The organism is Paenibacillus sp. JT31N17, assembly GCF_056269255.1.
This window is the reverse complement of sequence record NZ_JBWDNP010000002.1, coordinates 230686-461371: the sequence shown is the minus strand read 5'-3', so window position 1 is coordinate 461371 and position 230686 is coordinate 230686. Positions and strand designations below refer to the sequence as shown.

At 52.8% G+C, this 230686-nt stretch carries 204 protein-coding genes, 1 pseudogene and 1 riboswitch (1 of these 206 cut by a window edge); of the genes and pseudogenes, 59 read left to right on the top strand and 146 right to left on the bottom strand.

All coding sequences use genetic code 11. From position 1 onward, the window contains the following. Positions 1 to 552, top strand: partial view of an SDR family oxidoreductase gene (locus AC0YOB_RS09600; RefSeq protein ID WP_475792649.1) — the 3' portion only. 204 nt of this gene lie to the left of the window's left edge; 552 of the gene's 756 nt are visible here — the last part of the coding sequence; its start codon lies off the left edge, out of view; it ends in the stop codon at positions 550 to 552. Positions 553 to 1127: 575 nt separating this feature from the next. Here the strand turns inward: AC0YOB_RS09600 and AC0YOB_RS09595 are convergent. The 5 genes from AC0YOB_RS09595 to AC0YOB_RS09575 form a co-directional block, all read right to left on the bottom strand. Beyond that, a complete protein-coding gene (locus AC0YOB_RS09595) occupies positions 1128 to 2108 on the bottom strand; it encodes an aldo/keto reductase (RefSeq protein WP_475792648.1) in 981 nt (326 codons plus the stop codon). A gap of 156 nt (positions 2109 to 2264) precedes the next feature. Continuing rightward, complete coding sequence (locus AC0YOB_RS09590) at positions 2265 to 2540, bottom strand: hypothetical protein (protein ID WP_475789798.1); 276 nt, start codon at positions 2538 to 2540, stop codon at positions 2265 to 2267. A gap of 112 nt (positions 2541 to 2652) precedes the next feature. Beyond that, complete coding sequence (locus tag AC0YOB_RS09585; protein WP_475792647.1) at positions 2653 to 3654, bottom strand: aldo/keto reductase; 1002 nt, start codon at positions 3652 to 3654, stop codon at positions 2653 to 2655. 31 nt (positions 3655 to 3685) lie between these two features. Further along, positions 3686 to 4009 carry a carboxymuconolactone decarboxylase family protein gene (locus AC0YOB_RS09580; protein WP_475792646.1) on the bottom strand — a complete coding sequence of 108 codons (324 nt, stop codon included), beginning with the start codon at positions 4007 to 4009 and terminating at the stop codon, positions 3686 to 3688. A 93-nt stretch (positions 4010 to 4102) separates the two neighbouring features. After that, positions 4103 to 4954: an aldo/keto reductase gene (locus AC0YOB_RS09575; protein ID WP_475792645.1), complete on the bottom strand. Its 852-nt coding sequence runs from the start codon at positions 4952 to 4954 to the stop codon at positions 4103 to 4105. Between the two features lie 343 nt (positions 4955 to 5297). On the opposite strand from AC0YOB_RS09575, the gene AC0YOB_RS09570 reads away from it, so the two are divergent. Then, positions 5298 to 6215 (top strand): AraC family transcriptional regulator, encoded by a 918-nt coding sequence (locus AC0YOB_RS09570; protein ID WP_475792644.1) that lies wholly within the window; start codon positions 5298 to 5300, stop codon positions 6213 to 6215. A gap of 595 nt (positions 6216 to 6810) precedes the next feature. On the opposite strand, the gene AC0YOB_RS09565 is transcribed toward AC0YOB_RS09570, so the two are convergent. The 5 genes from AC0YOB_RS09565 to AC0YOB_RS09545 all read right to left on the bottom strand — a co-directional run bounded on the left by AC0YOB_RS09565 (position 6811) and on the right by AC0YOB_RS09545 (position 14903). Beyond that, on the bottom strand, positions 6811 to 9726 hold the full coding sequence (locus AC0YOB_RS09565) for a glycoside hydrolase family 3 protein (RefSeq protein WP_475792643.1): 2916 nt from the start codon (positions 9724 to 9726) through the stop codon (positions 6811 to 6813). A 57-nt stretch (positions 9727 to 9783) separates the two neighbouring features. Next, positions 9784 to 11298: a glycoside hydrolase family 43 protein gene (locus tag AC0YOB_RS09560; RefSeq protein WP_475792642.1), complete on the bottom strand. Its 1515-nt coding sequence runs from the start codon at positions 11296 to 11298 to the stop codon at positions 9784 to 9786. A 77-nt stretch (positions 11299 to 11375) separates the two neighbouring features. Continuing rightward, positions 11376 to 13070, bottom strand: a complete 1695-nt coding sequence (locus tag AC0YOB_RS09555) for an ABC transporter substrate-binding protein (protein ID WP_475792641.1) — start codon at positions 13068 to 13070, stop codon at positions 11376 to 11378. Between the two features lie 80 nt (positions 13071 to 13150). Next, positions 13151 to 14026, bottom strand: coding sequence for a carbohydrate ABC transporter permease (locus AC0YOB_RS09550; protein ID WP_475792992.1), 876 nt, complete (start codon positions 14024 to 14026; stop codon positions 13151 to 13153). Positions 14027 to 14069: 43 nt separating this feature from the next. Next, complete coding sequence (locus AC0YOB_RS09545; protein ID WP_475792640.1) at positions 14070 to 14903, bottom strand: ABC transporter permease; 834 nt, start codon at positions 14901 to 14903, stop codon at positions 14070 to 14072. On the opposite strand from AC0YOB_RS09545, the pseudogene AC0YOB_RS09540 reads away from it, so the two are divergent. Then, positions 14784 to 15551: pseudogene (locus AC0YOB_RS09540) on the top strand (helix-turn-helix domain-containing protein); the annotation flags it as partial. The gene AC0YOB_RS09545 and the pseudogene AC0YOB_RS09540 overlap by 120 nt on opposite strands. A 304-nt stretch (positions 15552 to 15855) precedes the next feature. Here the strand turns inward: AC0YOB_RS09540 and AC0YOB_RS09535 are convergent. The 4 genes from AC0YOB_RS09535 to AC0YOB_RS09520 form a co-directional block, all read right to left on the bottom strand. Continuing rightward, positions 15856 to 16428, bottom strand: coding sequence for a YjgB family protein (locus tag AC0YOB_RS09535; RefSeq protein WP_475792639.1), 573 nt, complete (start codon positions 16426 to 16428; stop codon positions 15856 to 15858). 126 nt (positions 16429 to 16554) lie between these two features. Beyond that, positions 16555 to 17133 (bottom strand): NADPH-dependent FMN reductase, encoded by a 579-nt coding sequence (locus AC0YOB_RS09530; protein ID WP_475792638.1) that lies wholly within the window; start codon positions 17131 to 17133, stop codon positions 16555 to 16557. A 242-nt stretch (positions 17134 to 17375) separates the two neighbouring features. Continuing rightward, positions 17376 to 17987, bottom strand: a complete 612-nt coding sequence (locus tag AC0YOB_RS09525; RefSeq protein ID WP_475792637.1) for a flavin reductase family protein — start codon at positions 17985 to 17987, stop codon at positions 17376 to 17378. A 101-nt stretch (positions 17988 to 18088) separates the two neighbouring features. Then, positions 18089 to 19039: a ring-cleaving dioxygenase gene (locus tag AC0YOB_RS09520; protein ID WP_475792991.1), complete on the bottom strand. Its 951-nt coding sequence runs from the start codon at positions 19037 to 19039 to the stop codon at positions 18089 to 18091. 908 nt (positions 19040 to 19947) lie between these two features. On the opposite strand from AC0YOB_RS09520, the gene AC0YOB_RS09515 reads away from it, so the two are divergent. From AC0YOB_RS09515 to AC0YOB_RS09500, 4 genes are all read left to right on the top strand, one after another. Further along, positions 19948 to 21303 carry a cytochrome ubiquinol oxidase subunit I gene (locus AC0YOB_RS09515; RefSeq protein ID WP_475792636.1) on the top strand — a complete coding sequence of 452 codons (1356 nt, stop codon included), beginning with the start codon at positions 19948 to 19950 and terminating at the stop codon, positions 21301 to 21303. After that, positions 21300 to 22325: a cytochrome d ubiquinol oxidase subunit II gene (locus AC0YOB_RS09510; RefSeq protein ID WP_475792635.1), complete on the top strand. Its 1026-nt coding sequence runs from the start codon at positions 21300 to 21302 to the stop codon at positions 22323 to 22325. Before AC0YOB_RS09515 ends, AC0YOB_RS09510 begins: the two co-directional genes overlap by 4 nt. Before the next feature lie 69 nt (positions 22326 to 22394). Further along, complete coding sequence (cydS, locus tag AC0YOB_RS09505; RefSeq protein WP_475769225.1) at positions 22395 to 22499, top strand: cytochrome bd oxidase small subunit CydS family protein; 105 nt, start codon at positions 22395 to 22397, stop codon at positions 22497 to 22499. Positions 22500 to 22643: 144 nt separating this feature from the next. Further along, positions 22644 to 22946: a hypothetical protein gene (locus tag AC0YOB_RS09500; protein WP_475792634.1), complete on the top strand. Its 303-nt coding sequence runs from the start codon at positions 22644 to 22646 to the stop codon at positions 22944 to 22946. A 215-nt stretch (positions 22947 to 23161) separates the two neighbouring features. Here AC0YOB_RS09500 and AC0YOB_RS09495 read toward each other — a convergent pair whose 3' ends face one another. After that, a complete protein-coding gene (locus AC0YOB_RS09495) occupies positions 23162 to 24241 on the bottom strand; it encodes a Gfo/Idh/MocA family protein (RefSeq protein ID WP_475792633.1) in 1080 nt (359 codons plus the stop codon). Between the two features lie 162 nt (positions 24242 to 24403). On the opposite strand from AC0YOB_RS09495, the gene AC0YOB_RS09490 reads away from it, so the two are divergent. Continuing rightward, a complete protein-coding gene (locus AC0YOB_RS09490) occupies positions 24404 to 25273 on the top strand; it encodes an AraC family transcriptional regulator (protein WP_475792632.1) in 870 nt (289 codons plus the stop codon). Positions 25274 to 25386: 113 nt separating this feature from the next. Here the strand turns inward: AC0YOB_RS09490 and AC0YOB_RS09485 are convergent, their stop codons facing one another. The 3 genes from AC0YOB_RS09485 to AC0YOB_RS09475 form a co-directional block, all read right to left on the bottom strand. Next, complete coding sequence (locus AC0YOB_RS09485; protein WP_210037282.1) at positions 25387 to 26106, bottom strand: response regulator transcription factor; 720 nt, start codon at positions 26104 to 26106, stop codon at positions 25387 to 25389. Positions 26107 to 26212: 106 nt separating this feature from the next. Beyond that, positions 26213 to 28012: a two-component system histidine kinase PnpS gene (pnpS, locus tag AC0YOB_RS09480; RefSeq protein WP_475792631.1), complete on the bottom strand. Its 1800-nt coding sequence runs from the start codon at positions 28010 to 28012 to the stop codon at positions 26213 to 26215. 193 nt (positions 28013 to 28205) lie between these two features. Further along, entirely contained in the window at positions 28206 to 29750 is a 1545-nt protein-coding gene (locus AC0YOB_RS09475) for a fumarate hydratase (protein WP_475792630.1), read from the bottom strand. Positions 29751 to 29854: 104 nt separating this feature from the next. On the opposite strand from AC0YOB_RS09475, the gene yfbR reads away from it, so the two are divergent. Together yfbR and AC0YOB_RS09465 are read left to right on the top strand one after the other, a co-directional pair. Continuing rightward, positions 29855 to 30532 (top strand): 5'-deoxynucleotidase, encoded by a 678-nt coding sequence (yfbR, locus tag AC0YOB_RS09470; protein WP_475792629.1) that lies wholly within the window; start codon positions 29855 to 29857, stop codon positions 30530 to 30532. An 87-nt stretch (positions 30533 to 30619) separates the two neighbouring features. After that, complete coding sequence (locus tag AC0YOB_RS09465) at positions 30620 to 31627, top strand: SDR family oxidoreductase (protein ID WP_475792628.1); 1008 nt, start codon at positions 30620 to 30622, stop codon at positions 31625 to 31627. Between the two features lie 12 nt (positions 31628 to 31639). On the opposite strand, the gene AC0YOB_RS09460 is transcribed toward AC0YOB_RS09465, so the two are convergent. The 15 genes from AC0YOB_RS09460 to AC0YOB_RS09390 all read right to left on the bottom strand — a co-directional run bounded on the left by AC0YOB_RS09460 (position 31640) and on the right by AC0YOB_RS09390 (position 49835). Next, positions 31640 to 32290 carry a D-sedoheptulose-7-phosphate isomerase gene (locus AC0YOB_RS09460; RefSeq protein ID WP_475792627.1) on the bottom strand — a complete coding sequence of 217 codons (651 nt, stop codon included), beginning with the start codon at positions 32288 to 32290 and terminating at the stop codon, positions 31640 to 31642. Positions 32291 to 32295: 5 nt separating this feature from the next. Then, on the bottom strand, positions 32296 to 33306 hold the full coding sequence (locus tag AC0YOB_RS09455) for an ROK family protein (protein WP_475792626.1): 1011 nt from the start codon (positions 33304 to 33306) through the stop codon (positions 32296 to 32298). A 28-nt stretch (positions 33307 to 33334) separates the two neighbouring features. After that, the gene (locus tag AC0YOB_RS09450) at positions 33335 to 34495 is read right to left on the bottom strand and encodes an ROK family transcriptional regulator (RefSeq protein WP_475789776.1); all 1161 of its coding nucleotides are present in this window, start codon (positions 34493 to 34495) and stop codon (positions 33335 to 33337) included. A 165-nt stretch (positions 34496 to 34660) separates the two neighbouring features. Next, positions 34661 to 34885 carry a hypothetical protein gene (locus AC0YOB_RS09445; RefSeq protein WP_475769216.1) on the bottom strand — a complete coding sequence of 75 codons (225 nt, stop codon included), beginning with the start codon at positions 34883 to 34885 and terminating at the stop codon, positions 34661 to 34663. A gap of 51 nt (positions 34886 to 34936) precedes the next feature. Then, a complete protein-coding gene (rpoD, locus tag AC0YOB_RS09440; protein ID WP_210037273.1) occupies positions 34937 to 36055 on the bottom strand; it encodes an RNA polymerase sigma factor RpoD in 1119 nt (372 codons plus the stop codon). 254 nt (positions 36056 to 36309) lie between these two features. Further along, on the bottom strand, positions 36310 to 37089 hold the full coding sequence (locus AC0YOB_RS09435) for a response regulator transcription factor (protein WP_475792625.1): 780 nt from the start codon (positions 37087 to 37089) through the stop codon (positions 36310 to 36312). Beyond that, positions 37086 to 38894, bottom strand: a complete 1809-nt coding sequence (locus AC0YOB_RS09430; protein ID WP_475792624.1) for a sensor histidine kinase — start codon at positions 38892 to 38894, stop codon at positions 37086 to 37088. The genes AC0YOB_RS09435 and AC0YOB_RS09430 overlap by 4 nt, the downstream gene beginning before the upstream one ends. A 79-nt stretch (positions 38895 to 38973) precedes the next feature. Then, positions 38974 to 40299, bottom strand: coding sequence for an ABC transporter substrate-binding protein (locus AC0YOB_RS09425; protein WP_475792623.1), 1326 nt, complete (start codon positions 40297 to 40299; stop codon positions 38974 to 38976). A gap of 253 nt (positions 40300 to 40552) precedes the next feature. Then, positions 40553 to 41530, bottom strand: coding sequence for an aldo/keto reductase (locus tag AC0YOB_RS09420; protein WP_210037269.1), 978 nt, complete (start codon positions 41528 to 41530; stop codon positions 40553 to 40555). A 242-nt stretch (positions 41531 to 41772) separates the two neighbouring features. Then, complete coding sequence (locus AC0YOB_RS09415; protein WP_475792622.1) at positions 41773 to 42039, bottom strand: hypothetical protein; 267 nt, start codon at positions 42037 to 42039, stop codon at positions 41773 to 41775. A gap of 27 nt (positions 42040 to 42066) precedes the next feature. Then, a complete protein-coding gene (locus tag AC0YOB_RS09410; RefSeq protein WP_475792621.1) occupies positions 42067 to 45105 on the bottom strand; it encodes a DEAD/DEAH box helicase in 3039 nt (1012 codons plus the stop codon). Continuing rightward, the gene (locus tag AC0YOB_RS09405) at positions 45102 to 46676 is read right to left on the bottom strand and encodes an SWIM zinc finger family protein (protein WP_475792620.1); all 1575 of its coding nucleotides are present in this window, start codon (positions 46674 to 46676) and stop codon (positions 45102 to 45104) included. The genes AC0YOB_RS09410 and AC0YOB_RS09405 overlap by 4 nt, the downstream gene beginning before the upstream one ends. Before the next feature lie 200 nt (positions 46677 to 46876). After that, positions 46877 to 47350 (bottom strand): GNAT family N-acetyltransferase, encoded by a 474-nt coding sequence (locus AC0YOB_RS09400; RefSeq protein ID WP_475792619.1) that lies wholly within the window; start codon positions 47348 to 47350, stop codon positions 46877 to 46879. A 38-nt stretch (positions 47351 to 47388) separates the two neighbouring features. Then, positions 47389 to 49134 (bottom strand): sensor histidine kinase, encoded by a 1746-nt coding sequence (locus tag AC0YOB_RS09395; protein WP_475792618.1) that lies wholly within the window; start codon positions 49132 to 49134, stop codon positions 47389 to 47391. Between the two features lie 29 nt (positions 49135 to 49163). Continuing rightward, positions 49164 to 49835, bottom strand: coding sequence for a tetratricopeptide repeat protein (locus tag AC0YOB_RS09390; protein WP_475792617.1), 672 nt, complete (start codon positions 49833 to 49835; stop codon positions 49164 to 49166). A gap of 168 nt (positions 49836 to 50003) precedes the next feature. On the opposite strand from AC0YOB_RS09390, the gene glsA reads away from it, so the two are divergent. Further along, positions 50004 to 50939 carry a glutaminase A gene (gene glsA / locus AC0YOB_RS09385; RefSeq protein ID WP_475792616.1) on the top strand — a complete coding sequence of 312 codons (936 nt, stop codon included), beginning with the start codon at positions 50004 to 50006 and terminating at the stop codon, positions 50937 to 50939. A gap of 124 nt (positions 50940 to 51063) precedes the next feature. Here the strand turns inward: glsA and AC0YOB_RS09380 are convergent, their stop codons facing one another. From AC0YOB_RS09380 to AC0YOB_RS09355, 6 genes are all read right to left on the bottom strand, one after another. Beyond that, complete coding sequence (locus AC0YOB_RS09380) at positions 51064 to 51417, bottom strand: DUF3243 family protein (RefSeq protein WP_475792615.1); 354 nt, start codon at positions 51415 to 51417, stop codon at positions 51064 to 51066. Between the two features lie 94 nt (positions 51418 to 51511). Then, positions 51512 to 51748 (bottom strand): hypothetical protein, encoded by a 237-nt coding sequence (locus AC0YOB_RS09375; protein ID WP_475792614.1) that lies wholly within the window; start codon positions 51746 to 51748, stop codon positions 51512 to 51514. 23 nt (positions 51749 to 51771) lie between these two features. Next, complete coding sequence (locus AC0YOB_RS09370; RefSeq protein ID WP_475792613.1) at positions 51772 to 52434, bottom strand: glycoside hydrolase family 76 protein; 663 nt, start codon at positions 52432 to 52434, stop codon at positions 51772 to 51774. A 71-nt stretch (positions 52435 to 52505) separates the two neighbouring features. After that, a complete protein-coding gene (gene glpX / locus AC0YOB_RS09365; protein WP_475792612.1) occupies positions 52506 to 53480 on the bottom strand; it encodes a class II fructose-bisphosphatase in 975 nt (324 codons plus the stop codon). A gap of 38 nt (positions 53481 to 53518) precedes the next feature. After that, on the bottom strand, positions 53519 to 54415 hold the full coding sequence (locus tag AC0YOB_RS09360; RefSeq protein WP_475792611.1) for a pyruvate, water dikinase regulatory protein: 897 nt from the start codon (positions 54413 to 54415) through the stop codon (positions 53519 to 53521). After that, the gene (locus AC0YOB_RS09355) at positions 54373 to 54954 is read right to left on the bottom strand and encodes a CBS domain-containing protein (RefSeq protein ID WP_475792610.1); all 582 of its coding nucleotides are present in this window, start codon (positions 54952 to 54954) and stop codon (positions 54373 to 54375) included. The genes AC0YOB_RS09360 and AC0YOB_RS09355 overlap by 43 nt, the downstream gene beginning before the upstream one ends. Before the next feature lie 256 nt (positions 54955 to 55210). On the opposite strand from AC0YOB_RS09355, the gene AC0YOB_RS09350 reads away from it, so the two are divergent. The 3 genes from AC0YOB_RS09350 (at position 55211) to AC0YOB_RS09340 (ending at position 57542) form a co-directional block, all read left to right on the top strand. Beyond that, positions 55211 to 56803 carry a catalase gene (locus AC0YOB_RS09350; RefSeq protein WP_475792609.1) on the top strand — a complete coding sequence of 531 codons (1593 nt, stop codon included), beginning with the start codon at positions 55211 to 55213 and terminating at the stop codon, positions 56801 to 56803. Positions 56804 to 56964: 161 nt separating this feature from the next. After that, positions 56965 to 57303, top strand: coding sequence for a L,D-transpeptidase (locus tag AC0YOB_RS09345; protein ID WP_475792608.1), 339 nt, complete (start codon positions 56965 to 56967; stop codon positions 57301 to 57303). Between the two features lie 86 nt (positions 57304 to 57389). Next, positions 57390 to 57542 carry a hypothetical protein gene (locus AC0YOB_RS09340; RefSeq protein ID WP_475792607.1) on the top strand — a complete coding sequence of 51 codons (153 nt, stop codon included), beginning with the start codon at positions 57390 to 57392 and terminating at the stop codon, positions 57540 to 57542. Between the two features lie 76 nt (positions 57543 to 57618). On the opposite strand, the gene AC0YOB_RS09335 is transcribed toward AC0YOB_RS09340, so the two are convergent. From AC0YOB_RS09335 to AC0YOB_RS09325, 3 genes are all read right to left on the bottom strand, one after another. Next, positions 57619 to 58206: a restriction endonuclease gene (locus AC0YOB_RS09335; protein WP_475792606.1), complete on the bottom strand. Its 588-nt coding sequence runs from the start codon at positions 58204 to 58206 to the stop codon at positions 57619 to 57621. Between the two features lie 170 nt (positions 58207 to 58376). Further along, positions 58377 to 58601: a helix-turn-helix domain-containing protein gene (locus tag AC0YOB_RS09330; protein ID WP_210037248.1), complete on the bottom strand. Its 225-nt coding sequence runs from the start codon at positions 58599 to 58601 to the stop codon at positions 58377 to 58379. Positions 58602 to 58795: 194 nt separating this feature from the next. Beyond that, positions 58796 to 59710, bottom strand: coding sequence for a phytanoyl-CoA dioxygenase family protein (locus tag AC0YOB_RS09325; protein WP_475792605.1), 915 nt, complete (start codon positions 59708 to 59710; stop codon positions 58796 to 58798). Between the two features lie 170 nt (positions 59711 to 59880). Here AC0YOB_RS09325 and AC0YOB_RS09320 point away from each other — a divergent pair, with 170 nt between their 5' ends. Beyond that, a complete protein-coding gene (locus AC0YOB_RS09320) occupies positions 59881 to 60738 on the top strand; it encodes a helix-turn-helix transcriptional regulator (protein WP_475792604.1) in 858 nt (285 codons plus the stop codon). Positions 60739 to 60905: 167 nt separating this feature from the next. Here AC0YOB_RS09320 and AC0YOB_RS09315 read toward each other — a convergent pair whose 3' ends face one another. Then, positions 60906 to 61583, bottom strand: coding sequence for a YhcN/YlaJ family sporulation lipoprotein (locus tag AC0YOB_RS09315; RefSeq protein WP_475792603.1), 678 nt, complete (start codon positions 61581 to 61583; stop codon positions 60906 to 60908). An 87-nt stretch (positions 61584 to 61670) separates the two neighbouring features. Next, the gene (locus tag AC0YOB_RS09310; RefSeq protein ID WP_475792602.1) at positions 61671 to 63539 is read right to left on the bottom strand and encodes a DUF5939 domain-containing protein; all 1869 of its coding nucleotides are present in this window, start codon (positions 63537 to 63539) and stop codon (positions 61671 to 61673) included. 145 nt (positions 63540 to 63684) lie between these two features. Between AC0YOB_RS09310 and AC0YOB_RS09305 the strand changes: the two genes are divergently transcribed. The 3 genes from AC0YOB_RS09305 (at position 63685) to AC0YOB_RS09295 (ending at position 66782) form a co-directional block, all read left to right on the top strand. After that, on the top strand, positions 63685 to 64677 hold the full coding sequence (locus tag AC0YOB_RS09305) for a beta-ketoacyl-ACP synthase 3 (RefSeq protein ID WP_475792601.1): 993 nt from the start codon (positions 63685 to 63687) through the stop codon (positions 64675 to 64677). Positions 64678 to 64835: 158 nt separating this feature from the next. Continuing rightward, complete coding sequence (locus AC0YOB_RS09300) at positions 64836 to 65924, top strand: glycosyltransferase family 4 protein (RefSeq protein ID WP_475792600.1); 1089 nt, start codon at positions 64836 to 64838, stop codon at positions 65922 to 65924. A 141-nt stretch (positions 65925 to 66065) separates the two neighbouring features. Continuing rightward, positions 66066 to 66782, top strand: a complete 717-nt coding sequence (locus AC0YOB_RS09295; RefSeq protein ID WP_475792599.1) for a glycosyltransferase family 2 protein — start codon at positions 66066 to 66068, stop codon at positions 66780 to 66782. A 137-nt stretch (positions 66783 to 66919) separates the two neighbouring features. Here AC0YOB_RS09295 and AC0YOB_RS09290 read toward each other — a convergent pair whose 3' ends face one another. The 13 genes from AC0YOB_RS09290 to AC0YOB_RS09230 form a co-directional block, all read right to left on the bottom strand. Next, positions 66920 to 68125 carry a trans-sulfuration enzyme family protein gene (locus AC0YOB_RS09290; RefSeq protein WP_475769181.1) on the bottom strand — a complete coding sequence of 402 codons (1206 nt, stop codon included), beginning with the start codon at positions 68123 to 68125 and terminating at the stop codon, positions 66920 to 66922. Beyond that, positions 68122 to 68949, bottom strand: a complete 828-nt coding sequence (locus tag AC0YOB_RS09285) for a carbohydrate ABC transporter permease (RefSeq protein ID WP_210037241.1) — start codon at positions 68947 to 68949, stop codon at positions 68122 to 68124. Before AC0YOB_RS09285 ends, AC0YOB_RS09290 begins: the two co-directional genes overlap by 4 nt. Further along, positions 68949 to 69839, bottom strand: a complete 891-nt coding sequence (locus AC0YOB_RS09280; protein WP_475792990.1) for a carbohydrate ABC transporter permease — start codon at positions 69837 to 69839, stop codon at positions 68949 to 68951. Before AC0YOB_RS09280 ends, AC0YOB_RS09285 begins: the two co-directional genes overlap by 1 nt. Positions 69840 to 69925: 86 nt before the next feature. After that, positions 69926 to 71254: an ABC transporter substrate-binding protein gene (locus tag AC0YOB_RS09275; RefSeq protein ID WP_475792598.1), complete on the bottom strand. Its 1329-nt coding sequence runs from the start codon at positions 71252 to 71254 to the stop codon at positions 69926 to 69928. A gap of 159 nt (positions 71255 to 71413) precedes the next feature. Beyond that, positions 71414 to 72112 (bottom strand): FadR/GntR family transcriptional regulator, encoded by a 699-nt coding sequence (locus tag AC0YOB_RS09270; RefSeq protein WP_475792597.1) that lies wholly within the window; start codon positions 72110 to 72112, stop codon positions 71414 to 71416. 110 nt (positions 72113 to 72222) lie between these two features. Further along, a complete protein-coding gene (locus AC0YOB_RS09265; protein ID WP_475792596.1) occupies positions 72223 to 73005 on the bottom strand; it encodes a glycosyltransferase family 2 protein in 783 nt (260 codons plus the stop codon). Positions 73006 to 73125: 120 nt separating this feature from the next. Continuing rightward, entirely contained in the window at positions 73126 to 74088 is a 963-nt protein-coding gene (locus AC0YOB_RS09260; RefSeq protein ID WP_475792595.1) for an NAD-dependent epimerase/dehydratase family protein, read from the bottom strand. Further along, a complete protein-coding gene (locus tag AC0YOB_RS09255) occupies positions 74070 to 74903 on the bottom strand; it encodes a dTDP-4-dehydrorhamnose reductase family protein (protein ID WP_475769176.1) in 834 nt (277 codons plus the stop codon). The genes AC0YOB_RS09260 and AC0YOB_RS09255 overlap by 19 nt, the downstream gene beginning before the upstream one ends. Further along, positions 74900 to 75883 (bottom strand): polysaccharide biosynthesis protein, encoded by a 984-nt coding sequence (locus AC0YOB_RS09250; protein WP_475792594.1) that lies wholly within the window; start codon positions 75881 to 75883, stop codon positions 74900 to 74902. The genes AC0YOB_RS09255 and AC0YOB_RS09250 overlap by 4 nt, the downstream gene beginning before the upstream one ends. Then, positions 75873 to 76970, bottom strand: a complete 1098-nt coding sequence (gene wecB, locus AC0YOB_RS09245; RefSeq protein WP_475792989.1) for a non-hydrolyzing UDP-N-acetylglucosamine 2-epimerase — start codon at positions 76968 to 76970, stop codon at positions 75873 to 75875. Before wecB ends, AC0YOB_RS09250 begins: the two co-directional genes overlap by 11 nt. A 36-nt stretch (positions 76971 to 77006) precedes the next feature. Further along, complete coding sequence (locus AC0YOB_RS09240) at positions 77007 to 78572, bottom strand: glycosyltransferase family 4 protein (protein WP_475792593.1); 1566 nt, start codon at positions 78570 to 78572, stop codon at positions 77007 to 77009. Positions 78573 to 78768: 196 nt separating this feature from the next. Beyond that, positions 78769 to 79980: a CgeB family protein gene (locus AC0YOB_RS09235; RefSeq protein ID WP_475792592.1), complete on the bottom strand. Its 1212-nt coding sequence runs from the start codon at positions 79978 to 79980 to the stop codon at positions 78769 to 78771. A gap of 40 nt (positions 79981 to 80020) precedes the next feature. After that, positions 80021 to 81112 (bottom strand): CgeB family protein, encoded by a 1092-nt coding sequence (locus tag AC0YOB_RS09230; RefSeq protein WP_475792591.1) that lies wholly within the window; start codon positions 81110 to 81112, stop codon positions 80021 to 80023. A 238-nt stretch (positions 81113 to 81350) separates the two neighbouring features. On the opposite strand from AC0YOB_RS09230, the gene AC0YOB_RS09225 reads away from it, so the two are divergent. Continuing rightward, positions 81351 to 81584 carry a cold-shock protein gene (locus tag AC0YOB_RS09225; RefSeq protein ID WP_379219636.1) on the top strand — a complete coding sequence of 78 codons (234 nt, stop codon included), beginning with the start codon at positions 81351 to 81353 and terminating at the stop codon, positions 81582 to 81584. Positions 81585 to 81593: 9 nt separating this feature from the next. On the opposite strand, the gene AC0YOB_RS09220 is transcribed toward AC0YOB_RS09225, so the two are convergent. Beyond that, positions 81594 to 82496 carry a LysR family transcriptional regulator gene (locus tag AC0YOB_RS09220; protein ID WP_475792590.1) on the bottom strand — a complete coding sequence of 301 codons (903 nt, stop codon included), beginning with the start codon at positions 82494 to 82496 and terminating at the stop codon, positions 81594 to 81596. Between the two features lie 107 nt (positions 82497 to 82603). On the opposite strand from AC0YOB_RS09220, the gene AC0YOB_RS09215 reads away from it, so the two are divergent. Beyond that, positions 82604 to 83881 carry an adenylosuccinate synthase gene (locus AC0YOB_RS09215; protein WP_475792589.1) on the top strand — a complete coding sequence of 426 codons (1278 nt, stop codon included), beginning with the start codon at positions 82604 to 82606 and terminating at the stop codon, positions 83879 to 83881. 40 nt (positions 83882 to 83921) lie between these two features. On the opposite strand, the gene AC0YOB_RS09210 is transcribed toward AC0YOB_RS09215, so the two are convergent. From AC0YOB_RS09210 to AC0YOB_RS09115, 20 genes are all read right to left on the bottom strand, one after another. Then, positions 83922 to 84674 (bottom strand): hypothetical protein, encoded by a 753-nt coding sequence (locus AC0YOB_RS09210; RefSeq protein WP_475792588.1) that lies wholly within the window; start codon positions 84672 to 84674, stop codon positions 83922 to 83924. Positions 84675 to 84845: 171 nt separating this feature from the next. Further along, on the bottom strand, positions 84846 to 85169 hold the full coding sequence (locus AC0YOB_RS09205) for a hypothetical protein (protein WP_475792587.1): 324 nt from the start codon (positions 85167 to 85169) through the stop codon (positions 84846 to 84848). Between the two features lie 27 nt (positions 85170 to 85196). Next, positions 85197 to 85490 (bottom strand): hypothetical protein, encoded by a 294-nt coding sequence (locus AC0YOB_RS09200; RefSeq protein ID WP_475792586.1) that lies wholly within the window; start codon positions 85488 to 85490, stop codon positions 85197 to 85199. Beyond that, the gene (locus tag AC0YOB_RS09195; RefSeq protein ID WP_475792585.1) at positions 85490 to 85825 is read right to left on the bottom strand and encodes an alpha-helical endospore appendage domain-containing protein; all 336 of its coding nucleotides are present in this window, start codon (positions 85823 to 85825) and stop codon (positions 85490 to 85492) included. Before AC0YOB_RS09195 ends, AC0YOB_RS09200 begins: the two co-directional genes overlap by 1 nt. Before the next feature lie 27 nt (positions 85826 to 85852). Beyond that, complete coding sequence (locus AC0YOB_RS09190; protein WP_475792584.1) at positions 85853 to 86140, bottom strand: nucleoside-diphosphate sugar epimerase; 288 nt, start codon at positions 86138 to 86140, stop codon at positions 85853 to 85855. An 86-nt stretch (positions 86141 to 86226) separates the two neighbouring features. Then, a complete protein-coding gene (locus tag AC0YOB_RS09185) occupies positions 86227 to 87603 on the bottom strand; it encodes a glycosyltransferase family 2 protein (protein WP_475792583.1) in 1377 nt (458 codons plus the stop codon). 22 nt (positions 87604 to 87625) lie between these two features. Then, positions 87626 to 88774 carry a GT-D fold domain-containing protein gene (locus AC0YOB_RS09180; protein ID WP_475792582.1) on the bottom strand — a complete coding sequence of 383 codons (1149 nt, stop codon included), beginning with the start codon at positions 88772 to 88774 and terminating at the stop codon, positions 87626 to 87628. After that, positions 88771 to 89493: a sugar phosphate nucleotidyltransferase gene (locus AC0YOB_RS09175; RefSeq protein WP_210037222.1), complete on the bottom strand. Its 723-nt coding sequence runs from the start codon at positions 89491 to 89493 to the stop codon at positions 88771 to 88773. Before AC0YOB_RS09175 ends, AC0YOB_RS09180 begins: the two co-directional genes overlap by 4 nt. Before the next feature lie 97 nt (positions 89494 to 89590). Continuing rightward, positions 89591 to 90337 carry a glycosyltransferase family 2 protein gene (locus tag AC0YOB_RS09170; RefSeq protein WP_475792581.1) on the bottom strand — a complete coding sequence of 249 codons (747 nt, stop codon included), beginning with the start codon at positions 90335 to 90337 and terminating at the stop codon, positions 89591 to 89593. After that, complete coding sequence (locus AC0YOB_RS09165; protein ID WP_475792580.1) at positions 90337 to 91437, bottom strand: hypothetical protein; 1101 nt, start codon at positions 91435 to 91437, stop codon at positions 90337 to 90339. Before AC0YOB_RS09165 ends, AC0YOB_RS09170 begins: the two co-directional genes overlap by 1 nt. 4 nt (positions 91438 to 91441) lie before the next feature. Further along, complete coding sequence (locus AC0YOB_RS09160) at positions 91442 to 92596, bottom strand: glycosyltransferase family 2 protein (RefSeq protein WP_475792579.1); 1155 nt, start codon at positions 92594 to 92596, stop codon at positions 91442 to 91444. A 417-nt stretch (positions 92597 to 93013) separates the two neighbouring features. Continuing rightward, a complete protein-coding gene (locus AC0YOB_RS09155) occupies positions 93014 to 98656 on the bottom strand; it encodes a WIAG-tail domain (protein ID WP_475792578.1) in 5643 nt (1880 codons plus the stop codon). A gap of 243 nt (positions 98657 to 98899) precedes the next feature. Further along, the gene (locus tag AC0YOB_RS09150; protein WP_475792577.1) at positions 98900 to 99703 is read right to left on the bottom strand and encodes a hypothetical protein; all 804 of its coding nucleotides are present in this window, start codon (positions 99701 to 99703) and stop codon (positions 98900 to 98902) included. 151 nt (positions 99704 to 99854) lie between these two features. Then, the gene (locus tag AC0YOB_RS09145) at positions 99855 to 102041 is read right to left on the bottom strand and encodes an ATP-dependent helicase (protein WP_475792576.1); all 2187 of its coding nucleotides are present in this window, start codon (positions 102039 to 102041) and stop codon (positions 99855 to 99857) included. 24 nt (positions 102042 to 102065) lie between these two features. Beyond that, positions 102066 to 102863, bottom strand: a complete 798-nt coding sequence (locus AC0YOB_RS09140) for a VOC family protein (protein ID WP_475792575.1) — start codon at positions 102861 to 102863, stop codon at positions 102066 to 102068. A gap of 469 nt (positions 102864 to 103332) precedes the next feature. Next, a complete protein-coding gene (gene thiC / locus AC0YOB_RS09135; RefSeq protein WP_475792574.1) occupies positions 103333 to 105060 on the bottom strand; it encodes a phosphomethylpyrimidine synthase ThiC in 1728 nt (575 codons plus the stop codon). A 426-nt stretch (positions 105061 to 105486) separates the two neighbouring features. After that, positions 105487 to 105594, bottom strand: a riboswitch (TPP riboswitch). Between the two features lie 48 nt (positions 105595 to 105642). Beyond that, entirely contained in the window at positions 105643 to 110982 is a 5340-nt protein-coding gene (locus tag AC0YOB_RS09130) for a hypothetical protein (protein WP_475792573.1), read from the bottom strand. Between the two features lie 1287 nt (positions 110983 to 112269). Continuing rightward, on the bottom strand, positions 112270 to 113211 hold the full coding sequence (locus AC0YOB_RS09125; RefSeq protein ID WP_475792572.1) for a copper amine oxidase N-terminal domain-containing protein: 942 nt from the start codon (positions 113209 to 113211) through the stop codon (positions 112270 to 112272). A 281-nt stretch (positions 113212 to 113492) separates the two neighbouring features. Then, positions 113493 to 114650: a glycosyltransferase family 4 protein gene (locus AC0YOB_RS09120; protein WP_475792571.1), complete on the bottom strand. Its 1158-nt coding sequence runs from the start codon at positions 114648 to 114650 to the stop codon at positions 113493 to 113495. A 123-nt stretch (positions 114651 to 114773) separates the two neighbouring features. Then, a complete protein-coding gene (locus tag AC0YOB_RS09115) occupies positions 114774 to 115058 on the bottom strand; it encodes a hypothetical protein (RefSeq protein ID WP_475792570.1) in 285 nt (94 codons plus the stop codon). A gap of 203 nt (positions 115059 to 115261) precedes the next feature. Here AC0YOB_RS09115 and asd point away from each other — a divergent pair, with 203 nt between their 5' ends. Further along, positions 115262 to 116050 (top strand): archaetidylserine decarboxylase, encoded by a 789-nt coding sequence (asd, locus tag AC0YOB_RS09110; RefSeq protein ID WP_475792569.1) that lies wholly within the window; start codon positions 115262 to 115264, stop codon positions 116048 to 116050. A 194-nt stretch (positions 116051 to 116244) separates the two neighbouring features. Here the strand turns inward: asd and pdxR are convergent, their stop codons facing one another. After that, positions 116245 to 117819: a MocR-like pyridoxine biosynthesis transcription factor PdxR gene (gene pdxR, locus AC0YOB_RS09105; RefSeq protein WP_475792568.1), complete on the bottom strand. Its 1575-nt coding sequence runs from the start codon at positions 117817 to 117819 to the stop codon at positions 116245 to 116247. A 159-nt stretch (positions 117820 to 117978) separates the two neighbouring features. On the opposite strand from pdxR, the gene AC0YOB_RS09100 reads away from it, so the two are divergent. Beyond that, complete coding sequence (locus AC0YOB_RS09100) at positions 117979 to 118608, top strand: pyridoxamine 5'-phosphate oxidase family protein (protein WP_475792567.1); 630 nt, start codon at positions 117979 to 117981, stop codon at positions 118606 to 118608. 110 nt (positions 118609 to 118718) lie between these two features. On the opposite strand, the gene AC0YOB_RS09095 is transcribed toward AC0YOB_RS09100, so the two are convergent. Further along, positions 118719 to 119504 carry a helix-turn-helix domain-containing protein gene (locus tag AC0YOB_RS09095; RefSeq protein ID WP_475792566.1) on the bottom strand — a complete coding sequence of 262 codons (786 nt, stop codon included), beginning with the start codon at positions 119502 to 119504 and terminating at the stop codon, positions 118719 to 118721. A gap of 208 nt (positions 119505 to 119712) precedes the next feature. Here AC0YOB_RS09095 and AC0YOB_RS09090 point away from each other — a divergent pair, with 208 nt between their 5' ends. After that, entirely contained in the window at positions 119713 to 121017 is a 1305-nt protein-coding gene (locus AC0YOB_RS09090) for an aminotransferase class I/II-fold pyridoxal phosphate-dependent enzyme (RefSeq protein WP_475792565.1), read from the top strand. Positions 121018 to 121083: 66 nt separating this feature from the next. On the opposite strand, the gene AC0YOB_RS09085 is transcribed toward AC0YOB_RS09090, so the two are convergent. From AC0YOB_RS09085 to AC0YOB_RS09070, 4 genes are all read right to left on the bottom strand, one after another. Continuing rightward, a complete protein-coding gene (locus AC0YOB_RS09085) occupies positions 121084 to 122325 on the bottom strand; it encodes an ABC transporter permease (protein WP_475792564.1) in 1242 nt (413 codons plus the stop codon). Further along, entirely contained in the window at positions 122309 to 123073 is a 765-nt protein-coding gene (locus AC0YOB_RS09080) for an ABC transporter ATP-binding protein (RefSeq protein ID WP_475792563.1), read from the bottom strand. Before AC0YOB_RS09080 ends, AC0YOB_RS09085 begins: the two co-directional genes overlap by 17 nt. A gap of 120 nt (positions 123074 to 123193) precedes the next feature. Further along, positions 123194 to 123880, bottom strand: coding sequence for a GOLPH3/VPS74 family protein (locus tag AC0YOB_RS09075; RefSeq protein ID WP_475792562.1), 687 nt, complete (start codon positions 123878 to 123880; stop codon positions 123194 to 123196). Between the two features lie 273 nt (positions 123881 to 124153). Continuing rightward, complete coding sequence (locus tag AC0YOB_RS09070) at positions 124154 to 125914, bottom strand: glycoside hydrolase family 2 protein (RefSeq protein WP_475792561.1); 1761 nt, start codon at positions 125912 to 125914, stop codon at positions 124154 to 124156. 302 nt (positions 125915 to 126216) lie between these two features. On the opposite strand from AC0YOB_RS09070, the gene AC0YOB_RS09065 reads away from it, so the two are divergent. Both AC0YOB_RS09065 and AC0YOB_RS09060 read left to right on the top strand, forming a co-directional pair. After that, entirely contained in the window at positions 126217 to 126642 is a 426-nt protein-coding gene (locus AC0YOB_RS09065) for a hypothetical protein (protein WP_475792560.1), read from the top strand. Continuing rightward, complete coding sequence (locus tag AC0YOB_RS09060) at positions 126639 to 127712, top strand: phosphodiester glycosidase family protein (protein ID WP_475792559.1); 1074 nt, start codon at positions 126639 to 126641, stop codon at positions 127710 to 127712. Before AC0YOB_RS09065 ends, AC0YOB_RS09060 begins: the two co-directional genes overlap by 4 nt. A gap of 79 nt (positions 127713 to 127791) precedes the next feature. On the opposite strand, the gene AC0YOB_RS09055 is transcribed toward AC0YOB_RS09060, so the two are convergent. From AC0YOB_RS09055 to AC0YOB_RS09045, 3 genes are all read right to left on the bottom strand, one after another. Then, positions 127792 to 128526 carry an MBL fold metallo-hydrolase gene (locus AC0YOB_RS09055; RefSeq protein WP_475792558.1) on the bottom strand — a complete coding sequence of 245 codons (735 nt, stop codon included), beginning with the start codon at positions 128524 to 128526 and terminating at the stop codon, positions 127792 to 127794. Next, positions 128523 to 129020 carry a pantetheine-phosphate adenylyltransferase gene (coaD, locus tag AC0YOB_RS09050; RefSeq protein WP_210037198.1) on the bottom strand — a complete coding sequence of 166 codons (498 nt, stop codon included), beginning with the start codon at positions 129018 to 129020 and terminating at the stop codon, positions 128523 to 128525. Before coaD ends, AC0YOB_RS09055 begins: the two co-directional genes overlap by 4 nt. Before the next feature lie 153 nt (positions 129021 to 129173). Further along, positions 129174 to 131906, bottom strand: coding sequence for an alpha-mannosidase (locus AC0YOB_RS09045; protein WP_475792557.1), 2733 nt, complete (start codon positions 131904 to 131906; stop codon positions 129174 to 129176). A 199-nt stretch (positions 131907 to 132105) separates the two neighbouring features. On the opposite strand from AC0YOB_RS09045, the gene AC0YOB_RS09040 reads away from it, so the two are divergent. After that, a complete protein-coding gene (locus tag AC0YOB_RS09040) occupies positions 132106 to 133230 on the top strand; it encodes a GntR family transcriptional regulator (protein WP_475792556.1) in 1125 nt (374 codons plus the stop codon). A 238-nt stretch (positions 133231 to 133468) separates the two neighbouring features. Then, on the top strand, positions 133469 to 134056 hold the full coding sequence (locus AC0YOB_RS09035) for an HAD family hydrolase (RefSeq protein WP_475792555.1): 588 nt from the start codon (positions 133469 to 133471) through the stop codon (positions 134054 to 134056). Between the two features lie 329 nt (positions 134057 to 134385). On the opposite strand, the gene AC0YOB_RS09030 is transcribed toward AC0YOB_RS09035, so the two are convergent. Continuing rightward, positions 134386 to 135309, bottom strand: a complete 924-nt coding sequence (locus AC0YOB_RS09030) for an aldo/keto reductase (RefSeq protein WP_475792554.1) — start codon at positions 135307 to 135309, stop codon at positions 134386 to 134388. Positions 135310 to 135785: 476 nt separating this feature from the next. Here AC0YOB_RS09030 and AC0YOB_RS09025 point away from each other — a divergent pair, with 476 nt between their 5' ends. From AC0YOB_RS09025 to dhaL, 3 genes are all read left to right on the top strand, one after another. Continuing rightward, complete coding sequence (locus tag AC0YOB_RS09025) at positions 135786 to 136835, top strand: LacI family DNA-binding transcriptional regulator (protein ID WP_475792553.1); 1050 nt, start codon at positions 135786 to 135788, stop codon at positions 136833 to 136835. A gap of 95 nt (positions 136836 to 136930) precedes the next feature. Next, on the top strand, positions 136931 to 137932 hold the full coding sequence (locus AC0YOB_RS09020; protein WP_475792988.1) for a dihydroxyacetone kinase subunit DhaK: 1002 nt from the start codon (positions 136931 to 136933) through the stop codon (positions 137930 to 137932). Between the two features lie 41 nt (positions 137933 to 137973). Continuing rightward, positions 137974 to 138618, top strand: coding sequence for a dihydroxyacetone kinase subunit DhaL (dhaL, locus tag AC0YOB_RS09015; protein WP_475792552.1), 645 nt, complete (start codon positions 137974 to 137976; stop codon positions 138616 to 138618). Positions 138619 to 139225: 607 nt separating this feature from the next. On the opposite strand, the gene AC0YOB_RS09010 is transcribed toward dhaL, so the two are convergent. Then, positions 139226 to 140245, bottom strand: a complete 1020-nt coding sequence (locus tag AC0YOB_RS09010; RefSeq protein WP_210037191.1) for a Gfo/Idh/MocA family protein — start codon at positions 140243 to 140245, stop codon at positions 139226 to 139228. A 47-nt stretch (positions 140246 to 140292) separates the two neighbouring features. Beyond that, entirely contained in the window at positions 140293 to 141066 is a 774-nt protein-coding gene (locus AC0YOB_RS09005) for a sugar phosphate isomerase/epimerase family protein (protein WP_210037190.1), read from the bottom strand. 114 nt (positions 141067 to 141180) lie between these two features. Between AC0YOB_RS09005 and AC0YOB_RS09000 the strand changes: the two genes are divergently transcribed. Then, complete coding sequence (locus tag AC0YOB_RS09000) at positions 141181 to 141984, top strand: AraC family transcriptional regulator (protein WP_475792551.1); 804 nt, start codon at positions 141181 to 141183, stop codon at positions 141982 to 141984. A gap of 89 nt (positions 141985 to 142073) precedes the next feature. Here the strand turns inward: AC0YOB_RS09000 and AC0YOB_RS08995 are convergent, their stop codons facing one another. The 4 genes from AC0YOB_RS08995 to AC0YOB_RS08980 all read right to left on the bottom strand — a co-directional run bounded on the left by AC0YOB_RS08995 (position 142074) and on the right by AC0YOB_RS08980 (position 145947). Next, positions 142074 to 142607 (bottom strand): DJ-1/PfpI/YhbO family deglycase/protease, encoded by a 534-nt coding sequence (locus tag AC0YOB_RS08995; protein WP_475792550.1) that lies wholly within the window; start codon positions 142605 to 142607, stop codon positions 142074 to 142076. Between the two features lie 226 nt (positions 142608 to 142833). Beyond that, positions 142834 to 144561 (bottom strand): DEAD/DEAH box helicase, encoded by a 1728-nt coding sequence (locus tag AC0YOB_RS08990; protein WP_475792549.1) that lies wholly within the window; start codon positions 144559 to 144561, stop codon positions 142834 to 142836. Between the two features lie 29 nt (positions 144562 to 144590). Beyond that, positions 144591 to 145364, bottom strand: coding sequence for an SDR family NAD(P)-dependent oxidoreductase (locus tag AC0YOB_RS08985; RefSeq protein WP_475792548.1), 774 nt, complete (start codon positions 145362 to 145364; stop codon positions 144591 to 144593). A gap of 121 nt (positions 145365 to 145485) precedes the next feature. Then, positions 145486 to 145947, bottom strand: a complete 462-nt coding sequence (locus AC0YOB_RS08980; RefSeq protein ID WP_210037186.1) for a chemotaxis protein CheX — start codon at positions 145945 to 145947, stop codon at positions 145486 to 145488. A 149-nt stretch (positions 145948 to 146096) separates the two neighbouring features. On the opposite strand from AC0YOB_RS08980, the gene AC0YOB_RS08975 reads away from it, so the two are divergent. Next, a complete protein-coding gene (locus AC0YOB_RS08975) occupies positions 146097 to 147110 on the top strand; it encodes a zinc dependent phospholipase C family protein (protein WP_475792547.1) in 1014 nt (337 codons plus the stop codon). A gap of 52 nt (positions 147111 to 147162) precedes the next feature. Here the strand turns inward: AC0YOB_RS08975 and AC0YOB_RS08970 are convergent, their stop codons facing one another. Continuing rightward, positions 147163 to 148161 (bottom strand): HRDC domain-containing protein, encoded by a 999-nt coding sequence (locus AC0YOB_RS08970; protein ID WP_475792546.1) that lies wholly within the window; start codon positions 148159 to 148161, stop codon positions 147163 to 147165. A gap of 316 nt (positions 148162 to 148477) precedes the next feature. Here AC0YOB_RS08970 and AC0YOB_RS08965 point away from each other — a divergent pair, with 316 nt between their 5' ends. Beyond that, positions 148478 to 148774 (top strand): DUF3055 domain-containing protein, encoded by a 297-nt coding sequence (locus AC0YOB_RS08965; RefSeq protein WP_475792545.1) that lies wholly within the window; start codon positions 148478 to 148480, stop codon positions 148772 to 148774. Between the two features lie 53 nt (positions 148775 to 148827). After that, positions 148828 to 149109 (top strand): hypothetical protein, encoded by a 282-nt coding sequence (locus AC0YOB_RS08960; RefSeq protein ID WP_475769362.1) that lies wholly within the window; start codon positions 148828 to 148830, stop codon positions 149107 to 149109. A gap of 87 nt (positions 149110 to 149196) precedes the next feature. Here AC0YOB_RS08960 and AC0YOB_RS08955 read toward each other — a convergent pair whose 3' ends face one another. The 14 genes from AC0YOB_RS08955 to AC0YOB_RS08890 all read right to left on the bottom strand — a co-directional run bounded on the left by AC0YOB_RS08955 (position 149197) and on the right by AC0YOB_RS08890 (position 160530). Further along, positions 149197 to 150630, bottom strand: a complete 1434-nt coding sequence (locus AC0YOB_RS08955) for a phosphodiester glycosidase family protein (RefSeq protein ID WP_475792544.1) — start codon at positions 150628 to 150630, stop codon at positions 149197 to 149199. Between the two features lie 190 nt (positions 150631 to 150820). Next, the gene (locus AC0YOB_RS08950) at positions 150821 to 151729 is read right to left on the bottom strand and encodes a 5'-3' exonuclease (protein WP_475792987.1); all 909 of its coding nucleotides are present in this window, start codon (positions 151727 to 151729) and stop codon (positions 150821 to 150823) included. A gap of 56 nt (positions 151730 to 151785) precedes the next feature. Beyond that, positions 151786 to 152952: an aminotransferase class I/II-fold pyridoxal phosphate-dependent enzyme gene (locus tag AC0YOB_RS08945; RefSeq protein WP_475792986.1), complete on the bottom strand. Its 1167-nt coding sequence runs from the start codon at positions 152950 to 152952 to the stop codon at positions 151786 to 151788. A 55-nt stretch (positions 152953 to 153007) separates the two neighbouring features. Beyond that, a complete protein-coding gene (locus AC0YOB_RS08940; protein WP_475792543.1) occupies positions 153008 to 153370 on the bottom strand; it encodes an arsenate reductase family protein in 363 nt (120 codons plus the stop codon). Positions 153371 to 153401: 31 nt separating this feature from the next. Next, a complete protein-coding gene (locus AC0YOB_RS08935; protein ID WP_475792542.1) occupies positions 153402 to 154307 on the bottom strand; it encodes an RluA family pseudouridine synthase in 906 nt (301 codons plus the stop codon). A gap of 56 nt (positions 154308 to 154363) precedes the next feature. Next, on the bottom strand, positions 154364 to 154936 hold the full coding sequence (locus AC0YOB_RS08930) for a cob(I)yrinic acid a,c-diamide adenosyltransferase (protein ID WP_475792541.1): 573 nt from the start codon (positions 154934 to 154936) through the stop codon (positions 154364 to 154366). Then, complete coding sequence (locus tag AC0YOB_RS08925; RefSeq protein WP_475790377.1) at positions 154933 to 155487, bottom strand: hypothetical protein; 555 nt, start codon at positions 155485 to 155487, stop codon at positions 154933 to 154935. The genes AC0YOB_RS08930 and AC0YOB_RS08925 overlap by 4 nt, the downstream gene beginning before the upstream one ends. A gap of 103 nt (positions 155488 to 155590) precedes the next feature. Next, positions 155591 to 155833 carry a Spo0E family sporulation regulatory protein-aspartic acid phosphatase gene (locus tag AC0YOB_RS08920; RefSeq protein ID WP_475769126.1) on the bottom strand — a complete coding sequence of 81 codons (243 nt, stop codon included), beginning with the start codon at positions 155831 to 155833 and terminating at the stop codon, positions 155591 to 155593. 193 nt (positions 155834 to 156026) lie between these two features. After that, the gene (locus AC0YOB_RS08915; protein WP_475792540.1) at positions 156027 to 157244 is read right to left on the bottom strand and encodes an aminotransferase class I/II-fold pyridoxal phosphate-dependent enzyme; all 1218 of its coding nucleotides are present in this window, start codon (positions 157242 to 157244) and stop codon (positions 156027 to 156029) included. A 13-nt stretch (positions 157245 to 157257) separates the two neighbouring features. After that, positions 157258 to 157749, bottom strand: coding sequence for an Lrp/AsnC family transcriptional regulator (locus tag AC0YOB_RS08910; protein ID WP_210037170.1), 492 nt, complete (start codon positions 157747 to 157749; stop codon positions 157258 to 157260). 220 nt (positions 157750 to 157969) lie between these two features. Next, positions 157970 to 158398 carry a spore coat protein gene (locus AC0YOB_RS08905; RefSeq protein ID WP_475792539.1) on the bottom strand — a complete coding sequence of 143 codons (429 nt, stop codon included), beginning with the start codon at positions 158396 to 158398 and terminating at the stop codon, positions 157970 to 157972. Positions 158399 to 158418: 20 nt separating this feature from the next. Then, positions 158419 to 158643, bottom strand: coding sequence for a hypothetical protein (locus tag AC0YOB_RS08900; RefSeq protein WP_210037168.1), 225 nt, complete (start codon positions 158641 to 158643; stop codon positions 158419 to 158421). Between the two features lie 113 nt (positions 158644 to 158756). Then, entirely contained in the window at positions 158757 to 159293 is a 537-nt protein-coding gene (locus AC0YOB_RS08895) for a DUF2642 domain-containing protein (RefSeq protein WP_475790374.1), read from the bottom strand. Between the two features lie 343 nt (positions 159294 to 159636). Further along, on the bottom strand, positions 159637 to 160530 hold the full coding sequence (locus tag AC0YOB_RS08890; protein ID WP_475792538.1) for a hypothetical protein: 894 nt from the start codon (positions 160528 to 160530) through the stop codon (positions 159637 to 159639). Positions 160531 to 161031: 501 nt separating this feature from the next. Here AC0YOB_RS08890 and AC0YOB_RS08885 point away from each other — a divergent pair. Together AC0YOB_RS08885 and AC0YOB_RS08880 are read left to right on the top strand one after the other, a co-directional pair. Further along, positions 161032 to 161523 carry a hypothetical protein gene (locus AC0YOB_RS08885; RefSeq protein WP_475792537.1) on the top strand — a complete coding sequence of 164 codons (492 nt, stop codon included), beginning with the start codon at positions 161032 to 161034 and terminating at the stop codon, positions 161521 to 161523. A 148-nt stretch (positions 161524 to 161671) separates the two neighbouring features. Continuing rightward, positions 161672 to 162745, top strand: coding sequence for a CotH kinase family protein (locus AC0YOB_RS08880; RefSeq protein WP_475792536.1), 1074 nt, complete (start codon positions 161672 to 161674; stop codon positions 162743 to 162745). A gap of 27 nt (positions 162746 to 162772) precedes the next feature. On the opposite strand, the gene cysK is transcribed toward AC0YOB_RS08880, so the two are convergent. From cysK to AC0YOB_RS08860, 4 genes are all read right to left on the bottom strand, one after another. Continuing rightward, positions 162773 to 163690, bottom strand: a complete 918-nt coding sequence (cysK, locus tag AC0YOB_RS08875) for a cysteine synthase A (protein WP_475792535.1) — start codon at positions 163688 to 163690, stop codon at positions 162773 to 162775. 16 nt (positions 163691 to 163706) lie between these two features. Further along, positions 163707 to 163946, bottom strand: a complete 240-nt coding sequence (locus AC0YOB_RS08870; RefSeq protein WP_475792985.1) for an ADP-ribosylglycohydrolase family protein — start codon at positions 163944 to 163946, stop codon at positions 163707 to 163709. 200 nt (positions 163947 to 164146) lie between these two features. After that, positions 164147 to 164902, bottom strand: a complete 756-nt coding sequence (tatC, locus tag AC0YOB_RS08865) for a twin-arginine translocase subunit TatC (protein ID WP_475769117.1) — start codon at positions 164900 to 164902, stop codon at positions 164147 to 164149. A 26-nt stretch (positions 164903 to 164928) separates the two neighbouring features. Beyond that, on the bottom strand, positions 164929 to 165174 hold the full coding sequence (locus AC0YOB_RS08860) for a MerR family transcriptional regulator (protein ID WP_210045587.1): 246 nt from the start codon (positions 165172 to 165174) through the stop codon (positions 164929 to 164931). Positions 165175 to 165454: 280 nt separating this feature from the next. Here AC0YOB_RS08860 and AC0YOB_RS08855 point away from each other — a divergent pair, with 280 nt between their 5' ends. From AC0YOB_RS08855 to AC0YOB_RS08845, 3 genes are read left to right on the top strand one after another with little or no spacing between them, the layout of a single operon-like run. After that, on the top strand, positions 165455 to 167059 hold the full coding sequence (locus AC0YOB_RS08855) for a flavin monoamine oxidase family protein (protein WP_475792534.1): 1605 nt from the start codon (positions 165455 to 165457) through the stop codon (positions 167057 to 167059). 22 nt (positions 167060 to 167081) lie between these two features. Beyond that, a complete protein-coding gene (locus tag AC0YOB_RS08850) occupies positions 167082 to 167648 on the top strand; it encodes a RidA family protein (protein WP_475792533.1) in 567 nt (188 codons plus the stop codon). Positions 167649 to 167667: 19 nt separating this feature from the next. Next, positions 167668 to 167844: a twin-arginine translocase TatA/TatE family subunit gene (locus tag AC0YOB_RS08845; RefSeq protein WP_210045585.1), complete on the top strand. Its 177-nt coding sequence runs from the start codon at positions 167668 to 167670 to the stop codon at positions 167842 to 167844. Between the two features lie 134 nt (positions 167845 to 167978). Here AC0YOB_RS08845 and AC0YOB_RS08840 read toward each other — a convergent pair whose 3' ends face one another. The 4 genes from AC0YOB_RS08840 to AC0YOB_RS08825 all read right to left on the bottom strand — a co-directional run bounded on the left by AC0YOB_RS08840 (position 167979) and on the right by AC0YOB_RS08825 (position 172956). After that, a complete protein-coding gene (locus tag AC0YOB_RS08840) occupies positions 167979 to 169298 on the bottom strand; it encodes an MFS transporter (protein ID WP_475792532.1) in 1320 nt (439 codons plus the stop codon). A 93-nt stretch (positions 169299 to 169391) separates the two neighbouring features. After that, positions 169392 to 169955 (bottom strand): hypothetical protein, encoded by a 564-nt coding sequence (locus tag AC0YOB_RS08835; protein ID WP_475792531.1) that lies wholly within the window; start codon positions 169953 to 169955, stop codon positions 169392 to 169394. A gap of 152 nt (positions 169956 to 170107) precedes the next feature. Beyond that, on the bottom strand, positions 170108 to 170527 hold the full coding sequence (locus AC0YOB_RS08830) for a DUF350 domain-containing protein (RefSeq protein WP_475769113.1): 420 nt from the start codon (positions 170525 to 170527) through the stop codon (positions 170108 to 170110). Positions 170528 to 170589: 62 nt separating this feature from the next. Then, entirely contained in the window at positions 170590 to 172956 is a 2367-nt protein-coding gene (locus AC0YOB_RS08825; protein WP_475792530.1) for an endonuclease MutS2, read from the bottom strand. 194 nt (positions 172957 to 173150) lie between these two features. Between AC0YOB_RS08825 and AC0YOB_RS08820 the strand changes: the two genes are divergently transcribed. Both AC0YOB_RS08820 and AC0YOB_RS08815 read left to right on the top strand, forming a co-directional pair. Continuing rightward, positions 173151 to 173519: a phage holin family protein gene (locus AC0YOB_RS08820; RefSeq protein WP_475790364.1), complete on the top strand. Its 369-nt coding sequence runs from the start codon at positions 173151 to 173153 to the stop codon at positions 173517 to 173519. Between the two features lie 243 nt (positions 173520 to 173762). Then, the gene (locus AC0YOB_RS08815; RefSeq protein WP_475792529.1) at positions 173763 to 174149 is read left to right on the top strand and encodes a cupredoxin domain-containing protein; all 387 of its coding nucleotides are present in this window, start codon (positions 173763 to 173765) and stop codon (positions 174147 to 174149) included. A 144-nt stretch (positions 174150 to 174293) separates the two neighbouring features. On the opposite strand, the gene AC0YOB_RS08810 is transcribed toward AC0YOB_RS08815, so the two are convergent. The 7 genes from AC0YOB_RS08810 to AC0YOB_RS08780 form a co-directional block, all read right to left on the bottom strand. Continuing rightward, positions 174294 to 178124, bottom strand: coding sequence for a hypothetical protein (locus AC0YOB_RS08810; RefSeq protein ID WP_475792528.1), 3831 nt, complete (start codon positions 178122 to 178124; stop codon positions 174294 to 174296). Positions 178125 to 178369: 245 nt separating this feature from the next. Beyond that, positions 178370 to 180814 (bottom strand): phenylalanine--tRNA ligase subunit beta, encoded by a 2445-nt coding sequence (gene pheT, locus AC0YOB_RS08805; RefSeq protein WP_475792527.1) that lies wholly within the window; start codon positions 180812 to 180814, stop codon positions 178370 to 178372. 15 nt (positions 180815 to 180829) lie between these two features. After that, on the bottom strand, positions 180830 to 181864 hold the full coding sequence (gene pheS / locus AC0YOB_RS08800) for a phenylalanine--tRNA ligase subunit alpha (RefSeq protein ID WP_475792526.1): 1035 nt from the start codon (positions 181862 to 181864) through the stop codon (positions 180830 to 180832). Positions 181865 to 182311: 447 nt separating this feature from the next. Continuing rightward, positions 182312 to 182956 (bottom strand): YcnI family copper-binding membrane protein, encoded by a 645-nt coding sequence (locus tag AC0YOB_RS08795; protein WP_475792525.1) that lies wholly within the window; start codon positions 182954 to 182956, stop codon positions 182312 to 182314. 135 nt (positions 182957 to 183091) lie between these two features. Next, complete coding sequence (locus AC0YOB_RS08790; protein ID WP_475792524.1) at positions 183092 to 183898, bottom strand: response regulator; 807 nt, start codon at positions 183896 to 183898, stop codon at positions 183092 to 183094. A gap of 26 nt (positions 183899 to 183924) precedes the next feature. Then, positions 183925 to 184875, bottom strand: coding sequence for a sensor histidine kinase (locus tag AC0YOB_RS08785; RefSeq protein WP_475792523.1), 951 nt, complete (start codon positions 184873 to 184875; stop codon positions 183925 to 183927). Between the two features lie 51 nt (positions 184876 to 184926). Beyond that, complete coding sequence (locus AC0YOB_RS08780) at positions 184927 to 186585, bottom strand: copper resistance CopC/CopD family protein (protein ID WP_475792522.1); 1659 nt, start codon at positions 186583 to 186585, stop codon at positions 184927 to 184929. A 356-nt stretch (positions 186586 to 186941) separates the two neighbouring features. Between AC0YOB_RS08780 and AC0YOB_RS08775 the strand changes: the two genes are divergently transcribed. The 4 genes from AC0YOB_RS08775 to AC0YOB_RS08760 all read left to right on the top strand — a co-directional run bounded on the left by AC0YOB_RS08775 (position 186942) and on the right by AC0YOB_RS08760 (position 191577). Beyond that, entirely contained in the window at positions 186942 to 189167 is a 2226-nt protein-coding gene (locus AC0YOB_RS08775; protein WP_475790356.1) for a ribonucleoside-diphosphate reductase subunit alpha, read from the top strand. 117 nt (positions 189168 to 189284) lie between these two features. Then, positions 189285 to 190322: a ribonucleotide-diphosphate reductase subunit beta gene (locus tag AC0YOB_RS08770; protein ID WP_210045571.1), complete on the top strand. Its 1038-nt coding sequence runs from the start codon at positions 189285 to 189287 to the stop codon at positions 190320 to 190322. Between the two features lie 105 nt (positions 190323 to 190427). Beyond that, the gene (locus tag AC0YOB_RS08765) at positions 190428 to 190583 is read left to right on the top strand and encodes a hypothetical protein (protein ID WP_475792521.1); all 156 of its coding nucleotides are present in this window, start codon (positions 190428 to 190430) and stop codon (positions 190581 to 190583) included. Between the two features lie 157 nt (positions 190584 to 190740). Further along, positions 190741 to 191577 carry a hypothetical protein gene (locus tag AC0YOB_RS08760; protein WP_475792520.1) on the top strand — a complete coding sequence of 279 codons (837 nt, stop codon included), beginning with the start codon at positions 190741 to 190743 and terminating at the stop codon, positions 191575 to 191577. Positions 191578 to 191776: 199 nt separating this feature from the next. Here AC0YOB_RS08760 and AC0YOB_RS08755 read toward each other — a convergent pair whose 3' ends face one another. Continuing rightward, the gene (locus AC0YOB_RS08755; RefSeq protein WP_475792519.1) at positions 191777 to 193897 is read right to left on the bottom strand and encodes a putative bifunctional diguanylate cyclase/phosphodiesterase; all 2121 of its coding nucleotides are present in this window, start codon (positions 193895 to 193897) and stop codon (positions 191777 to 191779) included. 362 nt (positions 193898 to 194259) lie between these two features. Between AC0YOB_RS08755 and AC0YOB_RS08750 the strand changes: the two genes are divergently transcribed. The 5 genes from AC0YOB_RS08750 to AC0YOB_RS08730 are packed head-to-tail and all read left to right on the top strand — an operon-like array spanning position 194260 to position 199699. Continuing rightward, entirely contained in the window at positions 194260 to 195135 is an 876-nt protein-coding gene (locus AC0YOB_RS08750) for an ATP-binding cassette domain-containing protein (protein ID WP_475792518.1), read from the top strand. Then, a complete protein-coding gene (locus AC0YOB_RS08745) occupies positions 195132 to 197366 on the top strand; it encodes a hypothetical protein (protein ID WP_475792517.1) in 2235 nt (744 codons plus the stop codon). The genes AC0YOB_RS08750 and AC0YOB_RS08745 overlap by 4 nt, the downstream gene beginning before the upstream one ends. Positions 197367 to 197373: 7 nt before the next feature. Continuing rightward, entirely contained in the window at positions 197374 to 197967 is a 594-nt protein-coding gene (locus tag AC0YOB_RS08740; protein ID WP_475790352.1) for an RNA polymerase sigma factor, read from the top strand. Further along, a complete protein-coding gene (locus tag AC0YOB_RS08735; protein WP_475792516.1) occupies positions 197948 to 198769 on the top strand; it encodes a hypothetical protein in 822 nt (273 codons plus the stop codon). Before AC0YOB_RS08740 ends, AC0YOB_RS08735 begins: the two co-directional genes overlap by 20 nt. A gap of 57 nt (positions 198770 to 198826) precedes the next feature. Beyond that, positions 198827 to 199699 (top strand): ATP-binding cassette domain-containing protein, encoded by an 873-nt coding sequence (locus AC0YOB_RS08730; RefSeq protein ID WP_475792515.1) that lies wholly within the window; start codon positions 198827 to 198829, stop codon positions 199697 to 199699. On the opposite strand, the gene AC0YOB_RS08725 is transcribed toward AC0YOB_RS08730, so the two are convergent. Further along, a complete protein-coding gene (locus AC0YOB_RS08725; RefSeq protein ID WP_475792514.1) occupies positions 199656 to 201023 on the bottom strand; it encodes a VWA domain-containing protein in 1368 nt (455 codons plus the stop codon). The genes AC0YOB_RS08730 and AC0YOB_RS08725 overlap by 44 nt on opposite strands. A 306-nt stretch (positions 201024 to 201329) precedes the next feature. Between AC0YOB_RS08725 and AC0YOB_RS08720 the strand changes: the two genes are divergently transcribed. After that, entirely contained in the window at positions 201330 to 201632 is a 303-nt protein-coding gene (locus AC0YOB_RS08720) for a hypothetical protein (protein ID WP_475769096.1), read from the top strand. An 84-nt stretch (positions 201633 to 201716) separates the two neighbouring features. Further along, complete coding sequence (locus AC0YOB_RS08715; RefSeq protein WP_475792513.1) at positions 201717 to 202697, top strand: ribose-phosphate diphosphokinase; 981 nt, start codon at positions 201717 to 201719, stop codon at positions 202695 to 202697. A 100-nt stretch (positions 202698 to 202797) separates the two neighbouring features. Here AC0YOB_RS08715 and AC0YOB_RS08710 read toward each other — a convergent pair whose 3' ends face one another. Further along, a complete protein-coding gene (locus tag AC0YOB_RS08710; RefSeq protein WP_475792512.1) occupies positions 202798 to 203376 on the bottom strand; it encodes a TetR/AcrR family transcriptional regulator in 579 nt (192 codons plus the stop codon). Between the two features lie 297 nt (positions 203377 to 203673). On the opposite strand from AC0YOB_RS08710, the gene AC0YOB_RS08705 reads away from it, so the two are divergent. Next, a complete protein-coding gene (locus tag AC0YOB_RS08705; protein ID WP_475792511.1) occupies positions 203674 to 206586 on the top strand; it encodes an MMPL family transporter in 2913 nt (970 codons plus the stop codon). A gap of 273 nt (positions 206587 to 206859) precedes the next feature. Here AC0YOB_RS08705 and AC0YOB_RS08700 read toward each other — a convergent pair whose 3' ends face one another. The 8 genes from AC0YOB_RS08700 to fumC form a co-directional block, all read right to left on the bottom strand. Further along, positions 206860 to 207459 carry a hypothetical protein gene (locus AC0YOB_RS08700; protein ID WP_475792510.1) on the bottom strand — a complete coding sequence of 200 codons (600 nt, stop codon included), beginning with the start codon at positions 207457 to 207459 and terminating at the stop codon, positions 206860 to 206862. 16 nt (positions 207460 to 207475) lie between these two features. Beyond that, entirely contained in the window at positions 207476 to 208255 is a 780-nt protein-coding gene (locus AC0YOB_RS08695; protein ID WP_475792509.1) for a LutC/YkgG family protein, read from the bottom strand. Beyond that, on the bottom strand, positions 208242 to 209873 hold the full coding sequence (locus AC0YOB_RS08690) for a LutB/LldF family L-lactate oxidation iron-sulfur protein (protein ID WP_475792508.1): 1632 nt from the start codon (positions 209871 to 209873) through the stop codon (positions 208242 to 208244). The genes AC0YOB_RS08695 and AC0YOB_RS08690 overlap by 14 nt, the downstream gene beginning before the upstream one ends. Next, entirely contained in the window at positions 209873 to 210601 is a 729-nt protein-coding gene (locus tag AC0YOB_RS08685) for a (Fe-S)-binding protein (RefSeq protein WP_210045556.1), read from the bottom strand. The genes AC0YOB_RS08690 and AC0YOB_RS08685 overlap by 1 nt, the downstream gene beginning before the upstream one ends. 123 nt (positions 210602 to 210724) lie before the next feature. Then, positions 210725 to 211459, bottom strand: coding sequence for a FadR/GntR family transcriptional regulator (locus AC0YOB_RS08680; RefSeq protein ID WP_475792507.1), 735 nt, complete (start codon positions 211457 to 211459; stop codon positions 210725 to 210727). 140 nt (positions 211460 to 211599) lie between these two features. Beyond that, complete coding sequence (locus AC0YOB_RS08675) at positions 211600 to 212562, bottom strand: aldolase catalytic domain-containing protein (protein WP_475792506.1); 963 nt, start codon at positions 212560 to 212562, stop codon at positions 211600 to 211602. Between the two features lie 36 nt (positions 212563 to 212598). Then, positions 212599 to 213693, bottom strand: coding sequence for a VanZ family protein (locus AC0YOB_RS08670; protein WP_475792505.1), 1095 nt, complete (start codon positions 213691 to 213693; stop codon positions 212599 to 212601). A 424-nt stretch (positions 213694 to 214117) separates the two neighbouring features. Then, the gene (gene fumC / locus AC0YOB_RS08665) at positions 214118 to 215500 is read right to left on the bottom strand and encodes a class II fumarate hydratase (RefSeq protein ID WP_475792504.1); all 1383 of its coding nucleotides are present in this window, start codon (positions 215498 to 215500) and stop codon (positions 214118 to 214120) included. A 149-nt stretch (positions 215501 to 215649) separates the two neighbouring features. On the opposite strand from fumC, the gene AC0YOB_RS08660 reads away from it, so the two are divergent. Then, positions 215650 to 215844, top strand: coding sequence for a DUF2188 domain-containing protein (locus tag AC0YOB_RS08660; protein WP_210045552.1), 195 nt, complete (start codon positions 215650 to 215652; stop codon positions 215842 to 215844). Positions 215845 to 216026: 182 nt separating this feature from the next. On the opposite strand, the gene kduD is transcribed toward AC0YOB_RS08660, so the two are convergent. From kduD to AC0YOB_RS08640, 4 genes are all read right to left on the bottom strand, one after another. After that, complete coding sequence (gene kduD, locus AC0YOB_RS08655; RefSeq protein ID WP_475792503.1) at positions 216027 to 216785, bottom strand: 2-dehydro-3-deoxy-D-gluconate 5-dehydrogenase KduD; 759 nt, start codon at positions 216783 to 216785, stop codon at positions 216027 to 216029. Next, entirely contained in the window at positions 216782 to 217555 is a 774-nt protein-coding gene (locus tag AC0YOB_RS08650; RefSeq protein WP_475792502.1) for a DeoR/GlpR family DNA-binding transcription regulator, read from the bottom strand. Before AC0YOB_RS08650 ends, kduD begins: the two co-directional genes overlap by 4 nt. A gap of 27 nt (positions 217556 to 217582) precedes the next feature. Next, positions 217583 to 218413: a 5-dehydro-4-deoxy-D-glucuronate isomerase gene (gene kduI, locus AC0YOB_RS08645; RefSeq protein ID WP_475792984.1), complete on the bottom strand. Its 831-nt coding sequence runs from the start codon at positions 218411 to 218413 to the stop codon at positions 217583 to 217585. 269 nt (positions 218414 to 218682) lie between these two features. Then, the gene (locus AC0YOB_RS08640) at positions 218683 to 219078 is read right to left on the bottom strand and encodes an acyl-CoA thioesterase (RefSeq protein ID WP_475792983.1); all 396 of its coding nucleotides are present in this window, start codon (positions 219076 to 219078) and stop codon (positions 218683 to 218685) included. A 173-nt stretch (positions 219079 to 219251) separates the two neighbouring features. Here AC0YOB_RS08640 and AC0YOB_RS08635 point away from each other — a divergent pair, with 173 nt between their 5' ends. Then, positions 219252 to 219881, top strand: a complete 630-nt coding sequence (locus AC0YOB_RS08635) for a hypothetical protein (RefSeq protein WP_475792501.1) — start codon at positions 219252 to 219254, stop codon at positions 219879 to 219881. 39 nt (positions 219882 to 219920) lie between these two features. On the opposite strand, the gene AC0YOB_RS08630 is transcribed toward AC0YOB_RS08635, so the two are convergent. The 5 genes from AC0YOB_RS08630 to AC0YOB_RS08610 form a co-directional block, all read right to left on the bottom strand. Next, positions 219921 to 220619 (bottom strand): response regulator transcription factor, encoded by a 699-nt coding sequence (locus AC0YOB_RS08630; protein WP_475792982.1) that lies wholly within the window; start codon positions 220617 to 220619, stop codon positions 219921 to 219923. Positions 220620 to 220639: 20 nt separating this feature from the next. Next, a complete protein-coding gene (locus AC0YOB_RS08625; RefSeq protein ID WP_475792500.1) occupies positions 220640 to 222127 on the bottom strand; it encodes a sensor histidine kinase in 1488 nt (495 codons plus the stop codon). Positions 222128 to 222141: 14 nt separating this feature from the next. Further along, positions 222142 to 222894, bottom strand: coding sequence for an ABC transporter permease (locus tag AC0YOB_RS08620; protein WP_475792499.1), 753 nt, complete (start codon positions 222892 to 222894; stop codon positions 222142 to 222144). Next, entirely contained in the window at positions 222887 to 223639 is a 753-nt protein-coding gene (locus AC0YOB_RS08615) for an ABC transporter ATP-binding protein (protein ID WP_475792498.1), read from the bottom strand. The genes AC0YOB_RS08620 and AC0YOB_RS08615 overlap by 8 nt, the downstream gene beginning before the upstream one ends. A gap of 95 nt (positions 223640 to 223734) precedes the next feature. Continuing rightward, positions 223735 to 224676: a hypothetical protein gene (locus AC0YOB_RS08610; protein WP_475792497.1), complete on the bottom strand. Its 942-nt coding sequence runs from the start codon at positions 224674 to 224676 to the stop codon at positions 223735 to 223737. 358 nt (positions 224677 to 225034) lie between these two features. Here AC0YOB_RS08610 and AC0YOB_RS08605 point away from each other — a divergent pair, with 358 nt between their 5' ends. Beyond that, the gene (locus tag AC0YOB_RS08605) at positions 225035 to 226030 is read left to right on the top strand and encodes a YihY/virulence factor BrkB family protein (protein WP_475792496.1); all 996 of its coding nucleotides are present in this window, start codon (positions 225035 to 225037) and stop codon (positions 226028 to 226030) included. Between the two features lie 228 nt (positions 226031 to 226258). After that, on the top strand, positions 226259 to 227071 hold the full coding sequence (locus tag AC0YOB_RS08600; protein WP_475792495.1) for a peptidylprolyl isomerase: 813 nt from the start codon (positions 226259 to 226261) through the stop codon (positions 227069 to 227071). A gap of 140 nt (positions 227072 to 227211) precedes the next feature. Here AC0YOB_RS08600 and AC0YOB_RS08595 read toward each other — a convergent pair whose 3' ends face one another. Further along, the gene (locus AC0YOB_RS08595) at positions 227212 to 228696 is read right to left on the bottom strand and encodes a PAS domain S-box protein (protein WP_475792494.1); all 1485 of its coding nucleotides are present in this window, start codon (positions 228694 to 228696) and stop codon (positions 227212 to 227214) included. Positions 228697 to 228921: 225 nt separating this feature from the next. Continuing rightward, complete coding sequence (locus AC0YOB_RS08590; RefSeq protein ID WP_475792493.1) at positions 228922 to 229275, bottom strand: winged helix-turn-helix transcriptional regulator; 354 nt, start codon at positions 229273 to 229275, stop codon at positions 228922 to 228924. 186 nt (positions 229276 to 229461) lie between these two features. Between AC0YOB_RS08590 and hxlA the strand changes: the two genes are divergently transcribed. Together hxlA and hxlB are read left to right on the top strand one after the other, a co-directional pair. After that, the gene (hxlA, locus tag AC0YOB_RS08585; RefSeq protein WP_475792492.1) at positions 229462 to 230094 is read left to right on the top strand and encodes a 3-hexulose-6-phosphate synthase; all 633 of its coding nucleotides are present in this window, start codon (positions 229462 to 229464) and stop codon (positions 230092 to 230094) included. A gap of 4 nt (positions 230095 to 230098) precedes the next feature. Then, entirely contained in the window at positions 230099 to 230656 is a 558-nt protein-coding gene (gene hxlB, locus AC0YOB_RS08580; RefSeq protein WP_475792491.1) for a 6-phospho-3-hexuloisomerase, read from the top strand. Positions 230657 to 230686 lie beyond the last annotated feature (30 nt).

Genomic DNA, 230686 nt, shown 5'->3' with positions numbered 1-230686 from the left:
ATGGAGTTCTTCGAGACGTCAGGCCGAAACCTCTTTGCCGCTGAAGCGGCCGCCGGAGTGAGACATCACGTTGCGCTCTCGGTCGTCGGCACCGACCGACTTCTCCAGAGCGGTTATTTCCGCGCGAAGATGGCCCAGGAAGATTTGATCAAGGCTTCAAATATTCCCTATACAATCGTTCGTGCGACACAGTTCTTCGAGTTCGTCAACAGCATCGCCTATACAGCCACCGAAGGGCAAAGCGTTCGCTTGCCGTCTGTATTTGTGCAGCCCATCGGTTCGGATGACGTTGCTGTCGCGCTGGTCGACTTTACACTCGGGGCGCCAGTGAACGGCGTTGTTGAGGTCGCTGGTCCAGAACGGATGCGTCTCGACGAACTCGTCCGTCAATTCCTGAGCGCGACGCAGGACACACGTCAGGTGATCGCAGACGACAACGCGCGATACTTCGGTGCAGCGTTGAACGATCAATCTCTAGTCCCGGGCGAAAACCCGCGCATCACCCCGACGCGTTTCGAGGATTGGCTCAGCCGGTCCACGTCTCAAAGATAGCTCGGCACGGCGGAGTCGACGCCCGGAACCGAAAGACCTTTGTTTGCAACCTATGTAGTTCCGTAATACCGAAACGCTAACTGGAATCGGCATCGGATACGAAACTTTGTACTCCAATACGCATCGCCACAAAGAACCCTGGGAAGGGCTCTTTGTGGCGATGCGTATATCGTTTAAAAAACCTCGATTTTACCAATCCGTTCGAGCCGATAAGCTTGGTATCTCTAATCTGAACGGATAAGCCCCAAAATAGGCTGTTCCAAAGACATTTATCATGTAGTCTGTTCTCTGCTTTCGGCAGTTGAACCGTCTCGCGCAGTTCCCTTATTCCATTATCCGTTGGGTTAATATTAATTGATTTGCGTTTCAGGAGGACAAGGCATATGGGTCTAATCAGACCGGGCTGCAGGTGCATATGCCACGCATGAAGCATCCGGATCCATTACTCTCTTATGAAAGATGCTATAAAAGTGTATCGCGCGAAAGTCCAAACCTCTCACTGCCTTCTGCAATGGATCATCACCATGCCAGGTTCAACTCGTTGCCTTCCCAGTGCGCTTACCCGGTGAAAATTATTAAAGCGCACCTACTACGGCATGGGGTACATACGGCTCCTCCAGTGACGCAATCTCTTCCGGGGTTAGCTTGACCTTTAGCGCAGAGACCGCGCTCTCGAGATGTGATTCTTTCGTGGCACCGATGATAGGTGCGGTAACTGGTGCCTTTTGCAGCAGCCAGGCAAGCGCTACTTGCACCCGGGAGACGCCGCGCTGCTCCGCAATCGCCGCAACCTGCTCCACGATCGCACGATCCGCGTCTGCAAATGCATCGTATTTCGACTTCTGCACCTTATCGGTTTCAGAACGGTGCGTTGTCTCCGCCAAATCGCGCGTCAAGCGGCCGGATGCAAGCGGGCTATATGGAATAACGCCGACTCCTTCCGCCTTGCAGAGCTGCATCATTTCGCGTTCCTCCTCCCGATAGATGAGGTTATAATGATTTTGCATCGACACGAACCGGGTCCATCCGTGGCTCTCAGCAACATGCAGTGCTTTCTGGAACTGCCACGCGAACATGGCGGAAGCGCCGATATATCTGGCCTTTCCCGCTCTCACGACATCATGAAGCGCTTCCATCGTTTCTTCGATTGGGGTACTATAGTCCCAGCGGTGAATTTGATACAAATCCACATAGTCGGTCCCCAGTCGCTTCAAGCTCTTATCAATCTCGCTCATAATAGCCTTACGGGAAAGCCCTGCTCCATTCGGACCTTCGTGCATGCGGAAATGCACCTTTGTCGCGATGACAATTTCATCCCGATTCGCGCAATCCTTCAGAGTGCGTCCAACATATTCCTCGCTTGTCCCAGCCGAATATACGTTTGCCGTATCGAAAAAATTGATGCCAAGATCGAGTGCCTTCTTAATAACCTGACGACTTTGCTCCTCATTTTGTACCCACGGGTGAGTCCAGCGCGCTGCATCGCCAAAGCCCATACACCCAAGACAAAGCCGCGATACGTCCAATCCGGTATTTCCGAGTTTTACATAATCCATCAAGCACTACACTCCTCTGGTTATTAATATGTTACATGAAAAGTTTACTGCTTGGAGTTAACTCTAAGCTAACAGCAAGCAAATAAAATAAAGTGAAAAACGAGATGTGTAAATCTGTTTTCTGCCCTACTGCAGGATGGAGAGGTCCCTCTTTAATTAATCATCATTCCATTCATTCTTCTTAACCCAATAAAGATCATCGCATAATTCGTTATATTCATCCAGAGTGTCATATAAGCAAAAACTGCTTGTGGGATGGTTTCTGGACGAATACTCATAGACCAGGATTGAACCATTCTCTAACCGCCAAGCTGTATGAATACGAATCAACTTTTCTCCATCGACTACCACCTCTTCGACAACGCTTCTGATGGAGTGACTCGAAAATAATGCCTCATCCTCAGTACAGCCGATTCCGCTAAGCATCTTCATAATGACCTCCTGGCTGCTTCATTCGGTTGTTCAATATAGCAAAAGATATAGCAAGAGAAATGCTTACTCTTCCTATCGTTGTTTTTATATTTCCCAGGAACCGGAGCCGATCTTAACTAAACTCACGACGACGAGGCAATGAAAACCAAAGCCCATCGAGCCACGCCAATTCCTCTTCCTTTAATGCATCCATATCTGCAGCACGCAGACTCATGTCCAATTGCTCTGGACGACTCGCACCCATGATAGCGGATGTTATTCCCTGCTGTTGTATAACCCAGCGCACAGCCGCCGTAACTGGATCAAAGTTGTGCTCTTGGCACCAAGATTGGTACAAATCAACAGCGCCGAACGTTGCCTCTTGCCAGTAGCGCTGCTGATAAAACGAACCTGCGCTGTTCCCGAGTCCGAAACGGGTTCCCCCTTCGATCTTAGAGCTTCTATTATAGCGTCCCGTTAACATACCGCCCGCTAGCGGGTTGTAGCATATGATGCCAATTCCTTCGTCGAGTGCCATCGGAATCAAGTCATCCTCAATCATTCGAAATAATAAATTGTAGCGCGGCTGAACACTTACTATACGGGTGTAATTTTTTCTGTCGGCAATTCCATTTGCCTTCGCCACTTGCCAAGCGCGCCAGTTGGATACGCCGATGTATCGGACTTTTCCTTTTTCAACGAGATCGTCAAACGCACGCAGCGTTTCATCTATTGGTGTGTTCGGGTCAAATTGGTGTGCTTGATAAAGGTCGATATAGTCCGTTTTCAGACGACGAAGACTGTCCTCGACGGCAGTCATGATGTGCTTCCTACTCAATCCCTGATTATTAGGACCAGTGCCCATCAAACCGAAACACTTGGTTGCGAGAACCATTTTGTCTCGTTTTCCTTGCAACCATTCCCCGATAATTAACTCGGTTGTACCAGCTAATTCAACCGATTGCCTCCCGATGGGGTACACATCTGCAGTGTCGATGAAATTCACACCGGCAGTAAATGCCTTATCGAGTATCTCATAGGAGGTTCGTTTGTCCGCTTGTTGTCCGAATGTCATCGTGCCGACACCTAGATTCGTTACTTTTAATCCCGTTTGTCCCAACGAACGTATTTCCATTTGATTGACTCCTCTCCAAACACTCGATCAATCATGTGTTGAAAAGTTCTTTTGCAACCATGATCGCAGACATCGCTTTTGGCCAACCGGCGTAAAACGCCAAATGAGTCATCGCTTCAACCAGTTCTTCTTCTGAAAGTCCGTTTTGCTTGGCTAAATCCAAATGGGATTTTAGCTGTACCGTGTTTCCCGACGTGAGTAGACATGCAACCGTGATCAGGCTTCGATCACGCGGTGAAAGTTCTGTGCGGGCCCACACGTCACCGAACAAAACGTCATCAGTAAGCTGCACCATTTTCGGTGCAAAATCGCCGAGCCGTTTTTGTGCAGGCGTCAATTCCTGTGAATTTAACATTTGATAATCCCTTCTCTCACTGATCTTAATGTGCAGGCCAATCACAACGTTATCGGATGTAAATTTTTCTGAGTTTATTCGCCCCTTAGAAAATTAGATATCAAGTTTACGAGTACCGAGCCATTTCACCATTTCAGGGTCGCGATGTGAAAAGAACAAGCTTTGTTTCGTATCTAACGCAGCAATGGACTCCATATCCTCTTGGCTTAATTCAAAATCAAAAATATTGAAGTTCTCGATCATTCTTTCCTTACGAACAGACTTTGGAATCACAACGATTTCTCTTTGTGTCAACCAACGCAAGACCACCTGGGCAACGGATTTATTAACCTTCTCAGCTATGGATACCAACATCTCATTCTGGAACAAGTTATTTTTCCCTTCAGCAAAAGGCGCCCAGGATTCGATCTGAACTTTATTCTCTTTCATGAAATTTGCATTTTCAATTTGTTGGTTAAAAGGGTGTGTTTCAACCTGGTTTACGGCAGGAACAACTTCATTATGGATAATCAGATCGATCAGCCGGTCCTCATGAAAATTACTTACGCCAATTGCACGGACCTTCCCTTCACGATATAACTCCTCCATAGCGCGCCAAGAACCAAACAGATCTCCATATGGCTGATGGATTAAATACAAATCCAAATAATCCAACTGCAATCTTTTTAGGGATTTTTCAAATGCATTTTTGGTGCGCTCATAACCAGTATCCTGGACCCAAAGCTTTGTTGTGATGAATAGTTCCTCTCTTGATACGCCACTGCGTTTGATCGCTCTGCCAACCGCTTCTTCATTCAGATAAGAGGCGGCTGTATCAATCAGTCGATAGCCCGCCATAATAGCTTCATAAACGCTCTGGTCACACTCATTTTGATCCGAAATCTGAAAAACACCAAAACCGAGTACAGGCATCTCAACACCATTGTTCAAAATGACTTTTTGCATATAAAATCCTCCGATTTTTTATTGTGATTTGTATATTGATTTAATCTAATCTATGAACATCTGTATGCGATAGGAATGACCGTGCTTTGAGGCACCCGTAATCACAAGCATATTTCTTGAACACATTTGATTAGACATTTTGAAAACATTTGAACATTCCTCTCTCATTGTTCTGTTTTTTTTAATGTTGCGCTTTTGATACCCTTTTTATTATGCGGCAATTGAACAGGAAACCGTTATCCCTTTTGTTGCAAATCATTGCCTTATTCTCTCGCTGCTACTTACGCATGAACGAAGGTTGCCTTATAATTAAACGAAAATAGAACCGAGGTGGAGGAATCTGATGTCTAATCCAACTGAACGACAGCGGAATGAGGTCGCCAACTTAATCGAAAAGCATTCCGGTCAGGACGGGGTTTTTGAAACCGCGATCCCTTCTTTATTTATTATTCGCCGTTCTAACGTGACCGAGCCGATCCACAGCATTTACAAACCCTCCTTCTGTTTCATTGCCCAAGGTTCGAAAGAGATCTTTCTGGCGCAAGAGCGATTCGAATACGGTCCTTCCGACTATTTAATTTCATCCATGAAATTGCCGGCAGTCGGCCAGATCATCCAAGCTTCTTCCGATGCCCCATACTTGAGTTTGAGAATGGAAATGACGCAGAATCAACTTTTAGAGGTATTGCAGGACGCCGACATTCAATTCGCCCAGAAAGAAAATGCTGCCCGGGCAATGTTCGTCGGCCAGATCGAATCCTCGATCTTGGATGCGTTACTGCGATTGTTCCGGCTGGTGGAACAGCCTCACGACATTCCGTACCTGGCTCCCATCTACACCAAGGAAATCCTGTACAAGCTGCTGCAAGGGCAGTATGGCGCGGCGTTGGCCCAAATCGCGATAGAAGGAAGCAGTACCTATCGAATTAGGGACGCAATCGAATTCATTATCGCCAACTTCGATAAATCATTGCGAATTGAAGAGCTTGCAGAGACTGCAGGCATGGGTATCTCTACGTTTCACCGGCACTTCAAAGAGGTGACCGCTATGAGCCCCATCCAGTTTCAAAAACGGCTGCGCTTGCAGGAAGCGCGGCATCTCTTATTATCCGAGTCAGCGGATGCAGCCGACGTGGCTTTCCGGCTCGGCTATGAAAGCGCATCGCAGTTTAGCCGCGAATATGTCCGCATGTTCGGGTATCCGCCTAGAGAAGACACCAACCGCTTGCGGGCAAAATTCGATCAAAGCGTTCGGGCATAACACGCAGAAACCCCTTCGCATCGAACCGGTATCGAAAAATAAGAAAAAAGAGCCGCAGCCATTCGGCTTTTTCTCGCGATCTGACGCTTCAAGAAATATCCACTTCTGGATTGATATCCAACGCTCTGAGGACAGCAAGCGCTGCTCTGCTCTCGTTGCACCACTATTGGGATCGAAATTTCTATCTCAAATTATGCTTGGAGCGCCGTCCATTGCCGGTATTTAAGTTAGCTTCGGTAGTAGCTTGCAGCCCGGCAAAACGTGTTTGGAAATCTTCGGAGAAGCAGGATTTGACCCGGACATGATCGGGAGAGGCAGAGAACGTTTTTTCTATAAAAAGCGCAAAGCACTCGAGAGGACCGGCAGAATCACCGGCAGCCCCCGAGCGCTTTGAACTGATACATTTTATGATTCGTAAATACGAACTCGAAACCATGACGCAGTACCTTCGCAAAGAGAGAGGCATTCTACCACAAAAAGAAGCCCGGGCTGTCTCCGTGCATGCCTTCACCTTAACGAGCCCGCTTTGTTAAAGGTACTCGTTATGTAGGTGTGAACCAATCCTCACGATAGAAATGGACCAAAAACTAAGTCGTCAATCGGCCAGCATTCGGAACCAACCAAGTGACGCCGGCCCATCCAGGACGAGGTACACATCGCGCCGGCCGGTGGCTCCCGTCAGCCCGCAGGAGACGCTCCGCCAGTCCTGCCCGCCGCCCGCCGGAATCTCGCACTTGCCGGCGAGCAGTCCGTCCGGTCCGTCCAACCGAACCTCGACAATCGCTTTCTCCGTGGCGGTTACCCGCATCTCGATCGCTGAGAGACCTGCACCGAGCTCAACGTCGTGAAACGCGAGCCAGCCCGCCTTGCCGCTTACGACGGCGGCGCTGCCGCTCTCGACGCATTCCCCGAGATGGATCCCTTGATACGCATCGTAGTTCACGGCCCGGGTCACTTGCTTGAGATCGCGCGGCGGGATCGTCTCCCCAGCGACTGCCAGACGGCCTTCCAGCCGCAGATCGCCGGAGGAAGAGCCAAGCAGGACCGTGTACTCCCCGCTCTCGATGCAGAATCGCTCGCGCGTCACATCCCAGATTGCCATCGATTCAAGCGGCAGACGGAACATCACCTCCGCCGTCTCGCCCGGGGCCAGTACGATCCGTTTGAAGTCCGCCAGCTGAAGACTCGGGCGCTTGACCCGGGAAGCCCCTGCCCGTATATAAAGCTGCACGACCTCTTCACCCGCGCGTCCGCTTGCGTTCGTCACGCGGCAGGCAACCCCGATGTCCGTGTTCGTTCCTGCCTCGACCCGGTTCACAGACAGCTGCAGGGCTTCATAATGGAACTCGCTGTACGAGAGACCGTGTCCGAACGGATACAGCGGCTCTCCTTCGAAATATTGGTATGTGCGTCCGCCCTGGATGATGTCGTAGTCCATGAAAGGCGGCAGCTGGTCTATGGACTTGTACCATGTCATGTTTACCCGGCCCGCCGGATTGACGTCGCCGAACAGCACGTCCGCTACGGCATGGCCGAGTTCCTGGCCGGCATGCGACGTATACAGGATCGCCGGTACCCTCTCCTGCAAAGCGTTCAGGGCAAACGGATAACTGCCGACGACCACTACAATCGTGTTCGGGTTCGCCGCAAGCACCGCAAGGGCCAGCTTTTCCTGCGAATCTGCCAGCGTAATGTCGGGCCGGTCCATCGTCTCCTTGCCATTGATCAAGGGATGATTGCCGACTACCACGATCGCCGCATCGGCGCCGCGAGCCGCTTCAACAGCCGCATCCACACCGTTTGATACGTATTCGAGCTCGAACATGTCGGCCCGCATGTCAGTGTCCGATCCGCCGACATCCGCCGTGCCGCCGACGTTGATGGCATTTGCAGTCTCTGCCGCACGGCCGTCACCGACGAGAAGCGCGCCCGTCTCCTCGTCAACCGTTACGGGCATCCCGTTCCAGGTCGAAATGGTCGTGATCGCACCATGACGGTCAGTCATCCGAAACTGGAACACTTCCTTCGTAAACCACTCCCAAATCCGGTTAGCCGACGCCTGTACGGTTTTGTCGTCCGTCGTCAGATAGCAGCCAGTCCGCTCCGCAATCAACGTATGGCTGCCCCAGCCCCAATCCGTTATCCCGAACACGTCGCCTTCTTCCGCGCGCAGCGCGTCCGCTGCGAGCCCGGCCTTCTCATCGTTGCCAAGCCGGACATACCTTCCCGTACGAACCGCCTTCAGGCGCACGCGATGAGTGCCGCTCGCGTGTGCGGTTTCGGCTCTGGCCCCGGAAGATGCCAGCCGCTCGCGTATTCCCTCCAGCGGCGTAACCGCATAAGGCAGCGTGCCGCTGTACCAGTCGGGGTACACGACATCGGCAAGCGGGCCGATGACGGCAATCTTGCTCAGCTTGTCTGCCTGCAGCGGCAGCGTCCGGCTGTCGTTCTTGAGCAGCACGACGGCCTTCTGCGCAGCCTCCCTTGCCAGCTCCGCATGCGCCGGACGGAGGATCGCCGACTCGTCGATTGCAGCATAGGGATTTCGTTCCGCCGGGTCGAATTCCCCTAGCCTGAACCGGACGCGGAACGTGTTCCGAAGGGCGGTATCCAGGTCGTTTTCCGTTAGAAGACTGTCCGCGAGAGCCTCGCGAATCGCTTCCGTGACCACGGCAGCTTCGTCCGTAATACTGTCGATGCCGCCATCCCGGATGGAGCGGGCCACCGCCTCCTTCAGCGTCTCCACGTAATGGTGATCCCGCACGGTGCCCGTCACATCGAACGCGTCGCTGACGACAAAGCCGTTCATCCCCCACTCGTGCTTGACGATGTCGATCACATCCCGGCTGAGATTCGCCGGTACGCCGTTGATCGCATTGTAGGCCGTCATCATCGACTGGGCGCCGCCTTCCTTGAACGGGATTTCAAACGCCTTCAAATAATACTCGCGCAGATTGCGCGGATCGAGGCTGACGGATGCGTCGCCTCTTCCCGCCTCGTTATTGTTGCCGATAAAGTGCTTAAGCGTGGCAACGGCCTTCAAGTAAAACGGATGGTCGCCCTGGATGCCTTGCGTGAGCGCAGCGGTCAGTTTGCCGGCCAGCACCGGATCCTCGCCGTACGCTTCCTCCGTCCGCCCCCACCTCGGGTCTCGCTCCATGTCGACCGTTGGCGCCCACAGCGTCAGGCCATTATGAGACGGATTCTTCCTGTAGAAGCCGCGGGCCTCGTCGCCGATCGCACCCCCGATTCGCTTAAGCAATTCCTTGTCCCATGTACAGGCGAGGCCGATCGGCTGTGGATAGCTCGTTGCCTCTCCCAGCCAAGCCATGCCGTGAGCCGCTTCCGTGCCGTGTTTGTACGCCTGCACGCCCAGCCGGTTAACCGCAATCTGGTACTGCGGCATGAGCCCGATCTTCTCCTCCAGCGTCAGTCGTCCGATCAGGTCGTTCACGCGGTCCTCAACCGGCAGGTCGGGATTCCAATACGGGCAGCTCTTATCGGTTGTCATCGTATCACGCTCCTCGGATCCATCATACAGAAAATTACGTCTGCCATCATCTACGATCTACTCGGAGACTTGATACTCGAACCAGTCAAAATGCGCGGGCGAGGCGGAGCGAGTGCCGTTGCCCGTCGCGTACATGGCGATAAATACACCTGTAAAGCCGCCTGCCACTTCCGTGCCCAGCAGCCCGCATTCCCCGAGACCAATCTGAGCCGGCTCTTCCCCGCTGCCGGAATAACCGAACTTGTAGTGCATTTTGTCCGCTTGAACGGTCAGTACGACCGAATCTGCCGACCATGGCACTTCGTTCTCGACCTTCCACAGCGTCCCCAGCCTTCTGCGGAATATAAGCTTGCGCTCGCCCGCGATCCGCGTTAACGCAATCTCGTAATGGAAACGTTCATTCATAAACACGGTGATACCCGCTTCTTCATCGTCGCGCTGCGGCACAAACGTCAGGTGCGCGTCTGTACGGCATGCAAAATGCTGCTGCCTTCTGCCGACAAAGGCCACTGTCCCAATTTCATTCAGCGTGACCGGGGATCCGTACAGCGTCAAGCTGCCGCTATGCGCCGAGAGCGACCAATTCTCCGGGTCCGGCGAACGCAGGAAATTCCAGCATGGAGCAAGAGCAGCACCATCGAATTCGTCTCTCGCCGCGGGAACGTGAACCGGTTGCAGCGGAAGCCCGCCCGCCGGCATGGTTTCGGAGACCGTTCCGTTGTCCCCGATGATCGGCCAGCCATCCTCCGTCCAAGTGACCGGTGCAAGGAACGTTTCCCGACCGAGATTATGCTGCATAGGATACCCGATCGGCCGCACTCCAAGGAATAGCGCCCACCAGCTGCCGTCCGGCGTTTGAACCAAGTCGGCATGCCCCGTCGCATGAATCGGTTTCAGCAGGCTTCGATGGGATAAGATCGGATTATACGGACAGCTCTCGAACGGACCGTCCGGTCTCCTGCCTCTCGCCACCGTGACCATGTGGCCGTATTCCGTGCCTCCCTCCGAAATCATGAGATAATACCACTCGCCGACGCGATAGATATGCGGAGCTTCCGGATATTGGCCGCCCGTCCCGTTCCACACGCAGGTAATATCGGACAACCGCGCCCCCGTCCTCGGATCGATTCGGCTTTGGTAAGCGCCCTGCCCGGCAGCATCATGGGAAGTCGTGTAGTAGACCGAGCCGTCCTCGTCAAAGAACATATCCGGGTCGATCCCCTGTTGATCCACATGGATGGGATCGGACCAGGAGCCACGCGGATCGTCCGTGAATACAAAAAAGTTGCCGCCTTCCGAAACATTCGTGGTGGTCACGTAGAAAACCCCATTGTGATATCGGATCGTCGGCGCGTAAATCCCGCCCGAACTCCAGGCCTTTCGCAGATCCAATTGTTCCGGCCGTGTCAGGACATGGCCAATCTGCTCCCAGTTCACCAAATCCTTACTGTGAAACAACGGGACGCCCGGAAAATATTCGAACGAGCTGGTTACCAAATAATAGTCCTCGCCGACTCTGCAGACACTGGGGTCTGGATGAAAGCCGCTGATGACGGGATTGCGATAATTCATACTAGGCTCTCCTTAGCTTTACGTATTAATGCTACTCGCTGATCGTATATTACATGGCCGAAGGTATGCCAGGTCCGCTACTCGTTCCAAAGCTTAACGCGATCCTGAACGAATTTCGTAAAGCCCTTTTCCATTTTCTCGACGCCGGCATCGATCAGCTCCTGCTGATACGCATCCCAAATTTTATCGAAGTCCTCCGGCTTCGCCATAACGGCTTGCGGGATTCTTTTCCACGTGATGTCCTGCATCTTGCTCGCCAGAATCGTAACGTCATCATCGCCGGGTACGGCTATATTCCACGCTGCGCCCCACGCTTTTACCGGGAAGTCCTTCTCGTTCGGAAACATGTCCATCCAGGTCGTCGCGCCGTATGCTTTGAGCGTTTCCTTGTCGGCGGCCGTATAAGCGTCGACGATTTGTTCCGGGAAATTCTTCGTGTAATAGTTGCCGGTCGAATCCTTCACGCCGTCGCCGTAATGAGCGCCCAGATTGGTATAGAAGCCGATTCCGGTTTCCTTGCTGAAAGCCGTATTATCGTTCGTAATACGCTGTTGAACGTCCTGCGGCACGACACGCTTGCCGCCTTGCATAGTGTATTCCTTGCCTTCGATGCCCCAGTTGTTGAGAACCTGCCCTTGCTCGGAGGCGAGGAAGTCCAGAAATTTGATGGCGCGGATCGGATCTTTGCAATTCGTGGAGATCCCTACGCCCCATCCGGCCATGAAGCCTGTCGATTGGAACCGGTTGTCCTTATAGCTATCGTTCAGCATGACCGAGTAATGCCCATAGGTTTGATCAAGCTTGCCCGCGGTCTTAAGCGCCTTCTCGCCGTCCGCATAGTCCCAATCCACGTCGATAAGTCCGACCACCCGTCCCGAAGCAATCTTGGACAAATATTGATCGTACTTCTGGACAAAGCTTTCCTTATCGAGCAGACCGATGTTAAACATATGGTTCAGCCATTTGAAATAATCCTTTTCCCCTTCGGTGCGGTAGTGATACGTCGCTTCGTTGGTTTTCGGATCGATGTAATATTCGCCGTCTCCCGATTTACCGGTCGTTTCGGCAGCCGGATTCGTCACTGAGATGGACGTCCGCCAATCATCCGCGCTGAGGGCCAGGCCGATATTCTTGTTCCCGTCTTTATCGGTCGGATGCTTGTCGATATAGGATTGAATGACGTTCTCGTAATCCTGCAGCGTCTTGACCTGCGGGTAGCCCGCTTCCTTCACGGCGCCGTGCTGAAGCTCGAATCCGCTTCCCGCAACGAAGGTAACCCCGTCGATGGCCGAATAGGTGGGGATGACGTAGATCGACTCATCGTCGTTGCTGTAGCGCAAGCGTTTCATTTGGTCGCCGAACAGCTTTTTGAGGTTCGGGGCATACTTGTCGATCAGATCAGTAAGATCGAGCATGGCTCCCGCGTCGACCAGTTTGTTCAGATCTCCCTTGGGACTGATCAGATCGGGGTAATCGCCGCTGGTTGCGATCAGCGCCACCTTCTGTGACGGATCGCCGACCGCGAACTCGGCATCCAGCGTTACGCCCGTCGCCTTCGTGATTTCTTTACTGACCTCATCCTGCATGTCCTGCCAGTTCGGGTTCGGATCGCTGCTGAAGAACGAGAAGGTGACCGGAGACGTATCGTTTGCTCCGTCGGCGCCGGCCGCGCTGCTTCCGCTGCTGCCGTTATTCCCTCCGCATCCTGCCAGCAGGCCAAGCGAGAGCGTCAGCGCCATGCCTAACCCTGCAATTTGTTTCAAATTTCCCATTGTAATACCCCCTATTTAAGCTTCTGGATATGCATATCTGATCAGGCTGCCCTGCCGCTGTCAGTCGTTGGTGCGTCCGGCTAGCTTTTAACAGCGCCAAGGGTCATGCCGGTGACGAAATATCTCTGCACGAACGGATAGACGGCCAGTATCGGCAACGTGACGATGATCGTAATGGCCATCTTGACAGATTCGGGCGAGATTTGGTTCATGACCTGGTTCATGTTCATTCCGTTCACATTGCCGTTGCTGCCAACCTGCGTGCTCTGCAGAACCTTCATCAGCTCGTACTGCAGCGTAGTCAGATGCTCCTTCGAGCCGTTGTACAAATACGTGTCGAACCAGGAATTCCATTGGCCGACCGCCAGAAACAGCGCGATCGTGGCGAGCGCCGGGGTCGTCAGCGGCAGTACGACGCGCCAATAGATCGTGAAATCGTTGGCCCCGTCCATTTTCGCCGATTCCTGCAGCGCATAGGGAAGCCCGTCAATGAACGAGCGGATGACAAATACGTTGAATGCGCCTACAAGTCCCGGCAGCACGTAAACCGCGAAAGTGCCCAGAAGATGCATATCCCTCATCAGAATGTAGAAAGGAATGAGGCCTCCCGAAATGTACATCGTAAGCGCAAGGAAAACCGATATGAATTTGCGTCCCTGAAAATCCGCACGGCTGAGCACGTAGGCCAGCATAGACGAACTGATGAGACCCATCACGGTTCCGACCACTGTCCGCAGAACCGATATTTTAAAGCCGGTAAGAAGCCCGTCAAACGAGAAGATCAGCGAATAGTTCTCAAGCGTGATATGACGGGGGATAACCGTGATGCCTCCCCTCACCGTGTCGGTTGAATCGTTCAGCGAAATGGCCAGCACGTTCAGGAACGGGTAGAGCGTACAAACGGCTACTAAAATGACGACAAGATAGACGACGACATCGAAGACGCGATCCGGCATCGAAGCATGTATTCTTGTATGTTTTTCCAATCCGAAACCCTCCTTACATTATGCTTTCTTTGGTGACCTTTTTGAAAATGCCGTTGGCCACAAAGAGCAGAATCAAGCTGACGACGGAGTTGAAAATGTTGATCGCCGTACCGAACGAATAACGTCCCATGCCGAGGCCGTAATTAAGGGCATACAGATCGAGCACTTCCGACTTCTCCTTCACAAGGTTGTTGCCAAGGAGGAACTGCTTCTCGAATCCGATGCTAAATAGGTGACCGATGGACATGATAAGCAAAATGATGATTGTGGAACGGATCCCCGGCAGCGTGATATGCCAAATCTGCCGTACCCGGCTTGCTCCGTCAACCCGTGCCGCTTCGTACAGCTCGGGACCGATACCGGCAATCGCCGCCAGGTAGATGATCGCGTTCCAGCCGGTTTCTTTCCACATGTCCGCGCTGGTGACCAGGTACCAGAACAGATTCTCCTTCGCCGTGAACTGGATGGGCTCATGGATGAAGTGCAAGCCGACCAGAATCTGATTGACGACGCCATTGTCCGTTGAAAGCATTTTCGTAACAATACCTGCCACGACCACCCAAGAAACAAAGTGCGGCAGATACGAGACGGTTTGTACGAATCGCTTTAAAAAAGAGAGCCTCACTTCATTCAAGAGAACGGCGAAAACAATCGGAACCGTAAAGCCCGCAACCAGCCCCATGAAGCTCATCGCAAGCGTATTGCGCAGCGCATTGAAGAACTGATCTATGCCGATTTCTCTGAACTCGTCATTGTTTTGCACGGAAACGCCACGCATATCGTAAATACGGAAGAATCTTTTATCAAAAAAGGGGATGTTTTTGTCATTGACGGTCTGGCCTCCCATGCGTACAAGAATCCGCATGATTTTCGGATTTGTAACATTATGTACCGTCCGGAGTTTTTAAGGTCGGCTGGTCCTGACCTGAGAACATCCAATGGTTATCAGGCACTTTTCGTTTTGGAACCGTTTTACCGCAATATTCAGCATTTCAATAGCAAACTGAGCCTGCCGCTTTCGAATCTGGAATATGTTACGTCCCTCGTTGCCGTCATGATCGAGGAATTCGAGAACAGGCTGCAGGGCTATCAGACGATGCTGCGCGCCAGGTTTATGGAACTCGTCGTCTATTTGTCGAGGCAGTACGAGAACCAGGAGCGGCAAGGGATTCAGAGCAACCTGATGCATTTGGCAAATGCCATTTCCTTTATAGAGGATCACTATCTGGAACAACTCTCACGCGAACAAATCGCAGCCGAATCCAATATCTCGGTCAGACATTTGAACCGGATTTTCCAATTCTATTACCAAACGACGCCCTTCGCCTATCTTCACCAGCTTCGTCTAGAACACGCCTGTACATTGCTTAAGAAGACCAATCTTCCCATTTCGGAAATCTCGTATAATAGCGGATTCAACGACAGCAACTATTTTACCCGCCAGTTTACCAAAGCTTACGGCATGTCTCCGAAGGCGTACCGGAAAAATCATTAGGCGCGCTTTGGATAGCGATATATATTTTTGTCCTGCGCTTCAGACTAGAATATATGCCGTTAAAACAAAAAGCCGCGATTTACGCGGCTCCGTTAAGATATATGTTCTTTGATGTTCTTTGTCCCTTGACAGTGGTTTTTTGCTTCAGACTTATCAGCAATGTGTCCGGTGATTAGTTGTCCTCTGTTCGTTGACAACGCTGCAGCATTCAAACCGGTTAATACAGCCTTTTTTGCCCGTTTTTTCAGGTACAGACTCGTCTTTTCAAACGACGAGTCTGTATGGTGTGACGTCAGATCCCCGTTCAGCGCTTGAGCAGGTTGATATGATCGAGATTCGTACTGGTGTTGAAAATAAACGCGAGTTTGTATTTGCCTCGGTAATAGGTGATTTTCTGCTGCACCAAGGATCCGTTCCGGATGATGACCGAGTTGGAAGGCGCGCCCCACTGCCTGAAAAGCAATCGCTTCGTTATGCCTCCAATATTCGTCTGCCGTTCAATATTGGTCCCGAAGTAGCGCATTTCGCGAATCCTGTTCAGCTTGTAGGCGATGGCGTAACCAGGGTGCCCCATCTCCGCATGATACATGTCGAACGCATCCGCGTTCGTTCTCGGCTTGTCCGGCTGGCCGATCTTGCCAATGACGGTCCGACGGGTGCTTACTCCTATTTTCAGCCCGTTCACCGAGCCGGGGAACCGGCCATTCAGCGCCGGCTTATAGAAGCTGTTTAGCGTCCTCAGCGCCCTTACCGCATCTTCCGCGCTCGCTTGCCGCATCGTCTCTGACGCTTCTTGGGCGTCAGCATGAGCGGCTAACCCGGATGTGAGTACAAGACTGGAGAGTATTACGGCTAGTGCGGCTTTACGAAGGTTCATAGTTGAAGGTCCTCCTGCGTTTGATTTGTTGAGCAGTATCTGCTCATCTCTGGTAATTTACCCTGTTGCCCGATCGGTTACTCGCCGGAATAATATCGCATTGCATCGTCCACTTGTCCTTCTCCCTTAATCCAAAGAAGGAACTTGATCGATCCAAAGGATGAATTGCTGTACGTAGCGCTTCAGATACTTGCGGGTAGCTTCGTCGGTCAATAGGCGCCGTTCCAGATCCACCTTATCCATTACTTGCGAAATGTACATCTTTTGAAAAGGAAGCACAAATGCTTGAGTCGCCTCCAGCGTCTGTCTGATCTGCTGCTGCGACAGGATCGTACCTTTGACCCCTGGAGTTGCGCCTACCAGCCCGACCGGCTTTCTGCGCAGAGCGGCGGTTTTGGTCGGAGTCGAAGCCCAGTCCAGAGCGTTTTTCAAGACACCGGGAATACCCGAATTGTACTCAGGGCTAACAATAATGATACCGTCGACCCGCTTAATCGCTTCGCGGAAGCGTTGGACGGGCTCAGGGCCGTCTCCATGATCTGTATCTTCGTTGTACAAGGGGAGATCCGCTATGGATATCGACTCGTAGACGATCGAGTCATCCAACTCGGGTATAGCAGCAGCAATCATGCGGTTGAACGAGTTTTCTCTTAAACTGCCTACTATCAATCCGACCTTCTTCATTCTCCTATCAAGTGCCATCATTGTTTCTCCTCCAATAACCCTTTGAATTTAAACATCCGCTATCAGCCGGTCAGAAGATATGGCCATTTCTGCGCCAGCTGAGCGGATGTCTTGGTACTCACAACTTAATTAGCAAGCTTGTCCTCCGAACCAGAGTCCTTCCGTAGTATCGACGACTTGTTGCATCGACCCTGGCATATTGCCGAAGCGAGTTTGTAACACTGAATAACGGGCATTTGACCCACATAAGCGTTTCGTGCCAGTTATCCCGGGCGCTCAAGGGTAAATATTCTGCCCAAGGCCGCATAGAAATTTCCTGCCATACGGCTGACGGGCGCCAGCTTCGCCGCATCTATTCTCCCGTCTTGCAGAATATCTTCCGAGATCCGAAAACGGACCACGCGCGCGATCAGCAGGTCACAACCCGGTGTTTCTTCCGTCCCTCCAAGTTCAATAGCATGTTCAAGAACACATTCCATCCGAAACTTTGACTCTGCAATCCCCGGAACCTTAACCGCTTCACTATCGCTCGGCGTTAGCCCTGCAAGCACCACTTCACTTTCGTCAGGAGGCAAAGTTGCTGCGGTCTGATTAATATATTCGACATTGGCCTCGTCAACGATGTGAACAACAAGCTCGCCCGTTGTAATGGCGTTTCGTGCCGTATCCTTCATCTCGCCATTCCTGCGCTGCACCGATAAGGATAAAAGCGGAGGACTGCTGGAAACGATTGAAAAGTAGCTGAATGGCGCGCCATTCAATATCCCTTGCTGCGACAGCGTGGTAACGAATGCAATCGGGCGCGGAACGACGCTGCCGATGAGGAGCTTATAATTATCCCTGTCGCTTTGCACTTCCGGATCTATAGAAATCATATCGTTCCTCCCGATAAACATAATATACGGATATGCTGCCCTGGTTCAGAAAAAACGTAAAGCTGTTTTTTTCGGAAAATAAGATTCTCCTCTCATTCCCTTCATTGCCTGCCCTCCTCCAGTTCACGGACTTGGATCGGATGCAGCTTCGCTTCGAGCTGCGCGCGGCGGGGTTCGAACCAGGATGGCAGCATCAATTTCTCTCCCAGAAATTCTGCATCCTCATCTCTGGAAAATCCCGGTGGATCCGTAGCGATCTCGAACAGGATCCCTCCGGCTTCCCGGAAATAAATCGCATTGAAATACTGACGGTCTTTAATTTCAGTCGGTTGGTAACCGGATTGAAGCACATGGTTTTGCCATTGTACATGCTCGTCAAAATCCTTGGCCCGCCAAGCAATATGGTGTACTGTACCGGCGCCGCCGGCTCCCGACTCCATATTGGTTACCGCCACGTCGATGAGGTTTCCAATATCAGCTGATGTTTGAAAACGCGCATAACCTTGATCCTCACCGACTTTCTTCATGCCAAGAATATGCTCCAGGGCGTCCATTGTTTTTGCCGGGTCGATACTAAAGAGGACGGCTCCGCCAAATCCTTTGATCGCTTTATCGGTGGGAACCCCGCCGAATGACCATTCGCTATTCGCTCCTTCCGCCCGTTCCACGATTTCCAGCCGAAGTCCTTCCTTATCCGCGAACTGAAGATACTGCTCGGAGAATCTGGAAGCCTTCGTCACCGAGATGCCAAAGCGCTCAAGCCGATCTTCCCAGAAGCTGAGTGCGCCTACCGGAACAACAAAAGTGGTAATCCCTACTTGTCCGCCGCCAACCCGTCCCTTCCGGGAAGTGGGCCACGGGAAGAAGGTGATGATTGTGCCAGGGCTGCCGGCCTTGTTGCCGAAGTATAAATGATACACCTCCGGCGCGTCGAAGTTAATGGTTTTCTTCACAAGCCGAAGACCAAGAATGCCTGCGTAAAAATCGACGTTCTCCTGTGGATTTCTTGCAAAAGCCGTAATATGGTGAATTCCTGTTGTTTGTAACGACATCATTAATCACTCCTATATGATTCGAATTATTGGTTGCGGATTAAAATCATTTATTTTTATGTTCATTATCTTATTTTTAAGATATATGGCGAAAATTGACTCTGCTGCCCGCTTTGGGCCCATTTACCCAATCTCTTCAGCGTATCAATAGTTTCGTGCTTTTCATCTAAGATTAAAGTCTTCATTCGTGTCATACCTGGATGCACGAATAGCTTAAGTGATGTTTCGAGTTCTATATCCAATTGTGTTGGCCCCGATATCCGCCTCCTTTAATCTTTAATTTAAATATCTTTAATTTAAGATAATATATTTTCCGTATGATGTCAACCGTTTTTCAGCGTATAGCCAGCATAACGTGAGATTTGCCGGATCTCCTAAACAAGTCAGTTGAAATTATAAACTTTTATTCCGAAAGACTGTATCGAACCCGTTACTGTCTTCATGACTAGGATGACCCTCAATCTCTATAATATTTGGTTCATGGTTTATGCAGTCGATTTTCGACGGTCGAATCCGGACTGACACGGTAACTCTTAGCGAGTTCTTTCCCTACAACCGCTAGGCGGAAGCAGACGCTTATGACACCACACACAACCTTCATTCAACACTTTGACAACAATTAGTCAACCGCTGGTCACAATTCATTGTGAAAATAATCACAAATCAGCTTATACTATAAATATAAGTCAATTGGATCACTAAGGAAGAAGGGATACCCATGGTTGACAAGGATCAGAATAAACCGGGCGAACGAATAGCAAAGCAGGAGAAACGCTTAATCATACTATGCATCGCTGTGGCGTTCATTATGCTGCTCGCTTTATCCCGGCGGATATTTTAAACCGAAATTGAATATAGGGCTGCAATATTATTCATTTTATTTCATTATCAACAGGAGGGATTCAACCATGCTGCTTAGCGGATACGATCCGGTCATGTACAGCCGAATACTAACATCATTCACCCTCGCTTTTCACATTATTTATGCGACGATCGGCGTCGGGGTGCCGCTTATGATCGCACTCGCGGAGTGGATCGGTATCAGACGCAATGACGCTCACTACCTGCTCCTGGCCAGACGTTGGGCACGCGGATTCGTCATCACCGTGGCAGTCGGCGTTGTGACGGGAACAGCTATCGGACTGCAGCTCAGCCTGCTTTGGCCCAGCTTCATGCGCGTGGCCGGCCAATCCATCGCACTGCCGCTGTTTATGGAGACCTTCGCTTTCTTCTTCGAAGCGATTTTTCTTGGAATCTACCTGTACACCTGGGACCGCTTCAAGAATAAAATGGTTCACTTCTGGCTGCTCGTGCCTGTTGTGATCGGATCATCCGCATCGGCGTTCTTCATTACGGTCGTCAATGCGTTCATGAATGCGCCAGCCGGCGTAACGGTCGTAGATGGCGCGATTACCGATATTTCGCCGTTCGGGGCAATGTTGAGCCCGGCTATGCCGACCAAAGTCTCGCATGTCCTGATCACTGCTTACACGACATACGCCTTCGCCCTTGCCGCCATTGCCGCTTTTTCGCTGCTGAAGGGCCGCAACCACGTCTATCACAAAAAAGCGCTGAAGATGACGATGGTATCCGCCTTTGTTTTCCTTATCGGCAGCGCAGTCATTGGCGATTTATCCGGTAAATACCTGGCGAACTACCAGCCGGAGAAGCTGGCCGCCATGGAATGGCATTTTGAAACCTCTTCGCAGGCCCCCCTTGTGCTAGGCGGTATCCTGGATGCAAATAATAACATTAAATACGGGCTGAAAATCCCCTATGCCCTCAGTATATTGGCTCATGGACTGCCTAACGCGGAAGTTACGGGACTTAACGATATTCCCGATGATGAGGAGCCGCCGCTGTGGATCCATTATCTGTTTGATATCAAAATGGGCTTTGTCGCCTTGATGGTTCTGATCTCGGTTGTATTCATGCTGGTGCTGTGGCGCAAACGCCATCTTGCTTACACGAACAAATGGCTGCTGCGCGCCATCGTGCTTGCCGCCCCGGTCTCGATGCTGACGATCGAGCATGGCTGGATATTCGCAGAGGTCGGACGCCAGCCATGGATCCTGCATGGCATCATGAAGACCTCCGAAGGCGCCACAACCTCGGATCATGTGGATACGATGCTGATCGTGTTCACCGCCTTGTACGCCGTGCTCGGCTTCACCTCCGTGCGCGTGCTGATCAAGATGTTCAAAAGCAATCATGTGGAAGATGAAATGAAAGCCAGAGGGATTGAGGAGGGGGATGGACAATGAGCTATGAAGTGCTTGGCATATCCGTACTCTGGGTCTTTCTGTTCGGCTATCTCATTGTGGCCTCCATCGACTTCGGCGCCGGATTCTTCAGCTATTACAGCACGATTACGGGTAAACGCCATCTGATCCAAAATATCATTGAACGGTACTTGTCGCCGGTGTGGGAAGTAACCAACGTCTTTCTCGTCTTCTTCTTCGTCGGCATCGTCGGCTTCTTCCCGGACACCGCTTATTATTACGGAACCGCCTTGCTGGTTCCCGGGAGCGTTGCGATTGTTCTGCTGGCTGTCCGCGGCGCTTACTATGCCTTCAGCGCTTACGGCTCCAAGAAGAATAACCGCTTCTATGTCATGCTTTACGGAGCAAGCGGCCTGCTTATACCGGCGGCATTATCTACCGTCATGACCATTTCCGAGGGCGGCTACATCGCAGTCGATGCCAATGGCAAGGTCAGCTTCCTGTTCAGCAGGCTGCTCACCAGCAGCTACTCCTGGACTGTCGTTCTGCTGGCTCTGGTAAGCGTGCTGTACATCTCGGCGATGTTCCTCAGCTACTATGCCAATCGTGCGAATGACCGCAATGCTTTTGAAGTGGTGCGCAAGTATGCGCTCGCCTGGAGCGGACCGACCATATTAAGCAGCCTGCTTGTATTCTTCGCAATCCGTAATCACAACCCAGAGCATTTCCGGCAGATGCAGTCCTATGCCTGGATGTTTGTCCTGTCTTTCGCCTGTTTTCTGATCGCCGTCTACCTGTTATATACACGCAAAAGATTGGGACTTTCCTTTATCTTCGTCATGCTGCAGTTTGGGTTCGCATTCTTCGGCTACGGAGCAGCGCATTTACCTTATATATTGTATCCTTACTTAACCATCTATGATAATTTCACAAGCGAGCCCATGGCCCTTGCTCTGATAGCCGTATTTATTCTTGGTCTGCTGCTGCTGATTCCATCCCTCTACCTGCTCATGCGGCTGTTCCTGTTCGATGCCAAGTACGTTCAGGGCAAACGGGGAAAATAAAAAAAGTGTGAAACTTAGCCTATGCTGTCGATGCAGTTTTTACTCCGTAAAACTTTAGGAGGGAATCATATGGAGGATTTTTTGATATTCGTCGCCCCTTTTCTTGTTGTAGCCTTCGCGATCGTATTTATCTTCTGGCTGTTCGGGAGAAAGCCGAAACAACCAGATCAGTGATTTTCGCATAGCAGCCATACAGGACTCTTTACCAGCTCATGGCAGCGGATAGAGTCCTGTTTCTATGGAAGGTCAAAAGCAATTGTGGATTGGCCGCTGCTTTCGTTATAATGGGATCATCTGTTTCACTAGGAGAGTGTGCTCATGAACAGCAAAGAAATAGAAGAATGGGTTGCAGCGAACTATCAGCGGGATGAACAGATGATGGTGGACGCCTTCGCCCAATGGTGCATCAATCATGATCTTGATCCTGTGGAATTATACATACGCGCCTATCCGAGTCAAGCGGCTAACGAGGCTTTGAACCAGGCCGTCTCCTTGTCCCTCCCGAAGGAAGAGGCCCCTGTGGTCGATGATGATGCCCTGCTTCATATTTTAATGGTGTTTGATAATGAAGAGCTTGGTTTTGTCGTAAGCGGGGAAATTGCCAAGCGCAAGAAACGCTGACTTTGCCCATAACGAGGAATGCAGCCCTTTATCACTGATCAAATCAGTCCAGGAAGAAGCTCCTTCAAGCAATGTGCAGCATATGAAAAAAGAGCTGAGCCGTTAAGAAATAACGGTTCAGCTCTTTTTGATTTACTTCACAAATCCGGAAAATCCGGCTGGTTCACAGCCATGCTTGCCTAACCTGTGATTCCTGGCATGCTGCTGCAATAAACTTAGTCGAAATAAACGGCTTTGCCGGTGCGTGCCGACTCGTAGATGGCTTCAAGAACTTCGGAAACGACCAATGCCTGTTCCGGTTTAACCAGTACATCTTTATCGTTCAGGATAGCATCTACCCATGTGTGCATTTCCAGCACGGAAGGCTCTTCGCTTGCGCCATCGTAGAAAGCGACGCCGCCGCTGTTCAGTTCGATATCGTTGACATACAGACGGCTGTTTTTCTCGCCGTTGATGCGCAGACCGTTCTTCATGTCCGCACCTGCTTTGGTACCGGAAAGCGAAACTTTCGCTTCATCGATATCAAGCGTGTTAAGCGCCCAGCTGGCTTCGATCACGATTGATGCGCCGTTCTCCATTGTGATCATGGCAAATGCCGAATCTTCAACGGTGAATTTTGCAGGATCCCAAGGGCCCCAAGCGTTAGCCGCATTCTCGGTTTGGGACAGCTTGTGATAAGTACGGCCAAGAACAGCCTTAGGCTTGTAGTTGTCCATCATCCACAGCACCAGATCAAGAGCATGCGTACCGATATCGATCAGCGGACCGCCGCCTTGCTTCTCTTCGTCGAGGAACACGCCCCATGTTGGAACGGCGCGACGACGAATGGCATGCGCACGCGCATAATAAATTTCGCCAAGCTCGCCATCCGCACACAGCTGTTTCAGGTAGCGGCTGTCGGTACGGAAACGGTTGTTGTAGCCAATGCTCAGCTTCTTGCCTGTACGCTGCGAGGTTTCCAGCATGAGACGGGCGTCTGAAGCTTTCTTCGCCATTGGCTTCTCGCACAATACGTGCTTGCCGGCTTCCATAGCGGCGATCGAAATTTCCGCATGGGAATCATTCGGCGTACACACATGAACGGCATCGATCGAGGAATCGCTGAGCAATTCATGATAGTTGCTGTATACTTTTGACTCAGAGCTGCCGTATTTCTCTTTGGCGTTTTCTGCACGATCAACTACGATATCGCAGAATGCGACAATTTCTGCATCCTGTACCTTTGCAAGACTTGGCAAATGCTTACCGTTTGCGATACCTCCGCAGCCGATGATGCCAATACGTAACTTCGACATTGATTCTACCTCCATAATGTGAACTTCATATATTTTTTATTGCATGCTGCTTGTTTCATGACACAACAAACACTAGAATAAGTATAGACGATTCCGACTACAAAAAACCAGCTTCGGAATGGCGCTGCTTTTATGTGATTTTGTCGTCGAAGGGATGGTAGCGTGGAAGTTTATAACGAAAAAGTAGACTATGAAAACCCTCTTTTGTCGATTCGGGTGTATCAGTCCCAGCGAAATCATGATTTCACCATAAACTGGCATTATCATCGGGAGATTGAACTGCTTCTTGTCAACGAGGGTGTTCTGGATGTTTATATAGATGATGAATTGGTACGCCTCGAAGCGGGCGATGTGGCCATTATCGGCTCCAGCCAGCTGCACCGCGACCGCAGCCTGGGAGTCCCGCTGAATTATAATGTGCTCCAATTCGACATTGAGCAATTTTTTGATCACAGCACAATGCCCTATATGCGTTTTTTCTCCGAGACGAAGAATCCGCTCAGCCGGGCGAATTACATTTTCCAGGAGAACGAGCAGGCCAACAGGGAGGCGGCGGACTGCATCCGGGCGATCCTTAAGGAAGTGACGTTCAAGCAGACCGGCTACGAACTGGCCGTCAGCATGATTATCAAAAAACTGCTGCTGCTGCTCATCCGCAGCGACACGAAAAAAATGCTCGCCGAACGCGAGGATTTTGACCGGGCGCGCCTTCGCAACGTGCTGGATTTTGTTGAGGATCACCTCACGGACCGCATCCAGGTGGAAGAAGTCAGCAAGATGGCCAATATGAGCTACTACTATTTCGTGAAGTTCTTTAAGAAGGCCATTGGCCTGTCCTTTACCGAGTATGTCAATTACCGCAAGATCAAATGGGCCGAGCGGATACTGCTGACCAAGGATCTGAGCATTTCCGAGGTAGGCGACCATATTGGGATGCCCAATATGGCCCATTTCTATAAAATGTTCAAGAAATACAACGACTGCTCGCCCAAGCAGTTTCAGAAGCGGATGCTCGCCTGGAACCGGGGATAAACGCCAAGAAGAGAAGAAGTGCCATTCGCCATGCTCTGGCGGCAAAGTTGATTTCTTCCAAGGGACATTATTCACTATAAGGCTATAAGGCAGAAAAAAGCCCGGATCACCGATTATTTCGATGATCCGAGCTTTTTTGGCATTACAAGCTTGTAGCCGACGCCGCGGATGGATTCAATCTGAACCGACTGCTGCCCAAGCTCCAGCTTCTTGCGCAGGGAGCTGACATGCACATCCACCGTGCGCTGGCCGCCGATATAATCAAAGCCCCACACGACGTTCATCAGATCATCGCGCGTGATGACCATACCCGGCCGCTGCACCAGATACAGCAGCACTTCGAACTCCTTCGGACGCAGCGGGATGGAATCCCCGCCCAGCACAACCTCGTACCGCTCCGGATAGATGGACAAATCGCCCGCCGTAATGACCTTGCCTGTCGTCTCGCTTGGCTTGCCTTCTTCCTGACTGGTCCGGCGAAGCACGGCCGAGACCCGCGCCAGAAGCTCCGCAACGCCAAACGGCTTGGTCATATAATCATCAGCGCCATGCTTGAGCCCCTGAACAACCTCTTCCTCGGCGTTGCGTGCCGTCAGCACAATAACAGGTGTCCGGTTGCCGCTTTGACGCAGCCTCGTTAAGATCTCAAATCCATTCATCCCCGGTAACATAATATCCAGAATAATCAGTTCAAACGAACGCTGCAGCGCGACTTGCAAACCCTCTGCACCATGATCGATAACTGTCGTGTCATACCCTTCCTGCGTTAAATTGTAGGAGAGCAATCTCGCCAGTGTCGGTTCGTCTTCAATGACCAGCACTCTTTGCGACATGTAGACCCCCAGCCTCCGCGCATGACTCCACGCGCGATTCCACTTTCTTATATATCTTAATCATATCATTCATGGAGAAGAATCGTCCAGCCTTGTTAACTGGAGGTCACTGCAGCACCGGCAGGACGATCGTGAAGGTCGAGCCGACACCAACGGTACTTTCTACGGTTATGGAGCCTTTATGCAGCTCCACCAGATGCTTGACGATCGACAAGCCAAGACCTGTTCCGCCCGACCCGCGTGATCTTGCCTTATCCACACGGTAGAAGCGCTCGAAGATGCGCGGCAGATCCTTCTTGGGAATACCGATGCCCGAATCCGAAATAGAAATGCGGATATGATCGTAGTCTTCCCCGTCGGATACATATCTGGTACCCGCTACCGGTCTGACGACAATCGTCACATGCCCGCCTTCCGGCGTATAACTGATTCCATTGGCCAGCAAATTCATGATGATTTGTCGCAGCCTGTCCTCGTCAGCCTCCGCGTAGATTCCAGGCTCCGCTTTCAGAGAAACGACAATATGCTTGCGGGCGGCCTCAGCGGACATCAGCTTGATGGATTTGTCGATAAAGGACGAGAGCTCCACAGGCGAGAACTGCAGCGGAATACGGCGCGACTCAATCTTCGAGAGCTCCAGAATATCGCCGATCAAACGGTTCAGGCGGTCGCTCTCGTCAAAAATAATTTGCAGAAAGGAGCGAGCCGTCTCCGGATCGTCCACCGCTCCGCCAAGAAGCGTCTCGGCGAACCCTTTCACCGCCGTAATCGGCGTCTTCAGCTCATGCGAAACATTGGCGACAAACTCGCTGCGCATCCGCTCCAGCCGCCGGATGGCCGACACATCCTGAAGCACCAGCAGCACGCCGCCGAACTCTTCATCCTGAAAGATCGGAACGAGATTGAGATCAAGCAAACGCTCTTCGGGAAAATAAAATGTAATTTCCTCGCGCAGATGCTCTTTGCGTTCAAGTCCGTCCTGGATAATTTGCAGCAGCTCATACTGCTGCTTCGCCTCCAGATAATGCCGCCCGACCAGCTCCTTCGAGGAGATGCCCAGCATCTCCTCGGCGCAGCGGTTCATCAGCACAATGCTCCCATCCCGGTCGATCATCATAACGCCGTCAATCATATTGTCAAGCACGCTTGCCAGTTGGCTTTCGTTCTGATGAATACGTTCCATCTGTACCTGCAGGCCATCAGCCATGGCATTGATAGCCATTCCAAGCTCCCCGATTTCGTCATTGCCCTTCACGGATACTCTTGCCCGGTAATCCAGGTTTTTGATCCGCTTGGAGACGCGGGTAATCTGCTCCAGCGGCCTTGTAAGCCCTCTGGCCACACGGAAGCTGATAAATACCGCCACTACGAACAGAATAAGCAGACCAACGAGCAGTGTGGTCCAGATCCGCGTGATGCTCTCATCGACCTCCTTGAGGCTGAGCGACAGACGGATTATACCCGCATCCGGCCGTTTCGGATCGACAAGCATGGCCACGTACAGCAGATTTTGATCAATCGTATCGCTGCGGCGTATCGATCTGCCGACGCCGGACTTCTCCGCTTCCTGTACTTCGGCCCGCTGCAGATGGTTGTCCATGGTCTCGGGATCATGATCGGAATCGCCCAGCACCACGCCGCTGCCGTTGATGAAGGTAACCCGCGAATCCGTGATCTTCTTCAGCCGCTGGGCTTCCTGCGTATAGTAGTCATACAGCTCCTCCGGCGTCCCGTCGCGCCACTCCATTTGATCCAAAATAATTCTCATCTCTCGCACCATATTATCCTGCAGCGCATCCAGATGGTTATTCTTAAAGGTTTTGCCCATAAAGAGACCGGCAGCCAATACCGAAAGGCCGATCAGTGTAATCATTATTATGGTCAGCCTTGTGCGAAAGCTATTCATCCCGTTATACCCCCAAGCTTTTCTTCCAAGCTTCATCGTACCTGTACGGAAGCTCCCATGCCAAGTGTTCTATTGTTAAGCTTTTGTAAATAACACAAAGCCCTGTGCTTGGGGAAAAAGAAATCCCTCGGATCTGCATCCAGGGATCAGGTAAATATCCGGTTTAAACATGAGAATTATGATTGCTTATATTTTATACAAAAACCGGTTCTTTAAACTGTGCCAGCTTGGCAAAGGAATCCTGTTCGACATCCGCGTGCAGGCTGTTGCCGTGCGCATCCATCGTGACGATTGCGGCGAAGCCCTCTGTTTTCAAATGCCACATCGCTTCCGGTATGCCGAATTCCATATGATCAACGCCGTTCACCTGCTTGAAGCATTCCGCGTAATATTGAGCCGCTCCGCCGATGGCATTCAAGTAAACTGCTCCATGCTCCTGCAAAGCGGCGAGCGTCCTGGGACCCATTCCGCCCTTGCCGATGACCGCGCGGATGCCGAATTTCTTGATAATTTCACCTTGATACGGCTCCTCGCGGATGCTCGTTGTCGGTCCGGCAGCTTTCACATGCCAGCCTTCCTCATCCTTTAGCATAACCGGACCGCAGTGATAAATAACCGCACCGTTCAAATCAATCGGCGCGTCGTGATCCATCAGATATTTATGCATCGCATCACGGCCTGTGTGCATTTCGCCATTGATGATGACGATGTCGCCGACCTTCAGACTGCGCATCTGTTCTTCCGTAAAAGGCGTATTCAGGACGACCTCGCGGCGCTCCTCCTGCCCCGTTACCGCCTCGGCAGCGGCATCTGCCGCCTGCGATACCATCGGGGTATCCGAACCGCTTGGATAGATCCATTCCTTGATTTCGCCGGAATCTGCGCTCAGCAGCACGCCCTGGCGTCGGTACGCCCAGCAGTTGTAGGCCACGGAGACAAAGAAGCTGGCTGGAAGCCGGTTCATGACGCCCGCTTTGCAGCCGAGCAATGTTACTTGGCCGCCGAAGCCCATTGTGCCGATCCCCAGCTTGTTGGCATTCTCCATCACATAATGCTCCAGCTTGCGGAGCTCCGGATCGGGGTTCATATCGTCAACGTGGCGGAACAGCTGCTGCTTGGCCAGCTCGTAGCCCGTTGTGCGGTCGCCGCCGATCCCGACGCCGATGAAACCGGCGCTGCAGCCTTGGCCCTGTGCCTGATACACCGCATGCATGACGCATTTGCGGATGCCGTCCAGATCGCGTCCCGCCTTGCCCAGTCCTTCGAGCTCAGCGGGCAGACTGTATTGAATGTTTTTGTTTTCGCAGCCGCCGCCCTTGAGAATCAGACGGACATCGATATCGTCCTTCTCCCACTGCTCGAAATGGATAACGGGCGTACCCGGACCGAGATTATCTCCCGTATTCGCGCCGGTCAGGGAATCGACGGAATTCGTCCGCAGCTTGCCGTCCTTGGTGGCGCGGGCAATAGCGTTTTTGATCTGCTGCTTCATGATGATTTGATTGGCTCCGACAGGCGTATGAACGATAAAGGTCGGCATGCCGGTATCCTGGCAGATAGGCGAAACATTGGCTTCGGCCATCTCGATATTGGTTGCGATGGTGGAAAGGGATAAGCCGGCCCGTGTAGCGCGGTCCTCGGCCTCCTGGGCCGCCTGAATGACCTTGCGCACATCTCCGGGAAGATTGGTTGAGGTTTCCACAACAAGTTTATAGACGCTTTCTTCGAACTGATGCATAAATGAGTGCTGTCTCCTCTCACTGGTCGCGTATGTTTTTTAGCTATATAATAACATATACAACCTATGGCAGCATATCGTTTCTCAAGGAGTGTAACCAAGCTATGGACAGTCATTTCATCGCCTATATGTACCGTCTGCAATATATCGAGCGCTGGAGCCTCATGCGCAATACGACGCGTGAAAATGTAGCCGAGCATTCGTACCATGTCGCCCTGCTCGCCCACATGCTGTGCGAGATCGGCAACCGCATATTCGGGCGCAAGCTGAATGCGGACAGAGCGGCGTCGATGGCGCTTTTCCACGACGCCACTGAAGTGTTCACCGGCGATATCCCTACGCCGGTCAAGCATCACAACCCGAGGATGCTCGCGAATTTCCGCGAGCTTGAGGCCATGGCTGCCGAGAGGCTGCTCGGCATGGTTCCCCAGGCGCTGCAGCCGGCCTATGCGCCGCTCGTCAGTGGCAAAGCGGCGCATGTGACTTCGATGGCGGCAGACGCCGGAGAAGCAGGCGCAGAGCCCGACAGCACTGACGGCTTGCCCCAGCCGGGCGCCGGGCAGGAGCGCGAGCTGCTGAAGATTCTCAAGGCGGCCGATTTGCTCGACGCCTATATCAAATGTTTGTCCGAGCTGTCCTCCGGCAACCGGGAGTTTGCCGTTGCCAAGGGCCAGATCGAGCAGTCTCTGGCCCTCCTGAGAATGCCGGAGATCGACTGGTTCCTGACCCATATGGCGCCAAGCTTCAGCAAGACGCTGGACGAGCTCTCGGCCGATGAATGAAAACGGAAGCAAAAGTTGATCGGAAAAGAAGGGTTTGGGAGCAGAAACGGGGAATACCTTCTGGATAACAGAGAGGAGAATGTGAAGATGAAGGTATTGTTTATCGGTGGAACGGGCATTATCAGCGAGGCGGTCTCCAGACTGGCTATTGAACGGGGTCATGACCTGTATTTGTTCAACCGCGGCAAGCGCGATGAGCTGGTGCCCGAAGGAGCTAAGGTCATCCAGGGCGACATCCGCGATCCGGATGCGGCGGCATCGCTGCTTGCGGAGCATCAGTTCGACAGCGTTGTCGACTGGATTTCCTACACCCCGGACCAGGTTCAGACCAGCATCAAGCTTTTCAAGGGGAGAACCGCCCAGTATGTCTATATCAGCTCGGCATCCGCTTACCAGAAGCCGCCCGAGCACTATATCATCACGGAAGAAACTCCGCTCTCCAACCCGTATTGGCAGTATTCCCGGGATAAAATCGCCTGCGAGGAATTGCTGGCTGCGGAACATGAGGAAAGCGGCTTCCCTTATACGATTGTCAGGCCTTCCTTTACGTATGGCAATACGATGATTCCCGCTTCTATAAGCAGCTGGCAGCATCCATGGTCCCTGGTGGACCGTATGCGGCAAGGCAAAAAAATCATCATTCACGGAGACGGAACCTCGCTCTGGACCATGACGCATAACACGGACTTCGCCGTAGGCTTCCTGGGACTGCTGGGGCATCCCGAAGCCATTGGCGAAGCCTTCCATATTACATCGGATGAGGTCATCAGCTGGAATCAGCTGTATGCATCCATCGCCGCGGCTGCCGGAGCGGAGCTGTCTGCCGTCCATATCTCGTCCGATTTTCTGTGCACCTACTCCCCCGACCTGATCGGCGGCCTGCTGGGCGACAAAGCTGTCAGCAGCGTCTTCGACAACAGCAAAATCAAGCGCCTTGTGCCGGAGTTTAACGCCAAGCTGTCGTTTGCCGAAGGCATCCGCCGCTCGGTCGAATGGTTTGAGGCGCGTCCGGAGAAGTGCACCATCGATGCAGAGTGGAATAATTGGTCCGATACCGTTATCGCCGCTTATGAGAAGGGCTTCAACAGAAGCTGACGCCCCTTTTGCTCATTCTGAGTACAGGCTGAAAAACCGATCCTCCAGTGCGATGCATAAGGCGTGGTAGATGGGCAGATGCCGCTCCTGAATATCGGGGGTGCTGTCCCATGGCACACAAATGACCGCATCGCACAGCTCTTTCATTCTTCCGCCTGTTCTCCCCGTCAGACCGATCGTCTTCATCCCTTTGGCTTTGGCAACTTGAAGAGCGCGGATCACGTTGCGGGAATTGCCGGAGGTGCTCAGACCGATCAGAGCGTCACCGGGTCTGCCATAGCCGTAAACCTGCTGGGCAAACACCATATCCGCCGAAACATCATTCATGAAGGCAGTCATCAGCGCCGTATGGCTGACCAGCGAAATTGCGGGGAGAGCGCCCTGCAGATTATCGCAAATCTCTGCTTCCTCGCCCGGGAATAAAGCCCCGACCTCCTCACGAAAAGCCGCCGGAACCGGCCGCTTCTGCATAAACCCCTTCATCAGCTCCCCGACTATATGCTCACTGTCGGAAGCACTCCCGCCATTGCCGCACACAAGCACCTGGCCGCCCATGCTGTAGCTGCCTTCCAGCAGCTCATAAGCCTTCCCTATATCGGACAGGCAGCTGTCAAGCTCGGGATATTTTGACGTTAAAGCAGAAAATACAGGTTTGATTACCATTAGGTTTACCCCTCTCTTAGTTGTTCCAGTTGATAAGCGGCTACGGACAAGCTGGCATAATCTCCGATCTGCTCGCCAAGCGCAGCCGGAACGATGCGGCATACATCCAGGGAATACGGCAGCGTCTCTGCCTTCAGCACCTCGAAGAGCGTCTCATCCAGCAGCACCTGCTGGCGCGCATAGATGCTGCCTATGACAATCAGCTGCGGATTCAAAACATCAATCAGCAGGGACAGGCCTTTTCCAAGCTTGCTGCCCACCAGGCGGAACACCTCGACCGCAAGCGGATCGCCCTGCCGCGCCGACAGGCCGACACGCTCCGCTGTTACCCCGGCCAGATCCGACGCTTGCGGACAATATGCCGGACGCTCTCCCCTTGCATGGGCTTCGACGGCTTTCGCCTGAGCAAGCCGGGCAATGCCGCCTCCGCTGCAGAAGCCCTCGAACGAGCCTGTTTTTCCGTAACCGACCGGCCCCTCGTCTTCAATCCGCATATGCCCGACTTCACCGGCCATGTCATTGGTTCCCGAGTACAGACGGCCGTTCAGGATCAGACCTGAGCCCATCCCCGTCCCGAAGGTCAGAAAAATAACATTCTCGAGCCCCCTGCCCGCACCCCATTTCCATTCCGCAACGGCGCAAGCATTGGCATCGTTTTGCAATCCTGCAGGAACCTGAAACCGTCTGGAAAAATAGTCCACGACCTCAATGCCATCCCATCCAGGCAAATTAGGGGGAGACAATATGATCCCCCGCCTGCTGTCCAGCGGCCCGCCGCAGCTGATTCCGATACCTGCAAGAGCCTGCCTATTATTATGGCCTTCTTCTTCATAGGTGCCCGCCATTTCCGCCAGCAGCTGCCTCAACGCTTCTTCGATGCGCGCAAGAGCAAGCTCAGGACTTGGAGGGGTTGCAAAACGCTTCTTGGCGATGATATCAATTCCGCCCATGCGCTCCTGTCCCAGACTGACCGCACATTTGGTTCCTCCGATGTCGATTCCGGCAAGAAGACTCATCTTTTATCATCCTCTCTTTTTTCGTTGGCTAAAGCAGCAGCTCGTGGAACACTAGCGAAGCTGCTCCAATCGCTCCGGCCTCCTGCTTCAGGGCAGAAACACCGATGCGCACTTGAGCAACTCTGGCGCGAAGCGGCTGCGCCTCCACCCTCTCCCTCAAGACCGGCAGAAAAATCTCCTCTGCCAGGTGAAAATGATCCCCGCCCAGCACGATTAAATCCACATCAAGCAGATTGACCGCTGTGACCATGGCCTGTGCCATATATCCGGCAGCGCGGCTTACGATTTCCATGAACACGGTGCCCGGCTTTGCCGCTTGGACTAGCTGGCGTATATCCGGAAAATCACCGTAGGCCGAAGCCTCACGCAGCAGAGCAGGTATCGAAGCATAGGCCTCCAGACAGCCATATCCGCCGCATAGGCATGGCCGCCCATTGCTCTCTACGATAATATGGCCCAGCTCAACGGCATTCCCGCTCTGCCCCCGATATATTTCATCGCCGGCAACCAGACCGCCGCCAATCCCCATCCCCCAATACGCATACAAAAAAGAATCCGTCCCCCATCTCCCCGCCCAATGCTCGCCGATGGCCGCTACCGTGGAGCTGTTGTCGATCACGACCGGACAGCCAAGCTCCCCGTGCAGATGGTCCCGGATCGGAATACGGGACCAGGCTTCATAATCAGGAGGTGATACCACTTCTCCGTGGACGTAGTCGATCGGACCGGGCGTGCCGATTCCAACCCCGACTATTTTGTCGCGGATGGAAGCATATTCGGCCCCTTTCAGGATGGACGACGCATAAGCGGTCATACGGTCCATCGTTTGCATTGGAGATTCCTGCGCAGGAATCGGCTCGCATTCATAATGGATCACATGACCCCGGAGATCGACCAGCGCCTTGGACAAGCTGTCACGCTCCATGCAAAACCCGATGGCATAAGCTCCTTCGGCGCGAAGCTCCAGCTGCACCCGGTTTCGCCCGCGCCCTCCGGTCCCTGCCGTACCTGTCTCCTTCAGCAGCCCCTCCTCCATAAAGCGGCGGACAACATTGGTAAGTGTCTGTGGGCTTAGGCCGGTATAGTCCACAAGCGCAGCCCTGGAAATGGGGGCCTGCTGCCTTATGGCGTGTAGGACAATGGATTCATTGATCCGCTTTAGCTGCCTCTGTGAAGATGGGATCGCCATATCCGCTTATAGCCCCCTGCCATAATTTTAATTAATCCAACACTTTGATTATATCATAACGGAAGACACTGCCCCCGTCCATCAACAAAAATAAAAAAGTTGTCCCCAGCCATTAAAATGGCCTGGGAACAACTTTTTAGTTCGCAAAACTATAAAATACCCTTCTTACTTCGAGTTATCCCGCCACTCCACCAGGAACTCGCCTTCAAAGGATTCACCTTCATATTTGCTGTGCTCTTCAATAGCATTGCCGCATTCGCAGGAGATCTGGTCAGCGCCGTAATTATCGGTGCCAAACACGATCCGCTCGTTCCGGAATGCACGCTTGCCGGGAGTCACTTTATATTCCTCGCCGCAATTCAGACAACGTATGACAAAACCTGCTTCCATACGATTCCCTCCCTCAGGCTAATGATAAACCAGAAAGCACGCTCCCGTAAGCTAATCCAGAAATTCCTTCAGCCGTTTGCTCCGGCTCGGATGCCTGAGCTTGCGCAGCGCCTTCGCTTCAATCTGACGAATACGCTCGCGGGTCACGCCGAACACTTTGCCTACCTCTTCAAGGGTCCGCGTACGCCCGTCATCGATCCCGAACCGCAGGCGAAGCACGTTTTCCTCGCGCTCCGAGAGCGTGTCGAGCACATCCTTCAGCTGATCCTTCAGCAGTTCAAAGGCAGCGGCATCCGCTGGGGCGGGCGCATCCTGATCCTCAATAAAGTCGCCCAGATTGGAATCATTTTCTTCGCCAATAGGAGTTTCAAGCGATACCGGCTCCTGCGATATTTTCATGATATCGCGGACCTTCTCCGGTGTCAGCTCCATTTCCTTGGCAATTTCCTCGGGGAAAGGCTCACGTCCGAGCTCCTGAAGCAGCTGTCTGGAGATGCGTACATATTTGTTGATCGTCTCCACCATATGAACAGGAATCCGAATCGTTCTGGCCTGATCCGCAATGGAGCGGGTAATGGCCTGTCTAATCCACCAGGTGGCATAAGTGCTGAACTTGAAGCCTTTTGTATAATCGAACTTGTCCACTGCCTTGATCAGACCCATATTGCCTTCCTGGATCAAATCAAGGAACAGCATGCCACGCCCTACATATCTTCGCGCTATACTGACAACAAGACGCAAATTCGCTTCCGCCAGTCTGCGCTTTGCTTCTTCATCTCCAAGGTTGATTCTTTTCGCCAGGTCCACCTCATCAAGCGCCGAGAGCAGCGGAACACGACCGATTTCCTTTAAATACATGCGGACGGAATCATTGATCTTGATGCCGGGAGGCAGTGTCAGGTCATCGCCGTAATTCAGCTCGTCCAGATCCCGGTCGCCCGGCTCCTTCGGCGCATCGTCGATGGCTTCATGCTCCACTTCAATCCCCAGCTCGGACAGCTGTTCAAAAAAATCATCGATATCCTGCGTGTCCTGGTCAAAAGGAGCGAGCTTCTCAATAATCGTCTTGTCGCTGAGCGAAGAGCCCTTCTTGCCTTGCTCGATCAATAGTTCCTTCGTCTGTTCAAGCGTAAGATCCGTATCTGATTGCTTTAGATAATCGTTCTCCATAATCCAGCTCCCTCTCTATGGAAACCATTTTGCGGCCGCTCCGAGCACTTTTTCGCGCTTGACAGAGAATTGATAAAGTGCTATCATAAATCTACATGAGTTTATTATGATACCATAACCGATATTGTATCACAAACGCCTTTTTCAATCAATAATATCCACCAAATTCCTAACAATAAATTTCAAGCCTGACTATCAGCCGACTTCCCTGTGAAGCCGGCTTTTTATTTTATTATGATCCTTCGTCCGTCCCCCTAGCCTCCGGGATGATTCAGGCGGAATTCCGTCGGATTCTCCCCGGTGTATCTCATAAATACCTTCGTAAAATAACGCCGCTCGGCATAACCCACTTCCTTGGCGATTTGGGCAACGCTTTTGGGGGAATGCACAAGCATCGACTTGGCTTTCTCCATACGCTGGCGCGTCACGTATTCAATAAAGGTTTCGCCATAAGTCTGCTTGAACAGCAGGCTGAAATGCGAGCAGGAAAGTCCTGCATGGGTAGCCGCCTCTTCGACACTCAGGTCACGGAACAAATGCAGGTCCATATAGGCGCGGGCCTCAATCATCAATCGCTGCGTCTGCTTCCGCTTATCGGAAGACCCCGCCGCTTCGGAGCCCAGCCCCTGTTCTTCTTCCTTCACCTGCAGCCGTTTGCCGCGCTGTCCGGCCATGACGCGGGCAATAACTTCCGTCAGCTCGTCGTAGGGGATCGGCTTCAGCACATAATCCTTGACCCCGAACTGCATGGCGGTACGGGTATACGCAAAATCCTGATAACCCGACAGCATAATAATATCGCAGTTCATCCCCTGTTCCCTGATATGGCGGATCAGCTCAAGCCCGTCCATAACAGGCATGCGGATATCGCACAGGACGAGATCGACAGGCTCCGCCTGCAGCTGTTTAAGCGCTTCTACTCCGTTCCTCGCCGTGCCGGCAATCTTCAGGCCCAGCGTTTCCCAAGGGATAACCTTCTCCAGATTGCGGGTAATATGGCGCTCGTCATCCACCAGAAGAACTTTTCCGTTCACATCTCATCACCTCTGCTTCGCGGTATCCGGATACGGATAACTGTGCCGTACCCTTCCTGACTGCATATGCGCAGCCCGTATGCCGGGCCGTAATGGATTCGCAGACGGTCGGCTACATTCCGCAGCCCAAGTCCGCGCCGCTCGCCGAGCTCGGCAGCATCGGCCAGACCTGGGTTCTCCTGTTCCTCGCCGCCCAAGCGTCTGAGCGCCGCTTCATTCATGCCGATTCCGTTATCCTTAATCTCGAACTCCACGGCGCCTTCCCTGAGCCTTGCGGCAATCGCAATTAAACCGACCCCTTCAAGTCCTTCAAAACCATGCTGAATGCAGTTTTCCACCAGCGGCTGCAGAGTCAGCTTGAGCACCTCGTAATCCAGCACTTCCTCCTCAACATCCAGGTTATAGGTGAATAACTCCTCGAATCTGTATGTCTGAATTTCCAGATAGCTTCGCACATGCTCAACCTCCTGCCGGACGGCAATAACCTCCGATTGATGCATGCTTGTACGAAGCAGATTGCTGAGTCTGCGGACCATCTGCATAATCTTGGCTCCTTCATTCTGAGCGGCCATTGCGTTGATCGATTCCAGGGTGTTGAACAGAAAATGCGGCTTGATCTGTGCCTGCATCAGCATCATCTCCGCCCGCTGTTTCCTCTCCTGCTCAGTCCGCACCTCACGCAGCAAACGGCTGATCGTCTCCACCATGCTGTTGAAGCTGCGTGCCAGCAGTACCGTTTCATCGCGGCCGGCGGCCGGTACTCGGATATCGAGCATACCCTGCTCCACCAGCCGCATCTTGCGGACAACCCGAATAATTGCCTTGGCTACCCGGCTGACGAAGAAAATATTGAACAGCACCGCCGAGACCAGGCACAGCAGGGTAATGCCGCCGATCCACTGCACGAATCTGATATTCTCGCTGGTCAGGGACTGCCATGATTTCACGGATACCAATACCCAACCATTGCGATCCAGATTGTAAGCCGAGACCAGAGAATCCTCATCGCCAAAGGATGACCGCTGGCTGGCATAACGCTCTGTTCCCTGCAGCTTGAGAGTCGTCTGCGAATCCGCCTGCTTGCCTTCCAGAGCATGAAGGCTGTCCAGCATGACCAGGCCGTCCCGGTTCACAATCAGGTAACGCGTCTTGGTCTGCTCCTCGCTTGGCAGCGCGAAATCCTGAAGCATGCTGTCAATTTCATTGGTTTTGACCTGTGTGATCATAATCCCCCGGTCATTCAAGGTTTCGTAGTCTTTGACCAGCCGCATCTGAGTGAACAAAGAAAGATCACTGCCCGTCAGCTCCTGCTGCTCATATGGACCGATCCAGACAGGAAGGCCGTTCTTCTTCATCACATCCTTGTAGATGGGGTGGCTCTGCAGCAGCTCATAGGAAATCGGGCGGAAATTTGTCGGATCATTGCGCGAGGATTTGAAAATCGAGCCGTCCTTGCCATACAGCAAGATCATGCTGAGTGCCGGATTCTGAAACAAAATCCGCCCAAGCGACTTTTCATATTGCCCGATTGCAATAAGACTGCTGGCATCTCCCCTTGGATCAAGCGAGCTGCGGAGCGCATCCTGCACATAGGAGCTGGTGACGCTTGAATCCGTCAGTTGGTCAAGCTCCTTGAAAAAATATCGGATATTGCCCCCGACTGCCTTCAATGTAATTTCCGTTTGCTCGCTGTATTTCTTCTCCAGGAGACGCTCCGAATTGACGAAGGAGGCAATTCCCAGAGCGACCAGCGGAACAACAATCAATCCGATAAAAGCAAGCAGCAGCTTGGGCCGCAAATTCATCGCAGGCAGGCTCCTTTAATTCCGATTCTATCTGGCGCTTCCATGATTTCCCGGGTAATATTTGACACTTTTCGATAAATCAGGGGTGATTGGCTTTGTCCTGCGCGGTCTGGAGCTGCTGGGCCACGTCTTCCGGACTTTTCACTTGACCGATCAGCTCCTGCAGGCCTACCCCGATATCCGCGCTGACGCCGGGTTGTAAAATCGCGTCGAAGGCTCTCCAGGATGAGCTGGCATTCACCATGGCCTTCAGCACCTCCGAGATCAGCGGGTCTACACCGGACAAATCCGAAAGCTTCATGGAGGGCAGCAGCTTATCTTCGAGCAACGTGCGCTTCTGTACCTCTTCGGTGTAGAAATTTTTGATAAACGCCTTCACCATCTCCTTCTGGCCGCTGCTCAGATTCGCCGAGAACCCGAAGCCGTTGGAGTAGCTGGCATTAATAGAGGTTTGATCCCCCTTGCCGCCTTCGACCGCCGGAAAAGCAAAATAGCCGATGCTGCCGTCCAAATCGCCCGCTTCCGCTCCGGTGAAACGGTTCACATCCCACGTGCCCGTAAATATCATAGCCGCTTCCCCTTTGAGGAATCTGGAGCTTTGCTCTGCGTAGGGAAGCCCCAGCGAGCCGTCGGTGAAATAATCGTTGTTGACAAGCTGCGCATAATCCTCAAAGCCCCGGACAAAATCGGGATCGGTCCACCTGGCTTCACCGGTGAGCAGCTTTTCGAATCCATCAATCCCGACGTTCCGCTCCATGATCGTGTTCCACATCATCCCGGCCGCCCAGGGATCCTTCGCAGCCAGTGCGAACGGGGTCAAGCCTTTTGCTTTTAATGTATCGGCTGTTGCAATCAAATCATTCCATGTCGTTGGGATCGACAAGCCCAGTTCGGCAAAGATTTTCTTGTTATAAAAAATGCCTTCGCTGTAGCCTCCGAAGGGCAGGCCGTAGACCCGGCCATCGACCGTGAATTCATCCAGGCTGGAGAACTTGGAGGCTATACCCAGCTCCATGAGGATCGGAGTCAGATCCAGCATACGGTTGGCTTTTACATAGAGATGAAGATCAGCACCCCCGAACACCTCGAATATGTCCGGTGGATTGCCGACAGCCATTTCCCCCTTCAGCTTCTGATCCCGGTTCACGACCTCGTCGATGCCCTCCAGCTCAAAATGAAGCCCGGGATTCTCCCGTTCGGTCTTGGCGACCACATCCTGAAAGATCCTCAGCCGCACCTTGCTTGTCTCCTTGATTTGCGTATGCCGTAGCGAAAGCTTGATTGTCTGAACCGAGGGATTGGCTTCAACCTGGGCGTTCGATGCTTCCTTGCCAGTGCCGCAGCCTGACAGAACAAGAACGATCAACAAGGCAGCGCCCGCATAAACCGCAAAACCCTTTTTCATTCCGGCACCTCCTCCCCCAGATATGTAATATGGCTGTCGCTCAAGGATCCAGTGGAAATAACAAGAGTCCGTCTGATCCGGAGGTTAAGCACATGTCTTTCCCGGCATATTTTAGCTGAGCAATTTTGAAATCATTGTACAATATATCATGCGGCATAGGTACTCATCTATAAAGTTAACCTTTTGCTTCTCAACACATAAAACGGCCCGCAGGAGGCAACCTCCTGCGGGCCGGGCTCGATTAACTATTCAATTACCAGGCGTAGGCCTTCGGCGCATCGCCGCCAGGTCCCGGGAATATCTCATCGATCCGCTTCAATGCCGATTCATCCAGCTCAAGCTCGACTGCGCGGAGCGTCCGTTCGAACTGCTCCAGCGTGCGCACGCCCGTGATCGGTGCGGCAACTGCCGGATTTGCCAGCAGCCAGGCCAGGGAAACGACATCCTCGCGCTCGCCAAGCTCATCGCAGAAGCCTTTGTAGGCTTCCAGCTGGGGACGGAACTTCTCGAAGCGCTCCATATTGCCGCTTCGGTTTCCACCACCGCCGCGCAACGCGTTGCCCGCCAGCAAGCCGCCATCCAGCGGACTCCATGGAATCACGCCAAGTCCAAGGCTTTTCGATGCCGGAAGCACTTCAAGCTCCGGCAGACGGCACAGCAGATTGTATTTATGCTGCTCGGAGACCAGACCGAGAATCCCTCTCGCCTTGGCTTCGCCTTGAGCAACGGCTATATCCCAACCGGCAAAGTTGCTTGAGCCGACATAGCCGATTTTCCCTTGCGAAACGGCTGTTTCAAAAGCGCCCCACAGCTCTTCCCAGCTGACATTGCGGTCAACATGGTGCATTTGATATAACTCAACATGGTCGGTTTGCAGACGGCGCAGCGAGCCCTCCAGGTGACGGCGGATTTTGTAAGCCGATAATCCCCGTTCATCATTAGGTCCGTCGCTTTTATCGCCCATATTGCCATATACTTTCGTAGCGAGAACGGTATGCTCGCGGCGGCCTCCGCCCTGGCTGAACCATTTCCCGATAATTTCCTCGGTACGGCCCTGATGTCCGCTTCCGCCATACCCGTTGGCAGTGTCAAAAAAATTAATTCCAGCGTCCAGCGCTGCGTCCATTATGCGAAACGATTCCTTCTCGTCTGTCTCCACGCCAAAGTTCATCGTTCCAAGGCAAAGCCGGCTGACCTTTAATCCCGATCGTCCTAAATACGTGTACTTCATAACGAATATCATCTCTCCCTCGCAAATAGATTCATTCTAAATGATAGATGATAACGCTTTAAATAGAAAGTACGCACTTTAAGTTCAGTTGGTTCCCTCGGGTATAGTCGGCGGACTGTTAACGGAAATCACGAGCAGCCTTGTCATTTCGCCGCTGGAAGCGTCCGGAATTAAGAGGCTGCTCGCATTATGATTTGATTTCCAATAACCAAGACAGCCCTTCATACAATAGGCCGAGCCCTCTATGGCTTCGGCCGCATGTCTGCCACGGCCCTGCTGACTGACCGGTAGAAGGATTTCCAGTGCGGCGATGCTTCAGCCGGCCCAATCTGCTCCTCCGTCTCATCCGCTGATTGCGGAGGCTCTTCGCCAGGCTCATCGCCGGCATGGAGCGATCCAGGCGTGCGGCTCCGCCGCTTTTTGGCTTCATCTTCCAGCGATCTCTCCATAGCTGCAGCTTGTTCGTCTCCAGGAAGCTCTTGCTTCCCATTGTCTGGCTGTTCTGCCATGCCTTCCGCGCACCCCGCTTTCAGTGACTAGCCCTTCAATTTATGCTTCCTTAAGGAAAACAGATCGCGCAGCTCGTCGGTGGACAGCTCCGTAATCCAGTTCTCGGATTGCCCCACGACCTGGTCGTTGAGCACCTGCTTGCGCGTAATCATATCGTCTATCCGCTCTTCCAGCGTGCCGAGCGTGACAAATTTATGCACCTGCACATTGCGCGTCTGGCCTATGCGGAATGCGCGGTCGGTCGCCTGATTCTCAACCGCAGGATTCCACCAGCGGTCGAAATGGAAGACATGATTGGCAGCGGTCAGATTAAGTCCGATCCCTCCCGCCTTCAGCGACAATACGAATGCGCAGCCCGGGGTCTTCTCATCCTGGAAGTCGGCGATCATCGCATCGCGTCCGGCCTTGGGCACGCCCCCATAAAGATAAGGAGTCGGCACACCCAGCCGCTCTTCAAGCAGCCGCTTCAGCATAGCCCCCATCTCCACATACTGCGTGAATATGAGGCAGCGCTCCCCTTCGGCGGCGATTTCCTCCGTCATTTCAAGCAGCCGTAGCACCTTGTTGGACCGTTCCGGATCCCACGCCGCGGGGGACAATGCCCCGTCCTCCTTGATGAGCAGATTGGGATGATCGCAAACCTGCTTCAGACGGGTCAGCGTTGAGAGAATAAGCCCGCGCCGCTGCATGGCGCCAAGGGATTCCAGCTTGCCGAGCAGCTCGGATACGATATTCTCATACAATGCGCCCTGCTCCACAGTCAGCTGCAGATAGGTTTGCATCTCGTTCTTCTCAGGCAGCGCCAGCTGTATGGCGGGGTCCTTCTTGACCCGGCGGAGCATGAAAGGATTGACCCAGCGCTGCAGCTCGGCGATAAGCGCAGGATCCCGCTCCCGTTCAATGGGCAGCACGACGGCCCTGCGGAATTCTCCCAGACTGCCCAGATAACCGGGATTGGTAAAATCATAGATCGACCAGAGCTCCGTCAGCCTGTTTTCCATCGGCGTGCCTGTCAGCGCAATGCGGTGGTTCGCACGCAGCCCCCGGATCGCGGTGGATTGCTTGGTGTAATAATTTTTAATATTTTGCGCCTCGTCCAGACAGATTACATCCCAATTGACCGCACCCAGATCATCTTCGTCTATGGGCGCCAGCGCATAGGAGCTGATAACCAGATCGGAATCGGCCGCAGCAGCAGCGAATTCTTCGCCTCTTAACCGTCTTGGCCCGTAATGAACATGCAGGCGAAGCGAGGGAGCGAACCGTTCCAGCTCCTTCTCCCAGTTGCCGATAACGGAGGTCGGACAGATCAGAAGCGAGGGGCCAAGCCCCTCATGCTCCATTACATGCTGCAGATATGCGGTGAACTGAATCGTTTTGCCAAGTCCCATATCATCCGCCAGACAGCCGCCGATTCCGAATTTCCGCAGGAAAGCTAGCCAGGAAACCCCCTGAAGCTGGTAATGCCGCAGCTCGCCATGGAAAGCGGCAGGCTTCTCCACCAGGGGAAGCTCTGACGATTCGCTCAGCTTGCCGATCCATGCCGCCAAATGCTCATTCAGCTCAACCTCTGCCTCCAGCGCATCCTCATCCTCACGCTGCGGCTCAAGCTCCGTCCCGCCGCGCAAATGCATTTCCAGCACATCGCGCATTGTGAAATCGGTTCTGCCCCCGCTTTTGCGCAGCCATTTGCGCAGCCGCTCCACGTCATCCGGATCCAGATGGACCCATTCCCCGCCAATGCGCATCAACCGCCTGTTATCCTGGGCAAGCTGCATGAATTCCGCTTCGCTCATATCGACATTGCCGACCGCAAGCTTCCAGTCAAAATCAACAATCTGCTGCAGTCCGAACATCGACTGCTCCGAAGAACCGACCGAGGATTTCACCTTCGCCTTCAGCCGCAGCTTGCGGCTGCGCACTGCTTCCCACCAGCCGGGAAGCAGCACGGAGCAGCCTATTGCCAGCAGCTTGACGCTGGCCTGTTCCAGAAACAGCCAGGCTTCATTGTCGCTAAGCTCCGTCTTGATGAACCCTTCGACAGTGTCCTCATCCCGGGCAGAAGCCGTTTCGGCAACCTTACCGGGAGAAACAGCCTCACCTTCTCCAGCCGGAGAAGCAGATTCCAGCCATTCCGGCAGCGCTGCCGCCCACTTCGCCTCTTCCTTGCGCAGCCGCTGCTCCATGTACATCCGCCACTCTGACGGGGCTTCGTCCGGAAGGGCAAACCGCAGGGGCTGCCGGTCGAAGCTGCCCGAGCCCTCCGCAGCCTGCGCCTCATGACTGCTTCCCTGCTGCTGCTCTTCCGGCATGATTCGCTCCAGCGTCATCCAGCTGCTGCCTTCAGAGCGGCCCTGTACGGCAGGACGAAGCCTCCAGCCCGCCGTGTCATCCGGCTCAAGCAGCTGAAGCGCCGTTCGAAACGGCATATTGTCCTGCTTCAATCCGATGGAGACAAGCCAATCTTCCTCATCGGCCGCTTTCATGACGAGCGCGCTTTCCCCGGCTTCTGCAGCGGTCTCCTTCCAGCTGGAAGCCACATCCGCATGGCTTCCGATCAGCTCTTCCACAATCTGGCTCAGCCAGCGCCGGTCAGTGCCATAATCCCCTTGTGCCTCCAGCTGCTGACGGAGCTCTGCCAGCCGTCCAGCTGCCGCTTCCGCTGAAGCCGGCAGCTCCAGCCTCCACGCTCTGAGCTCAGTCGTCCAGCGCGACCAGTCCGGTCCGTACCAGCCTTCCAACAGTGCCTGGCGCAGAAGCCCGGCAAGGTCCATCAGCGTCCTGGCTCTTGATGTCCACTCCACCCGCAGCAGCCTTACAGGCTCAGGCGAGGACAGATAATCCATCGCAATCAGCGGCGTGAGCGGCAGCTGCGTCTGTTTTGAACGTTCGTCGATGCGCTCATCAATATCCGCGCCGTACCAGGATGCTTCATGCCAGGCAAAAAGCAGATGGCGCAGCCGCAATGTTATTCCCGCAGCATGGCCCGCAGCAAGCGTTATTCCTTCGCCGTCCTTCCAAAACCCGTCCACTTTAATCGTTTCCGCGCCCGTGTAGCCTCTCATGTGATGATTTTTCCCCTCCAGAGCTCTTCCTGCAGTGCACGGAGCCGTTGATGCTTGTGAACAATTCCGTTGACATACCGGCTCCACATTTCCTGCTTCTTCTCGGATTTGTAGAGCCGCTCGAGCTTCTTCATCATTTTGACAGCCTGTTTATAGCCCTGCCTGTTGCGGGCACGTATGGAAGTATCGATAGACTGATGGTATAGAGGAATAAGCGCGCCGGGCGCCGCCTTGGCAATCTCGCGCATGACCTGCACATCAATCTCATCCGGCTCAATGCCCAGAAGAAGCTGCAAATCCGCCCAATCCGTAAACTGCTGCTTCTCCAGCCAATGGTCTGTCAGTGCAGAATAGGAATAAGGCAGAAATGCGATCAGATACTGCTGCCAGACCGGATTGCCCGGCTCATTGATGTCAGCCACGCGGCACATGGTCAGAAAGGGGCCAAAGGCTCTGGATTTGCGCTCGATCTGCAGCCCTTTGTTCAAATAACCCAGCCACGCCTCAAGCTTCAGCCAATCATGGTCTTCCAGACGCTGCAGCGCGCAGTCGCATGCGAGCAGCGCCGTCCGGTTGAATGCGGTATCTTCCAGCAGCGAGATAGCCTGCTCGTCACGGTCCTCTGCAAAAGCCAGAAAAGCCAGCGCCATGGGATAAAAGGTGCCCTGGCGTCCATCGCCGCCGGCCCGTCCGCCGTCAAGCCACTGCTGTTCCCTGCTTCTCCATTCGGGAAAAGCCACCAGCTTCGCCCATAAGGAAAAATAAAGCATTTCCCACCGGTGCAGCTGCTGCTCGCGGTCCATGTCACGCTTGTGAAAGATACCGAGCAGGCTCTGCAGGGCAGCCTGCTCCTCTTCCGTCATAGCTCCGGGCTCAAGCTCCCCCGCCAGTTCGTGATAGTGATTCACCCAAGGCTCGGTCATACGGGCGAATGCCATCTCATAGTAATAGCGGTTATAGCTGTCCGTTGCCGAGTAAGCTTTCTCCGCCAGTTCAATGACAAATACGATCGCATGCATCCAGTGAAGACGGCGAAGCCCTTCCTCCCATGTCTTGGACAATCCCTTCAGGGAGGACAGCACAGCCTGCAGCGGATGAAGCGAATGCCGGCACTGCCGCCATACATCCCCGTGCAGGCGCTCCATCTGCCCTAACCATTCCTCCGGCCGTACAGCAGTTGCATCTGCCGGTTTTTGAGTATTTTCTGTCTTGGAAGGATCAACAGACACCAGTTCTCCTCCGTATAGCAGCCGGTTATGAGCCCCTTCGGCGCTCTCTCCGGCAAATTCGCAATAAGCGTAATAAACGGCAGCCATATGTTGACAGTACCCCTTGTAGGAACAGGTACAGGTACTAAAGCTAATGTCGTCGGCGTCCAGGGTAACGGCATAAATATCCGTGTCGCGCACAGCTCCATATATCGCCGAGCCGTCCATGACCTGAACGTTGAGCACCTTTTCACGGCGGTAGAAATCCCAGCCCTTCTCCAGATTGGGAACAGGCATGACGTCGGCAAGCTTTGATTCAAACGCATGCAGCCTTTGCTCGTCAAGCTGAAAAAATCCGCTCATTCCGCGTCCCTCCGTTCGCTTTTTACGCATCCACTCATTATACCACATCCAAACAAGAAACGACTGACGCCAACCTCTTGCGGCCAAGCATGTTTTCTGCACGAATGCTCGTCCGTTTGACAAAAAAGCCCTTTACACGAACGGAACCGTCCGGGTAAAGAGCCAATAATGCTTATGAGTTCCGTTCTATCCAGCGGGTATTAACTTCTGAGCATGCCTTTATAAATTCCCGGCACCGAGCCTTCGATGACGGTTGCGCCAACTACTTTCGCATAGAACTCGACCGGACCCGCTCCTCCGATAACGCCGTATCCGTAGCCCGCTTCGCGCATGCCCCGCAGCGTTTCGAGAAACAGCTGCTTGCCGATGCCAAGACCGCGCATCTGCTCATCCACGCCGGTAGGACCAAAAAAACCCTTGCAGGTGGCATCATAACAAGCGAAGCCTAGCAACTGCCCGTCCTTGACGGCAATATAGCAGCTCACCGGCGCCTGTGATATCGCCACCATGCACTCACTTCTCCATGACTTGCTGAAATGCTTCTCGACCCATTCCGCGATGGTCAGCAGCTCTGGCGCAAGCGCCCTCCTTATGGTAACGCCCGTACGCTCCGTATACTCGGCGGGTGATTCCCCTTCAGGCAATTCATACAGCTTAACCAGCATATCCGGCATTTTTGCTGCCTCCTTAAGTTTTATATAAATTGTGTAAATCAATAGGGAATTCTGATGATGAACGTTACGATGTCCGGCTCATCGAAGGAAATGCGGACATGACCGCTGTATTGCTCTGCAATCGACTTCACAATTGCCAGACCAAGACCGGAATGGCCCGCGCCTTTATTGCTGTAGCCGGGCTGGAACAAGGGTTTAGCCTGCAGGCTTCCGGCATCGCGGCACGGGTTGCTGACGGCAAACTCCATACAGCCTTCCTTCTCATACATCATGATCCTGACGAGCCGCTGATCCTCGGGGTAACGGCCTGCCTCATCAAAGGCGTTGTCGATTAAATTACCAAGCATTCTTGTCAAATCCAGCGATTTTAAGCCGAGCGGAAGCTTGCTGATGTCGCTGAAACCGGTCTCCAGACGAATTTTGAGCGGCTCCGCCTGCGATATTTTGGATCGGATCAGCGCGGCTATGGCCGGATTGCCGATATTTAGAATATCATTCATTTCATGTATTTCGCCAGTCAAATCAGCCGCATAGCTTCTGAGATCATCAATCCGGTTCAACTGGGCCAGCGATTGGATCATTTGAACATGATTCATAAAATCATGCCGCTGCGCCCGGATTGAATGAAACAGCTGATTAATATCCTCCACGTACGTTTCCTGGGTTTGGCGGACGAGCCTGTCCTGCGATTTGCGGTATCCGGATACCGTCAGATAGACAATGATCAGGCTAAGCAGCGTCACCGTTAACACTATTAGCCCAATATTGAAAAATTGCTTGTCCAGCGAATCCTGAATGGGCTGATAATCGGCAACAAGCGCCAGCACATAACGGTTGATCGGCAGGCCGTTCTCATCCAGCATGCTGGCCACCTTATCAATATCGACCGGAATGAACGCTTTAATAACATGTTTGTCATTAATGATGCCATTGACCCATACCGTTTGGCTGGATTCATTGGCCTGATTGACATTAAGCTGGTCCCCGCTGTGCCGGAAGGCATACGAACCGTTAATAATGGGATTCTGCGTCATATGCTTGAGCGTATCCCCGTTATTGGTCACCGTTGTAACTTCCCCGGATGAGAAGGTCTGCGGGTTGATAACCGCTATTTCAAGCAGGGAGCCGCTCCCCCTGAGCGTGCGGGCGATAAGCTGATTGACTCCCGTAGCTTCATCATAAGCACGCTGCCTGCTCTCGTAGCTGATAAAGGGATCAATGATATAGTTGGTCCCCCCGTCGTAGTAATAGCCCCATTTATTAATATTGCTCGTGTCGGTCGTGGAAAACTCAAAAGGGCCTGTCCAGAAATTTGTCAGGGATTGCCCCCACGGCACGGTAACCTGCTTGTAATCAAATAATTGATTGAACGCCTCATACCATGGCTTCCAGGTATTCGTTTTGTAGCCGATCTGATTGGGATTGGAGGACCTGGACAGCACGATGTTGTCCCGGGTACGCTCAAGCAGTGTAATATCAGCCATATCCAGCCTTTTTTTGAGCTCGACGAGCTGGGCATTGGTTACTTTGTCAATATCCGGATTCAAAGCAAACTGGGTGGCGATTGAGGCAGCGCGGAGCTCGCGCCCGATCTGCTCCTGGTACTTCTCCGCTCCCGTGCGCGAGAGCTCGATGGACAGTTGAATCTGCCGGGCAACTTCGTTCAGCTCATGGCGCAGGCGATCTTCCAGGGTGTTTTTGCTGGTAAAATAATAAATCGTGTTGTTGATGCCAAGAAGAACAGCAATTAGGAGGATCGCCAATAACCAGATGTTTCGACGCATTTATCTGACTCCCCGATTTTCCAGTACGGTTATTTGATTTTCTTGAAGGAGGCACGCAGCACCCATTTGCGCTCCTGACGCTTCTTGTAGCGCGGCAGCATGCGATAGATCGTCTTGCATTCCTGCAGCGCTTTGGCTGCCTCTTCCTTGCGGCCCAGATCGTCGTAAAGCAGCGCCAAACGATAATACGCTTCGCAGGAGGAGGATTGGATCGCGCGGAACGACTCCAGATGACGGATCGCCGCTTCCGGATTGGCTCTGGCATGCAGAGCGGCAAGCGTCAGGTAAGGCGTACCGTACTTCACCCTCGGATTGATCGACAAGGCATTGCCGATCGCCGCCTCCGCTGCCTCCGGTTCGGAAAGATGGGCCAGACATGTACCCAGATCGTCCCAGAACTCCGCTGAATTCTCCAACGCATCCTGCAGCGGCATCAGCCACTCCTTGGCTTCCTTATACTGTTTCCTTTCAATTAACAGCCTGGCCAGCTCATGCTTGGCAGGCACATCATTGGGATTCATATTTACCTGCTGACGCAGCCGCCTGATGGCTCCGCGCCGCTTCAGCGGTTTCACAAAGCTGGGAAAAAGGCCGACATACCGGCGGTCCAGGGCATATAGGATAATGAGCAGCACAAGAAGAGCGAGAAACGGGTTGCCGAGCAGCCGCCACAGAAATATAAAGCCTAATATTTTGAACATAGCTCCTCCTGCTAAAAATAGGTTCGAAATTCTTCCATCATTGTACACTAATGTTTATGCAGGAGGTAGCACAAATTTCCCGTTTCTTCAAGCTCTTGGCTTGCTTCTTGCTCGCCGCGGGACTTAAACTGGAGTGGAAAACGATAAGCAGAGGGGAAAGTGAAGGCAATGATGGAACAGCTGCGTCTACAGCTTCCGGACTGGATTGAAGCAAGCCGCATCTATGCGGAAAAGGGACAAGTAGCCCATTATATTCCCGAGCTGGCGAAGGCTCCGGGGGACGCGCTCGGCATTGTTGCCATGGGGCCTGATGGGGAAACGGCGACGGCTGGCGACGCGGACCTTCCCTTTACCATGCAGAGCATCTCGAAGGTATTTACTCTTCTTCTCGCTTTCATGGACAATGGCGAGGAAGGCGTGTTTGCCAAGGTTGGCATGGAGCCGACCGGCGATGACTTCAACTCTATGCTGAAGCTTGAGCTGGTAGAACCGGGAAAGCCCTTCAACCCCTTGATCAATGCAGGCGCTATCGCCGTGACCTCGCTTATCCATGGGGCTACGCCGGAAGCCAGGACAGGGCGTATCATGCAGTTTCTGCGCGAGGCGGCCGGAGGCGCCGAGCTTGCATATAATGAGGCAGTGTACCGTTCGGAGTCCGCCTCGGCACACCGCAACCGTTCGCTGGCCTACTTCCTGAAGGATAACGAGGTGCTCGACGCGGCGACCGATGTCGAGGAGGTGCTTGATGTTTACTTCAAGCACTGCGCTGTTGAAATCACGTGCGCCCAGCTTGCGCGGATGGCGCTTCTGCTCGCCTGCGGAGGAACAGATCCGCTGACAGGCATCCAGCTGGTCCCCCGCCGTTACGTGCAAGTTGCCAAGACATTCATGATTACCTGCGGGATGTACAACGCCTCCGGCGAATTCGCCATCCGTGCGGGAATTCCCGCCAAAAGCGGCGTGTCCGGGGGCATCCTCGCCCTTGTCCCCGGCAAGCTCGGCATCGGGATTATTGGACCTGCCCTGGGCGGAAAGGGGAACAGCACAGGCGGCGTTCATTTGCTGGAGACGATGTCGGAGACCTTCGATTGGTCGATATTTTAAGCGCAAACACCCGGATTCCTGAAATGCTCAGGCGGTCCGGGTGTTCTTTGTTTCTTTTGCTTAAGCGTCCAGACAGAGGCGGCCGGTTATCTGCTTGCGCGATAAACTGGTGACGGACCTGCCTCTATTGCAAATGCCCGTCTGAATGAGCCAGGCGGACAAGCATATGAGCCAGCATATGCCGCTCGTCCTCACGCCCGACTTTCCACAGCTCCTGCAGCAGCTGCTCCTCCGCATTATGCGGATGCTCGTGTCCGGCCAGATAGTCTGCAATCTTCTGCGCCGCCACTGCGATTTGTTCTTCATTCAATCCCATCACTTCCGCCATATGAATGCGGCTCGCCAGATAGGAACGGAATTCATCGAAATCCTGAAGGATTTTCTCCTTTTCATTCTTGTCGATCCGGTTCAGTACGTCAGGGATCATCTCGGCACGTACTTCACCGTCTTTAAAAGCGGCATGATTGTGTTCGGACATTAGAACTCGCCTCCTTGAATGGCTTCGCGTTATTTGAACATACTCACGGCTTAGCGTCTCATACCCTGAACGATGGCTGCCCCCTCCAGAAGCATTATGCCGCTGAGCTGGAGCTCAGCTGAACAGGCACCTGCGGCTTCTTCTCCCACGACGGCCCGCACAGATCGAGCTCCTTGTCCAGTCCTTCATCCCATAACCGCCTGGCATTGACCAGAATTACCTCTTGAATCCGTGCGTTCTCCGGGAATTGCTGGTGCAGCTGCACCAAATACCGGATCAGAATGCCTTTGAACAGACCGCTATCGTCAATGCCTTCATCCGGAAGCATCATCGTGTCCGGGTCGCATAAGCGGTTCAAGCAGGCTTGGGCTGTCCGCTTCGCGTCAATTGCATAGGCCCGTCACCCGTGCTGCGGTAAAGCTCCAGTCCGGCTCCCAGGAATATCCCTTGGCAGTAAGTGAATTCCCAATCATAGTCGATTTGACCGTCGCCCCGTCTGTTCATTCCATCCCATACAAAGCCTGTGGCAGGATCAACCAGATTTTCTTTATTCCAATCGTGAATGCGTTTTGCCCATTCTAAATATTCCTCTTCATGGAGCATTCCATACAGGCGGGCGGCAAGAATCGCGGCAGGCGCATTGACAGGGGTGTTTTTATAATCGGTCTGGTCTTTCTTCCAAGCCATCCCGCCCCCGCAATGACTGTTCCAAGCTGTCTTGATATCTGTCCACAGCTCCATCACGCTGCTCATATATTCCTCACTTCCGGTAATCTTGTATGCGCGCAGCAGCGCAAGGGCCATCCACTCCATATCATCATAATAATGATGAAGGAAGGAACCGCCGTTATAGGCGCGAAGGCTTCTGCTGAGGTCCTGGATCCGCCGGGCGTAAACTGCATCGCGCGTTCGTTCGTAACCGTCTGCCAGCACATGGATAACGTGGGCCTGCCACCAGTAATAGAAATTGTCGTCCGCCCTACTATAGTTGTCGATATCTCCATGCAAAAGACCCAAGCGCCGAAGGAGTACCTTCCTTGCGCTTGGGTTAAGTGCTTCAATAGCGGGCTTTCTCCAATTTAGTTGATTTAATGCTTTAAATTTGCCAAAAGCGGCTTATTAGGCAGGTAATGCAGAGATTTGATATAACGGATCGTCCGCGTCTTGGCGCGCATGACGATGGAATGGGTTTCCGCCCGCTGATCGGGCAGCATCCGCACGCCGCTTAAAAATTCGCCGGGCGTAACGCCCGTCGCGGCAAAAATAACATCGCCCGTGCCGATCATATCATCCATCCGCAGCAGCTTGCGGGGATCGGATAAGCCCATCTCGATACAGCGCCGGGCCTGCTCCTCATTCTCGGGCATCAATCTCCCTTGAATTTCCCCGCCCAGACATTTGAGCGCGGCAGCGGCAAGCACACCCTCCGGAGCGCCTCCAGAGCCCACGTACAGGTCAATACCGGTCTCGGCAAAAGCAGGAGCAATGGCTCCAACAACATCGCCATCAGACAATAATTTGATCCGGACGCCTACTTGCCTCAATGTTTGGATTAATGATCCATGACGCTCACGGTCGAGCAGAATAACCGTCAAATCCGAAACCTGCTTATTCAGTGCAAGGGCAGCTTTCTCTACGGTCGTGCGGATCGGATCGTCGATGCTCAGCTTCCCGGCCAGCGAGGGACCGACCGCGAGCTTCTCCATATACATATCCGGGGCATGCAGCAGATGTCCCTTCGGCGCCACCGCGATAACCGCGAGCGCGTTATTCAGCCCTTTGGCGACAAGCTCCGTTCCTTCCAATGGATCGACAGCCACATCAACCTCTGGCCCCTGCAGGCTGCCGACCGACTCACCGATATACAGCATCGGCGCCTCGTCCATCTCGCCCTCGCCAATCACCACGGTACCCCGGATCGAAACGGAATCCAGCATGCCGCGCATGGCATTGGTGGCCGCCTCATCGGCATGATGCTTGTCTCCCCGGCCCATCCAAGGGGCTGCCGCCAATGCGGCAAGCTCCGTAACCCTGACAATCTCCAGCGCTAATTCGCGTTCCATGCTTCTATCCCCTCTCCCCAAGCTCGCTTTCTAATTTGTCAGACCATTTCCTGCAGCCAGCCGATGATCGTTCCCGCCGTTTCCTCAATGGCCTTCTCCGTCACGTCAATGACCGGGCAGCGAAGCGACTGCATAATCATATCCGCATATCGCAGCTCTGCATGAATGCGCTCCAAGGAAGCATACTGCGCCGAGAAAGGAAGGCCCATCGCCTTGAGCCGTTCCGTTCGAATGCCGCTCAGCTGATCCGGACTCATAGTCAGCCCGACTATCAGCTTATTCCCTTCCTTCAGCTCAGGCGGCACCTTGACTTCCGGAAGCAGCGGCAAATTCGCAACCCGGACGCCTTTATGGGCCAAATAGATGCTCAACGGCGTCTTCGATGTGCGGGAAACCCCGATCAATACAACCTGAGCGAGCAGCAGACCCCGCATGTCTTTGCCGTCATCGTACTTGACCGCGAACTCAATGGCTTCAATTCTGCGGAAATAATCGTCATCAAGCGTATGCAGAAGGCCGGGCTTGCGCTTGGGCGAATCATTGAACGTATCTATGAAGGCCTGCATCATAGGCCCCAGAACATCGATAGCCCGGACACTTCTGCGCAGCGCCTCTTCCTTCATGGCTTCGCGCAGCTCCGGCTGGACAAGCGTATAGGCGATGAAGCCTTGGCCGATCGATGCTTCTTCCACGATCCCGGCGATTTCATCCTCCGTCTTGATATGGCTGAACCGCTTTAATTTGACCTGCTCGCTGGCAAATTGCCTCATAGTCGCATTGACGACCGCTTCAGCGGTCTCGCCTACCGCATCCGAACATATGTAAATGCGATGGGGCTTGTTCTCCAGATTATCCAACTGCTGCGTCCCCCAATCCTGGCTGCAAGTGCATGTTATTCCGTCATCCAACGAAGGATGTTGGTTTTGCTGATCCATCCGGTTACCTCTCCGCGGCGGGAATAGCTGTCCTCCCCGGTCACAACAGGAAGACCGTCAAGCTCATGGATAAGCATTTTGTTCACGGCCTCAAGCAGCGGCTGATCCGGTTTCAATGCGGCAATGGCAGGCAGCCTGTTCATAGCCATACTGACCGGAATTGCAGCCGGATTGCTGTTTCCCAGTGTAATCTTGAGCAAATCCCGCGCCGTGACCACACCGACAAAACGCTGCTGGTCATCGACCACGGTCAGCGCTTCCGCATTGCCCATAAACAGGCTGATCACCGCATCATGCACGGAAGCCGTCTCCGCAACATTAACCGGCATCCCCTGAACATCCTTGACCAGCACGCCTTCCCATCGTTTAAGAGCCTGCTCCCTGCCTGCCCCCGCATCGCCAAGGAAATACCCCACCTTCGGCTTCGCCTCCAGCAGCCGCAGCATGACGAGGAGGGAGAGATCGGCACGCAGCGTGGGCTTGCCTGTCCCCATCATTTCCGCCAGTTGATCGCCCGTGATCGGGGCATGCAGTTTCACTAATTTGACAATCTCCATTTGTCGTTCAGACAATGTAATGAAAATCACTCCCTATCGAATAAGACATCTTATTCAATCATTAATGTATCATATATCTTTTTTAATACACAATATTAATTTTAAAAAACAGCAAAAACAAAGCCCGCACCCGCTTTGCAGCGCCTGCAAGGTTCTCTGCCTGCAGGCTTCATTTCTGTAAGAATGCTCCTTCCTGTTTAGGGAATAATAGGCATGCTTTTAAAGACAGAAAGGTGGTTTGGATGTGGATAAGAACAGCAACAATCATGACGAATCAGCGTCTCCTCCGACACTGACGACCCGGCAAGGTCATCCCGTGACGGATAATCAGAATATAAGAACGGTGGGAAACCGGGGACCAAGCACGCTTGAGAATTATCATTTTCTCGAAAAAACGACGCATTTTGACCGGGAACGCATACCTGAACGCGTCGTACATGCGCGCGGCGCAGGAGCCCATGGCGTTTTTGAGGCTTATGGCAAAGCGGGCGATGAGCCAGTCTCCACTTATACGAGGGCGAAGCTGTTTCAGGAAGCAGGGAAACAAACCCCGGTCTTCGTGCGTTTTTCTACGGTTATTCACGGCACCCACTCGCCGGAAACATTGCGCGACCCGCGCGGATTTGCCGTAAAATTTTATACCGAGGACGGCAACTGGGATTTGGTTGGCAACAATCTGAAGATTTTCTTTATCCGCGATCCGCTTAAATTTCCCGACATGGTACATGCCTTCAAGCCTGATCCCGTTACGAATGTGCAGGATATGGAGCGTTTCTTCGATTTTGTCTCGCTCAGCCCGGAAGCCACGCATATGATTACCTTCCTCTTCTCGCCCTGGGGAATTCCGGCTAATTACCGGCAAATGCAGGGCTCTGGCGTCAATACATACAAATGGGTCAACCAGAACGGAGATGCTGTGCTTGTCAAATATCACTGGGAACCCCTGAAGCAGGGAATCAAAAACCTGCTGCAGCAGGAGGCCAACGCCATCCAGGCGCTTAATTTCAACCATGCCACGCTGGATCTCTATGAAGCGATTGAACGCGGTGACTATCCCGAATGGGAGCTGTGCGTGCAAATTATGAGCGACGGCGAGCATCCCGAGCTCGATTTTGATCCTCTGGACCCGACCAAGCTGTGGCCAACCGATCAATTTCCATTTCTCCCGGTAGGAAAAATGACGCTCAACCGCAATCCCAAGGATTATTTCATGGAGGTGGAGCAGGCTGCCTTCGGCACGGGGGTATTGGTTGACGGCCTTGACTTCTCGGACGACAAGCTGCTTCAAGGCAGGACGTTCTCCTATTCCGATACCCAGCGCCACCGGGTGGGAACCAACTATTTGCAGCTGCCGGTCAACGCGCCAAAAGCACAGGTAGCCACCAATCAATCCGGAGGCCAGATGCAAATTTATATGGACCGGGCTCCGGGGCAAAATCCGCATGTCAACTATGAGCCTTCCGGTATGGGCGGGCTGCAGGAAGCAGCGAAACCCGGGCGGGATCATGAGCCGCGCTATGAGGCCAGCCTGGTGCGCCAGCCGATTGAACGCACGAACAATTTCAGCCAGGCCGGCGAAACCTTTCGTTCCTTCGAAGCCTGGGAGCAGGACGAGCTGATTGCCAATCTGGTCGATGCGTTCTTGAAATGCAACAGCGATATCCGGGACCGGATGATCGGTAATTTGACAGAAGCGGATACCGAATACGGCCGCCGTGTCTCCGAAGGCTTGAAACAGGCCGGAGACCGCAAAATTGCCAGCGGACAAACCGATCCGGATCAGGCCGTCAAGCTGTCGCAGCAGGAGGGGCGCGAGGCCGGGCCTTACTGAGCGCTTCTGCAGCAGCTTGCCAATAAGCACCGTTTTCTTATCTGCGGGAGCACCAATATTGCGCTTAAGGCCCGGTGCCGCCGAGATGGCGGAGCTTGGGCCTTTGTCTTGTGCCGTCAGCCGGAGAAGCACATAAGATGGTGGCAAAGGAGGAAATACAAATGCCTCTGTACCGCATCATTGTCGATCTGTCGGACAGGAAGCTGTATCTGCTTGACGGCAATATCGTAGTGAACGAATATCCTGTAGGCATCGGCAAAATGCTGACGAAAACGCCAACTGGAGAGTATACGATCATCAATAAACAACCCGATCCCGGCGGCCCGTTCGGCGCTTTCTGGATGGGGTTGTCGAAGCCTCATTATGGCATTCACGGGAATAATGATCCTTCCTCCATCGGACGCGAGGTTTCCCGAGGCTGTATCCGGATGTACAACGAGGACGTCGTTTCCCTGGCGCAAATCGTGCCGCTGCGAACGCGAGTGACCATCCGGCCCTGAGGGGAAAGCCTTGGAGGCCGCAGTTATTTAATGTGGCCATTCGGACATACTAGAGGGAAGATTGAATATTTGGGAGGAAGAAGTAAATGGATTACAAAACAGCGCAGCTTACGCCGGAGGCAGTAAAGAAGCTGCAGCAATATGAAAGCGAGCTTTCCAGCAGCACAGGCGAAGACATCATCCTTATCGCTTACGAACAAGAGGGGCCGGCCCCCGCAAACGGCCTTGATCAGGAATAAACATGGGCAGCAGCCCCTTGCCAAGCGCGGGGGTTGTTTTATTTTATATCAGCAGCCGCAGCAGGGACTATGCCGCTTATTTTGAAGGAATCCCTGCCTCCGGATTCAGCTCAAGGATCATCTCCATCAGCTGCTCGCGCGGTATAAGCCTGACTGCATTTGATTTGGCCAATGTATCGGCCGCTTCCGTGAAGCCGCTATCCGTAACTACCCATGCCTCCGCAACTCCATAATGAGCAATGGCCGCCTGCGCCTCCTGAATCGTTTTAATCCCGATATTACTGGTGTGACGTTTAGCCTGTACAACGATTTTCCTGCCTCCCTTGGCGATAATCAGAACCGTGCCCTCATCGCTTGGAGCTTGAATAACCTCGACGCTGTAGCCTTGGGCTTTGAACAAATAGCCAAGATACTGCTCAAACTGAGTGCCCTCCATAATGCTAATATCCGCAATATCCATACCGGCAGCGTTCTCTTCCTTCCGCCTGCGCATAAACATATGTACGATGATAAAACAAACCACTATGAATCCAGCCGCGACCGCAGCATAAACAATTGATTTCGTGGTGCTGTACGTCAGCAAAAAGGCTACCGCTACCAATAACCCCATAAGCCCTCTTGACGTAATCTCCTGCACTATCATCCAGCTTTTACGACGAGCCATTATTTTCTCCCCTTTTTTTCCGTCTTAATCCATATATCGGAAAAACAGGTAGCTATTTTTACTCCATTTATAAATAAAGAAGCCATGTTCCCGTCAAAAAACCTTCACGCATTAGCTTCCAATTAGGAAAGCTAAGACGAGAAGGCTTTGCAAGGTTAGCGAGGAAAAGGTCAAATAATTAATTCCCCAAGCTTGATTAGCTCGACAACCGCTTGCGAACGACCTTTAACGTTCAATTTTTGCATAACGTTAGAAATATGATTCCGCACAGTCTTCTCACTTATAAATAATTGCTGCGCGATATCTCTGGTCGTTTTGTCCTGAACCAATAATTCAAAAACCTCTCGTTCACGATGAGTTAGGAGAAACTTGCTTTTCTGGTCGCTGCCCTTCAATTTTTGTCACCCCTCCTTGCTCGGGTTTTTATGGTTTAACAAGGTTAAGGGATACAGTCAACTTATAATATGAAGAGGCGCATGCAGTGGTGCGGTCGTTCCCAAAATTGGGCGGTATGCAAAAGGAAAAGGCTGCGAACGTTGCTCGCAGCCTTTTTTTTCTACTCATTATCGTTCACTCAAGCCCATCCTGCCTAGCGCCGCCAGTACGTTTCGTGGGGGTAGCGGTACTGCAGCGGCGTGGTTTTTTTCCTGATTGCAAAGCCGCCGGTCGGCTTGTAGTCAAACGGTTTCTCCCCGGAGGCATAAGCGGTATGCTTGCGGCGCTCGATGCAGTCATACAGCACATTCTGCTTGAGCGCCAGGTATTCCAGCGTGTGCGGACCGAAGCCCGCTTCAATTTCGCCTGGACGGAATTCATAATAAACCGTGCGCCGGAGCGGATTGCCGTCCCCATCCGGAGAGCCATGCAAAACAAGAATATTATGAAAAATCACATCGCCAGGCTGCATCGGCACGGGGATGGCATCCTCGGTGGAAAAGCCCGGACGTCTGCAGCGTTCATCCGAAGCTTCCGGAGACCAGCTGCTGCTGCCGGGAATCACCCAGAGACAGGTCTGCAAATCGGCTTCGTCCAAATAAAAATCCACATTAAAAATCGGCCGCTTGTCCTCGCATCCATCCGGAACAGCCGCATCCCGGTGCCAGGGAACAATGACACCCTCATCCGGCGCCTTCAGCACCATCGAATCCCAGGTGGGAATGAAATTGGGCCCCTGCAGCTTCTCTACGGAACGGAGAATAAAAGGATGACCCAGCAGCGCCTTCATGGGATCGCTCTTGTCAATCACATATTCAACACGTTTGAGAATCGGTTGGCCTGATTTCACTCCCGTACCATACATATAGTCGGGATCCCCGCTGACACCGGCCACCCCTTTGTCATACAGCTTGGCCATCTCGGATTGGACGATCCGAAGCTCTTCATCCACCAGAACATGACGAATAACAAGGAAGCCGTTATCCAGGAAAAACTTCGCCTGTTCCTCATTAATGCTGTCCTGAAGCTGTGCATCCGCGATCGGCATTTCCATATTTGACGTGTTCATGCTCGCTCTCTCCTTTTGTGGCATCAGGTAATGGTTTACCTGTAGTATAAGAGATGCGGCAGGTGATGTATTTAGCTTAAAGTAACAATAAGGTTGCCGATATCACACAAAAGCTTTTATAATGACAATCAGGTTGACAGCGCTGCCATTATTCTGATGGAGGGATTATGATGTCTGATGCACCGGCTCCCGTTTTCGTTCATTCCCTGCCCGAGCATGCGGCCGGGATGTATTTTTTCCCGCCCTATATTACACTTGCCCATCTGTTTCATTCTCCGGCTGATTGGGGGATTCCGCCGCGGAGGCTCAGCAATTATCAGTTTCAATACGTCGTGGACGGAATGGCGGAATATGAGATTGAAGGCCATACGATTATAACGCGGCGCGGCGATTTGATTTATCATTCCCCCTATCAGCTGCATGAGCTGAGGAAGCTTCCCGGGGAGCCTTATATTTGCCTTTCCATCCTGTTTCATTTTGGCGATACGGAGTACCCCCTCGAACAGCTCCTCGGGGAGAATCGGCTGCTCGGCAATTTCCACGGTCAAGCGATCGAGAAGAAGCTGACGCAGCTTATCACCCACTATCATCAGCCTGGACTTACGCATCATTCGCAGTGTCAGGGTCTTCTTATGGAGCTTCTCTCGGACTTGTCCAATTGGAAAGAAGACCGGGAAACGAGGACGGAAGGCCAGCAGAAAATCAAAACCAAAATGGTGTTGATCCGCAATTTTATTGCTGCCCATTATAACCGCGAGATTACGCATCATGAGCTGGAAGAGCTGTCCGGTCTAAGCCGCAATTACATCATTCTCAAGTTTCGCTCCGCATTTGGTGTGACGCCGTTCGAATATTTAAGCCGTGTCCGGATTGAGCGCGCCAAGGAGCTTGCGCTGCAAACCAAGATGTCGATCAGCGAGATTGCCTGCGCCGTCGGTTATGCCGATGTTCATACTTTTGGACGCATGTTCAAAAACAAAATGGGAACCAGCCTCAGCCAGTTTTGTTCCTCATTGGTAACGGATTAACAGCATCGATGCACAAGAGAATTAAAAATTGTTGGATTCACGGATTCACAGAATGCTGTTCCAATCATCAGGGAATAACATGAATATCCTTCGACCGGTAAAACAAAAACAACAACCCATGCGGCAGGCTGCCGACAGAGATTGTTGTCAGTTACAATCGGAGAAATTTATGGTTTGGGCCGGACAGGAAACACGCGGTCAACCATGGCGTTGAATTCGGTAATAAAGGCCTGAATGGGATGGCCGGATTTCACATCTTCCGAATAGGAGCTCATGCGGTGAACGAAATCCGGTGAGGCCGACACATATACATGCTCGATTTGAGGCGCTATCTGTTTTACTTTATGGGCTACCTTCTGCTTCAAGCCATTCGCCAATTCCTTGCCGTGATGTTCCGGTCTGGTATGCGCCAGAGGCCGCATATAGCTTTGGGCGGTTCTGCCCTTGGGCAGATTTTTTTCCATGACGGTGCCGTGCTGCGTATGAGTTGAGGAATCCTTCAAGGTTACGGCAACATAAGCGTTGTTATCCGTCAGCATCACAAACGATTTGTCCACCTCTTCCATGGCAGCGATCCGGGCCGCGATGTCGCTGCTCATTTCCAGGCGGTAATTTTTATGGGCGCCAATGATATTATTGCTGTTGAGCCTTCGGCCGTCCATACGATTCATTTCATTCATCTGATCGTTGGCGAAGCGCTTATTCATGATACGGTTGCCATTCATGTCGTAGGTAATACTGTTTTGCCGGATGTTCTTGTTTCCAAGCTCTCCGTGCTTGTCCGAACAGCCGGCGAGCATTGTTGTTGCAGCCACTGCCATGAGCATGATCCATTTGCGCTGCATATGCCATCCTCCGTTTCGTAACTTATGTTGCGGCCCGCTTATAGCGTTCGCCGAACGGGGAGGCACTATGCTGGTAACTTTTTAAGATCAACCGGATATACTCCTGTGGTGAGGCTGGACGCGAACCAGCTGAACCGGCTCCTTCATTCCCTTCAGTGCGGCAATAAAGGAATGTGAGCTGTAGGAATCCGCAGCAATCTCAATCCGCCGGAAAAGCTGGTTGTGCAAATTGGCTTCAAGCAGGATTTCCCCAGGATTGCCCAAGGCCTGAATCCGGGCCGCCATATTGACTGTCCGCCCAAAATAATCATTTCGCCCGTTCATGCCGACCGCCACCGCCGGACCGTGATGGAGCCCTATGCGAAGGTCCAATCCATCTTCTGACTGCCAGGACCGCTGGATATCCAGAGCAGCTGACATGCCGTCCTCCGTCCGGTCAAATACAGCCATAACGGCGTCCCCGATGGTTTTGACAACCGCCCCTCCATGAAGCTCGACCGTCTCCGACAAGAAGTCGAACATTTGCCTGACATATCCATACGCGCTGGCGTCGCCAACCCGTTCATAATAAGCCGTGGAGCCGCAAAGATCGGTAAACAGGACAGTAAGGCTGGAAATTCCCGCTTGCTGTCCGGGCGCAAGCACATCCGAAGAGAACAGGCTGCGAAATTCGGGCAGCAGGGTCACATAAGAAGCTGTCGCCACGAGATCATCCCAGCCTTCGCGTTCAATAACGACAATCACCTCATGATCGCGTTCATTTGCGATCCGGATGCCGCCGCCACAATAACCGGCGGCATTCTCCTGTGCCCAGCCCTGTTCATTTATAGTGACCTCCGTTACTGGGTGGCTATCCTTGTCATGCTGTTCTTGCGTAGCGGAATCAAGCTTCAAATGAATCCATTCATTGCTGCGCAGAATGCGTATTCTCCAGTCAATGGCTTGTTCAGGCAGCTCCAAGTCCGTATGTTCTCCGGAACCTATCAGACGCTGCGTGAAGATATGGGGCGAGAAAGCCGGAGCCCCTATGCAATAGACAGCCCGCGCGGAACGCCGGATTTCCGGATGTACGGAGAAGCAGAGCTCAACATAACGGTCGAACATAGCCTCGTAATCGATTCCGCACCATTCGCAGTGATACCGTTCATGAATTGCGGAAAGCCGGTCAGCCCCTGTTTCAGCAACGCGGCAATTGGGGCAAATGAGCCGCCACTCCATATTGAACATGCCCTGCGTAGTCGCATGGAGCAGGAGCTTCAGCACATCATTGCGTTCTGCTTTCCACTTGGCGGCCAGAACAAAGGGCCGGATATCCGCTGTATCGTCCTCATGTCCGTTCAGGACAAGCATTTCAAGCTCCTGCAGCAGAGTCTGCTTAAGACCCAGGGTACCAAGCCGCTCCATCAGCTCGGATAGTCGTTGCGCATTCACGCCTGGCGCATGCGGCGCTTTGCCTATAGCAGGAAGGCTGGGGACTCGTGTGTAAGAATCAGCCGTAATTGCTCCTTCAATATATTGAAAGGTCTTCTTCATCGATTGGCTGGCGAGCAGCCTCACAGGCGGGTACATGGCCCAATTAGCGGTAGTAACTGTAGAGTACAGCTTCACATTAGTAAGCGGCTCTCCATCCCCGCCGTTATCCGCTTCACTGAGCTGAATGCCGGAACGGAATGTTTTCATTGGCCCCCGCAAATAATGACGGTAGACCTCATACCAATGGCGTTCCTTCCATTCAAATGGATATTCCTGCCATTCCATAGGCAGCAAACGCAGCGCGGTTGATTTCATTGCCCGGCTTATGGAACGGCGATCGCGCAGCTCTCCGCGGATGACCGGATCGAGCCCGATTGCCCGGTTTATACGATTCGTATTAGAGAGAATTTCCCATATGCGGGATTTGGAAAGCGCAAATTGTTTCTCCATGACCAAATGAACCTCCGGTTTTCCATTGCCCACCCACCTTCCTCCGTTCTCATGCCGTAAATTGACGAATTTTGTCGTATAAATAGTGTACCTTACCTTCATTGACAGCACCATTGCTTTTAAGTTAAAGTATAAATTAGAACCTGGTACTAATACCTGATATCAAGGAGTCGATAAAATGACGCTTTCCTCCCTTAAATCACAGACCAAGCTTACCGCTTTTGGCGTTTATGTACCCGATCGGATACTCACGAACAACGATATGGAGAAGCTCGTGGATACAAGCGACGAGTGGATTGTCCAACGCACCGGCATCAGGGAGCGGCGCATATCGGCCGAGGATGAATACTGCAGCGACTTGTGCTACGCTGCTGTCGCCAATATGCAAGCCCGTTATGCGGTGAACCTGGAGGATGTGGATTACATCATCGTGGCAACTTCCACCCCGGATACGTTCTTCCCCAGCATGGCTGCCAGAGTTCAGGCCAAATTCGGCATCCGTTCATGCGGTGCGCTGGATATTCAGGCCGCATGCGCCGGCTTCGTCGCCGCGCTTCAGCTGGCCAACGGACTGCTGCTGACAGGCGTTCACCGTAAAATACTCATTATCGGAGCGGATGCCTTATCCAAAGCTACCGATTACACCGACCGTTCCACCTGCATCCTGTTTGGCGACGGGGCCGGCGCTGCGCTGCTGGAATGGACCGAGGATGGCACGCTGCTTGGCTCCTATACCGCTACCAGCGGAGCAAGCGGTCATCATTTATATCGCTCAAGCCTCTCTGCCGATATTGATGGGCATCCTATTCAGACCTCTGGCAAAATTGTTCAGGATGGCCGCGAGGTGTATAAATGGGCAGTAACCCAGGTGCCCAAAGGAATAACCGCTTTGCTGGAGAACAACGGCCGGACAACGAAAGAGATTGACTGGTTCGTTCCCCACAGCGCCAACATGCGCATCGTGGAATCCGTCTGCGAGCGAACGGGCATACCGCTTGAGAAAACCTTGGCAAGCATGGAGCTGTTCGGCAACACCTCCGCCGCATCCATACCGCTTGCGCTTGATTTGGCCATCCGCGACGGTCGTATAAATAAAGGAGATCTCTGTCTGCTTTATGGTTTTGGCGGCGGGTTGACCGAAGCGGCCGTCCTTCTTGAATGGAGCCTGTAATTCTTGCCTGCCCGTAAGCGGCTGTTTCCCCACCCGATCGTTATTCATGTCCTGTCAATTGCCATGACAGGACAAGGAACCATACCAGAGGCGCTGTTTCAGACATACTATGGAACATATAGATGCTGCGGGATGGAATAACGAAGGAGGAATGATAGATGAAGCTGCTGTTTACCTATTATGTGCCAAGCGGAGGAATTGAGACTCTTAACCGGCTTCGCTGCAGAGCTTTGCGGATGGTTGGAATAGAGGCTCATGCCCTCTATTTGTGGGATGGCGCCGGACGGCAAAACATGGCAGAGGTCTCACATTTCATTACAAATGACGACAATGAAATCCGCAACGTTCTTGCAGCAGGGAATTACAACGCAATCGTTGTTACCTGCGATCATTTGATGCTGCAGAGGATCAGAGGGCTTGGCTATACGGGAGCGCTGCTGTATGAAGCGCAGGGCCTTGGCACCCGCGAGCAAGCAAGCGGTACGCTTGCTTTTGCTTCCCTTTTCATCCGATTGTACGCACAGGCCGCTATCAGCCCCCCCACTTCACACCTTATGGAGCTTTTTCAAGCCCATCTGTCCGACATTCCAAGATTCTATGTGCAAAATATGATAGATACCGATCGCTTTACGTACCAGCATGCGCCGTGGCTGAACCCTTCCGGGGCGCCTGTCGTGGGCTGGATTGGCCGGCTTGAAGCCAACAAGAACTGGCGGCTCTTCCTCTCTATCGCCGCAGCTCTCAAGATGAAAAACCCTCTCCTCCAAATATGGATGTTCGAGGATGCTTTTATTTTCGAACCGGGAGAGCGGGATGCTTTCAACAATCTGGTACATGAGCTTCATCTGGCGCCTAACCTTGTTGTGCGGTCCAATGTTCCCCATGATCATATGCCTCTTTATTTATCCGCTATCGGAGATTCCGGAGGGATGGTGATTTCCACCTCCTTCATTGAGGGCTTCGGATATGCCGTTGCGGAAGCCATGAGCTGCCGCTGCCCCGTGCTGTCCACTGATTCTGATGGCGTCCGGACTTTTATTGAGCACAACCGCACAGGAAAATTTTTCATGTCGCGAACGGTTGAGGACGGCGTAAGGGAAGCCGGACTGATGATGAAAAACCGCGCCCATACCGAGCATATGCGCGAGCAGGCCCAGCAGCATATCCGCAGCCATTTCTCATTGGCCCGTTACGCCGCAGATATGGTGAATATATTGGTTGCACTTGGGCTTCGCGCATACAACTGAGGCTGCCCCGATGTCCGGGCCGCTCCAGACCGTATGCATGCATAAGACGCAATATGGTCGAATGCATGCCGCCAATTGCCGTGCCTGCATATACCCTGTCCTCATATACTGGGAAGAAAAAAGGATGTGAGGTGAGAGATAATGACTCCGAAAGTATCTATCATTATACCTTTCTATAATGATCCTTATATTGACCAGGCCGTGATGAGCGCCTTGTACCAGACCTATCCCAACATCGAAATTATCGTCGTGGATGACGGATCAACCCTGCATCAGCACCTGCTTGCCCCTTTCCAATCCCGCATACATTATTTGGGCAAAGCAAATGGCGGGACTGCGAGCGCGCTCAATTACGGCATGAGAATGGCAAGCGGCAAGTATGTGGCCTGGCTCAGCTCGGATGACCGTTTCAGCCCTGACAAGATAGCCAGGCAGGTCCATTACATGGAGCGGACAAACGCGCAGATCAGCCATACGGACTACGATCTGATGAACGAGAATGGGGTTATCACGGCGATGGCGGCATCGGCCAAATACGCCTCTGCCAAGGCCTTTATCTCTGAGCTTCGCCATGGCTGCCCCGTCAACGGCTGTACGATCATGATGACCAGGGATCTGATTCAATCCATCGGCTGGTTTAATGAATCGCTTCCCTACACCCATGATTACGATTTGTGGATCAGAATCATATTATCGGGGATAGACTTTCATTTCATCAACGAAAGATTAACAATCTACCGGCAGCATCCGCAAATGGGCACTGTGAAGCACTTTGACACCATAGTCAAGGAAGCAACCCATGTCAGCCAGCTTTACGCTGGCAGGATGAATGCCCTGGTTGCGTCGCTTCCGGGATAGGATAATCAGAAGGTTGCGGCAGCACGGAGCGATAGTCCTGGAAAAAAGCAAAACACCCCGCAGCTCGATGCTCGATGCGGGGTGTTTTGCTTTGCTCTGTTCAGCAAGCTTCATAACATTTGATCCCGATGACCGGGTTATGGCAATTCAAGCGCCTCGACCTGCTTCCAGGCCGATTCGATATCCGCCATCAAGTCCTCCGGCTCCTCCAGTCCGATATAAATCCGGACAACGACACGCGGACTGTCCGCCGGAGCAGAATTCAGCTTGTTCACCGTTACAAGACTTTCGAATCCGCCCCAGCTTACCGCGATTTTGAAATATTTCAAGCGGTTCGCCCATTCCTTGATCCGGCTGAGCTCCATTGTGGATTCAAAAGAAAAGAGACTTGTGCTTCCGGACATCTGGGTCATAGCCAGCTGATGCTGGGGATGGGATTCCAGCCCCGGATGATTCACTTTGACCACAAAGGGCAAGGTTTGCATAAAAGCGGCTACCTTCAGCGCGCTGGCTTCATGCCTTCTCAGACGCAGCGGCAGGGTCCGCAGCCCTTTGGATACAAGCGCTGCCGTTTGCGGCGTCATGATGCCGCCGAACAGCATGTATTCTTTATTAAACAAGGCCTTGATTATAGCCGCCGATCCGATCACCACGCCGCCGATACAGTCGCTGTGCCCGCCGATATATTTCGATATCGAATGCACCGAGAGGTCCACGCCGAGCTGAAGCGGCTTTTGGAACACCGGCGTAGCCCATGTATTGTCAATGATTGTCAAGGCACCGATACTCTTGGCCAGTGTCGTGCATGCCCGGATGTCCTGGAGCTGAAACAGCTGCGTCGTCGGACTTTCCAGATAAAACATTCTCGTATTGGGACGTACCGCTTCTTCCCACGCCTCGATACGGCTTCCGTCCACGAAGGTTGTCTCAATGCCGAACTTCTGCAGATACCCGCCCAGAAATTCGCGCGTCGGACCGTACACCTGATTCACGCATATAATATGATCACCTTGACTGACAGTGGACAAAATCGCCGCCGTTATGGCTGCCATCCCCGACGAGAAGCACTTGGCCTCTTCCGCTTCTTCCAGATCGGCAATTTTATGCTCCAGATACCGCACAGTCGGATTATGACCGCGGGAGTAGACGGGAATGGCCTGCAGATCCTGGAAGGCCTGGTCGAACTGATCGTAATTTTCAAAGGCAAACAGGCTGTTCTGGTAGATCGGGGTGTGGATGGCGCCATAATGTCTGGTGTCAATCGGATCATAAACAACCCGGGTATACTCGCTCACCTTTTTTGTTTCGGTGTCTGCAGTTGATTCTCCCATTGAATGACTCACCCTTTTTCCGCTCCTTGTGTCAAGCCTTCTACAATAAACCGCTGAGCTACAGCGAACAGCAGGATTGTCGGGATAACCGACAGAACGGTACCCGCGGACATGGAGCCCCAATCCACATCATATTTCAAAACAAAGGAATTCATCGCCACAGGAAGCGTCTTGAGCGCATCGGTGTCAATAAACATCACCGCCATAAACAGCTCATTCCAGTTCTGTACGAAAGCGAAAATAAACGTTGAAGCGATTCCCGGCAGCATGACAGGAATAATAATGCGGAATAAGGCTGAGAGCCTTGAACAGCCGTCGATCATGGCCGCTTCCTCCAGGCTGGATGGAATCCGCTGGAAAAACCCGCGCAGCAGAATGGTGGAGAACGGGATCAAGGATACCGTGTACATGAGCACGAGCGAAATGCGGTTGTTGATCAGATCCAGCCGGCTCATCAGGAGATACAACGGCGCCAGAGCGACAAAGCCCGGCAGCATTTGCGTCAGGAAGAAGCCAAGCATGATCTGCTTGTGTCCGCGAAAGCGAAAGCGGGCCATAACATAAGCGCTGAGAATCGCGATAATCAGGACAACGACTGCGGCGGACACTGCAATCAGCAGGCTGTTGCCCATGTAAATGTGAAATTTGGAGATTTTGAAAATATTCGCATAGTTGCTAAAGGTCAGTTCCTTGGGCCAATACCGCAGCGGGAACGAGAAAATATCCTTTTGCGGCTTCAGAGAGGTAATGACGATCCAGTACAGCGGAAATACCATGACGAGAAAGTTAAGCGCCAGGAACAGGATTTTGGATATCAGAAGCACACGAGATTTCATCAAAAATCCCCCACTTTCTCAGACCTCGTCACGGAAAGATAAAATATCGTATACATGAGCAGGAGCACAATCATGATGACGCCGACAGCCGATGCCGCCCCGTAATCTCCGCCGTAAATGATTTTGTCCAGCATGAACGAGGATAAAATATGCGTCGAGCCCGCAGGTCCGCCGTTCGTCATTCCATAAATAATGGCCGGATCATTGAAAATCCAGATTGCTCTGAGCAGCGTCGTGGTAATGATCGTCGGGAAAATATAAGGCAGCGTCACGTTGAAAAATTTGCGCGAGGCATTGGCCCCGTCCATATCCGCCGCTTCATACAGCTCCGATGGCACCGATTGCAAAGCAGCCAGCAGCATAATGGCAAAGAAGGCGATACCATACCAGATATTGACGACAATTACCGAGAACAGCGCCCAATTCGGATCCGACAGAAACCCGATGCGAACATCAATGATGCCAAGACGGAGCAGGATATCATTGATAACGCCAAGCTGCGAGTTGAACATCCATTTCCAGATCAGCCCGATAAGAAATCCCGAAAGCGCCCATGAGTAGAAGACGAATCCCTGATATACTCCCCGTCCGCGAAACGGCTTGCGCAGCACCATCGCCAGCAGCAATCCGAACAGAAACTGGAATACCAGCGAGAATCCGACCCAATAAGCGCTGTTGGATAAAGCGGTCAGAAATTTAGGGTCTTTAAAAGCTGCGGTAAAATTGTCGAACCCGACGAATTTGATGTTTCGAAGGTCGAAGAGTTTATAATCCTGGAAGGCCATAATAATCCCTTTGATAAAAGGGTAATACGTAAATACCAGGACCAGCACCAGCGCTGGCAGAAGACTGAGTCCGATGAACATTTTCTGATTTTTCAACAGGCGCACCACCTTGGATAAAAGCGTAATGGACGGCTTATGCGTGCGGCCGCCCATTACCTTTTGTATAGTATTTATTTACCTGTTAAGCGTCTTTATTTCAACTTGGATTTCTGGTCAACCCAGAAGTCGTTCCACTTCTTAAGCGTATCTTCAACGTTAGCTTGGCCAAGCAGCAGCGATTGCTGGCTTTCCATGCTGACCTGTGACCATTGGCCGGTTCCCGGATATTGGAACGCCGGCTTGTAGTTCACGAACGTTTCTGGCATGTTGCTGGCGTCGATCAGCGTTTTGTATGGTCCTGTTTTGAAGAACTCGTCTTCCGTTGCGCTAGTGTGAATCGGAATCAAGCCGTAGTCCTTGGAGAAAGCGGTGTTTTGCTCCGGACTCGACAGGAAGGCAATCAGCTTCCAGGCTTCTTCCTTATGCTCGGAGAAGGATGCAATCCCCCAGCCCGCTCCGCCTGCTGCGATCAACGCTTTGCCGGAAGGGCCGGTTGGCATTGGGGCAGTTGCCCAGGTGCCTTCCTCCATTTTTTCCTGCAGGGACTGGATAACGTCCGGATCTTGAAGAAGGATAGCGGTTACACCGGAAGTAAAGGATTGAACCTGCTCCTGGAAGCCCCAGTTGATGGAATCCGGAGGAGAAGCTTCTTTATACAGCTTCACATACAAGTCCATCGCGTCTTTGGCTGCAGGCGAGGAGAAGATGGATGAACCGTCTTTCAGGAACATCGAATCCTCCAGATTCACGTTGTCCGCATTGTAAGTAAGGACCATGGCGTCGCTGTTTCCGTTGGAACCAGGGCCTCCACGGAAGGAGAAGCCGTAGCGGTTCTTGGAAGCATCCGTAAGCTTCTTGCTGGTTTCATACAGCTCCTGCCAGGTTTTTGGAGCCTCCAGTCCAGCTTCTTTAAACCAGTCTGCACGGTAGTACATCTGTCTTTCATACAAGCCGTTCGGTACGAAGTACAGCTTGTCTCCCAATGAGCCAAGCGATTTTGGAACGGCGCCGACTGTTGCATAATCCGACCACGCGTCCGCATATTCGTTCAATGGAGCGATATAATCATTATTCACATACTCGGCAATATTGAGATCCCGCACTTCAAGGATATCGATATCTTCTTTGGCTGCAAGCATCGTTCTGATCTTGTTGTCAGCCTGGTCAAGCGGTGGAGAGATCAATTCAACAGAAATGTTAGGATTAGCATCCTCGAACTTGCCGATCATGGCGTTAAGTAATTCGGTACGTTTAGGACTTGTCAAGCTTTCGATCATGCGCAATTTGACTTTTTCTCCGCCATTAGCGGCACCTGCGTTTCCATTCCCGCTGTTCTCGTTCTTGCTTCCGCAAGCGCTTAACACGCCGGCTACAAGAATGAAAGCAATCAGCAATGCAAAGCCTTTTCTGGTCTTCTTCATTCTACACGACCCCTCCCCAACACATGTATCATACAGTCATCCTGTCTGATAGGTTGATTATAAATGGGATTGTTTTGAATTGTCAATCAAATTTATACAATTTGTAAAAATGAATCGAATGCTGTCGAATCAAAAAATGAATAGTGCTGAATGCCTGCTTTATGCTTCCGTGCTTTTAAACTGTTTTATAATAATTTCGATGGCGTTCATAAGTTTGTTGAATTCTTCCATAGCAGTTTCCGTATCATGGGAGGCAATCGCATCAAACATCGTAAAATGAAATTCGTACGTGGCGTCGAACAGCTGCTTGTCGCCCAGCGGATCATTGAAAAATTTCTCATACAGCTCGGAAACGGAATTCAGCACGGTCTCCAGAATCGGATTATTGGCTGCCTTGATAATGTGCCGGTGAAAGGTCAGATCCACCTTCGACGTGTCCTCCCCACTCTCCTTGAGCCTGCGGTATTCCTCGAGACATCTTCGTACTTCCTTCACCCTGCCCGCAGTAATCCGCTGCGAAGCAAGCTCGACAGCTTTGCCCTCCAGTGCTTTCCGCACTTCAAGAATGGCGAGCAGCGACTGCTTCTCCCGCTCGACCTTCACCTTGCCCGAGAACCGGAATGTATCCACTTCCAGTACGAATATTCCCTTGCCGTTCTCGACGCGGATAATTTCCATCGCCTCCAGGTAACGGAGCGCTTCGCGCATGGAAGATCTGCCTACGCCGAACATTTGGGTCATTTCCGTGACGGAAGGCAGTTTATCTCCCTCCTTGAGCTTCTCGTCGTGAATATAGTTTTGAATCTCCTGCGATACCTGTTCGTGCACGAGAATCTTTTGAATTTTATGAACAGCCATGTGTTTCACTTACCCTTCTACCTATCAGATAGGTCAATAATAGGGGATACTCACATACCATGTCAATATTGATCTTTTGAGCATATTCAGGTTTTCTCATCGGAGCCTCATTATCTGCTGATTCTGCGGGAACGCTTACTCTCAGAGCGCGCATCGGTATTGGACGTTATATAGCCAAGCTGTGTCAGATACAGTTCCCAGCGTTTCCCGTATTTCTCATAGGCAGCTTCCACTTCCCTTGCGATAGCCGCGCTATGACGCACCGTGCCCATGGCCTCATGCATACGGTAATCCAACAGCGCTTCAGGGGTCAAATGCAGCGGAATACCCGTCAGCAGCACCCGGAACCAGTAATCCAGATCATGGGTATACGGAAGCGATTCGTCGAACTTCCCTATCAGGCGGAATAACGATTGATGCATCATGACGGTAGAGCCGTTAACGGGGTTGCTTTTTCGCAAAGCGCGGTACAATTCTCCCGACTCGTATCCCGGCGGAATGATTGAAGTCCTCGTCAAGCTGCCTGCAGCGTCCATCTGGTTGAAGCCCGTATGGCCAATCAAGGCACCGCTCCTGATCATCGCATCCAGCTGTTTCTCCACTTTGCCGGAATGAAACCGGTCATCCGAGCTGAGCCAGGCGATATATTCACCGGTTGCATAATGAAAGCCGTGATTAAGCGCGCTGGCGGTTCCTCCGTTTGCTTTTCCCAGATAGTAGATTCGGTTCAGATAGGGGGCTACCTTATCCTGGTGCAGCGTGGAGCCGTCATCGACCACGATAATTTCCAGATTGGCATAGCTCTGAGCCAGAGCGCTGTCGATGGCTTCCCCCACATACGGATCGTTATAAAAAGGAATCACGATGGTTACTTTCGGCCGTTTGATTTCCAAATTCAACCCCTCCGTTTTTCTTGAAGTCTGGTTATCCGGTCTGTCCTTTTAATATTTATTTCATAGATAGTCAAGAAGAAACGACGGGTTATTTGACCGCCGCTCAGGATTGCTTGCTTATTAGCCTGCTGCCCGCCGTGCGTCTTCAAGAGCATCCTCCAGCGATTGCACAAGCGGAATTACAGGCGACCAGCCAAGCGACCGGATCGCGCTGCAGTCTGCAGGCGGAGGCGACTGCGCCGCCGAATCGCCGACGGCAAATTCCAGCGGATATGACGCGAGCGATGTGAAGATGTCCGCAAGCTCCCCCAGCGTCCGCATGACTCCGGAGGCGACAGGATAGATGCCGCCTTTGCCGCCATGGCGAAGCAGCAGCTCGTAAGCGCTCATGGCATCGCGGACATCCAGCAGGTCGCGGGTTTCGCTGCGGGATGACAGTCTCATCGGCTGGGGCCTTGCGCTGCTGCCGGCAGCAGCCTGTTCGACCGCCGCGGTGTAGCGGGCAAGCAGCGAGCACAAGCCGGCGGACCTGCCCGGTCCGATCAGATTCGACGGCTCCGCGACAACGATATCCATTCCGTATAATGCCGACCAGCTCCGCGCCGTCAATACCTGCAGCGTCTTGCTCAAGCTGTACGGGTGGGGTGGCTCAGGTGCTTCCCCCCCGGCTGGCAGCGGGAAGCGAAGCATCGATCCCACCACAAGAACGCGGCAGTTCAGGCTGCCCCTGTCGATCCGCCTGAGCGCTTCCAGCAGATTGACGGTTCCCATCACATTGTTCGCAAGCGTATCGCAGGGATCGCTCCAGGAAGGCCCTACAGCATTCTTGCCAGCCATATGCAGGACATATTGAGGCTGCGCCGCGGCCATGGCAGCGTTCGCCTCCTCGGGCAGCGACAGATCGCCTGACAGAACCTTATCAACATCATCAAGCCAGCGGGGGCCGCCGCCCAGAGGAAGCTGGCGGACAAGCGCTGTCACCTCCCAGCCGGTGGAAGCAAAATAGCGGCAGGCGTGCTCCCCGCAGAATCCGCCCGCGCCCGTTATAAGTAAACGCGGGCGGCTCAATTCTCTGCCATCCATTCTGCCAGCTCCGCAATCATCACGGCAAAACGCGGCGCTTCGTACCGCCAATCCTCTCTTGTGCTTACAAGCGTCCTGTCGATCGTAATCTCGTCATCAGGCAGGATCGTCAGACGCTCCCGGTTGAAGTATTCGCGAAACAGCTTCAGCAGGGTCAGCTTGCTTACCGTCTCGCCAGCCGTCAAATGGATGAGACCGCCGATAGACGGCCGGGCAATCGCGTAGCTGATTGCCTTGGCCAGCTCCAGGGTGGTAACCCCGTTCCACATTACGCGGGCATAGCCGCTGACGGTTCCTTCCTGCTGCAAAAACCACTGCAGCAGGCCGATTCCATTTGCTCTGATCTCCGGTCCGATAATAGAAGTACGGATCGTCAGATGCCGCGAGTGCTCTAATTCGCCAAGCGCTTTGCTCCGGGCGTACACGCTCGTGCCGTCCGTTATGTCCGATTCCCGGTATCCGCCGCTTCTGCCGCTGAATACACAATCCGAGCTGATATGAATCAGCCGGGCATCCGTTTCATCCGCCAGATGTCCCAGCCAGTGCGGCAGCAGGCCGTTCACGGTATAAGCCGTAAGGGGATGGTCTTCCGCATCCTGGTTGAGAATGCCGACGGCGTTGATAATGACATCCGGACGCTGCTTGCGGATGACGGCAGCAACGGCTTCGCCATCTTGAGCATCAAGGAAAATGCCTTCATCTCCATGGATTGGAGATCGGGCCGTATAGACGACCTCGAACCCGCGCTCCATACGGAAGTATCGGACCAGCATATGCCCGGCCATTCCATGCCCGCCGACAATCAGCAGCTTCATGGCAGAAAACCTCCACGCACCAGCATGGTACGGATTTCATCCAGGCTCATCAACGATTGGCTGGAGCTGAAGCTGTTGAATTTGACCGGCACATATTTGCTGTAATGCTCCCTGAGTCCCGGAATATCTATAGTGGGGAGTATGACCAAATAGGCGGTGTCATAGGTAACCGTCGTCGTGCTTTCGTGCTCTGTCAGCAGAATTTCGTGAATTTTCTCGCCCGGGCGAATGCCGGTTTCAATGATATCAGCCTGGATCCCGATCGCATCCATCAGCACTGCCGCCAAATCGACGATCCGGCATGTCGGCATGGTCATCACGAATATTTCGCCTCCCAAACTTTCCCTGGAAGCTTTGAACAACAGCTTGATGGCATCCTCCAGAGTAAGAAAGAAACGGGTCATCCTCTTGTCGGTAATCCGGACCTGATGGCCGGTCTTGATTTGATTCATAAACAGATGCACCACGCTGCCGTTCGTGCCGAGCACATTGCCGCCGCGCACGCAGACGAATGTCGTATCCGAGCGGAGCAGATTGGCATACACGATCAGCTTCTCGCCGATTGCCTTGGTCATTCCGTAGAAATTGGAAGGATTGGCGGCTTTATCGGTTGAAATATAAATGACGCGCTTGACCTTGCTTGCGATCGCCGCTTCAATGACATTTTGCGTGCCGATCACGTTGGTTTTGAGCGCTTCATAGGGCTGATCCTCGCAAACGGGCACATGCTTGAGCGCGGCCAGATGATAAACATAATCCACCTCTTCACACGCGCGGGATAAGGCTTCTTTATCCCGGATATCACCGATGCAGAAGCTTAATCTGGAATCGTCGAAGGCGCGGCTCATCGCCACCTGACTTGATTCGTTGCGGGAAAAAATGATAATTTGCTTTGGCTCTTGCAGAAGAAGCTGACGGATCAGCTCGTATCCCCACGACCCGGTCCCCCCGGTTACCAGGATCCGCTGATTAGTGAACATCCCATTTCCCTCCAAGTACAAATTTGACCACTTTATCGGACACGTCATCCGCCAGATAGCCATCCGGACACTGCCATTTTGGCGGCAGGGCGGTCATAACCACCACCGCTTCTTCCATCCGCGCAGCTTTCAGGCCGCAGACCACATTGCTGCCGCAATCTACGGTTTCGGGCCGCTCGGTCGTCTGACGGATGGTGACCGTCGGCACATGGAACAGACAGCATTCCTCCTGCACGGTCCCGCTGTCCGTTATCGCACAGGCCGCATGCCGTTCCAGCTGAACAAAATCGAAGAATCCGAAAGGCTCAAAGAATTCGACACGCTCATCCATCGCCATTCGTTCATCTCCCTCATCAATACGCGAGCGCGTCCGCGGATGAACGCTGCATATCAGCCGCTTGTCGAACCGCCTGGCGATACGGTTCAAGCCGTCCAGAATGCCCGCTAGCCGCTCCGGGGAATCCACGTTCTCGGCACGATGCGCCGTTACCAGCATATAGCCGCCCGGCGCAAGACCAAGCCGCTCCAATACATCGCTGGCCCCGATCTGCGGCATATAATGGCTGATCACCTCGTGAATCGGATTGCCTGTCAGCACGATCCGCCCGGCAGGGAACCCTTCGCGCAGCAAATTGCCTTTGCTGTATGAGGTGTAAGGCATATTGATCGTGGACACGGCGTCGATAATCTTCCGGTTCTTCTCTTCCGGTACCGACAAGTCATAACAGCGGTTGCCCGCTTCCATGTGTACAACAGGTATTCCCATCCGCTCGGCCATGACGGCGCATAATGCGCTGTTCGTATCGCCAAGCAGCAGCACCACATCAGGCCGGTGCGCATTCAGAATGCCTTCGATCTCCCCGAACATGACGGCTAGCTGCCTGCCCAAGGAGAGCATGCTTTGACTCAGCCTGTAATCCGGCTGCCTGAGTCCAAGCTCTTTGAAGAAAATATCGCTGAGCGAGGGAGAGAAGTTCTGTCCCGTATGCACGAGCACATGCTCCTCAGCCAGCGCGTCCAGCTTTTGAATAATAAGGCTTAGACGTATAATTTCCGGGCGCGTGCCCAAAACCGTTACAACGCGCATTCTGTGATTCACCTTCCCTTTCCCCTGTCCAACGCTTCAGTGCCGCCTGCGCGACCTTGTTATGCCCGCAGCGGATTTTCGGCGGCGCTGCGGACCCACGGTGCGCGTTCTGCGGGCGGCATGCCTGCGCCTTTTTGCAGCAGAGCTTCTTCTTCCCGGGAGCAGCTTTCTTCGCCGCCCTCTCCTGCGCCTTCCGGTTTTCCTTTTGCGGGTGACAGTCGATGCCTTTTTGCTGCTGCGGCCGATGGACATTCCATGCGGAAGTGCCGCAAGCATGGCATCCGGCACCTTTTTCACCTCTTCAAACCGGTAACCCTCCTGAAGGAAGGCCTCTTCCGAAGCAAAGGGCCGCAGGATGCCGTCCTCAAGCAAATAAACCGTTCCCGCCGTTCCCATTACAACCTGTTTCTTCACCGGTGAAAACCCGGCGAGCAAGTCAATAAGCTTACGGATCCGCTCCCTGTACGCGGCTATGCCAAAAGCCGATACCGCCATTCTGGCGTTGCGCTCCCCGACGACCGCACGCTCCATTTCGTCGCCGAGCAGGCCGCTGACCTTCTGGAACAATCCATCCACATTGCCGGTCTCGACAATATAGCGGCTATTGCCTGTGGCATTGGCGATTTCAGCCAATCCGCCGGAGCCGTACACCACAACCGGCTTGCCGAACACCATTCCTTCCAAAGCTGTCATTCCGAAGCCTTCCGGAGTCATGCTTGGCACAACAAGCACATCCATTGCGGGATAAATCGTTTCGATCTGCTCCTCGAAACGGATCCATCTGAATCGGTCTATCACATTTTGTTCCCGGGCAAGGTTCAGACATTGTTCGAAATAATCGGTGTCCACCGGATTGCCGACAATCAGAAATACCGCCTTTCCGAAACGCTGCGCCACCGCCACCGCCATAAGCACAAAGTGCTCAAGTCCTTTGGCCGAGAAGATGGAAGACGAGATATAACCGACCAGCCTTTGATCATCTGCAATGCCAAGCTGCCTGCGGCGGCTCATGCGATGTCCGCGCCAGGTATCCTCGGCAAGCTCGGAATGCTGCCAGGAAGGCGGGATGAGTTTTGATTTTGGCAGCATCTCGGCCGTCCGCAGCGGAGCGAGCGCGGTCTCGGATATACCGACGATGCAATCGGAATATTGCCCGATTACGGCTGCGGCCGCAGGAGTATCCGGCGTCTGCCGCATCGCCTCCATAATCGTCCAGACCACAGGAATTCCCAGGAATTTGGCGGCCATTGCAGGAAGGGCGTGAACACATGTATTGGTCAGAACGATATCAGGCCGCTCGCGGTTGATAAGGCTGAACAGCTCCTGCCATGCTCCTCCCTGCTGTTCCATCCGGATATCCCCCTGAAAATGAGGAAGGGCCAAATAGAGCGAAACGACCAGCGGAACATCCTGGACTACCACCGGTATGCCAAGCGATCTGGCCTGCTGCGCAATGACCCCGTCTACCGGTACAACCAGCGTGCACGCGTAGCTCGGAAGCAGTTCGCGTATCATGAATATGAGGAGCTTCTCTGCTCCGGTCACATATTGCTGGCTGCAAATATGCGAGAAGATCAGCATTTTTGGTTTTGTATGTTTCACGCGCGATTGCCGTACCCGTTCCGCGGAACGAATACGTGTTCACCTCCTTCAACCCATCGAACCTTGGTTCTACAATATATTTAGGGGGCCTTTCAATCGGCACGACACTTAGACCCATTCCATACGCACAAATATGACCGTTTCCCCATCCGAATTTGTCCTTAATGAGCAAGCGCCCATCCGTTACTTGCGAAGCTTACAATGTTGTCAGGTCGCCGACAAATCCTTCATTTGCCGGGGGAGGATCCGGGAACAGGATCCCCAGCATCATATCGAGGCGATGCACGTACGTATGCTCAGTCATTGTCCGATACATCCCGCGTATGGCGATTTCCCGGCGTTCATCCTCGTGGTGCAAATAATATTCAATCTTGTCCACCATCTCCTGCGGGGAAGAATAGGTCACAATGTCGACCCCTGGCGTATAGAAGGAACCCAGATCGCTCCGGATATCGGTAAGCTGCAGTGCAGCGCAGGCCGATATTTCGAAGGTCCGCGGATTGGGTGAAACGGCTGTCACTGCAGCGCTGTTGTTATTGAATGTCTCGTCATCATGCGCGCGGTGCATATTAATAACGATCTTCGCTCCGTTATAGGTGTCCGCTGTTTCGCCGGGACCCATCCAGCGTCCAAGCTCGATATGTTTGGACATGAGTTTAAAATCCTTCAATCTTTCCCACCAAATGCCGGAGATCAGGGTATCCTTGGTGGCCAAATACCGGGTAATCTGATCAAAAAAGGCTAGCCGGTTCACATAAGCCGAACCTACGAAGCAAATCTCATGACGTTGAGTGAGCTTCGGATTGCGCGGTCTGAATTCCGCCGGGTAAGCCCCAAGCGGCAAATAATACACGCGTGGGCAGCCGAGATTGCGGTACATCTCCACGCAGTTCAGCTCCAATGTAAATACTTCATCGAAATGGAGGGACAAGGGTCCGGTAATGTCGGTGTAATAAGGATCATCCGTGAACCAGATTGCCGTCCGGATGCCGGCACGGCGCATCTCATCCGCATGGTATACATTGAACTGCAGCCCATCCAGCACAATAACGAGATCAGGTCTCAGCTGCTTGGCGATATCGGATACCGGTTCTGTGGAATTGGTAACGGATAATTGGCCGACCATGGATCTTAAAGTATTCGCGATCGCTTCATCCAGCGGCGAGTACGGAAAGCCTTTACCCGTTGCAACGAACAGGACATGAATAGGCCTTACCCCGATTACGCGTTCCGTCCGCTTTAATACCGACTCGCATTGTCCGAACCAATAGCCATGATCAAAGCCTTGCCTGAAGGCCCTCTCCCTGCGGGCTTTATCTTGTATCAGCAGGTTTTTCCCCCTGCGGACTTTATCTTGAATCAGCAAGCTTTTCCGGTCGTTTCTCCTTTTGCGAAAAGAAGCCGCCACCTGCTTCACTCCTCTCTCCACGCATATGCGCTTGTTGTATTTACCATTGCAGCGTCGCCGCAAGCTGCTGAATGCGCGAAACAAATGTGTGCTCCACAAGAGTCCTGCGCAGCCCCCGCAGCGCAACTTCACGCCGCTGGTCTTCATGGGTTAAATAATAAGCCAGCTTAGTATGCAGCTCTTCCGGATTTGCAAATGTCTCAATTTCGCTGCCGGGGTTATAGTAGCGCGGCAGATCCTCGCGCAAATCTGTCAGCTGCAGCGTCCCGCAAGCAGAAATTTCATAGGTGCGGGGGTTAATGGACCGTCCTGGCAGATTAAGCGAGTTTTTGTTGTCGGAGCCTGAAACGGTCGTACGATGAAGGTTGATGACGATCTTGGCGCCGTTGTAGTAACGGATCGACTCCTCTACCGGCAGCCAGCCCATGCGAATAACATGCTTCAAGCGGTCATAGTTCTTCAGCCGGGACCACAGGCCGCCCGCAATGAACACGCGCTGTTTGCTCAAAAAAGGCGCGATGGCGTCGAAGGTCTCCACCCGGTTCCAGAAGGCCTGCCCGATAAAACAGATGTCGCTGCGGTATTTATCCTCTACCTGCTGCGGCTTGAACCACCCCGCATACACTGCCAGCGGCATATAATGAACGCTGGGACATCCCAGCTGCCGGTAAATTTCGACGGTACTGAGCTCATGGGTCAGCACAACATCATAACGGGGAGCGATCAGAATCGTGTCCGCCGTCATGTAAGGATCGTCCGCGAACCAGATCAAGGTTCGCACCCCAAGCTCCCTGACGGCAGCGACCTGCTCCAGATGATCATCCGGAAACACGTGCATGCCATTTAACACAAACATCCAATCCGGCCTCAGCAGAGCGGCCTGTTCCGCCATTCGCCCCGGTTCTGATACATGCAGCTCGCGGACGGTTAAGCTGAGCGCTTCGATAATTCCCTGGTCGATGGATTCGAAGCCTTGCGGTATATAGAGGACTCGCACATCATGCTTAATCGGGGAAGGCGGCTGAATATGGCTTGCAAGCGACTCACAGGCGCCATCCCTCAATCCCTGCCTGTAGCCGTCGGCGTAACCCTTATGGGCATGCCGGGACTTGACTTGTTTCTTCGTATACATGACGCACGCTCCTGCCTTGTTTCTGTGGGAACTACCATCATATATATGCGGCTGACCCGCAAGGCTCATGGTCACTTGTCCTCCGCCGCTGTAAAATTGGCGTATGACCTGCCAGACGTTAGCGGATAGATGTTTACTCCAAGCAGAAAAAGGCGTTATGACGGCGGCAAGTACCGTTCATAACACCTGATTGCAAACATAGTATAATTATGGAAGGCGAAACACATATTATAAGGGAATTTTCAATCTAGAGGAGGGTACGATTATTCATTTCTCTAAGAAGATAGTGGAGCCTATTCCCGAGGAACAAACGTCGATATGGACATGCACAAACGAAGAATGCTCCTGTTGGATGAGAGATAATTTCTCGTTCGGCGAAGAGCCGGCATGCCCCATCTGCAATTCCACCATGACCAGTGAAATCAGGCTGCTTCCCGTCCTCTCCAATGGGGCCAAAAAAGGATTTCAGTAATGGCGACTGTCAGGCTCCCTCAACCGGCTGAGCCATTTGAATGCGCTGGATGAAAGTCACGGCAGCAGCGGTGAGCGGCACATCCTTCAAGGTCGCAAGGCCGATTCCTCTTGGAGGAATCGGTTTTTTCAGCTGGATCTCATGAAGCTGGCCTGTGTGCAGCTCGCCGGTGATGAACGTTTTGACAACATATGCGATTCCAAGTCCCCTTCTGGCAAACTCCACTAACAAATCGACGCTCCCAAGCTCAATCTCCGGTATGACCTGCCTCCCCTGCCGCTCCGCAAAGTGATCCAGATAGCTCCTGGTTGCGCTCCCCTTCTCCAGCAGCATGAGCGGGTACTCCATCAACTCCTCCCAGGCCATCGGTCTCGCCGCTAAATGCCTGAACGCCTCTCCTGCTATAAAGCAGTCCTCAATCCGCATCAATTCCCGGACTTCCACCGCCTTGTCCGACGCCGGCATATTCACAATGCCCAGATCGATTTCCCCCTGCTTCAACAGTGTCATCGTCTCAGCCGTCGTCCGGTTGGTGACCTGAATTTTAATGGATGGGTACGCTTCATGGAAAGCCGCCAGATGCGGCAGCAGAACATGCTTGCACAGCGTATCTCCGGCCCCGATTTTGATTTCGCCTTCCGCAAGCTGATGCATACCGGCAATTCTCCGTTCGCCGTTCTGGATGAAATTGTAGGCCTGGGCGATATATTGGTACAATGCCTCTCCCTCAGCCGTAAGTTTAACGCCCCTCGAGGTCCGAAAGAAGAGCTGGCCGCCCAGCTGCGCTTCCAGCTGTTTGATCGTCTGGGTAACCGCCGGCTGGGTGATGAACAATTCTGCCGCCGCCTTGGACAAGCTGCCTGTCTTTGCCGTGAAATAAAACACGCGATACCATTCCAGATTTTGTATCATCCCATTATCCATCCTTATATCAGATATTATTAATATTAATTTTATTAATAGTATAACTCAACTTACAATAGGGATAGAAAGCAAATCTCTTAGAAGGATGTGGGTATATGAGTGTTACGGCGGTGGTCGGTGCCAATTGGGGCGACGAAGGCAAGGGGAAAATGACCGATGCGCTTGCGGCAGAAGCGCGCTATGTGGTCCGCTATCAGGGGGGCAGCAATGCAGGACATACCATTATTAACAAATACGGCAAATTCGCGCTGCGCATGCTCCCCTCCGGCGTGTTTTATGACACGGTCACCAATGTCATTGGTCCGGGGGTGGCGCTCAATATCTCCGATCTGTTCCGGGAGCTGGAAGCTTTGACAGCAAGAGGCGTTCCGGAGCCCAACCTGCGTATTTCCGACCGTGCGCAGATTGTGCTTCCCTACCATAAACAACTCGACGAATTGGAAGAGCAGCGGCTGGGCGACCGTAAATTCGGGTCCACCCGGTCCGGAATTGCGCCGTTCTATGCGGATAAAGCGGCAAAGCTGGGCATCCAGACGGCGGATTTATTTCATCGCGGCAGGCTGATGGGCAGACTGGAAGCTGCGCTCACACCCAAAAATGTTCTTCTGGAGCATCTGTATCGGGAACCGCAGCTGAGAGCGGCGGATATGCTGGAGGATTTAATCAGGCTCGGGGAAAAGCTCCGGCCATATGTATGCGACACGACAGAGCTGCTTCATCGCGCAGTTTCCCAAGGAGAGACGATTGTCGCAGAGGGCCAGCTCGGGGCTCTTCGCGATCCGGATCACGGCATCTATCCATATTCCACATCATCCTCTACGTTAGCCGGCTATGCTTCAGTAGGCGCCGGTTTGCCGCCGCATGCGATAACGCGGATCGCAGCCGTCACGAAAGCTTATTCCAGCTCCGTAGGCGAAGGACCTTTCACAGCGGAAATTGACGGGCAGATTGCCCATGAGCTGCGGCAGCGGGGCGGCGACGCGGGAGAGTACGGAGTCAACACCGGACGGCCCAGACGAATGGGATGGTTCGACGCGGTAGCGACCCGTTACGGCTGCATGCTGCAAGGGGCAACGGAAGCCGCGCTCACCAATCTGGATGTGCTCGGTTTCCTCGATGACATTCCGGTATGCGCCGCATACGAAATAGAGGGCACGCAGACAACCCGTTTCCCTGTGTCGGCAAGGCTTGAACAGGCAAAGCCTGTTCTTGAAACGCTGCCTGGCTGGAAATCGGATATATCCTCCATTCGCGAGTTTGACCGGCTTCCCCTGCAGGCGCAGAATTACGTCCTCTACCTGGAGCACTTGATTGGCGTACCGGTCCGCTATATATCCGTCGGCCCCCGCAGAGAACAGCTGATTGAACGCTAATCCTTGAGGATGGAGTCAATCGATGTTGTTCCATATGTCTCTACCGCGCTGCGAAGTATCTGGAAATAATGTCGAGCACGCCGTCGCGGGCCTGCCGGAATTGTTGATACCGATGGCCATTCGCCCCAGAAGGGTGTGGAAATCCCCACAGGCATTGCCCTTCCCCAATCAGCCCGCTGTTTACGACAGAGCGGAACAGTTCTTCGACTGTCCGTCCCAAAGGAATAAACAGGGGCCGCTGCCGATTGAGCTGCAGGATTTCCTCCCCGATGAATTGGAGCGCATACGGCCGCAGGTATGCTGACGTCATGAGCGGAGGCTGATGGCCGGTATAGTTCCTGCCCTGTACGAACACAGGATACCGTAGCACCGAGGTGGTATGGAGGAGCTGACATCCCGGAGCAAACAGCGATTCCACATCGGGAAGTCCCGCATAATGGTGAAGTCCAAGGTCTCTCAGCATTTGAAGCAGGTTCCTGCGCATGGAGCCCGCGAATCTGGCGGCCGCCTTCGCATGACTGAACGCCTCTTCCTCCGTAAATCCCTGCCCGAACGCCTGCTTCAATGTCCGGTAGGCAATCTCCATCTGCCGCCAGCCGGGAGTAATCCCTGCAATAACAATGCCTGCCGATGGATTTATGAGTTCATTATGGGGCGCATAATAGATCTCGATATCCCCATGCCGGTCGAACAATAAGCCCTCGATGAGCAAATCCTCGCGGCTGTAGCTGTTTTTCGGGGGAAGATCTTGTATGGCCTTCTTAAAGCGCTTATAATCCTCTGATTCTATCAAGGCTTCTATCCCTTTTCCTGAGTTCTTTATCTGATTATAGCAAAATTCAGCCTGTTAATCCCTTCAACAGCCTGTTTCCCGGCACCCCGACACGCAAATTGCCCTGCCCTTGTTCAACAAGGTGCAGGGCAATTCTTCTTCAACCGCGAATCGGAAGCCATATGCGTTAGTCTATGGCTGCTGCTCGTAGGCAAGCTGATGTCCATCCTCGAATCCTTTGGCAAATCCGGCGCTATAGCCTTCGTTATAGGACTGGTCGTAAGATGCGTTGAACGCGTTCTTACCTGCAGGAGCAGTCCGTCTGCGCGTCCTTCTGCGGTTAATTCCTTTTCCCGTCTGCCTGAGAGACTTTTTCTTCGGTTTGATAGCTGTTCCGCTTCGGGCAACAGACCGTTTCTTGAGCTTGCCGGCCATCCCCTTACGCGGAGCCCGCTGCTTTCCGGGCCTGCCTGCCGCAGCCTGCCTCAGCTTATTCTTACGTGCTGGTATGCTCACATCTTTCTCCTCCCGTTTCATGTCAGCCTAGCTTTGATCCGGATTGCCGGCTGCTCCTGGCAGCAGACCTTCCCGCAGCCAAGGCCTGCCAGGTTTCCCCTGCTTCGGCCGCCGCAGCCGGACAAGACCCACAGTCTCGGCAATGGACAGCTGCATGGCGGTAAGTGATCGCATATTTTCGGAAATGGACTTCGCCATTCCGGGAGAATACTCGGAAATACCCGCAACACTATCCAATATACGGGCAATTGCCTGTTGACTGTTCGCAATGGAACGGATCAGCTCAAGCCGGGCCTCCCATTCTTTTTGAAGGAGACTCATCAGTCCCTGTCTCCAATATCGAAGCCCCCGCCAAATCCGCCGCCAAATCCGCCGCCGCTATCCTGATCGTGACGCAGCGCGGCCTTCAAGACATTCGCCATGCCTTGATTCAGCTTCGTCAGACCGTCAATCACTTCGATAAGCTGCTCATGTACAAGCAAGGTTTCCTTCAACTGCTCTTCCTGCTCCGTAAATGCATCGGGCGTGACGTGATTGCACAGCCAGCTTCGCACCTTCTCCGCTTCGACCGCTTTTGCTTCAAGAATCATCGCCACATTCCACTGCATCTTGGCGGAGGCATCGAGCATTCGCGCATACGCCGTTTCACGACTCAAAGCCCGCACTCTCCTTTGGCTCCGCCCTTATTCCTCATCCTCGCCGCCCAGTTCCTTCATAACGGTTGTCAAGGTTGCAGCCATCGTTTCCTGAAGTTCGGCAATACTGTTCAAATAAGCAACAATGCTCTTGCTCACTGATTGGGATTGCTCCATCAGCTCGCTCACCCCGCCGAAATTCGGATGCTGATCCGGCAGCGCATGCACGATCTGCGCCATCCGCACCACCACATGCCGCTCTGCCTCCATGACGCGCGCCATCTGATCGTGGGAACGGGACATATGCTCAATCATTTCCGTTACAATATGCTGCATATTTCGCTGTCCCTCCACTCCCTACAGCATATGCTCATAATTCGAGCATGATACTGCCATGAATATCGCTCTTCCCATGTAAAACGTTACAGATGCGGAGCTACCCGCGCCGGGGCAATGACAGGCAAGCCCTTCGTCAGCTGCTCAAGCTCATGGGCAGCCGGCAGCTGCTGCTGCGGCTTCAATGCCAGCCCCCATGCTTCCGCCGCTGCCATACTGACCACCCTGCGCAAGGATCCCTCTTCCACCACATAAATCCATCCGTCCGCTGCCTTGAATGTCAGGCCGTCCGGGAACGGCTCCTCTGCGTCGAAATAACCATGCCAGCGGGCTTCCACCTCTTGCGCGGATATTCCCTCGCCTATGGGCCAGCGCAGGAGATCCACCTGGGACAGACGGGTAATCGGCAAAGCAAGTTCGCCCGCGACCGGTCTACGCACTCCCCGTTCGATCCAGTACAGCGTTTCACTGACTCCGCGGGCAACGACCTGCTGCGGGAAAAAGGCTTTTTCACCCACTGGCTGCTGTACCGCCAATCCTGTACGTTCCCGATGAAGGGGCAGCATTTCTCTCACTTGATGAACAAGATCATGGGGATTTCCCCACTTCTCCATATAGAACTGCATATTGTGATTATTGATTTTGGCCAAATTCTCCCCAAGGCCCTTCATGCTGACACTGCCGTAATGATGAATGAAGGTATCGCGTGCGATTACAAGCGAATATCCCTGCAGACGAACGCGGATATTGTAGTCGTCGTCCTCGAAGTTTCCGATCTCAAATCCTTCGTCCAGAAACCCGGTCCGCTCCCACAGCTCGCGGCGAAACAGCAGGCAGAATCCGGTCAAGCGGTCTGTGAACTGCCATTTTCCAGGATCGGAAACGTTATAATGCTGTGCGAAACGGGGCATGTCGCTAACATGCAAATAAGGCACCTCAATACGCTGGTCACCGCTTATATAATTGGTTACCGGACCGACCATCCCGATTTTCGGATCGCTGTCGAGACACTTGAGCATGTTGCTCAACCAGCGCTCGGTAACAATCGTATCGTTGTTAAGGAGCAGCATCGTTGTCCCCTTCGCCATCATCATGCCGATATTAACGGCGCCGGCGAACCCCCGGTTCGACTCCAGAACCCGGTAACGGACCGCGCTGTCCGTTTTCCGCAGAAATTCCGCTGTTCCGTCCTCCGATGCATTGTCAACCACAATGATTTCAAAAGGCAGATCGGTGTGCTCGCCAATACTCTCGATGCACTTCTTCAAATACTCCACTTGATTGTAGCTGGGAATTATAATGCTTGTTCCCTCGAACAGCGATTTGAAGCTATCGAGTCCCGAGCGCAAGCCTTGCTCGTATCCGGCTTTGTGACCTTCCGGATACCCGCGCAGACTGCGTTTGGCGGATCTTCTGCCCGCCCTCCGCCTGTACATCTGCGTATGCCGTCTCTTCCGAATCATCAGCCTACGTCACTCCCGTTTTTCAAAGCGTCACTTTCCCTTTGATGATGGCATCGGCCATATGTCCAAAATCCAGCGCCACCTTGCCCTGCTCCGCTGCAATTCGCCAGCATAAAACAACTGCCGGAATCCCTGCCGAAACCAGAGCAAGATCAAAAACGGCATGATGCGCCTCATCCATCACCCGGTCAATATCGGCAAACCCTTTAACCGGGCTGATCATGCCCGAAACCAGCAGTCCGTGACGGGTCAGCGTCTCCGCGAGTTCGGGGGCGGCGTTGCCAATAACAAGCAGTCTTTGCCCTGTCAGCAGACGGGTCAGCAGTCCGGCCTGATACAAGCCGTAATTAATCGTGGAATGGGTCATCCGCAATGCGCCAGGATCAATACCGTGACCGCGCATAACCGGATAAAGCAGCGGTTGAAAATGTTTTCGCCGCGATAACGGGACGCCGACGATCTGCGCATGCCGGATAGCCTGGGCCAGCTGGTCACGCGCGCCTATATCGGGCGGCTGAACGCCTGCGTAGGGGAGAAATTCCCCTTCCTGCTTGACAATCCTGGCGTTGTAAACCACGTCCTGCGACAGGGCCAGCAGTTCTCCGTCTCCAAGCCGTACAACCGCACAAGGCGAGTTCGACGCCAAAGCCTGCATCATCTGCTCGAATACCTCATGCACATCCATCAGCCGATGGCACTGCGGTTTCAGCTGTTCGACCCCTAAAGCTATGACCTCCTGCAGTGTGACATCCGGAAGGAGCATATTTTGCGGCACTGCATTCTCCAGCCACTTCTCTCCGCCATCATACTGGCCGCTTTCAAATCCTCTGTTATATGCCTGCTCGGCAGTCTCCGGGACGTCCTCCGGCGTATGCTTCCCGAATTGATCCTTCTGGCCGGGCAATCCCGCCGTTCTTCGATTCAGGCGTTTGGAACGGGTACGAATCCCCAATCTTGTCCGCTTCCTGGATGCAGAGCTTTTCTTGATGGCCCGGCCGCGAATGCGGGGACGGCCTGCTCCCGAGCCTGAAGCCGGCTGCTTCCCCGTTCTTGGAGCTTTCACCGGACGATGTACGCTCTCAGCCGCCGAAACCGGCACCCGGCGATCCTGACGGACCGGACCCGTTGTCTTGTTCAGGAGGGGCTTTCCTGCCCGGCCGCCACCGCTCATGGTACAGTTCCCATAAGCTTGATTGACGCTTCCTGCAGGGACTCGAAGGTTCCGGCATCGGTCCACCAGCCGTTCATCCGGCTATGCCGAAGCATGCCTTTGCTTGCATAAGCGTTGTTCACATCCGTGATTTCCAGCTCGCCCCGCTGAGAAGGCGCCTGCTCATGGATTAATGTAAATACGGATGCATCAAATAAGTAAATGCCCGTCACGCAAAAGTCGGTTTGCGGCTGTTCCGGCTTTTCTTCGATTCGTTCAATCCTGCCTTTCGCATCAAAGACAGGGACGCCGTAACGCTCCGGATCCGGAACCTGCTTGAGCAGCACCATCGCGCCTTCTGACTGCTTCGCGAAGGCCTCCAGATGGGGCTTTAGCGGCTCCTCGAACAAATTGTCGCCGAGCAGGACCAGGAATTTGTCTTCGCTGCCGACAAATGGCTGTGCAAGCTCCAGCGCCTGGGCGATCCCGCCCGCCTGCTCCTGAATGCGATAGGTCAGGGATATCCCGTAATCACGCCCGCTGCCCAAGAAATCTGTAAACATTCCCGCCGCCTCGCGTCCTGTGACGAGCAGAATATCGGTTATGCCCGCTTCTCTCAATTTGATCAGGCTGTAGCATATCATCGGAAGCCTGCCAACCGGCAGCAAATGTTTATTCATCAGTTTGGTCAGCGGAAAAAGCCGCGTTCCCGTTCCGCCAGCCAAGATAACAGCTCTCAAAATTATGACCTCCTAAAGCGTTTTTGTAAGAAAACGCTGCTTCGTAAGCATACGCCCGTTTTTCGTAAGAAAAACCGACATCGTAAGCATTCACAAGCTAGATAAATATGCCGGGATCGACCTGCCACTTGTCGATGAATCGCTGCCGATTTTGTTCGACAAGCCGCTGCAGCTCCATGCTGTCGCCCCGCTTGAAGCTTGCGCTGCCCTGGTGGTGAACAAACACATTCCGGCACATCAATAAGCTGTACCCGCTCATCCGGGCCCGAAAGCAATAGTCATCGTCCTCGTAATGGCCTGGCGAAAATCTCTCGTCCAGCTCGCCGATACGCTCGTAAAGCGCGCGCCCGAACAGCATGCAAAAGCCCACAAGCCGATGAACAGGCTGCACTTGCTCGCCTGTCTGGGTCAGCACTTCCTTGGCGACGCGATGGAACTCGTTCATGGAGTGAAAAGGGTAATCCACCTGCTGCTTCCCGCTGGCATAATTCGTCACGGGACCGACGATGCCGATGTTCCCGTCGCTGTTAAGCGCCTGCAGCAAAGCTGCCAGCCAGCCGTGCGAAACGGTTATGTCATTGTTCAGCAGCATCAGGCAATCGCCGCGCGCAAACCGAAGCCCCTTATTGCAGGCCATAGGGAAACCGGTGTTGCGGGGTAAGGAGATAAAGGCGAGCTGCTCCTGGAGACACCACCCACTCGTACCGTCGGTTGAACCATTATCCACGATAATAATCTCGTAAGGAGTATCCTGCTGGCTAGTATAAGAACGGATGGACGCCACCGCCTGCTGGACCAGCTCAAGTCCGTTATAAGTCGGTATCACAATGCTCGTAAGCTTCATCAGCCTGCACCTCCAACCGCCCCGCGGCGTCTGGACCGGTCGGGATGAAGCAGCCGGTTCCCGTTCAGAGCCATAGCCGCCTTCAATGCGGCAAGATGCGCGTATGCGTCATGTTTATTCGCTGCGTGAAGACCATCAGCGCGTCTGTTCCCGCTGCCGGCCCTGCCCTTGCTTACATTGCGGCAGACTGCAATATTCAGACGGTGATGGATTGCGGCTTGCTGGGCAACCGGCGGCAGCGCGAGCGAGGCCTCTCCAACCAGTCTCAGCGCTTTTGCCGACCAGGCGCATGGCAGCTCCTGATTGGAATTGGCCAGCAAATCCGGACGGCCCAATGACAGGTTGACGAAAGCCTTCACGCGCGACAGCTCATCCCAATCCCGGAATAAACCCAGAGAATCGGATGTATCGCTGAGCGCAACATCGGCGCCGCTATCCACTGCCGCTAGAAGAGGCGCCAGACGCTCAGCCGGTATCGGAACATGGCCGTCGCAGAACAGGATGGAATCCGTCCGCAGCAGCCTGGCGCCTATGGAGCGCCCCATATCGCGTTCGAGCATCGTTCCTGCATGCACAATGGTGATGCCCGGCATTTGGCTGAGCGTGTGATAATCGCCTCCAGCCGCATCCTCAAGCACAACAATGATTTCCTGCAGCGGCAAACGAATCAGCTCCTGCAGCGATGCAGGCTCGGCTGCCATCCCTCTTCCGACAAGGACGACTGCAGCAGCTGAGCCCTGCAGCGGTACGGGCAGCCAGCTCTGCCTGTTTAAACGGAGTCCATCCATATATCCATCCGCATACGCTTTTCCCTGCAGCAGCAGGCTTTTGCTCAAGCTGCCATTCAGCCGGTGTCGGCGCGACCAGCTCTCGTTCAGTCTCAGCCTCAGCTCATCGGATTGCGGGATGGCTCCTGCTTCCCGCAGCAAAGCAGCATCGCGCAAGCCAGCGGTATAGGAGGCGCCTTGATTGGCTGAGGACCGTTTTACTGGCTTTGCGCCGCGTGCGCGTCTCCTACCTCCCGGGGATGAACGGGTACGAATCTTCCGAAAGGAGGGCTTGCGTTTGATTCCGGCTGCTGCCGGTTTCGCCTTTCGCATATACTCACCTTGCCTTCTCCCGATTTTGCTGCCAGAGCGTGAAGCCGCCAAAGCTGTCCGTCTGCCGCATCAGCCAATCAATAGCCTCCAGATGATCTCCGACAATCAGATGCTCTAGCGGATTAAGTCTTTCCCGGCGCGTACGTTGCAGATTCAGTTTCCCCACGTTAACAGGATGTACGGCGCGGACGGTAAGCCCAAGCTGCACCGCTTTGGCATGCGCTAATGGGGGGACTGACAGCGAATCTGCGCCAATCACTTCAAGAGCATGCCGGCTTATCGCATGAGGCACCGCTGTCATCGAGGTTCCTCTCAGCTCCGGTCTTCCCAGCAGGGAATTAAGCGCATGTTTGGCAAGAACAACGCTGTGGACGACCTGTTTGCGGATTGGGCCGGAATAATCGTTGAGCGCCACGTCAACGCCTCCATCCAGAACTGCGTGAATGTACGGCTTGAGCGCCGCACTGCTAATGACCATATCCCCGTCGATAAAGAGCAGCACCCGCCCCTTTGCGGCAGACGCTCCTACACCGCGTCCTACATCATGACCCAGCGGCTCAGAGAATTCGATCACATGGGCTCCATTACGCCGGGCTATTGCGGCCGAACCATCCGTCGATCCATTCGCAACCACAATGATCTCCACCTGGGGATGAGTTCGTTTTGCCTCCTGAATCACACGGGCAATTGAGCGGCGTTCATTCATGACCGGAATAATAACGGAGACGACCGGTTCCGCCCCGGCAGCCGCACGGGTAACAATTGAATTGGCGCTTCCTTCAATCGGTGTAAATGGTTCTATACTTTCCGGATGGCGATCCACAGGCTTCAAGGCTGCCCTGCTGCGCTGCAAGCTTCGGCTGCGCTTGGACAATCCTGCGGGACGTGGCCGAAACTTCGTTGTCCTGCTCTTGGTCGGAATCTTACGGAACCCGGCGTAACCCGACGCTCTGCGCTTGGCGGCAGTCCTGACCGCGCCGGACCCGGACGGCTTCTTCCCCCCGGCTGGCGCAGTGCCTGTAGCGGGACGCCTTCCCGCGATCTTTGCCTTTACCTTCACCTTTACCTTGCGTGCGGGACGGGTGGCCTGTGTTCCTGCTTTCCCATTCCGGCTGGAATGCAAGGAGACCCGCTTCAATTGAACAGTATCCATTTCCATGGACATTGCCGGCGATATTAATCGGGAACCCGGGTTCTTCCTTGAAGGCTGATTGCCTATATTCACCACAGCTGCGCGGTATTGCATGTCTTTGCTAACCCAAAAAGGATTCCTGATTCTGATCACCTCTTCGTCAATTGCGCTTTGTTCGTGGATGCAAGACAAAGACAGTCCTTTTACAACTTATTGTATGGACGCGTAAGGTCAAGAGGCACGGCTGTTGTACGTGAGACACCGGCCTTTCAGGTCTGATTTGGAGAAAGCCGGACAAGTCCTCAACCGCAGCCGGCATGGAAAAGTCCGACACCCGTTTATTTGTAAGTGTCGGACTTCTTTAATCAAAAATTTTATATCTTTGACACGGTAAGAAGGAGCATCATAATCGGATGATCGCGATCCTGGCATCGGATATTGGAACTATTTGCTGCCTATGGCAATCCAATTGATGAATCCGACGGGCTCGGGGGAGATTCGCGTGCGCACGACAGTCAGTTCTGCGCTGTCAGCCTTTTTTGATTTTATTGTCGCATAGCAGGACAGCTGATCGGCCGTAGCAACCAGAACGTAGACATCGCTTGCGAACGGTTGGTCGAATGTAACGGTCAGCTCCAACTGCTCGCCCTGCCCTGCAAAATTGTAAGGAATCAATCCGAATTGCTGACAGATTGCCGGACTGACCTGCTCGGCTGGAAGCTGTTCGGAGGCTGAGGGATTCACATCCGGGATCAGGGATGCCAACACATCCGGAGCGAAATGCTTCACAGTAAGCGTCCCGGGCGCAACTTTATCCCCTGTCACGGCCTCGTCGCACAGCAGGTCGCTTTCAATGGAGCCGGCAATAATATTTGCCGTTGTAATGGATCCAGGCGCGATTTTACCCAGTGTTACGGCTCCTGCTTGCAGCTGTTCCTGACCGACCGCTTCAGCCGCCAGCTTCTCGCTTGTAACTGCTCCTGCTGCCAGTGCTTCCGTAGTGACAGCCCCGGGAGCCAGCTTCTCGTTCGTTACCGATCCCGCTGCCAGCTTTGTCGCGGTAACTGCGCCTGCTTGCAGCTGTTCCTGACCGACCGCTTCAGCCGCCAGCTTCTCGCTTGTAACTGCTCCTGCTGCCAGTGCTTCCGTAATGACAGCCCCGGGAGCCAGCTTCTCGTTCGTCACCGATCCCGCTGCCAGCTTTGTCGAGGTAACTGCGCCTTCCGCGAGCTTCGCTTCCGTCACTGCGCCTGCTTGCAGCTGTTCCTGACCGACCGCTTCAGCCGCCAGCTTCTCGCTTGTAACTGCCCCTGTTGCCAGTGCTTCCGTAATGACAGCCTCGGGAGCCAGCTTCTCGCTTGTCACCGATCCCGCTGCCAGCTTTGTCGCGGTAACTGCGCCTTCCGCGAGCTTCGCTTCCGTCACCGCGCCTGCTTGCAGCTGTTCCTGACCGACCGCTTCAGCCGCCAGCTTCTCGCTTGTGACTGCTCCTGCTGCCAATGCTTCCGTAATGACAGCCCCGGGAGCTAGCTTCTCGTTCGTCACCGATCCCGCTGCCAGCTTTGTCGCGGTAACTGCGCCTTCCGCGAGCTTCGCTTCCGTCACTGCGCCTGCTTGCAGCTGTTCCTGACCGACCGCTTCAGCCGCCAGCTTCGCGTTTGTGACTGCTCCTGCTGCCAGTGCTTCCGTAATGACAGCCTCGGGAGCAAGCTTCTCGTTCGTCACCGATCCCGCTGCCAGCTTTGTCGCGGTAACTGCGCCTTCCGCGAGCTTCGCTTCCGTCACCGCGCCTGCTTGCAGCTGTTCCTGACCAACCGCTTCAGCCGCCAGCTTCGCGTTTGTGACTGCTCCTGCTGCCAATGCTTCCGTAATGACAGCCTCGGGAGCAAACTTCTCGTTCGTCACCGATCCCGCTGCCAGCTTTGTCGCGGTAACTGCGCCTTCCGCGAGCTTCGCTTCCGTCACCGCACCGTCTCTCAACACATCGGTGCCCACTGCCTTTGCCGCCAGCTTCACGCCCGTCACCGCGCCGTCTATCAGCTTGTCGGAGCCCACTGCCTTTGCCGCCAGCTTCACGCCCGTCACCGCGCCGTCTACCAGCGCATCGGAGCCCACTGCCTTTGCGGCCAGCTTCGCGCCCGTCACCGCACCGTCTATCAGCTTGCCGGTGCCTACTGCCTTCGCGGCCAGCTTCGCTTCAGTCACCGTACCATCCACCAGCGCCTCGGTGCCCACTGCCTTCGCGGCCAGCTTCGCTCCCGTCACCGCACCATCTGTCAACGCATCGGTGCCAATTGCTCCTGCGGCCAGCTTCGCTCCCGTCACCGCACCATCTGTCAGCGCTTCGGTGCCAATTGCTCCTGCTGCCAGTTTTGCTCCCGTCACCGCGCCATCTATCAGCGCTTTGGTGCCTACTGCTTTTGCAGCCAGCTTCACTCCTGTCACTGCGCCATCCACCAGTGAATAGGTACCCACTGCTTCTGCAGCCAGCTTTGCTCCCGTCACCGAACCATCCACCAGCGAATAGGTACCGACTGCTTCTGCTGCCAGCTTCGCTTCCGTCACCGCACCGTCTACCAGCGCATCGGTGCCCACTGCTCCTGCTGCCAGCTTCGCTCCTGTCACCGCACCGTCTATCAGTTTGTCGGTGCCAACTGCCTTCACTGCCAGCTTCGCTTCGGTCACCGCACCATCCACAAGCGTATCAGTGCGCACTGCTTCTGCTGCCAGCTTCACTCCCGTCACCGCACCATCCACAAGCGCTTCGGTGCCTACTGCTCCTGCTGCCAGCTTCACTCCTGTCACCGCGCCATCAATCAGCGCATCGGTGCCCACTGCTCCTGCTGCCAGCTTCACTCCCGTCACCGCACCGTCTATCAGCTTGTCGGTGCCAACTGCCTTCACTGCCAGCTTCGCTTCGGTCACCGTGCCATCCACCAGCGCATCGGTGCCCACTGCTCCTGCTGCCAGCTTTGCTCCCGTCACTGCGCCATCTGTCAGCACATCGGTGCCCACTGCTCCTGCTGCCAGCTTTGCTCCCGTCACTGCGCCATTTATCAACGCATCGGTGCCCACTGCTTCTGCTGCCAGCTTTGCTCCCGTCACCGCACCGTCTTTCAGTGCTTCTCTGCCGACAGCATCAGCCGTCAGATGCTCCGTTGCAATGCTGCCTTTCTCCAGATGAGCGGAGCCGATCGTCCCGAGCTTGATTTTACTGCCAGGCAGAATGCCATCAGGCGCCTTTTCGAAGGATAACAGCTCCGAAGACAGATGACTTTGCGTGATGGACCCTTTCCGCAAATGATAGCCCTGAATGGACTCTGCCTTCAAATGCTTGCCGGCAATGCTCTCCAACTGGATATGCTCACTATTAACCGATACAAGAGCCAGTTTATCCGCGCTTACCGCACCATCAGCCAGCTGATCCATTCCTACGGCTTGAGGAGCCAGATGCTGCTGCTTGATGCTGCCTTTCTTCAGATGCGTGCTTCCGATAAGCGAACCTGCCAGATGAACGGATTCAATAGCGCCTTTCCCCACATGTCGGCTGAGCACCGCCCCTTCCTTCAAAGCCTGTGAACTGACAACGCCGTCCTGCAAATGATGGCTTCCGACGCTTCCCGCGGCCAGCTTCTCCTCCGTCACCGCATCTTTGCCAAGATGACGCTCACGAACACTTTCGTTGCCCAGATGAACGCCAAGCACGGACTCCTCAGCCAAATGCCTGCTTCTTATCGCTTCGTTGGACAGATGATCGCTTTCAACCGCCCCGGCAGCCAGCTTTTTACCGGTTACTGCGCCTTCAGCAAGCGTATCGCTGGCAATAATGGCTTTTCCCAGATGAAAATCCTGCACGGCCCCCGTGCTGATATGCTCGGCTCCGATAAGCCCCGGGACGAGATGGGCGCTGCCGATGGATTGCAGGGTAATCTTCTCACCGGTCAATGCATGCGGCGCCAGCTTTGCTGCCGTGACGCTGTTGTCCGCGAGCTTCGCCGATGTCACTGCCCCATCCGTCAGTTTATCCGTCGAAACACTCTCGGGAGAAAGCTTGAGCGCGTTCACCACATGATCGGCCAGATGATGCGAGAATACGGACCCGGCGGCAAGATGCTTACCCGACACCGATCCGCCGGCAAGCTTCGTTGAAATGACCGCGCCATCCCGCAGAGCTTCAGCGGCAACGGATTGCTCCGACATATGCTCCGCCCGTATTAATCCGGGCTGCAGATGAGCCGAGCCAACCGCCCCTGCCGAAATCGCTTCTTCCGATACAGAGCTCTGCGACATATGATGAGCGCGGACAGCCTCCGGCGCGATCTTGTCGAAGCTGACCGACTCATCGTTCAGATGCCGGGTATCCACCGCCAGATCGGCAATTTTCCCGCCGCTGACACTGGCTGCGGCCAGCTTGCTCCCGCTTACCGAGCCGGCAGCCAGATGCTCTCCGCTTACTGCCTCATTGCTGATATGGCTATGCTGAACGGCCTTGGCCGCCAGCTTCTGCTTCGTCACCGAGCCATCCGCCAAGTGCGCCGAGGCCACACTTCCCTCAATAAGCTGCTTGCCTCCAACCGTATTGGCTGACAGATGATGCTCCTCAATACTGCCCGTTGCGATTTTATCCGAGCTGACACTTGAGCGCCCGAGATGACGGCCATGAACGGCATCATCCGATAATTTGGGGGCAGTAATGCTTTGATCGGCGAGCTTGGATGCTGTTATTGAATGATCGACCAGCTTTATAGTGGAAATGGACATATCGGCAATTTTCGGAGACGTCACCGCCAAATCAGCAATATGCTGTGAACCGACCTCATTGTCCCCGATGTGGACGGCGCTTACGGCGCCTTCCTGCAGTTGGAGCGGTCCCACCGCGCTTGGCGCGATTGCCTGCTCGGTTACGGCTCCTTGCCCCAGTTGTTTGGTTTCCACCGCGCCTTCGGCTATGTGGTTTGCGTCGATTTCTCCCGGGGCCAGATGCTTTCCCAGCAATACACCTGCCGCTACATGTTCAGCGAGCAGCAGCCCAGGCTTGAGATGCGCCGATTCAACGGCGCCTAACGCGATTTTCTCACTGGTAACCGCCTGGTCGCGAAGCTTGGATCGGGTAACGGACCCATCGGCTATTTTGGATGTATGAATGGCATCGTTCGCTATGCTCTCCGTCCGGATGGCTCCGCTTCTAAGCTTGCTTGACGTTACGGATTGATCATCCAGAAGCTCGGTTGTAATGACGAACGGCTTCAGATGCTTAGCCTCGATGGATCCTTCCGCCAGCTTGTCGGCACTGATTGTCCGGTCCCCCAGTTTTACAGAGGTTACGCTGCCGTCACGTAATTTTTCACCGGTGATGGAACGATCCCGTATTTTGGAGCCGGATATGGCATTGCGTGTGAGATGATCGCTCAAGATGGATTCCGGAGCGATCTTGGAGCCTATAATCGCCCCATCGGCAATTTTAATGCTTTCGACGGCAAAATCCGCAATCGATTGCGTATGAACAGCGCCCGGTTTTATCCGGGTTGCTTCAACAGCTCCGGGTGCAAGCTTATCCGTGGTGATTGCCTCATCGGCAAGATCGTCGGTAAAGATGAAGGGAGTGGAGGAATCCGGAAGCCGCTTCTCTTCCACCCGCTCCTCCTTGCTTAGTATAACGGCCAGGCTGGCCTCCTTAGCCTCCACGGCCGCGGTGACCTCTGCGTCTTTGGCTTTGTCTGCCTCTTTGGGAGCCGGTCCCGGGATATCCGCCACCGCTGCCGGTGCCGGCTGGCCCCCTGTATCGGCTGCCTGCTGCTCCTGCTCTACGGCAATTCCCGGTTCAGGAGACGGCTCCAGGACGGGTCGCTGCTCCTCTGCTGCGGTTTCACTTGTTCCAGCCGGTACCGGACCATCTGCCGTCCCGGCTTCCAGTTCCTCCACGGCCATAGCATTGACCTTAACAATTTTCTTCTCTGGCTCCTCTGGCGTACGCGGCTTGTTTTTCCTCAATTTTTCGATCCATTTCAATTCCGAAGTGTTCGGATTATCAACATAAAATAACGGTTTTCGTCCCTTGGGACTCTTTCCCTTGCTGTTCTTAGCCATAGCCCTCTCCTTCTTCCACCTGAAATGTCATAGGTATCATATGCATTCACCCATAGGCAGGTCACTTGATCGGAGACATTATCAGCCAAAAGCAGCAGAAATCAGGTTATAAAATCGCAAAAACAGGAAGAACCGGCTGTCGCCTTCAAACAAAAAAACGGCTAACGCCCAGGTTCAGGCGCGCCGCTCGTTCACAAATTCCAAATTTCCCGTGTCCTATTCTATGGCGGCCAGCACTGGCCCCTAGGTTTGCATCATTTGAACACCTTTGGAGAGCGTCGCCATATACAGCTCCGTCCCCAGCCAGTCAATATCGGTAACCGGCACTCCCGGTCTGACCGAGTAAAGCGTTAATCGCTCTCCCAGACGGCCAATACGGTAAAGCCCCCGGTCCGTACAGACATAAACATAAGATTGCCTGGATATGACCGAGAAAATAAAAATATCGGGAAACTTAACCGTGCTGAATCCCCCGCGGCCATTGCTCACAACCAGCTCACCCTTCTCGGTGGCGCCAAACAGATTATCCCGGTTGGCAGCCAGCGCTGTGACTCCAAAGCCAAGCTCGAAATCGGCCCAGCGGTCCGTCATCCGGTCATACATGCTGATGCCATGGTCGAGCCCGATATATAAATACTGCGGGGTAAATAAAAAATCATAGACAATTGAATGGCCGTAGGCGGATTCTTTCCACTTATCCGACGACTTATAATAAAGGCCGGACTGGGTAGCTGCGAAGCCGTAACCCCATTCTTCTTTATACTGATAGCAGGGATGACCGACTTCCTCGTATTCCCACTGCTTGAGCTTAAGCCGGTACAACCCTTTATTCGTGCAGGCATAGGTGACGCCCCCGGACATCTGCAGCCGGTTAACCGTCGTATCTTCCGGAAGGCCGTCCGAGAGAAGGCGCCAATCTTCGTTCGCGGGTTTCAGGTAAATCCCCTGCCCGGGCGATGCCGCTACGACGGTCCGGTCGCTGCGCACCTTGACCGAGGAGAAATGCAGCGGGAAAGGCTGCCTGTTTATATAGGAATCGGGCAACATGGATACTTTCAGCTCCTTGCCTCTTTTTAATATGTAAAGGATTACCTCTATATTAGTTGATAATGATTATCAGTGTCAACCTATGCCTGTTTTTATTTGAGCCAGAATTGAAGCAGCGACTTCGCCGGTGTCATAAAACTTCAGGCATCTTCTACAATGCCGGCGTCAAGATTCCTTTATCCAGACAGGTCTGGAGCGATAATGCCTTGACGCCTGTTCCAAACTCAATATGGACGCGCTCATCCGTCAGCTTCATTATTTCTCCGCGGCCAAATACCCGGTGCTCGACCAGCCTGCCGATCACCAGCTCCTTCCGCTCTCTGAGCGCATTGGGGTCCGCCGGAGACTGCGGCTCCTCGGTCCTCACCGTCAGCTTGGCCGGATTCTGAAGCGTACGAACCTCGCCGACGAACAACGACTCGTCCATCTTCACCCCGTCCCGGTACTTGTAGGTAATCAGCTCCAGATGCCGCTTGGCCCTCGTCATGCCGACATAGAACAACCGGACGGCTTCTTCCATCGGCCCGGTATTGCCTTCCGCTTGCTGCTTGATATCCTCGGCGGAGGGGATGACCCCCATGACCAGATCGATCATATAGACAACCTTGAACTCAAGTCCTTTGGCGCTGTGGAAGGTAGAGAAGGTCACGGCATTTTGATTCTTGTTGAAGCTGGAAGCTTTCATCACCGCCTCCAGATGCTTGAGCCTTTTGGCAAAGTCCTCCATGCTCCCAAGCGTGCTCGCGATCTCTTCCAGCGTGTTCAAATTGCCGATCAAATAATCCTTCCTGAAGCCGAGCCGCTCCACCATCTTGTCAATCGCCTTATCGTAACCCAGCTTGGTGCGGATCACGCGGATTGCTTCAAGCGGCGGCATGCCCTTCATCTGCTGCAGCGTTTCCTTGCATTCCAGAATCGGCTTGCGCTGATATTCCTGGAGATCCACATAGCTCAGCAAATTGTCGAAAACCGACTCATTATTCTGAATCTCCCGCAGCACGCCCATCTGATGCTTCGTAATATAGCCGTTAAGCTTCGTGTACACCTGTTCCAGAAGATCGTAGCGCTTGTCCGTATAAGACATCCGCATGATATTCAGCATGTCCTTGACGATCCAGTGGGAGAAAAACCGGTTGTCCGAATCCTTCATATAAAAGGGCACTCCGGCCCGTTCGCATTCATTCATCAGCATGATGGAGGAGGAGCTGTTCCGGTAAAGCACCGCCACCTCGCGAAGATCAGTAAGCTGCTGGATATGCTCCACCACATATTTGGATTGATGATTATAATCGGTAAAATTGCGGATCGCGATCGGCTCATGCGCTTCATTGTCCGTAAACATATTTTTGTCATAGCGGTTCTTGTTCCGTTTGATGAAGCCGCTTGCGATATCCACAATATCCCGTGAAGACCGGTAATTTTGCTCCATGTACAGGATCACGGCATTCGGATAAACGTCTTTGAAATGCAGCAAATAAGAAGGCTCTGCGCCCCTCCAGCTGTAAATCGACTGGTCGTCGTCGGCTACCACGCATATATTGCCATGCTCTCTTGCCAATTCCTCGATAATGGCATGCTGAACAAGCGAGGTATCCTGGCTTTCGTCCGTCAGCAGGACATCGTATCTTTGCTGATATTTATGCAGCAGCTCCCGGTTCATCTTCAACACTTCGTTAGCCGTCGTCAGCATATCGTCAAAATCCAGCAGGAGCTTGCCGGAGCCGGAGCGCTTGAACTCCTCGTAGGCAATCAGAATACGATCGGCCTGCTTCACCTCACAGGGCACCTGTGCCCATTTGTCGCTGGGAATCATTCTATTTTTGATGTAGCTGATATAGGTAGTCAGCTCTTCCATTTGATCCTCCGTTATCGTATTGCCGGCAATCGACTGATACAGATTGCGCAGAATCAGCTTCTTATGCAGCTGATGGGGGTCAAAATCCTCTCCGCCCTGTTCCCTGCCTTCCTGATTGCCCTCGATAATAAGATAAGCGGTTCGGGTCTGCTGAAAATGCTCCCGGACAATCTCAAATGCGAGACTGTGAATGGTAGAGAAATCGACTGGCGCAAGCTCCGGGAAAAACCGCTTGAACCGCTCCTTCATATCCAGCGCCGACGCCCTGCTGAACGTGACCGCCTTAATGCGCGACGGAGCGATCCCTTTCTGCTGGATCAGATAGCCGATCTTCATGATGACGGTAGTCGTTTTCCCGGAGCCGGGAGAAGCAAGCAGCAGCAGCGCGCCTTCGGTTTGAAGGACCGCCTGCCGCTGAATCTCATTCAGCTTGACGCCCGTTTCCTTTGCCTTGCGCTTAAAAAAATCCTCTTTGGTTATCATAGACAGTCCCTCTATCGTTTCTCGTTAATCCTTTATAGACAGCGGCAAATGAAGAAGCGCCGGCAGATTCTTCCCGAAGCCTGTTGCAACCCGCAGGCACAGTTGGTAATCATTGATGATCATATGAAGCTCTCTATCATTGGCGGAAACCATTTCTTCCTCCCTCAGACGGCTGCGCACCACCTGGATGTAACTTTCGTCCGAGACTCCCAATGTTACTAGCATTCGGGGAGGCAGCGCAAGCATGGAGATCGGAATCCATCGCCGCTGCTTGGCGGTCAGCACGAAATGAGCCGTTCCTCCGATGGCAAAAGTGAAATTATCGTAGACTTTATCCAGCTTAAAATCAAACATGTCCTGCAGCCGCTCCCGGAATGCCTTCACATGTTCGACGGGAAATCCGACCTCGCGCATATAAAGAACACGAAGAGCGCCGGAGGGGGCTACGATATCCTCCTTGATATAAGGATGGGCAATCAGTTCGAGCAAATTTCCATCCCCATCGCGAAAGTAAATATTTTGTCCCGTTCCAAAATGATCCACTTCTCTGCCATCCGGCCATTTCTCGATCATGACCTGCCGACTCCTCAGGAAGGCGACAAGAGCGTCGAATTCCGAGAACGGAACTTCAAACGCCAGATGCGCCGGAGCAACAGGCTCATATGCCTCCTGAAATACAATCGTACAGTGCTCCGTGATCCGGAATTCAATGCGGCTCTCGGATTCTTCCACAATAGGCAGCAGCAGACGTTCATGATAATACTGCCTTGCGCTTGGAATCGATACCGTGTTCAGCTGAAGCCCCGCATAGTGTGTAATCATGGTTTTCCACCATCCTTATTGTGGTTGTCTGCTCATTATAAACCTTCCTGCCAGAAACGGCTTTCTCCGTCTTTATTGCAATAGGGTGAATGTCTGCATGTCAAAGATGTACGGAACCGGTAGACAAAGACCGCCGGAACTGATTCCGGCGGCACTGACCTGCTTATCGTTTATGTTCCAGAAACCATTGATACAGCTCGGGATTGCCGTACGTCTCCTCCCAGATCTGATGATCAATCGGAGTTTCTAGTCGAAGAAGATGCGAGGTGACGGGCATGGACAGCAGCATCCTTTCTCAAGAGCGATTGTTCATTATTATAACGCTATCGTTCAATATTTTACCAGCCGCTTTAACTTAAACTGAAGCCGCCCGGCGCGTCTATAGGCGGCATGACAGGGGTGGCGGGGCGGTCTGCATGCCGTTTTGGACGAAGTCAATCAGCATCGCAAAAAGAAGGAACACCGCCTACTAAAGCTGTGCTTCAAATCCTGTCCGATTTGCATTATCTTCTCCTTCCAAGTCCCGAACAGCCTGCTCGCGGATGTCCTGTGTGATTCGCATGCTGCAAAACTTCGGACCGCACATCGAGCAAAAATGGGCCGATTTGGCCGCATCTGCAGGAAGCGTCTCATCGTGATAGGACATCGCCCGTTCCGGATCAAGCGAGAGATGAAACTGATCGCGCCAGCGAAAATCGAACCTCGCTTTGGAAAGCGCATGGTCCCGTATTTGCGCGTTCGCATGCCCCTTCGCCAGATCAGCGGCATGCGCCGCGATCTTGTACGCAATCACGCCTTCCTTCACATCCTCTTTATTGGGAAGTCCCAGATGCTCCTTCGGTGTGACATAACAGAGCATCGCCGTACCAAGCCAGCCTATCATCGCCGCCCCGATAGCCGAAGTGATATGGTCGTAGCCGGGAGCAATATCCGTCGTCAGCGGACCCAATGTATAGAACGGCGCCTCCCGGCACACCTTCAATTGACGCTCCATATTCTCCTGGATCAGATGCATCGGTACATGGCCGGGGCCTTCTATCATCACCTGCACGTCATGCTTCCATGCAGCTTGAGCCAGCTCGCCAAGAGTATCCAGCTCCCCGAATTGAGCCTCGTCATTGGCATCTGCAATGGAGCCCGGACGCAGCCCGTCGCCAAGAGAGAATGAAACATCATACTGTTTCAAAATTTCGCAAATTTCTTCAAAGTGCGTATACAGAAAATTCTCGCGTTGATGCGCCAGGCACCATGCCGCCATAATCGACCCGCCCCGCGAAACAATCCCTGTTACCCGCTTGGCCGTAAGCGGGATGTACCGCAGCAGCACACCCGCATGAATGGTAAAATAATCAACCCCTTGCTCGGCCTGCTCGATCAGAGTATCGCGGTACACCTCCCAGCTCAAATCCTCCGCCTTTCCGTTCACCTTTTCCAACGCCTGGTAGATAGGCACTGTGCCGACCGGAACCGGCGAGTTTCGCACGATCCATTCGCGGGTTGTATGAATGTTCCTGCCCGTGGAGAGATCCATGACCGTATCGGCGCCCCAGCGGGTAGCCCATGTCATTTTCTCCACTTCCTCCTCGATGGACGAAGCAACGGCTGAATTACCGATGTTGGCATTGATCTTGACGTGGAAGCGGCGCCCGATAATCATCGGTTCGCTTTCGGGATGATTGATATTCGCCGGTATAATAGCTCTTCCTGCCGCTACCTCGCTTCGCACAAGCTCTGCCTCCACCCCTTCACGAACAGCAATAAACGCCATCTCCGGCGTAATGATTCCCCTGCGGGCATAAAATAATTGGGTCACATTGCGGCCGCGGACAGCTCTTAGCGGTGTGTGGTTTAAAGCCGGGTACGGTTCTGCTCCCTGGCTGCCTGCCGCTTTCTCCGAGTGGAAACCGTTATCAAGCGGCTGAATCACACGCCCTTCATAGCGCTCCACATCTCCCCGATCTTCAATCCATGACCGGCGAAGCGCCGGCAGACCGTTCCGCACATCGGCCCGATAAGCGGAATCCGTGTACGGACCGCTGGAATCATATACCCGAACCGGTTCGTTTATCTGTACCTCGCCACTTCTACTGATACTTGGCGACAGTTCAATCTCCCGCATCGGCACCCGCACATCCGAACGGCTTCCTTGCACATACACTTTGCGACTGCCCGGCAATGCTCCAGCCATGATCGTCATATCAAAAAACCTCCCAAGGTAATTTGGATAATCCCCTAGGAGGCTCGCAAGGACAGCGGCATAGACGGTGCGGAAAAATTGGAACGAGCAAAGGGCAGGCAGTTCCCTGTCCTATTAGTTCCCGGTATGAGCAGGCTTCAGCCCGTTCACCGACAGCATTCCTTGACACACTATCATGCTGGAGCGAACCAGGAAGAATCCGTTCTGCCGTCCTTTGCGGCTGAGCAAATTTCTTCCCTTGGACCGTATAGAAATTTATAGGAGTGAAGCTTATAAATTCTATAAAGTTAAAAAAACCGCTCCGGCATGGGAGCGGTTTGAATGCGGCAATTTCCATCCGGAGCATGAAGACCATGCTTCATTATCCGAATAAGTGAGGCATCCCGTCTATGCGAAAAGACAACAGCATAGATCCAGCCCATAATCGCACAGACAAGCCCACTTTCCTACGCTGGCATAACCCAGATCAGGTTCAAAGGGACCAAAGCGATCAGCGCTTTATCTCAGCCCATGCGGGCGCCCCTAGTGGATTTCCTAGTACGACTATATCGCGTGAACGCACACGGAGTCAACTTATAATGTTCAATTTCTTCGATGAATGCCAACCGTCTGCTGCACATTGCCTGCAACCGTGACGGTTACGTAGTCTGTCTTCATGGTCCCGTTGTTGTAAGTAGAGGTGAACGTAAACGTCAGCGGTCCATCCTCCAGCTTCTCGAAGCTCTCATCCCACATACTCCCGCTCCAGCTGGTCCGCCGTGCGTTCGCGGTATCCAGATGGGTCGTGAAGCCGTTCATCGTCACCTCAACAGTATCCGCTTGGGTAGTTGTTACCGTATCGGTCGTTTGGGCATGCAGCAAAAACTTCTCACCTGCCCAAAAGACCTCATAACCGCGCGGGCTGTCTGCATCGCCGTTTTGATTCATATTGTATTCTCTCCGGCGCTGGTCCCACAAATCCGTATGAAGCACCTGACCCTTGACGTCAAGCGGCAGCACCGGTATGTCCTTGCGCACCAATACCGGCGGCGCTTCGCCGTCCTGGACCGTAAGCTCGACCTTATAGATCCCTGCCTTGTCTCCTCTAAAACCTGGCCCGGTGTGACCATAGGGACTATTGAGAAAGGAGCTGAAGGTTTGTGAGCCTCCCTCCGGATCCTTGACAATATAGATAACCTGTAAAGTATCCAGGTCGGGATCGTCAATGGTATGGCCAATCCGGATCGAATCCCCTTCATACACCGGTTTGGGGGTCCAGTCAAAATCGGCTGCAGGCGGCCGGTTCGTTTCGATATAGAAGTATTTCGGATCGCTCCAATTGCTCCAGTCATAGCCGTCATACACACGGACTACGACATACATGTACACATGCTCAGGCAGGTCGACAGTTGGCCGCCAAGAGAGTTCCCGGCCCGGCTTGATATCCGTATCCCGATACAGCTCTCCGCCATATTTGAAAATCTGAAGCTGGTATCGGGTTTGCAAATCTCCGTCAGCATCCGCATAATTCCATTGAAACGCCGGCCGGAATTCCGTTAGCTTCGCCGGATTATTCTGATCCGTGCTTTCAGGCACTATGATCCGGGCTTGCGGTATCTGGTTGTATATCGTGACCTGCCCGTTGTACTGCGCCTCGGCTCCTGCCGAATCCTGCACGACCTGACGGATATTGAAGGTGCCGAGTGTGTTGAACACCTTGCTCCAGAATGTCCGTGACGTGCTCTGCAATAATTCCCCATCGCCAGTTGTCATATTGCGAATGTAGTACGCATGCGGCAGGTTCTCCCGTCCGCCATCCTCGGCGTCATAGGCCGCAGAATTCATAACAACCGGAACGTTGCGGAAAGTATTCACATAGCTCGTCGTGAATCCGGGAACCGGCGGCGTATTGGGTGTCGGTATGGTGGAGATATCCAGGGATACAACGGTGTAATCCGACCATGCGCCATATTCGTCCTTCACAGCCATGCCAATTTCATATAAACCCCGTTCCTGCGGAGTTACAAGCTTTTCGTAGACAATGCTCCCCGACGGGGTGGCGTAGTAGAACTTCTTCTCCAGGATTCCCCGGGTGGCCCGGTAATCAATGGTGGACGGTTCAGTTGAGTAATTGTCAGGACTGGCATACCGGTCCGGGTCATAGCTGCTGTCGGTCCAGATCAGTTTGCCGTCAGCTGCAGGAACGGCCATAAACTGAGAGACCGGCCTGCGGTGAACGGTCACTCTTTTCGCAAACGGATTCGAGTTTTTACGGTATTCGTCAAAGGTCATATCCGAATAGAGATAGCTCGGGTGCGGATCGTCCTTCGCCCGCAGCGTAACGATGTAATCCCCTACCTTATCGAAGGTCAGCCGCTCGGAGCTGAAGGTTTGACCGTTCATGGCCGACACGCCCTGATTGTTGATGAAACGCGGCGTATGCTGAATGCTCCACTGGTAGGAGCCCGCCTTGGGATCGCCCTCCGGATCCAGAAACTGAATGTTATGGTAAGCGGCCTCCGCCGTGGCTGTGCCTGCATCCCATATCGCGTAGCTGTCCGACCATTCAATTTTATTCTGGATCGCTTTGTACGTGAAGGCGCTGAACACGACATAGGCTTTGTCGCTGAAATAGCCAAAACGCCCTTCTGCATAGCTGCCATCCGCCACGGTCAGAATCGGGATATTATTGAGGAACACATCGATCTGACTGCCGACCGTCTTGATCCTCAGGGCATAGCTTTTGTTTGATTCAAACGGATACGAGCCTGCTTTCAGCATTGTCGGTGCGCCGTTCACGTATTTCACCAGATTGAACACATGGCCATCGGTTTCCACCGCGTACCGGTTTCGTGTATCCTGCATCCGGAAGGAGAAGCCGGCCATCTCCCGGTCGTAGTCTATGTCCTCCATTCGGAAGCTGAACTTCATCTCCACATCGTTGAGTGAAAGGTCAGATACATATTGACCGTTCGTAAACGTCTTTTTAACAAGCGGCGTGGTGGTGGGCGTGCCTATCGCAACGCCTAATGAAGGTTGATCCCTGGCGGATTCATATTGAACATAGAAGAACGCTCCATCTCCAAAATATTCCCCCATGATCTGACCGCCATTACCCCAGTTGCACCCTGAACCGTTTTGGACAATCAGTGCGCCGTTTTGATCGTAAATGTTGACTGGCTTCGTTCCGCAATCACCCATCCCTTTATCGATCTCAAAATCGGTTGTATACCCGTCTGCAGTCATGGATTTATTGGCACCTGCTATATAGTTCCCGTTCCAATCCATGGTGTAGGGGGTATCGCCATCCGTTCCAAATCGATAGGTTGGTATTGTCATGCCGTTCTGAGCCATTCGACTCTTTGGTGTGCCGTCACTTGCATTCAAGACGGTGAAGTACGTATTGGGATATTCGTAATTGCTCGCGGTTATTTCATTATTGAAGGGGTTCATGGCAAATCCGCTATAGCGCGTGATACTGCTGCCGCCTCCATTGATATCTTGGCCGGTATAGCCGGGCTCTCCTGCAGCCGTCAAGTATTGTCTCCAGGCTAAGCTCATATCCGGATTGTACTTTGTGACGCTCATGTCGCGGAAATAAGTATTGCTGGGGCCTGTTGAGGCATAGCCTTGATACGTATATAAGGCTCCTGCAGGATCGGTATAGATCGGCAATAATACTTTGTAAACCAAGTTTAGCTCCTGAATGGAAGAACGCGAAGCCGGTATCAGCCAGTCAGGTTTTTCAGCAACCGACAGATCCGGGCCAACTTCTCTCCATTGGGTGGTCCACGTTGTATTTTGATTACTATTATTGTCCCGGCGGACCATAATTTTGTTTCCGTTGGCATGGCTTATGGTCCAGTTGCTGACTCCGTTGACCGTATTACTCAGTCCCATATCAGCTGCATTTTTCGTTGCCACTTCTGCACCTGTTCTTGCATTCAGCACGGTAAATGTATCGTTATTCTGGATATAAATATACTGATCAGCCAATTCCCATTTGTCTAATAAGTAGGTTCCCGGCAAGGTCTTCGTAAAAACGTAAGGGGAACCATTGGTGTAACGGTAGAGCAAATTAAAATTGCTGCTGTCCATATACGATTCTTGCGGAGAAACTTTCTTAGGGTCCAACGCATAGAGAGTCGTGATGACTTTTCCATTCAAGTATTGCTTTTCATCAAAATAAAGAAGTTTTTTGTTTGACCTGATTTGGGATGTCCCATGATCGAACTGTACATGCGTCCCGTTTTTGTTAATGAGAAGGTCCGTCATACCGGTATTAAAACGGGTTGCAGCTCGCCAGGGTGAAAGACGATTATTCCCGAATCCATTATTGTTCATATCAAAGGTCTTCAGGAAGGTGTCGAAGTTGCTCGTCTCCGAGTATGTGTAGGTCCGTGAGCCGCCAAAGTTTCGGCCTTCTCCACTTACAAGGCTGCCGCCGACCGCTTGCCATAAGTAATTCTTGTTGTATACCTCCTTTGTATCGTTGGTGATATAGACCGGCCAGTTGATCATCACTTCCGGGCGAATGGTAGTGGAAGGATTCAAATCCGGCTGAGGATTCTTCCCTTCAACCTCAAACGAAACCTCCGGCGCATTATTCACAATATCCAGCGTCAGTAATGTCTGTGCAGTCCCCAGAGTATCTCCCCACCGGCCAAATTCCTCGGTCACCTTAACGTAAAAGAGATACTTGCCCACCTTGTCCGGATTGATCGTGAGCTTGTCCAGGCGTCCGGTAACCGTCTGCCAGCTATCGTCAGCAAAGCCGTTGTTTCTCGCATCGTATTTGTACTGATACTCTGCTTTGACAATTTCATCGCCATCGGGACTGTACGACTTATTAAGAATGACTGTAGGCTCGTTCCGTATCCCAAGCGGCGGCACATCGAGCTTAGCCACCGGGGGCAGATCGGGTTTAACTATAATCGTACAGGTGGACTGGTTTAAAGATTTGAGCCCTTTGGTATCGTACACATGCAAGGACACTTGAACGGTAATATCATGGTCCGTTCCGTTCGTGTAGGAAGTGAGCTTGTTGGTCCACTCATCCCGGCCATGATTGATCGATCTTCCCGATACGGGACTATAGCTGCCGCTGGCATCGAAGGCAGAAGCCGGAACCGCGTGATTCTCGATGACGGTTGCCGGACATCTGGCTACAGGTATCGGATTTACCGGTCTGACTTGAATATAGGTGGATGCCTGGGCCGACAATCCCCACACATCGTGGATCTGAGCGCTGATATTATGAACGCCGCTCGTATCCATTTTGATGCTGTACATGCCCCACGGGACGGGTGTGTACTTTCCCGGCAATGATTGGATCCATTGCGAATCGCTGGACGCGAAAAAAAACTCATCAAAGTACAGGTTATCCCCATCCGGGTCGGTTGGTGTAGGAACAGATGGATCCTGAATAACCACAAGGTTTAGAACCGCACCTTCGATTGCTTCATGTACGGGAACGGTAGGCCGTGCCGGATCTACAAAAGCAATCGTGAATTCTGGCGGATTGTTGAGGGATGGTCCTGTTACCGTCAATGTTTTGGGTCCCACCCATTGCTCGCCGCAGCTTGTTTTAATTTTCATAGAGACATTATGTGTGCCTACCCCAATAATCGAAGGATAGGTGCTATACGTATAGACGGAGTCCGTGGTTTGCCCATACACATCAGGCCCTATCCACGTTATGCCCCGTTCGATTTTGAAAGAATGCGATATGTATGTGCAGCCATGCAGCTCGAAATCCCTGGGATGCAGCGTAAAGCTGTCCCGGTAGGATATCGTCGTAGGGATGACGTCGAAATCGCCGGTTATCGATTGATTTTTTTGATAAAAAAATGAGACATACGCTCTGGTTTGGGTAGACGTTAAGCTTACTTGAGCTGATCCCGTTTTTGGGGTTACCGTATTGGAATAACTTACGTAAGACACGTTGCTGCCGACTATCGTTCCATAGCTGCTAACCGGGTTATGAGAGGAATTGTTTGGTAGCGTCGCTATTGGTACGGTTGTTTCTCCTGCTAGGCTGTATGGCCCCGAAGAGCTTGTTTTCACCATATGCCTTACTTTTACTTCCCCAGCTACAGAATCAACCTTATAGTAATAATAAAGAAATAAGGTTCCAAAACTTCCGTCATATGTACCTAAATTATATTCTCCTATCGTAGGTAATCCCGATGAGGGTGGTGTCCCACTTGTCGTTATCTTGTACCCTTTATAGGTATATCCAGGTTTATCCGTATGCGTAAAGCTATATGGCTTTGTTTTTTCTAAAGGTTGCTCCCGGTCGTTAAAGACGGAATCCAAACTATTTCCGTTCTCATCGAAGTGTTTAATGATGGCTTTCCCATCTGTGGGAACAGTAACTGCATCATAATATAAATTCAAAGTGTAGGTATCAAACAAGGCATCATACGTAAACGGCGGTAATTTCCCGTTTATTATACTCCCCGTTGGCGCATCCCCCGTCGTACTTTTTTTGTATCCCACGTACTTGTAAGACGCATTCGTTTCAGGGTCTACTTTAGGGTAGGTTTGCCCTGCAACCATGTCATAAAACTTTTGGGGAAATATTGTATTCAGATTTGTTCCATCTGTTTTGTAATGATTGACTACCAATTGGCCATCTAGTTCGAATTCTAGGAGTACAGGGAAGTAAAACCTGTATCCTTGTACTTTTGGTCCGCAACCGGAACAACTTGTAGGGTCCTCTGCACGTAGATCCATTAAAATTTCGGAATCTAGTTGGGCGTTTATTTCTACTCTGAAATCTATTGTACTTGTTCCGTTACCTTTTTTAGCCGTTGATTTTGCACTAGTTATATCCTTACTTATCCTGTCTGAGTATCTATCATAAGAATCTCCAGGTCTCGTTTGGTCAAAATAAAATTTGTGTTTTGAATTTACTATATCGAACTTATAGACATCAACATCTCTGATAGACCTCCCGGCAAAAGTGAACGAATAATTCCAACCTATATCCACATAATCATTTAACCCTTTGCCTTCAGGAAAAGTTCCATCGTTCTCAGACCAAATATCATAAGAAAAGAAAGCTACACCGTACCATTTATGTGTAGTTGTATCATAGACCGGTTGAATGGAATTGGTCGGTGTCGGTAGAGCAGCTTCGGATGTGTTTGACGGAATAATCGGGATAAGCCCCAACAAAATAGATAAAATCAATACTGTAAAGGTTAATCGTCTAAAGAATGTCATTTATTGTCTCCATGGATTTTTTATGACAGCTAAATAATCATCATTCGCAATACCTATATAAACTGGCGTTTTAATAGAATAGGATTCAGGGTATTTATGACCAGCCCTTTGATCATAAGACGATTGTACAATTGGCATATATAAATTTTTATGAGTTTTATCGAGTCTCTCCCTAAACACAGACTGCTCATATCTCCTCCTTACAGCTTCCTTATCAGACAGCATGTAAAATGACCCTCCTATATTAGCGCTAAAGCTAGATTGCCACACAACATATTTCTCATTTTTCTGGTTTTCAGTCAAATCCATTCTATAATAGGCTACTTCGTCGATAATTACGGGTAAGTCAGATTCCTCCAGCACCCGGATATCTCGCCGCTTACCGTCATAACCTACTAATCTATCTTCATACCCCCCAAAGTACTCTTTATAATTATCAGAATTCTCCAATTCAGTAATATCTTCAATTTTGGGTATATCCATACTCCCGATCCACACAAATTGAGACAGGCTGTCCCACTGAACTGTCTCTTTAAATGTTTCACTTATAAAGCGGACTGGCACCATCGTACGGTTGTTGGATATATAAGACGCAGTTCCAAAACTCACTTTTTTTCCACCAACCGCAGCCGTTGCCGATCCTATTGTGAGAGTGATCGTAACAGTACCCTTGGAAATCGTAATTTTTTTTTTGACAGCATTCACATTTGCACCAAGTCCATCAGAAACAGCCCTCAACGGGATAAATACCGTATTGTTTTTTATTTCAGCCTTTACTCCGTCCAGCGGAATCTGCCGCGCATTATAAAGCACTTTTATGGGCATGTCCTTTTTGAAACTGATTTCAGCGCTTTTGGAGGCAGCGAAAGCCTTCGAAGAAGAAAAACTGATTCCGGAAAATACCACTGCAAGACAAGTCAACGCAATTACAAACTTTTTCATATACATCTCTCCCTCTTGTATCATCCTATGATTTTCATTGGATTATCAGTCTCTCTTCAATCCAACATAATCCAATCTTTAGCACATTCTACCACCTTCCCCTATCATCCGACGACATTTTTCCAATCCCTGAGACAAAAAAAGACAATAAAAAAGCACCCGCCTGCAAGCTTAAAAACAGCTTGCAAGCAGGTGCTTCCTGCTCGTGCATACTATACACCGATCACTTTATTATTTTCTATAATACCGATATGCCCGGCATTTGACAAGTACAAAATTCATCAGTATTCGCTCTCATTCAGCAATTCCAGCCAACGTGCCGCGGAATGGCGCCATGTGAAATGCTGCTCGACCCGATCCCTGCTCCTGACCCCCATCGCCATTCTCAAATGGTCATTGCGAAGCAGCGTAAGCAGTCTGTCGCGCATCTGCTGCTCCACCTCTGACGGCTCCACAAGAAAGCCAGTGACGCCATCCTCGATAATTTCCTTTATGCCTCCCGCCCTGGTCGCCACCACCGGCAGGCCGCAGGACATTGCCTCCACATTCACGAGACCAAATGCCTCGCGGCTGCCGGAAGGCACAACAGCTACATCCGCACTCAGAAACCAGTCCGGAACCTCCGAGTAAGGAACATAAGGGATAAATTGCACATGCCCCCGCAGGTGCTTGCCCATTCGATGAAGATCCCGTACATAAGAAGTTTGCCTGGTCGACCCATAGAAAGCCCCGCCCACAATGACCAGCAGTGCGGAAGGGTGCTGCCGAACGAGTTCCGGCATCATCCGCAGCAGATGATGGACACCCTTCATTGGGATTAGCCGCCCCATGAACAGAATCACGCTGCGTCCGTTCCATCCCCGCGCGGTGCGCAGCTGGTTCCGGTGAAAGGCACCGTTCAGGGTGAACTGGGACTGGAAGCGTTCCGTATCCACTCCCGGATAGATGACTCTCAGCTTATGCGCATAAGCCGGCACACGGGCTGCCACCACCTCACGCAAATATTCGCTGTTCACAAGAATCTTATCCACCGTCTGGAAGCTGCGAAAAAGCATGGATGGCCGGATCGCCTTGTGCCCGATAAAGGTCGACGAATGAAGATGGAGCCAATACCGGCCGGATGGCCGGAGCCTCTTGAGCTTCAGCACCAATCCCGGACGGTTCTCAACCTCGGTAATATCCGGCTTGAACCGCCTGATCGACTGTCCGACCCGCTGTGCATAATGTCCTTTATTGACCGCCGGGAACCGTTCGCACATTACGCCGTTGAAACTCCCCAAACGGGGCAGGTTCAGGCTGCTCCGACCATAAATTCGTGCCTGCACTGACGTTCCGACCAGCGGCACAAGCTTCTCGACAACACGTTCAACCGAGCTGCTGTTCGGTGATGGCAGCGGAAATGTACCCGGAGTTACAAATGCGATTTTGGGGCTTCTCATCCTGACAATCAGCTCCTCTCTTAAGAAGCCTCAACTTTGATTTTCCAATAGTTCAGCATACGTTTCTCGCACCTTCCGTGAACCCGGCATTGTCCCATTTAGGGACATGACTGATGAAGCGGCCTATCGGCGCAGCAGCTTCTCAATAAGCAGACTTAATCCGTAGGGTCCCAGATAAGCGCCGCAGGCGTGAAAAACCGGATCCTGCAGAAACTCATGTACCTGCGTCATGAATACCGTATCATCCAAATACGTCCGTACCGCGCTTGCCGCGGTCAGAGAGAAGAATCCCATATAAGCTATCAATGCGATCGCATCGATCGTCTTTTCCAGCCCGCGCTTCCACTCGCTCAAACCGTACAGCAGGCAGCCTCCAATAACCAGACCTACCGGGATTAAAATCACCATCAGCTTTCACCTCATTAGCCAGCATTTGCAACAATGGCAAGCCTTAAACCTGCCCGCAAGCGTCCGCTGTTGATAAATAAGAGGGGATATGTCAAACTAATATCCGAAGAGTCCGAAAGAACGATCATAAAAGGCTAGGCAAACGCTTAGCCTTTCTGCTATTTTATAGTAAGTGCAAGTGAGAGAGGACGTGAATTTCCGGCATGACCCAATGGCTGCTTCGATCGATGACCGAGCTGAGCTCGCGCAAATGGATTTCGCGATTAACCGGTCGATTTGCCCAGTCGCCCGCAAGCCGGCGCTTTATTCCCAGATTTGCCCGCATGTATGGGATCCGCGTAGAAGAAGCCGAGAAAAGGCTTGATGAATACAGCACGCTCAATGAATTTTTCACCAGAAGATTAAAGCCTGGCATGCGTATTGTCCATGCGGACACGGATGCCGTTGTCAGTCCGGTCGATGCTTTGATCACGGGATGCGGGCCGATCAAGGCTGGCACGATTCTCAATGTCAAAGGCCAGGATTACACGGTAGAAGAGCTGCTGAACCGTTCCCCCCGGGTGGAGAATTACAAGAACGGCTACTATATTGTGCTTTACTTGAGCCCTACCGACTATCATCGGATTCATACCCCTGTGGGGGGCACCATTGTTGAAAGGGAGCATGTCCCCGGAAAAGTATATCCCGTCAACGACTTCGGCCTGCGCAATATGCGCAGGGTACTGAGCCGCAACGAACGGCTGATCACGTATATCCGCCATGCTCACACTGAAACGGCGGTCGTCAAAGTGGGGGCCATGAATGTCAGCAGCATTAAATATGTAGAGCCTCTCCACAATAAAGTGGAGAAGGGGGAAGAGCTTGCTTACTTCGAGTTCGGCTCAACCGTCGTTCTCCTGACCGAAGAGGATACCTTCACACCCCGTGACGATTTGCAGGCAGGCCTTAAGGTAAAAGTCGGCGAAAAGCTTGGCGTCCTGTTGGAAAAGTAGCAGACCATAGCATAAGCGGAAGTTAACAAAGCGTCCTGCGCCTGACAGAATCATTCCGATGATCGCTGCCAACCCGCATGACGCTTTTTTCAATCGGCTACCCTGCCACCCATGTTATGCTTCATCCGCATTGCCCTGTACCGGACGCTTCTCGTCCACCCCATAACAATCCGGCAAGTCCCAAGCTCAAGCCCTTACAGCACACTCGCGGCCTGCTCCATTCGCCGAACTCCCAAATCGAGCAGTTCCTCCGGCAAATGGGCAAAGCCGAACATGCCCGCCCGGCCCTGCGGCGCGTTCAGCCATAGGCTGCTGTCATCCGTGAAACGCACCCCCGCGTCTTCGCAGGCCTCTCTGAAGCGCTCATAGTCACGCCCTTCGCCCCGCCACTCTGCGTACAGATGCAGCCCCGCATCGACAGGAACAATCCGGAACCAGCGGTCAAGCCTTCCGTTCATCTGCTCGCGCAGCCGGATCAGCCTTCTCCCGCATACGCGCTTCATCCTTCGCAGATGTCTGGCATAGCTGCCGCTGTTCATAAAGTTCGCGAGCGCCCTCTGTTCCGTCAGTCCGGCAGGCCGCGGCTCGATTAACGCTTTTGCCAGACGGAACGGTTCCGCAAGCGATTCCGGCACCACGACATAACCGATCCTCAGGTCGTTGAACATCGTCTTGGAGAAGGTGCCGACATAAACCACACACCCCTTCCGATCCAACGCCTTCAGCGGTTCGGTGGGACGTCCGCCCCAGCGAAGCTCGCTGTCGTAGTCATCCTCAATAATGACGGCCTGCTGTTTCACCGCCCAGTCCAGCAGCTTCTTTCTCCGCTCAGCAGACAGGACGGCGCCGCTTGGAAAATGCCGCGTCGGCGTAACGAACAGCAGCTTGGCCGGCCAGTCGTCAGGCTGGATCCCCTGGTCATCGACCGCTGCGGGAATAATGACGCCGCTGGCTGCGCGGACAGCCAATGCCATCCCGGAATAACCGGGATTCTCGAGGACTACCGGCGTTCCCGGAGTAACAAGCAGCATGCTCAGCAGGGTGATCGCCTGTGCGGAGCCGCTGGTCAGAAATACCTGCGAAACGGATGCATGAATGCCTCTTTCCCTCCTCAGCTCCTGAACAATAGCCTCGCGCAGCGGCAAATAGCCTTCTACCGGTACGGCAGGATTGGGCCAATCCCCCGTCATTTCACGGACCTCCGCATATAATGAAGCTCGCCATTCCGCAACGGGAAAGAGCTCCGGGTCCACTTGACCAATGCCAAAGTCGATCATGGGAGGGTCAGGCTCTCCCCGAAACATTGCCCAATCCCCGGCCTGTATTCGTTCCCCAGTCTCCTGTCCGCTTGCCTCCTGCTGACCATTTGGACGGGTTCTCTCCCAGCGGGGCTTCTCTTCCCTCTCGGCTCTGGCAGCTGCATCCCGCACAAGCCGCTGCGCCCACTCCGAAAGCGGAATATTCGCCGCCTGCTCTCCCCGCACATGGCCTGATCCGGACAAATCCGGCGCAGAAGAAGAACGATAGGCAGCGAACGTGCCGCTTCCGGCTTCTGTCCTCACATATCCCTCGGCAAGCAGCGTATCGTAAGCCAGATTGACTGCCCCCCGCGACAACCCATACAGCTCCGCAAGCTTGCGGCTCGATGGCAGCCGCAAGCCCTCGGCCAGCGATCCGGCAATAATGGCTTCCCGAAGCGCCTGATAGAGGGCTTCCGTTTTCTTTCCCAATTCCCTATAGTAGCGGTCGTACGCAATCCGCAGGTCCACCTTATTCAGCTCCCAGCCAAGTGGTATATTAAAATCACTCTAAATTGGATCTTTTTAATTGTCAATAAGTGCAGTACGCTGGTCTGGAAGAAACGAGTAGCGCCGCCATAGGCGATAACAGGATTTTAAGCATATAGGGAAGAACGAAAGGGGTATCCCATGCGTCGACAGGAATTTGAAATGAACGATCAGGTTAACCAGGAGGAGCTGGACAGCTTTTTGCATGAAATGAGCTTCGGATTTCTGGGTACCGTCGATCCGGACGGTTCGCCCTGCGTCACACCGCTTAATTACGTATACCACAACGGGAGTCTGTATTTTCACGGCAGCCGGGCCGGCGAGAAGATGAGCAATCTGAAGAAGGAGGCCTCCGTTACCTTCGCAGTTGCCAAGGAATTTGCCGTCATCCCTTCTTATTTCTCGGATCCCCTCATGGCCTGTCCGGCAACCTCCTATTTCAAATCCGTCCGCATTGACGGCCAAGCCGTTGTCGTTAACGATCTTCAGGAGAAAGCGGAGGTGCTGGAGGCTCTTATGCGCAAGCTTCAGCCTGAGGGCGGGTATAAAACAATCGATGCCCGCGATAACGATTATATCCCCCGCCTGAAAGGCGTCTCCCTGGTCCGTATTGATGCTTCGAAGGTGGTAGGGAAATTCAAATTCGGCCAAAACCTCAAATCCAACGACCGCGAAGCGCTGACGGAGGGGCTGCAGAAACGCGGGCTGCCGATGGATGCCGAAACGATCGAGCTGATGCGGCGCTACTGTCCTCATCATACGGGGGACTAGGGCATATACGGCCTGCCGGACTTAACCCTAATGCTGATCAGCAAACAAACAAGGCTTCATCCGCAGCATAACTGCAGATGAAGCCTTGTTTGTTTCGCATATCGCCGACCTTACCGGATTTCGGAGGGATTTTTCCCGGTATATTGTTTGAACTGACGGCTGAAAAAGAAAATATCCCGGTACCCCAGCGCGTCGGCCACCTCCGTCACATTCATTCCAGCGTGCATAAGCAGATGCTGGGCCCGCTCAATTCGGGTCCGGATCATATAGGATTGCACCGAGGAGCCGATCATTTCTTTAAACTTGATGGAGAAATACCGCGGGGACAGCTGCGCGCGCTGCGCCAAGTCCTCAACGCGATGGGCAATCCCGGGATTTTGCCTGACATAATTGGCGATCTCGTGAATCGCTTCCGTCAATTGGTTGCTGGCTTTGCGCTCAACCGGTCCCTCGCGATCCTCGCGCAGCAGATGAATCATCAGCTGCTTGAGAATAAGCTGGGCCTCTTCCTCCGCCGCGTAAGTCTTGACCAGGAAGAGCCTGACATAACGGGAAAGCATATGCTCAAAATCAACCGTTTCATTCAGCACCCGGTACGACTGCGGAATGATATCGACGGATTCCTTGACGGCAAAATGAATATAGGTCAGAACGAGCGGCATTTGCGGGTTATGCGTAGCGCTCGTATAATCTCCGGGGCGGAACAGAAAACAGCTGCCTTTGGAGATGGGATAGGTTTTTCCGTTCAATTCCAGTTCCCCTTGGCCGCTCCATATATAGAACAAATCAAAATTGGGAATAGGCCTCTCGCGTTTCTGCCATTTCCAGCCGGGCTCGCAGACGATCTTGGCAAATGAGGGCAGCAGCACGAAGGACGAGGCATTACAATGCAGCATACAAACTCCTCCTAGGCGAACAAGTACAGCAGCAATAAGGCATACCGTTGTCATCATACACCAGCGCAAAAACGCTTCGCAACCCGGCGCAAAAAAATCGTGTTCATGATGGCCTACCACAGCTTAAAAGTGATATAATATCAGCTAAAAGACTTCCGTTGCCCCTTGAACGGTTGAATGATCTATTTTGGAAGGATGAATGAATTCCATGAACCCACTTGCCCAGCAGTTGAATGAGACGATTGAGCGAGAAAATGTTAACATTTATGCAATGCTGTCCTCACTTGGCAAAGCGATTTATTTTCCAAAGGAAGGCATTTTGAGCCAGTCGGCCGAAGCAAAAGCGAAGGCGAAGAAATTCAATGCAACGATCGGCATCGCCATTGAAGGCGGACAGCCGATGCATTTGAAGGTGATCCAAGACACATTGTCCGCGTATAATCCGAAGGACATTTATGAATATGCTCCCCCCGCAGGCAAGCCCGAGCTGCGCACGGCATGGAGAAACAAGATGGTGGTGGAGAATCCGTCGCTTGCAAACAAATCCTTCAGCAATCCAATCGTGACAAACGCCCTTACTCATGGCCTGAGTATTGTCGCTGACCTGTTCGCGGATCCCGGCGACGCGGTTATTATTCCGGACAAAAACTGGGAGAACTACGAATTGACCTTCGGTATCCGCCGCGGAGCGGTTATGGTGGAATATCCTCTATATAATGAACAGGACCGGTTCAACAGCGAGGGGCTAAGGCAAGCGCTGCTGGATCAGAAGAACAAAGGCAAAGCGATCGTTGTCCTGAATTTCCCGAACAATCCGACCGGCTATACGCCAGGCGCTGCGGAAGGCGCAGAAATTGTCGCTGCGATCCGCGATGCCGCCGAGGCGGGCGTTAACGTTGTCGTGGTGACGGACGATGCCTACTTCGGACTCTTCTTCGAAGACTCCATGCACGAATCGCTGTTCGGCCAATTATCCGATCTGCACCCGCGAGTGCTGGCTGTTAAAGTGGACGGGGCAACGAAGGAAGAATATGTATGGGGCTTCCGCGTAGGGTTCATTACGTACGCATCCCAATCGGCAGCTCTGCTTGCGGCTTTGGAACAAAAGACGCTGGGAATCATCCGCGCGACGATTTCTAGCGGCCCGCATCCATCGCAAACCTTCGTGCTGCGTGCGCTGCAGTCGCCGGAATTCGATGTGCAGAAGGCCGAGAAGGCTGCCATCATGAAAGGCCGTGCCAACCGCGTGAAGGAGCTGCTCGACAGCGGACGCTATGGCAATGTGTGGTCTTACTATCCGTTTAATTCCGGATACTTTATGTGCCTCAAGCTGACCGGCATAAGCGCCGAGTCAGTGCGGACCCGGCTGCTGGACGAATACGGCGTGGGCACAATCGCGCTTGGAGAAACGGATTTACGCGTTGCCTTCTCCTGCATTGAGCAGCCGGACCTGGAGGAACTGTTTGATACCATCTATAAAGCGGTACAGGACATTGCCGTAGCCAGCAAATAAACAGCACTATCCTGCAAGCAGGACCGGGAGACCGGTCCTGCTTTTTTTATATAGAAGCAAGAGCGGTCAATCATCAGATTCGCCCAAAAAGCTGCGCTTCGTGCGGGCCTTCCGCAAGCCAAACACATACAGGATTATGAGCAGAACCGCAGCTGCGGCTGGAATCGGATATCCGCGAATGGGCAGAAGTATCGCCTGCGGCAGCCAGATCAGCGCCCCGCACAGCAGCAATCCGGTACGGTCCACCTTGATCAGCGCCGACAAACGCGATTCATCCGGCAGCGGATAAAGATGGCGCCAGACGGAATGGCGGTGCGACTGCACGAGCGAACTGAGCTGTATGCCCGCAAGCCACAGCAGCAGGAGACACACACCGGCAGAACCCCAGCCCGACCATAGCGCCGAATTAGCGGCAAGAAAACTGGCGAAGATGCCGAAAACAGTCAGCCTCAGCACGATGGAACCAAGCTCGGTACGGATGAGGGTATGCGCATATAAATAAGCGAAGGCGTTCTTCTTGCTGAAAGTCAGCCGCGCCGGAAGCCATGACATGTACCTCCTCGCGGATACCTGGGCATTCTCTGCCGGCACATCCGCAAAAGCGCTGAAGAACGTATTGAACCGCCGCCGCGTGGCATTCTCATCCGCGATTAGCGTAAGCCAGGGCATCGGATAGCTTCGCAATCCGCGGTAGATCAAAGCCATTACACCAGCAGCCGCGATCATATAGACAGCTCCCAGCCAGGGCTCAGCCTTCAGTAATACGGCCAAACCCACCGCCGTGACAATCCACCGCAGTACCCGCATGCCGCGCCTTGCGCCAATCCATGCAAGCTGCCGCTCTCTCCAGGCCGCTCTCGCATTCAGCAGCTTCATGACAAGAACCGCAAGCAACAGCAGCTGCCAGACAAGCAGGCCCGGACCTTTCACATAAAGGAGGCTGTACACCAGGCAAACGACGGCCGCCCCGATCAGCCCTGTAATTCCGTTATACAGGAAAGATCGCCTGAGATAGCGGCCCATCTGCGCTTCGCGGGGCACAAGAAACACTGTATCGGCTTCCCGCAGCCACGTCCGCAAAGGATTCCAGCACACAACAGGCGTCAGCGCAATCACGCCGACCCATGCAAAAGGGAAAGATAGGCTCACCTGGTGAATCAGCGTGGTGTAGCCGGCAAAGCCGGCAATGAGCAGAAACGAGGTCACCAGCGGCACGCCGCTCTGGACCATAGAGCTTATGTATGGCATCGACTCTTTCCAAAAAGCGCGCGCACGCGTGCTCCACAATGTCTCAACTGACCGGTCCATGGGATCCCCCATCCGCGACAAGCCGGTAGAAAGCTTCCTCCAGCGATTCGCCGCCCCTCGCCAGACCTGCCGCCGCACAAACGTCCGCAAGCGTCCCCTGGGCAATAATTCTCCCTTGATGGAGGACGATAAACCGATGGCAGTAGCTCTCGACCGTAGACAAAATATGCGAGCTCATAAATACCGAAGATCCCTGCCGGGTGACCTCGACCAGCTGATCCAGCAGGGAACGGATGCCGAGCGGATCCAGCCCCAGAAAGGGCTCATCGATGATATAGAGCGGCGGACGGGCCAGCAAGGCGTTCATAATCATGACCTTCTGGCGCATTCCCTTGGACAAATGCGCGGCGAATGCGCGCCTTTTGCCCGTCATGTAGAAATCATCCAGCAGACTTTCCGTACGTTCCTTAAAGATGGATTCCTCCATCCCGTAAGCCATTCCGGTCAGACGCAAATGCTCCTCCACCGTCAATTCGTCAAACAGCAGCGGCGTCTCCGGGACAAAAGCAAGCGCGCTGCGGTAATGCTCCGGCTGCTCCGCAAGCGTATGGCCCTGAATGCGGACCTCGCCCTTATGCGGCTGCATCAGCCCCAGAATATGCTTGATAGCTGTGCTTTTACCAGCACCATTGAGCCCGATCAGGCCAATCATTTCCCCGGGGCGCACCTCAAAGGAAAGATCATGCAGCACAGGCTTTCGCGGACTATATCCGCCTGTTAAATGTTGTACATGCAACACCGGTTCCATCACTACTCACCTCAATAGCTATTATACCGAAAAATAACATCCAAGCGAAATCCGCCAGGGGATCCGCCCGGATGCCATTATTATCATTCACGATAACCATTCAAGAGCCCTCTGTCTTCATCAAGCGGAAGAAGTGGTTGTAATAATAGCCGCGGAGGTTGCCTCCATGTCCCGGATCGCTTTTTTTATCTGCTCAATGGCTCTCCAGTTGCCGCTCTGCTCGTTATGCAGGTTCTCAAGCTTCCTGCTCAGCTCCATTTGCTCGTATTCGGAGAAAAATCTCCTCAGCTGCTTGCTGACATCCAGAAGCATGGCAAGGGCTGCGGTCTGCTCATCGACCTCTCCATTCTCCAGCAGCTCCGATCTGAGCCGGCGGATAATCGCATCTTTGCCGGGAGAGCTTACGATATAACGTCTGGAAGTAAAGATCAGCATCACTTTGATCTTCTCCTCACGGAGCTGCCCGTCTATCAATAAAGGCTCTACAAGCTTCTCGAACGTATTCTCGCGGATTTTGGTCCGGTAAGCAAAATAGCTCATCCAGGCTCTCATCGTCTTGAGCTTCCGGGTACTCCGGATCAGCTCCAGAATCTGCGATTTACCGCTGCACTGGCAGGCACACGGCGTTTCCTCAATCAGCTGTTCCCTTTTATTCCAGGTAATGTGGCCGTCCAGCAGCATTTCAATAATTGCTCCGCCAATGGAATAGATCTGCAAGTAGGAACGGTACAGACGGCTTCTGTTGTTCGGCTGAACCTGGACAGCCATTAAGACGAACTCTTGCGCCAGTGTCAATTCTCCACCCATAACAAATCCTCCTTCCAGCTTTTGCATCTGTATCTTTTCTTACACTTACCCCTCCGCAGAAGAAACGCCCCACCTGCAATTAAGGCGAATGCCCATGACACTGCCAGTTAAGAGAAAAAGGCTGACACTGTCCCTTTGGCGGTAAAGTCAGTTTCAGCTCATAAAAATATCTGAAAAAGGATAAGAATTTTTATAGATTCTGATCGTTCAAAAAGCCAGTCCGCCGTCATAAGTTTATGACGGCGGACTGGCCAAGAAGCATCCGGTTATTTCTTAGGCAAGATTGATGGCTTTTATAATTTGCGGATCAATTTTTGGCTCCCGATCGATATTCATCAAGCCGTTAACCTCCTGCTGAACGTCGGTGATCTGGGTATAGCAGAAGCCGCATGCATAAGGCAGCTGCTTGATCGCCGTTGTAATGCTGCGGAAGCGCTCGATAAACTGCTCCTCCGTCTTCACCTGGTTGCCGTAGCCCCAGCCTTCCTCCGAATTGAAGGCAATCCCGCCATATTCGCTGATCAGGATGGGCTGGCCTTTGTAGGCATAGTCCCCGGCCATGGCGAATTTGCTTCTGTTGAACGCTTTGTCAAAAATCGCATCCTTGTCCGCGTACCAGGCCGCGAATGCTTCCCCCCGCTCCTCATAATCGTGAAGGGTAATAATGTCCGACACCGTATGCTCCCATCCGTCATTGACGATAACCGGGCGCATGGCGTCGAATGCTTTGGTCAGATGATAAATCGCCACGGTGAACTGCTGTTGTTTGTAGTCGCTGGCAATGCTGCCGACGCCCCATGATTCGTTGAACGGCACCCATGTGACGATGCTTGGATGATTATAATTCTGGCGCACCGCGTCCATCCATTCCCGGGTAAAACGCTGCACAGCGTCGTCGTTGAACTCGTAAGCAGCCGGCATTTCCGACCAGACGAGCAGACCTTTCCGGTCACACCAGTAATGGAACCTTGCATCCTCCACCTTCTGGTGCTTGCGCACGCCATTGTAGCCGAAGGCCATCGCTTTGTCGATATCCTCGATCAGCGCGTCGGCTGAAGGCGCCGTCAGATGCGAATCCTTCCAATAGCCCTGGTCCAGAAGCAGACGCTGATAGAGCGGCGTTCCGTTGAGCAGCACCTGGGCATTCTGAATCGATATTTTGCGGACGCCGAAGTATGACTGCACATGATCCACCGGTGCGCCGTTTCGGAGCAGGGTGAATTCGACCTCATACAGATTGGGACGCTCGGGCGACCACAGATGCGCCGATTTCCATTCCCCGACATTTTCGCTCAGCAGATCCATCTCCACGCTCGTCTGGGCACGGTCGACTGTCTGCTGCAGCTCGCGGATGAAGGCACCCTTGAAGGTGACCCTTGTTTTCAGGCTCAGGCTATCCGCCGTCTCGCTGCCGCGCACATCATACTCAAATTTTATTGTCCCTTTGTCGGCATCCGGCGTCATCTTCACCGAATCGATATACTGCGGCTCCACGGCCTCCAGCCAGACACTCTGCCAAATTCCGGTCGTCTGCACATACCAGCAGCCAAAATTCTCCGGTACCCACCGCTGCTTGCCGCGGGGATTATTGCAGCTGTTGCTGTCCTCGACGCGGACGGTCAGCTTATTGGCGCCTTCTTCTCTCAATGCTTCTGTAATATCGAAGGAAAAAGCCGTGTAACCGCCTTCATGCCGGCCAACTGCCGTCCCATTGACCCACACCTTCGTCAGATAGTCGGAAGCCTGAAAGTTCAGCCTGATCCGCTTCCCGGCCCACTCCCCCGGAATCTCCAGATCGCGTTCATACCATACGACAGGATGAAACTTCTCCTCGCCGATTCCGCTTGCCTTCGTCTCATACGTAAAAGGAACAATAATTCGGCGGTCACCCGGAACATCCTTATGCCAGCCCGCACGCTCCCCTTCGGATTCATCGTCGAAACGGAACTCCCAAACTCCGTTCAGACTCATCCAGGATTGACGATAAAACTGCGGCCTCGGGTATTCTTTGTCCACTTCAAATTGCAGCATCATTTGACCTCCTGTAGCTTTTTTTTGAGTATAGCATATTATCTATGAACTTCAAACATTTAATATATTAAGAGTGTTATGAAAAAATAATTGAAAATAAAAGCTCCCTTTCTCTTACTCTTTTATGACGTTTTTGTTAAATCATCCGAAAAACGGTCCCGCTTCCCTGCCCTGCTATCTTTTTTATGCTAAAATATAGATTCGTAAGAAGAATCCGCTAACGCCTTTCAAAAAAACATGCAACTTTTCCCTGCCCTGCCAGCGTCTCTATTCTATGGAAAGAAGATTAAGAGGAGATTGATGTAATGAATACCGACATCCAGACAACTACATACAACCGGCAAGAGCAGTCGGTACCGCGCAAAAGAAGATCGACATTTCTGCTTTTTGTATCGGTATGGATCATCCTGATAGCCGGCGGCGTCACCGGAGCCGTCTGGTATACCGACCAGATCAAAGAACAGATGACCCTGGAGATCAGCCAGCAGACCGCCCGGCAAATCTCCGCCATGCAGACCGATTACCAGAACCGGATTAAGCAGCTTCAGACGGATTTCTCCGGTCAAATCACCAAGGTTCAAGGCAAAGTGGACGCCCTTAACGAGCTTCTGGAATTCACCAAGGATAATGCCAGCAACAAGACGGATAACAGCAACAAGCTGTATACGCAAATGAGCGAGGTCAAGAAAGAGCTGGACGAGCTGAAAAAAAGTCTGGATGTCTTGAAATGACCATGACCATTAAACAATTCAACCGTTTCTGTCTGCTGACATGCGCGCCTTTTATCGGCCTTTTTATATGGCTGCTGTATTCCAATATGTCGATTTCGCTGCCCGGCACCGCTTATCCCAAGGATTCCGCAGCCGTTCCCGCGATTACGAAGCAGACCGGCCAGCTTCTGGGCGATCTGGATCTAGCCAAGAAGACAGCCACTGCGACGGCCCAAACGCTGAAAAAATCAATCGCGCTTTATCAAGCTACCAATGCGAGCATGAACAGCATCGTCAAGACGGCATCCGCCCAGGTGGGCCGTCCGGCTAAAATATATGATAGACGCATTACAAGAAAAATCGGCACTCCGATGCAAACCATCCAATCCGATAATTTGCAGGCCCAGCTGTTCGCCGTGCATGCGCAGAATTTCAGCGGCTATGCGCTTAAGGTCAAGCTCAAGACGGACAAAGGCATGAAGATGGTGCTCGGTCAGGACAAGTATGGCAGCGCTGAAACCACCCTGTCTGCGGTCAGGCGCTATAAGGCGGTTGCCGGCGTAAATGCAGGCGGCTTTGCGGACGACCGGGGCAAACGCTATCCGCTAAGCACAACGGTCATCAACGGAGAGTATCTGAGCGGATTCCAGCCGACCTACAAGGACTTGTTCTTCGTTGGCCTGAACGAACAAATGGAGCTGATCGGCGGCAAATACGCGGATAAATCGCAGCTCGACAAGGAGAAGCCGAAGTTCGGCGCCTCTTTCGTGCCTGTGCTGCTGAAGAACGGGATTACGCAGACAATCCCGGACAAATGGAAAAGCAGTCCGCTGCGCGCTCCCCGCACGGCCATCGCCAATTATAAGGATAATCAGCTGCTCTTCCTCGTCGTCGATGGCCGCAATGAGAATGGCAGCTCGGGTGCGACGCTTGCGGAGATGCAAATTCTGCTGTCCCGTTTCGGCGCCATTGACGGATATAATCTGGACGGCGGCGGTTCTTCCTCGCTGGTCTTCAACGGCAGAGTAGTGAACCATCCTTCGGATGGGGCACTGCGGGCGCTCCCGACGAACTTCCTGTTTTTCGAATAAAAGAAGCAATAGCCTAGAAGCCCCGGCGCGATGCGACCGGGGCTTCTCTATGATCATTGGCTTAACGAATCTATGAATTTTACAATAGAATCTCCATGCCGCAGAAGGCTGTCCCGATCGGTCCTTCATAGTTCTCGGCAACCTCCGCGGCAAGCTGATCGATAGGCCCAAAATGCGGCAGATGAGTCAGAACAATGCTTTTGACACGCGCCTGATTGGCCAGTCTTCCGACCTCTTCGCTGTTCATATGGCCGTATTTACGGGCGTCTGCGATCTCCTTGTGGAAGGAGGTTTCCGCGATCAGCACATCGGCCTCCGCACAATGCGCGATCAACGATTCATCATAATAGGTATCCGCGGTATACACCAGCTTGCGGTCCCCAATATTGATAATCATGCCCACACAATAAGCCTCATGAAAGGTTTTGAAGAAGGTGAAATCAAGTCCGAGCAAGCTCAGCTTCTCTCCCGCTTCGATCCGGTGGATCTCCGTGCCCATCATCGGTGGATAAGTCAGGTCCTTATCCGCCTCCGCGGCAAAATAAACAGGCAGCGGCTTGCTCCGGTTGCCCAGATCGGTATCGATCAGGCAGGCATACTGCAAGCAGCCCAAATCGGCAACATGATCGTGATGCTTATGCGAGATTATAACCGCATCCAGCCTGTTCAGCGGGATATAACGCTGCACCTGCGCCAGTACGCCGCTGCCGCAGTCAATCAGAAGGGAATGCCCCTCATGTTCCAGCAAATAACCGGCTGTCGCTTCTCCGGCTTTGGGGTACGCGCCCCAAGGTCCAAGTACCGTTATTTTCATTTTCTTTTCCCTCCCAATTCATAAAGCAATGCGAGATTGTAAGCATCCTGCGCCATATAGTTGCTTGCGAGCTCATGCTTGCCCGATTGAAAAAACATCCGGACAAGTGAGCTGTTGGTCTGCATATGCTGCGTATAAGGGGATAAATAGACCGTTTCCGCTTCCGTCGTATTGCGGATATACTGCTCCAGCTGGAGCTCGTACTCCAGATCCGTTGCGTTGCGGATTCCCCTGATCACCGCGCCGATTCCGTGGGCATTGATATAATCGGCCACAATCCCTTCGTAAGGGGCAATGACCGTCCGTGCCGCATACGACTCCGGAATGGAGCTTTGCACGAGCTCCGTCCGCTGCTCCAGGGAGAACAAATGACTCTTCGAGCGGTTGTTCGCGACTACGATATGTATCGTTTTGAATAGTTTAAACGCACGTTCAATGACAGATACATGCCCAAGTGTAATAGGATCAAAGCTCCCTGCGTAGACAGCCTTCATGATCATTCTCCCTTTACCTGCGCCGCCTAGAGCGGCGACAGCCGATTCTCCTTGCATTGTAACATTAGAACAAGCAACAACCAAGAGGCCGCCAGGCCCGCATTTCATGAATGCGGCCCCGACAGCCTCTATTAGCAGCCTATACTGCGTCTATTATCCGTTCAATGATCCGCCTACCGTTACGATTTCCGCCCGGCCGACCGGAAGCGGGCTCCCGCTTTCCGGCAGAGGCTCTACCGCCTCTTCAATCACATTGCTTTTATACCAGCGGGCAGCCTGGCTGCTGCTCCATGAGAGTTCGGTCGGCTGATTCGTCGTATTAAACCAGCGCAGAATCAGATCGCCCGTCGCTTTGGCAATCTTCACCGTCGACAGCGCCATATTCGCCCCTGACCATTCCACAAACTGGTGTTCCGCAGGCAATGTTCCCTCCTGCTGTGCAGTCTGAACCGACATCCACGGCACCTGCTCCTGATAGGCCATCGCAAAGGATTTCTCTCGTCCCTCTCCGCCTTCATGGGGGATGAACAGATACTCGGCGGAATGCTCGCCGATACACTGCGCTTCCGGCGTCGGGAACACCCCCCAATCCCCCAGCTCGCCAACGGCGCGCAGCAGGGTAACAGCGATCGTATTGCGTCCGTCGCGCAGAACTTCGTATTCGTTCAGACCCAGATTGGCAACGGTTATGCCGCCATTCCCGTCGCTTACGTTCACGAACGCCTGCTGATGCTGGGCATTGCTTGGATTGAGCCATTCCTCTGCCGGCTGAAGCTCGCGGACAGCCACTTCGAAGATGGAGTCAACCTGGTGAACGGACGCATCAACATCAGAAGGGAACAATACACGCAGACGGTGGTCCGTAGCCTGATTGTCAAAGCGCGTATGGAAGCGGACAAAAGGATTACCCTGCTCCAGCGTAACCAGCGTGCTCAATCGCAGGATAACCGTCTTGTCAGAGCGCTGTGCCTTGCGCTGCAGAAAAGGAACGAATTCAGCCATTTCCTGAGCCAGTCTCTCATCCGCTCCCGCCGGAATTTCCCATTCATGAACAATTTCGTAGCTGGTGTGAAATTCCGTTTTCTCATGAAGCGAGATCACAGCCGGATGGCCGAAGGTAGTCAGCGTCTGTTCGCCCTCGGGCTGCTTGTAAATATATTCATTGCCGATATCTCCCGTGTTGTCGAAAGCGCCCAAATCCTTATACACACGTCCATTGCGCTTGTCGACAACATGAAGGGTGCCGTCTTCTTGAATGCTCGCGGCCAGAAATTCATTTTCCATCGTGCGCGAGTCTTCCGCTCCGGCTTCGGCAGCCGCAGAAGAACCCGCGGACCCTGCTCCACCTTGCGCATAAGCGAGCGCATAGGTACGGTATCCGAGCGCCGGCACGGCATCTGCATGAAGCGTAATCCGCACCGAGCGGGCCATGTAGGGCTGGCGGAACTTATCCTTGGGCAAATCATAGCCGAAGGTGACGCCCAAATCCTCGATGCTGGCAGGTACGGAAAGTCCTTTACCATCAATGACCTTGTAATCGTTCAAATTTATCCGCTTCAATTCATCGATCAGAGCTTCTCTGTCCTTCGAGCCCATTGGCAGCCGCTGAATATCGACTTTGGTATGAACGACGCCGCTCCGCTGCCAGCCGGTCGTATTGAACAGCACAAAAGGAACCGCGTCCTTGCCGTCAAAGGCATCCGCCGTATTAATCCCGGAAATAATCGCCTTCATGCTTTCCTCGGCGATTTCCTCCGCCACCCGGTAGCTCTTGGCGAACCGGGTCATCATCTCGCGGTGCACTTCATCGACGCTGCAGCCGCAGATACTGTCATGCGGGTGATTCTGCATCAAAGTCTTCCACGCATAAGTGAACAGATGATGCGGGTAAGGCTTGCCGGTCAGCGCGGCGAGCGCAGCCAGCGGTTCCGCCACCTTCTCCAGCATCGTCTGGCCGCGCTGGTTCTCCTGCTTGATATAAACGCGGGCGGATGCGGTATTCGCAAGCGTAAACCAGCCATCAGTCTGCTGGCTCCGCAGCTCGCCCTGAATAACGGCCAGGTCATCCGGAATCGCAGCTTTGACACTGGCGATATAGTCATCGAAGTTGGAGTGGACAAAGTTCACATCAGGCTGAATTCTGCGTGCCGTGTTCAGTGCCGCAGACAGGTCCGTCTGCACGGGCTGATGGTCGCAGCCGTTCATGAACAGCAAATGCGGGGTTGATGCGAATTGCTCCGCGTCGTTCAGCTTTCTTTTCCAATAGAGCTCCGCTTCTTCGGGATCCGTAGGGATTTCCATGCCGTTATGATACCAGTTGGCAAATAAAATACCGAGCACCTTCGAGCCGTCCGGCGATTCCCAGTGCATTTCCGAGAACGTCGAGGAGTAGCTGCCCGAGGATTCATTATTGAAGCCGGTCGGCTTCACGCCCCTGCCGAATATCGCGGTATCAATTCCCGCCTGGCGAAGAATTTGCGGAGCCTGCCCCATATTGCCGAACGAATCGGGAAAATAGCCGACCTTGGATACCTTGTCATACAGGCTGGCATCCTGAAGACCAATCAGCAGATTACGGATATTCGCCTCGCTGCTGGTCAGGAATTCATCCTGAAGAATATACCAGGGACCGATCTGGATTTGACCATTGCGGATAAAATGCTCCAGCCGTTCCTTCATTTCCGGCCTGACCTGCAAATAATCCTCAAGAATTATCGTCTGCCCATCCAGATGAAAGCTGCGGAATTCGGGATCTCTCTCCATCAGTTCCAGCAGCGTATCCATCAGCTCGATCAAGCGCACGTGATGCTTCTCATAAGGCATATACCATTCGCGGTCCCAATGGGAATGGGAGATTACATGAACCGTTTTAGCAGAATCAGACATATACACTCTCCTTTTATATAACAAATATACAAATAATAAATGGTCTATTGATTCTAATCTAACTTATCACTCTGTTATTTCCTCGTCAATCGTTTTATTTTCCTTGCGCAGTATAGCTTTGAAACGGATTTTTAAACATTTACAAACACCGTGTATACTTGTATATTTGTTATATAAATTCAGGCTGGAGATGAATCGCTTGACCCAATCCGAAAAACGCATCCCTTTATATATTCAGCTTCGTTCCTTCGTTCTGGAGCAGATCCGGCTGGGGGTCTGGAACAAGGACGACCGGCTGCCGACGGAGCATGAGCTGGCCGCCACGTTTAATGTGAGCCGTATTACCGTCAAAAATGCGCTCCAACAGCTTGTCAAGGAAGGCTTGATTTACCGCATTCAAGGGAAGGGAACCTTTCTGTCCGCCCCTGGTATCGGGGAAAAGCCGATTTATACCGGTGAAGGCAGCGATGCTGACGCACCTGCCGGTACCCGAAAAACGATCGCCTATTTGATGCCCCGTTTGCAGAACGCCTTTACTGCCCATATCCTTGGCGGGATCGAGGAGGTGCTCGTACAAGCGGGTTACAACCTGCTGTTTTTCAAAACGAATGACTCCCAGGAAACGGAGAGAGAACGGATTCGGCAGGCGGTACGGCTGGGCGTAAAAGGCCTGATCGTCTTCCCGGTGGACGGCGAGCATTATAACGAGGAGCTGGTTCAGCTGACCTTGTCGCGTTTTCCCCTTGTCCTGATCGACCGTGACATGCCGGGAATCGCCGCAAATTGCGTATACTCCGACCACAGCGGAGGTGCCTATGAAGCGACAATGCATCTTATTCGTATGGGGCATCGCCGCATCGCTTATATCGCAACCGGAAAAAGCGGGACGACGAGCGTAGAGGAGCGGATGAACGGATATGAGAAGGCCCTGTTCGATAACGGGCTGCCCTCCCCTCACAGCCACCGGTTAACAGGAGCGGCTGCGGCCGGGATCGAAGCCTTCCTGGATACGCATCGGGAGACGACGGCCATCTTCGCCGAGAATTCCGGGACCGGCTATGAGGTGATGAGAACGGCCGCCAGACTGGGTATCGCAATACCGGAGCAGTTATCCCTAGCCTTCTTCGATGATGTGGAGTATGGCGACATGTGGTCTGTTCCCCCTACTGTGGTCATCCAGCAGGACAAGCTGATCGGCCAGGAAGCAGCCCGGCTGCTGCTGTCCGTGATGGCCAATCCCATGCAGGAGCGGCGCAAAATCGTGCTTCCTGCCGAACTGATTGTCCGTGAATCGACCAGGGCTTGTGCAGAAGAACAGGAATAGCATGAGATAGGCTCAACTATCTTGTTCCTTACGGGATATTGTCGTACATGCGGCCTATTATACAACCAGGGAAAAATACAAGCTTTCGATTATTTAAAAGCCTGGTGAAAAAACCAGGCTGCGCATGCATAGCCCGTTCATCACCGGTCTATTAAAGTCGACCATCTTAAATACTGCGCCGTACTGCGCAGGCGAGAGAGCTTCTCGCGGTACGACGGACTTAGAAAGGAGCCAGGCTATGCCGGCAAGACCTCAGCTTATTCTGGATGCGGGAGGCGTACTTGTTACTAATCTTTCCCCCTTGTTATGGCAGCAGTTGGCCGCTGAAGCAGCAGTCTCTCACGATCAGCTGGTTGAGAGCTATAAGCGGAGTATGCGTGAGGATTTATGGAATGGAAAAGCTGAGGAAGCTTTTTTTTGGAACTGGCTGCAGGTTCAATTTCCCGCTCTGCGGGAGGATCGGGCGCGTGAGCTCCTCATCGCGAATTTACAGCCCTTGCCCGCCTTGCAGCTGATACCGTATTGGAGTAAATTCTTCGATATTCATCTGCTCAGCAATCATCGGGCTGAATGGCTGCTGCCAGTTCTCTCACATGTCAGGTATTGTCTGACGAGCCTGACGATATCAAGCGAATTCGGCTCCTCCAAGCCGGGTCCCGCCATCTTTGCGCAAGCCGCCTCTCATCTGACGCCCGGCAGTCCGGCGCTTTATGTCGATGATCAGCAGGACAACCTGCAGCAGGCCTTGGCCATGGGCTGGCAGGCGCTCCGGGCAGATCACAGCGGGAGCTGGGCACGCCAGGTCATCCCCCTCCTTTTGCCCTAACAAGAGAAACGGCTGTCGTCGTCCCCTTGCCGGTGCAGTTCGTTTCCTTGGAACTTATAGAAATTTACAGGAGTGAAACAAATACATCCCATCAGATTAAGTTAAGAAGAATCGACTGAAGCCATCTTGGCGGCACAGTTAGTTTCTTACCATAAAACTATCAGAAAAAGGATAAGATACATTCTCTGACAGTTCGGGAGGAAACCTGATGTTCTCTGGCGGCACAGCAGTTTTTTTCATCCAGACCTTACCGGCATTTATAAGGGCAAAAAGCCCGGCCCCGATGAATAATCGGTGTCGGGCTTTCTCGTTTAAGACCAGTCAACGCATTAGCTCACGCTCTGCGGATGATTATCGGCGACCAGATCAAGGCTTGCCGCTCTGGCGTTGGTCTCCACCTGCTCAGGACTTTTGCATCCGGGGATAACGCAAGTCACGGCCGGATGCTTCAGACACCAGGCCAAGGCCCATTCCGCCATATTGACGTTTGCGGGAACCTCTGTTCTGCTGATTTCCTCCACCCGGCGCAGCCTGGTCGCGGTTAGCTCCTTGTCATGGTTCGAGCGCACGTCGTTAGCTGCAAATAAGGCTCCCGGCTTGTATTTGCCGCTCAGATAACCGCTTGCGAGCGGAACCCGCGCAAGTACGCCCAGATCTTGCTCGATACAGGCAGGGAATACACGATTCTCCGGAGTCGTATCCAGACGATTATAGACCACCTGGATGGCTTTTGCGTTGACCTTCGAGGCTGCGGCCGTCTGGTGCAAATTATCGTTGCTGCCGATCGAGATGCCAAGGTTGCGTATTTTGCCGGCCTGCACCTGCTTGTCCAGCATCGTCCACAGCTCGTCGTTGTCGAACACCGAATCCGGTCCCGAGTGGAACTGGTACAGATCGATATAGTCGGTCCGCAGCGACTTCAGGGATTCCTCCAGCTGAGTGCGGACTTCATCGGCCGCCCAGTAGGAGGAATTATTTTTATCCAGAGCGCTGTGCCCGAACTTGGTCGCAATAATCCACTTATCGCGGCTGCCTCTGCGTTCCACGTAATTGCCGATGAAGCTCTCCGACAGATGATGCCCGTAGCATTCCGCCGTATCGAGCAGATTGATGCCGACCTCCTGGGCTTTGTCCAGAATGGCATCCACCTCGTCCTGGGTAAAGTCCTTACCCCATGCGCCTCCGAACTGCCAGGTTCCCACGCCAACGACCGATACCTTAAGCTCCGTTTTTCCGAGCGTCCTGTACTTCAAGAACATCATCTCCTTTATTTAAAATATAAGAAAGTATAAAACCATTTGCTTATATTCTGAGGGAAGAAAGTTGTTGCCCCCCAGAGGACGGCGTTAGCCGCTGCTTCTTGACGGATAAACAAATCATATTTTTAATTATAGAAAAGCGGGTAAGCGATTACAAGAACTGAAAAGAAGTTGCCTTACTTACCTCCATGTTATCCATGTGAACCAAACCCGTCCCGATGCTCCAGTCAAGCGAAAGCTTCAGGGCTAAGTTAACACTTTCTTATATTATCGAAGCTGCCGGTGCGTTGCATCGTTCCATGACGGAGGCCGAAAACGATAACAATTTGCTGTTGACTCCCTCGCATTACATCCATTATATTTAACGAGTGAAACGTTTCATTTTATGATGATTCCGGGTCCCGGCTTTTCGGACTGCGATCTTCTGCACGTTTCTAACGCTTTTCTGACCGGGAGAAATCCCTCTAGGCTTGCTTTATAAATGTTTTGAGAAGAGGGAATGGTGGCTTATATCCGCAACGATTAAAGATGTAGCGGCGGCGGCGGGCGTTTCTGTCGGAACTGTATCCAAACTCATTAACAAGTCGGGTTATGTAAGCGACAAAATCAGAGAACGGGTTCTGCTTGCCATAACTCTGCTCAACTATCAGCCCAATGCCGTCGCCAGAAGCTTGAAGCAGTCCAAAACGCATCTGCTGGGTCTCATCGTCGACGACATTTCCAATCCTTCCATCACGAAGATGATGAAGTCAATCGAGGACGTGGCCAGAAATAAAAGCTACAATCTTATTATTTGCTCCCACAATAATGATTCTGAACAAGAGATGAAAGCGTTCCAGTGGCTTCAGGAAAAAAGGGTCGATGGAATCATCGCGATTCCCACGGGAGCCGAACTGGATGAGCTCCAGCTGCCAAGCTCCATTCCCATCATGACCGTGGAACGGAAAGTGAAGTACAACCGGTTTTATTCCGTTATCCATGAGAATATCCATTCTTCCTTCTCGCTTGTGCAGCATCTGTACATCCATGGCTGCCGCCGTCTGCTGTTCATCCATGGGCCGCTTCAGGACCATGTGGAACATGAGCGGCACCAAGGCATCCGCCAAGCGATCGGGCAGCTGGGTCTTGACCCGGAATTGCAGATATTCCTTGAGGCAGGCACGGACATTGAATCTATTTCCGGTGCAGTGAGCAGTCATCTGGGGAGTTCCGGTCTTCCGGAGGGCATCTATGCCACGAATCGGCTGTCGCTGGCCGGTACAATTCAAGCCTTATGGAGCATGGATATTAAAGTGCCCGGGGACGTTGCGGTCGCAGGCTTTGGCGATATTGATCCCTACGGGATTCTCAGACCGACTTTAACGGCAGCCAAGGAAGACTTCTACGAGGTCGGCAAAATCGCTGCCGAAGTTCTTTTTGAACGAATCGAAAATAAAATGCGCTATAACCAACCGAAGGAATTTATCGTAGCGCCCCGGCTGTTCATTGGAACTTCCTGCGGTTCTCATAGTCACTCCTGATGAAGAGAGCTCCGGAAGTTTTTTTATAAATCCAGTGAAACGTTTCATTGACTAAATAAACGGAGGTTATATTCATGAGCGAACAAAAAGCAGTCATGAAAAAATTGATCAACGACCCTGAGAACGTGGCGGTGGAGATGCTGGAAGGGCTGCTGCTGGCCCATTCCGACCAGTTGAGGAGTGTCCGCAGCGACAACCGCGCTCTTGTCCGGGCTGAAGCTCCGGTCGAAGGCAAAGTAGGGATTGCGACAGGCGGCGGCTCCGGACATTTGCCCCTGTTTCTCGGTTACGTCGGCAAAGGAATGCTCGACGGCGTTGCAGTCGGCGATATTTTCGCCTCACCGAGCTCGCAGCAAATGCTTGATGTCACCCGTGCAATTAACGGCGGAAAAGGTGTTCTCTATATCTACGGCAACTACGGCGGCGATGTCATGAATTTTGATATGGCTATGGAATTGGCGGATCTTGAGGGCATTCAGGTTGAGCGGGTCGTCGCTACGGATGATGTGGCGTCGATGCCGAAGGGGCATGAAGAACAGCGCCGCGGCGTTGCCGGGATGTTCTATCTGTACAAGCTGGCAGCAGCCAAAGCAGAGCTGGGCGGCAGCCTGGAGGAGGTCAAACGGGTTGCCGAGAAGGCCAACGACAATGTGCGAACGATGGGCGTTGCCATGACGCCGTGCATCCTGCCGGCGGTAGGCCGTCCCACTTTTGAAATTGGGGACGGAGAAATGGAAATCGGTATGGGAATCCATGGCGAGCCGGGCATTCACCGCGGTGAGATGAGAACGGCCGATTCCGTGGCGGAGACCCTTGTAGCCTCCATCCTGGACGATATGCCGGTTGAAAAAGGCGGCAGCGTTTCCGTTCTCATCAACGGTCTGGGCGCCACTCCCCTCGAGGAATTGTATATTGTCTACCGGGCCGTTCATCAATTGTTGAAGCAAAGAGATATTACGATCTACAGCCAATATATTGGCGAATATGCCACCTCTCTGGAGATGGCAGGGATGTCCCTATCGATTTTGCGCGTCGATGATGAATTCCGCGAGCTGCTCAAATTCCCGTTCACCACACCGTTCCGCATTCAAAATTAAATGATTCGCCTGCCCTTTTATGATTCAAGGAGGAAAATCTCATGAAAAACACACTGAATTTGGAAGACATCCGCAATATATTGCGGGAAATTGGCAAATTGATGGACGAAAACAAAGAATACTTATGCAAACTTGACGGCGCGCTGGGAGACGGGGATATCGGGCTCACCATGTCCAAAGGATTCCGGGCGGTCGTTGATAACCTGCCCAACATCCAGGAGGAGAATGCAGGTGTACTGTTGATGAGAAGCGCCATGGTCATGGGTGAAACCGTTGCCTCGACGATGGGGACCTTAATGGCCACTGCGCTGATTCGCGGTGGCAAAGCCGTCCAAGGCAAAACGGAATTGAGTGTCGAGGATCTCTCAACCCTGACCCGGGCGATGGCGGAGGGCTTGATGGAACGCGGCAAAGCCAAAGTAGGCGATAAAACCATTCTGGATTCGATCTTTCCAGCGGTGGAAGCGATTGAGTCGGCCCAGCGGGATGGAAAATCGCTGAAGGAAGCCATCAGTTCAGCCTATGAAGCTGCCGCAAAGGGAACGCAGGCGACCATCGACATGCAATCCCGGCACGGCAGAGCAGGGCGTTATCTCGAACGCTCGATCGGTCACCAGGACCCAGGAGCAACAGTAGGCTCCCTCTTCTTCAAAGGTTTCGATAACTATATCCAATCCCTCGCTTAAGCCAATCATATGAAAAATCCGGCCCTCGTCCAAATACGGGGGCTTTCTTCTGCTCCACAAGAAAGTGTGTGATAACTTCAAAAAGTCAAAAAAAAGCCGGGCTCCGATAAATAACCGGAGCCTGGCTCATCTGCAACCCCAAAAAAAAGTTGCAGGTTTTATGCTTTTGCAATTGGCACTTGCCCTTGCCCTTGCCCTTGCACTTGCACTTGCACTTGCACTTGGCACTTGCACTTGGCACTTGGCACTTGCAGTATATTTAGCGCGGAGCGGGCGGAATCGTTCTGGAGAAACGATAGTGGTCGCCTTTGTCTCCGGATTTCTACAGCTGAGTGTTTTATACAATCAGGAAATCCGGGGACAACAGCGATCGTAAGAATGATCCGAACGCGCAGCGTGCCTTTGCTCTTAGCTTCGTTCATGGCTTTTGTTCTTAGCTTTTGTTCTTAGCTTTTGTTCTTAGCTTTTGCTCTTAGCTTTTGCTCTTAGCTTTTGCTCTTAGCTTTTGCTCTTAGCTTTTGTTCTTAGCTTTTGCTCTTAGCTTTTACGCATAAGTCCCTTATCCTTAATCCCTTGCACTTGAAATCAAGCTGTTAAAAAGTAAAACCTACAAACTGACCACCGTACCATTGGCTTGCGACTCAAAAGCGGCCAAAATGACAGCCAGCGACTTGCGGCCTTCTTCACCGGAGATTACCGGCGGCGTATTCGTCACGATGCTTTCAACGAAAGCCTCGATAACTCCGCTTGTCTCCTGCTTTTCATTCGTCGAGATCGCGCCGACTTTATAACGCTCAACCGTGCCGTCCCGCAGCTCCAGAATAATTTGATCCTCTGGGTCGGTTCCGATCTTGATAACGCCATTCTCGCACCACAGCACCGTGCTGTTGTCTTCGCCTTTATAGTACGTCCAGCTGGCAACCAGCGTACCGATTGCGCCGCTTTTCATACGAAGCAGCACCGTGGCGTTGTCATCCACTTTCGTATTCTTCTTGTCCAGGGTTCCGATGAACGCGGTCACCTGAGCGACCTCGTCGTCCAGCAAATAGCGGATCAGGTCAGACTTGTGCACGCCAAGATCGCCCATCGCGCCCATAATGGCCTCTTCCTTGCGGAAGAACCAGCTGCCGGGGCCGTCGATGCTCCAGAATTCCGGTCCAGGATGTCCGAACGAGGTGCGGAAAGTCAAAACGCGTCCGAGTCCTGCAGTCTCCAGCAGTTCCTTCGCTTTCACATGTGGCGGCATCAACCGTTGATTATGTCCCACCATCAAAAACACGTTATTTTGGCTGGCTGCATCAATCATTGCTGCAGCTTCCTCGTCGGTGACAGCCATCGGCTTCTCAACCAGTACGTGAGCGCCGGCATTGGCCGCCGCAATTGCTACTGTGGCATGCAGGTAGTTAGGCGTACAAACGCTTACTGCGTCCGGTTTGATCTCGGCAAGCATGTCCTCATAGTTGGCAAACGCTTTGGCGCCGTATTGGTCGGCATATTTCTGCGCACGCTCCGTTACGGGATCACAGAATGCAACAAGCTCCACATTCGGGTTTGGCGCATATTCGATGATATGCCTTTTCTCGGCGATAGATCCGCAGCCAACGACTGCCACTCTGATTTTACTCATAATATGAACAACTCTCCTCTTTCATGAATGTGAATGTTTATTTGGGCTTACGCTTTATAACCGTTTTCCTTCAACCAGTTCATGCTGGTTTGCACCGATTCCAGCGGCGGGTTCGCACAAGTGTCCTGCTCGACTATAAGCCATTCCACATCAGCCTGCTTGGCTGCTGCGATGATGTCGTTAAGGGCCAGATCGCCTTGTCCCAGCTCGACGGTGTCAATCGACTTGCCTTCACTCTTGCGGAAATCCTTCAAGTGCAGGAGCGGCAGTCTGCCTTTGTACTTCGCGATATAAGCAAGCGGGTCCTGCTTCGCATACTGCACCCAGCCGATATCCATCTCGACCTTCAGCAGATCGGCATCAACATGGCTGTACATGGCATCGAACACGAACTCGCCATCGATTTTGCTGGCGAATTCAAAATCATGATTATGATAAGCAAATTCCAGGCCTTCCTCTTTCAAACGCTTGCCGATAGCGGCAAACTTCTTGAACAGATCCTGCCAGAACGCTTCGCCGCCGCTAAGCAGATCCGCCGAAAGGTATGGACAAATTACATAGCTTGCCCCCACTGTTTTCAAAAAAGCTATTTCTTCTTCCAGATTCTCCGTCAGACGCTGCAGGCTGACATGACTTCCGAAAGCCTCAATGCCCAGCTCCTTCAGCAGATCGCGCATATCTTCGGCGGAAGCGCCTCCATAACCGGCGAATTCTACGCCTTCATATCCCATTTCGGCAACCTGACGCAGCGTTCCGTTAAAATCCGAAGCCATAACGTCGCGCAGCGTATATAATTGCAAGCCGATTTTCATATTTGCCATCCTCCTTCTTCTGTTTACCGATCTGACAATCATTATAGTGGAAAAGCTTCCGCAAGGAGATGTAGAATATACTTATGACATGAACAATAATGCTACTAAATGAGGTTAGCCGTTATGTATAATGATGTGATGCTTTGCAGCTATTCCTATCATTCGCATCCGTTCCAGGTCGAATATTCCGAAGGCCTGACCACCTATCTGTTCCGCCTTCAGACTGAAGGCTCCTGCGAGGCGCTGGTAAATGGCCGTATGGAGCGGATTGAGGCCGGTGATCTGCTGCTGTTCAAGCCCGGAGATCCCTATGAGCTTAACATCGTGGCCGGAAGCCAAACAACCGAAGCCGATAAACCGCAGGCGTCAAGCGGCGATTATTTCGTCATTTGCAACGGACCGTGGCTGGACGAATGGTGGGCCAGGAAGGAACGCCCGCAGAAGACGAAAATCGTTTCCGATGAGCGGCTGTTGTCCATATGGAGGGCGCTTGTCCTTGAGAAGCGGCGGTTTGAGCAGGAAGACCGGGAAATGGCCGATTATTTGCTGCGCTCCTTATGCCTGGGGCTGGACCGCGCCGTCGCCACACAGTCCGTGCTTCACGGCAAATCCTTTATCGCCACACGCATGAAAAATTTCATCGACGAACAGGCCGGTGGGCCTTTTCTTATTCAGGATGTCGCCAGCCATGTCGGGCTTAGCGTTTCCCGCACGGTTCATTTATTCAAGGAATGCTTCGGCGTTACCATTATTCAGTATACCCAGGATGTACGCTTATCCATGGCGATGGAGCGGATGAAATTCAGCACCATGCCGCTCGAACAAATTGCCGAGACCTGCGGATTCGGCAGCTACTCCTATTTTTATCGTATTTTCCGCCGACAGTTTGGCATGTCACCAGCAGTATATAGAGAGCAGCAGATCTAGCCCCGGCCTTGGCAGAAGCACGCTTGCGCAACAAAAGCGCTGACCTCCCCGGATGGAGAGATCAGCGCTTTTTTTAAAACCGGGACGCCTTAATATGCGGCGACGCCCAGCATCTTGATGGTTTCTTCAATAAAATACGGTTCATCCTCCGGCGTTCGCGAGGTAATCAGATTCTCATCCACTACCACCGCGTTGTCAATAAAACGGCCGCCTGCATCATTTATTTCTTCATGCAGCTCCGGATAGGCGGTAATATTCCTGCCCTCCAGAAGCTTCGCCCTTACCAGAAGCTGCGGGCCATGACAAATCGCCGCAATGACCTTGTGGTCTTTGTCCATTTGCTTGATAAACTCGATGACCGGCTCGCTGTCGATCAGATGGGAAGGTGATTTGCCTCCCGGTATGATGACTGCATCATAATCAGCCGCATCGGCTTCATCTGCTGACAGATGCGACGTGTAGGTGACCGTTCCGTTTTTACCGGTCAGCTCCGCACCTTTTTCCAGACTGATGATGACCGCTTCATGGCCATTTTTAACTATAGCTTCATAAGGGTTTTTCATCTCGGAATCTTCAAAGTCATTAGCCAATAAGAAAGCTACCCTCTTCGCATGCTCCATCATAAGGACCACTTCCCCTCTCGAGTGATAAGAAGAACCTGCAATAGCAGGCATATGGTCTATTACCCACTATGTGAAGACCTGAGACGCTTCGTCTGCAAATCAGCAATCAGCCTCATTAGTTGCAATCAACATGATCACTTCATCTATTTCGATCACCCGGTAGGCCGCAGAAAAAAGAGCAGCGGTCCGTACGCTGCTCTTTTTTTGTATCCCTTATTTTCTGATTTTAAGCTTGCCCGTTTTCCCGTTTCGCCTTCAGCCACTTGGGAGCCCCTTTATTCTTGCGGTCATGCTCAATCTCTTTCTTCGATTTGACCGGTTGAATGGTTTTCTCCGCTTTTCCCTTGCCTTGCTTTTTGCCGCCTTTACCCTTCGCTGCTGCGTTCTTCGAAGATAAAGGCTTGGCAGGCCTGCCAAGCGGCTTTCGCTCGCCTGCTCCTGCTGATGCCCTGTCCGTTCTTGGCTCAAGCTCGGCTGCTCCATCCGAAGATGAACTTACTGCACGGCGAGACAGCTCTGCACCACCTGCCTGCGGCTTTCTCGATGCAATCCGGGGCAGACTTTCCACTGCCGGCCTAGAGCTCGCCGTGGCAGCAAGCTGCTCCTGCTGATGCCCATTCACAGCTTGTTTCGGCTTGTCCGCAGATGACTGACTCTCATTCTCCGGTGCGTTTGCGCTATCTTTTGTTGTATCGGCAGAGCCTCCAGCCCTTTGCAGCGTTTTCTTCATGGGCTCGCGACCTGCCCGCTTCTGGGCCGCAGCCGCTTCGTCCAGCTGCCTGCCATACGATTTGCTGCCGCGGACTGCCCCATTGTCTCCCAGGTCGACCAGCTTGCCGCGGTACATAACCTTCTCCCGCAAATCAATGCCCAGCTGCTTGCGGAACTTATCCATTATAAACAGCTGCTGCGTTGTGACAATGGATACTACAGTTCCCGGCTTGCCCATCCGGCCTGTCCGGCCGGACCGGTGAACATAATGATCCGCATCAAGAGCAGGGTCCAGATGAACCACGAGCGGCAAATCCACAATATCAAGTCCCCGTGCCGCAATATCCGTTGCCAGCATCAACTGGATGCGGCCTTCGCGAAATCGCTGTAGCGTACCGGCTCTCCGCTGCTTGTCCGAATCTCCGTAGAGCGTTTCAATCTGGAAGCCTTCATAACCGAATTTAGCCTCATAGTTGGCAATTTCATCCGTTTCATTAATGAACAGAAGCGCTGTTTTGGGCTCCAGCATGCGAATGAGACGTCTCGCCGTGTCTACCTTGTCCCTCTTGTCGCAGACAAGAAAATAATGGTTTACATTTTCAAGCGCCTGGCTGTTTCCCGTGGCATCAACCCGCTCCGGCTCACGCATCCATCTTGCTTCCACCTTCTCCATCTCCACCGGGCGCGTTGCCGAGAAGAACGCAATCTGCCGGTCGCGCTTCATCGCCTTCAGAAGGGTCTCTACCTCTCTGGTCGATCCCAGATTAAACACCTGATCCGCTTCATCGATCACGACCAATTTAATATTATGAAGCTTCAGCTTGCCTGCAGCCATAATTTCATGAATCCGGCCCGGCGTACCCACGACAATATGCGGATGCAGCCTGAGCTTGTCCACTTGACGCTGCATCGCAGCGCCTCCAATGAGCTGCTGTGCCTTGATGCCAAGCGGCTCCCCGTAATGCTCTGCAACCCGGAATATCTGCATGGCCAATTCCTGCGTAGGCGCGAGCACCATAACCTGCACGCCGGAATTTTCCGTATCTACCCGCTGCAGGGCAGGCAGCATATAGGCCAATGTCTTTCCCGTCCCCGTTTGCGACTTCGCCGATACATCGCGGCCTTCAAGCAGCAGCGGAATAGCTGCTTCCTGCACGGCCGTCGGTGATTCAATATGATTCGCTGCGAGCGCTGCCACAAGCAGCGGATTCAGCTCAAAAGATTCCCATGTTCCGTTCATCATGTCCCTCATTCCTTCTATAATAAGCACTTCTATTTCCGGTTGAGCCAGCGCCCGGCAACACGATCCGCCAGACGCGGAAACAAACCGTACAAGCGGATACCGATCGCAGCGGATAATGGCAAATCCACTTCAAGCGTCTTCCGCTCGATAATCTTTACAATTGCATCTGCCACCTGCTGCGGAGTCATCATAAAGCGCCGTACGTTGTTGAAATAAGTCCCTCCCGGATCAGCAGCCTGCAAAAAAGGCGTGTCGATCGGACCGGGATTGACGGCCGATACCGTAATGCCCATTGGTGCCAGCTCAGCCCGCATAGCATTCGTCAGCCCCAGCACAGCATGCTTCGTGGCCGCATAGCCCGAAGCTTTTGGCGTGCTTATTTTACCAGCCATGGAGGCCACATTGATAATATGGCCAAAACCCTGATGACGCATATAGGGCAGTACAGCTTTTGCGCATCTTACCGTACCCATATAATTGGTATCCATCATGCTTTCGAAGCGCTCCACTTCCGCTTCGGCGAAAGTCTCGAACAGGCCGAAGCCTGCATTGTTAAGAAGCACATCAATGGTGCCAAACTCCTCATATATACGCCGGATGACCTGCTGAATCTCATTATTATCCGTAACATCCATCCGGTAGCATCCATGCCTGCCATCAAGTGCGGCCGATGTTTCCTTCAAACGGCTTTCATGACGTCCGGTTATAACTGGAATCGCCCCGCGCTTAGCCAGCTTTTTAGCCGTCTCAGCACCTATACCGCTTGTTCCTCCGGTAATTATAACAACCTTATTACGAATCAACGTTCATCACCCGAACTTCAGTTTACTTCAAGCTGGGCATTTAGGCAAAAAAAACAAGTCGCATCTGGATCTTTTGATATATTTATGCAACAAAAAAGCTCCCGCAGGAGCTTAAAACATGTTACGATGCAATTAGGACCTGTATGTCCAGTTCGCCAATTCCTTCCATAATAAGAGGGATTGTGAGAGCTTTCTGGGCCTTGAATCCAGCCGCCTGCGCCGAATGCAAGACTTTAGGAGGGGTAATATCCACCCGGACACCCTGGTTATACAGCATGGTGCTCGCATTGCCGCTTATCATGTTGCCCAGCTCAGATATTGCGCTTTTGCCCATCTCGTCAATTTCCGATATTACATAGCCGCCCATCATCGCCGAGATCATTTTCATGGCAACCTCTTCACTTAAGCCGAATACAATATCGCCTGTCATTTGACCATTAAGGCCGATTTGAATCCAGATGTAATTCTCAACGAACTTAACGTCCTTAATCCCCAGCTGCCCGGCTGCAGGACGGATCTGGGCAACTTGTTCGATGACAATAATTGCGGATTCCAAGAAGGGATTAATATATTCAGCCTTCATCGTGAAGTAGCGCCCCTTTTCGACTAGATTCATTTGTCTTACTTTATCTAGTATTATACTAAATTAATTAGGACAAGTATACTACTCCCATACCCATTTTCATAAATTATGTAATATTTTGTCGAACGATAGTCCCAGGGAGGAATATTATGCCGAATGTATGGACGCATTTCATATTTGGGCAGAAAGTATTGGAATCAATCGGTGAAGAAGCGCTGATCGCCTCGCCTTCCCGGAAACGGATGTTCAATATGGGCTGCCAGGGACCGGATTTCTTATTTTACCATCATTTTCTTCCTTGGCAGCAGGAGAAACTCATGAATCTGCTCGGCAACGAAATGCATAACCGCCACTGCGGACCGGTTATCATGGATTTGCTTGATGCGGTTAGCACCCAAACGGCAGAGGATGCCGGGTATGATGATGCTCTGGTCTATGCACTGGGATTCGTGCTGCATCATATTCTCGACTGCAATATGCATCCCTATGTATTCAGCCGTTCCGGCTTCCGCAAGTGGGACCATCAGCGATTTGAGGTCATGATGGACACGCTCATTGTCCGCAAGCTCCTTGGCATTGAAACATGGAATACCCCCGTTTGGCGGGAAATCAACAATGAAGGCCAACTGCCCGATGTCATCGTCGATGCCTTCGAACAAGTAGCCGCCGTCCATTATCCGGAGCTTGCGCCGCATATCAGACGTCATAACTGGACTTCTGCGATGCGGGACATGATTCGTGCGCAGCGTCTCTTCTATGATCCCACCGGAATCCGCACCATGCTTACCTTCCGCAAGATTGAACCCCTTGTCTATAAACGAAACCTGCCTCCCCTTGATATCCTGAACGAGTCCCATCGTCCCTGGCTGGATCCTACCGACGGCAATCGGACGAATACAGACAGCATATGGGATATGTGGGATCATGCCATGGAGGAGGCCAAGCAGATAACAGCCACTGTTATCCAATGGCTGCGGGAGGTTCAGCGGATGACGAAGCAGCCTCAACATGACGACGGGTTGTTCCAATCCTGTCCGCTCCGCGAAGAAACTGCCGCTCTCATCGGAAGCCGCTCCTACGAAACGGGACTTCCCTGCGACAGCGGCGCCTCCATCCTGCACGCAGATCCAATATGGCCGGAATCACAGGCCGGCAAGACATGATCCCGTATAGTCTGCTTCATACTACCTGCTCTGTCAGTCTTCCGGAAACTTTTTATATCGCCTCTTCCTTAATACGGCGGTAGCGCAGCCTTATCAAGCGTAAACGGTCATAGAGAAGATCCACCGGTTTGCCTTTAACAGTATCTTCCCCATAAACCTTGAATAAAACCGGCTTCAAATAACGGTCGCCCTCACTGAGCAGAGCATCCCATACCAGCTGCTGCTCGGACTGCGGCACATGCTCCAGCTCGCGCTCAATCAACGGTTCAATATCATAGCCTTCCGTTTCCAGCTTTTCGATCCGCTCCATTAAATCACGTCGGGGCAGCTCAAGCTCAGCCTGCATCTGATCCAATGTTTTTCCTTCCGCAATTCCTCTCAGCAGAAGATGCTTCTCATTTTGCCTGTCCATTTGCGTCTTGAATTTATTCTCCTTTTGCTTATACAGCCATTGGGTATACACCTTCTGATCCAATGAATCCGCAACCCATTCCAATGGAAAAACGGCCGTTTGCTCAAAAGTTCTCGTGATCCCAATAATCTCTTCGCCAAACGCGGCCTGCTTGCTTTCTCCCCAACCGGGAATTTGGGCCAGCTCGTCCAGCTGATGAGGGACGAATGCGCTGATCATCCAGAGCATCCTGTTGGTGGCGATCAAATAAGCCGATTTCTTATCGGCAATTGCCCTGGACCGGCGCCACTCGCGGAGCAGATCAAACAATTCGCTGTTGGCATTGATTTCCCCGTAACACTGCAGCATCGCAATCAGACTGCTCTTGCCTGGAGCAGCCTGACGATCATCAAGCAAGCCGTCAATGATTGGTATGAAGCCTTTTCCCATCTGGACAGCAACCCCATGACGAAAAGCTGTCATCATTTCCTCCCAGGAACCTCCCTCGAACCAGACAGCCGGACCATCCGGCTCCTTTGCTTCGTCATCTGTCCACATAACCGACCATATCCCCTCCTGCTCACAAATGGACAGCTGGGCTTGCGAGCTCAGGCCGCTCTCTTCCAATTTCTCAAAAGTGTTTAAAAAAACGATTTGCATACGACAGACCTCCATTAGATTGATCATCAATCGCGAACGCCGTACTGGCACAAAAAAAAAGCACCTCTCCTGCCTGTTAGGGCTGAAGAGGTGCTTCCTCACGTTGCAACGATTTGATTGTTCAAAGCATAGCATATGTGCGAGTCTTCTTGCAATAGGCAGTTCTCTCCAGATTTCGCCGCGGACATTCAGCCGGCATGGATATCAGTTCCCATTCCATATTGCCCCGCTGACTCATCGGATGCTATGATATAGCGAGCACACAAAGGACACCAGTTGAACGGTAAAGGTCCTATAGTGAAGGAGGTTTTTCTAAATGCTGCTGCCTGATTATGATTTTATGTCTGATATGACAGAAGATACATCCACGCGTTTTGTTACTTTCATAACACCGAATTATAAACGTTTTGATCTTGCCATTATGTCGACAAGCCGTTTCTACGGCAAGAAACTGGTGACGGACCTGCAGAGCGGCCGCACTGCAATTATGGGCTCGGATGACCTGGAACAGGAAGGTTATCTGGAGCATGTATTCAAGCTTACCGAGGAAGAAGCCGGCGATCTCAGCCAATTTCTTGAGCTTGTTGTTGGAAGTGTGAATTTTACCGACTGATCCGGACACACTAATGGGGTATTAAACAAGTGTTACATCGGGAGGGAATCACCATGAGCAGTGGATTCGAGAAGGAAAATCGTCAGCCGAGCGCGGATTTGTCCACGGTTGAATCCCAGCGCAATGACCTCACAGCAGAAGAATTCCCCGAGGGGCCTTACGGCTCTGACCTGATCGCCCGGTCACTGGGCAAAAGCACGCCGTGGCGCATCGATCAGCGGCCCTCAAACCGTTTCAGTTACGAGAATCGCGAGCTGCACGCAGGTATGGATCGAGAGTATCCCGGAGACGACGATGCCGCTCCTGCCGTGCCGGATGTTCAGGACGAGCCCTGAACCATATAGAAGAACCGGGACCCTCTTTTAAGGGTCCCGGCTTTTTTTTGGGAAATACAAGACGTATAAAATTTCAAGCCAGCTAACCTACCATTTAAGATGCTCTCCGAACAAAAGAGCATTACTGAGCTCGCGCCCCGGCGCAGTCACTGTCCTGCCTTTGTACCACAGACCCGATGAGGCGCCGCCGTCGAGATTCATGGCCTGCTGGGCGCCCAGTTGAATCATGATCTGCGCCCACTGCTTCATGGTCGCCCCCGATACGGTAGCGATTATGACCGATCCGTCTTTGCGGATGGCAATGCCGCTCCTTGCCCCGCCGCCGCTGATGATTTTCGGATCCCGGAAACCTTCCTCTGCGGCATTCAGAGATACTTTCCCGTCCTTCACAAGTCTTGGTCCAGCACCTACAGCCGTCTGCACCTGGCTCCAGTCCAGCTTCTTGCCGTCCATATCCTGATACTCGACTCTATAATTCACCTTATCGCCCACTTTAAATTTGGCAGCCTGCCCTTTCTCTGCGCCCATAAATACAAGAATATATCCATCTTTGGGTATCGCGGCATTTTCCCCGTATGCAATACGGTTTACTTTGCCATTCTGTACAATAACAGCCACTACAGCAGCAAATCCCAGCCTGGCTCCGCGTGCGGGCGTGAATAACGTAGCTGCCGATCCGGAAGTCGGTTTGCGGTTGATAAAATAAGCATACCAGCCGCTCGTGCGCCCGCTGCCCTCAACCTCCCCGAAAATCTTGATCCGCAGCGAATCCATCACCGCGCTTCCATCCCATTTGAACCCGATCGTTGTCCCAAGATTGCCAATATGCTCCGGCAGTCCATCACGGATCAGGTTGCCGTAAGGATCGGGAACACCGCTGTATGCGTCAAAGAAAGTCCCGTTAATCGCGATATCGGCATTGTAGGTCTTGGCAATTGACGCAAGCGGCTGGACAGAGCCGACGCTTCGGCTTGCAATACCCGCTGTCACCGGCATACCTTTCGGAATCGTGACCGTGCTTATGGAGAATGATTTGCCTCCGGCCGATACTTTGCGCGATTCCAGCTTAGGCTGGAATGCAAGCTTAGGCGGCTGCGCGGTGGAGACATGAACCGGCAGCTTAAGCTGACCGCTATAGCCTGTGGAGACCACGTTAATTGTCAGTGTCGTCCTGCCCGCTCCTACCGCTGTAATTACCCCTGCCGCATTCACCTTGGCTACCGCCGGATTGCCTGTTTGATAAGTCAATGCAACCTCTTTGGAAACTGTAAGCCTAGTGCCGAGGAACAGACGGGTGCCTGCCGCAAGTTCAACCGCAGCCTTCGGATAAGCGAGCGTTACCCTGCCCTGCGGCTGATCAGGGACAGCAGCCTGCGCCATAAACGACGCTGTCCGGTTTAGTCCTGATTGATTGAAACCATTGCCGGATATGGCCGCTGCCGTTTCCGTCAATGGTCCTCCCAGAGCTGCCGCTACCATCATGACGCCAAGACCGGCGGTCCTCCAATTGTGCCTGTACATTCTTTTATACTGCTTTCTGCCTTTGTGCACCTTGCCCCAATCCCTTCCTCATCCTAATAGGTATCACCTTATACAATTGTCGGACAAGGAACTTCGAATATGAATATCTGCTTAAAGATTCCTTGCAGAAAAAAAAGATTCCTTAAGTGAAGGAATCTCTATCGTCCGCTGACTTATATATGAATAATGCTTAGCTTATGAGTGCCATCAGGCTTTTGAATTCAAGCTCTTCGAATTTGCCAACGACCCGCTTTCGCTGCCGGTCAATTTCCCAGCCGCATAAATCAAATTCCAGCTCCACCGGTACATCAAGGCGGATACGGGCCAATTCCCTTGAGAGATGAAGCATCTCCAGATCGGCTTCGATCTTGGCGCGAACCGTCTTGGATAAGCTGTCCAGGTTCTCCAGTATGCCATCGACGGAACCATATTCCTGAATGAGCTTATGGGCTGTTTTCTCCCCAATTCCGCGCACCCCGGGATAATTATCGCTCGTATCCCCCATCAGTCCTTTAACACAAATCACCTGCTCCGATGTAAGCTGCCGTTCTTCCAGCAGGAACTCGGGTGTGTATACCGCATAGTTGCCTTGGCCTTTTTTCATTATGACAACCGATATCCGCTCATCCACCAGCTGCAGCAAATCATGATCTCCTGAAAGTACGTAGACATGCGCATCTCCGCTGTGGCGTTTGGCCAGCGTCCCGATGCAGTCATCCGCTTCATAGCCGGCAATGCCGACATTGGGAACGCCAAAGCTTGCAACAACATCCTTCACCAGATCGAACTGGGGAATCAGATCCTCCGGCGCGGAGGGCCGGTTGGCCTTGTAGCCGTCATATTGAGAGGTACGGAAGGTTTGACTGCCCATATCCCAACAGCATACGACATGCGTTGGCTTGAAGCGCTGCACGGCGTCCATAAAATACTTCACAAACCCGTAAATGGCATTAACCGGAACGCCGCTGCTCGTTCGCCTTACGGTTCCTCCATAGGAATTGGCAAAAAAAGCGCGGAACAGCAACGCCATTCCATCGACAAGCAGCAGCTTGTTCTCACTATTCTCCTTGGTATCCTGGCTCTCCAGGTCCTCAAACATTGCCATTTGATCGTAAACACTCATATTCATCCACCCGCTCCCTTCGTCCGCTCCGTTTACTCTCCCCGAATAAAATGACCTATACGGCGCGCCGCTTCAACAAGACGCTGCCTGCTCTCCACAAGCGCAATGCGAATAAATCCTTCCCCTTGTGCGCCAAACGCGTCGCCGGGAATAACAGCCACGCCGCAGCGGCTTAGCATTTCCCGGGAAATGCTCCGGGAGTCCCACGGATCAGCCAGATTCCAGCGCATCGTAGGCAGCTGGGCCCAGACGAACATTGTCGCTTTAGGCTTCGCTACCTCCCAGCCTTCTTCGCGCAAAGCATCCAGAAACGCATCCCGCCGCTCTTCATAGACAGCGCCTACCGACGGGATTGCTCCCTCCATATCCTGCTGCAAAGCGGCAATTCCAGCCTCCTGCACCGGCAGAAATACGCCATAGTCGATATTCGCCTTAAGCGCTCCCAGAGCGCCCACCGCTTCCCTGTTTCCTGCCAGAAAACCGATCCGGCAGCCTGCCATGTTGAAGCTTTTGGATAAGGAATGAAATTCGACCGCAACCTCGCGGGCACCCTCCACCTGCAGTATGCTGGGCGGCTTGTAGCCGTCGAAGGCTATTTCGGAATAAGCCAGATCATGAACGATCAGAATCTGATGCCGCTTGGCGAACGCGACCGCCGCGGCAAAAAAGGACAAATCGGTTACAGCCGATACCGGATTGCCGGGATAGTTCAGCAGCATGAATTTGGTTTTGGCCAGCACCTCAACCGGTATCGAAGCCAGATCCGGAAGATAGCCGTTCTCTGCATGCAGCGGCATTTGGTACGGTGTTACTCCCGCCAGGGCGAGCCCTGCAGCGTAAACGGGGTAGCCCGGGTCCGGCACCAACGCGATGTCGCCCGAATTGCACAGAGCGAGCGCCAGATGGCCAAGACCGTCCTGCGAGCCCATAAGAGAGAGCAACTCGGTTTTGGGATCAACCGAGATGCCGAAACGGAATGCCAGCCAATCTGCCGCCTGCTCCAGAAAAGCTGCGCTTCCTCTCGATCCCGGATATTGATAGGCCCCGTCTCTGAGCACAGCCTCGCTTAATACCTGCCGAACCCGCTGCGAAGGAGGCAGGTCCGGACTGCCAATACTTAAATCGATTACATCAAGCCCCTGTTCACGCGCCTTGCTCTTCCAATGTCCCACCTCTGCGAATATGGAAGAACCCAGCATGGACAGCCGCTCGGCCTGCCGTTTCTTCGTCACCAGCCAGTTCCCTCCAACGTTGTCAACTACCCCAGACACGATCATAGTCGTCGTCCTTGAAACCTACCGTTACCTTTATGCCGTCTGTTACGACCGGCCTTTTGATTAATCTGCCATTGGAAGCCAGCAGGTCTATTTTTTCCTTATCTGATAAAGTGGGGAGCTTATCTTTCAGATTCAATTCTTTATAAGCCTCTCCCGAGGTATTAAAAAATTTCTTCACCTCAAGTCCGCTCCGCCCGATCAGCACTGTCAGTTCTTCAGCGGAAGGCGCCTGTTCGAACAAATTATGCGAATCCAGCTCATAGCCTTTGCCACTCAGCGATTTAACGGCATCGCGGCAGGTACCGCATTTGGGATAACCATAAAATGTCAATTTCTTCATAGAAAGCTTCCTTTCGTTAAAGCCAAAATCCTCATTTTATCCGCGGACCGGCAAGAAGCAGCTTCTCCAGCTGCTGCAAATCCTGCGGAAGAGCTGCTTCAAACTCCATATATTTATGTGTCATGGGGTGGGTAAAGCCGAGCGTTGCCGCATGAAGCGCCTGACGCTCCACAGCTGCTTCCAGCTCGGCTGAACCGCCGCTGCTTCTACTGGACGATGCATAACCATAGAGCTTGTCGCCGATAAGCGGACAGCCGATATGCTTCATATGTACCCGAATTTGGTGCGTACGTCCTGTCTCAAGCTTCAGCTTGATCTTCGCTGCGCCTCCGCTCCGATAAACAGCTTCGGTCTCGTAATGGGTAATCGAAGCATACCCGCCTGGAATAACCACGCGCAGATGAGGTTCTTCGGGATTGCGGTCAATCGGGGCATCCACCGTTCCTGACGCCGGATCCGGAGAGTTATAGACAAACGCCCGGTAGCGCTTGTCGATCTCGCCAGCCTGCATCTGCTCCGACAACTGCTGATGGATATAGGGGTTCTTGGCGATTGCCACAAGCCCTGAGGTTTCCTCATCCAGCCGATGGATCGGTCTGAAACGGACCGTTTCTCCCCTCTGCAGCCAGTGATGGACAACCCCGTTGGCGAGCGTACCCGTGTAATGTCCGTGCGTGGGATGAACGATGATTCCAGGAAGCTTGTTCACAATCAGCAGCTCGCGGTCTTCGTATACAATATCGAGGGGCATCGGCTCAGGCAATATATCATCGGATTGCTCCTGTTCCATACGCACTGCCAGACAATCGCCCTGCTTGACCCGCTCATTCGTAAACACGCGTTTCCCGTTCAGGGTCAGCCCCTGCTCCGTCAGCTTCAGCCGCGACATCAGCTTGCGGGAGACGCCCAGACGCTTCTCAAGCACCGTCCGGACCATCCTGCCCTCATCTTCGGCGGATATCTCAAGCACCAGCGGGTCATAATAGAGGCCGCTCATTTCTTTTTGCGGAATACTTCGGCGCTGCGCACATACTCCGTATCGGGAACACCCAGTCTGGCATTGGCAAAACGGGCAGCTGCGAAGAAATAATCAGAGAGCCGGTTGATATATTTCTGTGCCTCGGGATTGACGGGACGCTCCGCCGACAATGTAACGACGCGGCGCTCCGCTCTGCGGCATACGGTCCGGCAAACATGCAGCAGGGCCGATACTTCACTTCCTCCCGGCAGAATAAAGCGGGTCACTTCCGGAGCCGCCTCCACATGAGCGTCTATCCACCCCTCAAGTCTAACCGCCGGTTCCGCATCCATTTTCATCTGGCGGCTCTTAGGATCGGCAAAAGCAAGATCAGAACCGCAATCGAATAATTCCTGCTGGATCTGGGCCAGCTGCACCACCAGCTCATCCAGCCCGCCTGCTGCCGCTGCGACAGCCGCCGCCTGGCCAACGAATGAGTTCAGCTCATCAATCGTACCGTAAGCTTCAACACGTTCATCATCCTTGCGGACACGTCCGCCCTTTACCGACGTTTGCCCATCGTCTCCCGTTCGGGTATATAATCTCATGGCTTGACGAGCTCCTTCATGACTTCAATGGATAAATCCTGATCCGGCGCATTTGCCGGAATAATCATCAGCATATTGGGTTCGTTATAGCCCGCATCCTTGAATATCGTCTTTTCGACGGGAATCGCGAACAAACCCTTGACGAGCTTCGGATTCTTCGAATCGCCGAGATCGCTCTCGAGCACACCTTCCGGATAGGCGGAAGCGTCAAACCACTTGTCCAGCTGAATCGCCGGGCCCTGAGTAATCATACTCATTAAGGTATCCTTGGGAAGGATCAGAATTCCGTTTCCTCCGGCAGCAATCTCCACAATCAGCTTCTGTTCGTTGTACATCGGAGAAGCGTTTACTTCAATCGTCTTCTCTTCGCCAAATTTGGCTTTGAGCTGCTCCTCGACCTTGGCAGCCACACCATCCGGCAAATATTCCTTGGGCATAATAAATACAGTCAGATCGGCATTGGATCCGCAGCCCGAAAGAGTCATACATAATACCAGTAACGCAAAACCTGCAAATAAAGCTCGAAATCTTGTCGGCAAACGCAGCAACATAATCCCTCCACATCGAATATCTACGTCAAATATAGCATAAATAAGACTATAAAAAAAATAAAAGAAGCCCTCGTCAGGGGCTTCCCGGGTAAGAGAATCCGCATTATGATGATTTCGACTTTTTTCTCATGACATGCATATACTCATTAATCTTCAAATCCAGCTTCCGGCTGAGATCAATCACGATATCGGAATTAAATGTCGTTTCTTCCGTATAGGATTGCTCCATCTTCGTTCGGAGCGCATAAATCTCAGCTTCTAGTGATTGTATCGAGGAAGACAACTGTCTAGCTGACACGGTGCCCGGCTCATTATTGAACGATAGGCCATAATCCGCAAAAGCCATTGTCATCCCTCCTTGTCGTCGATCTAATGCTGTTGTTTCGTGGAATTTACCCCACAATACTTTAAGGAAATAGCAACGGAAGATGTAATTTGTTCATTAATTCTTCTTCGTTGTTCCTAGGTTCCTTGCAGTTTTACTAAATTATAACAAACAATTACAATTATGAATATCATTTTTTGCGGCCAAAATGGACTTATCCTGCCGTATATTTGCGGACAAAATTGCCTATCCGCTCAATCGCCTCAGTCAGTTGGCTGACAGATGTAGCATAGGAGCAGCGCAAATGGCCTTCCCCACCGAGTCCGAACACATCTCCGGGCACGGCGGCAACACTTTGCTCAAGCAGCAGGGCGGTGGCGAACTCTTCGGAGCTGAGTCCGGTTGCCTTGATAGAAGGAAAGGCGTAGAACGCTCCTTGGGGCTCATGGCATTCCAGGCCGATTTCGCGGAACCCGTGAACCACGAGACGGCGGCGCTGGTTATAAGCCTCCACCATGCGGTCTTTTTCCTCCAGTCCGTTTTTGAGAGCTTCAAGAGCTGCGACCTGAGCCATTACAGGTGCGCACATGACGGTATACTGGTGAATTTTCAACATAGCCGCTATAAGATCTCGGTGCCCGCAGGCATATCCGATCCGCCAGCCGGTCATGGCGAACGCCTTGGAGAAGCCGCTGACCAGAATAGTCCGGTCCTTCATGCCCGGAAGCGAGGCAAAGCTGACATGCTTGGTGCCGTACGTAAGCTCCGCATAAATTTCATCCGAAATGACGATCAGATCATTTTCCTCGACCACTTTTGCAATCGGCAGCCAGTCTTCACGGGTCATGATACCGCCCGTCGGATTGCTGGGATAGCATAAAATAAGTACTTTGGACCGTGGTGTGATGACAGCCTTCAGCGACTCGGCCGTCAGTTTGAACTGATCCTTGGCATAGGTTTCAATTCCGACCGGTACGCCTCCGCTCAGGGAGGTGATCGGCGAATAGGAAATATAACAAGGCTCAGGCACAAGAATCTCATCCCCTGGAGCAATAAGCGCACGCAGCGCCAGATCGATCGCTTCGCTTCCGCCTACCGTCACCAGTATTTCATTGCCAGGTTCATAGGAAACATCGAATTGACGGTTCAGATAATGACCGATTTCCTCGCGCAGCTCCGGCGTGCCGGCATTGGAGGTATACTGGGTTTTGCCCATTTCCAGCGAGTACACACAGGCCTCGCGGACATGCCATGGCGTAACAAAATCAGGCTCGCCCACGCCAAGCGTAATAATGTCCTTGCGGCCGCTTGCCAAATCAAAAAATCGGCGGATTCCCGATGGCTTCATAACCCGTGCCTGCGGCGACAGATAGTCAGCCATGGAAGTCCGGCTTGTCGGGGTGCTCTGCTGAAGTTCTTCGTCTTTTATCATGATCGGTCACCCTTTACGGTGAGATAAGAAGACGGTGATCGTCTTCATGCTCTTCGAATATAATGCCATCCTGTTTATACTTCTTCAAAATAAAAAATGTTTTGGTGGACAGAACCGCGTCAATGGGTGACAGCTTGTTGGAAACGAAGGATGCGACGTCTTTCAGCGTCTTGCCTTGAACCTCTACCAGCAGGTCATACGCTCCTGACATCAAATAGACCGATTTCACTTCGGGATATAAATAAATCCGCTCCGCGATGCCCTCGAAGCCGCGGCCGCGTTCCGGTGTAATCTGCACCTCAATCAAAGCCGTTACCTTCTCGTCCTCCACTTTGCTCCAGTTGACGACTGTCGCGTATTTGACGATGATATGGTCTTCTTCCATTTCTGCGATCTCCTGCTTTACTTCCGCCACCGGTTCATCCAGCATGGTCGCGATCAGATCCGCACTGCGGCGCGCATCTTCTTTTAGCAGCTCTAATATTTTCATCTTGCGCTCATTCATCGTCATACCCTCCCAAAGCAATATTAATCAACCGCAGGCAGTACCGCCCTCCCAAAGGACTACAATGGGTGGACAGTCCTGCCTTCGCGTCATTAGTTATAATGAATATATTACAACGAATCCAAGCTTCCTGCAAAGCGCAAAGATGTGAGGCTTGCAAACAGGAAAGAGCCCCATCAGGGGGCTCTTCCGAAAAAAACGGCCCAAAGGGCTGTTTAAGCTACATATAATACTGGCCGTTTTGCTGCGGCATTTGCTGCTGCTGCTGATAAGCCTGGTGCTGTCCGGAAGGCTGCTGCGATTGTTGGCTTGACTGACTTTGCTGAAGCTTTTGCAGATGCTGCTCCGTCTTGACCAGGGTTTGCTGATTTTGCTGGAGCTGCTTGGTCAGATCCTGACGGAGCGCAGGCGATGAGACGCTGTACATATTGGCCTGCTTCATTGCGTTGAACAATTCTCCCTGCATATGAAGCGTATTATTCAGCAAATGGGTGAACATCCCCCGGATTTCCGGACAGCTTGATTCTGTTGCCGCTGTCGCGTACTCCCGAACCACACGTTTCAGATCGGCAAGGACGGTATAAGCCATATCCTCTTCCGGCATGAGCATTTGAACTTGTCCATTTTGCATATTTTGCTGCTGATACATATCGGATTCCTCCCGTTCCTCTAATTTTGCGGCTGTGTTGGTGCCAATTGCTGATGCTGCTGAAGTGAATTCATTAATGTCTGCGTGTTCTGATGGTGCATCGATATCATTTGCGAACATACCTGTTTGATTCCCTGGGTCTGCGCAGCAACGGCTACAGCAGCGCATTGCTTCATCAATAGATCCTCATTGGATATGGAATCGACGATATATTCCATTTCCTTGGATGAGATAGGCTGCATCATGTGAAAACTCCCTCCTTTTTTCCAATTCATTGAACCTTCCGTATTATGTCCTCCGTATGAAATTTATATGTATCCGAATTCCTCCTTTTCAGGAAGAATTCAATCTTTCCGGATTAAGGAAGATGGATTGTTTTTACATGGTCAAAATGCAGATAAATGGATTTGCCATCCGCGTTCGACAGCTCGATCATGCTCTGATCAATGCTTTTGAGGACTCCGATTTTATTTGGGTTCTCGCCGAGATCCAGGATGACGAATTCACCAAGCAGTTTATTCATTTGCTGATCAAACGTACGGGCCAGCGTAATGGGAGAAGGCTTGAGCGGAAACTGCTCCGGCGTCAAGGTATACGGCGTGACATTGGGGTTATATGGTATCAAATATTTCAGATGCTTCAGGGAAACCATGACCGAATGATAAACCGGCGAGTAAAAAACAAAGAAATCGTTCATCACACTCGTTAAATAGCCATGGATCGACTGATGGCCGGTAATATACAGTTCGGAAAACATGCCTTTTGCGTTCATCAATACTTTTCGATATGAAATAAGATCATTTTGCTGCTCAAAATGAGGCTCCGGCACTTCGATATCCTGAAACTCATTAACGATTAACCGCATCTGCTGCAGATGAACAAATGGTATATACAAAAATTGTCTCCCATTGTGCACGACTAATATGTCTTGGCCCAAATCGATCAGTTTTCCCTTTATAGGTAGAGAAGCGCCGGAAACGTCAAGCTCAACATACTGGTCTAATAAAGGATGACGACTTTTCAATGAGAACAACCTCCTTTCATCCTGAGATTTGCATCCAGATATTATTGAGGCGAATTTGATATAAAACGGTTAATGATAGATTTTAATTGCATTGGCAAAGCTGCTGCCAGCGCCGGCTTGATATGCCGGCACCGGCATGAACTCAGCCCTGATTCCAAACTTTGTGAAAGGTTCACGGTCACAATTGGCGCGATTGATGCTGCTCGTGCGGTAATTATCCTTTTTTTCCTGATTTTTTGCTGCTGCTGTTTCTGCTTCCTTGATTGCTGCGGGATTTGCCCTTCCCGCTTCCTCCCGTACTGTTTCTTTTGCTGCCGGATTTATTGCCCTGGCTGCCTCCAGTTCCGCTTCCTTGGGTTCCTCCGGATTTGCCGCCGCTTCCGCTTCCTTGAGTTCCTCCGGATTTGCCGCCGCTTCCGCTTCCTTGAGTTCCTCCGGATTTGCCGCCGCCGCTTCCGCTTCCTTGAGTTCCTCCGGATTTGCTGCTGCCGCTTCCGCTTCCTTGAGTTCCTCCGGATTTGCTGCCGCTTCCCGATTTGTTGCCCTTGCTTCCGCTGCTGGCATATTTGCCGGAAGATTTAACGGTTTTGATATGGTAGAGCGGGATACGCATCAAATCTTGTCCGTTGACAACAAGGAGCAGCGACTGATTTCCCACTTCGGCTATGAAGCCTTCCACTTTCTCAGGACCGCCCCAGTTTACTTGAGCAAAGGATTTAACCATTTTGTGTAAAACGCCAACAAAATCCGATGCGACAATATAGTTGGGCGTCCAGCTTCCTTGGCTTTTGCTGCCTTCAAGCTCGGTAATGCTTTTTACGTGACTTGAATTGATATACACAGTACCTTCTTTAGCGTACAAGGCAACATAATCGCTTTGTACCCCAACCAGTCTGCCGACAAGAGACTCAGGACCGCCGCGGTTAATTTTTATTTGTTTGCCGATCAGGCTGTTCAGATAGTTGTCATAGTGGCTGCCGCCGCCCATTGAAGGAGACGCATCGGATGCATTACTTGTATAGCTTTTATGTCCTTTGCTGCCAGGACTGGCATTGCTGCTTAAGCTAACTGTTTTTTTGTTATGGCTTGCTTTTTGAATATGTTCCATTGAAGAATCCCTCCATGAATGAATAGATTATAAGCGGTTTGATACTTTCAACTATTAGAAGAGAAGCTGGTGGAAGCTGATCGATGACAAGTTCTTTCTTCTAATAGCTGCAATAATGGCGATCATCAGATCCGAGGCCGCATAGTCGAAAGTTGCGGATAATGGACACCAGAGCACTTTTCATTCCTTCGCGACTAATTCCAAGGTTCAACCTTCAAAAACTTCAGCTGCTGACAATCCGGTATAACCGACTCGTTTCGTCTTTCATCCCTCCAATACTTGCCTCCATGAAATCCATCATGTTAAGCAATTTGTAATATATCTATATGTATCTCGCAATAATCTGGTACTAGATTCATATCTATTTTTATTCAAGTTGGATTGCAACCCAGCACAATAAATAGATTCATATCTATTTTGTTCAAGTTGGATTGTAACCTAGCGCGATAGATAGATAATTTTCATAGCCTGTATAAATATGATATAAGGAGGAAATTATTCATGAGCGGTACAAATGGCAAAGGTTATAAACGCAGCAAAAAAACATCAAAGAAGTCATGGAAAGGAGCGAAATGCAGTCCAAAGAATCAAGATGCGCCGAGTACGCAAGAAGAAACCAATGGTATTCCGTGCGCAGAGGGCGAGGATAATGTAACAAAAGATAACAAGCACAGATCCGGCGATGTTCAAGGCACGCAAGGCGAGAACCGTTCCAGTGGACTTGGCGGCACACAGGGCTCCAGAGGAACAAAGGGGTCCAGAGGCGCTCAGGGCACACAGGGCTCCAGAGGCGCTCAGGGTACACAGGGCTCCAGAGGCGCTCAAGGTACACAGGGCTCCAGAGGGGCTCAAGGTACACAAGGCTCCAGAGGGGCTCAAGGTACACAAGGCTCCAGAGGGGCTAAGGGTACACAAGGCTCCAGAGGGGCTAAGGGTACACAAGGCTCCAGAGGGGCTAAGGGTACACAAGGTTCTCACGGCGGAAAGCGCTAATAAGGTGCAGCCTTTCACCCTGCAGACTTTGTAAATCATGGCATACCGGCAGTGACCATTAGGCTGATGCCTGCATAATGTAAAGAATCATAAAAAAGCCTATCGTCTTTACCGATAGGCTTTATCTTTTGGTTAAGGAGATGGTCCAATGTCCGGGGAAGGACTGCCGACCCGCAAAATAACGATCAATGAGGACGACTTGTCAAGGCTCCAGGCTGATGTATGGAGCAATGAATTCGCTCCCGTTAAACTTGAAATGGACGGAGAATCCTATGAGGCGCAGCTTCGCTTCCGCGGGGGCCATACTCGCAATTATCCCAAAAAATCTTACGAGCTGCGGTATGGTAATAATAAGACCATGCATTGGAATGCTGAATTCGACGACCCGTCGATGATGCGCAATGCCCTTTCCTTTCATTTTTTCAATTCCATCCAGGTACCGGCACCCTCAACCCGTCACTTCTGGCTGGAATGGAATGATCAGCCCCACGGCGTTTATCTGGATATCGAAGCCGTGGACCAGACCTTCTTCAGAAAACGGAAAATCGGCTCCAGGGCGCTCATCTACGCGGTTAATGACAGTGCCAACTTCAGTCTCATCGACCCGGATACGAATCAGCATAAATCTACACTTTTTTCCGGTTACCGCGTGATGAAGGGGACAAAAGAGACACCAGTCCGCCTGACCCGCTTCGTTAGACGGATTAACCGCCCCGCCGGCGAGGCTCTCCGCTCCTATCTCGTCAAGCGGCTCGACATCGGACTTTACTTGAAGTGGCTGGCCGGCGCCGTGCTGACCGGAAATTATGACGGATTTGATCAGAACTATGCCCTGTATGAGCATGCAACAAGCGGAAAGTACCGGATTATTCCCTGGGATTATGAGGGCACATGGGGAAGAAACTGCTACGGCAAATTATGCGGCAGCGATCTGGTCCGGGTAAAAGGGTACAACATCCTGACGCGCAAAATATTATCCTACCGTTCCTGCCGGCAGGCTTATCGCCGTATTCTGAACCAGCTGTTGGCTGATAAATTTACCATACAGCGGCTGGAGCCCGTCCTGATGAAGCTGCACGGGGAGCTGACGCCAGCGATCAGAGACGATTTCACGAGAAAATGGCCCTTCCACACTTTTCAGGAAGAGCCGGAGGTATTCAAGAACTACATCAATGAAAGACGGCTTATTGTCAGGGAAGCCTTGAGCAGCTGGAAAAATTAAACCGCCATGGTTCCTCATCTTCTTCTTTCAATATAGCTTCATACTTAAATAACGCTCGCCGCTGTCCGGGGCCATGCAGAGCACGCGTCCGCCTTTTCCAATCCGGGTGGCAACCTGCATGGCTGCCCAGACAGCCGCCCCGGAGGACGGGCCCAGAAGCAGTCCTTCCAGCCTGGCCAGATCGCGCATGGTGCGGATGGCATCATCATCGGACACGCGGATAATTTCATCATACACGGAGGTGTTGAGAATAGCCGGGACGAAGCCGGGACTGGTGCCCACAAGCTTATGCGGCCCAGGCTGGCCGCCGGACAGGACTGGCGATCCCAATGGCTCGACGACAGCTATATGCAGACCGGGAATGGCCGCCTTCAAGGCTTCGCCTGTACCGGTTATTGTGCCTCCTGTTCCTGAAGTGGCGATAAAAGCGTCAAGTCGGCCTTCCGTTTGTTCGATAATTTCCAGCGCCGTTGTTACCCGGTGAATATCGGGGTTCGCAGGGTTCTCGAATTGATTGGGAATATAGCTGCCTGGCCGTTCAGCCTGCAGCTCCATTGCTTTGCGGATCGCGCCGGGCATCCGCTCCGCCGCCGGCGTCAGAACTACTTTTGCACCATAAGCCTTAAGCAGCGAGATTCTCTCCTGCGACATATTGTCGGGCATAACCAGAATCAGGTTGTAGCCTTTGGCTGCGGCATTCATCGCCAGACCTATTCCGGTATTCCCGCTCGTTGGTTCAATAATCGTATCCCCCGGCTGAATCTTGCCTCTTCGCTCGGCATCCAGAATCAAGGAAGACGCCGCGCGGTCCTTCACGCTGCCGCTGGGGTTGAATCTCTCCAGCTTTACAATCACCTCCGCGTCTTCATGCCGCGTCAAACGCTGCAGAAAAACTGCGGGTGTATCTCCGATAAGCTCCGTTATGCTGTTTACAATACGCCCCATTATATCCTCCCTAATTTCACTTTCTTTGCTCTATGGCCACTTCGAACCGATCGCATAAGCCCATCTCTTCAACCCTTGCCAGCTGTATGATCCAGCTCTTGCGGATACCGGCAAGTCCGTATATCAGACCGGCTAATCCACCTGTAACAGCTCCGGTCGCATCTGTATCCTCGCCCAGATTGATTGCTTTCAATACCGCTTTCTCATAGCTTCCAATCCTGCTGCTCGCCTGATCAGCGTACTCTTGTTGTTCCACCTTCAATTATAATGGCTCTAACGCCCTGCAGCTAATGAATATATATGTTTCGTCATTACAGAGTAAAGCAAGGACGCATGAAAAAGAGACTGCCGCGGCAGCCCCTTATTTTTTGCTTCATTATATACAGGATAAACGGGTCGTTATGCCTATCCTCTCAATTTGCCGGATGGATAGGAAGCAGAGTTATCCGCACCGGATCACCCGTTCATTACAGCTGCATCGATAGCCGGCACTTTTGTCTTCTTGCGATAGACGACACGGGACAGCCATACGCTGATTTCATAAAGAACAACCAGAGGGATAAAGACCATCAAATGTGAAATGAGTTCAGGCGGTGAGATCAGACTGGCTAAAATGACAAGTCCCAGGTAGGCATAACGGCGCATGCTGTTCAATACCTTGGGCGTAAGCACACCGATTTTTGTCAAAAACATAATAACAACCGGCAGTTCAAAAGCCAGGGACATGGGTATAACGATGCTGAGCATGAAACCGAAGTATTGGGCGATGCCGTACGTCTGGGTAAGATCCAGCTGGTCGGATATCCGGGAAGTAAAACTGAAACTCATCGGAAATACGACAAAATACGCGAATCCAATTCCAATCAGGAAACATAGGACGGAATAGGGAATGTAGCGCAGTGTAGCCTCCTGTTCCTCCTTCTTTAGCCCGACTTTCATAAAGCTCCAGAGCTGGTACAGGATATAGGGGAGAGTGACGGCGGCCGAAATCACGAAGGCAACCTGCATATAGATACGCAGCGCATCCCACGGCGAGAAAACATTCCATGTAATTCCGGAAGCCGGCGGGATGCCTTTCAGATAGAGAAGTACTTTTGGCGAAAGGATCAAGCCCCCGATCATGGTCAGAAATAGGACGACAATTACCCCGATAATCCGTTTTCGAAGCTCTGCAAGATGTTCAATTAAGGTCATCTTCTTTTCTTCAATCATCACGGTTTCCCCTTTCGTAATTTGAATTATGCCTGGCCTCTTCCGTGCAGACGTTTGTTCAGCATGCCTTTCAGCTCAAATGTCCGAAAACCGTCCTTTATATTCCGGTTGATTTCACGGATATTATCCACGTCCTCGAATGAATATTTTCGAACTCCTCCTTTGGTCCTAACGGGAAAAACCAGCTTTCTTTCCTCGTAATAACGGATCTGCCTTTCAGATAATCCTGTAAGCTCACACACCATACCTATATACATCACTTTCTCTTCCATAACGCTTAGCCTCCTTTGGTGTTTGAATGCTTCAACATCAATTCAGTAAGTAAAATAACCTTAAATGTTAAGAAACATGACGTTAATCAAGGGGGTTGGGACGGATTATAGCAAGCGCTTTAAATCTTTGCAAGTCTATTATAAATATTTATTAAATTTGGGCTGCACATAAAAAATAATTTATGTTAGATAATCTAACATTTTTTGATTCGCCACGGCAAGCGGTGTGATACATTTTCCTTGCAAGGTTGAATCTACTTTGAGAAGGAGATGTCGCGCCGTGGAGACTAAAGAGAAACCGAATGAAATTACCCGCAGGCAGTTCTTAACGACCGTTGGAAAAGTCGGAGGATCGGCGGCCGTATTCAGTGTTATGGGAACACTCGGCCTGCTTTCGCCTGAAACCGTAAAAGCAGCAGATTTCACGCCTCCCCGAAGTGGCGATTTAACGGCAACCAACCGCAATGGCAAGAAAGTCATTATTCTCGGAGCCGGTATCGGCGGTATGACAGCGGCTTACGAGCTCGGTAAAGCCGGCTACGACGTTACCATTCTTGAAGCCAGGGAACGGGCGGGCGGACGGAACTGGTCGGTCAGGAAGGGCACGACAGAAGCTGAGGTGGGCGCTTCCAAGCAGATCGCCCGGTTCGATGACGGCATGTACCTGAACGCAGGTCCAATGCGCATTCCGCAGTTTCATGTGACCATGGATTACTGCCGTGAGTTTGGCGTGGAGATGGAGCCCTTCAACAACGTGAATGACAGCGCTTATTATTATAACGAGAATGTGGGCGCGCTTTCCGGCCAGAAGATCCGCAAACGGGCTGCCAAAGCCGATATGAGAGGTTACGTTTCCGAGATGATGGCGAAAGCCGTTAATCAGAAAGCGCTTGATCTCCCGATTACGGCAGACGAGAAAATTAAACTGGTCAACTATCTCAAGGCGGAAGGGAATCTTGAAGAGGATTTGTTTTACCGGGGCTCCGAACGCGGCGGCTATAAGGACGAACCGGGAAGCAGACTGGACGCCGGGGTGCTGAGAGACCCTTTTGACATGAAAGCGATCATCAATTCCGGCTTCGGAAATTTCTTCAGCAGCGAATACAGCTATGATATGCAAATGATGATGTTCCACCCTGTCGGAGGCATGGATATGATCTCCAAAGCCTTTGAGAAAAGGGTAGGCCACCAGATCAAATACAAGGCGGAGGTTAAAGAAATCCGCCAGTCCTCCTCGGGAGTGCGGATTGTCTATACGGATCTGCAGAAGAATGTCGACAGAGAAGTAACAGGCGATTTCTGCATCTGCACAATCCCCTTGTCTGTCCTCAAGGGCATTCCGGCAGACTTCTCGCCTAATATGGCCAAAGCGATTTCCAGCGTCGGATATGCCTCCGCAGGGAAAATGGGGCTTCAGTTCAAACGCCGCTTCTGGGAAGAGGATGAGCAAATCTACGGCGGCAACACCTTGACCAATATGGATATCACCCAAATGTACTACCCGCCTACGAAATATTTTTCCAAGAAAGGCATTCTGCTCGGTTACTATGTCTTTGGCTCCAACGCCGACAAGCTGGGCAAAATGACCTATCAGGAACGCGAAAAGCATGCCATGATGCAGGGGGCCAAAATTCATCCGCAATTTTATGATGAGTTCCAGACATCCTTCTCGATCGACTGGAAAAAAATAAAATACAATCTCGGAGGCTGGGTATCTTATTCCGGAGACGACCGGAAGACCTACTATCCTACGCTTTGCAAGCCGGACGGACGAATCTACCTTGCCGGGGAGCATATCAGCTACATCACGGCCTGGCAGGCCGGGGCGATTGAATCCGCCCGTTCGGTTGTAACGGACATCCATCAGCGCGTCCTGAAAGACTAATAGACCATAAGGAGGAATATTATTGAGCCTGCCGAAAAAAGTCAAATTATTGATAGGCACAGCCGTCATATCCAGCTTTCTTTGTGTGAGCGCATTTGCCGCACAGGGGGATCCCGAGACCCCGAACAGATACTTGAAGGAGCCTATTAATGAAGTGGAATACTACGGAAGCCCCACTTCTTCCATCTCCAGCTCAGTCGCCATCCCTGCCGGTTCAGCCACTTTTTCGACAAGCGGTACTGTACCGCCTGTGCTCAACAAGGATGGGAAAACCGTGTATGAACGTTACGGAGATACCAAGACCCAGGGAATTGGCATTCTGAAGGAAATTGAAAAGCAGTTGAAGGAGCAGGATCTGACGCTTGCCGATGTCGCCTATCTCCGCGTATACATCGCCCAGGATGCTCTGAAAGAAAGCAAATTTGATTTTGACGGCTGGTTCGAAGCCTATGCGCAATTTTTCAACACACCGGAAAATCCAGTTAAACCGGCCCGCTCCACACTTGGAGTCGCCGCCCTGGTCAATGCTGATTGGCTCATTGAAATTGAAGCTGTTGCCGTCTATCCCAAGCGCTACAATCAAGATTAAAAAATAGAGGAGTGATCATATGCTGCAAAATATCGGACTGCCCGGACTTATGATGATTCTCGTTGTCGTTTTGATTGTTTTCGGCCCTACCAAGCTGCCGGAGCTCGGGCGTGCAGTAGGACGCACACTTCATGAGTTCAAATCATCAGCAAAGGATCTCGTTGCCGATCACAAAGAGGAAGATAAGCAAGTATAGTCTGCAAATATACCTTACCAAAAAAAAAGAGAAGCCCCGCTTTTTCAGGGCTTCTCTTTTTGCTCTGCTTATTTCTCCAATAAAGCATCGTCTGATCCATGCGAGGCCACCCGGATATTTGTCCATCCGCTTGGTCAGACCGGTTCCTTCCTTCCGGCAGGACTTCTGTTCACATAGCCCCGTACCAGGAACCAGCACACTAACGGAAAAGCGCCAATGATCAGCATGAGCCAAGGAATAGCCTGCGGTGCGGAATTTGCCTGGGGCAGTACGAGCAAATAAGCGGCAATCCCAGCTAGGCGTCCAATTGTCAGGGAGGTTTCCCGCAGGACAACGAATTCTTCCCGCCGTTTGACGCTTTCCTCATTGCGCCCGATCAAATCGAAGACCACCGATGTCATGGGAATAATAAAAAGCGGCATAAAAAGCGCCGTTCCAATCCCGAATATCAGCAGCGTTTCATAGCGCTGCGGCCAAAACAGCGGCAGTATGGCCGCCGTCACCACCGCAGCCCCAAACAGCATCGCCCGGCTCCTCAAGTGCGGCCTGAGCAGCCTGCCGATCAGCCAGAAGCTGATCAAGGCAAGCAGCGAAGTGATCAGCGAGAAGCTGCCAAGCTTCTGTTCATTTCTTGTCGCCATAAAGACCAGCAGCCCGACAAGAAACATAAATACACCGTCACGTATGCCCTGCGCCATAATCGCAAGCGCAACACGGCGCCAAGGGTCACCGGGAGTTTTGAGCTGCCTGAAGCCATACAGCCATTCATAGCGGCCGGCAGCCTCTCTCTTTTTGAGCCAAAAACTCAGAATCGTGGCAATGCCAAATATGATGGCCGATGCGGTATAGATTATACTGTAGCCCTGGTTACCCGTAGAAGCCGTAATAATAAATCCCGATATCCAGGGAACGACAATACCTGCACCGGAGGCAATCAGCCCTGTCCAGCCGTTGAAGCGGTCCCGGTTGGCCGGCTCCGTGATTTCAAAATAAACCACATTGTAGGCCAGCCAGAAAAATCCTTGCCCAAGTCCTCCAAGCACACCAAGCGGGATTGCATATGTAACCGCCCGGGTACCAAGCAGAAGGATAACAAAATAAAATACCCCCGACAATACAATCCCCAGCCGGAGGCTGTTCATCTTGTTATGCTCCTTGACCCATTTGCCGGCAATCCAGAACGTAAGTCCGCTAACCGTATACAAGGTGAAATGAAACCACCCGATCAGCGCTAACGATTGGCTTGCCTTCCACAGGTAAATAGGCAGGAAAGTACCCGACAGGGCTGTGGCAATCGCAATAAGCCCCTGTACCGCAAGAAGCAGCACAGCCTGCTTGTCCAAAGCCGGACCGCTGCCGGAGCGTCCGTCTCCTGTGAAGGATTCTGTCCGCAGCTTGCCTGGGGCGGATGGAGCGGACCCCCTTGAACGGACGGCATGCTTGCTATGCTCCAAACCTATCCCTCCCGCATGTTTGCTTTTTGAGCGTTTACCTGACGTAAGGTACCCTCAAAAGCTCCAATGCATGCCGGAATGAATAACTTTCCATTATTTTCCGTTCTCGACCTCATTTGATAATAGCTGGATCAGCCGTTCCTGCTCCTGAACCCCAAGACGCTGCTCGGTGTGAAAGCAGGAAGGACAGACGTACAACACAATCTGGAACGGCGGCGTCAGAAGCGGCTCCGTCATGGTTGCCGGAGTCCGCGGCTTGAACTGCGCTTCCGTTATTGTTTGGGTCCCTGCCTCAAGCATGAATTCCCGGCAGGACGGACACTCCGGTGCTTCAAGCTGATCGTCGAGCAGCCGGTCCATTGCTTCTTTGAGCACCAGCTGGTCCCGGTTGTAATGGCGAAGCTCCGACAAATCAGGCGCCAGGCTTATTCCGCTCGCCTTCGCACGATCATTGCGCTCCTCCCAGTCTTCTTCTTCCCCAATCTCCTCTTCCTCTTCCTCTTCGTCTTCTTCAATCCCGTCCAGGCCGATCTGCAGCGTCCGGTATCCGGACAGCTCATTCTCGCAATGCGGGCAATGCCGCTCCGGCCCTATTTCTTCGTCCCAGACGATTTCCGTCTGGCACCACGGACATACCGTATTTTCAACTTCCGCCATCCCTTTCTCCTCCACCCTTTTATTTCGTCAAATAAAATACGCCAAGTACGACAAACAGCAACGCAAGCGCAAATAAGGTTCCCCATAAATATTTCATTAGCGTTAAGGCCCTCTCCGAAGTTTGTTGGTCTGGTACTGATCGCAATCGGCAATCAGGCAAGCGTAGCGCCGATTATATAGGAGATGGACACCGAGATAATCATGGCAATAAAGCCGACAGCCCGGTTGTCCTTCTTGATCTCGTCATCGATCCGGAATACGGGGGTCAGGAATTCAAACAGAAAATAAGCGACGATAAGCAGCAGGAAGCCGAATGTCCCCCACAATAAACTTAGATACACCGTATCGTTGGCTTGAATCGAGAACCGGAATATATTGCAGATTCCGAAAATTTTGCCTCCCGTTGCCATGGCGACGGCCATGTTCCCCTGTTTAATTTCATGCCAGCATTTGTACCGGGTTACGTACTCAAAGAAATAAAGGAAAACGACCAGTGCCAGAATGGCGACTGAAACGCAAGCAAGTGACGCCGCATAAGGATTGCTGAGCAGCGTGTCGATTTCGTTTTCCATTAAGAGCCTCCCTTTTATCCAAAAAATAGGAAACGCATACTGTTTGTTGGCATGAAGCTGAATTAACGCATTTCCGCGACGGTGACGCCGACTCCACCCTCTCCGTAATTGCCCAGTCTGTAAGTCTTGACATGCTTGTGACGGCGCAGAAACTCACTGATACCCGTTCGCAGAACGCCGGTTCCCTTGCCGTGAATAATGTAAACCTGGCCAAGCCCGGCTAGGAAGGATTCATCCAGGAAACGATCAACCTCCACAATCGCTTCTTCAAGATTTGCCCCGCGCAAGTCAAGCTCCATACGCACATTCTCGTCGCGGGTCCGCTTGAGACTTGCAGCAAGCTTAGGCTGCTGGGTCTTGGCGGTTTCAGCCCGTTTCACCAGCTCCAAATCGCCGGTAGCCACCTTCATCTTCAGAATGCCGAGCTGCACCAGGGCATCGCTGCCGTTGATCTCAATGACATGGCCGCGCTGACCCAGGCTGTAAACCATGACCTCGTCGCCGGGTTCAATCCGCTGCGGCTTTGCAGCGTTCTTTGGCTTGTTGGATTTTGATTTTTTCAGCTCTGGAGCAGCGTCATCCAGCTTGCGGCGCGCCTCAATCAGCTTATGCTCCTTGACCGACGCACCTTCCTCCATGGCAAGCTTGCGCAAATCGGAGATAATTTGCTCGGCTTCCTTTCTTGCCTTGGCAATCGCCTCATGAGCTTCCTCTTGAGCCTTGGCAAGCAGCTTGTCACGCTGCTCGTCAAATTTACTGCGCTCCGCTTCATGCTTCGCCTGCTGAGCTTCCAGATCCTTGCGCAGTCTCTCTGCCAAGTTCCGTTCGGCTTCGGCCGCCAGCCGGTTCTCCTCCAGCGAGGCAATCATATTCTCGACCCTCATATCCTCTTCACTGACCTCGCCGCGCGCCACATCAATGATCGACCGCTGAAGACCCAACCGCTCGGCGATAGCAAACGCATTGCTTCGTCCCGGCACTCCGATCAACAGACGATAGGTGGGGCTGAGCGTCTGTACATCAAACTCCATGCTCGCATTGATGATACCTTTGCGGTTATAGGCATATGCCTTAAGCTCGCTGTAGTGCGTGGTTGCAATGATCCGGCAGCCCAGCTTGTGCATATGCTCCAGGATGGCAATCGCCAGAGCGGAGCCTTCCGCAGGATCGGTTCCCGCACCCAGCTCATCCAGCAGCACCAGACTCTTGGGGGTCATATTGCCCAGTATGCGAATGATGTTGGTCAGGTGGCTGGAGAACGTGCTAAGATTTTGCTCAATGCTTTGCTCGTCGCCGATATCGGCGTAAATCGCGTCAAATACACATAGCTGGCTGTTGTCTTCGGCGGGCACGAACATGCCGGACATGGCCATCAGGCTGAGCAGCCCAACTGTCTTGAGCGAAACGGTCTTGCCTCCCGTATTCGGTCCTGTGACGATGATCGTCGAATACGAATTGCCGAGCTCCACGTCGGTCGGGACGACATTCTCACGGGCGATTAGCGGATGCCTGCCGCGGCGCAGCTTCAAATAACCGCGGTCGTTCATGCGGGGCAGCGTCGCCCCCATCTGGTGGGCGAGTCTTCCCTTGGCAAAAGCAAAATCAAGCGCGCCAAGCACTTCCAGATCCAGCTGCAGCTCTTCTGCGTATTCCGCTGTTTGCGCGGTCAGCTTTTGCAGTATTTTCTCAATTTCGCGGGTCTCGGATAACCGCAGCTCACGAAGCTTGTTGTTCATGGCAACGATCGCTTCCGGTTCGATAAACAATGTCGCTCCCGATCCCGACTGGTCATGTACGATACCGCCAAAATGGGAGCGGTACTCTTGTTTTACGGGAATGACGTACCGATCGTTTCGAATAGTTACGATGGCGTCCTGCAGCATCTTCTGCACGGATGATGAACGGACCATTTGCTCCAGTTTTTCACGGACCCGCGCCTCCCCGCCCCGCAGCTCTCTGCGGATGCCGGCAAGCTCATTACTTGCGCTGTCCATGACCTCCGCCTGTTCGTCGATGCAATTGAGAATGGCATCTTCCAATACCTTATGCTCGGTCAGCTGCTGCGCCATATCGGCCAGCATGGGAACCGGATCATCATCATGGAGCTGAAGGACATGACGCTTTACCCGCCGCGAGCCGCGTATCGTCTCTGCGATTTCCAGCAGCTCGGCAGGGTTCAGCGTTCCACCTATAATGGAGCGCAGCAAGGCCGGACGAATGTTTACGATTCCGCCGAAGGGAGCATTGCCCTTCAGACGGTCCGCTTTATACGCCTCATCCGTAGCCTGAAGCGTCAGTTTGACCGCTTCCAGATCGGAGCTCGGACGAATGGCATCGGCCACCGCTTTACCGAGCGAGGTCGATGCGTGCTGCGATAATTTATTTACTATTTTTGAAAATTCTAGTGTGTGTAAGATTTTATTGTCCAAAACGAGCACAACTCCCCTCGATTCTTATTATAGCCGATGCGTACAACGTATGCCATGACGGATGCTGCCATGAATGACAGCAGCAAAGCGGGAGACAATAATGATGCATCCCATGAAGTTAAACTATACTTCCGAAAATTGCTCATTATCGATGAGTACGGGAGTATTGCTAAAAACACGGAGGAGGTTTGCACATGCATTTTCTGGGTCATGTCGTTCGTTTCGTCGTTTCAGCCATCGTGCTGATGATTGTTGGCTACATCGTGCCTCAGTTCAGTGTCGGCGGATTTTGGAGCGCGTTACTGCTGGCGCTCGTCATCGCAGCTCTTGGCTGGATTATCGAAGGCATCTTCGGCAAACGGGTTACCCCATTCGGCCGCGGCATTGTCGGCTTTATCGCCAGTGTCGTTGTCATCTGGATTGCCCAGTTTATCGTAGGCGGAGTGGATGTTACCTGGCTGGGTGCCATTCTGGCCGCTCTTGTCATCGGGATCATCGACTTGTTCATTCCGGTGGCCACACCGTATGATGCAGGACGGGACCGCGATAAACAGCACGCTTAAAGCTTATGGAATTCCTGGCAACGGAACCGGGTATGACGGATCGTCGTTATACCCGGTTTTGCTGACCGGATAGAAATGGATTACTGCTAACCGCGATAATTAACGGTTACAGTGATTATATTTGAAATGTTCATCATTTGTTCATCAGCCATTCATATGTTTGACACTGCAATTTCCAACTATTCCAGTTATAATGGAATATGCATGGTTGGCCTATAGAATAAATGGAGGGAGTTTACTTAGATGAAAAAATTATTGCTGGTGTCCGCAGTTACCGTTCTTGTGCTGATCATGACCGCTTGCGGTTCGAACAACAGTGCCAATAACAACGCACCTGAGAACGGCGCCACAACAGAGACAAGCGCAGCAGCTGCGAATGAAGTCTTGATCAAGGCAAGCAACTGGGAATTTGATAAAGAGGTCTACACCATCAAAAAAGGTGAAGCCACTACCATCACCCTGGATGCAGACGGGGTTCACGGCATAGAAATTCCAGCTCTGAATGTTAAGCTGACCAATGGCAAATCGCAGGATGTAACGATTGCGGATGCAGGCGAGTATGAGCTTCACTGCAACATTCCATGCGGAAATGGCCACACCCAAATGGTTGCCAAAATCAAAGTCGAATAGATGAACGGAATTAACCTGGAATTGAAAAATCGCTCCATGCTCTTGTTGACACAATAGAGCGTGGAGCTTTTTTGTCGAGATAGTTTGACCCGTTTCAGCCGAAAAATGCCGGAAGGACGTAATCGTCCCTTCGGCATTTTTGCTTTAGCTTTCCTCGATCAGTTCAATCCATTCATTGTATTCCGTCTGCAGCTTGGAGTACTCTGTCTTCAGTTTCCCATGTTCAATCTGCAGACGCTCATGCTCGGCTTGCAAATCGATACCGGACAAGCTTGTCTCCGACGCCAGAGCCTCCAGCTCTGAGATTCTGTCCAGCAGCTGCTGCATCCGGAGCCTGGCTTCACTGGTTTCCTCTTCACTTTGGAGCAGCTGCTCGTACAGACCGGCTTCCGCTTCTGCATGCGCGGCAGCTTCCTGCTTCGCACGCTCAAGCTCAGAGACAGCGATGCGTTCTCTTTCCTTTGCCTCTGCTGCTGTTTCCTCGGCGATGCGCTCGGCCTCTGCCATCTGCATTCTGGCTTCATTCATCATCTCGGCAGCACGTTCCTCTGCCGTCTGCAGTTTGTGGCGAAGATCCTGTTCCTGAGCGCTATGTTTCTCAAGCTCTTCCTTCAGAAGCTCCTGCTGCTCAGTCAGCTGGGCTAGCCGGTTATCCGCCTCATCTGCTGTATGCTGCGCTATGGTCAGCTGGTCACGAAGCTCCGCGAGCTGCATCTCCTGCTGCTGCAGGGCTTGAGAGCGGCGGATATCCTGCTGCTGCAGTTCGGCGAATTGGCGCTGCAGCTCTTCATAGCCGATCTCGCGCTCCAGCATTTCCCGCTCGAGAATATCTACTGTCGTACGCTGCGATTCCTCGCGTTCAGCAGCCTGCATTGCAAGGCGTTCCACTTCCTGCTGCTGCTCGGATATTGCGGCTTGCGCTTCATTATAGTCACGACGTACCTGCGCCAGTTTGCCGGTAAGCTGCTCACGTTCCTGCTGCCACTCCAGCGCCAGACGGTCCAGTTCCTCTGTAAGCCTGTGTTCAAGCTTCTCACGCTCGGACACAAGCTCCTCTCTGATAATCTCAGCTTGCTCTTCACCTTCGCGAATCGCTTGCTCCAGCATTGCCTGAGAGGTTTCACGCTCCTCAAGGAGGTCTGCACGAGCGGCCGCAGCGGCTCGCTCTGCTTCTTCCAGCTTGGCCTGCGCTGACTCGTTTGCCGCTCGCAATGTCTCCTCCGACTCTGCCCGCTCTTGTTCTAGCTTGGACTGCGCTGTTTCCCGGATTCGAACCAGCTGCTCCTCCAGCTCTGCTCTTGCTGCCGCAGCTGCCTGCTCCGCTTCCTCAATCATCGCCTGCGCCAACTCGCGTTCATCCCGCAGCGCGGACTCGGCCGCCGCACGCTCACGCTCAAGCTCCAGTCGCGACGACCCTCTCGCCTCGGCCAACTGCTTCTCCAGCTCCGCCTTCACTGCTGACGCAGCCTGCTCCGCTTCCTCAACCATCGCCTGCGCCAATTCGCGCTCTTCCCGGATGGATTCCTCGGCAGCTGCACGCTCACGCTCAAGCTCCAGACGAGCCGCTTCCCGCACTTGTGCCAGCTGTTTTTCCAGCTCCGCTTTCACTGCCGCTGAAACCTGCTCTGCTTCCGTAAGCTCCCGTTTCACCGCAGACACTGCCTGCTCCGCTTCCTCAATCATCGCTTGCGCCAACTCGCGTTCTTCCCGAATATTTTCCTCGGCAGCTGCATGCTCACGCTCAAGCTCCAGGCGCGACGATTCTCTAGCTTCGGCCAACTGCTTCTCCAGCTCCGCCTTCACCATCGCTGCGGCCTGAGCCGCTTCCGCTAGCTCCCGTTTCACCGCAGACGCAGCCTGCTCCGCTTCCTCAATCATCGCTTGCGCCAACTCGCGTTCTTCCCGAATATTTTCCTCGGCAGCTGCTTGCTCACGCTCAAGCTCCAGGCGCGACGATTCTCTAGCTTCGGCCAACTGCTTCTCCAGCTCCGCCTTCACCATCGCTGCGGCCTGAGCCGCTTCTGCTAGCTCCTGTTTCACCGCAGACGCAGCCTGCTCTGCTTCTGCTAGCTCCTGTTTCACCGCAGACGCAGCCTGCTCTGCTTCCTCAATCATCGCTTGCGCCAGCTCGCGCTCTTCCCGAATGGTTTCCTCGGCAGCTGACCGCTCACGCTCAAGCTCCAGACGAGCCGCTTCCCGCACTTGCTCAAGCTGCTTCTCCAGCTCTGCTTTTGCCGCCGCAGCAGCCTGCTCCGCTTCCGCAAGCTCTCGTTTCACCGCAGACGCTGCCTGCTCTGCTTCCATCACCATCGCCTGCGCGAACTCGCGCTCTTCTCGAATGGTTTCCTCGGCAGCTGACCGCTCACGCTCAAGCTCCAGTCGAGCCGCTTCCCGCACTTGCTCAAGCTGCTTCTCCAGCTCTGCTTTCGCCGCAGCAGCAGCTTGCTCCGCTTCCGCAATCATCGCCTGCGCGAGCTCCCGCTCTTCCCGCAGCTCCGTCTCCGCGGCTGCCCGCTCACGTTCAACTTCCAACCGGGACGATGCCCTCGTCTCGGCCAACTGCTCCTCAAGCTCCGCTTTCATAGCCGCAAACGCCTGCTCCGCCTCCGCAAGCTTTGCCTGACCAGCCGCGGCATCCGCTGCGGCTGCGGCCGCTGTCCGCTCCGCCTCTTCCAGCATGGCTTGCCCAATTTCGCGTTCCTCGCTTAATGCCGCGGCTGAAGCCGCGCGCTCCTGCTCCAATTCGGCAGCGGCCGCTTCACGGACCTGCCGCAGCTGCTCCTCAGCAGCCAGGGCTGCCGCAGCAGCTGCGCGGTCGGTATCCGCCCGCAAACGTTCAATGCGTTCGCGCGAGGCAAGCCGCACCCGCTCCAGTTCGGCTTCAGCCGCTGCCTTGGCTTCCGCGAGCTCTGCCTGCAGCTCGGAGCGCAGCCGCGCAAATTCCAGCTGCGCTGTTTCACCTGCGGCTATCTGCTCCTCCCGCAGCTGCGCCAGTTGCTCGTCATGTACAGCCTGGGCAAGTGCTAGCTCCGCTTGCGCCGCTTCTGCTGCCGCTGCCTGATCGGCGTGCAGCCGCGCCAGCGTCACGCCCCATTCAGCAGCCGCTCGTTGTGCTTCCTTGCTCGCGGCTTCGCGCTCACGCTCAAGCTCCTCGCCATGAATGGCATGGACAAGCGCAAGCTCATCCCGGGCATCAGACTGCGCTTTCTCCAGCTGCCGTGCAAGCTCTGCCCGCTCCTGTTCCAGTTCAGCAGCCGCCAAAGCCGCCGCTTGCTCATGCGCCTCCCGCTCCAGCGCAAGCTCCGCGCTGAGCGACTCCTTCACATGATTAAGCTCGAGATTAGCAGCTTCGCGCTGCCGATCCGCTTCCATTGTGTGGTTCTCTTGCAGGCGTTCAAGCTCCGCCTGTGCGGATTCCCGCATGTTCGTCAGCTCACTGTCATGCGCGGCGAGCAGCTGCTCCGCTTCCAGACGGGCGATCTCCCTCTCCGTCTTCAACTCTTCCAGGTGGGCGTCACGCTGTGCGGCAAGCTCCTTATCGGCCTGCTGAGCGGCATGCTCCAGCCGACCCTGCAGAACGGAGCTTATCCGCTCCAATTCCTCGTGGGCGATTTCCTGGGCCATGGCAAGCTCGGCCTCGGCTTCAGCGAGCTCTGCAGCCGCTTTCTCCCTTACGGAATCAAGCAGCAGCTTGTTTTCCTCAAGCTCGGCAACCGCCGCGTCCCGCCGCGCCTCGATTTCCTGCATGCGCTCGTTCTCGCGGCTGAGCCGGAAAACGTCCTCCGCCATATGCACAGCAACAAGAACGGCAATTTTGGGCAAATCCAGCCTTGGATACCCTTTTGCCAATTTATGCATATTCTCATCAACCAGAGCGGCTATCCGCTTGATATATTCAGGGTTGGTATGACCGGTAAATTTAAATTGATTTCCATATATGTCAACTGTTACACGTGCGCGTTCGGCAGCGTCCATGAGGGCATGTCCTCCTAAAAAGTTCTCGAAGCATCTGATCTTCGAAAGCGTAAGCTAAACCAATTCGATCTATTGCCTTACAAGCTGCACACGATGCCTTTCGTCCAAAACCCGTTGTTTGCCCGGACACGATCCATCCGCTGGCCGTTCTTCTTAACCAAAGCTTAACAAACGAATAACAGACGAAGCCGCATCGATATCGGTTCGCAATGAACTAATTCGATGCGGCTTCGCTTATCTCCTGCCTATTTACGCAATTCTGCCCCAAAAGAATCTTCTAATTTTGTGACAACGCGCTGATGGAGATCCGTTACTTCTTCATCCGTGAGCGTTCGCTCGCCGTGACGGTAAATCAGCGAGATGGCAACGCTCTTCTTATCTGCTCCAAGCCTCTCGCCCGTATACACATCGAACACATTCACGGACTCCAGCAGCTCGCCCGCGGTATCGCGCGCAGCTTCAAGCAGTCTGCCGGCCGGGAGCCCGCGGTCGATCACTACGGCGATATCCCGCTCGATCGAAGGGAAGCGCGGGAGAACCTTGTATGCAATTTTGAATGCTGCCGCATCGTACAGTGGACCAAGCTCAACCTCCAGCACATAAACATCTGCCAGATCATGTTCATGCTGCAGCGTTGGATGAAGCTGGCCGATGTACCCGATCGTCTCGGGTCCGCGCTCGGTTGTCAGCACGATTGCTGCCGTACGCCCGGGGTGCATATGCTCTGGCTGTGCGGACTCATAATGGATCAGCCCGCCAATGCCAAGTATATGAGTGACGGTTTCCATTACACCCTTCACATCGTAGAAATCCACAGCTGCCGGCTTCTGATTCCAGCCTGCCTCATTCCGGCTGCCGGTAAGAAGAACAGCCAAGCGGTGCTTCTCATGTGGGAGGCGTGTCAGCAGCTCTTCATCGGTATGGAAGACGCTGCCGATTTCGAAGATCGCCAGATTGTCGTTCTTGCGGTTGCGGTTATATGCCGCCACCTCCAGCATTTGCGGAAGCAGGGCGGTCCGCAGCACGCTCCGGTCTTCACTCATGGGCAAGGACAATCTGACCGGCTGGGTGCCCTTCTCCGAGAGGGCAGGGAACAGCCGCGTCCGGTCCGGATGCGTGAAGGAATAGGTCATAACCTCATTCAATCCGGCATCGGTCAGACGCCTGCGCAGCTCACGCCGGATGGCCTGCGGCTTGGTCAGCGCGCCGGGAGTGGACGGGCCTTCGATCGCGGTAGTCGGGATTTCGTCATAGCCGTGCAGACGCGCGACTTCTTCAATAATATCCACGTCGCGGGTAATATCTCCCCGTCTGGACGGCACATTTACCGTGAACACGCCATTGGGCCCGAACTCAAACGGAAACTGCAGACGACCAAAAATAATCTCGGTCTCCAGCTTCGAAAGTTCTGTGCCCAGATAACGGTTGATCTTATCCAGCGTCATCGTGACAACTACTTCGTCCGGCGATTCGGCAAGCTCTTCGACAATCCCTTCAAGCACAAGTCCTTGCGCATATTTCGCCATGAGCAAAGCAGCGCGGTCGAGCGCGGGAATGACACGCGCATGATCCACGCCCTTCTCGAAACGGATGCTGGATTCCGAGCGGAGCCCTACCTGACGCGAGGTTTTGCGGATGGTTGCGCCGTTGAAGCGGGCAGATTCCAGCAAAATATTGACTGTGCTGGCGGTTACCTCCGAGGATGCGCCTCCCATGACGCCGGCAAGGGCAAGAGGGCGCTCCCCGTCAGTAATGAGCAGCATATGCGGCTCCAGCTTGCGCTCCTGATCATCGAGCGTGACAATGGTTTCCCCTTCGCGGGCAAGGCGTACGACAATGCTGCCGCTTTCCACCTTGTCGGCATCGAAAGCATGCAGCGGCTGGCCATACTCCAGCATCACGAAATTGGTTATATCGACCACATTATTGATCGGCCGGACGCCAGCTGCTATCAGACGATTTTGCATCCACTGCGGCGACGGACCGATCTTCACGCCCTTGATGTACCTGGCGGCATAATGCGTACAGTGCTCTTTCGCCTCAATGTTCACCGTGATATGGGAGGAAGCTTCCTCCGCCGCATCGCTGACCTTCGTGTCCGGCAGCTGAACCGGTCTTCCTGTCAGCGCTCCGACCTCATAAGCCACGCCCAGCATGCTCAGACAATCGGAACGGTTAGGCGTCAGGTCAAGCTCCAGCACTTCATCTTCAATGGCAAGCACATCCAGTATGGATTTGCCGACTGCCGTTCCTTCAGGCAGCACCATGATCCCTTCCTGCTGATCCTTGGGGAGCAGCTTCTCGTTCAGGCCAAGCTCCTTCGCCGAACAGATCATGCCCTGCGATTCCACGCCGCGCAGCTTGGCCCGTTTGATGGCAAAGTCGCCTGGAAGCTTCGCTCCAACCACAGCCACGGGTACAAGCTGCCCGGCTGCAACATTCTTCGCGCCGCATACAATCTGCAGCGGTTCCCCTTGACCGACATCCACCGTGCATACGCTCAGCTTATCCGCATCCGGGTGCTTCTCGCGGGTCAGCACATGACCGACCACTACGCCGGTCACCCCTTTGTTGCGTTTCTCGACAACATCGATTTCGATGCCTCCGCGTGTCATGAGCTCTGCCAGCTGTTCCCCGTCGAAGCCCGACAGATCGATATATTCACTTAACCATTTATAAGATACGTTCATCTGTTTGACCCCCCGTTACATTCGCACAAACTGGCTTAAGAAGCGCAGATCGTTCGTGTAGAAATGACGAATATCATCGATTTCATATTTCAGCAATGCAATACGCTCGACGCCCATTCCGAATGCAAAGCCGCTCACTTCATCCGGATCGTAGCCGCCCATTTCCAGAACGCGCGGATGAACCATTCCGCAGCCGAGTATTTCCAGCCAACCGGTATGCTTGCACATCCGGCAGCCGCGGCCGCCGCATTGGGCGCAGGTCACATCGACCTCGGCGCTTGGCTCCGTGAACGGGAAGAAGCTGGGACGCAGACGGATCTGCGTCTGCATGCCGAACATCTGCTGCGCGAACTGAAGCAGCGTCCCCTTCAAGTCACTCATGCGGATGTCAGGTCCGATCACGAGCCCTTCAATCTGAATAAATTGGAACGAATGCGTCGCGTCATCGTCGTCGCGGCGGTACACCTTGCCCGGACATATCACTTTAACGGGCGTCTTGCCGTTCATCGCCTTCATCGTCCGGATCTGCACCGGCGAAGTATGGGTACGCATCAGAATTTCATCCGTAACGTAAAACGAATCCTGCATATCCCTTGCCGGGTGTTCCTTGGGCAGATTCAAGGCTTCAAAATTATAGAAGTCCGTCTCCGCCTCAGGGCCTTCCGCGATCGTATAGCCCATCCCGATAAAGACGTCTTCAATTTCCTGCGCGACCTTATTCAAGGGATGCACCGCGCCGGCCGGAAGACGTTTGCCGGGAAGCGTAACATCAATCGTCTCCGCGCGAAGGCGGTTCTCGGTCTCCGCATGCTGGAACACAGCCTGCTTCTCCTCAATTACAGCTTCGATCGCAGCGCGGACATCATTGCCCACCTGTCCGATAACGGGACGCTCTTCAGCGCTCAGGCCGCCCATTCCCCGTAAAATCTCGGTTAGCGCACCCTTTTTCCCCAAATATTTAACCCGCAGGTCATTCAGCTGCTGTGGATTTGCGACATGCCCCAGCTCCTGCAGCGCCTCCGTACGCAAGGCTTCCAATCTGTCCTTCATTACTCTCATTCCCTTCAATAATAGTCGATCGATATATCCGTTTTAAGAAAACAAAAAAAGGCCCTCTCTCCCCGTAAGGGACGAAAGAACCGTGTTACCACCCTAATTCGGATTGCCCTTCATCTATTCATGCATGGCAATCCCTCATACCGGCTTTAACGGGCCGGGCCCGGACTTCCCTACTGCAACACCAAAAAGGTGCGCGGTTCAAGCAGTCTGCTCTGGAGTGAACTTGGGCGGCGTTTGATCTGCAAAGACGCTCTCAATCATGGCGTCTTCTCCCTGTGCGCGAACCGCGGCTTACTTTTCTCCATCATCGCATCATGTTTATGGCTTCGTTTAGAAAGCTATCCATTTACCTGATCAACTAATTATAAGCAAAGCGCGGCCTCTTCGCAAGGCCGCGCTCCCCTGGTTCCCAATGAAATTCAACTTCGGGCTGTGAGCCTAAGCTTTTCTGTGTCTGGCCAGGACGAAAATCAACGCAATGACCGAAACTGCAAGCGCGGCTATCGCCAGCCACAAGGTTGCCACATCTGTGCTGCTGTCGGAATCAGACGGAACCGCAGCATTATCACTGGACACAGCCGCGGCCGCTCCGTGAGCATCCCCTTCAGCCGTACCTGCCAATACCGTCGTGACAGAAGCAGGGTGATCGGAGCCATCAGCGCCGACCCATTCCACTACGGTGTTATCGCTGTAGGTTTGGTAAGCTTTCCACACCAGCTCCTTGGCATCTTCGGCCACTCTTCCCTGAATGCGGAATTCATCGAACTCGGTCTGTGCCAGACCTTCGCCCTCTGCCGTCCATGTAATGGAAGTAATAGCATTCTCCGCCGTTTTCTCAAGCTCGACCTTCCAGCCCGGCTTGGGTTGGACACGGCTTACCGCTGCGCCCTCAGGCACCTTGACCTGAACCGATTTGGTCGTCACATTCTCCTCTTCGCTCGGAACGCGAACTGTAAATACTTCATAGGTACCCTGCGTTGTTTCGGCAGGCTGTACCGTTACATGGGCGCTGGCGATACCGGCAAACAAAAACAGCGATAGCATTGTCATAATAACTGTTGACCATTTTTTCTTCATACTCATCTTCTCGTAATCCCCCTAATCCATCTTCGGCAAGTTCATCGGTTTCGTATCTCAGCGGCATTGGCCCCTGATACCTGCCTATTATATCGTTGCGGCGGGGGAGACGCATGACTCGATAGGGCTATACAAATGTGATTAATCCATGACATCGCCGCTGCGCGGCAGCAGCCCTTTCTCCATAGCATAGCGCGTGAGCTGTACACGATTGTCAAGATGAAGCTTCTGCAAAATATTTTTGAGGTGATTTTTCACCGTATTCTCAGAAATCCCGCAGTCCTCGGCAATTTGGCGGTTCGAGCTGCCGGAAGCAACCCGTTCGAGCACTTCTCTCTCCCGTACTGTCAGCGGCGTTTTGCCGTCCGGCTTCCCGATGGCCTCCTGCTGTTCTTCAACCTGGCGTCCTCGTGCTGAGTTGTTAGATGCCGCTCCCGCTCTCGATTTCATGATTCCTGCAGTGCCTTCGGCGTCTTCGGGCAATCTTGGCCGCTCTTGGCCGCCCGCTGCGGAAGCGCCGCTGAATTCCTGCAGCAGTCTGTATGCCAGCTCTTTGGAGAGAGGAACTTCATCAATGACGATCGCCCGCAAATATTCCATCCAGGCGGAGGGAGAGAGATTTTTGAGCAGGTAGCCCTGTGCGCCCCGCTTTATCGCTTCGAACAAATCGGCTATGTCGTCCGAGACGGTAACCATCACAATCTTGATCCGCGGATCGATTGTTTTGATGGACTGCGTCGCTTCCATGCCGTTCATGACCGGCATATTGATATCCATCAGAACAAGATCGGGCCCGAGCTCTGCGGCAAGCAAAACGGCCTGTTCGCCATTCACTGCTTCCCCGATAATTTCGAACGAATCGTCAGCGCTCACAATATCGCGGATTCCTTCCCGGCCATGCGGATGGTCATCGGCCAGCAGCACACGTATTTTTTTCGATTCCGGCATCCGGTATCCTCCTTCCTCCACCGTTCCTATTCCTTCTCCACCTTGATCAGGGTTCCGTGCTGAAGTATATCCGCCGATGCGAAGCTGCTGCTGACTCTGAAGGTCCAGCCCATAGCCGCTGCGCGGTCCTGCATCATGCGGATGCCGTATCTTCCCTTGGCATAGAGCTGGCTCTCGGAGGCACCAATACCGTCATCCTCCACCGAGCAGTGAAAGCCGCCCGTCTTCCCTGCCGCATCTGTCGGCTTGGCCTGTACGATCAACAGCGTCGCAGCTGCATGCTTCCGGACATTGAGCATCGCTTCGCGCACGATTGCGAGCAGCTCTACCTTTTCCTTGCTGCTCAAAGCACTTTCGGTCAGCTGCCAGTCAAGCTTCACGGCAAGTCCTCCAAGCCGAAGCTCCTCCGCCATCGCAGACACGGACTCCATCCACTGGACATCCGTTATAGACGGCTGGCTCCGCAAGCCTGCTATAGACTGGCGAACATCCTCATAGACATGCCTTACCGTCTGCCTGATTTGCTCCTTGGTTTCCTGGATACGCTCCCGATCTTGCGTGTGCTCCAGCTTATCGAGCTTGACCGACAACAGGAAAAGCGATTGGGAAATGCCGTCATGGAGCTCACGTGCCAGCTGTTCACGCTCCATGAATGCGGCTTTGGCCATTTTCTCCTTCTGCAGCGATTCGCTCGTCTGCTCCAGCATATGGAACAGCTTGCGCCCGAGCGTCGCCGTAACGGTCAAAACTATGACCGGCGCCAGTAAGTTGCCCAAATCCATGGACAGATAGGGAAGAAGGAGAGTGTGCCGGAAATATTCCCACATTGCGATCGTCAGGGTTGGCATCCAGAGAATCAGCCATTTAATCCGCTTGTAAGGCAAGCCCGCTTCATGTTGTCCGCTTACCTTCCCGGCATCGGTATCCGTTGGGCTGTTTTCCGCAATATCCGATTCCTTTATATCCTTCTTGGTCATTTTCCGCTCCCCCTCCGCCTTCCCCCCATCGCAGCTCCGGCTCGATCGGCTTTAATAATTGCGGAACTCGTACGTTCTGACGATTTCATTATCTTCCTTGTCCATAACACGGACCTCGGCGATCCAGCGGCCCGCAAAAGGAATGAAGGGCCCTTCGGCCTTATAGGACGTTTTGATATAGCCGTCGAAGGTAGTCAGCTCCTTGTCCACAAAGGACTGTATAGGCACATCGATCGGCCCCAGCTCTTCATGGTCGGCTGATCGCAGGCGCAGCAGCACCGACTTGGGCTCCCCCACCTTATCCGGCAGCCAGACTCTTACGATTAACTGGTTAACGCCGGCCTTGTTGGGATTGATCTGCAGCGTCAGATGCATATCCTCGCCCATCTTGTGATAATAGACCGGCTCATTTGCAGGAAGCGGACTGACATACGTAAATAGTGCGGCGACTGCGATAATGACGGCCATCAGACCGGCATCGACCCGCAGCAGCGTGGTGGTGGGCAGCTCGCCTCTGCGCGTTCGCAGATGAAGAATGCCCCCCGTAACGATGACTAGCAGCACAACACCTGTCTTGATGAGCAGCAGAGTACCCCAAGATGTATAAAACAAATATTTTAATGATGGCAGAAAAAGCAGTGTCATCCCTACGCCGGAGAGCACGAGCAATGAAATGGAAAGAAGCGCGGCCCGGGAGAAGGTCAGCGCGAAACGCCCCGCCTCCTTGCGGTCGCTGAACCAGAGCGCAAGCACCAGCACAAGCCCCCCCGCCCACACGGCTGCTGCCGCCAGATGGATGAAATCGAGGAGCACAGTCAGCAGCTTCGGCTTGAAAACCACAGCATGCCCGCTCCAGCTCTCCACACCGAGAATGGCCGCCGCCCAAATCACCTTGATGGGACGGCTGAACCGCAATACGGCAAATCCAATCACAGCAAGCACCAGCAACCCAATCCATAGATGCCCTATAGAAGTGGACAGGAACAAGCGGCTGTATTCGCTGGACGGGTAGTCCTTAAGAATCTCGCGCGAGTGAATAAACACATAGAGCAGAGCGGAGACGAGCAAAGCGCGCATCGCCAGCTGCTCCCATTTCTTCATGGTCTCCTCGAGCAGCGTACTGCGCTTGCGTATCAGGACTGACCATAATGCCATGCCGACAGCAAACAGCAGGGCGGCATAATAAGCGATACGGACGGCGTAAAGAATAAACTGTCCGGTAGACAGCTGCGTGGACGCGCTGTGTCCCTCGTGCCCGAGAGCCTGATGCGGATCAAAAGCTGAAGCGTCCACGCCTTCCGGGGGATTACCGATCATGAATACATAGGAACCGCTGATCGGATGCCCGTCCGCTGAAATGACTTGATAAGCAACCGTATATACGCCCTCGCCAAGCTTCGGCAGCTGAAGCTTGAGTGATTTACGGTCCTGGCTGGTTACAGGTTCATTGGAGGTTACGGAATTGGACCTGGAATCCAGAACCTCAAGCGACCCTACCTGGGACTCAATCGATTCATTAAAGGTAAGCTCCACATCCTCAGGGGTTCCATCCAGCCGGGTGTTGGCTTCCGGCGAAGCTCGTTCGAGCTCCGCATGGGCTTCTGCTTTCCCCGGTATGCCAAGAAGCATAACCGCTATCATCATAAAAACAGTAAGGAGGGTGAAGAAGGATTTGCATATGGTGGTAATCGAGCGTCTTGTTTCTGTCATGGCCGGCAACCTCACGTCCTCTCGCTGGGCAACAAAATATCTAACTTCCAGTTTACTAAACGATTCCGCCGAACACCAATCTGCAAATCTGAACATTTGGTGATAAATGTTGGCCCGCTTAGAATGTTCAACTATTTTGCATTTCCAAATCCTTCAATTTGTTGCCCAAAAAAACGCGCAGCCGTACGTTTTCATCCATTTTCAGGCCGGTTTCGGAGAGGTTTCGGAACCCTTATTGTCGAATCATATTCCTTGACAAACCACAATATATTGGTGTAATTTTGTTTAATATTATCAACATATTGTGTATATAGGGGTTGTAACCAAAGCCCTTCGACAAGGAGTGACTTGCGCTCGTGGATATTATTAAAAGGAACGGCCAGAAAGAAGAACTGATTTTCTCCAAGCTTAAAAAGGTCATCGATTTCTCATGCGTCGGATACAGTGACTGCGATCCGCTGGAACTCGAAACCGCTCTGCTCCCTTATTTCCGCAACAATATTACCACCAAGGAAATTCAACGTACGCTTACACAGGTGGCAGTCGAGAAGACAAGCATCGAACAGCCGAACTGGCAATACGTTGCAGCCAAGCTGCTGATGTACGATCTTTATAAAGAATCCGCAATCAACCGCAAGTATGGCTACTTCGGCTACGGGGATTTCTACTCCCTGATTACCTATCTGACGGATAAGGGATTATACGGAAAATACATACTTGAGCATTACACCCGCGAAGAAATCCGCGAATTGGGCAATTACATCGTGCCGGAGCGCGATTATTTGTTCAATTATATCGGGCTCAAGACGCTTGCCGACCGTTATCTGATCAAGAGCTTCAGCGGCGATGTGCTTGAGCTTCCCCAGGAGCTCTTCATGGGAGTCGCGATGCATCTGGCCATGAAAGAAGATGACAAGCTTGCATGGGCCCGCAAGTTTTACGATGTGCTCAGCCGTCTGCAAATGACAGTGGCCACTCCGACGCTTGCCAATGCCCGCAAACCGTTCCACCAGCTGTCAAGCTGCTTCATCGATACGGTGCCGGACAACCTGTGGGGGATTTACAATGTCGATTCCAGCTTCGCGCAGGTATCCAAATTCGGCGGCGGCATGGGGATCTATATCGGCAAGGTGCGCAGCCGCGGCTCCAATATCCGAGGCTTCAAGGGCGTTGCCGGCGGAGTTGTGCCATGGATCAAGAACTATAACAATACCGCAATTGCGGTGGACCAGCTGGGCGTCCGTTCCGGCGCGGTAGCAGTCTATCTGGATATCTGGCACAAGGACATTCTGGACTTCCTTAACCTCAAGACAAACAACGGAGACGACCGGATGAAGGCGCATGATATTTTCCCCGGCGTATGCATTCCCGATCTGTTTATGCGCAAGGTGAAGGACCGCGAGAATTTCTATCTGTTCGATCCGCATGAGGTCCGTTCCATGATGGGCTGGTCGCTTGAGGATTCATGGGGCGAAGAGTGGGAGAGCCGTTATGAGGAATGTGTGAGCAATCCGAATCTTTCCCGCGATGAAGTGCCTGCCATTGACATCATGAAACGTATTTTGACCAGCTCGTTTGAGACCGGCACGCCGTTCGTCTTTTTCCGCGATGCGGTTAACCGCGCCAATCCGAACAAGCATAAAGGCGTAATCTACTGCTCCAACCTGTGTACGGAAATTTGCCAGAACATGAGTCCTACTGAATACGAATCATCGACGCATGAAGACGGCATGATCACGACCAGGGTCAAAAGCGGAGATTACGTCGTGTGCAACCTCTCCTCCCTGAATCTCGGCCGCACCCGGTCGCGTGAAGAAATCGAAGAGGTTGTCACCTGCCAGATGCGGATGATGGACAATGTTATCGATATTAACCACTACCCGATCCCACAGGCGGAAATTACCAATCAGAAGTACCGCGCTGTCGGACTTGGTACAAGCGGCTATCATCAGTGGCTGGCGCTCAATGGAATCGCGTGGGAATCCGAAGAGCATCTGGAGAAAGCCGATGAGCTCTACGAGTGGATTAATTATTGCGCCATCAAGGCATCCATGGAGATCGCCAAGGAGAAAGGCGCATATAAAGTATTTGAAGGCAGCGAATGGCAAACGGGAGAATTTTTCGACCGCCGCGGTTACGATAGTCCGGACTGGCAGAAACTAAGGGCGGAGATAGCCGAGCATGGTGTCCGCAACGCCTGGATGTTCGCCATTGCGCCAACCGCTTCCACATCGCTCATTGCCGGCTCAACCGCTGGTATTGACCCGATATTCAGCAAATTCTTCGTCGAGGAGAAGAAAAACGCGGTCATCCCGCAAACAGCGCCTAACCTCAATGAGGAGACGTTCTGGTTCTACAAGGAAGCGCACCATATCGATCAGCACTGGAGCATCAAGGCTGCGGGCCGCAGACAGCGCCATATCGATCAGGCTCAATCGTTCAATCTGTACATCACGCCGGAATACACGGCGAAGGAATTCCTTGATCTATACATGGCCGCTTGGGAGAATGGTCTCAAAACGGTCTACTATTGCCGCAATAAAAGCCTTGAAGTAGAGGATTGCGAAAGCTGCAGCGCGTAAAGCGCTGCAGCTTTCCTGCCCACAACCCTTGAGTTGTCCAATGCCGGCAAATAATGGTGACTTGAGTACTGATTTTGCCGGGCAAGGTTTCTTAGTAATAAAGGAGGCAGCAAGCCAATGGATTTGCAGAAAAAGAAGCTGTTTAACGAAGATGGCGACCGTGACTGGGGCAAGCGCCGCATGATCGGCGGCAATACCACAAACCTGATTGAATTGAATAATGTGAAATACGACTGGGCGACCAAGATGTACCGTACCATGATGAACAACTTCTGGATTCCCGAGGAAATTCCCCTTGCCCAGGATGCCAAGGATTATAAGAATTTAACGCTTTCCGAGCGGAACAGCTATGATAAAATTATCAGCTTCCTGATCTTCCTGGACTCCCTGCAAACAGCCAATCTGCCTAACGTCAATGAGTATGTAACGGCGCCTGAGGTGAATCTGTGCCTGACCGTCCATACCTTCCAGGAAGCTGTCCACAGTCAATCCTATTCCTATATTCTGGACAGCGTCTGTTCGGCTGAAGCACGCGACCAGATCTACAATCTGTGGCGCGAGGACAAGCATCTGCTCAAACGCAACCGGTTCATTACCGATCTGTATGAGAATTTCATTTCCAACCCGTCCTCCCAGAACCTGATCAAGACCATTATGGCCAACTATATACTCGAGGGCATCTATTTCTACAGCGGCTTCAGCTTCTTCTATGCCCTGGGTCGACAAGGAAAAATGCTCGGAACCGTTTCCGAGATCAAATATATTCAGCGTGACGAGCTGACCCATCTGGCATTATTCCAAGGGATTTTCCGCGAAGTCCGCAGAGAAAATCCGGAGTTGTTCACACCTGTACTGATCGAAGAGCTGCGGCAGATGATGAAGACTGCCGTTGAGCATGAGATCGAGTGGGGCCAGTATATCACCAATAATCAGATTGCCGGTATCACCAACGAGATCATCGATCAATATATCCGTTTCCTGTCGAATGAACGACTGCGCAAGCTTGGACTCGAAGTTCTCTACCCTGAGGTTGTCGAGCATCCGATGCGATGGGTGGAAAGCTTCAGCAATATGAACGGAATGAAAACCGACTTCTTCGAGCAGAAAGTAACCAATTACAGCAAGTCGTCCAATCTCAACTGGGGCGATCTGTAGAAAGCCTGTCAGTTTCCAGTGTGATGACGGTATAAAACAGCAACCCCAAGCGTCTTCACACAAGCTTGGGGTTTTAATATGGTTTATCATCCATAAAATCACAACATGATTGCCGAACTCGGACTGCACCAGAAGGCCTACACCCAAACATTGACAAGCAAGACAATCAAGAGTATGCTGACCGGACCATTAACTATGCTCAACCGGTTGTTCCGACGTCCAGCTCAGCTCAACAGTAACGCGAATATACGGCAGCGCTAAACCTCATCGTTAAAGTGTTTTATCTCATTTCTCAAGAGTAAGCTCGCGGTCTGACTGGCATGCTCGACTAAAGTCCAGCAACAGTCTGGTCCATGGGACGATAACAATTGTTTCTATCCCCTGTAAGATTAAAGCAGAGAATAGAACGGGGGAATTCATGATGTCTGAATCTATATTGGGTATCAATGCGATACTCGCCATCGTATATCTGCTCGTTGCTCTGCTGGCGGGTTATGGAACCGGCAGCATTGCTTTTCGCCATACCATTGCCGACATGCAGCGCAGCGCGAAGCTGAGTCTGGGGCTGCTGGCCCTGCTGGCACTGCTCGCCTCCGGACAGATCGCCTTATTCCTGTTCTTCTCCACCTACAGCTGGTGGTTTGTATGGGATAAAGCGCTGCTGTTTGTTCCGATGGTAGCCATGCCGCTAACGGCATGTGCGATATACTCCAGACCCAAGCTGATGGAGATTATCCGTCTGAAGGCGGATGAGCCGGAGCTCCCGGCCAACCGGACCAAACGGCGCAGCGCGGCGCAGGCGAGGCTTGTTGCTCCGATCCAGACCTTGACAGTGGGCGCCATCATCCATGCGTCAATGATTTTATATCCGCTGCCCGTTCAGTTTCAGAATGAGCTGATGATCCTGGTCGCAGCGCTTGCAGGTGCTGCCGCCCTGCTGATTTGGCGGCAAAATGCCCGCAGAAGACGGATTCACCGGGATGATGGAACCTCTGCGATCCACTGGATGAAGCGCGTCGGCGTCTATACATCGGTATGCCTGCTCTTTTCTTTCGCAGTCATATTCTCGGTCTCAACGGCCAGATCCAAAGCCATTGTTCCTGTGCCGGAATCTTTATCGCGGCATACGAACTGGACCGAATTCTCAAATATCCTCTCTTCGTACCGGCCCAAAGATAGAATCAATAAAGCAAACAGCGGCACCAATTTGAACCCTAAGCCGGCAGGAGCCATCAGCAGAATGAGCAGCCAATGAATGTCCACCTCATGGCAGGATCCTATGTATGGTTTCCGTGCGGCATTAAGGGCATGCGCGCATCCTCCGGTTCACAGCAGATTAGCGGACATCACAAACCAAACAGGGCTGTCCTGGAATGACCTGGGAAATCACCGGTCAACCAGGCAGCCCTGTTCGTTTGGAAATAGGTTTTCAAATTCGTGATTGATTTTCAGAGTCAAGCCGTCTGGCTGCGGTGACGATACCAGTTCTCGAACAAGCTTGCGGGAATTGGCTTGGTGAAGTAATAGCCCTGCGCTTCCTCGCATTGGCGTTCCCGGAGGAGACGGATCTGCTCGTCGTTCTCCACCCCTTCAGCAGTCACTCTTAGCTTCAGGTTCTTGGCCATGGACGTAATCGTCGTTACAATTGCAGCGTCGCTGCCGCCATTGGTCAGATCGCTAACGAACGAACGGTCGATTTTCAGCTTGTCTATCGGAAACCGTTTCAGATAAACCAAAGAGCTGTATCCCGTTCCAAAGTCGTCAATGCTGATCTGCACGCCCAGCTTCTTCAGGCTGGTGAGCGTCTCGGTAGCGAACTCCACGTCGCTGGTCATGCTCTCCGTAATCTCCAGCTCCAGATACTGGGATGCCATACCCGTCTGCTCCAGAATCGATTTGATCCGTTCAGCCAGCTGATGCTGGCGGAATTGGCGCATGGACAGGTTGACCGACATCATCATTGGCGGCATTCCCGCATCCTGCCAAGCTTTATTTTGCAAGCACGCGGAACGCAGCACCCACTCGCCCAGCTGCAGAATAAGGCCGTTCTCTTCCGTCAGCGGAATAAATTCCCCTGGCGGCAGCAGGCCGCGCTGCGGATGAAGCCATCTGACCAAAGCCTCCACTCCGACGACCTTATTCGTAGCCAAATTGACAAGCGGCTGATAGGCAAGAGTGAACTGCTCCTGCTCCAACGCCCGGCGCAAATCGCTTTCCAGGCGCAGCCGGTCATGAGCCTTCATATTCATATCCGGCATGTAGCTGGAGAATTCATTCCGGTGAATTTTGGCGTTGTACATGGCCGTGTCGGCATTTTTCATCAGCACGTCCACACTTTTTCCATCCTGGGGATAAAAAGAAATGCCCACACTGATGGTTACATGATATTCAGCCTGGTCCAGCAGGAAAGGCTGGTTGAATAGCGCCATCAGCGTCTGCGCCTGCTGCTCCGCCGCCAAGCTCTCAGTCAGGTCCGGCAGCAGGATGACGAATTCATCTCCTCCCATCCGAAACACATGCTCCGGCATTGCCGCAGCCGCGCGCAGCCGCTCAGACACGGCCTGCAGCATCTGATCGCCAAAGGAATGGCCCAGCGCATCGTTAATGGTTTTGAAGCGGTCAATGTCCAGCAGCAGTATCGCCAATCGATTCTTGCTGAGCTGCGCACGCTCAATCTCGATATTCAACCGTTCCGTCAGCAGTCTCCGGTTCGACAAGCCTGTCAGCTCGTCATGATAAGCCAAATAATTGATACGCGCCTCTGAACGCTCCTGATCCTTGAACGGCTCCTCAATGGTTACATAATAGATGCCCTTGAGAAGATAATAGTAGCCGGCAAACTTATAAATATGGCCCACCAGCATATCGGTGTCATGGAGGTTTTTGCTGAGGAAAAACTGCAGGTTGGCAAACAGGAAGAAAACAAGCGACTGGATGATCGTAAGAAGCGCTTGCGGCTGCTCGTTGCGGTTGCGGTAGAGAATCATCCCGATGCTGGCGCTGTAAGCAACGAAAACAACCGTCCCGACCATGGCCTGCACAACAACCAGCGACGTACCGGAAAACATGCCGATATCCGTCCACTTGGTGAAAGAATAAAAAAGAACGGCCAGGAGCAGGCCGAAGCCAAGCGTGAAAAAAACGACCGGACGCCTGATCAGGGCCGGTATAGGGGCATCATTGCGCCGGAAAATAACAAACAGGCCGACCGATCCGATTAACTGCGCCGAAGCCGCATAAATCTGGGACAATGTCGTATCTCCCACATAATGAAAGAAAGGCATCCCTTCCATTGTGAGAGCGTGCAGCATATCGAACAGGCCTACGATACTGAACAGGGCCCCGGTAAACAACCTCTGGCGCGATAATGATTTTACGAAAAACAGCCACCCTAATACCAGGATCGTGAAGCTGATCGCGAAGTTGATAAACTCCATGATGGAATGGACAAGCAAATTCAGATGGTCCGGAATCTGGTAATACAGCTCACCATGAACAAGTTGTATAAGAATAAAGCTGATAACGGCAGCAAGAGCTGTGCCTAAGGTTATTTTTTCGGCCCGGTTTATCGACATGGTGACCCCTTTCATAAAAAAGCCAGGAAGCGCTGAAATATAAGCAAAGCATGAAAAAAGCACCGGCTTTCTTATATTGCAATATGTATTGGATCCATAGAAAATCAATACACAATTATCCCCCCTTTTCAATCCACGCCGGGTTAGACGGATATGCAGCTTCTTAGGTGGGCGTGCTTGGCTTCCCCCGGCTTAAACTTGACTTGTCCTGTTATAATGGAGCAAATGCCTGCTTTTTAGGATAAACCATACCATAATAGTTTGTACTATAAAGGTTCATCTTGTCCAGCACCTTTCGCCGCTGGCAATCCCAAAACTTTTTACGCCATGCATTCGTCGATTGGGCAGGAGGAGGAGCTTCGATGCTAACGGCCGACCATTTAGGGAAAAAATATAAAAAAAGCTGGGCGCTTGAACCGTTATCCATGGAGTTTACCGAAGGCCTGTATGGACTTCTCGGCCCTAACGGGGCCGGAAAATCGACGCTTATGCGCCTGCTGGCCGGCCTGCTCGTCCCGTCAACCGGAGACGCCACCATCCGGGGAGTGTCGGTCCGCAGCGGAGTATCCGCCAGACGCCTGATCGGCTATGTTCCGCAAACCTTTCAAATGTACCCGCAGCTGACCGCCCGGGAATTGCTGAGGCATGTCGCCCGGCTGAAAAATACCGGAACCAGGCATGAGCAGGATGCTGAAGTAGACCGGCTGCTGCAAGCCGTGCATTTGGAAGCGCAGGCTGACCGTGCCGCCCGGACCTACTCCAGCGGAATGGTGAAGCGCCTCGGCATTGCCCAGGCGCTCATCAGTAGCCCGCAGGTAGTTATTGTAGATGAGCCGACAGCAGGCCTTGATCCCGAGGAGCGTATCCGGCTGCGCAATGTACTCGCAGAGCTCGCCCACAGAAGCACTGTCCTGCTTTCCACGCATGTGCTCAATGATGTGGCGGCGGGCTGCCGCAGTGTAATCGTGCTGGGTAAAGGCCAGCTGCATTACGAAGGACCGCTGGCCGGACTCGTCCGTTTCGCCGAGGGCAAACTGTGGGAGTGGGAAGCATCCGAGCATGAATGGCGGACGATGTCGTTGGAATGGCTGATGACCGCCCGGAAAACAGAGGACGGCATATACTGCCGGGCGATTGGCGATACGCCCCCTTCACCGTACGCTTCTGCTGCTGCTCCGACCATTGAGGAAGGTTATACGGCTCTGATATCAAGCTTGCCGTCGGAGGATGGGCAATGAGGTCGCTGGTTCTGCAAATCCGGCTTGAACTGCAGCTGTTGTACAAGCGGCGCTGGCCGCTGCTGCTTCCTCCAGCAGCAGGTGTATGGATGCTGCTCCAATGCTTTAATTCGCGGCAGAATCAGCTCTTAAATCTTAATCTCAAGGCCGCAGAAGCACATGGCACCATCATGATGTTCGTCACACTCGTTCCGATCCTGCTTGGCGTGCTGCTTATCCGGCGGGATACGCTCCATGCCTCCTTTGAATGGAGTCTTGGATTGCCGGTCACCAATCGCGTCATTATTGCCAGCAAGTGGACAGCAGGTTTTGTTTATATGAGCGTATTCACCCTGCTGATTCAAGCCAGTTATGCAGCCGCAGCCTGGCATTATGACCTTGCCTCGGCATCGGCTCTCCGTGAGATAATCTGGTACTCGCTTTTTTACGAGATGTCATTCGCAGCAGGGACTGCGCTTGGGATTCTTCTGGGGGCGCTCATGCCTCTGCGCTTCTCGCTGCCGATCGGGTTCTGCGGGTGGGTGTTCGGTGCGCTGTTCGTACCAAGCCTGCTGGTGGAAGGCCTTCATTGGTATCCTGTGAAAGTCTTCAGTCTCAACCAGCTCATGGGCATCTCCAGTTATGCAAACAATGAAATCTGGACGTTTGAGCTGATAAGCCGGGAATACATGATGATTGGAATTTTTGGGGCGGTATTCAGTCTGTTCATGCTGACGGCCGCCGGTGCGCTCTTTGCCCGGGAAAGGCCGGTATACAAGGCCAAAACCCCCTTCATCATCATGATGGCTTGTCTGCTCCTGTCTGCTGCCGCTTATGTTCCGTACAGCCAGCTTTGGTCCAAGCGGTATGACCAGCAGCGCATCATGCATGCTGCCGCGAAGCCTGATGCCAACATTAATCAGCATATCCCTTACCAGTTTCAAATCAGCAGCGTGGCCCTGGATATAGTCCGTCACTCTGATAATTCACTTGAAATGAGGGCACGAATTGTACTTCCGACCAGGGATGGCCAGCTTATTCCTGCATCGGGTCAGGCCAGGCAGGTGGCTGTTCATTATCAGGGACAGATTTCCTTCCTGCTCGATCCTCTTCTTCAGGTTCTATCCCTCAAGGTGGACGGCAATCCGGCCCGATGGAGGCGTGATGGCGATTTGATCTCATTCGACAAAAATCTGCTGGAGCGCGGCAGGGATGATCATGTCATCGAGATCGCTTACGGAGGCATTCTGAATGAATGGAGGGCGGACGGGGGCACTGAAACGCGGTTTGCTTTTGTACAAGGCCGCAATGTGCTGCTGCCCGCCCATCTGGGCTGGTTCCCGATTCCCGGCGGGGATACGCTCAAAATGATAAATGGCAGCTTTATATCGGACCGTGTGGACGTTATAACTGGCTGGCGTACGAATTTTGACATTAAGCTTCATGGATTTGCCGGACCCATTTATGCATCGATAGCACAAGCGCCGGATGACAATCCGGACGTCCGGCATTTCGTCCAAAAATCCGCCGAAGCTCCATTTATATTTGGCGGCGACTTCACAGAGGTGCGTATACCGGGTGAGCCAGTAACGGTCATCACAACACCGGGAAGCATAAAGGACAGCCGCTTGTTCCTGAGCCAGTTGAATCAGAAGCGCAGCTATTATTCCAGTTGGTCAGGGATGCCGCTCGACAATCTGAAGCAGGTTTTATATTTTCCAATGGGCGGCCTGTTTCCCTTCTTTGCTAATGCGAGCGGTATTGTTCAAGGCAATATGTTCCTTATTCAAGCCAATCGATACAGCAGCTTGACAACTTCCGGGTTGGAGAAGATCATGAGCACTCTCCTGTTCGGCGATAATACCGAGGTCTATATGAATGTAAACAATTGGGACGATTATCCGAATCCAGAGAGCAGCTACTCGATTGTGCAGGAGATCCGCTCGGCTATTCTATCCCTTGATCAGAAGGAAGCCTATTCCGGGACGGATCCGGCCTTCAGCATCCAGATCATGGGTGATTCTCCCCCGTCCCGGCTGATGGCCGCCATGATTAACGATGCCTTCTCAAACGGCGAGGCTGATCTCGTGAAGCGCGTTCTGCTGCGGTTTTTGCATCAGGGACTGCAGGTGAGGGACCTCTTCCTCAACCTGCCTTATTACAACAGTGATATAGACAGGAATCCTTTCCGGTATCCCCTTATCACGTGGAATGATTGGCTTCGTATCTGGAATGAGGAGAAAGGCAGGTGAATGAGTCATGACGGATGAGGAATTGCTTCAGGGCATGTTGACTGGCAATCAGGCAAGCTTCGAAGCGCTTGTGCATCGGTATCATGCTCCGTTATCCGGTTTTTTGCAGCGGCAGCTTCGTGACGCGGAACGTGCGGAAGACTTTGCACAGGAAACCTTTCTCAAGCTGATCAAGCAGCTTCAGCTTAAAAAACCGCCGGACAATGTCCAGGCCTGGCTCTACCGGGTAGCTCTCAATATGTGCCGCGATTACTGGAAAAGCTCCCAATTCAAAACCGATCAATTTCCCTTTGCCGATCCTCCCGAGCAGCGTGATTCAAGTCCTTCCGTGGTGGAACTGGCGGAGCGCCAGGAGACCAGAAAAGAAGTGCTTCATTCGCTTCAGACGCTCCCGGAGGTGCAGCGTGAGATTATCACCCTGCGTTTCTATCAGGACTTGAAGCTGCAGGATATCGCCGATATTGTCAGTCTGCCGCTCGGTTCAGTCAAAACTCATTTGTACAGCGGATTACGGAAATTAAAGGCCCGGCTGGGTCAAGGGCGGACCGGCAGGGAAGAAAGCGATGAAGGAGGCCAACGGTATGAACGCACCAAAAGATGATGAATTAAAGCAGATGGAAGAAGAAATGCGGATGCCGCTTTCCCAAATCATGACGAACACGATTTCGTCCCATGATACAGCCATGCTCATCCGGACTCTGCAGCCCGCCTTCAATGAATTGCGGGAGTCTTATGAGAATACCCGTTTCTCGCACAGCGGGAAACCCATTGTCAAACGACCGTCTCTGCTGCGGCTGCTGCGTTCCCAGCTGTCTTCCTACTCCCGCGTTTACTGGGGCTCAAGCTTCGTCGTATTCGTGATGCTGCTGTGGCTTCTGCCCACACACGATGATGTCTCTCTGGAAAAGACCGGAAGCATGTTTACACTGGCCCTTCCCGCACTTCTGCTGGCTTCTCTTGCCTACAGCTTCCGTTCCTGGAATAAGGAAATGCGGATGATCGAGAGCATCACGCCTTATCCGCCGGCACTGCTGCTTGTGGTAAGAACGATGATTGTCATCGGCCTCAATCTGATTTTTGGAATTGCCGGATCCATCTACATGAATGTTCATGTAGCATCTTTTCCGATGCTGCCCTTCATGCTGCAATGGCTGTCGCTTCTTCTGCTGCTCAGCGGTGCAGCCGCTTATGTGCTGATGTGGAAAGGATTCAAGGCCGCATTCGCATGCTCGTTTATCCTCTGGGCAGGATGGAATGGCGCCCAGCAGCGTGCAATGCCCATAATCGATCAGACGCTCAGCCACCACTTTGTTGCCCTTCATGCGATTGTGCTTGCTGCCGGTCTGCTGCTGCTGGTGCTTGCATATCGCCGCAGCTTCGGCACGAGGCTGCTCCCGAATTGACGGCCGGAAGCTGCTCATTTGCTCAGAGAACTCTACTTTATCAAAGGAGGAATCAAGATGCTGGAGCTCCAACAAGTCATCTGGCGCGCGGCCGGTGCGGATTTCCAGCTGCGGATTCCCAGATTGGCCGTTAAGCCTGGCATTACGCTGCTGGTCGGCCGCAACGGCGCAGGGAAATCCTCTTTGCTGAAGCTGCTGGCTACCGCCCAGTTCCCTGCTGCCGGTGAAATCCGCTACGACGGGCTGACCGCTGAACGGGATTTGCCCGTTATAAGGTCCATGATCGGATTTGTGCCTACCGGGATTGAGCTTTACGAGGAGATGAAAGCCGCCAGGCTGCTGCATTATCTGGCAGAGCTCAAGGGAGGCGCGGACGAGCGTCATCTGGATTATTTGATGAATGCTTTTCATATCGCGCCCTATAAGACCCGCAAAATCAAAACGCTTGCACAAGGCATCCGGCAGCGGATTGCACTTGCACAAGCGTGGATTGGGTCACCTGCCTATATTTTTCTGGATGAGCCGCTCAATGCGCTTGATTCTCTGGAAAGGCTGCGGTTCATCCGTTTTATGGCCTCGCATGCCCGCAACCAGACGATTATCGTCTCCACGCATGAGCTTAATGAATGGGAGGCTTGGGCAGACCAGGTGATCTGGCTGGATAACGGGCGGATCCGCTATTACGGCTCAATCGGGGACTGGCACAGCGGCCTGCCCTTATCGGTCTGGGAGGGGCAGCTTGATCATAACGCATACAGCAAGCTTGATCCTGACGTCATTCTCCAGGTGAGTACAGAGGAACAGGTTTACACGGTCCGTTGTATCGGCGATGCACCTCCAGCTGCTCATTTCATGAGGCAAACGACTACAATCGAGGATGCTTATTTCATTCGCTGCCGCTGTTTTGACCCGATTCACAATATCGGTTAATCACGTCCACCAACAGATTATTCAGCGCTTTGACTTCATACTCCCCCACTGCCGGCTCCAGATGATCGCCCCCGATTCCGCTGTGGTCTGTAAGAAAAATATACGTCCCTCCTGTGGATACGGCCATGAAACGCATCAAATATTCCGTGTTCACGTCAACGCCGCTGGAGGCAATGGGTATGATCCGGATGCCTTGGCTTGCCGCCTCCTGCGCCAATTTCTGCATTCGCTTCACAATGGAACTGTCGTGATGAGGAGGCGCATCCAGTACTAGAAACAGCAGCCTTGCCCGCGCCTCTTCGCTCCACTCATGGTCATTAATGGCGCTGTCCAGCGCCTGGTCCACCGCTTCCGGAAAATCCCCGCCGCCATTTGCCCGCTGCTCCGAAATTTGCTTTACGGCCTTCTCGACATCCTCGGTGAACGGGTAGGGCTTTACGACATAATCGTCGCCTTCATCACGGTAAAAGTTCGTGCTGACCCTTATTCCGAGCTGCTGCCCGTTATCGTCCTCGACCTGCTGAACGACGTCCTTCAGCTCGGTTTTCAAATAATTCAGCTCATCGCCCATTGAACCGGTTGTATCCACAACCAGCATCAGATCAAGCGCATTCGAGACCGGCACACCCTGATCCAGCTTGATCTCAAGGGCGCTGTTCCGGCTCCGGGGAATATCCACATTTTCAAAACGCTTCGTTTGGCCCCCTGCCTTCACTTCAACCAGATAATTGGCCCGGTTTCCCTGCTGCTCGAATAAATCGGCAAATACGGACGTTGTGCCGTTCGCATCGGTCCGGGCTTCCCAGACGGATTGCCCGTTATGGCCTATCACGGCGACTTCCGCATCCGGGACCGGACGGCCATCGCCGGTTACCTTTACCTGCAATCGTTCAAATTGAAAAAAAGACCAGTATCTGCGGTTATCCGCGCCCTCAGAGGTGTCCAGAAGCTCCTCCCACTCGCTCCAGCGGTCAAGATCATTCCATTCGCCCGCGGTCAGCATGCCCGCCTGGGGCTCAGGTGTTTGACGCCGATCCGGTTCTTCAAACGGCCTGCTGCTGTCTGAATGCTCTTCAGAGGAACTCACAGCGCGGTCGCCCGCCGCCGGCTCGGACATGCTGTTCGTTGCCGCATCACCGTCTGCAGACTCCTTCCCCTCCTGCGAATGATCAGCTGATGAAGCTGTGTTCGTACTGTCATTCCGGCTCCTATCGCTTTCATTGGACGAACAGGCGGCGCCGAGCACCAATACGCCAATGAAGAGGCCCAATATCCCCAGCAATCTCATTGCGGATAAAGCTGCATTCTCTGTTTTCTTCAGCATCCCAACTTCCCCCTTGTCAACTGGATGAACTTCCTCGAAAACCAACCTTTGTATATTTATGGATGGCTTTGAACTAATCGACGTTTCCAGATTGGGAATTGTTGCAAAGATAGCAGGAGTGTGAAAATTTTAAGTCCATGATTTATGGAATGAGCGTATAAATATCGAAACAAACGTATTTTTTTCGACATTTATCCTGTAGTATAAGAAGAAAAGGTAAAGGCCAAGTATGTGGCCTGCGTTTTCTTCTGAAAGAAAAGGTAAAGGCCATCTAAAAGAATCATAAGGGTTTAAGGAGGCAGCATCTTGGAGACTTATATGCTGGCGGAACTTACTATTGCGCGCAATGGCGCATCAACCAGACTCGTATTTACCTCCGCACAGCTTGTTATTGTCACGGAAGCCGGATTCCGGCTGTGGTATATTGATCTCGATGGCATAACCCAAACCTCTCTACTGCGCGAATTTGAGCAGAGTGAGGATATTCGTGTGGATTTAAGCGGCGTCACCCTGGGAGGGCGGGCCTTCGAGGCCGTCGGATATCTTCATCCCAATACGAAGCATCATGCGGCGGCCATTCGCGGTGACGGCGTACTTCCCGGTTTTTGACAGCAGCGCCGCCGCCTGAACTGATTTTCCCCTTACATCATCGACAGTCTTCTCATTCATATCCTAAAACCCCGGAGGAATCTTATGAATCACAATGAAATAAAAATATTTGCCGGCAGTTCAGGACAAGCCTTTGCCCAAAAAATGTGCCGCTATATGGGGGTGGAGCTTGGCCATTCCGAAGCGCTGACCTTCTCCGACGGCAACACGTTTGTCCGAATTGGTGAAACCGTCAGGGATAAGGATGTCTATCTGGTGCAATCCATCGGTGTAAAGCCCAATGACGAATTTGTGGAAATTTTGTTCTGGATCGATGCGTTCAAACGCGCCAGCGCCAATTCCGTGACGGTGATCATGCCCTATTTCAGCTATGCCAAAGGCGACAAGAAGGATGAGCCGAGGGTCTCGATAAGAGCAAGAGTATGCGCGGAATCCATAGAGCTTGCGGGGGCCGACCGGGTGGTGGCCATGGATCTGCACAGCCACCAGATTCAGGGCTTTTTCAAAAAGCCGGTGGATCATCTGTTTGCCCTGCCGGTTCTGTGCGAAGCTGTAAAGCAGATGAAGCTGCAGGATATGGTCGTTGTCTCTCCCGATGCCGGCTTTGCCAAGCAGGCCAGGAAATTTGCCAATAATCTTGGCACTTCGATCGCAATCGGCGACAAGACGAGACATGATCATAACGAAGCAGCCGAAATGATGGAGATTATCGGGGATGTTCAAGGCAAGACCGCTTTGATCGTGGACGACTTCTCCTTGTCGGGAGGCACTTTAATTGAGCTCGCCAAATGGCTGAAAATCAAGGGAGCCACCCGCATCGTCGCCTGCCTTTCCCATCTTGCCTTCACCGAGGCGGCTGTCCGCAAGCTGGAAGAAAGCCCGATCGAATTTGTTATCGGAACGGACTCGGTTGAGAATCCGAATCTAGCTTGCTCCAGCAAAATCAAAATTGTCTCCGTCGCGCCTCTGTTTGGCGAAGCCATTGGCCGTATTCACCGGAGCGAATCGGTCAGTCCGTTGTTTGAAAAGGTTCCCCTTACCGTCATTCCCTCATCCTTTGAATAATAAGCACCAGGAAGAAAAATAAGATGCAAGCCTCTATTTGCAGCAAAGGCCCCGCCGGCATGAATCACTAAACCGGCGGGGCTTTTGCTGTCGGAGGAAATTATCCTGCAATTCCCTTGAAAAACAAATCGAAGGTGAGCGCCATCTGCTCGTCAATCGGCTCATCGTCATCGGACATGGACCACATGACCAGTGTTCCAAAATACGTCTGCAGCGCAAGCTGCCCCATCATTGCGGCAGGCATATCCTGGCGCAGCTCCCCGCTTTCCTGACCGAGAACAATCGTAGGAACAATGACCTCAAGCATCTCCTCCACCATGCAGTTGTGCTTGACCAGCGCGGCTCCTCCCGCCAAATCCGCTTGAAACATCGCCCTCGTCAACGATTTATTAAGGGGGAATTGCTGGACCATCTGAAAGATCAGCATTCTCAGGCGCGGTATAAGCGGACCTGGCTTCGCTTTCAGCTTCGCGATTTCCGTCATGACGAATACACCCTGCAGCTCATGTATAAGATCCTCCTTGGAGGCAAAATAATTGAAGAACGTACCCTTGGCGACACCTGCGAGCCTGGCAACCTGTTCTATGGTCGTATGTTCGTAGCCCTGCTCGGAAAACAGCGAATATGCAGCATCCTGTATCCGTATTCGCGTTTGTTCCTTTTTTAGTTCCCGATTCATGTCAGCTGGTTCTCCTCGCTTCGTGTTCTGGATAGCAACATGCTAGCCTTAGTTTACCATACTTGCCCTGACAGCGTAAACATTTATGACCAACGGTTCATTTATCCGTCCTTTTTCCTAAAATCTATTATGAATAATAAAGACAAACCCTATTATTTTCAAAGAAATTTCACGAAATAAAATTATGACCGTAAGTACAATATTATTGATTTTATTTTTAATACCAGCTATAACTATTCATATGGATAGTGAATCAGTGAATAAGACTGAATGTGAGACAGATGGGGAGGAACTAAAATGACAGAACGCTTTGTCCGCAGTCTGGCCCGTGCGAAGTGGATCGTATTGATCGCTTGGCTGGTCATAACGGTGGCCGCTATGCTCGGACTGCCAGACCTGCAGTCGATCGTGCGCAAGACCGAACAGAAATTCATACCGGCGGATTCCGAATCGGTAGTGGCCAAACAAATGCTGGAACAGATTGCTCCGGAATCTACGACGAAGTCCAGTGCCATTGTCGTTTATTCACGGGAAACGGGCCTGACCAAGGACGACCAGGCCTGGATCGAGAAGAAAGCCGCCGAGCTTCGCGAATTAAGCGGGAAGGAAGGGTTCAAGTCGGTTCAGTCGGCTTACGATACCCCTGAGCTCGCCACTAAATTCCGCAGCAAAGACGGAACCACAGAGATGTTTATTGTCGGCTTCGACCGGGTCGAGAACGATACCATCACTCAGGAAGCCGTAGACAAGCTGAACGGGAAAGTGCAGGGCTCGCCTGCCGGAAGCCAGGTTTCTCTCACAGGCAGCGCTCCTATCGCCAAGGACTTTCAGAAAAGCTCGGAGGAAGGCTTGAAGAAGACGGAGCTTCTTACCGTAGGACTGGTGCTCATTATCCTGTTCATCGTCTTCCGCTCGCCCGTGACCCCATTCATTCCGCTGCTGACCATCGGCATGTCCCTTGTGATCACACGCGGCCTGGTGGCACTGGCAACCGATTACGGAATGCCTGTCTCCTCTTTCACAGAATCCTTCCTTATTGCTGTGCTTTTTGGTGCCGGAACGGATTATTGCATCCTTCTCATTCAGCGGTTCCGCGAGGAGCTCAGCCACGACGGGGATAAAGTCGAAGCGCTTGTGCGCACCATGAAGACCGTTGGCAGGACGGTGGCTTTCTCCGCCAGTACGGTATTCGTCGCCTTCTTCCTGATCGGCTTCGCCCAGTTCGGGCTGTATCAGTCCGCAGTGGGCGTATCCATCGGGGTAGCCGTGACACTGATCGCGGGCCTCACTTTGACCCCCGCACTGCTGATGATCTTCGGCAGCGCCACGTTCTGGCCATCGAAAGTAAAGAGCGGTCAGGGGCATGGCGAATCCAGGCTATGGACTGCAATGGCATCCCTTGCCGCGCGGAGGCCGGTAGCCGTACTGCTCGTCACAGTTATTGTGCTTGCGCCGGTTACGCTGTTGTTCGAGGGCAAACGCTCCTTCGACGATATCGCCGAAATCGACCCCAGCCACAGCTCGGTGCAGGGCTTCCGCCAGGTTGAGCACGCATTCGGCTCCGGAGAGGTATTCCCGGTATCGATCGTGCTTACCTCTTCCGGCTCCATGCGGACGCCGGAAGCGCTGGCTGCGATTGAAACCGCGAGTGCCGGCCTATCTCAGCTGGAGGGTGTTCAAGAGGTGCGAAGCGCCATCCGGCCGCTCGGCGAGCAGCTCGCCGACTTAACCGTACCCAATCAGCTGACCCAGGCTGCAGAAGCACTGGATGATATGAAGAACGGGGTCGATAAGATTGCGGATGGCTTAACGAGCGCAAGCGGCTCCATTACAAACGGCCAGGGCGATATCGGCAAGCTGGCGAGCGGACTTCGCACGATGGCGGCCCAGACAACCAAAGCCAAGGAAGGGTTGGACCAAATCTATGGCGGCTTGAGGGATACAGCCAAGGGCTCCGATCAGATGGCTGGAGGGTTATCGCAGAGCGCCAAGCTTGCCGATTCCATGAGCGGGGATCTTCAAAAGCTGCTTAAAGCGCATCCCGAGCTTGCAGAGGATGCCAATGTGAAGGCGCTGCTCGGCAAGCAGCAGGGATTGAGCGGAGGCTTGAAGGATTTGACCAAGGGAGCCTCAGCCATCCAGCAGGGCTTCAGCCAATTGAATCCCGGTGTCGCAGGCGTCTCCGGCGGACTTGGGCAGCTGGCAGAGGGACAATCGCAGGCGGCCGATGGCGCCGCCAGGCTGAAGGGCGGTTTAAGCGAGCTGACAACCGGTCTAAATGACGGCGCCAAGGGACTTTCCGACATCTCAGCGGGATTGACGCAGGTCAAGGATGCCCAGACGATGATCAGCGGCAGCCAGATTCCCGGCTGGAATTTGCCCAAGGAAGCGCTGGACAGTCCCGAGCTTCAGCAGTCGCTCGATTATTACATGTCCGAAGACGGCAGGACGACAAAGGTGGACGTGATCCTATCGGTTAATCCTTACTCGGAGGAAGCGCTTGTTACCGTGGACAGTCTGCGTGATACCATGCGGCAGAGTCTGGCTAAGAGCGCCATCGCCGACCCGCAAATACGGGTAAGCGGCACCTCTGCGCAGATCGAGGAGCTGAAGGGCATTTCGCAAAATGATTTCACGCGTACAGGAACGCTTGTCCTGCTCGGTATTTTCATCCTGCTGATGATTCTGCTCCGCTCCTTCCTTGCACCGCTTTATGTGCTGCTTTCGCTGGGCTTCAACTATTTCGTCACGATGGGCATCGTTGAATTCATCTTTGTCCGGCTGCTTGGGCAGACGGGCCTGTCCTGGAGCGCTTCGTTCTTTATCTTCCTCATCATCGTTGCGCTCGGGGTCGATTACAGCATCTTCCTGATGGCGCGCTTCAAGGAAGAATACCGCCCTGGCGGAATAGCTTACGCGGTGTCCCGGGCCATGTCCACGACCGGGGGCGTCATTATTTCCGCAGCGGTCATTATGGGCGGCACCTTCGCCGCGCTGATGCTCTCCGGCGTGAATACGCTGCTGCAGATCGGGGCAGGCATCGTGATCGGTCTGGTGCTTTATTCCACGGTCTTCATGGGACTTGTGGTGCCCGCTCTGGCCAATCTCGTCGGCGAAGCCAACTGGTGGCCGTTCAATAGACGGCGCCGCGAATCCGCACCGGCCGTATCCGGTGACGCAGCCAAAGCGCACAGCGTTCGCACGGAATAATCCTGCAGGAATGAAGAACCGGCTGTCGCCGACCCTCTGCGGGCGCAGAAGCTTTCTTCCCTCAGAAAAAGCAGCAGACTAAAGCGGATTTATTTCAAATTTAAGAAGAAGCTAACTTCGCCGTTCTATGGCTGCAAAGTTAGTTTCTTCCTCAAAAGTATCAGATAAGGGTAAGAGATCTAATGTATTTTCTGATATTTAAAAAAGCCTTGGCTCCAACCCTTTATGAGGGATGAGCCAAGGCTTTTGCGTCTGGTTAAGGTGAAGAGGTTATTATTTGGTTGCAGCTGTCACAGTGAAAGCAAGCAGCTCCGAGAGTTCAATCCGCTGGATCATTTCCAGCACCGCTCGCGTCTCTTCCTGCTCCCTGCCGCGCTCCTGGGCTGCGATGGCATCGGTCAGCACCTGTGCCCGCCAGATCTGCGCGTCCCTGATTGCCAGCAATGCCTCACGCACGGCTCCTTGCGGCAGCTTCTCCAGATCAACGTCGGTCCGCAAATAATCGCTTACCCTGACCTGTATATTCGCCTGCGACAAATGTGCCCCTGCGCGGTGAAACCAATAGTTGGCATTCGAATAATCGCCTTCCATCCGGTGCATGATGCCATGCCAGTAGCTGCCCGTACTGTCATCTTCTATTTCCTGCGAATAGGAATGCGACTCGTCCAAACTGTCATTGCACAAATGAAGGCCCGCCTTCAGCGCAATCATCGCCTTGTCCACGGCCGCATGGGCCGTCGGGGTGGTGAAATTCAGGCTCTCGATCTCAGCGCTCAGCGCCGGGTCCCACACCGATGCGGGGGAAAGCTTTTGCGGCTCCTGACGCGACTGAATACGATCGGTAATGCGCTTCAATTGTTCATGATTGGACATAAATAATCGCTCCTCTTTATTGAATGATAATCGCGTACACGCTGCCCGGCCCGTGTATGCCAATGGTCAAATCGTTCTCGATATCGGCGCTCCGGCTTGGTCCCGTGATCAGATTCAGGGAAGATGGCATCGCCGCCGCATCCGGATGAAGCGCACGGAAGAGCTGGAACGTGTCTCCCATGCGGGTCACAATCTGGTCTGCCCGGAAGACCGCGAACAGTACCTCTGTCAGCAGGCTGACCGAACGGCCTTTGCCGCCTTCGCTGAACAAGGCGAGCGTGCCGGTATTGGCGATCACGCTGTCCGGCCAGACAATCCCGAGGCGGCTTTGTTCGGCTGCCTGCAGCAGCCCGCTGCGTTTTGCCCAGTTGCCGTCGGGCCCGGTCGGCAGGTCGCGCGGCTTCACATCAGCTTCACCGCCTTCGCGCCAGATCAGGGATTCAATGCCCCCTCCGCGCAGCGTCTCATCCAGTCCAAGGGCATTCAGGCCGTCATGATTCCAGCGCACGGCGCGGGTAATATCATGATCCTGGCAAACCTGCAGCAAATACTGGCCGATGGTATGCGGCGCATCCGCTTCGTCTACGAGCAGAACCTTGCCGCTCAGCGCCGTCCAGTTGGCGATAAAAGCATCCAGGCGCTCTTCCCCCGTCAGCTCGACTGCCCGATAGTGATCGGGCACGCCGCGGATCGGCTTCGCAGGCGGCGTACTCATCGGGCTCTTGCGCCCGAGATTATTGGCGATCCGCTTCATAAACTCTTCTTTACCATGCATTATACCATTAGTTGGCGCCATGGCTACCGCCTCCTTTGCGGTTTTTCTGCTGAATCGCTTCAGCTCTTGCTTGGGCTCCGGCAGCATCCGCCTTCACCGGCGCTTTGCCGCTTTGCGAGTCAGCCTTGGCTTTGGCGGCAAGCTCAGCCTGCAGCGCGGCCCATTTGTCGCGGAATTTCTGCTTGGGCAGCATCGGCATGAAGCGTGACTGGGTCCAGCCAGACAACGGCGGCGGCCCGCTCTTGATGAAGCCATTGCGGACAAGCGGCTTCTGTAGATAATAGCCGGCTTTGGTCGCCAGCTTGAAAAGCGTGACATTGCCGAACATCGTTTCGTATGCTTTGAAGGCCACCCGCTCCGGCAGTCCGGTCAGCTTCATCTTCACCTTGCGGTGACGGAGGTGCACCAGCATGTCATGCAGTGGAATCTTCACCGGGCATGCTTCGTAACAAGCGCCGCAAAGGCTTGATGCATAGGCGAGAGTTCCCGCTTCCTTCATATCCTGCTGCAGGAGCGGCGTCAGAACGGCGCCGATCGGGCCGCTGTAAACGGACCCGTACGTATGTCCGCCGACGTTGCGGTAGACCGGGCATACATTCAGGCAGGCTGCGCAGCGGATGCAGTTCAGCACATCCTGGAAGATGGGATCGCCCAGCTGGCCCGAGCGGCCGTTGTCCAGAATAATAACATGCAGCTCCTCAGGACCGTCCAGATCATGCGGTCCTTTCTTGCCTGTCAGAATCGACGTATATGCGGTCAGCTTCTGCCCGGTCGCACTACGCGCCAGCAGATTGAGCACCACCTCGAGATCCTCGAAGTTCGGCACCAGACGCTCCATCCCCATCACCACGACATGCACCTTCGGGATTGTCGTAACCATCCGTCCGTTCCCCTCATTGGAAACAAGTGAGATCGAGCCTGTCTCCGCTACACCGAAGTTGCAGCCTGTCAGGCCAATATCCGCCTCGAGGAAATAATTGCGCAGCTTCTTCTTGGCATATTGGGCCAAAATCTTCGTTTCCGGCTCGAAGGGACGTCCGGAATCCGCCTCGAACAGATTGGCAATCTGCTGCTTGTTCTTATGAATGGCGGGAATAATCAGATGGGAAGGCGTTTCCTTCGCCAGCTGCAATATATATTCGCCAAGATCCGTCTCAATCGCTTCGATGCCTTCATCCTCAAGAGCGTGATTCAAATGCATTTCTTCCGATACCATCGATTTCCCTTTGGCAACGAGCTTGGCATTACGGCTCTTGGCAATATCCATGAAGGTGCTGACAGCCTCATCGCCGGTCTTGCAGAAATACACGTTGCCGCCGTTCTTCACGACATTGTCGGAGAACTGGCCCAGATAATAATCCAGGTGCGAAATCGTATGCTCGCGGATAGCGCGTCCGCGTTCCCTCCATGCTTCCCAATCTCCTAATACATCAGCGGCGCCCAGCCGTCCGTTGCGAAGCTTATCGGTTGTGAAAGCCACGGCTTTGCGCAAAAAATCATCCTTGAGCGCTGCGCGTGTCCGCGTCTTCAGCTCGGACCCGATTGGCGACAGCACATGCTCATGATGCCCCTTGCCGGGGGTGGTAGGTGATTGCGGCTTCTCCCGATCCTCAGTCAATTGATCCGTTGTCCGACTCATTATGCGCGTCTCCCTTCGTCCAGCAGCTGCGCCAGATGCATGACCCGCACAGGCTTGCCTTCCTTGTTCAGCCGGCCTCCGATGTTCATCAGGCAGCCCATATCCGTACCCACCAGCACCTCTGCGCCGGTCTGGGATACGCAGGCGGCTTTATCGCACACCATCGCCTCCGACATGTCGGCCATCTTGACCGCGAAGGTACCGCCGAACCCGCAGCAATCCTGCTTGCGCGGAAGCTCCGTGAAGGCGATATCCTTAACGGCGCCGATAAGCTGAAGCGGTTCCTCGCTTACGCCGAGCAATCGCATGGCATGACAGGACGGGTGGTAAGTGACCGTATGCGGGAATGAAGCGCCGACATCGGTTACGCCCAGCACGCTGACAAGGAACTGCGAGAATTCATAGGTCTTCTCCACGAGAGCAGCCGCCTTCGCCTTCCACTCCGGTTCGTTCTCGAACAGGTACGGATAATAATGATGCACCATTCCCGTGCAGGAGCCGGACGGCGAAACCACGTAGTCGCTGTGCTCGAATGCCCGGATCAAGCCTCGCGCGACCTCGCGCGCTTCGTCCTGATAACCGCTGTTGAAGGCCGGCTGGCCGCAGCACAGCTGGGCTTCGGGAAAATCAACCTCGCAGCCGTAATCGCTGAGCACACGAACGACGCTTTCCCCCACTTCCGGGTATAGCGTGTCGGCAAGACAGGTTATGAATAAGGATACTTTCATCTGAAGACGAGTCCCCTCTCGTTGTATGCGTTTTATTTTCTAATATCAGCTTATCAGACATGTGGATAAAAATAAAGGAAAAATTATTAAGCCCGTTAACCTCTTTGAGCTTCCCAATTGCCTTCATCCTTGATCATCTGCCGGATCTTCTCCCAGATAGGCGCGAAGCACCCGCTCGACATGGGTAAGATGCGTGCGCATCCCTTTCTCCGCTCCTGCCGGATCGCGATCCTCCATGGCCTTGTAGATGGCCTCGTGCTCCTCCCAGAGCTGAACGGAGACCTGTCTGCTGCCATAGATCTGAATCCGCCGCGCTTCACGGATGGCCGCTTCCATCTGCGAGGATATCGTATCCAGCAGCCGCATCATAATCGAATTATGCGTTGCTTTGGCCAGCAGCCGGTGAAATTCGATATCGGCGGCTTCCCCTGATGCTTCGTCGCCCAGATGCTCCTGCATCGATTGCAGCAGCTGCCGGAATGCGGCGAGATCCTCATCCGTCCGGCGGTTAGCGGCAATTGACGCATTGGCCGCTTCCAGGGCAATACGGGCCTCCATCAGCTCGAAGATCGCTTCCCTGCTCAGCAGCAGCGAATCAAAGCTTGGCATCTTGATATCGGCCGATTCCACTGTCCGTACGTAACAGCCCTCACCCTGCCGGATATCAATGAGCCCCATCGCCCTGAGGGCGCTAAGCGCTTCCCGCATCGTCGAGCGCCCCACCTGGAATTGCTCCGACAGCTCCTTCGTGGAAGGGAGCTTCTCTCCGCTCTTCCATCCGCCCTCCAGAATAAACTGCTTTAATTGATCGGCGATCTGCTCATAGATCTTACGGGTGGATATTTTGGCGAATGACATTTTACTCCCCCTGTCCATCAATTTATAGACCGCCCATTACAGCAAAAGGCTGCCCCGTCGAACAGAGCTGCCACATACGCTCTATTCGGACAGGACAGCCCTCGCTGGTCTTGATTGCTTCCGGGACGTCGGGAATCTGCTTATTTGCTGTGCAGAACTTCCGGCGTCGTCAGCTTGTCGTAGAAATCTACGGCGTTGTCTTTGTCGGTCGAATCCCGCAGAGCCATTGCCGAGCGCGGATGCTCATCCAGCATGCCGGTAATCATGTAAGGAATAATATAACCCCACTCTTCCTTCTCGCGAAGCGGGATCATATATTTCTCGATCATATCCAGTACCGGACGCACATTGTATTTAACGTTTTTCAAGTGGGCAACCAGCAGCTCTGTCGGGCAGTTGCCCGCCGCGCGGCCCATTCCGTAGACGGATGCGTCAAGCAGCTCGACGCCCTTCTCGGCGGAGATCAGCGTGTTCGCGAAGGCCAGCTGCATATTGTTATGCGTATGCACGCCAAGGCGTTTGCTTGGCACATGCTTTTGAAATTTCTCAATCAGGTAACTGAAATCATTCGGATCCAGGCTGCCGTAGGAATCAACCACGTAAACCACGTCTACTACGCTGGCTTCAATCAGCTCGAAAGCTTCGAGCAGCTGGTTCTCCATAACATTGGAAAGGGCCATAATGTTAATCGTTGTCTCATAGCCGCGTTCATGGAACACATTCACCAGTTCAAGCGCCTTTTCTACATCCTGGATGTAGCAGGCGACGCGGATCAAATCAAGCATGCTTTGCTCGCGCGGCAAAATATCGTTCTCGTCCACGCGGCCGATATCGACAAGCGCCGACAGCTTCGTGTTCAGCTTCTGAGGAATAACCTTATGCAGGAATTCGTCGTCCAGAAAACGCCAAGGTCCCGCAGATTCCGCGCCTTTCAGCAGCTTGGGCGAGTTTTTGTAGCCAACTTCCATATAATCAACGCCCGCTTCATTCAAGCTATTATACAGATGCTGAACGAATTCGACACTGAAATCCCAGTTATTAACGAGTCCGCCGTCGCGAATGGTACAGTCGACGATTTTGCAATGATTTGTTTTAGCATTCATATACATATGTGGCTCCTTTAGCGTAGCTTGTCTTTTCTATTCATGATACTTGAAAATGATCATGAACGCAAAGCCAAATTGTCCAAAATAACCGGCTGTCAGGATTCCTTTTCGCGGGAAACGCTGTCGCCCATTTGTCATGATAACATGGCGGGTGCCGCTCCATTTCTCGTAAAAAAGCTGTTTGTCGCCCCTGAACATTTTCAGCAGGACATGGATCGCCAGCGCAATATCAACTACAACGGCAGCCCCTATATACAGAAGCGTCGGAAGCCAGCCCCGGTCCGTTATGGCACCGCTGATGATAACCGCATTCATACCGCCAAGCAGCGCGTACAGCAGACCGTAGCGGACAAGCAATTCACTCAGCCTAGGCCTGCCTCCTCTGCCTTGAAGCCGTATCCGGACCATCCATTTGCCAATTGTCCGTCCTCCTGTAAGGAAAGGCATCATTATATAGTAAGCAAGCAGAAGTAAAATTGTGACCGCAGGCTTCCCGCTGTGCAGAGATGCAAGCAGAAACGGGAGCAAGACAATCCCGTCCAGCTGGAGCGCCACCCATCGATGGATATAGCCCACCTGCTTGGCCGCCAAATCGATATTTTCGTCCAATCGGGACAGATCCGGGAGAAATCTTGTCAATAACGGGGCAATGCTGTAGCCGAGCATGCCGCCGGCCGTATTCAGCATCAAGTCATCCACATCAAATAGACGGTAAGGACAATCATAGATGCCATATAAGCCCGTAACCTGGGTAATCTCGAAAAAAAGCGACAGCGTAAAAGAAAGAATCAGCGCAGCAGCGGCTTGACGGCGAAAATAATACCGCAGAAACAGTCCAAATGGAACAAGCAGCACAATATTCAAAGCCGCCTCCAAAAAGGCCCGCTCCGTAACCAGCCTCCAATAGGTCAGCGGCATCCCGGCTGCAGCCTGCGTCTCCCTCAGCATGTCCCGGATGAATTGAAAAGGAACGAACGACGCTGCCGGACCTGCTGCTCCGGAGCAGATATGCCGGTTTGCCGGAAGCGGCAAAATAACCAGGTACAACGCGGTCAGCATGTACAAAAGCAGCAGGTAAAGGACAACCAGACGGATTTTATTAATATAGCCGTATCTCCTGTATTGCACAATCAGAAAAGGCAGTGTAAAGAAGAATGCCAGTACAGGGAAGCTGATCAGCGCATATCGAACAGGCAGTAAATAATTGTCAAGCGCGAAATGGATGGTGGCTCACCTCCTTGCATCGGAGCGGCTTTATCCGCTATGCACCTATGATACTACGATGCGCAAATCCGGCGAATTGATTCTTCTTACAATCAAGCCGCGAAGCTTGCAGGAATGTAAGAAACCTGCACATGCCGCTGCGTGCATTGTTCCAATAAAGCAAGCATCCTGTCTGAAGCTGCAGAATAAGAAGAACCGTCTGACGCCGTACTCTGGAGGCAAAGTTAGCTTCTTCCTCAAAACGATCAGAAATCTACTTTCTGAATTATCTCGAAAAAGGCAGAGCCTTAAAGAAGCGCTCTGCCTTCATTAATCAACCGGTTCATGATCAAATCATATCTTCAGCGCGGACGACCTCGTCAAACTTCTCGGCGGTGATCAGACCGCTGCGGACAGCGGCTTCCCGCAGGGTAAGCCCATCTTTGTGCGCAGACTTGGCGATGGTCGCCGCATTCTCATAACCGATATGCGGGTTAAGGGCTGTGACCAGCATAAGCGATTTGTTCAGATTGTTGGCGATGGCGTCGCGGTTGGCCTCGATTCCCACAGCGCAGTGCTCATCGAAGGAACGGATCGCGTCTGCGAGCAGCCGTGCGGACTGCAGGAAGTTGTGGATAATAACAGGCTTGAACACGTTGAGCTCGAAATTGCCCTGGCTGGCGGCAAAGCCGATCGCCGCGTCATTGCCCATGACCTGGCATACCACCATGGTCAAGGCTTCGGCCTGGGTAGGGTTGACTTTACCCGGCATGATCGAGCTGCCCGGCTCATTCTCGGGAATGCTGATTTCGCCGATTCCGCAGCGGGGACCGCTTGCGAGCCAGCGCACGTCATTGGCGATCTTCATCAGATCCGCGGCCAGCGCCTTGAATGCGCCATGCACAAATACCAGCTCGTCATGGCTGGTCAGGGCATGGAATTTGTTCGGAGCGCTCTTGAATTTCTTGCCGGTGAGACGGCTGAGTTCCAGAGCGGCAAGCTCCCCGAACCGCGGGTCCGCATTCAAGCCGGTGCCAACCGCAGTTCCGCCAATCGCCAGCTCGCGAAGCTCCTCGCTGCTGGTTCTGACATTGCGTTCCCCCTTCTCCAGCATCCGCACCCAACCGCTTATTTCCTGGCCAAGCGTCAGCGGCGTCGCGTCCTGCAGATGGGTCCGCCCGATTTTGATCACGTCGGCGAACGCCTCGCTTTTGGCTTGGAGGGTTGCCTTGAGCCGGGCAATGGCGGGAAGCACGGTATCTTCCACCGTAATCAGCGCCGCAAGATGCATGGCCGTCGGAAAAGTGTCGTTGGAGCTCTGAGAACGGTTCACATCGTCATTAGGATGAATCTTCACATCGCCAGCGGCATCCTGCTGTGCCAGGAGCTGCCCGGCCCGGCGCGCAATCACCTCATTGACGTTCATGTTCGACTGTGTGCCGCTGCCGGTCTGCCAGACCGCCAGAGGAAATTCCCCATTCCATTTGCCGGCAATAATTTCGTCAGCGGCATCCGATATGGCCAAGGCCTTCGCTGCATCCAGCTTGCCAAGCTCCTTGTTTACGAGCGCGGCTCCTTTCTTCAAATAGGCAAAAGCGTTTATCAGCTCAACGGGCATTTTCTCCGTACCGATCTTGAAATTATTCAGGCTGCGCTCTGTTTGCGCTCCCCATAAACGGTCCGCGGGAACCTGAATCTCGCCCATCGAATCCTTTTCCGTTCTGAATTCCATTCTCGTCACCTTCTTTTTAATTTGTACATGTCCATAATCATTTTACCTTAAAGCTGCCCGATAATCGATTTTTGCCGGACTTGCCTGTTTATCGCCGAGCAAAAAGGGCTAAATAAAGAGACAACCCTAGACCGGAAGGAGGAACCCTTATGCCTTGGACCAAAGAGGATTACCCCGATTCCCTGAAAAACTTCATGGCTCCCGTACGGGAGAAAGCGATCGAGATCGCCAATGCCCTGCTGAAGGACGGTTATGAAGAGGGCCGGGCGATTTCCATCGCCACCGCGCAGGCGAAGGAGTGGGCGGAGGACCATGACAAGCAGGTGCGGAAAAAAGGACATTAGCCGCCCCTCCTGCATGCCGTTTCGCTTATTGGGCGATTCCTGTTCGAATGAATGTCTTCGAAAATTTAACTGCTGTCTCAAAGATAAAGGGTGTCCTCCGGCATTTCGGAGGACACCCTTTTGGCTGACCGGCGGGAGAGAGACCCGCAGCTCTCCGGCCTCTTAAGCTGTAAGCCGGAGACTCAGCGGTTCATCCAGCCGCCGTCCACGCACATCACATGGCCGTTCATATAGTCCGATGCGGCAGAAGCAAGCAGCACAACCGGCCCCTTCAGATCCTCGGCGCGGCCCCATCGACCAGCAGGGATACGCTCCAGAATCTGTCTGCTGCGGTCAGGGTCCTGGCGCAGCTGCTCCGTGTTGTCCGTGGCGATATAGCCAGGGGCAATGGCATTTACCTGCACGCCTTTGGAGGCCCATTCATTGGCTAAGGCCTTCGTCACACCCGCGACGGCGTGCTTGCTGGCTGTATAGCCCGGCACATTGATTCCTCCCTGGAACGAGAGCATGGAGGCGATGTTAATGATCTTTCCCGAACCCTGCCGGATCATTTCCCTTCCGGCCAGCTGGCTGAGGAAGAAAACCGCGTTCAAATTCACATTGATGACATCATGCCAATCGGCAGCCGCATGATCGGCAGCCGGCGTGCGCCGGATAATGCCGGAGTTGTTGACCAGAATATCGATTTTGCCGAAGGCGTCCAACGTTTGGCTTATGACGTCAGGCAGCCTGCTTTCGTCCGACAGATCCGCCTTGATGACAACGGATTTCCGGTTCAATGCCGCAATTTCCTGTACAATATCGGCCGGATTGGTCTGATTGGTTACAAGCGCCACATCGGCCCCGGCTTCCGCCAGCGCCAGTGCAATGGCTTTGCCAATTCCCCGGGATGCGCCGGTGACGATAGCGGATTTGCCGGTCAAGTCAAATAATGTACTCATTCATCCCCACTCCTGTCTGCCTGCTCAATATTTATCTGCAGAGCCTGATATTTGCCCATTATGGAGCTATCCAACCCATCATCCGTAATAATCCGTTCCACTTCCGTCAGGGCGGCGAAGGTGAACAGCGCCCCCTTGTCGAATTTGCTGTGGTCGGCAACGCAGATCACCCGCTTGGAAGCCTCGATGAACATCCGCTTGATCGGCGCCAGCTCCGGCGTAAACACACTGAAGCCGTATTCCTCATGAATCCCAGTCGTGGACAGGAAAAATTTATGAATATTCATCTTGCTCACCCACTCCAGCGATTCCGGATGCAGCAGCAGATTATGCTGCCGGTATCCCCCAGGAACGACAAGCCTGATCTGGTCGCGCAGCGCGAGCTCGCGGATAATCATGACATCGTTCGTAACGACCGTGAGCGGCTTGTTCTCAAGCCGCCTGGCCATCGCCAGCGTCGTGCTGCCGCCATCCAGAGCGATGATGCCGCCTGGCTCGATCTGCTTCAGCGCGGCAGCCGCAATGGCTTCCTTGGCCTTCTCCAGCTTGTTGTTCGGATATACCAGCGGATAGATGTTCTCTTCGCTGGGCTCAAGCGGAACGGCGCCTCCATGCGTTCTCTTGAGCAGCCCTTTGGCTTCAAGCTTCTCCAGATCATCGCGGATCGTCTTCTCCGTGACATGCAGTGATGCGCTGAGCTCTGCAACCTTTACCGCTCCGCTTTGCTGCAGCTCGTCTATGATTTTTCGTTGTCTGGTTGCGGCCAGCATGAATTTGACGCTCCTTCCAAGTGGCTCCTACTTCAATGTATTCATCTGCACAATGTCCATATCCTTAAAGGTGTAATTCTCCCCGGTCATCGCCCAGATGAAGGAATAGTTCGAGGTGCCGGCGCCCGAATGAATCGACCAGGGTGGAGAAATAACCCCCTGCTCATTGGCAACCACAATATGACGCGTCTCTGCCGCCTGCCCCATCATGTGGAACACACGGGCATCCGCATTCAGGTCAAAATACAGATAGGCTTCCATTCTCCGGTCATGCAGATGCGCAGGCATGGTGTTCCAGATGCTGCCCGGCTTGAGAATCGTAATGCCCAGCATCAGCTGGCAGCTCTGCAGGCCGCCCTCATGAATAAATTGATAGATCGTACGCTCATTCGATGTTTCCAGTGAACCCAGATGATTGGGAGTGGCCTTGTCGATGGCCATTTTGCTTGCAGGCAGCTGATGGTGGGCATTGGCGGAGCAGAAATACAGCTTGGCCGGTTCAGCGGCATTCTCGCTTGCAAGCAGGACTTCTTTCGTCCCTTTTCCTACATAAAGAGCGTCCAGCCGGGCCAGGGAATGCTTCTCCCCATCGACGGTGATGACAGCGGGTCCGCCGAGATTAACGAAGCCCGCTTCGCGGCGCTCAAAGAAATACTCGGTCTTGAGCGTTTGCGGGGCTTCAAGCGCTAGCGGCTGCTCCGTGGGAACCGCGCCACCGATAACTAAACGGTCATAATGGGTATAAGTCATATGAATATGTCCGGATTCAAATAAGTTCTCAATGAGGAAATGCTTCCTCAGCGCTTCCGTATCATACCTTTTAACATCGTCCGGGTGTGAGGCATGGCGAATATCCATTTCCGTTTTCATTACTTATTTCCTCCTATAATGTTCGTTTTGGTTTGTTTATTAGCATTATAGTATAGAAAGCGCTTTTTTGAAAGTGTTTTATATCAGCTGCCAGCCCTGTCCGGCAAAACAAAAAAACCTCCACGGCCACACGCGCCAGCAGGTCCATTCGTATTATTATTGCCGAGCTTTGATTTCAATCATGCTCTCTCTCTCTCTCAGGCTTTACGCCGGCCTGGTCTTCCACGCTTGTAAAGCTTCTTATCAGGCTGGAGGCCTCATTCCGGAAATAAACGGCGAAGCTCTTCCGGAAGCTCCCGGCTTGTTCTGGTTTCCGCATTCATGGTGACGCAGGTGATAAGAGCATCGGCGCACAGCTCATCCTGCCCGTTCAGGATTTGCTGGCTCAACACATAGCTGGTCCGGCCGGCTCTTTCGGGCACTGTTAAAATTCGCAGCTGGTCGCCTTGTCTGCATTCCTTCCGGTAGTTGATATTGATATTCACCGTTACAGTCTGGATGCCCATTTGCAGAAAAACATCGTAATGAAGCCCAGCCTGCTCATACCATTCTTCTCTGCCCCATTCAAGATATTCCAGATATTTGGCATTATTCACATGTCCATTCACATCAATTTCGGTTGAACGGACCATAATAGACGTTATAGCCTGCATAGCATCCGGCTCCTTCACCGCCCCTTCAAAAGGCGTCAAATGATTACTAATGGTAGCCATAAGCAGTTGGCTTGTCAAAGAAAATCCAAGCAACGCCGTCCTCCCCCTTCATGCTTGCAGACATATTTTGCGTTAAGATAGAAACTATAGCTTACAGAAAAGGATGAATATCCATGACCAGAACAGCATATTCCCGTCAAATCTTCCGCACATGGCTGCATTCCTCCGCCATTTCCGGCACCCTCGCCCTCTGCCTCTTCCTGATGCCGGGCTGCGGTTCCAATTACAATATAGGCTCCGGTGCCAACTCCCCCATGAGCGGCAGCGGGCTTCCGGATTCTGCAGCTGCCCCGGAGAATGATCATTACAAGACTCAGCCAACAGCAGAACCTCCCGCTGCCAATCAGCCGGAAGACGGTTCCAATGCCGCTGCCAATAACCCTTACGCTGCTGCAGGGATCGATGACCCGGAAGCATTCGAGGCCATTTTCGATCAGATCAAATCGGCGGTTGCCGGAGGAGATAAAGAGAAGGTTGCGGACTATGTGCTTTTTCCCATGCGGTTGAATACGGCCAAAGCAAATACAATTATCAAAAACAAAGAGGATTTCATCAATAAATATGACACAATTCTGACTGCATCTGTAAAGAAAGCATTGGCCAATCAAAAGACCGACAGCCTGTTCGTCAATGATCAGGGCGTCATGGTTGGCAATGGCGAGATGTGGTTCGGCGCTACCGCCGGTTCGCCGCAGAAATACGGTATTATTGCCGTTAACCATGACACGGTGGGGACCGATTAAGGCGCTTATGAGCCCTATAGCAAGAAGAGTACGATAGCCTTATAAATTAAAGCGGTACCCTACCCCCCATACGGTTTCGATATATTGGGGCTTGGACGGGTTCAGCTCGATTTTCTCTCTCAGCTTGCTGATATGAACAGTGACGGTAGGCAGATCCCCCATCGAGTCGAGTCCCCAGATCCGCTCGAACAGCTCCTCCTTGGTGAACACCCTGTTCGGGTTTGTAGCCAAATAAAGCAGCAAATCATATTCTTTGGTCGTCAGCAGGGCTTCGCGGTCCTCTACAAATACCTTCCGCGGAAGCTTGTCGATGAACAAGCCGCGGATCCGGATCTGATCCCTGGGACTGCTCCCTGTTCCGGTGCTGCCAGTCAGCCGCTCAAAGCGGGACAGATGCGCCTTCACCCGCGCGACCAGCTCGCCAACGCTGAACGGCTTCACAATATAATCGTCCGCCCCCAGACCGAAGCCTCTGATTTTATCCACTTCCTCACGTTTGGCGGATACCATCAGAATCGGAATATGGGTCGTCTGGCGAATAGCCTTGCAAATATCGAACCCATTCACACCCGGGAGCATCAGATCCAGAATAATCATGTCGAAGCTATCCTTCATCGCCTGCTCCAGGCCCGCATCGCCGGTTGCTGCAATATCCACGGTGAAGCCGCTCGCCTCCAAATAATCCTTTTGCACTTCGGCAATTACAGAATCATCCTCAATGATCAAGATCCTTTTCATCATGCTCTCCCTTATACCCCTCACGGGGTTGTCAATGTGAACAAAATGGTCGTGCCCTCTCCCGGGACGCTTTCCGCCCATACCCGGCCTCCATGCTCCTCCACGATCTGCTTCACAATCGCAAGGCCCAGCCCGCTGCCCCCGGTATCGTTGTTCCGGGAGAGATCCGTACGGTAGAAGCGGTCAAAAATATGGGGCAGACCCGCGGCTTCGATGCCTCGTCCGTTATCCTTTATCGATACCGTAATTTCCCGCAATTGCTTGTTCTCAAACAGCTCAATACGGATTTCTTTCTCCTCTTTGTCCATATGCTTCAAGCTGTTATCGGCAATATTGGCAATTACTCTGCCCAGCTTCTCGCGGTCCACCACAGCCATTACCGGCTTGCCCTGTGTATGGTCATACATAATCCGGATCCCGCGGTACTGCGGATGCATATGAAGCTCATCCGCAAAGGCATGAAGGTAAGCATTAATATCGGTCTGCTCAAAATGAAACGGCAGCCGTCTCAGATCCAGCTTGGAGTACAGGAACAGCTCATCGATCAGACGATCCAGATGCGCCGCCTTGGAATGAATCATTTCAATATATTTGGCCTGCTTCTGCGGCGTATCGGCTATGCCGTCCCTCATCCCCTCGGCGCAGGCGGAAATGGCCGTGATCGGTGTTTTAAGATCATGAGAGATGTTGGAGAGCAGCTCCTTGCGGTTCTCCTCAGCCTGCAGCTGCGTATGAATCGACGCTCTCAGCCGTTTTCTCATCTCTTCGAAGGTGGCGCTTAATTGGCCGATTTCGTCTTTTCTGATTACCTTCAGCTCATTGTCCAGATTGCCTTCCTTGATCTGCTCCGCCGCATGCTTCAGCGCATTAAGCGGCCTCAGAATTCCGCGGGATACCAGATAAGTCAGCAGCCCGTTGGTCAAGCCGACGATCAGGATCACGAACAGCAGCACGATTACAAAAAATAACCGGGCAAGATCGGCAAGTCGGTCTTCCTCCAAAATATACATGACACCGGGACTACCGTCGCCAAGCGTAAAAGCGTATTTTAAAACCGTATAGTCAATGCCGTCTAATTTGAATGTATCGCTATGATAACCGCCAGCACCGCTTGAATCAAACTCCCCAAGCCTGGGCAGGGCGGCAGCGCTGCTGTCTTCAAGTGCCGGTGAACTATACCGGACTTTATCCCCTGCCGCGATAATCAGCCGGATATCAAGAGGGTCCAGCTCCTTCTCCGTTTTCTCCAGAAAAGCGGCGTCTTCGAGACGATCCGGCTCATGCCGGGCGAAGAAGGCAAGCCCCGAGGTCCATTCCGTTTTCCGGTCCATCGCTTCGCGGAATTCCTTGACATTCTCAAAATCCCCGATGATTCTGCTGAGCGGTTTGATCCCCAGCGCATCGTTCAAGAACAGGGTGACCAGGATGACAGCCGTCAAGGCAAAGACAATAATCGGCACAACGACCATTGCGATATAAGACAGCAGTAATTTCTTGCGGATAGACATGCCAAGCGCCCCTGTTATAATGATTTGCCGGTAAATCTGAACAATCCGGCGGTATATCCTATTATACTGTACGCCGAGATAAAGACGAATATATTCATGAGCCTCAGCACCGGGACACTTGGCTGCAGCCACAGCTCATGCCAGTCGGTGTAGGCGAAGGGGGACCATACCGCAGCTTCAGGCAGGAACAACGGCAGCACCTTCAATGCCGCATAAACCGCGATACAAACGACAATGGCCGTTGTGCTGCTTTTGAACCACTGTGCGACGAGTGCCGCGAATATGGCTATTACCGCCATCGGGAAGAAAGCGGTGAAATAAGCGCCCAGTCCCCTGGCTATTCCCCATGTGCTGCCGCCGCCATCCGGAAGAAACAGACCGGACAATGCGGAAGCCGCCCAGCCGCCGGCAAGCACAGCCGCGACAATAAGCGCCAGCGACAGCAGCTTGGCTGTGAACACTTTTGTCCGGGTAATCGGCCGGACCAGTGTGATTTTCAACGTCCGCATGGCGGTCTCGGAGGTGAAGGAATCGGCTGCGCACATGAACAAATAAAGCGGCAGCAGTACAGTAGTCAATATCCCCAGCATGATCAGCGGAAAATCATTGCCTGCAATGGCGGAAATGCCTGCATTCCCTTGAACGCGGGCGACCAGCCATGCGGCCAGGACCGGGATCAGGACGAGAAACAGCAGAAACCACTTCGTTTTGCGCTGCAGCCACCATTTTTCCAGCTCATTGATTATACCTGCAGTCAGACTATGCATGAGATTCCCCTTCCTTGCTCTTTGCGACCGCAGCCAGATAATATTCTTCCATGGTGACGCCCTGCTGCTGCAGCTCATCCGCCTCGCCCTCGTGAATAAGCCTGCCGCCATTCATAATGCCGATGCGGTTTACGGTCATCTCCATCTCGTTCATCATATGGCTGGAGATCAGAAAAGCGGTCCCTTCCCTTTCCGACAGATATCTGATAATGCGGCGAACATCAATGATGCCCTCCACGTCAAGTCCATTCGTCGGTTCATCCAGAATGACCAGTCCCGGCGAGGACAGCAGCGCTCCCGCAAGCGACAGCCGCTGCTTCATGCCAAGCGAGTAGCCGCTGACCTTCTCTCCCTTGTAGAGAGTAAGTCCGACCATTTCCAGCACCTCATCAATCCGCTTTGCCGGCAGATCTTTATAGAACCTTGCCGCCTGCTTCAGATTGGCGTGACCGCTCATATATTCGTAAGCGTCCGCCGTCTCGATTACGCAGCCCGTACCCGTCATCGCCAGCTCGAACCGGTCTGTAATTCTGCTGCCAAACAGCGTCACGCTTCCCGAATCCGCAGCGCAAAGACCCGTCAATATCTTCAGCAGGGTCGTCTTACCCGCTCCATTGGGGCCGAACAAGCCGAAAATGTCGCCTTTATTCAGCTTGAAGCTGATATCGCGTATGCCGCGGCCGTTTTTATATATTTTCGTTACTCCATCGATCTCCAGAATAGCCGGAGAAGCGCCTGTTCGCATATTATTCACACTCCTTTATGAAAAATTGGCGAAAAATCGGCCGGACAACGCTCAGCTGGTATTGCTGTGTCCGGCCCGGTGCTGTTTTCTGATGATTATTGCTGTCCGCCCCATTCTTCAGCCGGATCAACCGTTACCACTTGTTTATTGTCCAGATCGATTACTTCGGGTGACGTGCTGTTGTAAGCCGAGAGTCCGGCATCCAGCGTTACCGTTACAGTGTGATCGGCACTGGCTTCATCTTTGCCTGCCGCCTTGATTTGTACAGTTTGATGCTGGATGCGGTTATCCTTGCCGATAAGCGCATCCAGGCTGACCGCTTCAATCCGGACATCCTGTGCCAGTTCAGGAAGCTGCGGCTGCCATTCTCCGCCAAGCAGCTGCTGGTGAATGGAATCCGCAGGTCCCGCCTCATTATTATGTTCGCCTTGAGCGCCGCTGCCCGCATGTTTGATCAACAAGGAACCAATGGCATTGACGGCCGCAGGAATTTGGCTTCCCGTTAAATCCAGGGAGATGTGCTTGATGCCATCCGCCTGCTCATCCAGCTCCACCTGCTGCTTCACATTGCCGACCAGCGTATCAATGACATTTTCCAGTTCCTTGGGAAAACCGTCTCCACCCGGTTCATGGTTTCCAAATTTGCGCTGCGCATGTTCCGGCGCTCCCTGCGGATCGATGACGTAATACACGTCATCCTTGCTGTTCTTGACAATCATCTGCTCATTCTGATGATACATATTCACCGCGATCGGCTCCGTGCCCGCTCCCCCCAATGTCAGCGAGCCGCTGGCTCCGCCCTGGTCTTTATCCAGCTTGAGCTTCGCCTTGGCCTGCAGCTTCTCCGCTCCGTTGTCGCTGACCGTAACCGACACGTCGGCTGTGACGCTCTTCACATTGGTATTGGTCTTCAGCGCTTCCTTGTAAGCATCATAGCCTGCCGAGCCTGCACTTGCGGTGAAGCCGCTGGCGACCAGCAGAACCGCACCGGCCGTTAACGGAATTCCAAAGGACAACCATTTCTTTTTTTTATTCATCTTTATTTCCTCCTGTTCTTGAAAGCCTCTTCGGTGAAGCTCCCTGGTGCTTCTTTAGCGAAGCTCCCTGTAAACAGAATACCGCTCAACCCTAAACCGCTCGTAAACCAGTTCTAAAGAAAGTATAAATTCGTCAAGAAGAAACGGCGGCGCCGTCCTTTGGCGATAGCGTCAGTTTGTTCCCTCAAACTTTACAGAATTGTACAGGCGCAAAACTTATCCATTCGATAAGGTCAAAAAAGATTGACCGATGCGTGATGACGGGCCTTGTGCATGAATAAATATAAGACGTAGGACGGGTTAACAGGGGAAAGCCACGGGTAAATACAGATGTAATAACAGAAGGAGGCGGACTGGAATGGCTAAACTTGTAGGGCCGGATACAACCAAGACCAAGTCAAATGTTGTTCTCCAATACCCCGATAATTCGATCAATTCCCGAACAGACGGCACCGTGTATAAACGCAGATCCTTTATCGATTTTGCCCAGAACCTGTACTGCCGCTTTCAGGATGACGAGGTTCCCGCGCTGGGAGCTCAGCTGACATACTACCTGATTCTCTCGTTCTTCCCTTTTCTGATCTTCATCATTGCTGTTCTCAGCTTTGCCAATCTGACCCTGCAGGATGTAATCGAGCAAATCCAGCTGATCATGCCTGAGCTCTCGACGAACACCATCAGCGACGCCTTCATCGAGATTCAGGCTTCCAGCAACGGGTCTCTGCTTTCGGTGGGGTTGATTATTACGTTATGGTCGGCATCCAACGGCATAAGCGCCGTCATGAAAGCTTTGAATAAAGCTTATGATGTGGAGGAAACGCGCCCCTTCTGGAAAGTCAAAGCGTATTCGCTCGTTTTTACGATTGTATTGGCGCTTGTCATCCTGTTCAGCATGGTCATGCTCATCTTCGGTAGAGTGATCGGGGATATGCTGTACAAATGGACGCAGCTTCCAGGCAGCATCGATACCGTATGGGGATTCGCCCAATACGTCATCCCCATCGTGATCATGTCTGTCGTCTTCGCCTCCCTGTACCTGTTTGCTCCCAACCTGCGGCTGCATTTCCGCGAAGTGGTGCCGGGCGCGTTGTTTGCCACCTTCGGCTGGATCATAACCTCCTTATGCTTCTCCTTTTATGTCAATAATTTCGGCAATTATACGAAGACCTACGGAAGCATCGGCGGAATTATCGTCTTGCTTACCTGGCTGTATCTGTCGAGCATCATCATCGTGCTGGGAGGTGAAATTAACGCTTCGCTGCATTTCGACAAGCACGGCAAAATGAAAGCAAACTGCAAGCGCTTCTCCATCTCGCTGCCGTTCTTCAAACGAGGAAAAACGAAAGGCGCCTGAGCATCAGGCCATATGCGTTAGAATAGCAGCCCCTGAGGCCAATGCTTCAGGGGCTGCCGCTATGTCCTGCCTATGTAAAGCCGCGTACAAACAAGCCATGCGGAAAATTCCATAAAATGCACATATTTTGAGCCCGGAATGGAAAGGATTCCAACATACGCCTGTCGAATAAAGCACAGATGCTTGAAGGAATAGAAACAGAAAATAAGTGAAAAGAGGGAACATGCAATGAATCGGACAGGCTTCACGCCGGAGCTTCACCATGATCAATCCGGCCCCCAGGCACATTGGAAGAAACTATCTTTGAGAGCTCTCCTGGTGATTTCGCTGATGTCGCTGGCGCTGTTATTAGCCGCCTGCGGAACCAAGCCCGACAACAGCGGCGGAAACACGGCGGGCAATACCTCGGGGAACACATCAGGAAACACGTCAGGAAACACCAATACGCCTCCTGCGGAGACGGGTGACGCTGCGGGCAATACGAACAGCGGAGGCGCAGCTGACTCATTTGCTTCTGAGGATGATCCCATAGTCACGATTGAAATGGAAGACGGCAAAACGATTGAGATCGAGCTTTATCCCAAGGCTGCGCCGAATACGGTCAACAACTTTGTCTCTCTGGTCAAAAAGGGCTTCTATGACGGCCTGACCTTCCACCGCGTCGTTCCCGGGTTCATGATCCAGGGCGGCGATCCGGACGGCAGAGGCTCGGGCGGACCCGGCTACGGCATCAAGGGCGAATTCAGCCAGAACGGCGTACAAAACGGTTTGCTTCATGAGCGCGGCGTCATCTCGATGGCACGGGCTCAGGATATGGATTCCGCAGGCTCGCAATTTTTCATTATGGTGGATGCCAACACCGGTCTGGACGGCGCCTATGCCGCTTTCGGCAAAGTGACCAAAGGTCTGGAGACCGTTGACGCCATCGTAAGCGTCCCAACCGATGGAAGCGAGCTCGCGGTCACTCCTCCTAAAATGAAAAAGGTAACCGTCGATACCAAGGGCGTGGATTATCCGGAGCCTGAGAAAATCACCCCGTAGAGGGAATGAGGGCGGCTCACGCAGGTTTCCTATTAAATAGAGAACCCACAGCAAGCAAAGCAAAACCCTGACCAGGGCGGTCAGGGTTTTGCTTTGCTTATGCCATGCTGCATATATCCAGTCATACCAAGGCATGAGCTTCACAGGCCAGTCTGCTCGGGAAGCGCCGGAGGCTCCGCATCCTGATGCAGCGGCAGGATGATTTCGAAGGTGGTCCCTTCGTTCAGCTTGCTGTTCACCCGTACGCGCCCGTTATGCTTCTCGATGATCTGATAGCTGATCATAAGGCCAAGGCCTGTACCCTTCTCTTTGCTGGAGTAGAAAGGTTCTCCCAGCCGGGCAATCCGATCCTCGGAAATCCCGCAGCCCTGATCGCTGATGCCGATGATCAGATGATCCGCATCGAGCTGCTCGACCGTTACGATGATCTGGCCGCCCTGGGGCATGGCCTCGATCGCATTTTGCAATATATTCGCAAGCGCCTGCTTGAGCTGATTTTCGTCGCATTCCAGATACATTTGCTCATTACCCAGATTGGAGATAATCTGAACATTGCTTAGAACCGCGTTTGTTTCCATCAATATAATAATATTGGACAAAATCACGCCAATGTCATTCATCTTGAATTCAACTTCCTGCGGCTTGGCCAGCATCAGGAACTCCCCGATAATGGATTCGATGCGATCCACCTCCGAGAGCATCAGCTGATAGTAGCTTTCGTTTTTTTTATCCGTCGTCCGCAGCATCTGCGTAAAGCCCTTCAGCACGGTAAGCGGATTGCGCACCTCATGCGCGACTCCCGCAGCCAGCTGCCCCACGGCCATGAGCTTATCGGATTTGCGTATGAGCTCCTCCGCTTCCTTCTTGGTCGTAATGTCCTGAAATTGCACAATATAATAAAGCGGCTTGTTGTGATCGTCTCTGACAACTGTCGTATTCAACAGGCCCCATACCACATGCCCCGATTTATGAATAAACCGGCTTTCCATTTCATACCACGGGATTTCGGCAATCAGCAGCCGTGTCGTATTGTCAAGATGATCATCCAGGTGATCCGGATGCAGGATGCCATGGAACCGCAGCTCGGCAAGCTCGGACTCCGTATATCCCAATATATCGCAGAATGAATAATTCGCTTCCAGAAAACGCCCATTAATATCAATCAGAGCGATGCCTGCGGCCGCATAATTGAACACAGTCCGAAACCGTTCTTCAATCTGCTTGTCGGCCTTCTCGATCTGCTGGCGCTCTGTCAAATCCGCCACTTCGGTTATCAGAAACAAATGAATCCCGTGGAACAGCTTCATCATCCCATGAATTTCCAGAGGAAAAATCGAATGATCCTGTCTGATTCCCCTTGCCTGCCATACAATATTTTTATTCTTATTACCCTTGACCTCTTCCTCTTCGATCAGATAGGTCCGTCTGTCGCGGGGATGAATCAGTTCAAGGAGCTCCATGCCAATAAGCTTGTTCCTGTCATAGCCAAATAAACGTGAAGCATCGGAATTTATTGTGATAATCTTCCCATTTTTCACCACAATCATATAGGGAAGTATTTCTTCCAAAAAGGTTTCGAGCACGTTTTCCCCATCTGCGTTTTCAAACATAAGAAGTATTCCCACATCATATTCCCCTTTGAAGGCAGAGTACAGCTCCACACATTACAAAGCTATGTGAAATCGTCATCTTGATGTCATCACTATTCATCATAATTGTTAACCGTACCATTTTCAACTTAATCATCTGCGCTCATGCTTTAAACAGAATTATGAAAAAATAGCGCCCTGCTTTGTACAGAGCGCTTTTCGTCCGGATATGTCGAAGAACCTCAAACTTGGGCGTACCGATTATTTCCACACTACTTTTTCACCGTAATCTTTTCCCCAATTGTACATCATGCGCAGGATCGGCATCAGGCTCTCGCCATAATCGGTCAACGTATATTCGACACGCGGCGGAACTTCGGCATATACCTTGCGGCGCACCAATAGATCGTCCTCCAGCTCGCGCAGCTGGTTGGTCAGCATCTTCTGGGTGATGGAGGGAATAAGCCGTTTTAGCTCGCTGAAGCGTTTGGTGCCTTCCAGACCAAGATGCCACAAAATAATCAGCTTCCATTTGCCGCCGATAACCGCAAGCGTCAGCTCCTTCTCGCAATTGATTTCTGTGAGATTAATCCGTTCCTTCAGCTCGTTTGCCATACCGGCTGCCCCTTTCTGTCCGCAATTCCCAATTCTTCCTACCTGCTCAAACCCTGCAGGAACGCCAATAGTATACTGGTGGTGACTACACCACTTGCAAGTGCGTACTTCTTAAATAGAAACGATAGCTATAGAATAAGCCTTGGATCTGAACATATCAATACAAATCGAATAGGAGTGATCAAATTGGAATTGCAATTAGCGCTTGATCTGGTGAATATCCCGGAAGCCAAAGCATTGGTGAAAGAAGTAGAAGCTTATATTGACATTGTTGAAATCGGAACCCCTGTCGTTATTAATGAAGGTTTGCATGCAGTCAAAGCGATCAAGGAGGCTTTTCCCAACTTGAAAGTATTGGCGGATCTCAAAATTATGGATGCCGGCGGTTATGAAGTCATGAAAGCCGTCGAAGCGGGGGCGGACATCGTGACCGTGCTTGGCGTCGCTGAGGATTCCACGATCCGAGGCGCCGTAGAGGAAGCGGCCAAAACAAACAGGAAGATACTGGTGGACATGATCAGTATCAAAAACATCGAAGAGCGGGCAAAGGAGCTTGACGCGCTCGGCGTAGATTATATCTGTGTCCACTCAGGCTACGATACCCAGGCGGAGGGCAAAAACTCTTTTGAGGAACTCTCCGCGATCAAACGCGTCGTCAAAAACGCAAAAACAGCCATAGCCGGAGGAATCAAACTGTCCACGCTTCCGGAAGTTATTGCGGCCAAGCCTGATCTGATCATAGTAGGCGGCGGTATTACAGGACATGACAATATCCAGACGGCTGCTTCCCAAATGCGGCAATTAATCAAACAAGGTTAGTCCAATGGGGATTACTTCGTACACGGACAAAATAATCGGAGAGCTCTCCCGCAGCCTCCGGGCCGTTCCCGAGGATGCGGTGGAACAGCTGGCCGAAGGCATCCTCGCGTCGAGGAAAATATTCGTCGCCGGCGCCGGCCGGTCCGGACTGATGATGAAAGCGCTGGCCATGCGCCTGATGCAGGCCGGACTTGAAGCTTATGTAGTTGGCGAAACCATAACGCCCGGCATCGCCAAAGAAGACATGCTGATCATCGGCTCAGGCTCGGGAGAAACGAGCAGCCTTCTCTCCATGGCCGGCAAGGCGGGAGGCATCGGGGCGACGGTCGTCCTCGCGACAATCTCCCCCGCTTCCTCCATCGGGAAGCTCGCGGATATCGTGATTCCTATCCCCGCTTCCCCGAAGGATCGGACGGGAGAAGGCGGAGTTACCGTACAGCCCATGGGCTCGTTGTTTGAGCAGAGCATTCTGCTGCTGTTCGATGGTCTGATCCTGCGTTTGATGGATCATCGCAAGCTCGACTCATCCTCAATGTTTGGCAATCATGCCAATCTGGAATAAGTATACGCCGCCCCCGCCCCTTTGCAGCGG

What these genes read in the sequence shown, in the direction of transcription:
- AC0YOB_RS09550 (WP_475792992.1), bottom strand. Translation starts at nt 14,026, where the DNA reads ATGCCGGATCGCGTCTTCGATGTCGTCGTCTATCTTGTCGTCATTTTA.
- AC0YOB_RS09275 (WP_475792598.1), bottom strand. Translation starts at nt 71,254, where the DNA reads ATGAAGAAGACCAGAAAAGGCTTTGCATTGCTGATTGCTTTCATTCTT.
- AC0YOB_RS08965 (WP_475792545.1), top strand. Translation starts at nt 148,478, where the DNA reads ATGCTGCTGCCTGATTATGATTTTATGTCTGATATGACAGAAGATACA.
- AC0YOB_RS09260 (WP_475792595.1), bottom strand. Translation starts at nt 74,088, where the DNA reads ATGGATGGCAGAGAATTGAGCCGCCCGCGTTTACTTATAACGGGCGCG.
- AC0YOB_RS08705 (WP_475792511.1), top strand. Translation starts at nt 203,674, where the DNA reads ATGACAGAACGCTTTGTCCGCAGTCTGGCCCGTGCGAAGTGGATCGTA.
- coaD (WP_210037198.1), bottom strand. Translation starts at nt 129,020, where the DNA reads ATGAAGGCTGTCTACGCAGGGAGCTTTGATCCTATTACACTTGGGCAT.
- AC0YOB_RS08690 (WP_475792508.1), bottom strand. Translation starts at nt 209,873, where the DNA reads ATGAGTCGGACAACGGATCAATTGACTGAGGATCGGGAGAAGCCGCAA.
- AC0YOB_RS08625 (WP_475792500.1), bottom strand. Translation starts at nt 222,127, where the DNA reads ATGTCTATCCGCAAGAAATTACTGCTGTCTTATATCGCAATGGTCGTT.
- AC0YOB_RS09560 (WP_475792642.1), bottom strand. Translation starts at nt 11,298, where the DNA reads ATGAATTATCGCAATCCCGTCATCAGCGGCTTTCATCCAGACCCCAGT.
- AC0YOB_RS08950 (WP_475792987.1), bottom strand. Translation starts at nt 151,729, where the DNA reads ATGTTTGAGGACCTGGAGAGCCAGGATACCAAGGAGAATAGTGAGAAC.
- AC0YOB_RS09305 (WP_475792601.1), top strand. Translation starts at nt 63,685, where the DNA reads ATGACGCTTTCCTCCCTTAAATCACAGACCAAGCTTACCGCTTTTGGC.
- fumC (WP_475792504.1), bottom strand. Translation starts at nt 215,500, where the DNA reads ATGGAATTCAGAACGGAAAAGGATTCGATGGGCGAGATTCAGGTTCCC.
- AC0YOB_RS09085 (WP_475792564.1), bottom strand. Translation starts at nt 122,325, where the DNA reads ATGGACCGGTCAGTTGAGACATTGTGGAGCACGCGTGCGCGCGCTTTT.
- AC0YOB_RS09220 (WP_475792590.1), bottom strand. Translation starts at nt 82,496, where the DNA reads ATGATACAAAATCTGGAATGGTATCGCGTGTTTTATTTCACGGCAAAG.
- AC0YOB_RS09300 (WP_475792600.1), top strand. Translation starts at nt 64,836, where the DNA reads ATGAAGCTGCTGTTTACCTATTATGTGCCAAGCGGAGGAATTGAGACT.
- AC0YOB_RS09545 (WP_475792640.1), bottom strand. Translation starts at nt 14,903, where the DNA reads ATGGGAGGCCAGACCGTCAATGACAAAAACATCCCCTTTTTTGATAAA.
- AC0YOB_RS08605 (WP_475792496.1), top strand. Translation starts at nt 225,035, where the DNA reads ATGGCTAAACTTGTAGGGCCGGATACAACCAAGACCAAGTCAAATGTT.
- AC0YOB_RS08735 (WP_475792516.1), top strand. Translation starts at nt 197,948, where the DNA reads ATGAACGCACCAAAAGATGATGAATTAAAGCAGATGGAAGAAGAAATG.
- AC0YOB_RS08600 (WP_475792495.1), top strand. Translation starts at nt 226,259, where the DNA reads ATGAATCGGACAGGCTTCACGCCGGAGCTTCACCATGATCAATCCGGC.
- pnpS (WP_475792631.1), bottom strand. Translation starts at nt 28,012, where the DNA reads ATGAATAGCTTTCGCACAAGGCTGACCATAATAATGATTACACTGATC.
- AC0YOB_RS08845 (WP_210045585.1), top strand. Translation starts at nt 167,668, where the DNA reads ATGCTGCAAAATATCGGACTGCCCGGACTTATGATGATTCTCGTTGTC.
- AC0YOB_RS08925 (WP_475790377.1), bottom strand. Translation starts at nt 155,487, where the DNA reads ATGTTGCTGCGTTTGCCGACAAGATTTCGAGCTTTATTTGCAGGTTTT.
- AC0YOB_RS09250 (WP_475792594.1), bottom strand. Translation starts at nt 75,883, where the DNA reads ATGTTCACTAATCAGCGGATCCTGGTAACCGGGGGGACCGGGTCGTGG.
- AC0YOB_RS08980 (WP_210037186.1), bottom strand. Translation starts at nt 145,947, where the DNA reads ATGAAGGCTGAATATATTAATCCCTTCTTGGAATCCGCAATTATTGTC.
- cysK (WP_475792535.1), bottom strand. Translation starts at nt 163,690, where the DNA reads ATGGGGCGTATTGTAAACAGCATAACGGAGCTTATCGGAGATACACCC.
- AC0YOB_RS08880 (WP_475792536.1), top strand. Translation starts at nt 161,672, where the DNA reads ATGTCCGGGGAAGGACTGCCGACCCGCAAAATAACGATCAATGAGGAC.
- AC0YOB_RS09295 (WP_475792599.1), top strand. Translation starts at nt 66,066, where the DNA reads ATGACTCCGAAAGTATCTATCATTATACCTTTCTATAATGATCCTTAT.
- AC0YOB_RS09325 (WP_475792605.1), bottom strand. Translation starts at nt 59,710, where the DNA reads ATGAACACGTCAAATATGGAAATGCCGATCGCGGATGCACAGCTTCAG.
- AC0YOB_RS08955 (WP_475792544.1), bottom strand. Translation starts at nt 150,630, where the DNA reads ATGTACAGGCACAATTGGAGGACCGCCGGTCTTGGCGTCATGATGGTA.
- AC0YOB_RS09520 (WP_475792991.1), bottom strand. Translation starts at nt 19,039, where the DNA reads ATGTCGTTACAAACAACAGGAATTCACCATATTACGGCTTTTGCAAGA.
- AC0YOB_RS09200 (WP_475792586.1), bottom strand. Translation starts at nt 85,490, where the DNA reads ATGAGTCTCCTTCAAAAAGAATGGGAGGCCCGGCTTGAGCTGATCCGT.
- wecB (WP_475792989.1), bottom strand. Translation starts at nt 76,970, where the DNA reads ATGCGCGTTGTAACGGTTTTGGGCACGCGCCCGGAAATTATACGTCTA.
- AC0YOB_RS08890 (WP_475792538.1), bottom strand. Translation starts at nt 160,530, where the DNA reads ATGGAACATATTCAAAAAGCAAGCCATAACAAAAAAACAGTTAGCTTA.
- AC0YOB_RS09595 (WP_475792648.1), bottom strand. Translation starts at nt 2,108, where the DNA reads ATGGATTATGTAAAACTCGGAAATACCGGATTGGACGTATCGCGGCTT.
- AC0YOB_RS08760 (WP_475792520.1), top strand. Translation starts at nt 190,741, where the DNA reads ATGATGTCTGAATCTATATTGGGTATCAATGCGATACTCGCCATCGTA.
- AC0YOB_RS08740 (WP_475790352.1), top strand. Translation starts at nt 197,374, where the DNA reads ATGACGGATGAGGAATTGCTTCAGGGCATGTTGACTGGCAATCAGGCA.
- AC0YOB_RS09010 (WP_210037191.1), bottom strand. Translation starts at nt 140,245, where the DNA reads ATGAGTAAAATCAGAGTGGCAGTCGTTGGCTGCGGATCTATCGCCGAG.
- kduI (WP_475792984.1), bottom strand. Translation starts at nt 218,413, where the DNA reads ATGGATATTCGCCATGCCTCACACCCGGACGATGTTAAAAGGTATGAT.
- AC0YOB_RS08920 (WP_475769126.1), bottom strand. Translation starts at nt 155,833, where the DNA reads ATGGCTTTTGCGGATTATGGCCTATCGTTCAATAATGAGCCGGGCACC.
- AC0YOB_RS08820 (WP_475790364.1), top strand. Translation starts at nt 173,151, where the DNA reads ATGCATTTTCTGGGTCATGTCGTTCGTTTCGTCGTTTCAGCCATCGTG.
- AC0YOB_RS09100 (WP_475792567.1), top strand. Translation starts at nt 117,979, where the DNA reads ATGCGTCGACAGGAATTTGAAATGAACGATCAGGTTAACCAGGAGGAG.
- AC0YOB_RS08995 (WP_475792550.1), bottom strand. Translation starts at nt 142,607, where the DNA reads ATGATGGAGCATGCGAAGAGGGTAGCTTTCTTATTGGCTAATGACTTT.
- AC0YOB_RS09000 (WP_475792551.1), top strand. Translation starts at nt 141,181, where the DNA reads ATGTATAATGATGTGATGCTTTGCAGCTATTCCTATCATTCGCATCCG.
- AC0YOB_RS09155 (WP_475792578.1), bottom strand. Translation starts at nt 98,656, where the DNA reads ATGGCTAAGAACAGCAAGGGAAAGAGTCCCAAGGGACGAAAACCGTTA.
- AC0YOB_RS09095 (WP_475792566.1), bottom strand. Translation starts at nt 119,504, where the DNA reads ATGCTGCATTGTAATGCCTCGTCCTTCGTGCTGCTGCCCTCATTTGCC.
- AC0YOB_RS09465 (WP_475792628.1), top strand. Translation starts at nt 30,620, where the DNA reads ATGAAGGTATTGTTTATCGGTGGAACGGGCATTATCAGCGAGGCGGTC.
- kduD (WP_475792503.1), bottom strand. Translation starts at nt 216,785, where the DNA reads ATGAGTACATTATTTGACTTGACCGGCAAATCCGCTATCGTCACCGGC.
- AC0YOB_RS09510 (WP_475792635.1), top strand. Translation starts at nt 21,300, where the DNA reads ATGAGCTATGAAGTGCTTGGCATATCCGTACTCTGGGTCTTTCTGTTC.
- AC0YOB_RS08790 (WP_475792524.1), bottom strand. Translation starts at nt 183,898, where the DNA reads ATGCCGGAATCGAAAAAAATACGTGTGCTGCTGGCCGATGACCATCCG.
- AC0YOB_RS08960 (WP_475769362.1), top strand. Translation starts at nt 148,828, where the DNA reads ATGAGCAGTGGATTCGAGAAGGAAAATCGTCAGCCGAGCGCGGATTTG.
- AC0YOB_RS09420 (WP_210037269.1), bottom strand. Translation starts at nt 41,530, where the DNA reads ATGAAGTACACGTATTTAGGACGATCGGGATTAAAGGTCAGCCGGCTT.
- AC0YOB_RS09145 (WP_475792576.1), bottom strand. Translation starts at nt 102,041, where the DNA reads ATGATAACCAAAGAGGATTTTTTTAAGCGCAAGGCAAAGGAAACGGGC.
- rpoD (WP_210037273.1), bottom strand. Translation starts at nt 36,055, where the DNA reads ATGGAGAACGATTATCTAAAGCAATCAGATACGGATCTTACGCTTGAA.
- AC0YOB_RS08700 (WP_475792510.1), bottom strand. Translation starts at nt 207,459, where the DNA reads ATGTCCAATCATGAACAATTGAAGCGCATTACCGATCGTATTCAGTCG.
- AC0YOB_RS09285 (WP_210037241.1), bottom strand. Translation starts at nt 68,949, where the DNA reads ATGAAATCTCGTGTGCTTCTGATATCCAAAATCCTGTTCCTGGCGCTT.
- AC0YOB_RS09035 (WP_475792555.1), top strand. Translation starts at nt 133,469, where the DNA reads ATGCCGGCAAGACCTCAGCTTATTCTGGATGCGGGAGGCGTACTTGTT.
- AC0YOB_RS09075 (WP_475792562.1), bottom strand. Translation starts at nt 123,880, where the DNA reads ATGGGTGGAGAATTGACACTGGCGCAAGAGTTCGTCTTAATGGCTGTC.
- AC0YOB_RS08785 (WP_475792523.1), bottom strand. Translation starts at nt 184,875, where the DNA reads ATGACCAAGAAGGATATAAAGGAATCGGATATTGCGGAAAACAGCCCA.
- AC0YOB_RS08650 (WP_475792502.1), bottom strand. Translation starts at nt 217,555, where the DNA reads ATGCTGGCCGCAACCAGACAACGAAAAATCATAGACGAGCTGCAGCAA.
- asd (WP_475792569.1), top strand. Translation starts at nt 115,262, where the DNA reads ATGACCCAATGGCTGCTTCGATCGATGACCGAGCTGAGCTCGCGCAAA.
- AC0YOB_RS08770 (WP_210045571.1), top strand. Translation starts at nt 189,285, where the DNA reads ATGGATTTGCAGAAAAAGAAGCTGTTTAACGAAGATGGCGACCGTGAC.
- AC0YOB_RS09055 (WP_475792558.1), bottom strand. Translation starts at nt 128,526, where the DNA reads ATGAAAATAACGGTACTTGGACCTTGGGGCGCGTACCCCAAAGCCGGA.
- AC0YOB_RS09345 (WP_475792608.1), top strand. Translation starts at nt 56,965, where the DNA reads ATGCCTCTGTACCGCATCATTGTCGATCTGTCGGACAGGAAGCTGTAT.
- AC0YOB_RS09395 (WP_475792618.1), bottom strand. Translation starts at nt 49,134, where the DNA reads ATGCGTCGAAACATCTGGTTATTGGCGATCCTCCTAATTGCTGTTCTT.
- AC0YOB_RS09340 (WP_475792607.1), top strand. Translation starts at nt 57,390, where the DNA reads ATGGATTACAAAACAGCGCAGCTTACGCCGGAGGCAGTAAAGAAGCTG.
- AC0YOB_RS08620 (WP_475792499.1), bottom strand. Translation starts at nt 222,894, where the DNA reads ATGCATAGTCTGACTGCAGGTATAATCAATGAGCTGGAAAAATGGTGG.
- AC0YOB_RS08640 (WP_475792983.1), bottom strand. Translation starts at nt 219,078, where the DNA reads ATGCAGGCTATAACGTCTATTATGGTCCGTTCAACCGAAATTGATGTG.
- AC0YOB_RS09335 (WP_475792606.1), bottom strand. Translation starts at nt 58,206, where the DNA reads ATGGCTCGTCGTAAAAGCTGGATGATAGTGCAGGAGATTACGTCAAGA.
- AC0YOB_RS08765 (WP_475792521.1), top strand. Translation starts at nt 190,428, where the DNA reads ATGATTGCCGAACTCGGACTGCACCAGAAGGCCTACACCCAAACATTG.
- hxlB (WP_475792491.1), top strand. Translation starts at nt 230,099, where the DNA reads ATGGGGATTACTTCGTACACGGACAAAATAATCGGAGAGCTCTCCCGC.
- AC0YOB_RS09165 (WP_475792580.1), bottom strand. Translation starts at nt 91,437, where the DNA reads ATGCGAAAGGCGAAACCGGCAGCAGCCGGAATCAAACGCAAGCCCTCC.
- AC0YOB_RS09160 (WP_475792579.1), bottom strand. Translation starts at nt 92,596, where the DNA reads ATGGAAATGGATACTGTTCAATTGAAGCGGGTCTCCTTGCATTCCAGC.
- AC0YOB_RS08810 (WP_475792528.1), bottom strand. Translation starts at nt 178,124, where the DNA reads ATGGACGCTGCCGAACGCGCACGTGTAACAGTTGACATATATGGAAAT.
- AC0YOB_RS09270 (WP_475792597.1), bottom strand. Translation starts at nt 72,112, where the DNA reads ATGGCTGTTCATAAAATTCAAAAGATTCTCGTGCACGAACAGGTATCG.
- pheS (WP_475792526.1), bottom strand. Translation starts at nt 181,864, where the DNA reads ATGAAGGACAGATTGGAAGCCTTGCGTACGGAGGCGCTGCAGGAGCTG.
- tatC (WP_475769117.1), bottom strand. Translation starts at nt 164,902, where the DNA reads ATGATTGAAGAAAAGAAGATGACCTTAATTGAACATCTTGCAGAGCTT.
- AC0YOB_RS08710 (WP_475792512.1), bottom strand. Translation starts at nt 203,376, where the DNA reads ATGAATCGGGAACTAAAAAAGGAACAAACGCGAATACGGATACAGGAT.
- AC0YOB_RS09255 (WP_475769176.1), bottom strand. Translation starts at nt 74,903, where the DNA reads ATGAAGCTGCTGATTGTCGGCGGGCATGGAATGGCCGGGCATATGCTG.
- AC0YOB_RS09530 (WP_475792638.1), bottom strand. Translation starts at nt 17,133, where the DNA reads ATGATGGCACTTGATAGGAGAATGAAGAAGGTCGGATTGATAGTAGGC.
- AC0YOB_RS09430 (WP_475792624.1), bottom strand. Translation starts at nt 38,894, where the DNA reads ATGAATTTGCGGCCCAAGCTGCTGCTTGCTTTTATCGGATTGATTGTT.
- AC0YOB_RS09120 (WP_475792571.1), bottom strand. Translation starts at nt 114,650, where the DNA reads ATGAGAAGCCCCAAAATCGCATTTGTAACTCCGGGTACATTTCCGCTG.
- AC0YOB_RS08750 (WP_475792518.1), top strand. Translation starts at nt 194,260, where the DNA reads ATGCTAACGGCCGACCATTTAGGGAAAAAATATAAAAAAAGCTGGGCG.
- AC0YOB_RS09170 (WP_475792581.1), bottom strand. Translation starts at nt 90,337, where the DNA reads ATGAAGCTTACGAGCATTGTGATACCGACTTATAACGGACTTGAGCTG.
- AC0YOB_RS08590 (WP_475792493.1), bottom strand. Translation starts at nt 229,275, where the DNA reads ATGGCAAACGAGCTGAAGGAACGGATTAATCTCACAGAAATCAATTGC.
- AC0YOB_RS09590 (WP_475789798.1), bottom strand. Translation starts at nt 2,540, where the DNA reads ATGAAGATGCTTAGCGGAATCGGCTGTACTGAGGATGAGGCATTATTT.
- AC0YOB_RS09495 (WP_475792633.1), bottom strand. Translation starts at nt 24,241, where the DNA reads ATGTCGAAGTTACGTATTGGCATCATCGGCTGCGGAGGTATCGCAAAC.
- AC0YOB_RS09375 (WP_475792614.1), bottom strand. Translation starts at nt 51,748, where the DNA reads ATGATGCTTCCGGATGAAGGCATTGACGATAGCGGTCTGTTCAAAGGC.
- AC0YOB_RS09315 (WP_475792603.1), bottom strand. Translation starts at nt 61,583, where the DNA reads ATGCAGCGCAAATGGATCATGCTCATGGCAGTGGCTGCAACAACAATG.
- AC0YOB_RS09125 (WP_475792572.1), bottom strand. Translation starts at nt 113,211, where the DNA reads ATGAAAAAGTTTGTAATTGCGTTGACTTGTCTTGCAGTGGTATTTTCC.
- AC0YOB_RS09475 (WP_475792630.1), bottom strand. Translation starts at nt 29,750, where the DNA reads ATGCATCAGTTCGAAGAAAGCGTCTATAAACTTGTTGTGGAAACCTCA.
- AC0YOB_RS08830 (WP_475769113.1), bottom strand. Translation starts at nt 170,527, where the DNA reads ATGGAAAACGAAATCGACACGCTGCTCAGCAATCCTTATGCGGCGTCA.
- AC0YOB_RS09565 (WP_475792643.1), bottom strand. Translation starts at nt 9,726, where the DNA reads ATGACAACCGATAAGAGCTGCCCGTATTGGAATCCCGACCTGCCGGTT.
- AC0YOB_RS09080 (WP_475792563.1), bottom strand. Translation starts at nt 123,073, where the DNA reads ATGGAACCGGTGTTGCATGTACAACATTTAACAGGCGGATATAGTCCG.
- AC0YOB_RS09515 (WP_475792636.1), top strand. Translation starts at nt 19,948, where the DNA reads ATGCTGCTTAGCGGATACGATCCGGTCATGTACAGCCGAATACTAACA.
- AC0YOB_RS08780 (WP_475792522.1), bottom strand. Translation starts at nt 186,585, where the DNA reads ATGACAGAAACAAGACGCTCGATTACCACCATATGCAAATCCTTCTTC.
- AC0YOB_RS08615 (WP_475792498.1), bottom strand. Translation starts at nt 223,639, where the DNA reads ATGCGAACAGGCGCTTCTCCGGCTATTCTGGAGATCGATGGAGTAACG.
- AC0YOB_RS09415 (WP_475792622.1), bottom strand. Translation starts at nt 42,039, where the DNA reads ATGGCAGAACAGCCAGACAATGGGAAGCAAGAGCTTCCTGGAGACGAA.
- AC0YOB_RS09150 (WP_475792577.1), bottom strand. Translation starts at nt 99,703, where the DNA reads ATGTTGCCCGATTCCTATATAAACAGGCAGCCTTTCCCGCTGCATTTC.
- AC0YOB_RS09410 (WP_475792621.1), bottom strand. Translation starts at nt 45,105, where the DNA reads ATGAGAGGCTACACGGGCGCGGAAACGATTAAAGTGGACGGGTTTTGG.
- AC0YOB_RS09500 (WP_475792634.1), top strand. Translation starts at nt 22,644, where the DNA reads ATGAACAGCAAAGAAATAGAAGAATGGGTTGCAGCGAACTATCAGCGG.
- AC0YOB_RS09060 (WP_475792559.1), top strand. Translation starts at nt 126,639, where the DNA reads ATGACCATGACCATTAAACAATTCAACCGTTTCTGTCTGCTGACATGC.
- AC0YOB_RS09190 (WP_475792584.1), bottom strand. Translation starts at nt 86,140, where the DNA reads ATGCAGCATATTGTAACGGAAATGATTGAGCATATGTCCCGTTCCCAC.
- AC0YOB_RS08935 (WP_475792542.1), bottom strand. Translation starts at nt 154,307, where the DNA reads ATGGTCCGGACGGTGCTTGAGAAGCGTCTGGGCGTCTCCCGCAAGCTG.
- AC0YOB_RS08730 (WP_475792515.1), top strand. Translation starts at nt 198,827, where the DNA reads ATGCTGGAGCTCCAACAAGTCATCTGGCGCGCGGCCGGTGCGGATTTC.
- AC0YOB_RS09320 (WP_475792604.1), top strand. Translation starts at nt 59,881, where the DNA reads ATGTCTGATGCACCGGCTCCCGTTTTCGTTCATTCCCTGCCCGAGCAT.
- AC0YOB_RS09455 (WP_475792626.1), bottom strand. Translation starts at nt 33,306, where the DNA reads ATGAGTCTTCTTGCCGGAATCGACATCGGAGGAACCAAATGTGCGGTC.
- AC0YOB_RS09575 (WP_475792645.1), bottom strand. Translation starts at nt 4,954, where the DNA reads ATGCAAAAAGTCATTTTGAACAATGGTGTTGAGATGCCTGTACTCGGT.
- AC0YOB_RS09460 (WP_475792627.1), bottom strand. Translation starts at nt 32,290, where the DNA reads ATGGTAATCAAACCTGTATTTTCTGCTTTAACGTCAAAATATCCCGAG.
- pheT (WP_475792527.1), bottom strand. Translation starts at nt 180,814, where the DNA reads ATGAACGTATCTTATAAATGGTTAAGTGAATATATCGATCTGTCGGGC.
- AC0YOB_RS08975 (WP_475792547.1), top strand. Translation starts at nt 146,097, where the DNA reads ATGCCGAATGTATGGACGCATTTCATATTTGGGCAGAAAGTATTGGAA.
- AC0YOB_RS08745 (WP_475792517.1), top strand. Translation starts at nt 195,132, where the DNA reads ATGAGGTCGCTGGTTCTGCAAATCCGGCTTGAACTGCAGCTGTTGTAC.
- yfbR (WP_475792629.1), top strand. Translation starts at nt 29,855, where the DNA reads ATGGACAGTCATTTCATCGCCTATATGTACCGTCTGCAATATATCGAG.
- AC0YOB_RS08910 (WP_210037170.1), bottom strand. Translation starts at nt 157,749, where the DNA reads ATGAATGAGCGCAAGATGAAAATATTAGAGCTGCTAAAAGAAGATGCG.
- glsA (WP_475792616.1), top strand. Translation starts at nt 50,004, where the DNA reads ATGATGGAACAGCTGCGTCTACAGCTTCCGGACTGGATTGAAGCAAGC.
- AC0YOB_RS08660 (WP_210045552.1), top strand. Translation starts at nt 215,650, where the DNA reads ATGCCTTGGACCAAAGAGGATTACCCCGATTCCCTGAAAAACTTCATG.
- AC0YOB_RS08970 (WP_475792546.1), bottom strand. Translation starts at nt 148,161, where the DNA reads ATGCAAATCGTTTTTTTAAACACTTTTGAGAAATTGGAAGAGAGCGGC.
- AC0YOB_RS09360 (WP_475792611.1), bottom strand. Translation starts at nt 54,415, where the DNA reads ATGGATCAGCAAAACCAACATCCTTCGTTGGATGACGGAATAACATGC.
- AC0YOB_RS09005 (WP_210037190.1), bottom strand. Translation starts at nt 141,066, where the DNA reads ATGGCAAATATGAAAATCGGCTTGCAATTATATACGCTGCGCGACGTT.
- AC0YOB_RS08990 (WP_475792549.1), bottom strand. Translation starts at nt 144,561, where the DNA reads ATGATGAACGGAACATGGGAATCTTTTGAGCTGAATCCGCTGCTTGTG.
- AC0YOB_RS08885 (WP_475792537.1), top strand. Translation starts at nt 161,032, where the DNA reads ATGAGCGGTACAAATGGCAAAGGTTATAAACGCAGCAAAAAAACATCA.
- AC0YOB_RS09555 (WP_475792641.1), bottom strand. Translation starts at nt 13,070, where the DNA reads ATGGGAAATTTGAAACAAATTGCAGGGTTAGGCATGGCGCTGACGCTC.
- AC0YOB_RS08755 (WP_475792519.1), bottom strand. Translation starts at nt 193,897, where the DNA reads ATGTCGATAAACCGGGCCGAAAAAATAACCTTAGGCACAGCTCTTGCT.
- AC0YOB_RS09450 (WP_475789776.1), bottom strand. Translation starts at nt 34,495, where the DNA reads ATGGCGATCCCATCTTCACAGAGGCAGCTAAAGCGGATCAATGAATCC.
- AC0YOB_RS08695 (WP_475792509.1), bottom strand. Translation starts at nt 208,255, where the DNA reads ATGGCGCCAACTAATGGTATAATGCATGGTAAAGAAGAGTTTATGAAG.
- AC0YOB_RS09070 (WP_475792561.1), bottom strand. Translation starts at nt 125,914, where the DNA reads ATGATGCTGCAATTTGAAGTGGACAAAGAATACCCGAGGCCGCAGTTT.
- AC0YOB_RS09425 (WP_475792623.1), bottom strand. Translation starts at nt 40,299, where the DNA reads ATGAAAAAGGGTTTTGCGGTTTATGCGGGCGCTGCCTTGTTGATCGTT.
- AC0YOB_RS09230 (WP_475792591.1), bottom strand. Translation starts at nt 81,112, where the DNA reads ATGTATACGAAGAAACAAGTCAAGTCCCGGCATGCCCATAAGGGTTAC.
- AC0YOB_RS09020 (WP_475792988.1), top strand. Translation starts at nt 136,931, where the DNA reads ATGAAAAAATTGATCAACGACCCTGAGAACGTGGCGGTGGAGATGCTG.
- AC0YOB_RS09115 (WP_475792570.1), bottom strand. Translation starts at nt 115,058, where the DNA reads ATGGTGATTTTAATCCCGGTAGGTCTGGTTATTGGAGGCTGCCTGCTG.
- AC0YOB_RS08630 (WP_475792982.1), bottom strand. Translation starts at nt 220,619, where the DNA reads ATGAAAAGGATCTTGATCATTGAGGATGATTCTGTAATTGCCGAAGTG.
- AC0YOB_RS08685 (WP_210045556.1), bottom strand. Translation starts at nt 210,601, where the DNA reads ATGAAAGTATCCTTATTCATAACCTGTCTTGCCGACACGCTATACCCG.
- AC0YOB_RS09380 (WP_475792615.1), bottom strand. Translation starts at nt 51,417, where the DNA reads ATGTCCGAACACAATCATGCCGCTTTTAAAGACGGTGAAGTACGTGCC.
- AC0YOB_RS08860 (WP_210045587.1), bottom strand. Translation starts at nt 165,174, where the DNA reads ATGGAAGAGAAAGTGATGTATATAGGTATGGTGTGTGAGCTTACAGGA.
- AC0YOB_RS08930 (WP_475792541.1), bottom strand. Translation starts at nt 154,936, where the DNA reads ATGAGATTATATACCCGAACGGGAGACGATGGGCAAACGTCGGTAAAG.
- AC0YOB_RS08835 (WP_475792531.1), bottom strand. Translation starts at nt 169,955, where the DNA reads ATGGCGGAAGTTGAAAATACGGTATGTCCGTGGTGCCAGACGGAAATC.
- glpX (WP_475792612.1), bottom strand. Translation starts at nt 53,480, where the DNA reads ATGGAACGCGAATTAGCGCTGGAGATTGTCAGGGTTACGGAGCTTGCC.
- AC0YOB_RS09535 (WP_475792639.1), bottom strand. Translation starts at nt 16,428, where the DNA reads ATGAACCTTCGTAAAGCCGCACTAGCCGTAATACTCTCCAGTCTTGTA.
- AC0YOB_RS09065 (WP_475792560.1), top strand. Translation starts at nt 126,217, where the DNA reads ATGAATACCGACATCCAGACAACTACATACAACCGGCAAGAGCAGTCG.
- AC0YOB_RS09585 (WP_475792647.1), bottom strand. Translation starts at nt 3,654, where the DNA reads ATGGAAATACGTTCGTTGGGACAAACGGGATTAAAAGTAACGAATCTA.
- AC0YOB_RS08715 (WP_475792513.1), top strand. Translation starts at nt 201,717, where the DNA reads ATGAATCACAATGAAATAAAAATATTTGCCGGCAGTTCAGGACAAGCC.
- AC0YOB_RS09485 (WP_210037282.1), bottom strand. Translation starts at nt 26,106, where the DNA reads ATGTCGCAAAGAGTGCTGGTCATTGAAGACGAACCGACACTGGCGAGA.
- AC0YOB_RS08905 (WP_475792539.1), bottom strand. Translation starts at nt 158,398, where the DNA reads ATGTATCAGCAGCAAAATATGCAAAATGGACAAGTTCAAATGCTCATG.
- AC0YOB_RS08795 (WP_475792525.1), bottom strand. Translation starts at nt 182,956, where the DNA reads ATGAGTATGAAGAAAAAATGGTCAACAGTTATTATGACAATGCTATCG.
- AC0YOB_RS09090 (WP_475792565.1), top strand. Translation starts at nt 119,713, where the DNA reads ATGAACCCACTTGCCCAGCAGTTGAATGAGACGATTGAGCGAGAAAAT.
- AC0YOB_RS08675 (WP_475792506.1), bottom strand. Translation starts at nt 212,562, where the DNA reads ATGAATGCTAAAACAAATCATTGCAAAATCGTCGACTGTACCATTCGC.
- AC0YOB_RS09580 (WP_475792646.1), bottom strand. Translation starts at nt 4,009, where the DNA reads ATGTTAAATTCACAGGAATTGACGCCTGCACAAAAACGGCTCGGCGAT.
- AC0YOB_RS08815 (WP_475792529.1), top strand. Translation starts at nt 173,763, where the DNA reads ATGAAAAAATTATTGCTGGTGTCCGCAGTTACCGTTCTTGTGCTGATC.
- AC0YOB_RS09390 (WP_475792617.1), bottom strand. Translation starts at nt 49,835, where the DNA reads ATGTTCAAAATATTAGGCTTTATATTTCTGTGGCGGCTGCTCGGCAAC.
- AC0YOB_RS08610 (WP_475792497.1), bottom strand. Translation starts at nt 224,676, where the DNA reads ATGAATAAAAAAAAGAAATGGTTGTCCTTTGGAATTCCGTTAACGGCC.
- AC0YOB_RS09570 (WP_475792644.1), top strand. Translation starts at nt 5,298, where the DNA reads ATGTCTAATCCAACTGAACGACAGCGGAATGAGGTCGCCAACTTAATC.
- AC0YOB_RS08945 (WP_475792986.1), bottom strand. Translation starts at nt 152,952, where the DNA reads ATGCTGGGTTCTTCCATATTCGCAGAGGTGGGACATTGGAAGAGCAAG.
- AC0YOB_RS09045 (WP_475792557.1), bottom strand. Translation starts at nt 131,906, where the DNA reads ATGTCTGATTCTGCTAAAACGGTTCATGTAATCTCCCATTCCCATTGG.
- AC0YOB_RS08680 (WP_475792507.1), bottom strand. Translation starts at nt 211,459, where the DNA reads ATGTCATTCGCCAAAATATCCACCCGTAAGATCTATGAGCAGATCGCC.
- AC0YOB_RS09445 (WP_475769216.1), bottom strand. Translation starts at nt 34,885, where the DNA reads ATGGAAGCAGGTTTTGTCATACGTTGTCTGAATTGCGGCGAGGAATAT.
- AC0YOB_RS08635 (WP_475792501.1), top strand. Translation starts at nt 219,252, where the DNA reads ATGACCAGAACAGCATATTCCCGTCAAATCTTCCGCACATGGCTGCAT.
- AC0YOB_RS08915 (WP_475792540.1), bottom strand. Translation starts at nt 157,244, where the DNA reads ATGATAAAAGACGAAGAACTTCAGCAGAGCACCCCGACAAGCCGGACT.
- AC0YOB_RS09525 (WP_475792637.1), bottom strand. Translation starts at nt 17,987, where the DNA reads ATGATTTCTATAGATCCGGAAGTGCAAAGCGACAGGGATAATTATAAG.
- dhaL (WP_475792552.1), top strand. Translation starts at nt 137,974, where the DNA reads ATGAAAAACACACTGAATTTGGAAGACATCCGCAATATATTGCGGGAA.
- AC0YOB_RS09405 (WP_475792620.1), bottom strand. Translation starts at nt 46,676, where the DNA reads ATGAGCGGATTTTTTCAGCTTGACGAGCAAAGGCTGCATGCGTTTGAA.
- AC0YOB_RS09180 (WP_475792582.1), bottom strand. Translation starts at nt 88,774, where the DNA reads ATGAGCGGTGGCGGCCGGGCAGGAAAGCCCCTCCTGAACAAGACAACG.
- AC0YOB_RS09185 (WP_475792583.1), bottom strand. Translation starts at nt 87,603, where the DNA reads ATGATTCGGAAGAGACGGCATACGCAGATGTACAGGCGGAGGGCGGGC.
- cydS (WP_475769225.1), top strand. Translation starts at nt 22,395, where the DNA reads ATGGAGGATTTTTTGATATTCGTCGCCCCTTTTCTTGTTGTAGCCTTC.
- AC0YOB_RS09400 (WP_475792619.1), bottom strand. Translation starts at nt 47,350, where the DNA reads ATGCCGGATATGCTGGTTAAGCTGTATGAATTGCCTGAAGGGGAATCA.
- AC0YOB_RS08940 (WP_475792543.1), bottom strand. Translation starts at nt 153,370, where the DNA reads ATGAAGAAATTGACATTTTATGGTTATCCCAAATGCGGTACCTGCCGC.
- AC0YOB_RS09140 (WP_475792575.1), bottom strand. Translation starts at nt 102,863, where the DNA reads ATGATTACACACTATGCGGGGCTTCAGCTGAACACGGTATCGATTCCA.
- AC0YOB_RS09215 (WP_475792589.1), top strand. Translation starts at nt 82,604, where the DNA reads ATGAGTGTTACGGCGGTGGTCGGTGCCAATTGGGGCGACGAAGGCAAG.
- AC0YOB_RS08725 (WP_475792514.1), bottom strand. Translation starts at nt 201,023, where the DNA reads ATGCTGAAGAAAACAGAGAATGCAGCTTTATCCGCAATGAGATTGCTG.
- AC0YOB_RS08900 (WP_210037168.1), bottom strand. Translation starts at nt 158,643, where the DNA reads ATGATGCAGCCTATCTCATCCAAGGAAATGGAATATATCGTCGATTCC.
- thiC (WP_475792574.1), bottom strand. Translation starts at nt 105,060, where the DNA reads ATGACGATCATGGCTGGAGCATTGCCGGGCAGTCGCAAAGTGTATGTG.